This is a genomic window from Nonomuraea recticatena (assembly GCF_039533245.1).
GTDB classification, from domain to species: domain Bacteria; phylum Actinomycetota; class Actinomycetes; order Streptosporangiales; family Streptosporangiaceae; genus Nonomuraea; species Nonomuraea roseola.
Genome location: NZ_BAAATE010000005.1, coordinates 276563 through 492539 on the forward strand (window position 1 = coordinate 276563; position 215977 = coordinate 492539).

The window sequence follows — 215977 nt, forward strand, 5'->3', positions numbered from 1 at the left end:
CGCGATCAGGAACGTCTCACCGACCAGGTCCTCGGCCGGTTCGGGTCCCAGACGTTTGGAGACGTAGCGATAGAGCATCGCCGAATAGCGGTCGAACAGCTCGGCGAACTGCTCGGGGTCGATCAGGGAACTTCGGATCAGCTCGTCGTCCCTGACTCTGACGTGGGTTGGCGCGGTCAACAGGCCGCCCCCTTCGAAGGCATCGACGTGGTCCCCCACATCTCTCCCTCAGCGGGGATCCGGGTTCACGCTGTGCCGTACGGCAGGTCAGAAGAAGGCGTGCCCGCGACGCAGGCGAAGGGAGGTGAGCAGCTGCTGGACCGACTCGCGCACGTGGTCGGTGAGCTCGAAGACGAGCATCGGGTCGTCGGCCGCGGAGGCGTCGTAGCTGTCGGTGCGGATCGGCTCGCCGAACTCGATCATCCACTTGGACGGCAGCGGCACCAGGCCGAGCGGCCCCAGCAACGGGAAGAACGGCGTGATCGGCAGGTACGGCAGGCCGAGCACGCGCGCCAGATGGCGCAGATCGCCGATCTTCGGGTAGATCTCCTCGGCCCCGACGATGGCCGTCGGCACGATGGGCACGCCCGCGCGGATGGCCGAGGCGACGAAGCCGCCCCTGCCGAAGCGCTGCAACCGGTACCGCTCGGAGAACGGCTTGCCGACCCCCTTGAACCCCTCGGGGAAGACGCCGACGAGCTCACCCTTGCGCAGCAGCCTGTCGGCGTCGTCGCGGCAGGCCAGCGTGTGCCCCGTCTTGCGCGAAAGGTGGCCGAGGACCGGCAGCTTGTAGACCAGGTCGGCGCCGAGCAGGCGCAGCGCGCGGCCCGCCTCGTCGTGCACGGCCACCTGCATCATCAGCGCGTCGACAGGCAGCGTGCCCGAGTGGTTGGCGACGATCAGGGCGCCGCTGTCGGAGGGGATGTTGCCGAGGGCGAGGGTCTCGACGCGGAACCAGTGCCTGTAGAGAGGCCTGATGAGCTCGAGCAGCACCTTGTCGGTGAGCTCGGCGTCGTAGCCGAACTCGTCGACCTCGTACTCGCCGGCGATGCGGCGGCGGAGGAAGGCCAGCAGGGCCGCGAGGGAGTCTTCGGGCGCGGAGTAGGAGGGTGCCTCGGTGATGGGAATCACTCTGCGCTCTTCGGGAGAGGCGCTCATGTCCTGACACCTTTCCTCGAACGCAGGAAGTCGTCGAAGGCCGCCGCGGTGGTGAACTTCGGCTTCCAGCCCAGCTCGGCGAAGAGCTTGGAGCAGTCGACCGCCCTGCCGTGGCACAGCAGGCGCAGCTGCTCGGGCGAGAAGTCGACCAGGCCCGCGCTGCGGGCCGCCTCACCGAGCAGGCGGAAGGCAGGCGAGAACAGCGGAAGGGCCAGGGCTCCCGCTCTCCTGGCGCACTGCGACAGCAGCAGCACGCCGTCCCCGGCCACGTTGTACGTGCCGGGGTGGTCCTCCAGCGCCATCCGCCTCAGCACCTCGACCGCGTCGTCCTCGTGGACGTACTGCAGGCGAGGGTCGAAACCGAACACCGTCGGCAGGACGGGCTGGCCGAAGTAGCGCGTCAGCGGTGAGTCGACGCCGGGGCCCATGAAGTTGGCGAAGCGCAGCATCGACACCGTCAAGTCGGGGCGGCGGCGCGCGAAGCCCCGGACATAGCCTTCGACCTCGGCCGCGTCCTTGGCATAGCCGTGGGACGGGCTGTCGTGAGGTTCGACGTCCTCGGTGAACACCGCGGGATCCATCGGCGACGAACCGTAGATCGCGGTGGTGGAACGAACCACCACGCGACGAACCGTCGCCGACCGCTGACAGGCACCGAGCAACTGCATGGTGCCGATCACGTTGTGCTCTTTCATGGAGGCCCTGCCCGCGCTCCGGGAGGGAGCGCTGACGAGACTCATGTGCACAACGATGTCGATGTCCGCAGCCGCGATCACCTGAGCGATGTCGGGGCTGCGTAGATCCACCCGGACGAACTCCGTCCGGCCGAGGGAGATGCCGCCTTCTCTGGTCAGAGAGGGGGGCGGCACGGTGTCCACTCCGATGACGCGGCTGATGCCCGGGTCTGCCGCGAGAACGCTCGCCACCCTGGCGCCGATGTGGCGCGAGACCCCGGTGACAAGCACGGTGTGGGTCATCGGCGCCTCACAGACTGCGTCTACTTCTTGTTACGCCGCTGGATGCGGGTCTTCTTCAGCAGCTTGCGGTGCTTCTTCTTGGCCATCCGCTTGCGGCGCTTTTTGATGACAGAGCCCACGGGACCCCCAGGTTACTGATAGCAAGGCTGAACCGATGTGCGAGCGCACACCGGGTCAACAGACTACCGGCGATCCACGGTAGATCGCCCCCTGGGGGTGACCCGCGCCAGCATTCGCGATGTGACCACCGACCACACCGCTACCTCGAATGGACTCTGCGGCCCGCCCGCCCACCTGGACGGCAGGCGGGTGTCTCACCGCAGAGGGACCGGCATCAGGGCTTATCCAGCCTCGATGTAGGCCTCCCTCAGATAGTCGTGCACCGCCTGCTCGGGCACTCGGAACGACCGGCCGACTCGGATGGCCGGCAACTCGCCCGAGTGCACCAGTCGGTACACCGTCATCTTGGACACCCGCATGACCGTGGCCACTTCCGCCACCGTCAGGAACTTCACCTCGCTGAGAGGTCTTTCGCCTGCACCCATCGGACGCCTCTTCCGCACGTGTTTCCGGGTTATCCCCACTGGTGCCATTGCTCACGCACGTGTACTGCCGTCAGCGTAAGTCGGGACTCCGAGTGCGCAAACCCCCTATTTTCTCAGTTATCGGAGCCACCTGTCAGCCGAACCAGCAAACTTGCTGGCCAGCAGCCGGGCAGCGCCCCTCGCCTGGACGTTGGAACCGTCCAACTTCGTACACATAAGAGTCGCCCAGCACCCCTCAAAAGTTGGCAAAGGGACGACGAGCCTCTTGGAATGCAGGCGCGAAAAGACGGTATAGGGAGGGCCGAATTCGACTCAAAGGGCACGTGAGACACGTGTGACGAGCCGCTCCGTCAACGGTGCGTAATAGCGCGGTAGCACGTTGTCATCGAGAGGAACCACCACATCGATCTTGCCCTCGGCCTCGCCGAGGAAGAGCGCGGGGTCGTTGCTGTCGGCGAATCCGACGGTCGGGATGCCCGCCTCGCCTGCCGCGCCGGCCCAACCGTGGTCGGCGACGACGAGGTCGGGGCGATCGTCACCGAGCTCGGCGAGCATCGCCTCCATGGGCGCGGAGTCGTGGGTGTGGACGAAGCCGCCCCTGTCGTCGAGCATCGCCACGTCGCCGAGATAGCGGATCTTGCGCTTCCTGCCGAATCCGGCACCCCAGTAGGTCCAGTCCTCGGCGGGCGTCAGCAGCGTCGCGCCCCTCGCCACTACCGCCGCCGCGAGCGGCAGGTGGACGGCGAGCAGCCCGGTGGGGTGTCCGGTGGCGAAGAGGATGCGGGGCGAGGGCTTGGTCAGAGCGGAGGCGATCCTGTCGGCCATGAGGTCGAGCGCGTCGATCGTCCTGTCGGGGTCGATGGTGTCCTGGCCGTCACGGTGACCCGGATCGGCGACGACGCCGACCGACTTGGCCATCTGGGCCAGGACGTCGCGGTAGGACCAGTTCTGGAGGCTGGTCAGGCCGAAGAGGAAGTAGGGATCGCGGTTGGCGACCGACCGGTAGTGATCGAGGTTGTTCTCGCGACTGGTCGCGACATCTCCGGCGATGCGCGTGCGGATCAGGTGCTCGCGGAGTTCGTCGCGGCTCAGCACTTACCTCTCCTTTTCACTCACCGGAGCCTACGCGCTCCTTGAATGGTCCAAACCACCTCTCATACCGTGAAATTCCTGAATCGCCCTCCTGTGGCTCCTACACCGAGGCCCCTTCCGCGCCCCGTCACGCGGGGCCTACGCGGGCCGGACGGAGCCGAACGGCCGGTCGCGTTTCCCTCGCCCGCTTTCTCCGGTCCGCCCCTGGCCTTTCCTTCGGACCACGGTTTCCGTCTTTCTTCGCGGCCACGAAAAAGGCGCGGAGGGAAGATCGAAAGCGCTCGCGGCTACGGCAGCGGGTCCAGGCCGTGCGAGGGGAAGACCGCGTTCCTGGTCGCCATGATCGCGCGGTCGACGGCGTCGGCGGGGTCGTAGCCGCCCGACAGGTCGCTGACCTGGGGCGTGCGGCCATCGGTCATGGTGAGCGGCGGCGCCTCTCCCATGCGCTCGCGCACCAGCGCCTGCCAGGCGGGGCCCGTCGGCGTCGAAGGGTCGATCGGGTGGCCCGACACCTCCGCGATGAGGTGCGTCCACGCCCTGGGAACCACCTGGACGAGCTCGTAGCCGCCGCCCCCTGTGGCGATCCATCGACCGCCCGAAGTCTCGTGAGCGAGGCGGTGCAGGGCCTCGTAGGCGGTGCGCTGGCCGTCGAGGCTGAGCATGAGGTGGGCCAGCGGGTCGAGCGCGTGGCTGTCGCAGCCGTGCTGGGTGACCAGGATCTGCGGCTCGAACTCCCTCAGCAGCGGTGGCACGATCGCGCCGAAGGCGCGCAGCCAGCCCTCGTCGCCGCATCCGGCGGGCAGCGCCACGTTGACCGCGCTGCCGTCGGCGCCGGTCTCCTCGGGCCAGCCCGTGCCGGGGAACAGCGTGCGGGGGCTCTCGTGGAGGCTGATCGTCAGCACCCGCGGATCGTCGTAGAAGAGGGCCTGGACGCCGTCGCCGTGGTGGACGTCCACGTCGACGTAGGCGATCTTCGAGGCGCCCTGGGCCAGCAGCCAGGCGATCGCCACGGCGGGGTCGTTGTAGACGCAGAAGCCGCTGGCCGTGTTGGCCATGGCGTGGTGCAGGCCGCCCGCGACGTTGACGGCGTGCTCGGCCGTACCCTCCCAGACCGAGCGGGCGGCGGCCAGCGACGCCCCCGCGATCAGCGCGGAAGCCTCGTGGACGCCCGCGAAGGCGGGGTTGTCGGAGGTGCCCAGCCCCGCGGCCAGGTCGGGCCTGCCGTCGACGGAGACCCGCTTGACGGCCTCGATGTAGTCGCGCTTGTGGACCAGCGCCAGCTCGTCGTCCGTGGCGGGCGTGCAGCCGACCACCTCGGTCCTGTCGAGAACGCCCAGCTCGCGCGCGAGCGCCATGGTCAGCTCGACCCTGACGGGAGCGAGGGGATGTCCTGGGCCGAAGTCATAGGCAGTGAGGGCGTCGTCCCAGACGACTCGCACCGACTCGCTCATGGGCCGACGTTACCGCAGCGCCGGTGACAGGGGCGAAACACCCGCGCATCATCCGGCCCCGAAGACCACGCCCCCCGCCCGCAGGAGGGTCACCTCACCTACTCCGCGCGCAGGGCGACGACGGGGTCGAGACGGCCGGCCCTGCGGGCGGGGGCGACGCCGAAGAAGACGCCGACGGCCACCGAGACGCCGAAGGCCAGCGCGATCGACCACCAGGTGATGGCGGCGGGCACCGGGGTGACCGCCTGGATGGCCAGTGCGCCCCCCACGCCCAGCAGGATGCCGAGGAGGCCGCCGATGGTGGTCAGCAGCACGGCCTCGATGAGGAACTGGGTCAGGACGTCGCGCTGTCGGGCGCCGAGCGCCTTGCGCAGGCCGATCTCCCGCGTGCGCTCGCGCACGCTGACGAGCATGATGTTGGAGACGCCGACGCCGCCGACCAGCAGGGAGATGCCCGCGATGGCGGCGAGCACGCCGGTGAGCATGCCGAGGACGCTGCCGATCGTGCCCAGCAGCTGGGTCTGGGTGACGGCGGAGAAGCGCTCGCCCGGATAGCGCTCGCCCAGCGCGGCGACCACCTTCTGCTGGAGCGGCTCGATCTCGTCGGGACCCGAGGCGCCGACCGCGATGCCGTTGATCCTGTCGGCGCCGATCAGCCGCTGAGCGGTGGTGACGGGGACGTGGACCTCCTTGTCGCGGGCCACGCCGAAGGTCGCGCCGACCGTCGTGTAGACGCCGACCACGCGGAAGCGCGCCCCCGACACGGTGATCTGCCTGCCGACCGGGTCGACGTCGCCGAAGAGCTGGTCGGCCACCTCCACGCCGAGCACCGTCACCCTGCGGCGGGTGTCGACGTCGGTCTCGGTCAGGTAGCGGCCCCTGTCGAGGGGGCGCTGGAAGATGTTGGGCAGGTTCTCGTCGGTCCCGACGATCGTGACGAACGCCTCCTGCCTGCCCACTCGCACGGTCTCGCCCGACTGGACGGAGACGGTCACCTTGGAGGGGTCGCCCACCACGCGGCGGACGAACGCGGCGTCGGACAGGTTCAACCTGCTCTGGGTGGGGGCCGCGCCGACGCTGAGCTGGCCGGGGACGACGAGGATGATGTTGCTGCCCAGGCCGGAGATCTCGCGTTCGATGGCGTTCTTCGCGCCCGATCCGATCGCCACGAGGATCACCACGGCCAGGACGCCGATGATCACGCCGAGCATGGTGAGCACGCTGCGCAGGCGGTTGACCCTCAGGGCCTCCAGCGCCATGAAGAACGCCTCGCGCGCCCTCACCTGGCCCCGCCCTCGTCCCGCGCGCGCTCCGCGAGCGCGGTGTCGAGCTCGATCAGGCCGTCACGCACGTGGATCTGGCGGCGCGCGTGGGCGGCGACCTCCGGCTCGTGGGTGACCAGGACGATCGCCACCCCGCTGTCGGCGTTCAGCCTGTCGAGGATGGCCATCACCTCGTCGCCGTTACGGGTGTCGAGGTTCCCCGTCGGCTCGTCGGCCAGCAGCACCGAGGGCTCGCCCACCAGCGCCCTGGCGATCGCCACCCGCTGCTGCTCGCCGCCCGACATCTGCGAGGGCCTGTGGTCCAGCCGGTGGCCGAGCCCGACCGCCTCCAGCGCCCTGCGCGCCCTGTCGCGCCGCTCGGCCTTGCCCGTGCCCCTGTAGACCAGCGGCAGCGCCACGTTGTCCAGCGCCGACGTACGGCCCAGCAGGTGGAAGGACTGGAAGACGAAGCCGATCGTCCTGTTGCGCAGTTCGGCCAGGGAGGTGTCGGACAGCCCCGACATCTCCACCCCGTTGACGCGCAGCGCTCCCGACGTGGGACGGTCGAGGCAGCCGAGCAGGTGCATCAACGTCGACTTGCCCGAACCCGAAGGCCCGATGATCGCCACGAACTCACCGGGCTCGATCCGCAGGCTCACCCCGCGCAGCGCCTCGACCGACACGCCTTCGAGCTGGTAGGAGCGCTTGAGGTCGACCGCCTCGAGGGCCGCGCTCATGACAGCCGCTGGCCCTGCCGTACGGCGTCGGCGCCCTTGACCACGACCCGCTCGCCCACCGTCAGCCCGCTCACCACCTCGACCACGGCCTCGCCCTGGGCGCCGAGCTTGACCACGCGGCGCTGGGCCGTACCGTCGGCCGAGACCCAGACCACGCTCTCGCGCCCGCTGGAGACGACCGCGGAGGCGGGCACCGCGACGGCGTCCTGCGACTCGCGGACGGTGAGCCTGGTGACCGCGCTCATGCCCGGCTTGGGGGTGGGCGCCTTGGATCCGTCGTCGTAGACGCCGGATCCGAGCGCGAGCTGCACCGGATAGCTGACGCCTCCGGTGCTGGCCTGCATGGGCTGGACGCCGACGCCGGTCACCCTGGCGGTGTAGGTGGCGCCTGGTACGGCGTCGAGCTCGACCTCCGCGCGGGTCTCCGGCTTCACCAGCAGCACGTCTGTCTCGTCGACGTCGGCGGACAGTGTCAGCCTGGAGACGTCGGTGACGGTGACGATCGCGTCGCCCGCCGACACCGGCACCCCGGTCGCCACGGGAGAGCCGCCGCCCGACGAGCCTCCCGACGGTGCGGCGGGCAGCTGCGCGGCGGAGGCGCCAGGGATCTGCCCGAGCAGCCCGCTCAGCCCGCTGGACCCGCCGCCGCCAGAGGGACGACCGAGCGTGACGACGCCGCCGAAGGGCGCCTTGATCGTGAGCCCCTTCACTGTCGACTCCGCCGCCTTGACCGCCGCCCTGGCCTGCGTGCGCGAGGCCGCCTGCAGCGACGACATGGACGAGGTGAGCCCGCTGGTCAGCTGGCTGGTGAAGCCGCTGATCGTGCGGTTGAGCGAGGCCGTGATCTGGGAGAGCGCCTGCTTCTGCGCCCTGTGCTGGGTCTCGGCCAGCGAGATGGCCGACAGCAGCTGCCTGCGCGCGGCCTTGTCCTTGACCTTGCGGGCCTCGGACCTGGCTCTGGCGAAGTGTCCGAGCACCTTGCGGTCGAAGGCGCTGGTGTCGAAGGCCGCCACGCTGAGCCTCGGGGCGGCCGGCGTGGCGGGGGGCCTGGCCGCGCCGCGCGCCTGGCTCAGCTGGCTGACCGCCTGCGGGGAGCGGATCCTGGCCAGGATCTGCCCCTCGGCGACCTTCTCGCCGTCGCGCACGTAGAGCTTGCCTACCGTGCCCTGGGCGGAGGCGCGCAGGGTCGCGGTGGCTCGGGCGCCGATCGTGGCAGGCGCCTCGACGACCTCGGTGACCGGGGCGCGCTTCACCTCGGCGAGCTGGTAGGCGGGCGGCTCGTCGGCCGTGCAGCCGGTCACCGCCAACAGGACGAGCAGCGGGGGTAACCCGCGACGAACCGTCACCCGGCCTAGGGTAAAGGCAGGGTCAGGCGCCCGCCTGACGGACCCCTCACACCGCCGGTGGGGCGCTGGGAACCGGGTCAGCCGGAGGCGAGCTCGCGTCCCCTGTCGCGGGCGGCCTCGATGGCGGCCAGGAAGGCCGCGCGCACGCTGTGACGCTCCAGCTCGGCGATCGCCGCGATCGTCGTGCCACCCGGCGAGGTGACCGCCTCGCGGAGGATCACCGGGTGCTCCCCCGAGTCGCGCAGCATGATCGCCGCACCCACGATGGACTGCGTCACCATGTCCAGCGCCGCCGCGCGCGGCATGCCGAGCAGGATGCCCGCGTCGACCATCGCCTCGACCAGGTAGAAGAAGTAGGCAGGCCCGCTGCCCGACAGCGCCGTCGCGGCGTCCTGCTGCGACTCGGGGATGCGCAGCACCTTGCCCACCGGCTTCAGGAGGTTCTCGGTGAGCTGGAGGTGCTCCTCGCCCGCGTGCGCGCCGGCCGAGATGACGCTCATCGCCTCGTCGAACCTGATCGGCGTGTTCGACATGACCCTGACCACCGGCACGTCCACACCGAGCCGCTGCTCGACGAAGGCGGTCGTGATGCCGGCCGCCGCCGAGATGACCAGGCGGTCGGCGGGCACGTAGGGGGCGATCTCGGCCAGCAGGGCGGCCATGTCCTGCGGCTTCACCGCCAGGATCAGCGTGTCGGCGGTCTTGGCCGCCTCGGAGTTGGACACCGTCCGCACCCCGTAGGTCTCGCGCAGCGCCTGGGCCCGCTCGCCCCTGCGCACGGTGGCCAGGATGTCGCCCGGCTTGAACCCGGCCCGCAGCAGCCCCGACAGAAGGGCCTCGCCCATCTTGCCGGTTCCCAGAATCGCAATCATGCGGGAAGCCTACCCAGGCTGCCGAAACGACCGCGCGGGGATCCCGCCGGCCGGCTAGCCGCGTGACACGAGAGAGCGCAGGAAGAAGGCCAGATTGGCGGGGCGCTCGGCCAGGCGGCGCATGAGGTAGGCGTACCAGTCGTCGCCGTAGGGCACGTACACCCTCATCCTGGCGCCGAGCCCGGCCAGGCGCTCCTGCTCGGCGGGGCGCACGCCGTACAGCATCTGGTACTCGAAGGCCGTGGAGTCGCGTCCGTGCAGCACCGCCAGGGCCGAGGCGATCTCGATCAGGCGGGGATCGTGCGTGGCGACCATCGGGTAGCCGGCGCCCTCCATGAGCACCTTGAGGCAGCGGACGTAACTGCGGTCGATCTCCCTGGCCGAGGAGTGGGCCAGCGCCTCCGGCGCGCTGTACGCGCCCTTGCACAGCCGCACCCTGGAGCCTTCGAGCTTCTTGCAGCGCTCGACGGCGTCGCGCAGATAGGCCTGCACGACCACGCCGACCTCCGCGTGCTCCTTGCGCAGCGTGGAGTGGATCGACATCTGGGCCTCGACGGTGTCGTACTCCTCGGCGTCGAGGGTGACCGTGAGGCCCCTGCCCGCCGCCGCCTCGCAGACCGACGCGGCGTTGTCGAGGGCCAGCTGCTCCGACAGGCGCAGGCCCAGCGCGGTCAGCTTGACCGAGAGATCGGCCCCCTCGGGCAGGCGTTCCAGCATCGCGAGGCAGGCGCGCACCTCGTGGTCGGCCTGGGTCCTGTCGGCGACCTCCTCACCCAGGTGGTCGACCGTGACGAGCAGGCCCCTGTCGGTCAGGTCGCGCATCACGGCGTCGACGTCGTCGGCCACGTAGCGTCTGACCACCTGTCTGGTCAGAGGCGAGGAGGACACGAGGCGCTCGGCGCGCTTACTTCGCGAGGCGGCAAGAAGGACGTGACGCAGCACATATCCAGCCTAGACCTCCGAAGCTCCTCGATCACCGACCCCGCGCCGATGCGGCCACGGCATGGCGTGAACCCGGCCGTCCCCGGATCCGTCTTAGGGATATGCGCAGAACAGCCCTGCTGGCCGGATGCCTGATGCTGACCGCGAGCTGTGGCGCGGCCGCCACCGGCGCCGCCAGCCACACGGTCCCCCACAAGTCCGTCACCGCCCAGCCGGTGATCACCACTCCCTCACAGTCTCCGACACCGCCGCCCAAGGCGGTCAAGCCTGTGGGCGACACCGTCAACACGCGCAAGGTCCCCTTCACCGGCGCCAAGGCCTTCGACCGTGGCCGCAAGGTCAAGCTCGTCTGGTGGTCGGGCGTCGAGCCGTGCACGGTGCTCGACAGGGTCAGGGTGAAGGAGACGTCCCGGCGGGTGACCATCACCCTCTACGAGGGCACGGCCGCCAAGGCCAAGGACGTCTCCTGCATCATGATGGCCGTGCAGAAGACGACGACGGTCAAGCTGAAGGCCCCGATCGGCAAGCGCAAGATCGTCGACGGCGGCAAGCAACGCTAGGACTTCGCCTTCTCGCAGTTGCCCGGCTCCTGGGGCGCCGAGTCGGTCCACCGCGCGCTCTCGAGCGCCTCGTAACCCATGATCCTTCCCGTGTCGACGGCGAGGTCCAGGTCGGCCAGCGGCGCCCCGGTCGCCAGGTCGATGACGGTGCGGCCCTGGATCTCGACCTCCTCCTTCCCGAACGACACCGTCCCGCGCGCGTCGTCGAACGACACGGAGATCCCCGGCCTGCCCAGCGGGTCCACCGTCTCACCGTGCACCTTGGTGCCCGGTAGCGTCGCGAGCATCCGCAGCAGCGCGGCTCTGGTCCCAGGCTCGATCGGCATCCACAGCAGCGAGGCCGTGGACGGGAGGAAGTCCTCGAAGCTCTGCGTGAAGCCGTTGTCGGACCAGGTCCGGTGGTACGGCCTCAGCGCCTCGCGCAACCGGTCGGGGTCGTCGGGCAGCTTCCGCAGATCTTCGACGGTGAACTTCCCTACTCCGTATTCGGGCAGATGACCATCCCGCGTCCACCAGTAGGAGCAGTCCGTCGGCACGGCGCCGACCTTGACGGACGCGCAGGGGCCCGCTCCGGAGGGGCAGATGTTCCGCACCCGCTCGGGCGCGCCCGCCGCGCGCCACGCCTGCTCGTCCTGCGGCGACGCGGGCATCACCGAGCGCGTCCTCCTCTCCATCATGCCGGGGGTGGCCGGATCCCGCGGCTGCCAGAGCTCGGTCGACTCCTCCGCCCGCAGCGTGTACGGCGGCTCGCCGGTGCGCAGGAGCCCTCCGCCGATCTGCGTCCTGCGCCAGTAGGCCCCGTCCGCCGGCGGCTGCCTCGACGCGTTCTCCGCCGCCTGCAGCAGGAGGTCGATGCCCGTGGGGCGGACCAGGACCGGAGCGGCGACCGGGGCCATGGTCGACACCAGCACGATCACGGTCGTGACGACCGTCGCCGTGGCCAGGGCGGCGCCGGCCGCCCAGCCCCAGTTCCACCGGCTGCCGCGCCGATCACGTGCCGGCTTCCGCGCCGGGGTGGAAGCCCGCTCCGCCGCCAGGACGCTCGCCTTGGCCCTGGCGGTCGCCTCCGCCGACGGCGGCGGCGCGTCAGGCAGCGACTGCGAGAGCAGCGTGATCTCATCCATCGTGGTCCTCCAGGTCGCCGAGCGTCTTCCGCAGTTGCTTACGCGCCCTGTTCAGCCGGGACGCGACGGTTCCGTAGGGGATGCCGAGGGCTTCGGCCACCTCCGCGTGGGTGAGGCCTGCCAGGGCGATCAGCAGGACCACGTCGCGGTCGCCGCGCTTGAGCCCGGCCAGCGCCCCCGCCAGCCTGCCGGTCAGCGCCCCTGCCGCGACGCGCGCGAGCGTCGTCTCCTCGTGGCTCTCCGCTCTCTCGGCTCGGCGGTACGGCCGAGCGCCTTCCATCTCCTGACCTCGGCACGGCGGTGCTTGGCCACCAGGTTGGTGGCGATGCCGTACAGCCAGGGTCTGACCTCGCCTCTGGACGGGTCGTAGCCGCCGCGGACGGCCACCAGGAACACCTCGGCCGCCAGGTCGTCGGCGACGTCGGAGGAGAGCCTGCGGGCGATGTACCGGTGCACCTCGGGCCAGTGTGCGTCGAAGGTCCGTTCCAGCCAGGTGGTCGCGTCCTGCGCGGTCGAAGGGGGAACTGTCATGGCACCACGCCTCGTTCGGGATGTGAGTCACCCGTTTTTTCCCGAAAGCCCGGAATGCTTTCACGAGGATCGGGGTTGAGTCGGGTAGGCTCAACTCGTTTGACAAACCACCCGGCCGTTCATAGGTTGAGCCTCATCAGCTCAACTTTGACTACAAGGACGTACTCATGGCACGTGCGGTAGGTATCGACCTGGGGACGACCAACTCCGTCGTCTCGATCCTCGAGGGCGGTGAGCCCACTGTCATCGCGAACGCGCAGGGCTCCAGGACCACGCCGTCCGTGGTCGCCTTCGCGAAGAACGGCGAGGTCCTGGTGGGCGAAGTGGCCAAGCGCCAGGCCGTCACCAACGTGGACCGGACGATTCGCTCGGTCAAGCGCGAGATGGGCACCAACTGGTCCCAGGAGATCGACGGCAAGAAGTTCTCCCCGCAGCAGATCAGCGCCTTCGTCCTGCAGAAGCTCAAGCAGGACGCCGAGGCCTACCTGGGCGAGAAGATCACCGACGCGGTGATCACCGTCCCGGCCTACTTCAACGACTCCCAGCGCCAGGCCACCAAGGAGGCCGGCACGATCGCGGGCCTCAACGTGCTCCGCATCATCAACGAGCCGACCGCGGCGGCGCTGGCCTACGGTCTCGACAAGGACCAGGACCAGACGATCCTCGTCTTCGACCTCGGCGGCGGCACCTTCGACGTGTCCCTGCTCGACGTCGGCCAGGAGGACGGCCACGGCTTCGTCGAGGTGAAGGCGACCTCGGGCGACAACCACCTCGGTGGCGACGACTGGGACCAGCGCATCGTCGACGAGCTCGTCAAGCGCTTCCAGAACGCCCACGGCGTCGACCTGGCCAAGGACAAGATGGCTCTCCAGCGCCTGCGTGAGGCCGCGGAGAAGGCCAAGATCGAGCTGTCCAGCCAGTCCGAGACCAACATCAACCTGCCCTACATCACGGCCTCCTCCGAGGGCCCGCTGCACCTGGACGAGAAGCTCACCCGTTCGGAGTTCCAGCGCCTGACGGCCGACCTGCTCGAGCGGACCAAGGGCCCGTTCCACCAGGTCATCAAGGACGCCGGCATCAAGGTCTCCGACATCGCGCACGTCGTGCTCGTCGGCGGCTCGACCCGTATGCCCGCCGTCTCCGAGCTGGTCAAGGAGCTCACCGGCGGCAAGGAGCCCAACAAGGGCGTCAACCCCGACGAGGTCGTCGCCATCGGCGCCGCCCTGCAGGCGGGCGTGCTCAAGGGTGAGGTCAAGGACGTCCTGCTGCTCGACGTGACCCCGCTGTCGCTGGGCATCGAGACCAAGGGCGGCATCTTCACCAAGATCATCGAGCGCAACACCACGATCCCGACCAAGCGCTCGGAGGTCTTCACCACGGCCGAGGACAACCAGCCGTCGGTGCAGATCCAGGTCTACCAGGGCGAGCGCGAGATCGCTTCGTACAACAAGAAGCTGGCCACGTTCGAGCTGACGGGCATCGCCCCGGCTCCGCGCGGCATCCCGCAGATCGAGGTCACCTTCGACATCGACGCCAACGGCATCGTCAACGTCTCCGCCAAGGACCTCGGCACCGGCAAGGAACAGACGATGACGATCACCGGCGGCTCCGCGCTGCCGAAGGACGACATCGAGCGCATGATGCGCGAGGCCGAGTCGTACGCCGAGGAGGACAAGAAGCGCCGTGAGGAGGCGGAGGTCCGCAACAACGCGGACGGTCTCGCCTACCAGACGGAGAAGTTCCTCCGCGAGAACGACGACAAGGTTCCCGGCGAGATCAAGACTGAGGTGAACGACGCGCTCGCGGAGCTGAAGAAGGCTCTGGAGGGCACCGACACCGACACGATCCGCAACTCGGCCGAGAAGCTCGCCACCGTCAGCCAGAAGATGGGCTCGGCGATCTACGCCCAGAACCAGCAGGCGGGCGCCGCCCCCGAGGGTGACGACACCACCGCGCAGGCCAAGGCCGACGGCGACGACGACGTCGTCGAAGCCGAGATCGTGGACGAAGACCAGCCCAAGAAGGACCAGTGACGATGTCTGACCCGCGCGATAACGGGCCCGAGACGGAGCCAGTGATCCGCGACAACCGCAAGATCGACCCCGAGACGGGTCAGGCGAGGTCCGCCGCGGACGAGCAGCAGCCCAAGGCCGCTGCTCCCGTGGCGGAGGGTGGTGACGCTCAGCTGCTGGCCGAGCGCACCGCCGACCTCCAGCGCCTTCAGGCGGAGTACACCAACTACCGCAGGCGGGTCGAGCGGGACAGGATCGCGGTACGCGAGCAGGCCGTCGCAGGCGCCCTCTCCGAGCTGCTACCGGTCCTCGACGACATCGGCAGGGCCCGCGACCACGGTGAGCTGAACGGCGGTTTCGCCAAGGTCGCCGAGTCGCTGGAGGCCGCGGTCACCAAGCTGGGGCTGACCTCGTTCGGGCAGAAGGGCGACCCCTTCGACCCGACGGTGCACGAGGCGCTGATGCACAGCTACTCCTCGGAGGTGACCGAGCCGACCGCCATCGAGGTGCTGCAGCCCGGCTACCGCATCGGCGATCGGGTGCTGCGTCCCGCACGGGTCGCGGTGGCCGAGCCCGAGGACGCCCCTGCCGCGTCTGACGAAGACTAAGAACATCCCCCGAAAGGACGCATAGATGAGCACCAAGGACTACTTGGAAAAGGACTACTACGCCGTCCTTGGTGTGCCCAAGACCGCCACCGCCGACGAGATCAAGAAGGCCTACCGGAAGCTGGCCAGGCAGTACCACCCCGACGCCAATCAGGGTGACGCCGCCAAGGAGGCCAGGTTCAAGGAGATCTCCGAGGCCAACGACGTGCTCTCCGACTCCAAGCGGCGCAAGGAGTACGACGAGGCGCGCACGCTGTTCGGCTCGGGCGTGGGCGCGCCGAGGCCGGGTGGCGGCAGCGGCGGGTTTCCTTTCGACTTCGGCGACCTGTTCGGCGGCACGGGCCAGCAGGGCGGGAGCACGAGCGACCGCATCGGCGACCTGTTCGGGGGACTGTTCAACAGAGGCGGCGGCGCGGGCGCCCGCACCACGGGCGCGACGACCAGGCCGAGGCGCGGCCAGGACATCGAGTCCGAGGTCACGCTCTCCTTCACCGAGGCCGTCGAGGGTCACACCGTCTCGCTCAGGCTGACCACGTCGTCGGCGTGCAAGGCCTGTAGCGGCACGGGCGCCAAGGCGGGCACGACCCCGAGGGTCTGCCCCACCTGTGAGGGCACCGGCGCGGCCAGCCGCAACCTGGGCAACTTCGCCTTCTCCGAGCCGTGCCGCGACTGCAAGGGCCGCGGTCTCCTCGTCGACGACCCCTGCCCCGTCTGCGACGGAAGCGGCAGGGCCAAGAGCACCCGCACGATCCAGGCGCGCATCCCCGCGGGGGTGGCCGACGGCCAGCGGGTCAAGCTCAAGGGCAAGGGAGCGCCTGGCGAGAACGGCGGTCCCGCGGGAGACCTCTACATCCAGACCCATGTGAAGCCGCACGCGGTGTTCGGGCGGTCGGGCGACAACCTGACCATCACCGTGCCCGTCACCTTCACCGAGGCGGCGCTCGGCGCGGAGATCAAGGTTCCTGTCCTCAAGGGCCTTCCCGTCACTCTGCGCATCCCCGCGGGCACGCCCAACGGCCGCACCTTCAGGGTTCGCGGCAGGGGGGCCGCGCGCAAGGACGGCACCAAGGGCGACCTGCTCGCCACGGTGGAGGTGCTCGTCCCCAAGCAGCTCGACGACAAGTCACGCGAGTTGCTCACGGAGTTCCGCACCGCCACCGCGAGTGAGGACCCGAGGGCCGACCTCATCCAACGGGCCAGAAGCGAGTAGGCCGATGGACGCCAACTACTTCAACCTTTCCGATGAAACACCCGTCTACGTCATCTCCGTGGCCGCCCAGCTGTCCGGTCTGCACCCGCAGACCCTCAGGCAGTACGACCGCCTCGGGCTGGTGTGCCCAGGCCGTACGGCGGGGCGCGGCCGCCTCTACTCGATGCGAGACATCATCCAGCTGCGCGAGGTGCAGCGCCTCTCCCAGGAGGAGGGCATCAACCTCGCCGGCATCAAGCGGATCCTTGAGCTGGAGAACGAGGCGCTGAGGCTGCGTGAGGAGGTTCACCGCCTCAGGGCCGAGATGTCCATGGTCAAAGCTCTGATCCGATACGAGCTGCCACCGGGGGCCTGAACATATGGACTACAAGCTCACCCAGAAGAGCCAGGAAGCGCTGTCGGTCGCGATGCGGCGGGCCGCCGCTGAGGGAAATCCCGAGATCGCGACCGCGCACCTGCTCTCCGCCCTCCTCTCCCAGACCGGCGGCACCGCCGTGCCCCTGCTCGAAGCGGTGGGAGCCGACTGGAAGGCGCTGCGCGCGAAGGTCGAGACCACGCTGGCCGGGCTGCCCAAGGCGCAGGGCGCCACGGTGAGCGCGCCGTCCAGTTCGCGTCAGCTCCTCACCGTGATCAACACCGCCGCGCAGCGGGCCAAGCGGCTCGAGGACGAGTACGTCTCGACCGAGCACCTGCTGGTCGGCCTCGCGACCGACGGCGGCGAGATGGCGAGCCTGCTGAAGGACGCGGGGGCCACGCCACAGGCGCTGCTCGACGCCTTCGAGCAGGTGCGCGGGCACGCCCGCGTCACCAGCGAGACACCCGAGGACACCTACCAGGCGCTGGAGAAGTACGGCGTCGACCTGACCGAGCACGCCCGCAGCGGCAAGCTCGACCCCGTCATCGGGCGCGACTCCGAGATCAGGCGCGTGGTGCAGGTGCTCTCGCGCCGTACCAAGAACAACCCGGTGCTGATCGGCGAGCCTGGCGTGGGCAAGACCGCCGTCGTCGAGGGCCTGGCCCAGCGCATCGTGGCCGGCGACGTGCCCGAGTCGCTGCGCAACAAGAAGCTGATCTCCCTCGACCTCAGCGCGATGGTGGCGGGCGCCAAGTACCGCGGCGAGTTCGAGGAGCGGCTCAAGGCCGTGCTCTCCGAGATCAAGGAGAGCAACGGGCAGATCGTCACCTTCATCGACGAGCTGCACACCATGGTCGGCGCGGGCGCCGCCGAGGGCGCGATGGACGCGGGCAACATGCTCAAGCCCATGCTGGCCCGCGGCGAGCTGCGTATGATCGGCGCGACCACGCTCGACGAGTACCGCGAGCGCATCGAGAAGGACCCCGCGCTGGAGCGGCGCTTCCAGCAGGTCTACGTGGGCGAGCCCTCGGTCGAGGACACGATCGCGATCCTGCGCGGGCTGAAGGGCCGCTACGAGGCCCACCACCAGGTGCAGATCGCCGACAGCGCGCTGGTCGCCGCCGCGGCCCTCTCCGACCGCTACATCACCAGCCGCTTCCTGCCCGACAAGGCCATCGACCTGGTCGACGAGGCCGCCTCGCGGCTGCGCATGGAGATCGACTCGCGACCCGTCGAGATCGACCAGCTCCAGCGCAACGTCGACAGGATGAAGATGGAGGAGCTGGCGCTGGCCAAGGAGACCGACGAGGCCTCCGTCCAGCGTCTCGGGCGGCTGCGCGCCGAGCTGGCCGACCGACAGGAGGAGCTCAACGCCCTCGTGGCCAGGTGGCAGAAGGAGAAGGCGGGCCTCAACAGGGTCGGCGACCTGAAGAAGCAGCTCGACGAGGTGCGCGGGTCGGCCGAGCGCTTCCAGCGTGACGGCAACTACGCCGAGGCCTCCAGGCTGCTCTACGACGAGGTGCCGCGGCTGGAGAAGGAGCTCGAGGCCGCCGCCCAGGAGACCCCCGAGCAGCAGATGGTCAAGGAGGAGGTCGGCTCCGACGACATCGCCGAGGTCATCTCCTCGTGGACGGGCATCCCCGCGGGGCGTCTGCTCGAGGCCGAGACCGCCAAGCTGCTGCGCATGGAGGAGGAGCTGGGCACGCGCCTCATCGGTCAGCGCGAGGCCGTCCAGGCGGTCTCCGACGCCGTACGGCGCAGCCGCGCCGGCATCTCCGACCCCGACAGGCCGACGGGCAGCTTCCTGTTCCTCGGGCCGACCGGCGTCGGCAAGACCGAGCTGGCCAAGGCGCTGGCGGAGTTCCTGTTCGACGACGAGCGGGCGATGACCCGCATCGACATGTCCGAGTACTCCGAGAAGCACAGCGTCGCCCGTCTGGTCGGCGCGCCTCCCGGTTACATCGGCTACGAGGAGGGCGGCCAGCTCACCGAGGCCGTGCGGCGCCGTCCCTACACCGTCGTGCTGCTCGACGAGGTCGAGAAGGCCCATCCCGAGGTCTTCGACATCCTGCTCCAGGTGCTCGACGACGGCAGGCTGACCGACGGGCAGGGCCGTACGGTCGACTTCCGCAACACGATCCTGATCCTCACCTCCAACATCGGCTCGCAGTATCTCGTCGACCCGAAGCTGGAGAACGGCGCCAAGCGCGACGCGGTGATGGCGGCGGTGCGCTCGTCGTTCAAGCCCGAGTTCCTCAACAGGCTCGACGACGTCATCCTCTTCGACGCCCTCGGAACCGAGGAGCTGACCAGGATCGTCGATCTGCAGGTGGACCGGCTGGCCCAGCGCCTGGCCGACCGGCGGCTGACGCTCGACGTCACCCCTGCCGCGCGCGACTGGCTGGCGATCACCGGCTACGACCCGATGTACGGCGCCCGCCCGCTGCGCCGTCTGGTGCAGTCGGCCATCGGGGACCAGCTCGCCAAGGCGGTCCTGTCGGGCGAGGTGGTCGACGGCGACACCGTTCTGGTCGACCTCGGCGACGACCAGCTGACGGTCGGCCGCGCCTGACTCCCGCTGAGGCCCCGGGCTCCCGTCCGGGGCTTCAGCGTCTGCCGTTGGCGAGGGCCAGCACCTCTTCGGCGGTGGGGGCGGAGTCGGGGTGGTGGGTGAGGCACATCGGCACCCTGATCTGGTGCAGGCCCGTCCCCTCGGTCGCCAGGTAGAACTGGCCGGCCCTCAGCCGTCCGATGTCCGACACGTGGCCGCCCTTGACCCTGGCCATGTCCGTGGCCGCGGCGATCTGGACCGGGGCGTTCAGCAGGCCGAAGAACTGCGTGGCCGCGTTGCCCGGGATGTGGTTGTGCAGGCCCTTCGGCGCCTGGGTGGCGAAGACCAGGCCCAGGCCGTACTTCCTGGCCTGGGAGGCGAGCATCAGCGTGCTCGCCGTGGCGGCGGTGTTCCTGCCGTTGGGAGCGAACGTCTGCGCCTCGTCCATGACCAGGAGCCCGCCGAGCGGCCTGTCCCCCGCGGGGTGGCGCCTGATCCAGGAGAACAGGCCGAGCTGGAGCTGGTTGACGAAGCTCTGCCGCTGCTCCTCGGAGGGCAGCCCCGCCAGGTTGATCACCGACACTCTGGCCCTTCGCCCAGGCTCGGGCGTGAGCAGCACGCCGGGGTCCACCGGCGTGCCGCTCCCGCCGAACAGCGGATCCATGATCGCGGCGGCTCGCAGATTCTGCGCGACGTCGGCGGCCAGCTTGACGGCGTTGGCCAGGTCGCTGACGCCGTCGGGCAGGTCCGACAGCAGCGCGATCAACCCGCCCAGCCCCGTGCCACCGCGCCTGGCGTGGTGCCTGGCCGCCTCCCGGAGCACCGCCTGGGACTGCAGCGCCTTGGCGGTCGCGCCGTCGATCTTGGCCTTCGGCGCGAGCGCGGCCACGGCGGCGTCCAGGGCCTGGCCGAACTCGTCGGGATCGTCCACGAGAGCGCCGAGGTCGGGCAGCGGCTGGAAGGCGAGAGGACGGCCCGCCTGCCTGCCCGGCGTCCAGACCACGACGTCGGTGCCGGCCAGGTACTCCTCGGCCCGCTCCCTGTCGCCCTCCTCCCAGGTGGACGGAGCCTCGGGCCAGGGCGTGCCCAGCCTGGACAGGTCGTTGTTCGGGTCGAGGACGATCGAGGAGACGCCCTGCAGCGCGCACTCCTCGACCAACCTGCGGATCAGCACCGTCTTGCCCGACCCCGAGCCCGCGAAGATCGCCGTGTGCTTCCTCAGCGCCGCCACCGCGATCCGCACTTGCTCGCCTTCGTGCGCCGTCCTGCCCAGCACCAGGTACGGCCTGAGGTCACCGTGCACGGGCCGGGCCGGCGCCTCCTCCACGGGCCGGGCCGGCGCCTCCTCCACGCTCTGCTCGGGGACGGAGGTCGCGGCCGAGGGGAGGGCGATGGGCCCCGTGACGTCGGGATCGTCGGCGGCGCCGGCCTCACCGGCGTCCTCGATGCTCCGGGCGGGCTCGGCGAGCCCGGCGCTGTCCGGGATCTCGTCGGCCTCCGGGCCTGGCGCCTGTCCCCCGGCGAGCGCGGGCGGCCGGCTCAGCGCCTCGACCAGCACCTTCACGTCCTCGGCCGGCCGCCGTGACGCCAGCCACTCCTGCAGGTGGGCGGGCTCCTCTTCGAGCAGCACCCGCAGTGCGGCCAGGACCTTCAGGTCCGACTCCTCCACCCGCAGCACCCTGCCGCCCGCCGCCTCGAACGCGGCCAGCGCCTCGGTGGTCCTGGGCCCGTTCGACCACGCCTGGTTCCGCAGCACGTACAGCCGCCGCTTCGGCACCTCGGCCCGCAGTCCCGCCGAGACGCACGCCGCCCTGAGCCTGTGGAGCGCCGCGACGGCGTTGGCGCTGGCGATACCCCTGAAGCACCAGTGCACCTCGTCCTCGGTCGCCTCGTCCAGCGTCAGCCGGAGGCGGGCGTGCAGGGGCGGCTTGCTGCTCGGCGGAGGGTCCTGGGCGTAGCGGTGCGCCGCGTCCCCTCTGCCCGCCATCCACGCCGAGAGCCCCGCCGACAGCAGACCGGGCATGACGGCGTCCTCGGTCTCGGGCTCGGTGGCGGGTCCCACGTCGGCGCCGTCCCTCAGGAACGCGAAGCGGGCGTCGAGAGCGGCCAGCCCCGTGGGCCCTGACCCCGGCGGCGGAGGCTCGCCCTCACCCTCGCCGCCGCCAGGTTCGTCCAGCCGGTCGAGCTCCCTGATCTCGCCGTCCGCGAGGCAGGCGCGCACGTGATTGTCGATCTTGATGAGGATCTGCCGCGGTGTCAGGCCCACCGCGCTGTCGAAGGCGTCCTCCCTCACCGGCCACGTCGGGTACGGCGGCTCGAAGTCCACCCGCCCGAACCCCGCCGCGAAGCGCCGCTCCACGATGGCCCGCGCGGTCTGCGCGTCCTTCAGCACCCTGAGCGTGGCAGGCTCCCTGAACCTGTCACGGACGGTGGCGGTCGCCTGCTCGCGGATCATCATCCAGGTGTGCGGCAAACACGACAGGACGGTCACCGTCCGCCTGGTGACGTCGCGCAGGGCCATCAGCCCTCCTGCGACCTGCTCGATCACCGCGCCCTGCCCGTCGTCGAGCCTCGACGTCGACTGCGCCACCAGCGCGTCGACCTGGTCGACGGCGATCACCGAGGGCCCGGTCAGCGCGAGCAGCCTCGACAGGTCGCGCACCACCTCCTGGGGCGACCTGTACCCCTTGGTCAGCCCCCACTCCCTGCCCTGTCCCTCGTCGGCGATGGACGACAGGTAGGCCTGCCCGACGTCCTGGGCCGCCAGGTCGTCGGAGGCCAGCAGCACGAGCGCCCTCGCCGTGTCGTGCGCGTCCCTGAGGACCACGCCGCCCTTGCGGCGCAGCGCGCCCACGAACAGGTCCAGCGCCTCGCCGTCCAGCGGGCGCCTGCCGTCGACGGCCCTGCGTACCATCCTCGGCACGTCCGCCAGCGCCGCCAGCCTGTTGAGCAGCAGCCGCAGCTGTGACTGGCCGTCCTCGGCCGGACGCCACAGGCTGTCGAGCATCGCGATCACGATGCTGTCCCAGAAGTTCCTGGCGTCCAGCAGGCCGACCAGGAAGAAGTAGCCGCCCTCACGCTGGGCGTGCTCGCGGGCCCAGCCCAGCAGGTGGGTCTTGCCCGTACCCCGCTGCCCCTGGATCACCACGCCGATCGGGCTGGCGTCCACGCTCTCCTTGGCCTCCGCCAGCCCTCTGCGGATGTCCAGCGCGGCCGTCGAGTGCAGACTCTCCACGTGGTACGGCGAAGGCCGCCACACGTCGTCAGGGGCGTGGACGGCGTTGAGCCTGAGCGCGCCGAGCGCTTCCCACTCCTTCATCGCACGCCGATCGCGAGGTAGTGCTTGTGCTGGTCGCTGATGACCAGCGCGGCCTCGCGATCCTCCGCCCTCAGCGCCTTCTGGTTGTCCTCGGGCACCATGACGACGTCGGGCTGCCTGTTGAGGCTGCGCAACGCGTCGTCCATCAGGTCCCTGGGCAGCTCGCTCAGGCGCCTGCGCAGGTCGGTCAGGCTCACCCAGCCGCCCGGCTCGCGAGCCAGCTCGGTATAGGCCCCGCGCACTCGGCTCTCCACCCCTCCCAGGGCTTCGGTGGCCTCCGGCCGCTCGGCGGCCCCGACGGGCGGCTCAGGCTCGAACAGGTCGCCCAGGCGGTGGTCGGTGCGCTCCATGAAGCGCGCGACACCCGAGGCCAGAGACCGCAGCGCGCCACCCGTCGCCCCTGGCGAGGCGGCCACCCCCTCGCGGAACTCGTCCGCCAGCCGCGCCCATCCCCTGTCGGTCAGCACGTGGATCATGGTCCTGCCATGCGGACGGGTCTCCACCAGCTTCAGCTCGTTCAGGTTCGCCCTGTGCTTGGGGGTCAGCTTGATCCCGTGCTGCTTGGCGAGGTCGGAGTTGAGCACCTCGTCACCCTCGACCATGAGCACGATCATGGCCGCCGTCTCTACAGCTGACAGTTTCATCGCTTGCCTCTCTTGACGAAGTCCTCGATCTCGCGGGCCACGGACCAGGGGTCCGACAGGACGGCGTGGCTGGTGAAGCGCAGCACCACGAAACCGTCCCGCTGCAGCCGTACGTCGCGCTGCCGGTCGGCCGCGAACTTCTCCGGTCGCAGGTGGCTGTCGTCGTCGATCTCCACGATCACGCGGGCCTCGCGCCAGAGCAGGTCCGGCCTGATGGGGTTGGTGAGGGGATGGGCGTGGTAGCCCTGGTTCCACTCCCTGTCGGCCGCCCACGCGCATCCCGCCAGCACGCTCTCCAGGCGCTGCTCCGCCCTGCTCGCGTGATGCGGCCTCCCCCGGGCCACCCGCGCCCCCGACAGCCCGGGAGACGCCCCCGGCAGCGCCACGTGTGTCCCCCGGAACACGACCGACGGCTCCGGATGGGCGGCAGGCGGGTTCGGTGACGCGGGGGGCGGGTTCCGTGGTGCGGCCGGCGGGTTCCGTGGGGCGGGGGGCGGCGGTTCCTGGAGGCGGCACTGGACGTGGAGGCCGCTCCACCGTTCCAGCCACCGGCATCCGGCCGCGAGCACCTCGGCCTCGCTCCCGCTCATCCCCCGTGGCGGGGTCACCGCGATCGTCGATCCCGTGCCGAGCACCCTGCCCAGCCCCGCCGCGCGCACCTCGGCGGGCAGGCGAGCCGTACAAGGGCGGCCGCTGAGCGCCGCCTCGGCGAGGTCGGCGAGGAACGGCCCGAAGTGCCTGTCACCCGCCGCCAGCCGTACGGCCAGCATCCGCACGGCGCGCACGCCTGCGCCCCCGGGCCCCGCGATCTGCTCGGCTCCCGGTAACCACTGGGGGAAGCGGCGCACGGCGAGATCCTCCATGTCGCGCAGCACCGCCGCCACCAGATCGCTCATCCGGCGCGGAGCGGCAGCGGCATGCGTGAGGACGACCGGCGACACTGCGGAATCCCCCCGATTACGGACCATCCACTCTTTGCTGAAGCTATACGTAATCGGCCCCGCCGCACGTGAGTGTTACGAGATGTTCTGGACGCGCGTCGCGATCCCTAAGGACTTCGCCACCGTTGCCCCAAGCCACGCCGACCGCCGCGCCCCCGTGACTAGCTTCGTCATTCGTCGGATCACCGAACACGATCAAGGGGGAACGTGCATGTACAACGCATCACGGGGCATTCGGAGCGTCCTTGCGGTGGCCGTGCTGGCGACGGGGGCGAGCTGGCTTGCAGCGGCGCCCGCGTCGGCCGAGATCTGTGACGAGAAGGTCGTTCTGCTCGACCGCACGACCGTGGCGGGGGTCTGCGAGGAGACGGCCGGGCTGCGCGCGAGGGCCACCAGGACGGCCATGACCGCGCCCAGGGGCTCGGGGCTGTCGATGTCGGCCGAGCGCCTGGCCAAGACGGCGGGACTGCCCGGACTGTCGCGCACCACCGCGGTGCTGAGCCTCGCCGACACGGGCGGCGTCGCCGCGGGAGCGGGACTGCCCTCCCTCCCCTCGGGCGTACCGGGGGAGAAGGGGATCGTGGAGGCTTCCAAGCTGTCGATGACGCCCGACCTGCCGGGGCTGCCGACGCTGCCGAGCACGGAGGCCGTGGACGACGGGTTCAGGCTGGGCGAGCTGGGCGGGCGGGCCGAGGCGGCCCAGGTCGCCGAGGTGGCCGAGGTGGCCGAAGTGAACGCGCCCGAGGTGGCCATGCCCGACGCGGCAGGGGTGACGGGCATGACGGCCCCCATCAACCTGACCCCGCCGATCAACGAGGTGACGGCGAGGGTCGGGGAGCTGGTGGAGAAGCGCGGCGCGCAGGTGCTGCCGCCCCTGTCAGTGACGAACGGCGAAGGGGCCGACGGGCTGGCGGAGGAACTCGACCTGGGCTGAGGGCCCAGCACATCCGCGGGACGCGGCGCGCCTCCGTCCCGCGGATCCACATAGCTGAAGGGCCGTGCCCCCTGGGGCCCGGCCCTTCAGGTGTCAGGAGATCAGCGAGTCGAGCTCGTCCTCGGGCAGGCCGAGGTCGAGCCTGATGCGGTAACGCGTGCGCAGCAGGGCGACGTGCTCGGGATCGTCCTCGGCGCAGGCGAGCACCGCCTGGGTGGCCCACTCGAGCCCGCCCTGCAGATCGCCGTAGGCCACGAGGGTCTCGGCGATGTTGTGGGCAGTCGCCGGGGTGGCGGTGCCCTCGACTCTGAGCGTCTCGATGATCTCTCTCGCCTCGCCTGGCCTGTCGAGCTCGAAGAGCGTGTCGGCGATGCCCGCTCTGGGGTCGATGCCGGACTCACCTCCGTCGTCGACCGCGCGCTGGAAGCACTCCAACGCCCGGGCCGGTTGGCCGGCCTGCCTCCACTCGTCGGCGGCCAGCACGAGGATGGCCGCGCGGGAGACGTCGCCCGACGAATAGGCGACGGCGAGCTCGTCGAGCTGCCTGGCCAGCGATCCGTGGTCGTCCGCCAGTAGGGCCTGCTCAAGCAAGCGATCAAGGTGCTCACGGGTCACATGCGCCACACCGCGAGACTATCGAGCCGCACCGGCTTTTGCCTGGACAATGCGCATCACCGGCCGGGCACGACTTCGGCAACGATTCGTGCAAACCCCATTACTCTCCGCGTATCCGCACAGGACCTTGGGCATATACGGCACACGTCATCAGGGGCGGAAGGGGCTCGGCATGTCCAAGCAATTGACCTTCACGATCGCCTGTGCCGCGGTGTTGTCGGCCGTGATCCCGGGCGCCGCCGGATATTTCTCCGCGAGACTCGATGCTGTGGAGGCGGCCGAACAGCGGGTCTCGGCGCTCCATCAGCGGCTGGCGACCAAGGTGGCCAAGATCTCGCTACCCCGCCCGTGCGGGCCCGGTGGGGAGAGCAGGACGAAGCCCGAGCGAGAACCCGTGCCGGCGGCCTTCGTGCCCGCGCCCGAGACACCCACCTCGCCCAGGAACCGCGGGCCCAGGCAGGACCAGCCGGTGGTGCCCGCGCCGGAGTGGAATCCGAAGCCGATCACGCCTGCTGACGCTGCCGGCGAGGATTGAGCCTGCGCGACAGGAACGACCTGATCAGCTGCTTGGCCGCCGCCACGATCTCGGGCTCGCCCTTGGGGTCGCGGCGGAAGGCCAGCTTGAGCACGGCGTCGCCCGCCTCGACGGCGACCAGCACGGCCACGTCGAGCTCCTCGCTGTCGGCCAGGCCGTACTCCTCGAGCAGCAGACCGCGCAGCCGGCCGGCGATCACCATGTTGTTCTCGGAGTCGGAGTCGAGCAGGTTGAGGTCGACGACGTCGCCGAAGTGGAGGCTCTTGAAGCCCGGCACGCTCCTGTGCATGTCGACGTACTCGTCGATGATCGCGTCGACCGCCTCCCACCACCCGCGATAGTCCTCGTCGAGGAAGCGGGCGCCCACCCTGGAGACGAACAGCTCCACGTTGCGCCTGGTCACCTCCTGGGTGATGGCGCGTTTGTCGGGGAAGAACTGGTAGACCGACCCGATGGCCACCCCTGCCCGCTCGGCGATGCGCGTGGTGGACAGCGCCTCGTAACCGACGTCGTCGAGCAGGTGGGCACACGCGTCGAGCATGCGCTCGACCCTGCGGGCGCTACGGCGCTGCGTGGGCTGACGGCGGAGCGGGGTGGGCTCGGTGCCGTCGTCGTCAACCGGCAAGGAGGACACGGTCTTCATCTTGCCTCCAATCGGCCGCCCCGTCCCTGGAAAAGGCTGATTGTAGAAAGACGTGCAATGCGGCTCACCCGTCGGTCGTCCACTCGGCGAACTCGGCGATCAGTGCGGCGACCGTCTCCGGCCGCGAGCGCTGCGCCCAGTGGTCGGCGACGATCCTCCTGTGCCTGAACTTCGGCGCCCACTGGCCGAGGGAGGCGAGCAGCCAGGGGGAGACGTAGTGGTCGCGCGTGCTCTCGATCAGCTGGACGGGCACGTTCACGTGCGGGTCACCAGGACGGCTCAGCCCGCCGGCCATGTTGGCCCGGTAGAGCTTGAGCCCGTTGCGGGCGTCGGCGGCGGTGGCGCCCAGCGCACGGGCCAGGGGCGCCATGACCAGTTCGGGCAGCACCGGCAGCTGGAAGGCGGCGATGTACCACGAGCGGAGCAGCTGCCCTGCCGCCCTGAGGGGACCCGCCTGGCGGAAGAAGGCGGCGGCCTGGTCGAGCCCAGGACCTCCGAGCGAGGTGAAGGAGGCGAGCCTGTCGCTCCTGCCGGCGAAGTACCACCCCTGGATGGAGCCCCAGTCGTGGGCGGCGAGGTGGACCTTGGGCTTGCCGACGGCGTCGAGCACGGCGTCCATGTCGGCTGCCAGCCTGTCGAGCCGGTAGTCGCCGACCGCGCGCGGCGCCGACGACCCGCCCGCCCCCCTCACGTCGTAGCGGACGACGTGGAAGCGGTCCTGGAGCAGGTCGGCGACCTGGTCCCACACGCGGTGGTCGTCGGGGTAGCCGTGCAGCAGCACGATCGTCGGGCCGGCGGGGTCGCCCTGCTCGTAGACCGCCAGCCGTACCTCACCGGAGGCTATTAGACGCACAGTCCAAAGATTAGCTGTCCTCGGGGCTGGCGGCCAGGCCCGTGCAGGAACGCAGGCTCTTCCAGTTGGTGATGGCCTGGGTCCTGGCCGCGCCGGTGAGCGGGATCGGGACGCCGCCCTGGATCGTGGCGGGGGTCCACTTGTTCTTCAGCACCTTGCGGCCGTCGATGGTCAGCGTGAGCACGCCCGTCCTGCCCGTCTCGGGCCCCCAGTTGTAGAAGACGAAGTTGCCCATGCCGTAGTTGACGTAGGCGTTGCCCAGGTAGCCGCTGCCGAGCAGGATGTGCGCGTGGCCGCCGACGATGACGTCCGCGCCCGCCTTGACCAGCTTGGGGGCGAGGGAGCGCTGGGCGGGGTTGGGGCACTTCTGCATCTCCGTGCCCCAGTGCAGGTGCACGATCACCGTGTCGGAGGACTTGCGGGCCTGCCGTACCGCCCTGATGAGCCTGTCCTCGTTCTTGGCGGAGGCCAGCCCGCCCTTGGAACCGGCGGCGCTCCACGACTGGATGAACTCCGCGTCGAGCACCTGGGTGGCCCCGATGATCGACACGCGGTTGCCGTTGACCGTGACGCGGTAGGGCTTGTACGCCTCCGTCTCGTTCCTGCCGATGCCCACGACGGGGAACCTCGAGCGCTTGATCGCGGCCATGGAGTCGGCCAGACCGCTCTCCATGTAGTCCATGCCGTGGTTGTTGGCCATGGAGACCACGTCGACGCCCGCCGCCTTGAGCGCGGTGAAGGCCGTGGCGGGGGCGCGGAAGGTGTACTGCTTGCCGGGCGCCGGCGTGCCGCCCGTCGTGATCGCGGTCTCCAGGTTGATCATCGCGAGGTCCGACGCCTTCAGCACCTTGGCGATCGGGCCGAGCGCGGTGCGCGGGTTGGCGAGCCTGCTGCGCAGCACGCCCTCGAAGTGCACGTCACCGCCGAAGGAGATGGTGTACGGCCGGCGCTCCGGCTCCTCGGGGAGGCTCGGGGCGATCGTCGGCTTCTCGGCCACGTCTGCCGCCTGATCCGATTTCGCCGCCGAACAAGCGGTCAGCGCTATCGCGACCCCCACGGCGATGACGGCGTGGCTCGGTCTCATCTGCCCTCCTGATCTTCAGGCACCGAGCATGCCATGGGCACGCTCACTGTGCGCGGTGAGCCACACCACGGCCGAGCGTGTCGCCTCGTCGACGGGGGTGTAGACGGTCATGCGGGTCTCCGGTGCCGAGGCGCAGTTGAACATCGCGCTCGTGAAGCGCAGCTCCCCCACGACCTCGTTGTTGAAGGTCTTGGCGCGCGAGCGGGGATCGGCCACGTCGTGGGTGGCCCACAGCGCGGCGAACTCGGGGCTGGCCGCCGACAGCCGCTTCACGAAGTCGCGCCAGCACGGGTCGTCGGCGTGACGGGTGTAGGCGCCACGGAAGACGGCGACGCTGCCGTGGAGCTCCTGCTCCCTGTTGACCAGCGCGGTACGCCACTCGCGGTGGACGAAGCACTGCCAGAGGGAGTTGCGCTCCTCGACCGGCGCGCTGACCAGCTCGGGGAAGAGCGCGGCGTAGGCGGGGTTCCACGCCAGGACGTCGTGGCGGCTGTTGCTGTAGGCGGCGGGCAACGGGCTGAGCTGATCGATGATCACCTGCATCGACGGGGTGACGAGACCGCCATCGGGCGTGGGGGCCGCCTCGGCGTGCCCGGCCAGCAGGTGGAGCTGGTGACGCTCGGCGGCGTCGAGCATGAGGGTGCGGGCGATGGAGTCGAGCACCTGGAGGCTGACGTTGATCGGCCGTCCCTGCTCCAGCCAGGTGTACCAGGTCACCCCGACCCCGGCGAGCTGGGCGACCTCCTCCCTGCGCAGCCCCGGCGTACGCCTGCGGGTGCCGGGCGGCAGCCCCACCATCTCGGGCGTGACCCGCTCACGCCTGGTGCGGAGGAATGCCGCCAGGTCGTCACGCCTTTTACTCATCCAGGTGCCGCCAATACCGGGATAAAGGGACTCTTTTTACTAGTATCTACTTTCTACCACTCTGGAAGCATGATCCAAGCTCCGCCCGTCGAGAAGTCCACGACCAGGAGCGGTGGCCTGCTCCTTGCGATCGTCCTTCTCGGCCAGTTCCTCGCCGTCCTGAACGTCAACATCGTGAACGTCGCCACTCCGACGATCGAGGCCGACCTGCACTCCTCTGGCGCGGGACTGCAGATGATCGTCGCCGGCTACACCATCACCTATGCCGTCCTGTTGATCACCGGTGCCCGTGTCGGCGACCTGTTCGGCTATCGCAACACCTTCCTGACCGGCCTGGCCCTCTTCACGCTCACCACGCTCGGCTGCGGACTCGCCCCCTCCACGGGCTGGCTGGTCGCCTTCCGCTTCGCTCAGGGCGCGGGAGCCGCCCTGATGATGCCGCAGGTGCTGACCCTGATCCAGCACAACTACCAGGGTGAGGCCAGAGGCAGGGCGCTCGGCCTCTGGTCGGCCGTCGTGAGCGGCGGCATCGTGGTCGGACAGGCGCTCGGCGGCATCCTGCTCGGCTTCGGGGCAGGCTGGCGGATCGTCTTCCTGGTGCTCGTGCCCGTTGGAGCGCTCCTTCTTCTCGCGGGGCTCAAGGTGCTGCCCGCCGACCAGGGCGGCGGCAGGGCCGGCCTCGACCCTCTGGGGCTGGTCACGCTGTCGGCGGCGGTCCTGCTGTTCATCGTGCCGCTGGTGCTCGGCCGCGATCTCGGCTGGCCGTTGTGGGGCTGGGCCTCGATGACGCTCAGCCTGGTGATGTTCGCCGTCTTCGTCCAGGTGGAGCGATGGGTGACGGCGCGGGGCGGCAGGCCGCTGGTGGACGCGAGGGTGCTGCGGGCGCCCGGCATGCGGCCGGGTCTCGCGGTGCTGCTGTTCGGCCCGGCCACCTGGGGCGCCTTCCTGTTCACCTCGGCGCTGCACCTGCAGGGGGAGTTGCACCTGAGCCCGCTGATGTCCGGACTGATGCTGGTGCCGTGCGCGGTGGCCTTCGCGTTGGTCGGGCTGGCCTGGCCCAAGCTCCCCCAGCGCTTCCAGCGCTCGCTGGTGCCCGTCGGGTACGTCGTGGCCGCGCCGGCCTACCTCGGACTGGCGGCCGCTTCGGGGGGCGGCGTGCCGTACGCGGTCCTGAGCGCGCTGATCGGCGCGGGGCTCGGCGTGCAGATCGCCGTGACCAACCTGGCCACCCAGCAGGTCGAGAGCGCCTACGCCGCCGACGCGAGCGGCGCGCTGCTCACGGTGATGCAACTCGGCCAGGTGATCGGCGTGGCCACGGTCGGCACGCTGTTCATCTCCCTCATGCACGGCCAGACGGGCCAGGCCTCCTTCGGGACGGCTGTCGCGTTGGCGGCGCTCGCCGTACTGGCCGGCTTGAGCTCACTCTTCCTCGTCAAGGCAAAGGTCTCCCCCGCCCGGACGTGAATGATTCGAGTCTCAGGGTGCGGCGGCCCATGGTGAGAACGAAGTGTTCACGACGGAGGCGGGGCGTCGCTTCTGGGAGCGGACTCGCGAGCACCGGATGAGCGTGGCGAAGAACAAGCGCCATGCCAGCTTCGCCATGATCCTCGACAGCGTCGGGAAGGCCACGCCGCCACCCGCGCGTAGTGCGCCAAGACCGCGGGCGATCGCGCTGGTCGGCGTGTTGATGTGGGCCAGGAGGCGCCGCTCCAGGCGCGTGCCATGATGTGCGCGGCTTCCGCGGTGCTCTGACGGGGCCGGCTGAGGTGGAGCGGCCCTGTGGGTTGTGTCAGCAACCTGCCAGGGCCGTTCTTCACGCGCTCGCGGTAAGCGTGGCGAGGTCGAACTCGCCGTCACGAACCCCGGCCGTGAAAGCGGCCCACTCGCTCGGAGTGAAGACCAGGACGGGACCGTCCTGCACCTTGCTGTCCCTGAGCGCGACGCTGCCGTCGGCGAGGCTGGCGACCTCGACGCAGGTGGAAGCGCCGTTGCAGAAGCTGCTCTTCTGCCAGGCCGCCCTGGTGGTGTCGATGTGCATTTTCTCCCCAAATGGGTAAAAGGGGCACCTTTGCCCCTTTGAAGGCTTCGTCGTCACCTTCCCCACATCATTGCCTTTCGCTGGATGAGCACGCGGGACTCGTTCTCGTCAAGCGCTTCGGCCCTGATGTGGTCGAAGGCTGTTTCGTATCCAGCCACCATCTCGAGGTCTTCGACGAAGCGTGGGTTGTACAACTGCTCCAGATATACGACATCGTCGAAAGCCGCGAACTTCAGGTGGATGAAGGCGCCGGTGTTGACCGGATGGAGTGATTCCAGCGGCAACACCTGCACAGAGACGTGCGGCAGCACGGAGAGCTGAATCAGATGCTCCATCTGCGCACGCATGACCGAGGGCTCGCCGAAACGCCGCATCAACGCCGACTCGTCCAGGATGATGTGCAGGATGCATGGATCCGCCCGATGCAGGACACGCTGCTGCCTGTCGAGCCGGGCTTCGACCCGGCTTCGGACACCGCTGTGCGTGATACGCACGATGCCACGGGAGGCCAGGATCACTTCCCGCGCATAGTCCTCGGTCTGCAAAAGGCCAGGCACAACCTGGGGTTCCCAGTTCTGTTGGGACGTGGCCTCCGCCTCCAGCCCGAGAAGTCTGGTGTATCCCCCGGGCAGGGTGCCTTCGTAATCCTCCCACCAGCCCCGCTGATATGCATCCACCACAAGGCCGAGCAGTTCGTCGAGTTTTTGGTCATCGCACTTGTAGAGCTTCGCGAAGGCCTGGACGTCGTCGTGGCTCGGCTTGGTCTTGGCGGCTTCTATGCGGCTCACCTTGCTGGGTGACCAGCCGAGCTCCTTGGCCGCTCTCGCGCCCGTCAGGCCTCTGCGCTCGCGCAGTTGGCGGAGCTCCTGACCTAGCTTGAGCCTGCGCACCGTGGGGCTGGCCTGCTCTGGTGGCACCGTCCACTCTCCTCACCGGAAATGAAGGTGTAACGGAGAAGAACCGTTTGAGCCCCGAATTTCTGGGCCGTTCGGCCAATCTTACACTGCAAGTTGCACGGAGACTCGCACGAAGGCTTGCCTCAAGGCTGACATGGAGAGACGGTGGGGGCAAGCAAAAGCCCAGCGGTCAGGGGGTGGGCTCGTGATGGTTTACCGGGAGCCCCGGCAGCCTCTGACATTTCGCGTGCAAGTTGCAGGTACTCATGCGGCGCATGTCCCAGCGGGAATTGCGAAGAAATTTGAATTTTCTCCCGCCAGACTATTGCCGGGGCCAGGTCACGGAGGGACGATCAGGCTCAGGAAGGCGAGATGACGATGCGCACTCGGGCCTTTCGCAGACGCTCAAGCGCGGCCGTCTGGGCCGCCCCTTTCCGGCAACGGCGCCGTTCAGATATGCAGGTCCGCCGAAAGGAACTCAGCACAAAGCCGGACCGACGCTGGTCTCCCACCGTCACGCGATCGGGCTGCCACCCGGTGACGGCCGAGCTCTTCAGCGCCCGGTCCGGCCCAGAAGTCCACCTCAGAAATGCCGCGAAAGGGGTCTTCTATGTTGTACTCACAAGGTACCAAGGGACTCGGTCGAATCAAGCCCCGGATCCGGGAACTCGTCGCGTGGACGGATCGCGAGATCTGCATGGAGTACGACGAGTTCGCGCACCGGCGCGGCTGGACCGTCGCCCGCACGGGGTTCGGCTCCCGCTCCTACCGCGACCCACGGTTCGACCAGCTCAGGGTGTTGCGCGCCTCCCTCATCCCAGAGGAGGTGTCGTGAGATGTCCCGCAATCCTCGGCATCAGATCTACCCGGCGGTCGGCGACCTGCCGGCTGCCGAGCGCTCCGGCTCTCTCGTCAGGCTCTGGCGGATGCGCACCGAACTCCTGCTGACCGCAGGAGTGGCGCTGGTGCTGCTCGCCGCCGTCGGCGGCGGGCGATGGGTGCCCTTCCTCGCGCTCACCAGCGCGGTCTCGGTGCCCGCCGTCACCCGCGTCGGACGCAACTGGATCGTCGCGCACGCCTGGTGCGTAGCCTCCAGGCATCGGCTGCAGCGGCTCTGCCTGGAGACGACCATGCACACCAGGGCGGGCAGGATCCCGCTCATCCTGTGGATCACGCCGACGGCCCGTGGGGAGAAGGCGCTGGTTCTCACCAGAGCGGGCATCTGCGCGGAGGACTTCGAGGCCTTCGCGGGGGAGATCGAGGCGGCCTGCTTCGCGCGGGACGTCAGGATCCGAAAGCACCGCAGATGGGCCCACCTGGTGATCGTCGAGATCATCCGCAGGGACCAGAGCGAGGGCGCGGTCGCGCCGGGTGTCGAACGGCTGTACGGCAGGAGCGGCTGGGTCTCGCTGAAATCCACCCGCGCCGAGACCGAGGAGCCACCCGGCAGAGCGCCCGCGCTGCTCATCCCGGCCTGACTTCCCTCAGGCCACGCACCGGGAAGGCCACGCACCGGGGACGCTCCACGGCGGACGGGCGTCCCCTGAACCGTGGCGGTGAAAGCCAGACATTGGGGCCTTCCCACCGCCCGCCGGACCGGACAAGATGAGTTCGGATGACGAACTCAGGAGCAGCGATGACGACCGTGCACCGCACCTGCCCTCTCTGCGAGGCCGTCTGCGGCCTGACGCTCACGCTCGACGACAGCGGCCACGTCACCGGCGTCAGAGGCGACAAGGACGACCCTTTCAGCAAGGGCTTCATCTGTCCCAAGGGCGCCAGCCTCGGCCATCTCGACGAGGACCCCGACCGGCTGAGCAAGCCGCTGGTCAGGGAGGGCGACCAGTGGCGGGAGGTGTCGTGGGACGAGGCGTTCGCCACGGTCGCCCGCGCGCTCGAAGGGGTCAGGGACAGGCAGACGATCGCCGTCTACCTGGGCAATCCTGGGGCGCACACGATGGCGGGGGCGCTCTACACCGCGCCGCTGATCAGGGCGCTCGGCACCCGCAACGTCTTCTCGGCCAGCACCGCCGACCAGATGCCCAAGCACGTGGCCAGCGGGCTGATGTTCGGCCACCCGCTGCACATCCCCGTCCCCGATCTCGACAGGACCGACTACCTGCTGATGCTCGGCGCCAACCCGCTGGAGTCCAACGGCTCGCTGTGCACCGCCCCCGACTTCCCCGGCAGGCTGAAGGCGATCAGGAGACGCGGAGGGAAGGTCGTCGTGGTGGACCCGCGGCGCACCAGGACCGCCGCCCAGGCCGACGAGCACGTGTTCGTCCGGCCGGGCAGCGACGCCTACCTGCTCTTCGGCCTGGTGCACACGCTCTTCGCCGAGCAGCTCACCAGCGTCTCTGTCGAGGTCAACGGCCTCGAGGAGGTCAGGGAGGCGGCCAAGCACTTCCCGCCTGAGGTGGTCGCCCGCCGTACGGGGGTGCCGGAGGAGACGATCGTCAGGCTGGCCCGCGAGCTGGCGGCGGCGCCCACGGCGGCGGTGTACGCCAGGATCGGCACCTGCACGCAGGAGTTCGGGACGCTGGCCCAGTGGCTGGTCGACGTGCTCAACACGCTCACCGGCAACCTCGACAGGCCGGGCGGCGCGATGTTCCCCAAGCCGGCCACCGAACCGCCGAGGAGCCGCAGGCCGTACACGACCGGCAGGTGGAAGAGCCGCGTGCGCGGTCTGCCCGAGGCCAACGGCGAGCTGCCGGTGGCGACGCTGGCCGACGAGATCGAGACGCCGGGCGAGGGTCAGGTGCGCTTCCTGGTGACGGTGGCGGGCAACCCCGTGCTGTCGGCGCCGAACGGATCCAGGCTGGACGAGGCGTTCGGGCAGCTCGACTTCATGGTCAGCGTCGATCCCTACCTCAACGAGACGACCAGGCACGCGAACGTGATCCTGCCGCCGCCGAGAGTGCTGCAGTCGGGCCACTACGACTTCGCGCTGCTGGGCTTCGCGGTGCGCAACTACACGCGCTACTCGCGTCCCGCCCTGCCTCTCGGCGAGCGGCCGTCGGAGTCGGAGATCATGGCGCGGCTCGCGATGATCGCCTCGGGGCTCGAAGGCGATCTGGACGAGTTCATCATCGACCAGACGCTCCAGAAGGCCGGAGTGGAGCTCCAGCTCACCGGAGAGACGGGGGCCGAGCGCAGGCTCGACATGATGCTGAAGCTCGGGCCGTACGGGCTGTCGCTGGAGAAGCTGCGTGAGAACCCGCACGGGCTCGACCTCGGTGCGCTGGAGCCACGGCTGCCGGGGATCCTGCGTACCGCCTCCGGGCTGGTCGAGCTGGCGCCTCCGCAGCTCATGGAGGACGTCGAACGGCTGAGAGAGCGGCTCGATCAGGCGCCGCCCGAGATGGTGCTGATCGGCAGGCGCCACCTGCGCTCGAACAACAGCTGGATGCACAACGTCGGCACGCTGGTCGGCGGCAGCAACAGGTGCACGCTGCAGATCAACCCCGCCGACGTCGCCAGGCTGGGCCTGGAGCAGCAGGCGGTGATCACGTCGGCGACCGGGCGGCTCACGGTGACGCTGGAGCCGACGGACACGATCATGCCGGGCGTGGTGAGCCTGCCGCACGGATGGGGCCACGCGGGCAGCGCGCAGGCCGTCGCGGCCGAGCACGCGGGAGTCAGCGCGAACGTCCTGACCGATGACTCAGCGATCGACATACCTTCCGGCAACGCCGTGTTCAACGGCGTTCCGGTGACGATTGCCTCCCTGTGATCGTTGCGGTCGACCGGACACGTCGGACATTAATAGGGTGTCGCGCGTGACTACCACGCAAGAAGAGGACCGACTGAACGCCCAGATCGCCTTCGCAGTGGAGATCGACAAGCTGAAGCGGGTGATCCGCCGCAACAGCCTCATGGACGGATCACGCCGTGAGAACGACGCCGAGCACTCGTGGTACGTCGGCCTGCTGGCGATGATCCTCGCCGAGCACGCCCCGCAGGGGACCGACATCCAGCGGGTGGTCGCCATGCTGCTCGTCCACGACCTCGTCGAGATCGACGCGGGCGACACCTTCATCTACGACCCTGTCGCGGTGGCCGCGCAGATCGACGCCGAGCGCGCCGCCGCCGACCGGATCTTCGCCCTGCTCCCCTCCGACCAGGCCGTGCTCTTCAGGGAGCTGTGGGAGGAGTTCGAGGCCCGCGAGACGGTCGAGGCGCGCTTCGCCAAGGCCCTCGACAGGTTCGCCCCGATCCTGGCCAACCACCACACCGAGGGCGGCACCTGGCCGCTGTTCAAGGTGACGGCCGGCCAGGTGCGCGAGAAGGTGAAGATCATCGAGGATGGCTCGGAGTCACTCGGCGTCTACGCCAACGAGTTGATCGACCTCTCGGTCAGCCGGGGGCATCTGTCCGAGTGATCCCCTTACCGCCGGGGTAGGGGTTTGGTCGTGAAGGAGAAAGTCAGGCTGGCAGGGCCGGTCGACCTCGCCGACAAGCTCGAGAAGAGCAGGGCGATGGATCGGCCGATCAGAGTGCTGGCCAAAGCCGTACGGGAGAAGATCGGGCCGGGCAGGCTCCGCGACTGGTTGCACGGGGTGCCCACCGGCAAACCGCTGCACCCGCCACTGGCCACGGTCACACTCGGCTGCTGGGTGTCGGTCGCCGTGCTCGACCTCATGAACACCGATCCGAAGGCGGCGAAGGCGCTTCTGGCCGCAGGGGTGGCGGGCGCCGTGCCGACGGCGGCAGCGGGGCTCACCGACTGGTCGTCACTCCACCGCGAGCAACAGCGGGTGGGCTTCGTCCACATGGTCACCAACCTCACCGCCCTCAGCCTGTTCTCCGGCTCGTTGCTGCTCCGCATGGCCGGACGGCAGGGCGGCGGCAAGGCGCTGTCCATGCTGGGCCTCGGCGCCGCGACGGTCGGCGGCTACCTCGGCGGCCACATGGCCTACCGGCAGGCGGCGGGCGCCAACCACGCCGAGCAGGTCGCCCACCTGGTGCCGCTCGGCTGGCACGATCTGTGCCCGATCAAGGACCTGCCCGAGGGGCGTCCCGTGACCCGCAGGCTCGGTTACATCCAGCTCTTCGTGCTCAGGCACGGCGGCGGCGTGAGCGTGCTCGCCGACCGCTGCTCGCACCTGGCCGGCCCGCTGCACCAGGGACGACTGGTGATCGAGAACGGCGAGCCCTGCGTGGTCTGCCCGTGGCACGGCAGCACGTTCAGGATCGCCGACGGCAGCGTCAAGCACGGCCCCGCCACCGCGCCGGCCCCCACCTTCGAGACCCGCGTACGGCGCGACGGCACCATCCAGGTGCGGCCTTTGACCTGACTACGGCTCGACTTCCGCGGTCGTTTAGCGAGCGGCCACACCGTTCCAGGCTCGTCGCCGAGGGCGTCCTGGCCAGGGCGCTGGTCAGCGACCCCCCGGTCACCCGAGTCGGAAGCTCGGATTCTGGGGTGACCCGGAGATCGTGGAGGAGGAGCTCGACGGGCGGGGCCTCGTTCCGGACCGGGCACGAGGGGGTTACCGACACCGTCGAGCGGGCTTCGCTCAGGACCGGACACAAGGGGGTCACCGACACCTTCGAGTGGGCCTCGTTCCGGACCGGGCACAAGGTGGTCACCGACACCGTCGAGCGGCTGACAGGACGGCCCGCGAGGTCACCGCGGGAGTGCGAGGCCGATCAGGAGGCGGACTTCCGCTGACCCGCGGGGCGGGGCTGATCGGCCGGGTGTTCGACCAGAGCGAGGATCCGGCTGGACATGAAGCGCGCGGTGCGTACGGCCGTGCCGCTTCGTGTCACCTCGCTGACTTCTACCAGGCCGCGCCGGTTGGCCACTTCGACCCGCCGTCCGGCTTTCGTGGCGATCACTTCGTAGGTTCGCGGAGTGCCTCCCGCGTCGATCACGATCTCGACCCGATCACCCTTCATACCATGATTTATACCCATTGAGCTGTGGATTTATCCGTACACCAGTTTGATTATCGCGGCGATCCCGACGCAGACGATGAAGCCGCGCAGGATCGGAGCGGGCAGCCTGCGTCCCACCTTCGCGCCCAGGAAACCGCCCAGCGTGGCGCCGAGAGCCACCATCAGCACCGCCCACCAGTCGATGGGCGCGATGATCACGAACAGCACGGCGGCGGTGGCGTTGACGATGAGCGACAGCACGTTCTTGGCGGCGTTGACGCGCTGCAGGCCGTCGTCGAGGAAGCTGCCGAGCAGGCCGATGAGCAGCACACCCTGGGCGGCGCCGAAGTAGCCGCCGTAGATGCCCGCGCCGAACACGCCGAGCCACAGCCAGGGGCCGCCGTCGGGGTGGGCGTCCTGCCTGCGCGCGGCCAGCCAGCCGTTCAGCTTCGGCTGGACCACGACCAGCACGCAGGCGACCGCGATCAGGATCGGCACCACGATCTGGAACACGTCGGGGTCGAGCACCAGCAGGAGCAGTCCGCCCAGCAGGGAGCCGAGCGCCGACCCCATGCCCATCCTGACGAGGCGGTCACGCTGGCCCTTGAGCTCGGCGCGGTAACCGTACGCGCCGGTGAAGGAGCCGGGGACCAGGCCGATGTTGTTGGAGACGTTGGCGGTCACGGGGTCGACGCCTACGGCCACCAGAGTGGGGAAGGTGATCAGCGAGCCCGACCCGACGACCGCGTTGATGGCCCCTGCTGCGACTCCGGCCGCGCAGACCGCGACCGCCTCCCACGGCGTCAAGACCCGCCCCTTTCGTATTCCGTATGCACTGTGGCCCGAGCCTAGAGCCAGCTCCTCCCCTGCTCGTCCCCGGGGTGGCCGCGGAGCTCTCGGAAGGAAGCACAGACGGCGGAGCTCCCCAAGAGGGCGGGGGAGGCCGGGATGGGAGGCGTGCCGGGACTCCCGGAAGCGCACGAAGGAAACGCGAGCCGGCGGGAGACCTGCCGGGGACTCTCAGAAGCGCGTGGAGGGAGCGTGAGCCGGGTGGAGGACGCGGGCGGGAGGGAAGGCGGGCCAGAGAGTCGGGTCAGATCTCCTTGCCATTGCCGCCGTCCTTGTCACCTCCGAACAGGCCGCCGAGGTTCTCCAGCACCCGCCCCATCTCCGACGGCACGATCCACAGCTTGTTCGCGTCGCCCTTGGCCAGCTCGGGCAGCATCTGCAGGTACTGGTAGGCCAGCAGCCGCTGGTCGGGGTTGCCCTCGTGGATGGCTTTGAACACCATCCCGATCGCGTCGGCCTGCCCCTTGGCCCGCATGGCCGCCGCCTCCGCCTCGGCCTGGGCGCGCAGCACCGCCGCCTCTGCCTCTCCCCTCGCCCGCAGCACCGCCGCCGTCTTCTCCCCCTCGGCGGTCAGGATCGCCGCCTGCTTCTCCCCCTCGGCCGTGAGCACGGCGGCGCGCTTGTCGCGGTCGGCCCGCATCTGCTTCTCCATCGAGTCCTGGATGGAGGCGGGCGGGTCGATGGCCTTCAGCTCGACGCGGTTGACCCTGATCCCCCACTTGCCGGTGGCCTCGTCCAGCACGCCGCGCAGCTCGGTGTTGATCTCCTCGCGCGAGGTCAGCGTGCGCTCCAGGTCCATGCCGCCGACCACGTTGCGCAGGGTGGTCACCGTCAGCTGCTCGACGCCGACCAGGAAGTTGGCGATCTCGTAGGTGGCCGCCTTCGGATTGGTCACCTGGAAGTAGATGACGGTGTCGATGGAGACCACCAGGTTGTCGGAGGTGATGACCGGCTGAGGGGGGAACGACACGACCTGCTCACGCAGGTCGATCATCTCTTTGATGCGGTCGATGAACGGCACGACGAGGTTCAGCCCCGGCGTCAGCGTGCGGTGGTAGCGCCCGAGCCGCTCGATGATGGCCGCGGTGGCCTGAGGGATGATCCGGATGGTCCTCGCCAGGGCGAACCCCACCACAGCGACCACGACAAGAGCGACGATCAGCTGTTCGGTGCCCATGGCAACACTCCGCGAGTCGAAAGGTCCCGACCACGAAGATGATATTTGGTTTTACCTTTTGAGAGCCGTGAATCGCTATTGAGGCCTGGCGTACCAGCGTCCCTGACCGTTGCGTTCGAGGAGCAGCGGCATCCCGAACGTGCGCGAGAGATTGTCGGCCGTCATCACGTCCTCGATCGGCCCCTGGGCGACGGCCGAGCCGTGGCGCAGCAGCAGGGCGTGGGTGAAGCCGTTGGGGACCTCCTCCACGTGGTGCGTGACCAGCACCATGGTGGGCGAGCGGTGGTCGTAGGCGAGCGTCGACAGCCGCCGCACCAGGTCTTCCCGCCCGCCGAGGTCGAGGCCCGCCGCGGGCTCGTCGAGCAGGAGCAGCTCCGGGTCGGGCATGAGCGCCCTGGCGATCTGCACCCGCTTACGCTCGCCCTCGGACAGGGTGCCGAAGCGCCGCCTGATCAGGTGGGCGACGCCCATCATGTCGATCAGCTCGACCGCCCTGGTGACGTCGTGGGAGTCGTACTCCTCGGTCCATCGGCCGAGGATCGCGTAGGACGCGGTCAGCACCAGGTCGATGACCTTCTCGTCCTGCGGCACCTTCTCGGCCAGCGCGGAGCTGGCCAGGCCGATGCGCGGACGCAGGTCGAACACGTCGGTCTGGCCTATCCGTTCGCCGAGCACCTCGACCACGCCCTCGCTGGGGAACAGCAACGTGGCGGCGACCTGCAGCAGCGTCGTCTTTCCCGCGCCGTTGGGCCCGATCACGACCCAGCGCTCGTCCTCGTTGACCTCCCAGTCGATGCCGCGTATCAGGGCCGCCCCATCACGCCGGACGCCGACGTCCTGGAGCCGCAGCACCTGACCACCCATCGCTGATCCCTCCCTATGCAACGCTCGGGACAAACCTATTGCAGGGCGAGCGCATATCGTGGACCGGTGCGCGCTGAATCGCCTATCTCACCGCCGCTCGTCGCGTGGGGCAACGCCTGGCTGTCAGGTCACGTCGGCCTGGACGAGGCAGTCGACCAGGTCGAGAAGCTGTCGGGCCCCGCTCTTGTGGGGTCGCTACCGCTGCGGAGGTACCTCGCCGAACTCAGGGTCGACGGGCTCAGCGAGTTGCGCCTCGCGCTGCCCGCTCCAGGAGATCCGCTCGGCCTGTCGGGGCCGCCCGCGTTCAACGCGGCCGCGCTGGAAGCGGGGGAGGCGGTGATCGCGGTGCTCGGCGACCGGACTCTCGGGCTGCTGCCCTCCCCCGATGTGCGGGGCTCGTCCTACGCGGGGGTGCTGTTCGCGGTGCACGAGTCGGGGCCGCCGAGGGCCGACCTGCCGTCGCTGGCGGAGGCCGAGCGCGAGCTGACCACCTCGATGCTGGCGGCCACCGAGGCGCTGGCCGAGGTCGGAGGGCCGCTGCAGGGCCATCCGGGACGGCTCGAGCGCGTGAACGGCGCGCTGGCTCCCGGCTATCCGGCGCGCGCGCACCGCGTGTCGGCGCTGGCCTCCAGGCTGTCGGCCGCGCTGCTGGCGGCCGACGACCGCGGTCTCACCGCGAGCCAGATCGCGACCAGGTCGGTCGCGCTGCGCACCCTCGACTCCGCCGTCCGCCGCGCGCTGGTCTCCGCCCACCACGCGATCTTCGAGCCGCGCTGAGCCGTACGGCAGGCCCCCACGGCCCCACCCCCGTCACCGGCCGCCCTCCCTCCAGGGAGACGCTCCTCGAGCTCGCGCGGCCGGGCGCCGTGACGCGGCACGCGTCACGGCGAGGGCGAGTCGAAGCGCCAGATCCTGATGCGTTTGTCCTTGCCCGCCGACACCAGGGCGGGCGAGTCCCCCACCGTGGCGACGGCGACCGAGTACACCCCGCCCTTGTGCGCCTTGACCTTGCCGCCGAGGGCCTTCCTGGTCTCGGGGTCCCACAGGCGGATCGTGCCGTCGGTGCTGCCCGAGGCCAGCACCGCCTTCCCGCCGACCGACCCGAACGACAGCGAGTAGACGTTGCTGGTGTGCCCCGACATGGCCTTGCCGACCGAGCGCCCGGTCTTCGGGTCCCAGAGGCGGACCTTCTCGTCCTTGCCGCCCGACGCCACCACGGCCTTGCCGTCGACCTGCCCGACCGCGACCGAGAACACCGCCTTGCTGTGCCCCTTGTAGGGCTTGCCGTACGCCTTGCGCCTGGACAGGTCCCACACTCGCAGCGTCTCGTCCTCGCTGGCCGAGACCACCACGGGACGGTCGCCGACGCGGCCGACGCTCAGCCAGTTGATGTCCCTGTCGTGCGCCTTGACCGAGCCGAGTTGCCTGCGCTTCTTCAGGTCCCAGAAGCGCAGCATGCCGTCGCCGTCGCCGGTCACCGCGACGTACTTGCCGCCCACCTTGCCGACGGCGACGGCGAAGACCGCGATCGGGTGCCTGCCGAGGACCGTCCCCTTGCGGGTCTTCAGGTTCCACAGGCGCACGGTGTGGTCGTAGCCGCCGGTCACGGCCATCGGCGTGCTGCCGACGGTCATGCAGGCGACCGCGTAGACGTCGTTGTCGTGGCCGCGCAGCTTGGCGACCGTGGTGCGCTTGACCGGGTCCCAGATCCGCAGCACGCCGTCCTGACCACCGGACACGAACCGCTGAGCGCCGCCGACCCTGATCCCGGACAGCGACTGGATCGCCTTGCTGTGACCGGCCATCGACTTGCCTTCCTGCTCGCCCACAACCGGTAGCAGGGCCTCCTGGGGCGGCGCGGTCGGCGTGGCCGTCGGGAAGGGCGACCCGCTCGGCTGTGGCGAGCCGGAGACCGAGGGGGAGACAGAGGCCGAGACTGACGGGGAGACGGGAGCCGAGGGCGTGGCCGTCGGCGAGAGCGAGGCGGCGTCGCCCGCGAGCGTGGTCCGCGTGGGGTCCTGCCCGTCCTCGAAGGCTCTCGGGGCGAAGATCAGCACACCCGCCGCGAGGGCCAGGGCCAGCAGCAGCGCGCCGCCGACCATGCCGGCCCTGCGCCGCCGCGCCTTGTCCTCCGCCCGCTTCTCCTCGGGCCTGGTCTCCCTGAAGAACGCGTCGTTGTCGTTGTCGCGCGGCGCCCTCGGGGGCGGGTAGGCGCCCAGCGAGTACTGGCCCTGCCCGCCGTACGGACGGCCCGCACCCGCGTCGGAGCGCCCCGCCCCGTCAGGGGAGGCGGACGGGAGAGGCGCCGCCCCCAGGGGCACGGCCCCCTGCGCGCCCGGGCCGTGCGGGGCCGAGGCGTGCGGGGCCGAGGCGTGCGGGAGTGGCGACTGCGGGGGCTGAGACTGCGGAGACGGCTGCTGGGGCGGCACGTGGCCCTGGGGCGACCGGTACGGCTGCGCGGGGGCCTGCGGCGGGATGTAGGCGTTCGCGGGCATCCCCGAGGGGCTGACCCACCCGCTCGGCTGCGACTCCGAGGGACTTGCCCATCCCCCAGGGTTCGACCTGCCGGGGTTCGGGAGGGGCGGCGAGGAGGGTCCTGCCCAGCGGTTCTGGCCGGAGTCGGCGGGGTCGGCCCAGCCGTCCGGCAGCGAGTCGAGCACGCCCGGCGGCCGCTCGTCGACCGACGCCACCTGCGAGCCCGTGCTCATCGCCACCTCGGCGTCGAGCTCGGCCACCGCGCCCTGGTTCTCCAGCAGCGAGAACAGCGCCTCGGCCGCCGAGGGCCGCTCCTCTGCCCGCTTGCTCAGGCAGGCCTGCACGAGCGGCCGCAGGCTGTCGGGGAAGGCCGACAGGTCGGGTTCGTCGTTGATGACCCTGTAGATGACCGCGGGGAGGCTGTCCTGGCCGAACGCGGGCGCCCCTGTGGCCGCGAACGTCATGGTCAGCGCCCAGCTGAACAGGTCGCTCGCGGGGCCGACGCGCTCGCCCGAGATCTGCTCGGGCGACATGTAGGCGGGTGTCCCCACGACCCCGCTGCTGAGCGTCATCGAGGAGTCGAGCGCCCTGGCGATGCCGAAGTCGATCACGCGGGGGCCGTCGGGGCCCAGCAGCACGTTGCTCGGCTTGAAGTCGCGGTGCACGATGCCTGCGCGGTGGATGGCGGCCAGTGCGGTGACCGTCCCCACGGCCAGCCGGTAGAGGGCCCCGCCCGAGCGGGGGCCGTCGGTCTGCACCACGCGCTGGAGCGAGACGCCCTCGACCAGCTCGCTGACGATGTACGGCAGCTCGCCGTCCATGTTGGCGCCGAGCACCTGCGCGGTGCAGAACTGCGCGACCCGCCGTGCGGCCGCCACCTCCCGCATGAAGCGTTCGGCGTCGATGCCCGGCTTGTCCAGCCTGGTGTTCAGCAGCTTGATCGCGACCAGTTCCCCGTCAGGGCCCTGGGCCTTGTAGACGATCCCCTGCGCGCCTTTGCCCAGCCGTCCGAGCAACCGGTACTGGCCCAGCTCAGCCGGGTCCCCGGGCTGTAACGGGTGCTTGTCCGGCACCTGCAGTCTCCCCCTCGTGCGATTCCCCCGCCGCAAGAGTGACCGGCCCAGCGCAAGGCACGCAAGCAACGCGATATCACGATAGATCATCACTCTTTGCGGAATCTTTACCCTAGGCATAATCGACTAGAGAATGGGGGATTTCCAGTTCCGTTAGGGGGAGCCGCACCATGCGCCGACAGTTCGGCATGTTCTTGGGCCTTGGCCTGATCACACCACTGGTCCCGCTGGCCGCCGCAGCGCCGGCCGTGGCGGCGGTCGCACCCGCGACGACCAGCCCCGTGGTGGCCGCCACCACGAAGGACCCGTTCTCCAAGTTCAAGGTGAGCGTCAAGTACACGAAGGCCACCAAGCGCGGCGGCAAGATCACGTATTACATCAAGGCCAAGAATCTCGGGCCCTATGACGCCGATTACTTCGGGGTGGGCGGCTTCCTGCCCAAGGGGGTCGTGCCGACGCTGAAGTGGGGCGGGCCCAAGGGCACCAAGTGCGTGTGGCAGGGCCAGATCTTCCTGTGCATGCCGAGGTACCAGGTGCCCGTCGGCGGCACCACCTGGCTGAACTTCCAGCTGACGCTGAAGAAGAACACCAAGGGCCTGGCCAAGGCCAAGGTCGGCGTGGTCGCCTACGACCTGCCCACCGGTGCGGAGAACCTCGACCAGGAGGAGCTCGGCCGCCTCGGGCTCAAGGGCCACCTGTTCATGAAGAACACCGCGACGAAGATCGTCTGGCCGCAGAAGCGCCGTACGGGCAGCACCTACACGCCCCCGCCGCCCCCTCCGCAGCCCAAGTGGAACCCGCCGTCGAACACCTACGTCGAGCGGAACGAGAAGAAGGACACCTGATCGGCACCGCCTGACCCTCAGCCCCGGCACCACCCGGTGCGGGGCTGAGGTGGGTACACCCTCTCACCTGCGGGCTTCGCCGCGTGCGGCTTCGAGAAAGCGGGTGACCAGCGGGTTCCCCTCTCCCTCACGCCAGCACATCGCGACGGCGGTGCGCGCGGTGTCCGGGTCGATCCTGCGGTGGACCACGCCGCTGAGCCTGATCCTGCGAATGCTCGCGGGAGCGAGGGAGACGCCGAGCCCCGCCTCGACGAGCGCCGAGACCGTCTGCCACTCCACCGCGTGCTGGCCGACGCGCGGCTCGAACCCCGCCTCGCGGCACACCTCCAGGATGCGATCGTGGACGGTCGGCCCCGCGGCGCGGGGCAGCAGCACGAACGGCTCCTCCGCCAGCGCGGCGACGGGCACGACGCGCTGAGCCGCGAGGCGATGGCCTGCCGGCAGCACGGCGACGAACCGCTCGGCCAGGATCGGCTCCATCGCCAGGCCCTGTTCGCCCGGCGGCTCCCGCAGGAGCCCCACGTCGATCGCGTGCTCGCGCAGCGCGGCCACCTGCGGCGCCGTCGTCATCTCACGGATGTCCATCTCCACCTCGGGATGGCGCTCGCGGTAGGCCCGCAGGATCCCAGGCAGGACGGTCAGCGCGAGCGAGGCCGCGAACCCGATCCTGATGCGACCGGCCAGCCCGTCGCCGATGCGCCGCGCCGCTCGCAGCCCGCCCGCGACCTCGTCCAGCGCGTGCAGGGCGGCGGGCAGGAGCTCCTGCCCCGCGGGCGTCAGGACGACGCCGCCCGATCCCCGGTCGAACAGGGCGTGCCCGACCTTCTGCTCCAGCCGCCTGATCTGCTGGCTGAGCGGGGGCTGGGCGATGCCCAGCCGTTCGGCGGCCCTTCCGAAGTGCAGCTCCTCTGCCAGGACGGCGAAGGCGTACAGCTGTTGGAGCGCGAGTTCGGGCCGATCCATACGCCTAGAGATATCACGCCATACGAAATCATGTATTAGACGTATAACCGCAGGCCGTCTAGCTTCGCCTCATGACAGAGCGACGTGCGATCCTGAGCGGCTCCACCTTCGAGGAGGAGATCGGCTACGCCAGGGCGGTCGTGGACGGTGACTGGGTCCACGTGTCGGGAACCACCGGCTTCGACTACGCGGCGATGACGATCTCCGACGACGTGGTCGAGCAGGCTGAGCAGTGCCTGCGCACCATCGGCGCGGCCCTGGCGGAGGCGGGCAGCTCGTTCGCCGACGTCGTGAGGGTGCGGTACCTGCTGCCTGACAGGGCGGACTTCGAGCCCTGCTGGCCTGTCCTGCGCCGCCGCTTCGGCGAGATCCGTCCGGCCGCCACGATGCTCGTGTGCGACCTGGCCGACCCCCGCATGAAGATCGAGATCGAGGTGTACGCCCGCCGCCCCGCGACCGGCTGACGGCGCCCCTCCGGTCCGCGCGGCCGTGCCCGCAGGGCGGGGCGACTCCGGAAGACCCGGGGCTCAGCCCAGGCCGTGGCGGACGGCGTAGAGGGCGGCCTGGGTGCGGTCCTGGACGCCCAGCTTCATCAGCACGTTCGACACGTGGGTCTTCACGGTCTTCTCCGCCACGGAGAGGTCCCTGGCGATCTCCTTGTTCGACCGCCCCGCCGCGATCAGCCTCAGCACCTCTCGCTCCCTGTCCGTCAGCGGCACCGGCGGGGCCTCGGCGGTCAGCATCGCCGAGGCCGCCTCCTGCGCCAGCAGCACCTGCCCGCCGTGCACCGCACGCACCGCCTGCACCAGCGCGTTGGGGTCGACGTCCTTGTAGAGGAAGCCCGCGGCGCCGGCCCGCATCGCCGGCCCCACGTCGGACCTGTCGCTCACCGAGGTCAGCACCAGCACCCTGGTCGGGCCGCCGTTCAGCCGCTCCAGCGCGCCGAGCCCGTCGAGCACCGGCATCTTGAGGTCGAGCAGCAGCACGTCGGGTCGCAGCTTCTCCACCAGGGCGACCGCCTCCGCGCCGTCCCCGGCCTCGCCGACGACCGTGATGTCGTCCTGCAGGTCGAGGAAGGTCCGCAGGCCCTGCCGTACGACCGGGTGATCGTCGGCGATCAGCACCTGGATCACACGCCCACCTCCATGCGCACCGTCGTCCCCTTGCCCGGCTGGGAGGAGACGGTCACCGCGCCGCCGACCGCCTCGGCGCGGTCGGCCATCGACACCAGCCCGAGCCCCCGCCCCTGCCCCGCGTCGTCGAAACCGACGCCTTCGTCGCGCACCACGAGCACCAGCTTGCCCGACGTGTGCGTGAGCCGCACCGAGACGCGCCCCGCGTCGGAGTGGCGCAGCGCGTTGTGCAGCGCCTCCTGCGCCACCCGCAGGACCGCGACCTCCACCTCGGAGGGTACGGCCGGCAGCTCGTCGCCCTCGAAGACCACCTCGCACGGCTGCAGCCTGTCGAGCAGCCGCACGTGCTTGCGGAGCGTCTCTGCCAGCCCGTGCCTGTCGAGCTCGGCGGGACGGAGCTCCACGATCACCGCGCGCAGCTCGGCCAGCGCCTCTCCGGCCAGGCGCTGCACGCGCTCGAGCTCGACGGCGGCCCTGGAGGGGTCCACCTGCAGCAGCGAGTTGGCGGCCTGCGCGGTCAGCCGCAGCGAGAACAGCTTCTGGGTGACGGCGTCGTGCAGCTCGCGCGCCATCCTGTTGCGCTCCTCGAGCATGGCCAGCTCACGCCCCCTCTCGTAGAGGCGGGCGTTGGTCAGCGCGAGCGCGGCGTGCGCGGCGAACATCGTCAGCAGCTTCTCGTCCTCCTCGGTGAACCCGCCGGGCACCTTCTTGTTGGCCAGGAAGATGATGCCGAGCACCTGCTCGCCGTCGAGGATGGGCACGCCGAGGAAGTCGTGCATGACGGGGTGCGCCTTCGGCCAGTACTCGAAGCGGGGGTCCTTCGGCAGGTCGGGCAGGCGGACGGGGACCCCCTCGCGGAGCATCGCGCCGAGCATGCCATGCTGGCGGGGCAGCGGCCCGATGGCGTCCCACTGCTTGTCGGTGATGCCCTCGGCGACGAACTCGCCGAACGAGCCGTCCTCGTCGGGCACGCCGAGCGCCGCGTATCTGGCGTTGAGCAGCTGCTGGGCCGAGCGGACGATGACCTGCAGGACCTCGCGCACCGACAGGTGACGCGTGACGGCCAGGACGGCCGAACTCACCGCGCGCAGGATGTCGGATTCGGGGCTCACGAGCCTCAGCCTACGGTCCTAGGCCGAAGTGCCCACCACGGCCTCGGTCGCCGGCCCGATGCCACGAGGCACCGCGCTTTCTACCGTCGAGCCATGACGAACACCGCACTCATCACCGGCGCATCCCGTGGACTGGGCCTGGCATTGGCCCGATCACTGTCAGGCGCGGGCTGGGAGCTCGTCCTGACGGCCAGGGGCGCCGACGAGCTGGAGAAGGCCGCGGCCGAACTCGGAGCCACGGCCATCGCGGGTGACGTGGCGGACCCCGTGCACCGGGCCAGGCTGGCCCGCGCGGCGCCCGAGCTGGACCTGCTGGTCAACAACGCCAGCGACCTGGGCGCCACCCCGCTGCCGCCGCTGGCCGACTACCCGCTCGACACCTTCGCCGCCTTGCTCGCGACCAACGTGACCGCGCCGCTCGGGCTGACGCAGGAGACCCTGCCCGCGCTCCGCCGCCGCCGAGGGGCGGTGGTCAACATCACCTCGGACGCCGCCACCGGCGCCTACGAGGGCTGGGGAGGGTACGGCGCGACGAAGGCCGCCCTGGACCAGCTGTCGAACGTCCTGGCCGTCGAGGAGCCCGACGTGGCGGTCTGGTGGGTCGATCCGGGCGAGATGAACACCCGCATGCTCGCCGACGCGGTAGGCGCCGCCGAGGCCGCGGAGGCGACCGACCCCGCCGCCGTCGCCACCGCGCTGCACGACCTCATCAGGAGCCGCCCCGCGAGCGGGCGGGTGAGCCTGCAATGAGCGTGAGCACGTTCGTGCTGCCGGACTCGCTCTCGGCGCACGAGCCACCCGAGGCGAGGGGCGTGGCCCGCGACGCCGTACGGCTGCTGGTGTCCGACGCCGAGAGCGACTCCCACCGCACCTTCGCCGACCTGCCCTCGCTGCTGTCCCCCGGCGACCTGATCGTGGTCAACAACTCCGCCACCCTGCCCGCCGCCGTCAGGCTCGACAGGCTGTCGGTCCACTTCTCCACCGCCCGCGAGGACGGCACCTGGCTGGTGGAGCTGCGCCGTCCGACGCTGGAGCCGTACGCGGGCGGCGCCGAGGGCGAGTGGCTGCCCCTGCCGGGGGGCGCGACGCTGCGGCTGCTGTCGAGGGAGACGCCGCGTCTGTGGCGAGCCTCTCTCGACCGCGACGTGGAGAGCTACCTGATGAGGTACGGCGTGCCGATCCGCTACCCCTACGTCGACCGTGACTGGCCGCTGGCCGACTACCAGACGGTGTTCGCCACGGTGCGCGGCAGCGCGGAGATGCCGAGCGCGGGACGACCCTTCACCGCCTCGCTGGTGACCGAGCTGGTCTCCCGCGGCATCAGGATCGCGCCGATCACCCTGCACACAGGGGTCGCCTCCCCCGAGAAGGACGAGCCTCCCTACGCGGAGCGCTTCGCCGTCCCCGAGGCGACCGCCCGGCTGGTCAACCTCACCCGCTCGGAGGGCGGCAGGGTCGTCGCCTCTGGCACGACCGTCGTCCGCGCACTGGAGACGGCGGTGGACGCCGAGGGCCAGGTACGTGCCGCCTCGGGCTGGACCACGCACATCGTGACGCCCGCTCTCGGGGTGAAGGCGGTCACCGGGATCATCACGGGACTGCACGAGCCGCGCTCCAGCCACCTGATGATGCTCACGGCCATCGCGGGCGAGCGAACGGTGGCCAGGTCCTATGACGCGGCGCTGCGAGAGGGCTACCTATGGCATGAATTCGGCGACTCGCATCTCCTCGTTTCCAATAAAAGGTAGATCTTTGCTGGTCAAACGTGATAAAAAGCTCCGGTCTTAAAACGGGGGCTCATTACTTTTGGGCATCCTCGCTCCCCTTCCTCATCGGAGACGTAAATGCGCCGCATCGCTTCTTTCATGCTCGCTGCCCCGGTGGCGGGCGCCCTGGTCTTCAGTGCCGCCCCGGTCTCCGCCGCACCGGCCGCGCCGGTCGCCGCGTCGGCCGTGAAGAGCGCCGAAGACCCCTTCTCCGTCTTCGACGTCAAGCTCACCGCCACCAAGAAGGCCAAGGCCGGCGGCAAGGTGCGCTACTCGATCACGGCGGTCAACACCGGCCCCCACGAGGCGACCGGAGGCACCTGGTTCGTCGGCGGGCTCTTCCCCAAGGGCGTCGACCTGAAGAAGATCAGCTACAGGACCAGTGTCGAAGGCACCCAGTGCGAGCTGATCAAGCGTGACCTGTTCTGCGTGCTGCCCGCCACGGTGAAGAAGGGCGAGTCCGTCGCCATGGTCTTCGACGCGCGGCTGACCAAGAGCGCCAAGGGAACGCAGAAGGCCATCCTCGGCGTCGTGTCCTACAACGTCCAGACCGGCATGGAGAACCTCAGCAAGGAGGAGCTCGACAGGCTCGGCGTCCCCGGCTTCGGCTTCGTCAAGCAGGCCTCCACGAAGGTCGTCCGCTGACGCGGACTTCTTGAGGCGCCCGCTCTCGCGGTGACGAGAGCGGGCGTTTCGCCGTCTCGCCCCCTGTTCACGCGGAGGCGGCGAGGGCCGGGCGGAGCGCGGGAAGACGGCCGGTGGCGGAGGCCACCGCCGCCTCGGCCAGGTCGGCGAGCTCCCTGCGGCTCGAGGCGGTGACCGGCGGCAGCACGGTGACCTCGACCACCAGCCGCCGCACCGCGATCACCCTGAGAAGGGACGCCACGAGCGTGTCGTCCCCGACGTACGCGGGGGCGGTGGTACGGGGTCCCGAGGACTCCCTGTAGACCAGGGCGACCGGAGTGACGCGCGCGCCCGCGTCCAGCGCGGCCTGGAACACGGCGGGCTTGAAGGTCCCGCTGCCGCGGCCGCACCAGGTCGTGCCCTCGGGGAAGGCGGCGACGCTCTCACCCGACCGCAGGACGTCGGCGATGCTCGCCACCGCGCCCGGCAGCCCGTGCAGCGAGTCACGGGCGATGGGAAGCGCCCCGGCTCCACCGGCCAGGCCACGCACGACCGGCCACGAACCGACCTCGCGCTTGGCAACCAGCCTGCACGGCATCGTCGCGGCGACCACCAGCGGGTCGAGCCAGGAGATGTGGTTGGCGACGACCAGCCGCGCCTCGGGCTCAGGCGCTTCGGGACCGGGGGCTCCCGAAGAGGCGGCGCCCGCGGCGCCCGCGAAGAACGCGAACCCCTGCCGCACCTCCACCCTGACCCCGAGCGCCCTGAGCAGCGCCCTGGACCACAGCGCCGTGACGCGCCGCCGCGCCGTACCCCAGGTCAGACGGGCCACGAGGACGCCCGCCAGCACCACCAGCACGGCGGCCAGCGCCCGCAGCGCCCTGCGGAGCGGGCCCGCCGCGCGCATGGGCACGTCCACGCACCTGGCGGTGGTGCAGGGCGAGGAGGGGAACCACGGGCTCATGCGGACGCCCCGAGGAAGTGACGCAGGTAGCGCCGGTCGACCTGGGCCATCGACAGCAGCACCAGGAAGTCGGCGCAGCCGAAGGCCGCGTCGTGAGCGGGCTCGCCGCAGATCCACGCGCCCAGCCTGAGGTAGCCGCGCAACAGCGGCGGCATCGAGAAAGCGTGGGAGGGGTCCGGTTCCACGTCCACCCACGGGGCCAGCGGCTTGACGCGGTACTCCGCAGGCCCGAACGGCACCCGCTCCACGATGGGCGCGGCGTCGGCCAGGGGCACCGAGCAGCAGCCCGCCAGCCAGCCGTATCCGCCCTCGCTCATGTACCTGGCGATGCCCGCCCACATCAGCCCGATGACCGCGCCCCTGCGGTGGTCGGGATGCACGCACGACCTGCCCACCTCGACGAGATCGGAGCGGAGCGGATCGAGCGCCGAGGCGTCGAACTCGGTGTCGGAGTAGAGCCGGTCCTTGCGCCCCGGAGGCAGCAGCCTGTAGGTGCCGACCACCTCGTCGCCCGCGCGGACGAGCAGGTGGTCGCAGTAGGCGTCGAAGGAGTCGGCGTCCAGTCCTGTGACGGGCGAGTCGAGCCGCGCGCCGAGCTCCTCGGCGAACACGCGGTAGCGCAGGCGCTGCGCGGCCTGCAGATCGGCGGGCGTGCGGGCCAGTCCCACGGTGTAGCGGTGCATGGTCCTATGAAGGCAGCCCATGATGGCCACACGCCCAAGGTCAGTCGTCCGAATGGTGAACCTCGACGCCGACCACCGTGCCGGTGCCAGTAGCGTGACCGGTGTGGACCAGCGCACGCTCCTGATCACCTTCACCGGGCCTGACCGCCCTGGCGTCACCTCGCGGCTCTTCTCCGTGCTGGCGACCTTCCCCGTGACCGTGGCCGACATCGAGCAGGTCGTCATCCGCGGCCGCCTCACGCTCGGCGTCCTCGTCGCCTACACCGGAGGCCCCTCCACGGGCACCGGAGGCACGATCGGCGCCCTGTGGACCGCCGTCGAGCGGGTGGCCGAAGACCTCGGCATGGAGGTCGACCTCGCCACCGGCTCCATGACCAAGGAGAAGCGCCGCCGCGGACGCCTGTCCGTGAGCGTGCTGGGCACCGCCCTGTCGCCCGCCGCGATCGGCGGGATCGCCGGGCGCATCGCCGCGGCCGGAGCGAACATCGACCGCATCGACCGCATCGCCCAGTGGCCCGTGACCTGCATCGAGCTGTCGGTCTCCGGCGCGGACCCCGACGCGCTGAGGGTGGAGCTGGCCGCCGAGGCCGCCGCCCAGCAGGTCGACGTGGCCGTGCAGCGCACCGGCCTGTCACGCAGGGCCAAGCGCCTGATCGTCATGGACGTCGACTCCACGCTGATCCAGGGCGAGGTCATCGAGCTGCTCGCGGCCCACGCCGGCTGCCTCGACGAGGTGGCCAAGGTCACCGAGGAGGCCATGCGCGGCGAGCTCGACTTCGCCGAGTCGCTGCGCCGCAGGGTCAAGCTGCTGGAGGGCCTCCCGCAGGAGATCTTCGCGAAGGTCCGCGACGAGGTCGTGCTCACCCCCGGCGCCCGCACTCTGGTGCGCACGCTCAAACGCCTCGACTACAAGTTCGCGATCGTCAGCGGCGGCTTCACCCAGATCACCGACGCCCTGGTGACCGACCTCGGCATCGACTACTCGGCCGCCAACACCCTGGAGGTCGTCGACGGCAAGCTGACCGGCAGGGTCGTCGGCGAGATCGTCGACCGTCCGGGCAAGGCCCGCGCCCTCGAAAGGTTCGCCCGCGAGGCGGGCATCCCCATCAGCCAGACCGTCGCCATCGGCGACGGCGCCAACGACCTCGACATGATCGCCACCGCGGGCCTGGGCGTGGCCTTCAACGCCAAACCCGTCGTACGGCAGGCCGCCGACACCGCCGTCAACACCCCTTACCTCGACTCGATCCTCTACCTGCTCGGCATCTCCCGTGACGAGATCGAGGCCGCGGACGCCGAGGACTCCTTCATCGCGTGACGTCATCGGTCAGGCGCAGCGCGTCGGCGGTCAGCGTGCGCAGCGCGGGATGCGCGGCGACCGCGTGCCGCAGCTCGCGCCTGACCGAGGTCGCCTGCCCGCCTTCGGCCTCCTCGACGAGCGTGTCGACGCGGCTGGCCATGTCGGCAAGGCCTGCGTCGAGCTCGTCGGCCTCCGGCGGCGCCTTGTCCTGCCTGACGGCCTCGGCCACCGCCTCCATCCTGTCGGCCACGGCGTCGAGGATGGCCACGGTCGCGTCCGTCCCCTCGGGAGCCCCCCGCATGACGGCCGCCAGCAGGATCGTGTCGTCACGCAGCCTGCGGGCGTCGGTGACGGCCTGCCTCAGTTCCTCGGGCGCCTGACCCCCGGGCTCCTTCTCCAGCGTGTCGAGCGACTCCGACAGCTTCTCCGCCGCCTGCCCGGCCGCCTCCGTGCGGTCGGGCAGCCTGTCGAGGTCGCGGTCCACGAGCGTCCGCACCATGCGCGCGTGCTCGCGCAGCAGGTCGACCACCAGGTCGCACACCTTGCCCGCCTCGCCCCTCGGCCACAGCAGCCGCGCGGCCAGCACCGCGAGCACCCCGCCCGCCACGGTGAGCGCCACCCTGGCGCCCGCCGCGTTCCAGTTCAGCTGGATGGAGAAGTCCATCAGCATGAGCGCGAGCGGCGTGGCGAAGGTGGACCAGTAGGCGTAGCTGACCTCGCGCAGCGCGAACCCCAGCGTCGCGAAGATCCACACGACCGCCACCAGCGTGCCCTGCCCCGGCACCGCGGCCAGCAGGAACGCGGCCGCCGTGGAGCCGACGATGGTGCCCGCCACCCTGAGCACTACTCTGTCGAACGTGTCGCCGTAGGTGGGACGCAGGCCGATGAGCACCGTGAAGACCATCCACCTGCCGAAGTGGTCGTGCACGTTGACCAGCAGCGCCATCGAGACGGCCACGGCGACGCCGACCCGCGCCGCGTGCGCGATCCCGCCCTCGAACGAGGGCGTCCGCCAGGTCAGCTGCGGCAGCCTCGCAGGCACCCGCACCCCCTCGGACGAGCGCAGCGCCACCGACCGCACCGCGACCGCGATCCTGTCCATGCACCTGCGCACCTGGCCGAGCAGCGCCATCTGCACAGGTGAGGCCTGACCGCGCAAGGCCGCCACGCGCTCGGCGAAGTCGGCCACCGCGGCCAGCGCGCCGGGCACGGCGACGACGCTCTCCTGCTCCGCCGACTCGCGCAGCGCCCTGGACAGCTTGCCGACCGCCTCGTCCAGCCCCTGCTGCTCCACCCCCGCCTCGATCGTCTGCGCGCGCAGGGAACGCAGAGCGACGCTCTCGTGGAAGATCCTGGCCAGCGTGTCGGCGTACCTGTCGGGCGAGCGGTCGCTCTCCTCCGAGCTGTTGAAGGCCGCGATGGCGGTGGTCGCCGCTTCTAGCGCCCGTGACCCCTCCTCGCGCAGCTCCGTCCACTCCTCCTCCGGTACGGCGAGGCCGTCCAGCATGTCGGCCATGGCCGCCGCGGCCTCCGACAGCGCCCGCTTGAGCGGGTGGAGCCGGCGCAACGGCCACAGCGCGAGGGCCAGCGCGCAGAACAGCACCCCGCCGAGCCCCATCTGCAGCGCGGGCCCGAGCCCGGGCGGCAGCCCCGCGTAGAACCCCGAGATCGCGGCGAGCACCGGCGGGGTCCCGATCACCTTCCACTGCGCGCCCATGGCCGCGACGAGCCCGATGCCCGCCACCGCGACCCACGGGCTCAGCGCCAGCACCGCGCCCACCCAGAAGCCCAGCATCACCAGCGGGACGGCGCGGAACAGCGTCTTGGCCCGCTCTCCGTACGGCTGGCCGTACGTGTCGCCGAACGCGGTGTAGTAGGCGCCCAGGGCGACGATCGCGCCCACGTGCGGAGCTCCTGCCAGCGCGCCGACCCCGAGCGGGAGCGCCACCGCCGTGCCGCACAGCACGCCGTAGGACCACGGCGGCCTGGCCGGCAGCGAGAAGCCGTCGCGCAGCGCGGCGAAAGCCCCCCGCATCTGAATCCCCCCGGTTCAGCTGCTCCATACCGTGCCGATGGCCGCGCCCGCCGGACCCCTACGCGCGGTTCCCACGGTCGCGTCCGCTCGGGCTACGTTGGCTTCGTCCCTCGCTCTCTCCGCCCGAGCTCCTACGCTCCTTTGGGATCCCAGTGCGTGACCAGGCGGCCCTCCCCTGGCCAGAGGTCTACCCAGGGAGAGTCGACCTCCACCACCGCGAACGCGCCAGGACGGAAGGACAGCTCGCCGCCCACCAGGCTGAGCGCCAGCTCCTGCACACCCGGGTTGTGCCCGCACAGCACCAGCGTCTCCACGTCGGGGTCGAGCCTGCGGACCAGCTCGTAGAGCTCTTCGGGGTAGGCCTCGTAGATGTCGCGCTCGTAGCTGGTCTCCACGGTGGGGAAGGCCAGCTCGGCCGTCCTGGTGGTGCGTCGCGCCGGCGAGCACAGGACCAGCTCGGGAGCGAGCCCGAGCGCCTTGATCTCCTCGCCCACGCGGACGGCGTCGCGCTCTCCCCTGTCGGTGAGAGGACGCTCCTTGTCGGCGAGGCCGGGGACGTGGGCGGCTTTGGCGTGCCGCAGCACGATCAGCGTGCGCATCGCTCAGCCTCCGCTCGACGCCCAGATGGCCAGTCCGGCGATCAGCCCGAGGATCGCCAGCATGGCCACCAAGATGATCACCAGCGTCTTGGCGCCGGAGTTTTGAGGCTGCTCTCCCATGCCGTCCAGTCTCCCATCAGGACCCGCCGGGCTCCTTCACGGGCGACGATTCCGACAGCCGACACCCAGCCGGCCCCTGAGAGACCCTTCCCGGCCTTCGACGGATTCCCCCGGGCGCGCGAACGGCCCGCGCCGGGTGGCGCGGGCCGTCACGTGGTGCGGGTACCGGTCAGGGTGCGACCGGCGCGTGCTCCCTGTCCTCGGCGGGCGTGATGCTCACCGAGCGACGCTTGGAGATGACGATCGCGACGACCACGACGCCCACCGCGACGGCGGTGATGCCGATGCGGAGCGGGGCGTTGCTCGCGTAGACCACCACGGCGGGCGCGATGAGCAGCGCGACCAGGTTCATCACCTTGATCAGCGGGTTGATGGCAGGACCGGCGGTGTCCTTGAACGGGTCACCCACGGTGTCGCCGATGACCGTGGCGGCGTGGGCCTCGGAGCCCTTGCCGCCGTGGTGGCCGTCCTCGACCAGCTTCTTGGCGTTGTCCCACGCGCCACCGGAGTTGGCGAGGAAGACGGCCATCAGGGTGCCGCAGGCGATCGCGCCCGCCAGGAAGGCGCCCAGCGGCGCGTATCCCAGCGCGAACCCGACCGCGATCGGCGTCATGACCGCGAGCAGACCTGGAGTGGCCAGCTCGCGCAGCGAGTCGCGGGTGCAGATGTCGACCACGCGGCCGTACTCGGGCTTGACGGTGCCGTCCATGATGCCCGGGTTCTTGCGGAACTGGTCGCGGACCTCGAACACCACGCGCATGGCCGCCCTGCCGACCGCCATGATCGCCAGGCCGGAGAACAGGAACACCACCGCGGCGCCGATGATCAGGCCGACGAGCACGTTCGGCTGGTCGACGCCCAGGTTGAAGGTGCTGAACGCGCCCAGCGCGTCCTTCACCGACTGGCTGGCCGCCGCCAGTTCGGCCTCGACCGAGGTGCGGAAGGCGCCGAACAGCGCGGTCGCCGCCAGCACGGCCGTGGCGATCGCGATGCCCTTGGTGATGGCCTTGGTGGTGTTGCCGACCGCGTCGAGGCTCGTCAGAACCCTGGCGCCCTCGCCGTCGACGTCGCCTGACATCTCCGCGATGCCCTGCGCGTTGTCGGAGACCGGGCCGAAGGTGTCCATGGAGACGATGACACCGACGGTGGTCAGCAGGCCGGTGCCCGCCAGCGCGACCGCGAACAGCGCGATCGTCACGTTGCCGAAGCCGAGCAGGAACGCGCCGTAGACCGCGCCACCGATGATCAGCGCCGAGTAGACCGCCGACTCGAGGCCGACGCTGATGCCGGCCAGGATGACGGTCGCGGGGCCGGTGAGAGAGCTCTCGCCGATCTCCTTCACCGGGCGCCTGGTGGTCTCGGTGAAATAGCCGGTGAGGATCTGGATCGCGCTGGCCAGCACCAGGCCGATCAGCACCGCCCCGATCGCGATGACCCGCGGGTTGGCGTCGGACTGCACGACCGCGCCCGACAGCTCGCCGAAGGTGGCGGGCAGGTACCAGAACGCCGCGCCCGCCACCAGGACCGCGGAGATCGCGGCCGAGATGAAGAAGCTGCGGTTGATGGCCGCCATGCCGTTGCGGTCCTTGTCGCGCAGGCCGGTGATGAAGATGCCGATGATGGCGGTGAGGACACCGATCATGGGGACGATGAGCGGGAAGATGAGCCCCTGCTCGCCGAAGGCGACCTTGCCCAGGATGAGGCTGGCCACCAGCATGACCGCGTAGGACTCGAACAGGTCGGCCGCCATGCCGGCGCAGTCGCCGACGTTGTCGCCCACGTTGTCGGCGATGGTGGCGGGGTTGCGCGGGTCGTCCTCCGGGATGCCCTGCTCGACCTTTCCGACCAGGTCGGCGCCGACGTCGGCGGCCTTGGTGAAGATGCCGCCACCCACTCGCATGAACATCGCGAGCAGAGCCGCGCCGAAGCCGAAGCCCTCGAGCACGCCCGGCGCGTCGCCCTGGTAGAGCAGGACGACGACCGCCGCGCCCAGCAGGCCGAGGCCGACGGTGAACATGCCTGCCACACCACCGGTGCGGAAGGCGATGCGCATCGCCTTCTTCTCACCTGATGTGCGGGCCGCGGCGGCCACGCGGACATTTCCGCGTACGGCAAGCCACATGCCCATGAAACCGGTCAGCGCCGAGAATCCCGCGCCGACGACGAAGAAGAGAGAACGCCCGATCTTCACATCGGTCGTTCCCGGAAGGAACCACAGCACGATGGGGATCAGGATCACGAATATCGCGAGAGTCCTGAATTGACGGGTGAGATAAGCCGCCGCGCCTTCCTGTACGGCGCGCGCGATGTTCTGCATGCGTTCGGTGCCCTGGTCGGCGGCAAGGACCTCGCGCACGAGACCACCGGCCACGGCCAGCGCGATGAGGGCCACGGCCGCGACCACGACCACGATGGTGAGATTGCTTCCGCTCAGGGACAGCGCAGAGGCTGGCTCGGCGGCCAGATAGAGCCTAGACATCCGTTCTCCTCGGCAAGACGGGTACGTCCTGCCCGGACGGCGCTGCGATGTTCGGCGGGCGGTGCCAGCGGCGTCCGGGTTATGGGCTGCCGCTTCCGGTTGAGTCCCGCTGTTGTGCCGGATCACCTTGGCCGGTGCCGGGAGTCTACGCAGGGGTTCCGCGGATATGAAGGCTCTGAGGGTGGGCAATTATCGGCGTGTCCACTAAGTCCCTGACAGTGGGCCGATTTGGTATTGACAGGGAAGTATTTCCCCTAAGTTTCGGGCATCGCCTTGTGCGATTTATTGATGGACCGAAACTCCGGATCGATCCAATCGTCTCGCGCGTGACGGCGCCCGGCCCCGCGCGCTGGAGGGGCGTCTCCCTGGAGGGACGCCGGCCCAGCGCATCGGGTGGGGCCGGGTGCGCTTGCCGTACGTGATGGTGGGTGGACCCGCGGGAGCGGCTAGATGACGTGGCCGTTGGGAGCGGCCGGCCAGCTCATGCGGATGCGCATGCCCTTGGGGCTGGGGAACACCTCGACGTCGTCGGCCAGGCCGGCGATCACCGCTATTCCGAAGCCCGACATGAAGGAGTCGGACAGCGCCCCCAGATCGAGGGGCTGTTCCTGTTTGATCTCGTCACTCGGAGCCAGGTCGCTGACCGTGACCTCGAACCGCCCCGAATCGTCCTTGAGCTCGATGCGGATCGGCTCCCCCGGGCAGTGGGCGCGATGCGCCTCGACCGCCCGGGAGCAAGCCTCACCGACTGCGAGCCTGACCTCGTCCAGGAGCGACTCCTCCACGCCGGTGCGCCGCGCGATCGCCGTGGCGACCAGCCGCGCCGTGCGCACGTGCGCGGGGAGAGCGCTGAACGTCAGCTCGACGGTAGCCATGACTACTTGTCTCGGCCGTGAGCTTCCTTGGCCTCGTCGACCGAAGCGTAGATCCCGAAGACCTTGGTCAGTCCGGTGATCCGGAAGATCTTCAGAATGCGCTCCTGCGTGCACACCAGCTCAAGAGAGCCGTCGTGCGCGCGGACCCTCTTGAGCCCGCCGACCAGTACGCCCAGACCGGTCGAGTCGAGGAAGTCGACCTTCTCCATGTTGACGAGAAGGTGGTAGCTACCCTTGTTGACCAGGTCGATCAGAAGCTCACGCAACCTAGGCGCGGTGTAGACATCAATCTCACCCTCGACCTCAACGATGGTGAGTCGATCGTCCTGGTGGTGATCCAACTTCAGATCCACAGATCCTCCAGCGCCTCGCCTGCGAAAGTACCCTTGCGAGCCTGGCAGTCTGGAACTGCCCGACCCCGACGCGCGGCATTCAACCACGGTCGCTGCTTGTGTCTATACGAAATCACGATTCCCGGCCACTTTGCCCATGGATGTCAGACTGGAAACCAGTGAGTTCCTCCGCTTCCTCCCCGCACCGAGTCGGTCCACTCCTCCAGCACCTGCTCGGCGTTCCCGCACGCCACGAGCGCGTGACCCACGTGGAGCATGTTCCCGCACGTCAGGCGGGTCAAGTGCGATGGCCGGACTGGGTCAGCGAGCTTCTGATTACGCGCTTGGCGAACCGAGGAATCTCCGGACTGTGGTCGCACCAATACGAAGCGGCAGAACTGGCCAGACGTGGCCGAAACGTGATCATTTCCACAGGCACGGCGTCGGGGAAGTCGCTCGCCTACCTCGTTCCCGCCGTCACCTCCGCCCTCGAGGGCGGCACCGTCCTCTATCTCACGCCGACCAAGGCGCTGGCCGCCGACCAGCTGCGCGGACTGCGTGAGCTGCGCATCACGCAGGTGCGGGCGGCCACCTTCGACGGCGACACGCCCTTCGAGGAGCGTGCCTGGGTGCGGCAGCAGGCCAACTACGTCCTGACCAACCCCGACATGCTGCACCGCGCCCTGCTCCCCCAGCACGCGCGCTGGTCGTCGTTCTTCAGGCGGCTGCGGATCGTGGTCGTGGACGAGTGCCACGGCTACCGCGGGGTCTTCGGCTCCCACGTCGCCCAGATCCTGCGGCGGCTGCGCAGGATCTGCTCGCGGTACGGCGCAGCGCCGGTCTTCGTCCTCGCCTCGGCCACCGCCAGCGAGCCCGCGGCGTTCGGCACGCGGCTGACCGGGCTTGAGATGGACGAGGTGACCTCGGACGCCTCTCCCAAGGGTTCAACCACCTTCGCGCTTTGGGAGCCTCCCCTCACGGATCTGCGGGGCGAGGGCGGGGCTCCTGTGCGGCGCGCGGCCACCGCTGAGACGGCGGATCTGCTGGCTGACCTGGTGCTGGCAGAGGTGCGCACGCTGGCGTTCGTCCGGTCCAGGCGGGGCGCGGAGACAGTGGCGCTGACGGCGCGGGCCAAGCTGGAGGAGGTCGCCTTCGGCCTGCCCCGCCACTTCCCTCACCTCGACTCCCGGTCGAACCCGATGCCGCCTTCGGAGACCCTCCCCTCGCCCCGCCCGGAGACGCCCGCCACCGAGGAACCACTCGTCCCCTCCGAGACGCTGACCACCCGCCCGCCCTCGCTGGAATCACCGGATGACCTCGAGGCTCCCGATCTTCCAAGAGGTTCTAGCGGGTCCGTCGCCCTGGCCGACCTCCCCAGCAGGGTGGCCGCCTACCGGGCCGGATACCTCTCCGAGGACCGCAGGGGCCTGGAGAGGTCGCTGCGCAGCGGCGAACTGCTCGGCCTGGCCACCACCAACGCCCTGGAACTCGGCGTCGACGTCTCCGGCCTCGACGCCGTCCTCATCGCCGGATGGCCGGGCACCAGGGCCTCCCTGTGGCAGCAGGCGGGCAGGGCGGGCCGTTCGGGCAAGGACGCCCTCGCCGTCCTCGTAGCCCGCGACGATCCCCTCGACACCTACCTCGTCCACCATCCGGAGGCGCTGTTCGGGCGGCCGGTGGAGGCGATCGTGCTCGACCCCGACAACCCCTACGTCCTGGGCCCGCACCTCTGCGCGGCCGCCGCCGAGATCCCGCTCGCCGACGACGACCTGCCCCTGTTCGGCCCCACCGCCCAGGCGCTCGCCGACGACCTCGTCGAGCAGGGCATGCTGCGCCGCCGTCCTACCGGCTACTTCTGGACCCGCCGCGAGCGCGCCACCGACCTGGCCGACATCCGCGGCTCGGGAGGCGCGCCCGTCCAGGTCGTCGAGTCGGCCACGGGACGCCTGCTCGGCACGGTCGACGAGCCGTCCGCGCACACCACCGTCCACACCGGCGCCGTCTACCTGCACCAGGGCGAGACCTTCCTCGTCGAGCTGCTCGACCTGGAGGCGGGCGTCGCTCTCGTCTCCGCCTCCGAGCCCGACTACAGCACTTTCGCCAGGGATGTCACGGAGATCTCCGTGCTGTCCTCGATCCGTTCCCACCAACTCGGTACGGCCTGCCTCACCTTCGGCGAGGTCGAGGTCACGCGCCAGGTCGTCTCCTACCTCAAGCGTCGCGTCCAGACCGGGGAGATGCTCGGCGACGAGCCCCTCGACCTGCCCCCGCGCACACTGCGCACCCGCGCGGTCTGGTGGACGCTGCCGGCCTCGGAGGTGGCCGCCCTGGCCGAGGACGGCATCGACCTGGGCGGGGCCGCGCACGCCGCCGAGCACGCCTCGATCGGCCTGCTCCCCCTGTTCGCCACCTGCGACCGCTGGGACATCGGCGGCGTCTCCACCGAGCTCCACGCCGACACGGGGCTGCTGACGGTCTTCGTCTACGACGGGCACGAGGGCGGGGCCGGGTTCGCCGAGCGCGGCTACGCACGCGCCACGGACTGGCTCACCGCCACCAGGGAGGCCATCGCGTCGTGCGAGTGCGAGCGCGGCTGCCCTTCGTGCATCCAGTCACCCAAGTGCGGCAACGGCAACGAGCCCCTCGACAAGGCAGGCGCCATCCGCCTCCTCGACACCCTCCTCGCCCCAGTACGCGTCGCCTAGAACCGCGCCCTCCGCCCCCGGCCCGCGAAACCCCGGCCCACCGGGGTTCCTTGGCTTCCCCGACCCTCCGGAGCCAACGTTCTCGGGGTCCCGCTCCCCTGCAGGGGTCCCGGCCCTCCGGGTTTCACGCTCTTGGAGGCCCAGCACTCCCACTTCCACCTTCCCTGCCGCCTTCCCGGCGTTCCGGCGTCTTCTCGGCGTTCCGGCGGGCTGCCCGGCGGAGGCCGGCTCTCGCTGTGTCAGGCGGCGCCGTCCCCTCTGGCCCGTCAGGCTCGCCGGAGGAGACCGCTCGCCGCGCCGTGGGAGGTGGGCGTGCCCTCCCCTCGGGCCGCTGGAGGGGAGAGCGTCAGCTCTCGCCGCCCAGGTGCCGCCGTCCCACGTAGGCGGCGTCGTCATCGTCGGAGGCCCAGAAGTCGCCCGCGCCCGGCTGCGGACGCTCCCAGAACCCGCTGTCCTCCATGGAGCGCGGCGCGGGTGGCAGGTAGTCGTCCCAGCGGTCCTCGATCCTGACCGCCGCCGGCCGTACGGGCGCGGGACCGGGATCGGGCGCCACCGTGGTCACGGCCGAGCTGGGCAGCGCGAGCCTGATCGGCTCCGGCCGTACGGGGGCCTCGGCGACCTCCTGCGCGCTCATGTACATCGGCAGGCGCACACCCGCCGCCTCAGGGGCGGCCTGCTCGGGGACGTGCGGCTGAGACGGGGGCTGGGGCTGGGGCTTGCGCGTCTTCGCGACGGCCAGCACGACGGCGGGACGGCGAGGCGCGGCGGCCGTGGGCGGGATGCTGTCGCCAGGCTGCGGCGCTTCCTGCGGGGAGGGCGTGGAGGGCCCTGCCGTGCCGCCCGCTGTGGCGAGCGCGCGCCTGCGGGCCCATGCCCCGCCGTGCGCCGCCAGCAGCAGCAGGAGGAGTCCGCCCGCGACGTAGATGCCGTACTGCCCGATGTCGCCGATCGGCGACTCCGACGACTGCGCCTTGACGCTGGTGTCGACGGCCTCGGCCGTGTCGCCCTTCGTGTCGTCCTTGCCGGACCCGTCGTCGCCCGAGGGAACGAGCGCCTCCTCGTCGGACTTCTTCGTCTCCGACTCCGCCCCTGTGTCCGTGCCTGGCTTGGCCTTGGGCAGGCGGTACTCGCCGTTGTCATCCGTCGCCGACTCAGGGAGCGCAGGGAGCTTGCCTACGCTCTTCGGCGCGGACTGCGGCGGCTTGACCGTCGGGGTGACCCGCTTCTTCGGCGGGATCGACGGCAGCGGCTCCACCTTCTTCTGGGTGGCGGCGGTCTGTCCCTGCGGCTGTTTGCTCTGCGCCGCCTTGGGCTGCGTGGCCGCGGGAGGCGGAGCGGGGACCTTCACGTAGGCGACGTCCGAGTTGCCCGAGCCGAGCATCCCGCCCTCGCCGTCGCTCCTGAACGCCTTGACCGTGAAACCGACCTGCTGCCCCGCCGCCTTGGCCGGTACGGCGAGCGTCGCCTTGCAGGAGCCGCCCGAGCAGGCGCTACCCGCCGACACCTGACCGACCGAACCCGACTGGCTGGTCGAGATCTCGTACGACTGCAGATCGGGCTCCGAACCCTTGCTCCACGTCACCACGATCTTGTCGCCACCCTGCAGCGCGGCCGACACGCCCGAAGGCGGCTCCGCGGGGATGGCCTGGCGCAGCGTCGAGGTGCTCTCGTCCCACTTCGAGCCGAGCAGCTTGCCCTTCTGGACCAGCCGTACCTGGTAGCTGCCGTTGGCGTGCTCGGCGGGGTTCCACGTGTAGGTGACGCGCTGGTTGCCCTTCGCGACCTCGGCGCCGTCGACGTAGAGAATGGCGTCGAACGCGAAGTCGACCGTGCCCTGGATCGTGACCGGCGCGTTGGTGGTCACCCGCGCCGGCATGTCGATATCCGCTCGCGCATGCGCCGGGGTCGCCACGCCGAACACCGCGACCCCGATCACGATCGGCATCACCACGCCTGCGGCCATCAGCCTGCGAACTGCCGTCACGACGCTTCCCCTTCATCGAGAGCCTCGCACCGCCCGACCCCTCGCCCCCGACGAGCGACCGCACGGCGACCGGAAGTGCCAGTTCCTCGAATCCGACCCGTCGACCTCGACGGTGTCGTGCAGCCTAGCGACAAAGGCCAGCAGTATCCCAGGCCTCCACACCAGACGGCATGGACCGAAGTAAGCGCGACCTTATGTGAGATTTCCTACTCTTGGACACGCAGTCCAAGAAGTCGTGACTCGATTGCGACCTAGCCCCACAAGCCCCATGGACGCCACACCATCCCTCGCGCCGGCGACCATCGAACAGTGCCGCCGGCGCCCCTTCCCAGCCCCGAACGAGCCTCGTCGACCGTCAGCGCGACGCCGGCAGCGCGGCGCCGAGCCCGTCGTACGGCTCTTTCCTGAGCCGCCCGTCTCGACACCCCACCCCCTTGGCGCCTCAACGCCTCCAGCCGTCGCGTGGTGTGGCAACGGGCTCACAACTGCGCGATCAGGTCGGCCACCGCGGCGAACCGTTCCGCCTCCGCCGTGGGTATCTCCCGCCCCTCCCGCCGGCAGAGCTCGTCCAACGTGACCGACCTGAAGACGAGCGCACGCACGAGCAGCTGCGCGAAATCGTCTCCTCGGCCGGCCAGTTCGACGACCTCCCGCCCCGCCTCCCACCACAGCAGCCCGTCCACCACCGCGACCGCCTCGCCGTACGCCGGGGGCCGCCAGTAGGGCGAGAAATCGATCACCACAGGGTCGACGCCATCCGCGAACAGCACGTTGCCCGCAAGATCCCCGTGGATCACCTGAGATCGTGCGTGCAGCGGACGTCTCAGCGCGATCAACCTGTCCAACAACCCACGCAGTCCGGGCGTCGGTTCGACCACCGTCGCCGCACCCCACGCCACCTGGTCTGCCACCGCCCACGGATGCGTACGCCGCTCCAGGAACCTCGGCCTCTCGACCCCGCCGAGGGCCTCATGAAAGCCCTTGGAAGCCGCGAACAACTCCGGCCACCGCCCGCCAGGACCGGGCCTTCCCTCGACGAACTCGGCGGCCGCCCAGCCGTCCACCACAAAGCCACCCAGCTCGGACCGTAGCGGGCGCGGCACCCGCACCCCGCCCCCTTGAAACCCGGCCATGACGCTCGCGCACCATTCGGCTTCCTCAGGGTCGTCCACAGGCTTGAACACAGCCCCGCCCACCCGAACGCTCCGTCCCTCCCCACCCGGAAGCGGCACGGGTGTACCTGCGACGCCGAAGGCGTCGAGCACGGACTGAGGCGGGAACTCCCCATTCACGCCGCCATCCTGCTCACCCGTCAGACCCACCGCACCTCATTTCCACCCACCTCACGACACCCGCGCGGCGGTGCCGTCCCGGCCGCTGAGATCCGCTGGGCTCGCCCAGGTGCGCACAAAGATGTACGCCGGGTTGGGCCCCCGGAAGGAGGCAGGGTCTGTTCCCCACCAGCAGGCTTGAATCATGACAATCGGCTTGCTGCTCACCCTCGCCGCCCTCGCGGTGGTCGACAGCACGAGCTTCGGCACCCTCGGAATCCCCATCTACCTCCTGCTCTCCTCCGAGCGGTCGCAGGTGTCCCGGTTCCTCATCTATCTCGCGACCGTGGCGATCTTCTATTTCCTCGTCGGTGTCGCGCTCATGCTGGGGTTGTCCACGCTGATGGAGAACTTCGGTGAGCTCCTGCAGAGCCGTACCGCCTACTGGGTCCAACTCGCGCTCGGCGTGGGGCTGTTCGCGCTGAGCTTCCGCTTCGACCCCAAGCGGAGACAGAAGCTCGGCAAGCCAGAGCGACGTTTCGAGCCTCGCCTGGGCGGTCCGCGAGTGATGGTCCTGCTGGGGCTGACCGCCGGGCTGCTCGAGGTCGCGACGATGGTTCCCTATCTCGCCGCGATCGGCATCATGACCACGTCGAACCTGTCCACGGCGCAGTGGCTCCCTCTGCTCGCGGCCTATGTCGCCATCATGATCATGCCTCCCCTCGTACTGCTCGGCCTGCGAACCGTCGCCAGAGGCTGGCTGGAGCCGAAGCTGGAACGGCTGCGGGCGTGGATGAGCAAGCACTCGGCATCGGCTGTGAGCTGGGCGCTGGGGATCGTCGGCTTCCTCCTGGCCCGCGATGCCGCGGCCTACCTGTTCTTCCTGTGAACGACACCCACAGCCGAACTTCTCCACCCCACGCGAATGGGAGCTTCTCCCCGAAATGACGAGCCTCTCCACCCGATATGAGTGGCCGCGCCATGTCAGTGGCCCAGCTTCTCCATCCGGCATAAGTGACCGAGCTTCTACGTCGGATGGGTGAAGCTCAGCAAGACTTTCGCTCTCGGCAACCCGTCGAACGCCACGCCTCCGAGAGGACTCACTACGGCACTGGCTCTCGTGGAACATCTGGGTTGCCGTTGGCCGGTCCTGCTCGGGCGCGGGCGAGAACCACTCGATCGCCGAGGGCGGGGAGTGAGAGGCCGACAGAGACCGTGAGGTCAGCCACGGCATCGGTGAGGGTGCAGCGGACGAGTTGGGCACCGTTCTCAGCCGCCAGACGGGATGCCCGTGCGCACGCCTCTGTTGGAGCGGCGAGGGCCCATCGGGCGGCGACGAGGACACTGAGGTCCGCGGCACTCTGCGCACGGTGATGCGCGACTCGTGCCGCTCCGACGATCGCGAAGGTCGTCGCGACCGCGAGCAGCAATCCCGAGAGTGCCACGCACCAGAGCGTGGCCGAACCTCTGTCCGCTGCCATGGGGCCCTGCTGAGGGTGGGCCTTCTGGTTCATCGATGTCCAACTTTCGCGTGGGATGCGTGGCGTCGCATCTTGTGGGGGCCTGGCGCTCTGTCTCGCCGTGTGCATGGCGTCGCGGCGTGCATGGCGTCGCGGCGTGCATGGCGCCCTGTCTTGCGGGGTCGATACGGCGGCATGGCTGTGGGAGGTGGTGCTAGTGGCTGTGGGGCGTTGCGGGTTGGGCTGTATCGAGGTCGAGGGGCGAGGAGGCGCCTGGGGGCTCGAGAGTGCCGGGTTCGGTGGCGGAGCTGGCTGCGGCTTTGACTTCGATGGGTGGCAGGGCGGAGGCCCATGAGGGCTTGATGTGAGTGGTCACCTGGACGCGGGTCATGTCTGCTCCTCGCCTGATGTCCACTTGGGCGCCTGGTGGGGCAACCGTTCTGGCGAGCTCTTGGACCTTGGCGATGGGTTCGCCTCGGGCGGCGGCCCGGGCGCCTGCGCGTGCGGCGTCCACACACCGCAGATGCGCGTTGACCACCGTGACCGCCCACAGAGCCGCAGCGAGTACGACCATGAGGGCGGGCAGCACGGCGGCGGTCTCTGCCGTGACCGAGCCTCTCGAAGCCCGCGTCCCCTTGAGGCATGGGCGCGCCGGCGAGCGTGGCGTTGAGGCTTGCTGCGGAAGTGACATGTGATCATGCGCCGTTTCGTCATAGGGGACGCGTCGTCTCAGGGCTGCGCATAAGCAGAAGTCCCCGAGCCGAGCTGTGGGCTCGGAGGCCGAGCTGTGGGCTCGGAGGCCGAGCTGTGGGCTCGGAGGCCGAGCTGTGGGCTCGGAGGCCGAGCTGTGGGCTCGGAGGCCGAGCTGTGAATCTGGCTTCAGCTATGGAACTGGGTGCGGTGGGGCCTCCGAGTCGGACTGTGGGTCTCGGGAATCGGACTTGGGCTCGGAGGCCGGCTGCGGATTGACTGCAGCGGTGGATTTGAGGGCGGACGGTGGTGCAAGTCGTCTGTGCGCCGCGGAGTCGGGCTGTGGGATCGGGGTTCCGCTGTGGATGCGGGCTTCGCTGTGGATGGGGTCTCGGAGTAGCAGGCTGTGAATGAGGTCGGCTGTGCTTTGGGGTCGGGTGTACCGCTGTCTGGGAGCTTGGGCTTGGAGCTGGGCGCGACGGCGTGCTGGGAGCGGACTGCGAGGGCTTCGGGGGAGTACGAGATCTCGGGGTTCGAATGGCGATCTCGGGGCTTTGTGAGCGGCGGTCTGAGGTCGAGGCCGTACAGCGATCTTCAGGGCTGGGCCGTACGGAGGCGCGGGCGGGCGGCGGACTCGGGGCTGGAGGTACGAGGGCTCGAGGGCCGTGATGTACGGCTGCCAGCCCGCGAGACCGCGCGACGAGGGCAAGGAACCGGACGTGTCGAAGGAGGTTCAGCCTGCGGTGTTCAAAGCGCGGTTGACCAACGTGGTGAGCATTTCCTGAACTTCGGAACTCGTGACGACCTTGAAGAGCAGCGCGGCGAACCCGCACGCGGCGATGGTGCCCACGGCGTACTCGGCGGTGGACATGCCGCGGTCGAGGCCCAGGCGGGCAGCCGCTGTGGTGCGGCTGGTCCACCAGGTCGACACGGCACGCCGGAGCCGGACGACGGGCGTGATGAGGAACGGCTTGCGCATCAGTGCCTCCGAGGGGTGGGACCGGACGGTGTCCGGGGTGGAGGATCAGGTTCTCGGAGGGGGTGGGATGGGGGCGGGTCCGAGCGGGGTTCTGTGGACGAAGGAGACGGGGTCGGCTGGGGCTGTGGATAACTAGTTGTGGATGACTACATCAGGGCGCGGCGAGCCTCCAGGGCGGCGTCATATCGCCGTGCATGGGGCGCGGCGAGATTCCGTGTGACGCCGTACCGGCCCTACACGAGGCACGGCGCGGCCAGCCTCCAAGGCGCGCCGTACCCCCTGCATGGGACGCGGCCAGCCTCCGAGCACGTCATATCGCCCTACCCGAGGCGCGGCCAGCCTGCCGCACCCCCGCACGGGACGCGCCGTGCCGCCCTGGAGGCGCCTGGGAGCCTCCGAGGAACGCTGTAACGCATAGCCAGGCCCTGTGCGTGGGAGGGAGGAGATGGCGAAGCTCGGCAGGCTGGTCGCGCGCTCATACCCGAGGGGCCGAGTCGCGGCCGATGTTCCGTCTCCTGAGGTGTGTCGGTCCCTAAGGGAGCAGGACGCCGCTGGCCAGGCCTGCCACCACAGGGATGATTCCCATCAGCACGAACGCCGGCAGGAAGCACAGGCCCAGCGGCGCCACGGCCTGGACGCCCACCCGACGGGCCGCTGCCAGCGACGCCATCCTGGACGCCTGGCGGGCGTCGTCGGCGAGGCGGGTGAGCACGTCCGCGACAGGAGCCCCGCTCTGCGCGGCACGCGACATGGCCCGGGCCAGCGCCCCCATGGACGGCTCCCGCGCCAGCACCATCCACACCGGCTCGGGGTCGGCCCCCAGACGGAGCTGGCCGCTGACCCAGGTGAGGCGCTGTCCGAGGGGTCCGCCGATCGCGACGGCGGCGATCTCGGTCGCCGCGCTGACGGGTTGCCCCGCCTGGAGGCAGGCGACCATGAGGTCCGTGGCGAAGGGCAGGTCGGCGGCGATGCGCTCACGGTCGCGGCGCAGGTGGGGCCCGACGGCCTTCCTGTGGACGAGTACGGTGACCACCACCCCGATGACGGGCCCCGCCACCATGCCGGCGACGCCGCCCATCAGCACGAACATGACGAGCGCCGCACACAGGCCAGGCAGAAGCGCCCGCCGGTCGAGACGAGCCCCGTGGACGGCACGCGGAGGAAACCACTCCTCCGCATCGGCGGAAGGCGCCCGCGGCGGTCCTCCAGGTGGACGCAGGGCGGCGAGTCGTTCAGCGGGTCCACCCGAGGGGAACCAGAGCCAGGTCGCCATGAAGGCGCAGGCGACGGCGGCCAACGTCATGATCATGCGGCCTCCGCCCTGGACGACATCCGGTGGGTCCACCACAGCCCACAGGCGTCGAGAGCCACGCCGACGACCAGGCAGGCCAGCCCCGGCACGCTGCCGAACAGGAACCCGACGGGATTCATCCCCAGCCCCGCCGCCATGAGGAGGCCGAGGGCAGGCAGCGCCGCGAGCATCCTGGCCGTTGCTCTGGGCCCCGCGAGCTGGGCCGACACCTCACCTCTGTGCGCCTGCGCGGCACGCAGCGCGACGCCGACCCTGTCGACCAGGCCGGACAGTCCCGCGCCGACCGACACGCTGACCTCCCAACACGCCGCCAGCCGCAGTAACCCCTCGCCGCCCTGGGCAGGCGCCACCTCACGGAGGGCGGCGGCCACATCGCCACCGTCCCGGGCCGCGGCCGCCAGGGGCCGCACAGGGTCGGGCAGCTCGACCGCGGCGAGGGCGCGGGTGAGCGCCTCCCCCGCCGTACGGCCGGCCGCCAGCTCGGCGGAGAGCGCCTGGCACAGCTCGATCGAAGCCACGCGCCACGCCTCGGCCCTGCGTGCGGCGGAGGGGCGTCTGACCGTCTCCCACAGGGAAGGCCACCGGCGTGGCGTCGGAGCGCCGAACAGGCGATCGAGGCGGAGGTCCGCGTGGGTGGGCCCGGTCCACAGCCAGAGGGCGAGCGCGGCGCACAGTGCGGCGATAACGATCAACGACTTGATTCCAATCTTCGACATGGGTTTTGACGAGCGCGGGAGGGACTGAGAACTCGGACGGCCCGCCGCACGAGCCCGGCAGCCCGCCTCAACCAGCTCTGGTGACCCCGCCAAAACCAGCCGAGCTGCCCCGGTGGCCGAGCGGCGAAATCAGCGAGGTGAAGCCCTGGACGAGATCAAGGAACGCACCCGATCTCGCCGAAAGCCGTGGCCGGACCAAGCGGCACATCCCAAGGCGGCCTGCACGTCACCGCTCCGGCGACAGGGCGGTGCGGGTGAGAAGGGCCGTGTAGCCGGGGCCTCTCCGCGCCCGGCCGTCCAGGTCGAACGTCAGCGCCGACTCCGCCTCCACGAACCCCGAAGCGCTCCGTGACAGCAGGCACACCTCCGAGACCAGCCGCCTGCCGTCGGAGCGCCGCCGCGACAGATGGACCACCACGTCGAGCGCCGCGGCCAGCTGGCTGTGGACGGCCTCACGGCTGAGGCCCGCCGCGCACGCCAGCGCCTCGAGCCGGGGAGGCACGTCGGCCGCGGTATTGGCGTGGAGGGTGCCGCAGCCGCCCTCGTGCCCCGTGTTCAGGGCGGCCAGGAGGTCGACGACCTCCGCGCCTCGGACCTCTCCCACCACCAGCCGGTCGGGCCGCATGCGCAGCGCCTGCCGTACGAGGTCGCGGAGGCCGACGCCACCGGCTCCCTCCAGGTTGGCGGGGCGTGTCTCCAGCCGGACCACGTGGGGGTGGAGCGGGCGCAGCTCGGCGGAGTCTTCGACGAGGAGGAGGCGTTCGCCCTCGTCGGCCAGGGAGAGCAGGGCGCTCAGCAGGGTGGTCTTGCCGGTGCCCGTGCCGCCGGTGACCAGGAAGGCCAGCCTGGCCTCGACCACGGCGGACAGGACGGCGACCGCCTCGGGAGGGACGGTGCCCGCGGCGACCAGGTCGGGGAGGGTGAACGTACGGCGGGGCGGCAGCCGCAGCGACACGCACGTGCCCTCGGAGGCGATGGGCGGCAGGACGGCGTGCAGGCGCACCCCACCGGTCAGCCGCGCGTCGACGTGCGGGGAGGCGTCGTCGAGCCGGCGGCCCGCTGAGGCGGCGAGGCGCTGGGCCAGGCGGCGGACCGCGCCGTCGTCGGGGAAGGTGACCGTGGTGCGGCGCAGTCCTCGCCCGTCGTCGATCCACACCTCGCGCGGCCCGTTGACCAGGACGTCGGTGACGTCGGGCGCTGCCAGCAGCGGTTCGAGCGGCCCCGCGCCGATGAGGTCGGCGCACAGGGCGCGAGCCACGGCCAGGATCTCGGCGTCGCCGTACACCGATTTCTCCGCCCTGAGCGCGACCGCGACCTGGGCGGCGCTCGGCTCCACGCCCGCCCGCGCCAGCCTCACCCTGACCGCCTCGACCAGGTCCTTGGAGACGCCGTTCATGCGGCCATGAGGTCGGTCAGGAGCGTGGCGCAGAAGTGGCCGAGCACCGAGCGGCGGTCGATGAGGGTCAGATCGCCCTTGTTGAGCGCGGCGGCCAGGCGCGGCTGGTCGGCGAGGTGACCGGCGCAGGGCAGGTCGAGCGAGGCGGCCACGACCGACTCCTCCAGCACCCCCGGCCTCAGGACCATGCCGACCGCGCCCGTGTGGCGGCGGATCTCACCGAGCACCTGCGCCGCGGCCAGGACGCCGCGGACGTCGGCGGTGACCAGCAGGAGCGTGGACGAGGCGCGGCTCAGCGCCTCGGCCGCGGCGGCGTCGACGTGACGGGGAAGGTCGACGACCACGAGGTCGAAGCCGCGTCTGCCCGCCTCGAGCACCGAGCGCATCGCTCCGGGTGGGATCGCCTCCACCTCACCCCTGTGGAAGGCGAGGACGGTCAGCTCGCCGAAGGCGGGAAGCGCGGCCTGCAGGGCCGCCGAGCTCACCCGCCCTTCGCGCGAGACGAAGTCGGCCCATCTGGCGCCCTTGGCCTCCTCCTGCCCGAGCAGGACGTCGATGCCGCCGCCGAGGGGGTCGGCGTCGACCAGCAGCGTGCGGAGCTTGCGCCGCGAGGCCGCCAGCGCGAGGCAGGCCGACAGCAGGCTGGCGCCCGCGCCTCCGTTGCCGCCCACGACGCCGACCACGACCCCTGCCCTCGGGGACGGCTCCAGCGCGTCAGCGAACTCCTCGACCAGCCGCAACTCCCCCTCGGGCAACTCGACGACGCCCTGGGCGCCCACGGCGACGCATCGCCGCCAGCTGTCGGGATCGCCGCCCTGCCTGGTGGCCAGGAAGACCTTCGGCCTGCCCGGCGGCCCTGAGGCGGCCACGGCGTCGGCCAGGTCGTCGCCGACCACCACGATCGGCGCGTGCGACCAGTAGGGGCGGGCGAGGGCGGGTGCGTGGGCGACGTCGAGCTGGGAGCCTGCGGCCGCGGCGACGCGCACCAGATCGTCGAGCAGGTCGCCGTCGTCGGTGATGGCCAGAGGTCGGGTCATTGCTGCCTCCTCGGGGTGGGAGGCACAGCATGGGGGAGGAGCCGACGGGCGCGAGCTACCGAACGAGGTTCTGTGGATAAAAAGCGGCGACCCCCGCCGGGGGGGAGAGCGGGGGTCGCCTGACCGGTCCGGCTCCGGGGGGGTAGAGCCGGGCCCGTTTCAGAAGAAAGCTTTCATCACTTAACCAGAGCATGGCAAGGGAGTTGCAAAGCTATCCCGTGCACAGTCACTCCAGTATCGGGAGATACCCCCGTATGCTGCCCGATCAACTCGAGTTTCGTCGAGGAGTAATCTCCAATTTTCGCTAGTTTTTTTGGTGCGTAGTTGCACGACTACTGACCGCGAGATCACTCTGCGTGATCACATGAGCGGGGTAAAGGTCTTGAACAGAGGGGTTCCCATGAGGCGGAAACAGACGTAGAAAGGTCTCACGGACCTAGTGTCCGGGTACGTCAGCCGGGCACCCACGCGCGACCAGCCGCGGGAGGCGCGTCGAGACGGGCTTGACCCGGTCCGACGAATACAGTTGCACGCTTGGTAACCCGGTGTGACGTGCCGGCAGACGGCGTCTCATTTGTGGGACGCCGTCCGCTATGCCCGCTGCATGGCCTCGCAGATGGCGGTCGTCTCCCTGACCCCGAGTGTCACCGCCGAGGCACACTGCCGTACCCAGGCCGCGACCCCCTCGCCTGTGCCCTGCAGATATGCCCGCAGCCCCTCGGCGTACGGAAGCTCCAGGTGGCCCACCTCGACCGGGACCAGCGACTTGGGGTCGAGGCCGTACTCCACGAGCGTGAGACGCTCGGCCGCCCTCGCGACGACGCCGTCGGCGATCCCGAAGGGACGCAGAACGGCGAGTTCGGCGTGCACGACGGCGGCCAGCACCAGCGCGGGCGCCTTCGTCTGGCCGGTGACCAGCGTGAACAGCGCGTCCATGCGAGCGGCGGTCTGCTCGGCGGTAGGAGCGGGGCCGAGCGCGAGAGGGTCGGCCGCGGCGGCGCCCGTGCGAGGCCGTCCGATGTCGGCCTCGTCGGCCAGGCCCACGGCGGCCAGCGTGTGCACCCTCGCCAGCACCTGTCTCGGGGTGCTCCGCCACGTGGAGCCGAGTCTTCCCAGCTCGGCCGAGGCACGAAGGGCGCCCTGGACCACGGGCGAGGAGACCTCTCCCCTGCGCAGGGCGTCGAGCGGCACGTCCTCCCCCGCCAGCGCGGCCGACGCGCGCGCCCCGCGCAGCGCGGCCTCGGCCGACACCTCGGGGCTACGGCGGCGCAGCACGCGATGCCGGTACAGGCGGTCGACGGCCTCACGGGCCTCTTCGACCGCTTCTGGCACTCCAGGAAGTCCGGCAATGACAGCCAATGGGTCACTCACAGGTTCCGACCTTACCGGCCGGTAGCCCTCTTTTAGGACGGGGCCCAATTGGCCCGTTCCATATTTGTGGGATTTCAGGATTACAACGGTTTAATAGCAGTTGTCAGCACTCCGGGTCATCAGGAGACGGTTGGTACAGACCTGTCTAGACCTCTTGTGGTGAGCCCTGGTGGCCTGGTGAAGTGGGACAGCAAGACTCAATCTGGCCATATGAAGGAGCATGAAGTGGCCCCGGAGACCCCTGGCACCGAGCCTCAGGCGCTGTCGAACCTGTTGCAGGAGAACCGCCGGTTCGAACCACCGGCGGCCCTGGCCGCGGCTGCGAACGTGACCGCCGCCGCCTACACCGAGGCCGAGGCGGACCGCCTGGCGTTCTGGGAGCGCGCGGCGGACCGGCTGACCTGGGCCAAGCGCTGGGACACCACTCTTGAGTGGAACCCGCCGTTCGCCAAGTGGTTCGTCGGCGGCCGGCTCAACATCGCCTACAACTGCGTCGACAGGCACGTCGAGGCGGGCAACGGCGACAAGGTCGCCTACTTCTGGGAGGGCGAGCCCGAGGGCGACAGCCGTACGCTCACCTATGCCGACCTCCAGCGCGAGGTCAACAAGGCCGCCAACGCGCTCACCGAGCTGGGTGTGGGCAAGGGCGACCGCGTGGCGATCTACATGCCGATGATCCCCGAGCTGCCGATCTCGATGCTGGCCTGCGCCCGCCTCGGCGCCATCCACTCGGTGGTGTTCGGCGGCTTCTCCGCCGCCGCGCTGCAGAGCCGCATCGAGGACGCCGACGCCAAGCTGGTCATCACCGCCGACGGCGGCTACCGTCGCGGCGCGCCTTCCGCGCTCAAGCCCACGGTGGACGAGGCCGTCGCGCAGACCCCAGGCGTCGAGCACGTGCTCGTCGTCCGCAGGACCGGGCAGGAGGTCGCGGCCCAGGAGCGCGACGTGTGGTGGCACGACGTGGTCGAGCGCCAGAGCGACCAGCACGAGGCGCAGCCGCACGACGCCGAGGACCCGCTCTACATCCTCTACACCAGCGGCACCACGGGGAAGCCGAAGGGCATCCTGCACACCGGCGGTGGCTACCTGACCCAGACGGCGTGGACCCACGACGCGGTCTTCGACCTCAAGCCCGACAGCGACATCTACTGGTGCACCGCCGACATCGGCTGGGTGACGGGGCACTCCTACATCGTCTACGGCCCGCTCGCCAACGGCGCGACCAGCGTCATCTACGAGGGCACGCCCGACACCCCGCACCGCGGCCGGTTCTGGGAGATCGTCCAGAAGTACAAGGTCACGATCCTCTACACCGCGCCCACCGCGATCCGCACGTTCATGAAGTGGGGCGACGACATCCCCGCGAAGTTCGACATGTCGTCCCTGCGCGTCCTCGGCTCGGTCGGCGAGCCGATCAACCCCGAGGCGTACGTCTGGTACCGCGAGCACATCGGCGGTGAGCGCTGCCCGGTCGTGGACACCTGGTGGCAGACCGAGACCGGCGCCATCATGATCAGCCCGCTGCCCGGCGTGACCGCGGCCAAGCCAGGCGCGGCGATGCGCCCGCTGCCGGGCATCACCGCGGACGTCGTCGACGACCAGGGCAACAGCGTGCCGAACGGCGGCGGTGGCTTCCTCGTGGTCCGCGACCCGTGGCCGTCGATGCTGCGCACGATCTGGGGTGACGACCAGCGTTACATCGACACCTACTGGTCCCGTTTCGAGGGGATGTACTTCCCCGGCGACGGCGCCAAGAAGGACCAGGACGGCGACCTGTGGCTGCTCGGCCGCGTCGACGACGTCATGCTCGTCTCCGGCCACAACATCTCGACCACCGAGGTGGAGTCGGCGCTCGTCTCGCACCCGAAGGTCGCCGAGGCGGCCGTCGTGGGCGCCACCGACCCGGTGACGGGACAGGCAATCGTGTCCTTCGTGATCCTGCGCGGCAGCGCGGAGGAGGGCGCGGACATCGCCACCGAGCTGCGCAACCATGTGGCCAAGGCGCTCGGTCCCATCGCGAAGCCGCGCCAGATCCTGGTCGTTCCCGAGCTGCCGAAGACGCGGTCGGGGAAGATCATGCGGCGGTTGCTGCGTGACGTGGCGGAGAACCGGAGCGTGGGCGACGTCACCACGCTGGCCGACAGCACGGTGATGAACCTCATCTCCGAGAAGCTGCCCAGCGCGAAGTCCGACGACTGACGAGCTCCATCCGAAGGGCCGGAGGTTTCCTCCGGCCCTTCGGCATGCCAGGAGGTGGGCACGGGGCCGGGGCCCACAGGCGGCCCCACCGGCGCGAACGTGGCTGAGGTCCTTCAAAACGCGGGGTACGGCAAGCGGGGCTGAGGTTCTTCGGAGACGCGCGGGCAAGAGGGCCAAGGGGCCAAGGGGCCAAGGGGCGGAAGATGTCGGAAATGGGTCGGTACGGGTGCGGTCGGTGGTGTCAGGAGGCGTCTGGGTAGGATCTCGCGCAGGTGTGCCGGGAAGTCTGGTCGGCGGGGGAACGATCGACGTATCCGTACACCAAGGGAGATCACCGTGCGCCGAGCCGCCGAAGTATGGCCGCTCCGACCGACCGTCCGTTACGCCCGAACCCTGGCCGAGGCGCTGCGCACGGAGACCATCGGCGGCATCGTCATGCTGCTCGCCACCATGGCCGCCCTCGTCTGGGCCAACGTCTCGATCGACTCCTACGAGGCCCTCCGCACCGCCGGGTTCGGCCCCGAGAGCCTCCATCTGAACCTGGAGCTCTACAAGTGGGCCCAGAACGGCCTGCTGACGATCTTCTTCTTCGTCGCGGGTCTGGAGGTGAAGGAGGAGTTCGTCCACGGCGAGCTCGCCAACCTGCGCAAGGCCGCGCTCCCGATCATCGCCGCCATCGCGGGCATGGTCGTTCCCGCCCTGGTCTACCTGGCCGTCAGCTGGGGAGCCGAGGACGCGAGCAGGGGCTGGGCCATCCCGACGGCCACCGACATCGCCTTCGCCCTGGCCGTGCTGGCCGTGACCGCCAGCGCGATGCCCGCGGCGCTGAGGGCCTTCCTGCTCACCTGCGCCGTCGTCGACGACCTGGGCGCGATCACGATCATCGCGCTCTTCTACACCGATCATCTCGACGTGGTCATGCTGCTCGTGGGCGCGGCCCTGATCGCGCTCTACGGCCTGCTCCAGCGCAGGGGGGTCAGGAGCCTGTGGGCCTACCTGCCGCTCGCCGTACTCGCCTGGTACTTCGTCGAGGTCAGCGGCGTGCACGCGACGGTGGCGGGCGTCGCGCTCGGCCTGCTGACCAGGGTCACCACCAACGCGGGCGAGGACAGCTCCCCCGCCGAACGCGCCGACCACTACGTGAGGCCGATCTCAGCGGGTTTCGCGGTGCCGGTCTTCGCGTTCCTGTCGGCCGGTGTGCGGCTCGACGGCGACAGCCTGAGCGTGATCTTCAGTGATCGGGTAGTCCTGGGAGTGATGGCCGGACTGGTCATCGGTAAGTTCCTGGGAGTGTTCGGCGGCGCGTGGCTCGCGGTACGGCTCGGCCTGGCCAGGCTGTCGGAGGAGTTGCACTGGAGGGACATGGCGGCGGTCTCGGCGCTCGGCGGCATCGGATTCACGGTGTCGCTGCTCATCGGCGACCTCGCGTTCGGCGCTGATCAGGAGAGAGCCACCGCCGTGACGACGGGAGTCCTCGCGGCCAGCCTCGCGGCCTCGATGCTGGCGGCGGTTCTCCTGCACGTCCGGGTGCGTAAGCGTCGCAATGGACTGGATGATGTTTGACACGGGCACCTGGCCCCGATAGGAGACGTTCATGCCGCAGACTTCCGAGGAAGAATCCCTTGGTGCGCTCGTCGCCCAGGCGAGCAACCACATCTCCACGCTGGTCCGCTCGGAGATCGAGCTGGCCAAGGCCGAGCTCAGGTTCGACGCCAAGCGGGTCGGCACCGCCGCGGGGCTGTTCGCGGCGGCGGCCTTCATGGCCCACCTGTGCCTGATCCTGGCCTCCTTCGCGATCGCGTACGTGCTCGTGGAGGTCGGCCTGCCCCAGTGGCTGGCGTTCACGATCGTGACAGTGTTCTACCTGCTGGTCGCGGCCCTGCTGGTCTTCCTGGGGACTCGCAGGCTGAAGGGGCTGGCGGCGATGAAGCGCACGACCAGGTCGCTGAAGGGCCTGAAGGAGATCGCCACACCAGAGGGCGAGCTGGTGAAACCCGATGCCTGACGAGAGCTTCGTCCACCTGGACGGGCCGTGGACGCATCGCAGCGTCCACGCCGGCGGCACCCGCTTCCACATCGTGGAAGCGGGTGAAGGGCCGCTCGTCCTGCTGCTGCACGGCTTCCCCCAGTTCTGGTGGACGTGGCGGCACCAGCTGGCGAGCCTGCCCGAGGCCGGCTACCGCGCCGTCGCCGTCGACCTGCGCGGTTACGGCGGCAGCGACAAGCCGCCGCGCGGCTACGACCTGCCCACGCTGGCGGGCGACGCCACGGGCCTGATCCGCGCTCTCGGCGAGACGGGCGCGATCGTCGTCGGCCACGACTGGGGCGGGCTGCTGGCCTGGACGATGGCCGTGACCGACCCCAAGACCGTGCACCGCCTGGTCGCGGTGTCGGCACCGCACCCGCGGCGCCTGCGCGGAGCGCTGCTGACCGACCCGTTCGGCCAGCTCAGGGCCAGCGGCTACACCCTCGGCTTCCAGCTGCCGTTCCTGCCCGAACGGCGCCTGACGCGCGACGACGGCAAGCTGGTCGGGCAACTGCTCGACGACTGGTCGCGTCCTGGCTGGCCCGAGCAGGACACCGCGCACGTCTACCGTGAGGCCTTCGGCATCCCCACCGTCGCCCACTGCGCGCTGGAGTACCACCGCTGGTTCGCCCGCTCCCAGGTGCGTCCCGACGGCCTGCGTTACGCCCGCGCCATGCGCACCGAGGTCGAGGCGCCCACCCTGCAGCTGCACGGCGCGCTCGACCGGTGCATCCTGCCGCGCACCGCGCAGGGCTCCAGCCGCTACGTGGCCGCGCCCTACCGGTGGCGGCTGCTCGAGGGCACGGGGCACTTCCCGCACGAGGAGGCGCCCGAGATGTTCGACGCCGAGCTGCTGTCGTGGCTGGCCGACCCCGAGCCCGACCGATGAGGGACAGGGACCCCCAGGGCCGCCCGCGCAACGCCAGACCGCGCGACGAGTACGGCAGGCCGCTCCCGCACGGCGCCGAGGGCGTCGAGCGCGTCCCCGACGACTACGCGCCCAGCGCCGAGCAGGCCATGACCGACGCCATGGCCTTCCTGCGCGACCACAGGCCCTTCCACGCGCACGAGATCTTCGAGGGCAGGTGGAAGTGCGCCCCCGAGCAGGAGCGGGAGCTGTGGCAGGGGCTCGCCCAGATCTGCGTGGGCCTCACCCACCTGCAGCGGGGCAACGGGCGAGGCGCGCTCACGCTGCTCGCCCGCGGCGCCGCCAGGATCCAGAGGTACGGCACGCCGTACGAGGAGGTGGCGGGGGTGGCGCTGGCGCTGCGGGAGGACAGCGACCCCGCGGCGGCGATCGACGCCGTCGCCGCCGCGCTGTAGCTAGTCGCAGTCCATGGTGTCGGCCGGGGTCGTGTCGTTCTTGCCCTTGACGGCGTCGGGCCTGACCTCGGCCGCCGTCAGCACGTAGCCGGTCTCGGCCTGGTTGGTGGCCGCGGCGAAGATGACGCCGAACACGTTGCCGTCGACGGTCAGCAGCGGACCGCCCGAGTTGCCGGGGAGCACCTTGCCGCGGATCGCGTAGACCTCGCGCTCGACCTCGCTGCTGCGGTAGATGTCGGGGCCCTTGGCGTTCTGCTTGACCCTGATGCGCGCGCCCTCGGCGGTGAAGCCCTGGCCCTTGGGGAAGCCCGCGATGATCGCGTTGTCGTTCTTCTCCGCGGTGCCGTCGAAGGCGAGCGGCCTGATGCCGAGGTTCGGCACGTAGAGGATGGCGATGTCGCGCTTGGGGTTGTAGACCACGACCTCGGCCTCGAGCGACCTGTTGTCCTGGGTGGTGACGCGCAGGTCTCTGGTGACGCCCGCGACGACGTGCGCGTTGGTCATGATGCGGTCGACCTCGTAGACGAAGCCGGTGCCCTCGATGCGCTTGCTGCAGCTCGGCGCGGTGCCCTGGACCTTGACGATGGCCCGCTGGGCCCGCTGCAGCTTCGGCCCCTGCAGTTGGCTGCGCGGGGCGGGCGGCGGCACGTCGACGAAGGGCCCGTTGGCGATGGCGTCGAAGACGGGAGGGAACTCCGACCTGTCGATGAACTCCTTGAACGGCCGCTGCCACTCGCGCGTGGCGTCGGGCACCATCTCGTCGACGGCGTTGAGCAGCAGGGAGTCCTTGACCTGGGTGCTGAGCACGGGGAAGGGGGCCGAGACGACGAGCGAGCCGATGAGCCAGGCGATGACCAGCACCGACAGCGCGCTGGCGAACGTGCCGCCGACCGCGTCGGCGACCCTGGCGGGCTCCCACGTGACGTGGGAGCGGACCACCGCGCCGATGGTGGAGGAGGCGAACTGGCCGATGGTGGCGGCGAGGAAGACGATGACGATGGCCAGCAGCGCCTGCTCGGTCTCCCCCTCGACCACGGCCTTGGCGATCGGCGGCGCGATGACGACCCCGAGCAGGGCCCCGCCGATGAACCCGACGAAACTGAGGGCGCCGATGATGAAACCCTGGCGGTAGCCCGAGATGCCGAAGGCGATCACGAGGCCGATCAGTATGAGGTCGAGCAGATCACCGCGCACAGATTCAAAGGTATCCACCGGGACGGTCAAGCGTGCGCGTCTTCCGCTACGACCGGCCCGGAAGCGGAAATACCCTGTAAATGATGCGTGATCTCATCGAGGCGGCACTCGGCGACACCGATCCGGGCGGGCCTGTCCGCTGGCAGGTGATCTCCACGCTACAAGAGCGAGGCGATCTGGAGACCTTCACCGAGGCCAGACGGCTGTGCGCGGGCCGGCAGGTCTCCGAGCGCCTGTTGGGCATCGACATCATGGGCCAGCTGGCCACCTTCAAGGACAGGGCGCTGCCGGTGCTGCGCTTCCTGGCCGCCAGCGAGGACGACGCCATGGTGCTCTTCTCCGTGCTGATCGCCTTCGGCCATCTCGGCGACCCTCGCTCGCTGCCCTCGGTGATCGAGCTGTCGGCCCACCAGGACGCCAGGGTGAGGTACGGCGCCGCCTACGCGCTGCCCAACGTGTGCGGCCGTCCACCCGACGCCGCCGGGCTCGCGGCCCTTCGCGCGCTCATGCGCGACAGCGACGACGACGTGGCCGACTGGGCGACGCTCGGGCTCGCGCTAGCCACGGGCAGCCAGGTCGAGGACGTCGGGCGGTAGGTCCTCCACCCTGTCTGTGTCCCAGGGGCGCTCCAGGCCGCCCTCACGCAGCACCGCGTCGAGCACCATCGCGGTGAACCCCCACACGAGGAGCCCGCGCACCTTGAAGGCGGGGCCCCTGTGTCCTGTCGGGGTGCGCAGGACGATCCTGTTGGCAGGGTCGACCAGCTCGGCGATCGGCACCCGCTCCACCGAATCGACCTCGTCGGGAGCCGCGGCGTAGACCGCGACAGGGGTGTGCCACCAGCCGATGACGGGGGTGACCCTGTTGTCGCTGTGCCAGACGAACAGCTCGGGGAGCGTGCAGAGCACCTTGACCCCCGCGGGGTCGATCCCCGTCTCCTCCTCCGCCTCCCTCAGCGCCGCGCCCACCGGCCCGTCGTCCTCGGGGTCGACGCCGCCACCGGGGAAGGCGGGCTGCCCCGCGTGCCTGCGGCCCCGGGAGCTGCGCTGGATGAGGAGCAGGTCGGGGCCGTCGGGTCCCTCGCCGAACAGCATCAGCACCGCGGCTCGCCTGCCGCCGCGCGCGGGCGGGCGCAGGCCATGGGGGACGGGGGTGTGGACGGCTCGGGCGGCCAGCCTGTCCAGCCATTCGGGGACGTCGATCACGTCAGACTCCAACACCTCGCGCCTCTCTGGACTTCCCGCGCCCGGCCATGACACCTACGAGTATCACTACGAGAAGGGGCCAGGCCTGACGAGCTTGGCCGCCTTGGCCGCCTCGGTGGGGCCGGTGCCGTACGAGGGGCACAGCGCCGCCAGGGGGCACACCCCGCAGGCGGGGGTGCGGGCGTGGCAGATGCGCCTGCCGTGCCAGATCACCCTGTGCGAGAAGACGGTCCACTCGCGCTTGGGTATCAACTCACCCACCACCCGCTCGATCTTCACGGGGTCGGTCTCGTCGGTCCAGCCGAAGCGACGGACCAGACGCTGGAAGTGCGTGTCGACGGTGAGCCCCGGCACGCCGAAGGCGTTGCCGAGCACCACGTTGGCGGTCTTGCGGCCCACGCCCGGCAGGGCGACCAGGTCGGTGAGGCGGCGCGGCACCACGCCGCCGTGCTTGGCGGAGACCGCCTGGGCCATGCCGATGATGCTGTTGGTCTTGGCCCTGAAGAAGCCCGTGGACTTGATGATCCCCTCCATCTCGGAGGGGTCGGCCGCCGCGTAGTCCTCGACGGTGGGGTATTTCGCGAACAGCGTGGGGGTGACCATGTTGACGCGCTTGTCGGTGCACTGGGCCGACAGGATCGTGGCGACCAGCAACTCGAGGGGGTTGGTGAAGTCGAGTTCACAGTGCGCGTCGGGGTAGGTCTCGGCGAGGATCCTGTTCATCCGTCGCGCCCGCCGTACCAGCGCCAGCCGGGTCTCCATCCCGCAAGCGTATGGCCAGCGGCTTCGTGCCGGGGAAACGATCCGTTGAGTAACGCTTCAGTGGGTTCAGTCCGTAAACTCCCTCGAGGGAACTTCGTGGCGACCAGCAGGTGGCGTCCCCCTGAGCCTTTTTCGCATGGGTCACTCCCGACCTCTGCAGTGGGGTAGGTCACAATGGCTGCTGAGGAGGCAGAGTGAACACCGAAGACGTGCTGGGCAAGGCCCCCCTGTTCGCCGCGCTCGACCGCGAGAGCGCCGCCGCGCTGCGCACGAGCATCACCGAGGTTCAACTGTCCAAGGGACAGACCCTGTTCAGTGAGAACGAGACCGGTGACCGGCTCTACGTCGTTCTCGAAGGCAAGATCAAGCTGTCGCGCACAGCCCCTGACGGCCGCGAGAACCTGTTGAGCGTGCTCGGGCCGAGCGAGATGTTCGGCGAGCTGTCGCTGTTCGACCCACGTCCGCGTACGGCGACCGCCTCCGCGCTGACCGACGTCAGGCTGGCCGGGCTCGGCCACGACGACCTGCGGCCATGGCTGACCGGCCGCCCCGAGGTAGCGCTCCACCTGCTGCGCGCGCTGGCGCAGCGGCTGCGCCGCACCAACGACGTGCTGGCCGACCTGGTCTTCACCGACGTGCCTGGACGGGTGGCCAAGGCGCTGCTCGACCTGGCCGAGCGGTTCGGCACCAAGGCCGACGACGGCCTGCGCGTCCACCACGACCTGACCCAGGAGGAGCTGGCCCAGCTGGTCGGCGCCTCGAGGGAGACGGTCAACAAGGCGCTGGCCGACTTCGCTCAGCGCGGCTGGCTGCGCATCGAGGCCAAGGCCGTGGTCATCCTCGACATGGAGCGGCTCTACAACCGGTCCAGGTAGTCGAGCTGGGCGCGCACGGACATCTCGGCGGCGAACCACAGGGCCCTGTCGAGGTCCGCGTAGACGATCTCCACGATCTCGCGCGGCGTCCTGGCGCCCGACGCCCTCGCCGCCCTGATCTGGTCGAGGCGCTCGCGCCTGTGCGCGATGTAGCCGTCGAGCGCGTGCAGGGGATCGGCGAGCGCGGGCCCGTGCCCCGGCAGCAGCGTCTCGGCGCCCAGCTCCTCGGCCGTGGCCCGCAGCAGGTCGAGCGTGCGCAGGTAGTCGGCCAGGTTCCCGTCGGGCGCGATGACCGTGGTGCCCCTGCCGAGGACGGTGTCGCCGGTGAGCATGGCCAGGTCGGCGGGCAGCCAGAAGCACAGGGAGTCGAAGGAGTGGCCCGGCGTGGCGTACACCCTCAGCTCCAGGCCGCCGACCTCGATCACGTCGCCGCCCGCCAGCCCTTCGCCGCCCAGTCTGTGCTCGGGGTCGAGCGCCCGCACGGGCGCTCCGACCAGCTCGGCGAAGCGCTTGGCGCCGCCGCTGTGGTCGTGGTGGCCGTGCGTGAGCAGGATCTGGGTGACCCTGCGCTGCCCCAGATGCCGGACGACCCGCTGGAGGTGCGCCTCGTCGTCGGGGCCTGGGTCGACGACGACCACCTCGTGCGTGCCGATCACCCAGGTGTTGGTCCCTTCGAGCGTCATCTCCGAAGGGTTGGGCGCCAGCAGGTTCTCCGCGTGGTCGGTGCGGATGCCGTCAGGACCCGCCAGCGGGATGTGAAGGCCGCTCATGCCATCAACCGCATCTCTCCGTCGATCTCCACCGCTCTGGGCATGATGCGGACGATCTCCCGCTCCGCCGCCATGACCTCGCCGACGCTTCCGTAGGCCGCGAGCTCGGTGAGCGTGCGGTGGGTAGGCGGCATCAGGAAGAACTGCCCGCCCAGGGCCTCGGCGGGACGCTGCCACACCACCTTGTCCGCCTCGCCGCCCACGTCACGGGTGCGCTGCCCCTCGGGGAGCACCGCGACGAAGAAGCGGGTGTCGAACCTCTTGTGCTCGATCTCGGGCGTGATCCAGTGCGCCCACGGCTTGAGCAGGTCGGAGCGGAGCACCAGGCCCCGCTTGCCGAGGAAGTCGGCGAAGGCCAGGCTCCTGTCGATCAACGCGACCCTGTCGGCCTCCCAGTCGTCGCCCGTGGTGTCGGCGACGACCGTGTCCTCTCCCTGCCCCGCCAGGAGCACCCCCGACTCCTCGAAGGTCTCCCGTACGGCGGCGCACACCAGGCCCCTGGCGGTCTTCTCGTCGGCGTTGAACACCTCGCCCCACTTCTTGGGCGAGGGTCCCGCCCACGCGACCGCCTGGTCGGTGTCGCGCGGGTCGACCGAGCCGCCGGGGAAGACGTACGCGCCGGCGGCGAAGGCCATGCTCGCCTTGCGTCTGAGGAGGTAGACCTGCGGTCCGCGAGCACCGTCGCGCAGGATCACCACCGTGGCGGCGTCCCTCGCGGGGACCGGCTGGAGCCGTCCCGCCAGGATGTCTCGTGCTCGCTGGCCGAACTCGCCCGGCAGCGGGATGCCGTTGTCCACATGACCTCCTCTAGAACATCACTCGGTTATACCTCCGCGATCAGCTCGACCTCCACCGGGGCGTCCAGCGGAAGCACGCTGACGCCCACCGCGCTGCGGGCGTGCACGCCGAGGTCGCCGAGCACGTCCCTGAGCAGCTCGCTGGCGCCGTTGCCGACCTGGGGCTGGGCGGTGAAGTCGGGCGTGCTGGCGACGAAGACGACGACCTTGACGATCCTCTTGATCTTCGACAGGTCGCCGATCTGCGACTTGACCGCCGCCAGCGCGTTGAGCGCGCAGATCCTGGCCAGGTCGCGGGCCTCCTCGAGGCTGACCTCCGCGCCGACCTTGCCGGTCTGGGCCAGCTTGCCGTCGACCATCGGGACCTGGCCCGAGGTGTAGATGTGGTCACCGCTGCGCACGGCGGGGACGTAGGCCGCCAGCGGGGCCACGACCTCGGGCAGCGTCAGGCCGAGCTCGGCCAGCTTCTCCTCGGGGGTCATGCCTTCTCCCTCTTGAAGTAGGCGACCAGGCCCTGGCCGTCGGGCCCCTGCACGATCTGGACCAGCTCCCAGCCGTCGGCGCCGAAGTTGTCGAGGATCATCTTGGTGTTGTGGATCAGCACCGGAGCGGTGAGGTACTCCCATTTCTTCATGAGGGCCAGCGTAGTGACCCCCGCGCCGAAGCCGCCTCCGCAGGCCGGACGACGTCCCCGCAGAAACGTCCGCCTCCCCACGCCCCTCAGGCACCGGCGCAGGCGGGCCCGCTGTGAGCAATCTCAAAGAGGCACACAAGTAACCGTTCGGTAGCCTGGCAGATGTGACGGCAAGGGACACCGATTGGGACGGCGTGCGGCTCCACGTCGTGACCGGCAAGGGCGGCACGGGCAAGACGACGGTGGCCGCCTCGCTCGCCCTCGCGTTGGCCTCGGGCGGTCGCAAGGTCCTCCTCGTCGAGGTGGAGGGCAGGCAGGGCATCGCGCAGATCTTCGACCTGCCGCCGCTGCCGTACGAGGAGCGCAAGATCGCCGTCGCTCCCGGAGGGGGCGACGTCTACGCGCTGGCCATCGATCCTGAAGAGGCCATGCTCGAGTACCTCGAGATGTTCTACGGCATGCGCCGCGCCGGTCGCACGCTCGCCAAGATGGGCATCGTCGACTTCGCCACCACCGTGGCGCCCGGCTTCCGCGACGTGCTGGTCACCGGCAAGACCACCGAGGCGGTACGGCGGCGCGGCAAGAACGGCCGGCGCGTCTACGACGCCGTCGTGCTCGACGCCCCTCCGACCGGCCGCGTCAGCCGCTTCCTCAACGTGACGCAGGAGGTGGCCGGCCTGGCGAGGGTCGGCCCGATCAAGAACCACTCGGATCTCGTGAGCGGGGTGGTGAAGTCGCCCGAAACGGCTGTCCACTTCGTGACGGTTCTGGAGGAGATGCCGGTTCAGGAAACGCTCGACGGCATTGCCGAATTGCGTTCGGCCGGTCTTCCCGCGGGCGGAATCTTCATCAACATGGTCCGTGAATCACTGCTTCCACAGGCGACACTTGACTCCGCTGTCAAGGGCGGATTCGACGCGGGCGAGATCGCGCTCGGCCTCAAGGCGGCCGGCCTGGCCGACGGCGCGGGCGACGCCTCGGCCGTGGCCGACGCCCTGGCGGCGGAGGTCGTGGAGCACGCCCGCCGTACCGAGCTCGAGAAGACCGAGCGGGCCGCGCTGATGACGGCGGCGCTGCCCCGCTACGAGCTTCCGCTGCTGGCCGACGGGGTCGACCTCACAGGGCTGTACGAGCTGGCCGAGACCATCGGCGCCAAGGGAGCGGCATGACCAGGGTTCCGCCCGTCCTCGACGTCGACGCGATCCTCGACGACAGGGGCACCCGCATCGTGGTCTGCTGCGGCTCCGGCGGCGTGGGCAAGACCACGACCGCCGCGGCGCTCGGGCTGCGCGCGGCCGAGCGGGGGCGCAGCGCGGTCGTGCTGACCGTCGACCCGGCCCGCAGGCTGGCCCAGTCGATGGGCCTGACCGAGCTGGACAACACCCCCCGCCTGGTGCACTCCTCGGGCGAGGGCCAGCTGTTCGCGATGATGCTCGACATGAAGCGGACCTTCGACGAGATCATCGAGGCGCACGCCGATCCCGAACGGGCCCGCCAGATCCTGACCAACCCCTTCTACCAGTCGCTCAGCTCCAGCTTCGCCGGCACGCAGGAGTACATGGCGATGGAGAAGCTCGGCCAGCTGCGCCGCTCGGACGAGTGGGACCTGATCATCGTCGACACGCCGCCCTCGCGCTCGGCCCTCGACTTCCTCGACGCCCCCGAACGGCTCGGCCGCTTCCTCGACGGTCGCTTCATCAGGCTGCTGATGGCTCCTGCCAAGGCAGGAGGGCGCAGCGCGTTCAAACTGCTCAACGCGGGGTTCGGGCTCGTCGCCGGCGCGATGACCAAGCTGCTCGGCGCGCAGGTGATCAAGGACCTGCAGACGTTCGTCTCCGCGCTCGACGCGGTCTTCGGCGGCTTCAGGCAGCGCGCCGAGATGACCTACAAGCTGCTGCAGGCGCCCGGCACGGCCTTCGTGGTCGTCGCGGCGCCCGAGCGCGACGCGATGCGCGAGGCCTCGTACTTCGTTGAGAGGCTCGCTGAGGAGCGCATGCCGCTGGCGGGGCTCGTGGTCAACAGAGTGCACCTGTCGCCCGCAGCGGCGCTCTCAGCGGCGCGCAGCGCCGCCGCAGCCGAGGAGCTGGAGACGAAGGGCGAGCACGAGCTGACCGCCGCCGTGTTGCGGCTGCACGCCGGACGGATGCAGCTCGCCGCCCGTGAGCACCGCGAGCAGGAGCACTTCGTCTCGGCCCACCCCACGGTGCCAGTCGTCCAGGTTCCGGCCATGCCGCAGGATGTCCACGACCTCGCGGGTCTGCGCGAGATCGGGGAGCTGCTGGCCAGGACGTGAGCACGACGACACGGCCGGCGAGGTTCCGCCGGCCGTGCCGTCGAGACGTTCAGCCGGCGATCAGCTCGTTAGTCCGCTCGTACTCTTCCTTCGCGGACTCCAACAGCTCTCGCCATGAGTCCACATCGGGCCGCCGCCGTAGCAGCGCTCGCCGTTCCCGCTCCGTCATACCGCCCCACACCCCGAACTCGATGCGGTTGTCGAGCGCATCGGCGAGGCACTCGGTACGGACCGGGCATCCTCGGCAGATCAGCTTCGCCCTGTTCTGAGCGGCTCCCTGGACGAACAGCGCGTCCGGATCCGCACCCCGACAGGCGGCACGGGAGGTCCAATCCGTGATCCACATGTTTCGACCCCACTCCCCTTAGGTGGTCAGTCGTCATTTGGGGCCGACGGGCGCGGGCGCCGAGCCTCCGTATTCAGTTGCCGCAGTGGAGAAGTTACGCAACCAGACCTTCGGGCCGACAGACCCCGGCAGGACCAATTTCTCGGGAGATGCTTGACCGGGAATGACTAGTCACCCCTCCCAGTCAAGGCGAAATGGGCTCCGGTTACCGATTACGCCTCCCTTTCGACGTAGTCTTGGTTCCGTGCAAGCTCAGGGCAAAGACCGCTCGAACCCGTTCGTGAACGTCGTACGGCTGCTGGCCGCCGGCACCGCAGGCGGCGTGCTGACCGCTGCCATCGCCCTGCCCGCCGTGGGCGGCGTGGGCCTGACGGCCAAGTCGACGACGGAGTCGCTCTCCCTGCGACCCGAGCAGCTCGACGAGCCGCCGCTTCCTGAACGCACCGAGATCTTCGACTCCGAGGGCAAGCAGATCGCGCAGTTCTACTACCAGAACCGCGAGTCTGTGAAGATCGAACAGATCGCCCCCGTGATGCTCACGGCGATCATCTCGATCGAGGACTTCCGCTTCTACGAGCACGGCGCCATCGACATCGAGGGCACCGCCCGCGCCCTCGCCAAGAACGTCACAGGCGGCGGCGTGGTCCAGGGTGGCTCCTCGATCACCCAGCAGTACGTCAAGCTGGTGCAGTTCAACAAGGCCAAGACGAAGAAGGAGGCGATGGCGGCCATCGCGCCGACCGTCTCCCGAAAGCTCGACGAGCTGCGCTACGCCATGGCGATCGAGGCGAAGTACACCAAGAACCAGATCCTCGAGAAGTACCTCAACATCTCCTACTTCGGCGCGGGCGCCTACGGCATCCAGGCCGCGGCCAAGCGCTTCTTCGGCAAGCCGGCCGCCAAGCTCGACCTGTCCGAGGCCGCCACGCTGGCCGGAGCCGTGCAGAACCCGGTCCGCACCGACCCCACCCTGGGCAAGACCGCGAGAGACCAGCTGATCAACCGGCGCAACACCGTCCTCGACAGGATGGCCGAGCTCAAGAAGATCACCGTGGCCGAGGCGGCGGCGGCCAAGAAGGAGAAGCTGGGCTTCAAGGGCACCCAGATCCCCGGTGGCTGCGAGGAGAGCAAGTTCCCGTACTTCTGCCTCTACGTGAAGCACGAGATCCTCACCAACCCCGAGTTCGGCGCCACGCCTGACGACCGCGAGAAGCTGCTCCAGCGCGGCGGCCTGCGCGTCAAGACCACGCTCGACCCGAAGATGCAGAAGGCCGCCGAGCAGGCGATCGCCAAGCGCGTCAGCACCAAGGACAAGCCGGTCGCGGCCCAGGCCATGGTCGTGCCCGGCACGGGCGAGATCAAGGCGATGGCCGCCAGCCGCAAGTTCGGCGACAACAAGAAGAAGAACGAGACCCTGATCAACCTGGCCGCCGACGGCAAGCACGGCGGCGGCGTCGGCTTCCAGCAGGGCTCGACCGCCAAGGCGTTCACACTGGCCGCGGCGCTGGAGAACGGCTGGAAGATCGACGACGGAAACTCCACCGGCGCCTCCTACGACATCCCCACCAACGCGCAGTCGCCCTTCCGCGACTGCAAGGGCAACCGGGTCGGCGAGACGCACCAGGTGCGTAACTCCAGCGAGGGCGGCGGCGGCTTCAAGACGCTGCGCACCGGCACCGAGGGCTCGGTCAACACCTTCTTCATGAAGCTCGAGGAGGCCGTCGGCCTCTGCAAGGTCGTCAAGGTGGCCGAGAAGCTCGGCATCAAGCGCGCCGACGGCGGCAAGCTGCAGGAGGTCCCGACCTTCACCCTCGGCGTCAACGAGATGGACCCCGTGACCGTCTCCAACGCCTTCGCCGTCTTCGCCGCCCGCGGCGAGTACTGCAGGCCGATGGCCATCACCGAGATCCGCGACCGCAACGGCAAGGTCACCTCCTCCAAGCCCAAGTGCAAGCAGGTCATGGACGAGAAGGTCGCCGACGCGGTGAACGAGGTCATGTCCGGGGTCTTCACCAGGGGCACCATGACCGAGGTCGGCGGCATCGGCCGCGACGCGGCGGGCAAGACCGGCACCACCGACGGCTACACCGCCGCCTGGTTCGCCGGCTACACCCCCAACCTGGCCTCGGCCGTCAGCGTCGGCGACCCGCGCGGCGCCTTCGAGCACGACCTGACCAACGTGGTCATCGGCGGCCAGCACTACGGCTACGTCTACGGCGCCACCATCTCGGGCCGGATCTGGAAGGACTCGATGATCCAGGCGCTCAAGGGCGTCGAGGCCCCGTCCTTCACGCCGTACGACCGCGACCGCTTCGGCGGCTGCTCCAAGAGCTGCGCGCCCAAGCCGCCGAAGAAGGACAAGGACAGGGACAGGGACAGGGGCGACGGCCCGTGGGGCAACCCCGACGACGACGGCCCCCTGGACATCTGGGACACCGGCGAGGACAACGGCGGCCCGATCACCCCGGGACGCTGACCCTTCACACGCCGGAGGCCTGCGCGGGCCTCCGGCGTTGGTGTGTCACAGGGCCTGCCCGTCCACGTCACGGCGGGTCAGCGTCGCCGCTGGAGTGCCGTGATGGACGGGCGGTCAGCGGTGACCGCGGTGGGGCCGGGCGGGCTTGCCGTACGGTCAGGAAAGGCGCGCGCGGACGATCTGGGCCACGCGGCCGCCCTCGGCGCGGCCTGCCACCTTCGGGTTGACGACCTTCATGACCTGGCCCATCGCCTGCGGGCCCGACACGCCGAGCTCGGCGACGGCCTCATCGACGATGCGGCCGAGCTCCTCGTCCGACAGCTGCGCCGGCAGGTACTCCTCCAGCACGGCCTGCTCGTCGAGCTCCGCCTTGGCCTGCTCCTCGCGGCCGGCGCCGCCGAACGCCTCGGCGGCCTCGCGGCGCTTCTTGGCCTCCTTGGTGAGGACCTTGAGGATCTCGTCGTCGGACAGCTCCCTGGCCTGCTTGCCCGCGACCTCCTCCACGTTGATCGCGGCCAGCGCCATGCGGATGGTCCGCAGACGTACCTCGTCCCTGCTCTTCATCGAGGCCGACAGGTCGGCCTTCAGCTTGTCCTTCAATGCGCTCATGTGCTCCATCCTTTCAGGCATCATGAAGAGATGAGGAAAGCTGTCGCAGTCCCCCTGTCCCTGCTCGGTCTGGGCGTGGCCGGTCTCGGCTACGCCTCGGTCATCGAGCGCAACAGCTTCCGTCTGCGACGCTTCGACGTCCCCGTCCTCGAGCGGGGCCAGCGGCCGGTGCGCATCCTGCACCTGTCCGACCTGCACCTGACGCCCGGCCGTCGCATGCTCGTCAACTGGGTGCGCTCCCTCGGCTCCCTCGAGCCCGACCTCGTCGTCAACACCGGCGACTCCATCGCCCACGTCGACGCGGTCCCCGCGCTGCTGCACGCCCTCGAGCCGCTGCTGTCACGTCCTGGCCTGTTCGTGTACGGCTCGAACGACCTCTACGCCCCCAAGCCCAAGAACCCGGTCCGCTACCTCTGGCGCACCTCCAAGGGCGAGCGCCGCCAGCACGTCCCCTCCCTGCCCTGGCGCGAGCTCGGCGAGGGCATGGCCGCCGAGGGCTGGCTCGACATGAACAACACCACGGCCCGCGTCAAGGTGGGCGACCTTGACATCGCCGTGGCGGGCATCCACGACTCCCACATCGACCGCGACCGCTACGACCTCGTGGCCGGCCCCGCCCCCCGCGACGCCGACCTGCGCCTCGGCGTCATGCACTCACCCGAGCCGCGCAACATGAGCCGCTTCGCCGCCGACGGATACCAGCTCCTGCTCGCCGGCCACACCCACGGCGGCCAGCTCTGCATCCCCTTCTACGGCGCTCTGGTGACCAACTGCGGCATCGACAAGGCCCGCGTGAAGGGACTTCACCGCCACGAATCGGCCTGGCTGCACGTGTCGGCAGGGCTCGGGACCTCCCCTTATGCGCCTGCCCGGTTTGCCTGCTTCCCCGAGGCCTCGCTGCTGACGTTGGTCCCGCGCCGCTGAGGCGTCACACGCACCCCCGAAGTCCGCTAGACTCGTGCAGGCACGTGCAAGACGGACGTGCACCGGGGTGTAGCGCAGCTTGGCAGCGCGCTTCGTTCGGGACGAAGAGGCCGTGGGTTCAAATCCCGCCACCCCGACCCAGCAAGAGCAGCTCAAAGGCCAGTTCCGATCATCGGGACTGGCCTTCTGCTTTGTCTGAGTGACTGACTGCGTGACTACGGCCTCTCCCAACGGCCGTCCGACTCAGGGGGATCGATGATTTCGCTCTTCAGGTGGTCCGCGGTGTGAATCGGTTTCATGCCTAGCTCCCACCGGAGGCGATCGATAGTGAGGTCGCACAGATCAAAGAGAGTGAGACCGTCCACCTCCGCGAGCCCGCCTCGATCGATCACAGCTGGAGACCCTGCTCGACGTGTGCCTCAAGTTGACGTAGAGCGTCCCTGCAGAGGCCTTTCTCGGCATGGCTGTCGCTTTGAAGGGAGTTTCGATCACCATTCGTAGGTGATGAGATGCCTGGGCGGGGCCGTGATCTTGACGGGGCTTCCCCATCCTCGATAGATGACGTTCATCGTCATGGTCTCGGTGTTACCGCCCTCCGGCCGGGTGAACCTGATGATGGCGTGGAAACGTCGCGGCAAGTTGTCCGGACCCACCCAGAGTTTCCAGGTGATCGGCCCGCCCCACGCGAAATCCTCCTCCTCGGTCCCGAAGTACATCCCGGCCTGCCGCTCATCCAGCTTGGGAACCGTCACCGTGCCGCTGTGGAGGGTCGTCTTCACTCCTTCGAAGGTTCCGCCGTCGGCGCTGGTCGCATTGTGAGAGGCGACAAGCTTGAGGAAGCCCGGGTTGATCCCGTTGATCAGGTCCTCTCCCCACATGACCCCGGCCAGGTTCCGCCCGCCGTAGGTCCATTTCCCCACCGTCGATGGCGATTTCCAAACGTACTTGCCATCCTTGGAACGCACATAGGCCTGTGAGTAGAACTCCCGGCCGATGCTGATTTCCCTGGACCGGCCTGTCCCCTCTGGCTCCTGGGAGATCGTCGTGGTGTCGGCGGCGTACACGCCTGAGGCCCTGAAGCGGTACGCACCGGACGCCTTGATGTCCCAGGTGGCCGGAGGCCCGCCCCGTCGCTTGACGGAGAAGCGCACGCTGCTCTTCTTCACGAACTGCTGCTTGATCGCTTTGACGACGGAGTCGAGAGACTCCGATTCGGGAGACGCGTGCACGGCGCCGCCAGGAATCGTGACACTCAGCAGGCCCGCCATCATCAGCACGGCGCTCATGCGTTTCATGCGGCGATCATCACGGAGCTCGATATCGATCTCATCACGGTAGTCAGCCCGCGTCCCTGAAGCGTTCGTAGCGCTCCTCGAGCAGCTCTCGTTTCGGCATGTCCACCCGCCGTCGAGGGACCACCAGGCGTAGACCGTTCATCTCCTGCAGTCCGTGCTTGAGCATCGGCCCGTCGACCTCTTCCAGGATGTCGGAGCGCACCTCGATCACCAGGTCGGGGCGTACACCGAGGATGTGCTGGTCGTATGCGGCATGGTGGATCTTGCAGAGCGCCATCCCGTTGGAGATCGCCGGAACGCCGCGTTCCTCACGGTCGGGGATGATGTGGGCGGCGTCCAGCAGCGACAGATGCTTGAGACGACACATCGCACAGCTCGTCTGGTACGCCTGGATGACCCGCTGCCTGAACACCGGCTGGTGGAGGCGGCGCCTGGTCATGCCAACGGAGTAGCGCCGCTCAATCTCGCTCGCCGCCCCATCAAGGGTGATGTGCCGCTGCGCCTCCTCCAGCGCCACGGCCACCTGCAGTTGATCGGTCTCGACGGCCCGGATCCACACCGGGAAGAACGGCAGGTACAGGCCCTGCTTCACGCCAAAGAACCAGATGAGGGGCAGGCCACGCTCGTGAGCGTGGCGGAGACCGACATTCGTGTACAGGTTGGGGTTGTCGCCCTGGAACTTGTAGCGCAGCAGCCCGTCCGGGCCCACCTCGTCTTCGTACGGCGCACGCGTGCCGTCGGAGGTGTAGGTGGTGAGGATGGACAGTGCGGCCGTCAGCTCCTTGGGCTTGCGGATGCCCAACTGGTTGTCGACCAGCGGAAAGGTGCGCCCCTCGAACTGGAAGCCCAGGAGTTCCGCACGGGAGACCACAGGATTATCCGGGGTGCAGCGCCGCTGAAGCCACGCCATGGCTGCTGTGCGAATCCGGCTATCAAGGACATCACCCGGCGGCGTGATCACATTCGAGTTCTACACCCACCGCCGACCAGTTCACCAGTAGCGACTCAAGGTCAGGTCGGCTTTGCCTCAAGAGATCAGCTCATGAGAGTCCCCTTCGCTACCTCGGGAGCTTGACGATCGCCTCTGCCTTGCTGGTCCAGGTACTCGCCGGCGGCTCCACTTCCTTCGAGACCTCCTGGAGCAGCGTCACGCTCTCCGTCAACGCAGACCGTCGGGCTGAGGCCGAGTATCCGGTGACACGAACGACGACATCCGCTCTGGTGATCGGGAGGACCCGCATTCTGAAGAAAAAAATTCCGGCGGGCATGTAGAGAACGGGCGGACGCCTCCGACCTCCTCCTGACAGCGGCGCCGGACGGGCGCCGGGGAACGCAGGAGGTAGCGAGATGAGCAAGGTCACCTGTGACATGGGGATGTCCCTCGACGGCTTCGTGGCAGGACCGCACCAGAGTCTGGAGAAGCCGATGGGTGAGGGCGTGGGCGAGCGCCTGCACCGGTGGATGTTCGACGAGCCCGAGCGGCACGCCGCGGTGATCGAGGACATCACCGCGGCAGGAGCCTTCATCATGGGCCGCAACATGTTCGGCCCCAGCCGCGGCGCGTGGGACCTGGACTGGAACGGCTGGTGGGGTGACGAGCCGCCGTACCACGCGCCGGTCTTTGTCCTCACCCACCACCCTCGTGAGCAGGTGACGATGAAGGGTGGCACGACGTTCACCTTCGTCACCGACGGGATCGAGGCGGCGATGGCCCGGGCGCGCGAGGCCGCCGGCGATCGCGACGTCGCCATCGCCGGCGGCGCCGAGACGGTGAACCAGTACCTGGCGGCAGGGCTCATCGACGAGCTGCGCCTGCACGTCGCGCCCGTGATCCTCGGCAGAGGCGAGCGGCTGTTCGACAACGTCGGGGACATCACCCTCGAGCCCCTCGGCGACCCCTCGGGCACCAGCCTCGTCACCCATCTGACGTACCGGGTGATCCGGTAGAGGAGCCATGGATCGATGACGCTTCGCTACCTTTGGATCAAGGGGCGAACGATGGCGGTGAAGACGATCGGCAGGCGAAGAAGTCCGCAGGAGAAGAAGCTGCTGAGCTATACGAAGGATCGTCGGAACGACTACGGCGAGAACGACAAGAGCTCCCGCACGTCCATCCGCAGGAACAAGAGCGCCCCTCATCGGGCCAACAGGCGGCATGTGAGCCAGACGCTCGATGCGATCACCGGCGCCGTCGATGAGGCGGTAGAAGAGTCGGCCGTGCGGCGTCTTGAGAGCAGGCGGCCGAAGACGTGGAAGAAGTGGCGCGACGCGACACTCGGGGCGACCGTCCAGGACCGTCTGCGGCGAAGGGCGCGCCTGGGCATCGATGACCACGAGAGGAACGCCGAACGCGTTCAGCGGGTTCGGCGGCGGCTACGACTGCCGGCCGGCGAGACGCGGCGAAGGTGATCCGTGCGGCGACCGCGCCGCACGCCACCCACGTCACGTGATCGGCGCGGCGACCGCACCGCACGCCACCGACTTCAGGTGATCGGCCCTTTGACGCCCAGCGATGGCAGGGGTGGATCCCGCCGCCCCTGCCCGGTCGGGAAGACCGGTTCCAACTGGGCTTTCGCCTTGCCTGGATCATTGCGCGGAGGGCCCTGTACACCAAACCAAGCGCTTGCTACGCTCCGCCCATGATGTCCACGGTTGTCTGGGGTACCGGCAACGTCGGCCGCGCGGCCATCCGCGCCGTCGAGGCCCATCCGACGCTGAAGCTCGCGGCCGTGCTCGTCCACAACCCCGGCAAGGTCGGCCGTGACGCGGGCGAGCTCGGCGGGCTCGGCCACCACCTGGGAGTGGCGGCGACCGACGACATCGACGCCGTGCTGGCCGCCGGCCCACGCGCCGTCGTGTACGCGGCGTCCGGCGACATCCGTCCCGACGAGGCACTCGCCGACATCATCAGGGCGATCCGAGCCGGGGCCGTGGTCGTCACCCCGTCGCTGTACGCGCTCTACGACCAGCGCAACGCCCCGCCGGAGCTGCGGGAGCCCGTGCTGGAGGCCATCAAGGACGGCGGCGGCTCGCTGTTCGTCTCAGGCGTCGATCCCGGATGGGGCAACGACGTGCTGCCGCTGCTGATCAGCGGGCTCGCCACCACCGTCGACGTGATCCGCTGTCAGGAGATCTTCGACTACTCCACCTACGACCAGCAGGACTCTGTCAGGTACCTGGTCGGCATGGGCCAGCCGATGGACTACGAGCCGCCGATGCTCGCCCCCGCCGTCCCGACCATGGTGTGGGGCGGGCAGGTACGGCTGATGGCCAGGGCGCTCGGCGTCGAGCTCGACGAGATCAGGGAGACCCTGGACCGGCGGCCGCTCGACTCCACGGTGAGCACCAGGACGATGGGCGAGTTCGAGGCGGGCACCCAGGGCGCGGTGCGGTTCGAGGTGCAGGGCATCGTCGAGGGCGAACCCCGCATCGTCATCGAGCACGTCACCCGCATCCACGCGTCCTGCGCACCGGACTGGCCGACACCGCCCGACGGCGAGGGGGCGCACCGGGTGATCATCGAGGGCCGTCCGCGCATCGAGGTCACGGTCGAGGCCACCGACGAGGACGGCAACCGTTCCGCGGGAGGGAACGCCACCGCGGTGGGCCGGCTCGTCAGCGCCATCGACTGGCTCGCGGACGCGGAGCCGGGGCTCTACGACGCGCTCGACGTCCCGCTGCGCCCCGCGGTCGGCAAGCTCGGGAGGAGACAGCCGTGAACATCGACATCCCCGAGGGCAGGGACGCGATCGAGTACGTGTGGGGCGAGATGGTCCCCGGCATCGGGATCGCCGCCTCGAAGTTCTCGATGGCGGTGTACGCCCACACGACCCTCGGCCTCCGCGAGTTCGAGGCCGCGCGGCTGCGGATCGCGCAGATCAACGGGTGCGTCTTCTGCCTCGACTGGCGCACCGAGCGCGACGGGCAGAAGGTCGAGGAGGGCTTCGCCGACGCGGTGACAGAGTGGCGCACCACCGACGCCTTCGACGAGCGCACCAGACTGGCCGCCGAGTACGCCGAGCGGTACGCCCTCGACCACCATGGCCTCGACGAGGAGTTCTGGACGCGGATGACCGCGCACTACAGCCAGCTCGAGATCGTGGAGCTGAGCATGAGCATCGGTTCCTGGCTGGCGTTCGGCCGGCTCAACCATGTGCTGGGCCTCGACACCGTGTGCAGGCTGCCCAGCGGTTCGTCCCCCTCGGCCAGGCGGGCGGACGCGCTGTGACCCATATGGAGAACGTGTTCTCGTTTCGTCGAGAGTGAGGCCCATCACGTGAGCGACAAGACCTTAGGCATCTCGCGCCGTGGATTCATCGCAGGAACCGGCTCCATGCTGGGTGTCGCGGCCCTCGCGGGTCGCACGCCCTCGGCCCAGGCTTCGGCCGTCCGCTCGGCTGCTCCGATCGCCTCGGGGGCCCGCGTCCCCGCCCTGGTGATCGGCACCGGCTACGGCGGCTCCGTCGCCGCTCTACGCCTCGCCCAGGCGGGCGTCGACGTGCACATGATCGAGATGGGCATGGCCTGGGACACCCCCGGCCCCGACGGCAAGATCTTCTGCAGCACGCTCGAGCCCGACCACCGCTCCTACTGGCTGCGCACCAGGACCAAGGCCCCGCTCAACTACTTCCTCGGCTTCCCGATCGACAGGAACATCTCCCGCTACACCGGGATCCTGGACGCGGAGGACTTCAGCGGCATCACCGTCTACCAGGGGCGCGGCGTCGGCGGCGGCTCGCTGGTCAACGGAGGCATGGCGGTCACTCCCAAGCGCGAGAACTTCGCCGCCGTCCTCCCGTCGGTGAACGCCGACGAGATGTACAACGTCTACTACCCGCGCGCCAACGCCGGGCTCGGGGTCGGCACCATCGACCCGGCCTGGTTCGACTCCACCCCCTACTACCAGTACTCCAGGGTCGGGCGGAAGCACGCCCAGCGCTCCGGGTTCCCTTTCGTCTTCGTGCCCGACGTCTACGACTGGGACTACATGAAGCAGGAGGCCGCGGGGACCGTCACCAAGTCGGCGCTGGCCGGCGAGATCCTCTACGGCAACAACCACGGCAAGAAGTCGCTGCAGAAGACCTACATCGCCCAGGCCAGGGCCACCGGCAAGGTCACCATCTCGCCGCTGCACAGGGTCACCTCGGTCGCTCCCGCGGCAGGTGGCGGCTACACGGTCGTCATCGACCAGCTCAACACCGACGGCGACACCACGGCCACCAAGACCGTGATCGCGGACAGGGTGTTCTTCGCCGCGGGAAGCGTCGGCACCAGCAAACTGCTGGTCAAGCTGAAGGCGACCGGCGCGCTGCCCCACCTGAACGACGAGGTCGGCAAGGGCTGGGGCGACAACGGGAACGTCATGTGCGGCCGCGCCAACCACCTGTGGGACCCGACAGGCAAGCTCCAGTCGACCATCCCCTGCTCAGGCATCGACAACTGGGCGGCAGGCGGCGCGTTCGCCGAGGTCGCGCCGCTGCCCACCGGGATCGAGACCTACGCCTCGTTCTACCTGTCGATCACCAAGAACCCCCACCGCGCGCAGTTCTCGTGGAACGCCGCGACGGGCCAGGTCGACCTGAACTGGCAGACGGCGTGGAAGCAGCCGTCCATCGACATGGCGAAGACGATCTTCGACAAGATCAACGCCAAGGAGGGGACGATCTACAGGACCGACCTCTTCGGCGTCTACAAGGTCTGGGGCGACCACCTCACGTACCACCCGCTCGGCGGCGCGGTGCTGAACAAGGCGACCGACAACTACGGCCGCCTCACCGCCTACCCCGGCCTGTACGTCATCGACGGCTCACTCATCCCCGGCAACACGAGCGTGAACCCGTTCGTCACCATCACCGCGCTCGCCGAGCGGAACATCGAGAAGATCATCGCCACCGACCTGTAGGCGCCCCCGCCGCCACCGGCAAGGAGTCCTCGACGAGCGCTCAGGCCTGTCGTCCGCCGCTCGCGCCGGTGACGGCCTGATCGCCTCGCGGGCGGCGCTTCGCTCTGATCTGCTGCAGGTCCACGACCTCGACGAGGCTGGCCAGGTCCACGTGCAGGGCGACCTGCTCAGGGCTCCAGCAGTCGGCGACGTGGTAGCGCCTGCCGTTGACGCGGTGGGACACGCGGAGGCAGGGGCGTTCGTCCCTGACGATGTGCTCGACCTCGATCCCATCAGGAGAGAGCCAGCGCGTCATGTCCGCGAGCATATGCGATTCGGACATATGCCCTTATTCTGGACAGAAGGGCGCCCTGGTCAGGGGAAGCGGCCAGGGCGTTCGCCATGGGGCAGACTGGCCGTATGGATCTGGTCGTATGGGTCGATGACTGGCAGATGCAGTGCTGCGGCGACCCGTTCAGCCTGGGAGCGCGGGTCTCGTGGAAGCTGGGCCCGCCCGATCTCGACTGGCTGGCCACGGTCCTGGGCCCGGTCCAGGTCGACAGGGCCGAAGACCATCATGATCTGTTCCCCCCTGACACCCCGGCCACCGAGGCCGTGGTGAGAGCGATCAGCGCCGTCCGCTGCGCCTACGCCCCGAAACCGGGCGAAGACCTTCCAGGCCTGTATCCCGTCCGGGGCTCGGGTGTGCTCACGCCGGTGGAGCGCGCTGACGGCTGGGAGAAGGACCAGGGCGACAAGAGGTTCTCCGGCTATCTGGTGCGACTGTCCACGGTCGAACGGTCCTGACCGCTAGATCCAGGTGGCGGCGGGGTCCCAGTAGAACGGGCGGCACTCCAGCATGCGCCCGTTCCTCACCCTGATCAGCTGCAGGATCAGGGAGTCGACCTCCTCGCCTGTGGCGCGGGAGCGGAAGCGCACCACGCTGCGCACCACGACGGTGTCGGCGTCGCCCCAGTGTTCCTGCTCGAGGAAGTCCATCGACTCCCACACCTCGCTGAACCTGGCCAGGAACCGCTCCATGCCGTCACGACCTCGCCAGACCCCCGTTCCCGTGAAAGGCAGCCCTGGAGCCTGGTACAGGACGACCTCGGGATCGAGGTACCTGGCCACCTCGTCGTAGCTGGACTTGCCGAAGCCGCCCGCCGCGACGTACGCGGCCTCGGCCGCGTAGAACCTCTCCATGACCGCCCAGGCGTCGGCCTGCTGCTCTGTCGTGCTCATGGCCCAGTGTCACCGGTACGCCGGAGGCAGCGCTGGCGGCGATCGGACCTCGGACTCGATCAGGGAAGCTCCCGTTGCGCGATCAGCCCGGCGATGCCGTCGAAGATGCGGTCGAGACCGAACCTGCGCCCGTTGTCGTCAAGGAGGTCGCCGGTCTCGGCCATGGCGCGGGTGAGGTCGGGGAAGCGCTCGCCATGGGTGGCCACGAGCTCGCCGATGGTCACGGCCACGCTGCCCTCGGTGGTCCACGGCTGGGTGCCCGCAGAAGCCGTGGACTGGGTGTTGCGGACATGCGCGAACAGCAGGAACGCCGTGGCCATCCGCTCGCCCCCTGTCAGGCACGTGCCCGAGAACGCGCTGACCGCCGCGTCGATCCAGCCGATCTCGTTGGGCCCCATCACCCGGTTGCCCACCGTCACCGACGGCAGCCATGGGTGGCGCTCCCACGTCTCGGCCAGCAGCCTGATGAACTCCTCCATCTTGGGCCGCCAGCCACCGGGCACGCGGTCCAGCCTGGGTGGCTCGCCGACAGCCGTGTCGATCATCACGGCCATGAGCTCGGCCTTGTTGGCCACATAGCGGTAGAGCGACATCTTGGTGAAGCCCAGGTCGCCGGCGACGCGCTGCATGGACACCGCGGGGATGCCCTCGGCGTCGGCGATGTCGATGGCCGAGCGGGCGATCAGTTCGAGACTGAGCGCGGGGCGCGCCTTCCTGGCCGACCGCTCCTCCTGGCTCCAGAGCAATCCGAACGCGCCGTCTTCGTCGCTCGCCATCCGTCCTCCTTCGGATTTCGGGGTTGTCAACCTGGCCCCGATGTGTCTAGCGTACATCTTGTGTCCGATGGATACTAAGTGTCCTTGAGAAACAGGAGTGCCGAGATGGCCACCAAGATCTTCATCAACCTGCACGTCAGCGACTGGAGCGTCCTGCACATGCCGGCGACAGCTTGAGCCAAGCCGTAGGGAAGCCTTAAACACGCCGTAAGCGGGCCCCGGCAAGCTGAAGGCACACAACGACAGCCGCGACACTTTGAGAAGGAAGCACCCCATGCGCACGTTCAAGCTCCAGGTCCAGACCACCGTCGACGGCTACATGGCCGGCCCGAACGGCGAGATGGACTGGATGACGTTCCCGTGGACCGACGACATCAGCGCCTACATCGACGCGCTCACCGAGCCGGTCGACTGCATCGTGCTGGGCCGCCACCTCGCCGAGGGGTTCATCCCGACGTGGGCGGCCCAGCCCGAGGGCGAGACCCAGGAGTCCATCGACTGGATGAACAACACGCCCAAGGTCGTGATCTCCAACAGCCTGACCGAGTCGCCCTGGGACAACGCCGTCGTCGCCGGCGGCGACCTCGCCGAGACCGTGAACAAGCTCAAGGCCCAGCCGGGCGGGGACATCATCACCTACGGCGGCGGCACGCTCGTCTCGGACCTGATCACCAAGGGCCTGCTCGACGAACTCCACCTGTTCGTCAACCCGACCGCGATCGGCGCCGGCATGCCGGTGTTCCCCGCCGGCGCCTACCAGCGGCTTCGCCTCGTCACCGCGCGCCCGTTCGACTGCGGGATCACCGCGCTGCACTTCGAGCCGAAGCGCTCCTGAACGCGGCCCTCGGCTCGCGGCGGGGAATCGTCAGGAGGTCGCGGGCGCCTCTCCCAGCCGCGTGCGGGACAGCATCAGGCGCACCGTCTCCTCCAGCGAACTGTCCTGGCCGATGACCTGCTGGTCTTGCCCGAGCCGGAGTTCCCCCGCAGGACGATCAGCTGTGGTGACACCGCTCCAGGTTAGGGCCGCAGGCGGGTACGGCAGGGCCGCCATGAACGGCCGAGCCGTCCCGCGAGAGCAGGTTCGTCCGCGACGCATGAGGGCAGCGGCCAGGTATCGACAGAGGTGTCTGGTGTACGCCGGAGGTGCGTCGTGCCCGAGTTCCCCTTCTACTGGTCGCTCATGGTGGCCCCGACTGACGAGGTGGCCGAGCGGTTCGCGCAGATGGACCCGCAGGACCGGATGCGACTGCTCGAGCAGCAGCCGACGGTGTACTGGCGAGCCCTCGACCTGTATACCGACCGGCTGTCCCGCAACCTCCACGAGCTGGCGGAGCGCATCAGGGCCGACAGATCGGACGGCCGTCCGCGCGAGGGTGTCCTGCACTGGTGAGGCGCGCCCGTTTGGGCGCCTCCACCTGGGGGAGGTCGCCGTCATGAGCGAAGCGCCGATCTCCCGCTCGGGCTACGAGCGCAAGGCGATCATCACGGGGGCCGACTCGGGCATCGGGCAGGCGAGCGCGGTGGCGCTGGCCGAGCGCGGGTTCGACGTCGGGATCACCTTCCATGCCGACCTGGACGGCGCGCGGGAGACCGAGCGCCTGGTCCGCGACAGAGGAAGGCGCGCGGCCGTGCGCGGGCACGACCTCACCGACCCCGAGCGGGCCGCGGCCGTGGTCGAGGAGCTGGCGGACGAACTCGGCGGGCTCGGCGTGCTGGTCAACAACGCGGGCACGGGCACCTCCGAGCCACTGCTGGAGACCGACTACGCCCGATGGCGCTCGGTCCTGGCCGTCGACCTGGACGGCGCCTTCCTGTGCGCGCAGCGCGCGGCCCGCCGCATGGTGGCCGCAGGTCGTGGCGGCAGGATCATCAACGTCACCAGCGTGCACGAGGAGTATCCGAGGGTCGGGGCCGGCCCTTACTGCGCGGCCAAGGGCGGGCTGCGGATGCTCAGCAGGGTGCTGGCACTGGAGCTGGCGCCGTACGGCATCACGGTGAACACCATCGCGCCTGGCGAGATCGCCACCCCGATGACGGGTCAGGAGGACGAGCCGCCACAGCCCGGCAGCAGGCCAGGCTATCCCGTCGACAGGCCGGGCGACGCCAGGGAGGTGGCCGCCGCCGTCGCGTTCCTGGCCGACCAGGCCTCCTCCTACATCACCGGGGCTTCGCTGTTCGTGGACGGCGGCCTGTCGCTCATGGGCCCGCAGGCGGCAGGGGCCCTGACCTCGGACGAGTGGCGTAAGGGCTGAGCCTTCACACGCCCGCGCTGAGCTCGAAGGTGTGGGCGCCAGGGTGGTCCTGGGGCAACCCGCATCTCCATGACTCGCGAGGGAACTGCGGATCGGATGTCTCGGCGGGGCACGGCTTCGGTGTGACGAACTCGCGGATGTCATCGCGAAAGCGGATCCACCACTCGTGGTCGAAGCCTGAGGTCTGCCCCAGTGCGAGGTGCGGCCCTTCGTGACCGGCCTCCAGCTCGCATACCGCCGCTGGTTCGAGCTCGTGTGCGGGGTCGGGGAGCGTGTCCAACCGAGCCAGCTCGTCGTCGGTGAAGACGATCAGCTCCGCACACGCTGCGCGTCGTGTGTTCATAGCGTCACCATAAGGTCACGCTCCGACGAAACCGCGGAGACCTACGGCCCTGACCGCCATCAACCTTCACGGCCAAGGCCGATAGACCCGCTATCGGGCCGATCCTCCACGAATGTCCGTGCCCTTGGTGCGACGGCGGAGCGTGGGGGTCAGGGTGCCGCGTGCCGGTCGAGGCCGAGCGTGGCGATGAGGTCCTCGTGGAGCTCGAACCAGACACGATGGCAGGAGTCGACGTCGGTGCGGTCGACCCAGGCGCCCTCCCCGGCCAGGGCGCGCCCCAGGGCTGTGGCGAATCGTGTGTCGTATCCACGGAACCGGGTGAGGACGTTCCCGAGCCGGTCCGCGAGTGGCGTGAGTGCGCGGTCGATGCCGGCGAGCTCGTGGAGGACTCGGCCGTCCCAGACGGGATCGGAGTGGTCGTTGACGGCGAGCCGATCGCCGGCGGTGGGCCGGAGTTGCCAGTCGGTGCAGGCTCGTAGCAGGAGGGCGTTCAGCGGGAGGAACTCGCGGTAGACGTCACGGACCTCGTCGGCACCGCCGACGCGCGCGAGCTCGGCCCCGAGCCGGCGCTCGTTCTCCACCCGGCCGGGCCCGGTCAACGACCAGCCTCCGGTGCCGGCGAAGGCGGTGTGCTCGACCCAGCCACGCGCCTCGGCGTCGCCCAGCACCTCGTGCGTCGTGGCCACATCGAGTCCGTACCGACGAGCGATCAGCGGGGTGTCCGCGAACCCGGTGACGCGCACGGCGTGCAGGACCAGAAGGTCGAGCGAAGAGTCCTGGGTCACGAGTCGTCGTCCTGTCGTGCCGCCAGGCGCATGTAGCGCTGCTGGCACGCCTGCGGCGAGTTGAACCCCATCGCGTGTGCCATCTGTGCCCAGGTGAGCCCCGCGCTACGGGCCGTGAACAGCAGGGCGGCCTCGAGTCCTTCGACCTCGGCGCGTGCGGCGGGCAGGAGGGCGAGCGCGCTCAGGATGTCCTCAGGGCCCAGGTCGGCGGAGCGCCAGACGGCGAACTGCGCGAGGTCGACCGCCGACGGCGGGACGGGCGAGGGTCGCCACGGGCGGGCGTCCAGCGCGGCCGCGCCCAGGCTCAGAAGACGCTCGCGCGCGTCCTGCTCACGGAAGGCCTGGGCGTGATCAGTCTGCGCGGCGTGAGCGATGTCCTGCTTGCGTGACATGCAACTCATGATGCAGAATCAACGAATTATTGTCAATCATCCGTTGAAGGGGGAAAATGGATGTTCGTACCCCTCACGGAGGCCGTCGTCGATACCTGCGGCGGCAAGGCCGGCGCCCTCGGCGCGTTGCTCCGCGCGGGTCTGCCGGTTCCCGACGGTTTCGTCGTCTCGTTCGCCGCTTACCTCGCCGCCGTCCGCGACCTGGACCTGGGACGGTTCGCCGGCGATCCTGACGCGGCGCGGCGGGCGATCGAGGCCCGCCCGCTCCACGCCACCGTGCTCGATGCGCTGGGACGCGCGCTCGGCGAGCTCGGCGATCCGCCCGTGGCGGTGCGATCATCGGCGGCGAACGAGGACACCTGCCTGGCGTCGGCGGCCGGCCAGCACGAGAGCTTTCTCGCCGTGCACGGCGTCAGCGAGGTCGCCGCCGCCGTATGTGCCTGCTGGGCCTCGCTGTTCTCTCCCCGCGCCATCGGCTACCGGGACGCCTTCCGCGACGACCAGCAGTCCGACGATCCCGCGATGGCCGTCATCGTCCAACGCCATCTGGATGCCGAGGTATCCGGGGTCATGTTCACACCCGCGGACCCGAACGACGCCACCGGGATCGAGGCGTCCTGGGGCCTCGGCCCCAGCGTCGTCGAGGGCAAGGTCACCCCTGACGCCTACCGCGTCGCCAAGGACGGGTCGGTCGCGCGCACCGTCGCAGACAAACGGACCCGCCTCGACCGGCGTGGCACGCGGCTCGTCATCAGCGACGTGCCCACCCGTACCCGGAATCGACCGGCGATCGACGACGCGACCGCCACGCAGCTGGCCAGGCTGGGCGCGGAGATCGCTGCCGTACTCGGAGGGCCGCAGGATGTCGAGTGGGCGATCGTCGACGGCCGCGTCTGGGTCCTGCAGGCCCGGCCGGTCACCGCCGCACCCCCGCCACCGGCATCGCCTTCCGTCGCCTCGGACACCCCGGCCGCCACACTCACCGGCACCCCGGGCAGCCGTGGGAGCGTGACCGGCACCGCGAGGATCGTCCGCGGTCCTGGCGACTTCGCCCGCGTGCGGCCTGGCGACATCCTCGTCTGCCCCTTCACCGACCCCGCCTGGACGCCGCTGCTGCGCATCGCCGCCGGCGTCGTCACCGAAACCGGAGGCGTGCTCTCCCACGCGGCGATCGTCGCGCGCGAGCACGCCATCCCCGCCGTCCTCGGCGTTCCGAACGCGACGAGCAGGCTCCACGACGACAGCATCATCACCGTCGACGGCACCACCGGCACCGTCACGGCGACAAACGCGTGATTCTTGCGGACCGCGAGCCGAAACCCACGCCCACGGATCGAAAGGAGATGGGGCACACGCCGCGCCCCTACCTGATAGTGGCAACACGACACCTCTACCTGGCACGCCACGGCGCGGCCGACGCGTTCGGGGAGCTCACCGGCATCGGGCACCGGCAGGCGAGCCTGCTGGGCGAACGGCTCGCCGACGTACCTGTCGACGCCGTGTGGCACTCTCCGCTGCCACGCGCGGTGGCGAGCGCGCACGAGCTCGCCCGGCATCTGCCGAACGTGCCCGTGACCGAGGCCGCCGAACTCGTCGACCACGTGCCCTACGTTCCCGGCCCGGCCGAGACACCCCCGTCCTGGGCCGGCTTCTTCGACGGCTACGACGAGGCCGAGGCGGCCTCGGGCCGACGGCTCGCCGAGGCCCTGGTCGCCCGGTTCGCGAAGGCCCCCGGCACGACCGTGGAAGAGACCCGGCGCGACACACACGAGGTCCTGGTGACGCACGCCTACCAGATCGCGTGGCTGGTACGGCACGCACTGGACGCGCCGCCGTCGCGGTGGCTCGGACTGAACAGCGCCAACACCGCACTGACGGTCATCGAGTACCGCGACGGCCTGCCGCCCACGATCGTGATGTTCAACGACATGAGCCACCTCCCGCCCGACCTGCGATGGACCGGATTCCCCGAAGGCATGAGGCCGTGAGGCGGCTTCTTCAGATCCATGGCCGCCCCCCGCGCCGCACCTCGGCAGGCAGCGCGGCGGTGATCCACCGGCGGGTGTCGGCGGGGTCGATGACGTCGTCGAGCTCGAAGACCGAGGCCGCGTTGACGGCCTTGCCGTGCTCGTAGGCGGCCGCGACCATCTGCTCGAACAGCGCGTCAGGATCCTCGGCCGCCTCCAGCTCCTTGCGGTAGCCCAGCCGTACCGCGCCCTCCAGGCCCATGCCGCCGATCTCGCCCGTCGGCCAGGCCACCGTGGCCATCGACGCCTTGAAGCTGCCTCCCGCCATGGCCTGCGCGCCGAGGCCGTACCCCTTGCGCAGCACGACGGTCACCAGCGGCACGGAGAGGTTCGCGCCGACGACGAACAGGTGGCTGAAGTGCCTGACCGTCGCGGTCCGCTCGGCCTCGGGACCGACCATGAAGCCCGGTGTGTCGCAGAGCGAGACGACGGGCAGGGCGTGGGCGTCGCACAGGCGCAGGAAGCGGGCCATCTTCTCGGCGGCGTCGCGGTCGATGGCGCCGCCCAGGTGGGCGGGGTTGTTGGCGATCAGGCCCATCGGCCTGCCCTCGATCCTGACGAGCGCGGTGACGATCCCCGCGCCGTAGGCGCGCCGCAGCTCGAGAACGGAGCCGGTGTCGGCGAGGGTCTCGACGGCCTGGCGCACGTCGTAGGGCCGCACCCTGTTCTCGGGGACGACGTGCCGCAGCAGCCGCTGGTCGGCGCAGGCCCACTCTCCCGCGGGCCCGTGGAAGTACGACAGGTACCGCCTGGCGACGGCCACCGCCTCCGCCTCGTCCTCGACGGGCAGGTCCACCACGCCGTTGGCGGTCTGCACCTTGATGGGGCCGATCTCCTCGGGAGCGTGGACGCCGAGCCCGCCGCCCTCGATCATGGCGGGCCCTCCCATGCCGATGGTCGAGTTGCGGGTGGCGATGATGACGTCGCAGCAGCCGAGCAGGGCGGCGTTGCCCGCGAAGCAGCGCCCTGAGGCGATGCCCACCAGCGGGACCCGCCCGCTGAGCCGTCCCATGGCGTGGAAGCTCATCACGTCGAGACCGGAGACGACGCTGGTGTCGGTGTCGCCAGGACGCCCGCCGCCGCCCTCGGCGAACAGCACGACGGGCAGCCGCCGCCGGTGGGCGAGGTCGAGCATCCTGTCGGTCTTGCGATGGTTCTGGTAGCCCTGGGTCCCCGCGAGCACGGTGTAGTCGTAGGACATCACCACGCACCGCACACCGTCGATCTCGCCGAGGCCGCAGACCAGGCCGTCGGCGGGGGTGCGCTCGATCAGGTCCTCGAGGGTACGGCGCTGCCGCTGCGCGGCGATGGCGAGCGGGCCGTACTCCACGAAGCTGTCGCACAGGTCGTCGATGTTCTCCCTCGCCGTACGGTGCCCGCTCGCGTGACGTCTGCGGACCGCCTCGGGCCTGGCCTGGTCGAGACCCTTCGCGTGCCGCTCCATCACCGAGGCGAGGTCGGGCCTGACGCTCTCCAGATCGATCTCGGCGGCCTCGGAGACGACCTCGGCGGCGGCGGGGACCGGGTCGAGGTGGACGAGCAGCGCGCCCTCGGCGACCGTGTCACCGGGGCCGACGGCCACCCGTCCGACGATGCCGGCCTGCGGCGCCTCGACGACGTGCTCCATCTTCATGGACTCGACGATCGCGATCGGGGCGCCCTGCCGTACCAGGTCACCCTGGGCGACCTCGACGCTGACGACCGTGCCCCTGAGGGGGGAGAGCACCGACATGTTGATAGCATGTCACGTCATGATCGCGATTTTCTGGTGGCCCGCCTCCTAGGCGGCACGTCGCGACATCCGATGACCGCCTCGGCGAGGTGGTCGGCTGCTCGGTCTCCTTGTCGAAACGACTGGAGGCAGCACCATGACGACCTGGCCCGCTCTTCTCACCACCCTGCTCGACGGCGGTTCGCTGCGCGCGGAGGAGACCGCGTGGGCGATGCGGCAGATCATGTCGGGGGCGGCGACCGACGCGCAGATCGCCGGGTTCGCGGTGGCGCTGCGCGCCAAGGGCGAGAGCGTCGCCGAGGTGTCGGGGCTCGCCGGCGCGCTGCTCTACGGGGCGGCCCCCTTCGACCTGCCGGGTGAGTCCGTCGATCTCGTGGGGACCGGAGGAGACCAGGCGCACACCGTGAACATCTCCACGATGGCCGCCGTCGTCGCCGCGGCGGCGGGCGCGAGAGTCGTCAAGCACGGAGGCAGGGCGGCGACGTCGTCGTCGGGCGCGGCCGACGTGCTGGAGGCGCTCGGCGTGGTGATCGACCTGCCGCCCGCCCGGGCCGCGCGGGTCGCGGACGAGGTGGGGATCACCTTCCTGTTCGCGTCGATCTACCACCCCGCGTTCAGGCACACGGGGAGGCCGAGGAGAGAGCTCGGCACACCGACCGTCTTCAACTTCCTCGGCCCGCTGGTGAATCCGGCCAGGCCCAGGGCGCAGGCGGTCGGGGTCTTCGACGAGAGGATGGCGCCGGTGATCGCGGGCGTGCTGGCCGCTCGCGGGTGCACGTCGCTGGTGTTCAGGGGCGACGACGGGCTCGACGAGCTCACGACGACGGGCCCCTCCACGATCTGGGAGGTGCGCGAAGGACAGGTGACCTCGGTCCGCTTCGACCCCGCGGCGCTGGGCATCCCCAGGGCCGCCGTCGGCGACCTCAGGGGCGGCGACGCGGCGCACAACGCGGGCGTGGCGAAGGAGGTGCTCGGCGGGGCCAGGGGGCCGGTACGCGACATCGTCTGCCTGAACGCCGCCGCCGCGCTGGCCGCCGCGAGTGGAGAGGGGGTCGCGGGGCTCGGGGCGGCGTACGAACGAGCGCTCACGGCGATCGACTCGGGCGCGGCGACAACCCTCCTGGGACGCTGGGCCACGGCGACGCGCACCGTGTAGGCGAGGAGTCGCGGCCAGGCCGGCGAAGGAGTGATTCCAACCATTTTTTCGCGCTGATGTCAAGGGCAGGCAAGAGGATCATTACCTACAGCCTGCCCAAAACCTGACACCGCAGGTCATGCGGGAGCTCCAGAACTGACGACATATGCCCGCAATGCGTAGATCTTCATCGCTTGCAAGAGGATGTCAAGCGAGTTGCAGGCGCGCGAGCGAACCTTGGAGTCATGAACAAAGGCCCGTTCGCCGCCACTGTCAGTGTGGTGGTCCCCGCACTGAACGAAGCCGACAATCTGCCACACGTCTTCGCGACCCTGCCCTCCTGGATCGACGAGGTGATCCTGGTGGACGGCAACTCGACCGACGACACCGTGGCCGTCGCCCTCAGCCTCCGTCCCGACCTGCGCGTCGTCACGCAGACCAGGCGCGGCAAGGGCAACGCGCTCACCGAAGGGTTCGCCGCTGCCAAGAGTGACATCATCGTCATGATCGACGCGGACGGCTCCACCGACGGCCGCGAGATCACTCTCTTCGTCCAGGCGCTGGTCGAAGGCGCCGACTTCGCCAAGGGCTCGCGCTACGTCGAAGGCGGCGGCTCCGACGACATCAGCCCGACCCGCTCCTTCGGCAACAGGGTTCTTACCTTCATCACCAACCGGCTCTACGGCACGCGCTACACCGACCTCTGCTACGGCTACAACGCCTTCTGGTCACGCCACCTGGAGGCCATGGCGCTCGATTGCGACGGTTTCGAGATCGAGACGCTGATGAACGTCAGGGCGGCCCAGGCAGGCCTGGACATCCGCGAGGTCCCGAGCCACGAGCGCTGCCGCATCCACGGGGTGAGCAACCTGCACGCGGTACGGGACGGCTGGCGGGTGCTGAAGACGATCCTGCGCGAACGGGCGAACGGCAGCGCGCACCCAAAAAATGACATCCTTACGACATGCGTTACATCATTATCGGGGCAGGAGCGATCGGCGGGACGATCGGCGGTCGCCTCCACCAGAGCGGGCACGATGTCGTCCTGATCGCGCGGGGAGCGCACTACGAGGCGCTCAGGACCACGGGGTTGCGCCTGGTCACACCCGACGTCGACGAGATGGTGAAGGTGCCCGTCGCCGACGGGCCCGTCGACGGCGACGTGCTGATCCTGGCGACCAAGTCGCAGGACACGCTCGCCGCGCTCGACCCGTGGCCGCGCCATCTGCCGGTGGTGTGCGCGCAGAATGGCGTGGCCAACGAGCGGATGGCGTTGCGCCGCTTCGAGCACGTCTACGGCATGTGCGTCTACCTGCCCGCCCTTCACCTGGAGCCGGGCCTGGTGGCCGCGTACGGCACGCCGCTGTCCGGCGCGCTGTACGTCGGACGTTATCCACAGGGTGTGGATGACTTGTCGGAAACGATCGCCGCCGACCTGTCCAAGAGCGCGTTCGCCGCCCAGGCCGTGGCCGAGGTGATGCCGTGGAAGTACGGCAAGCTGCTCAGCAACCTCGGCAACGCCGTCGAGGCGCTGTGCGGCCGCGCTCCCGGCATCAACGAGCTGTCCGGCCAGGCCAGAGCCGAGGGCGCCGCCGTGCTCGCGGCGGCGGGCCTCGCCCACCAGGGCGGCGAGCAGGTCGCGACCGGCGACATCGAGGGCATCGAGCGCGGCGGCGGCTCGTCGTGGCAGAGCCTGGCCAAGGGCAGCGGCTCCATCGAGGCCGACTACCTCAACGGCGAGATCACGCTGCTCGGCAGGTTGCACGGCGTGCCGACCCCGGTCAACGAGGTGCTGCAGCGGGAGGCCGTCAGAGCCGCTCGCGAACGCAGGCAGCCGGGGTCGATGACCGTGCGGGAGCTCAGTTCGTTGATCGCCGAGCGTTCCTCAGCCGTATCCCGCTGAACTCCATCGTGCTGGCCGTCACCTGGTTCCAGAACGGCCAGAGATTGTCCAGCACGCGCAGTTGGATCCCGGCCTCCTCGTGCAGCTCGATGAGGTCGGAGACGGGCTCGGGCGGGCCGAGCGGCACGACGGGCTCCTCGGCGACCACGGCGTGCGGCGGCTGCCCGATCGGGACGAACGGGTCGGCGGGCAGCCTGTAGGCGTACAGCCGCACCTCCATCATGGCCTTGAGCCAGCCGTACTCGATGGCGTGCACGCGCTCTCCGCAGCCGGCGCCCACGAAGCGCTCGACGTCCCACGGCCTGGTGTCCGGGCCCTTCCAGGCCATCGCCCGAGGACAGTGGCGAGGAAACCAGTAGTCGGGGCAGCGGTCGAAGCCGACGGCCCAGACGTAGGGCCTCGTCTGCCGCGAGGTTTTCGCCACGTGCGGGACGAACTTCTTGATCGTGGGGTCTTCCGAGAAGTGCAGCACCTGGCCCGTGTCTGGTCGCATGACTCCATCATTACTGGGCAGATGGGACCAGGCTCTGAAGAGAGGTGAGGTCAAATGATCGTGTTGGGCCTGATCCTGGTCCTGCTCGCGGCTGCGGCGATCTACGTGATCGCCATGGAGCCCGATACCACCTACACAGTTTTCGGCTATGTCTTCCAACCGTCGCACCTGGAGATGTTCCTCACCGGTGCGGTGACGGCGGGCGTGCTGCTCCTCGGCATTTCCATGATCGCTTCAGGTTCGCGCAGGTCGGCCGTACGCCGGCGCAAGCTGCGCGAGGCCAGAGCCCAGGCCAACGACCGTGTGGCCAAGCTCGAGGACGAGAAGCGGCAGTTGGAGCGCAAGCTGCACGAGGACGACAGCCCGGCGACGACGACGGACACCGTCCCGCGCCAGGCCAGGCACGCCGACGATCACCTGGTCGCCGGGTCGCCTACCGACGAACGCTCGCGCCACAACGCGTAACCGGTGATCAGGGCGCCGAGCCCTTCCCACAGCCCCACCCCGAGGAACTCCGAGGGAGCGGCGCCCGTGATCACCAGCGTGCTGAACACCGCGCACGTGACCAGCCTGAACGGCACGGTCCACAGGAAGAACGGCCGCCAGTCGGACGCCGCGGCCAGCATGTAATAGACGCCCATGTTGATCGCCGCCATCGATGAGGCGGCCATGTAGACCTTCGTGTAGTCACCGGGGCCCCGTGCTTCCACCACCTCGAAACCCAGCAGTCCGAGCAGGCTGTCGGGGCTGAGAAGACCGAGAAGGCCGAGCGCGAAGGCCAGGAAGCCGAAGACGGCGATCGTCCATCCAGACATTGACCGGGGCAACCGCACGGGAAACCTCCCAAAAGGGGTGTGATCTGCGAGACGATCTCACCATGAAAAGGCGCCTCACCCGGCCCGGCCGCCCCATCGCGCTCAAGCTTCTGGTTCTGCTGTCCGTCCCGCTGATCTCGCTGGTCGGTCTGTGGGCGTTCGCGGCGAGCCTGACCGCCGGCGACGGACTGCGCCTCCTGGAGATCGACAACCTGGTCACCAACCTGGCCGACCCTTCTGAGCAGGTCAACATCCAGCTCCAGCGTGAACGGCTGACCTCGACCGAGTTCCTGTCGTCGGCGGCGCCGTACAGGGAGCTCATCAACCAGCGCAGCAGGACCGACACCGCCGTGGCCGCCTTCCGCCGCCGCGCGAGCCTTCAGGAGAACGTGTCACCGGAGATGGCCGTCCAGCTCAAGGCGCTCAACGAGGAGCTGGACCGTATTCCGGAGCTGCGCAGAGGCGTCGACGCGCGCACGATCGACACGATCGAGATGATCACCACCTACAGCGACGTCGTCGACGCCTCCTTCCGCATGTACGACCAGATGATCCTGGTCCCCGACATGGCGCTCTACCGGCTGGCCAGGTCGGTCAGCATGCTCGGCGAGGCCAAGGAGCTGCTGTCGAGGGAGCGGGCGATGATCGTGCACGTGCTCGCGACCGGCAAAGTCGGCCCGAGCGAGCGCGCGCTCTTCACCGAGATGTCGGCCACCCGCAGACTCCTGCACGCCCAGGCGCTCACCCATCTCGGGCCCGGCCTCGACGCCGCCCACCGCCAGCTGACCGCGGCGCCGGTCTACCGTGACTTCGTCGCGATCGAGGACGCCATTCGCGGCCAGGCCACCGCCAACGGACTGCCCGCCACCTCCAGCACCTGGCGCTCCAGCAGCGAGAACCTGGCGAAAGCCGTCGAGCGCAACCAGTCGGAGGTGGTGCAGGGTCTCGTCGATCGCGTCAGCCCCACCGCGACGAACATCCTGGTCAAGATCGGCGTGGCAGGGGGCCTGGGCCTGCTCGCCGTCATCGCCTCGCTCCTGCTCTCCCTGCGCTTCAGGCACGTCCTGGTGCGCGAGCTGGCCGGGCTGCGCGACGCGGCCACCGAGCTGGCCGACGTACGGCTGGCCGGCCTCATCGACCGCCTGCGCAAGGGCGCCTCCGACCACCAGGTCGAACCGCTCGTCCTCGACGCGCAGACCACCGAGGTGCGCGACATCGTCCACGCGTTCAACACCGTGCAGTCCACCGCCGTCGAGGCGGCGGTCGACCAGGCCAAGCTGCGCGACGGCGTGCGGCACGTCTTCGTCAGCCTGGCCAGGCGCAACCAGTCGCTGCTGCACCGCCAGCTGCTGCACCTGGACGGCATGGAGCGGCGCGCCGAGGACGCCGAGACGCTCGAGGACCTGTTCAAGCTCGACCACCTCACCACCCGCATGCGCAGGCACGCCGAGAGCCTGATCATCCTGTCCGACCAGGCGCCCGGCAGGGGCTGGCGCAACGCCGTGCCCGCGGTCGACGTGCTGAGGGCGGCGGTCTCCGAGGTCGAGGAGTACGCCAGGGTCGAGGTGCCGCAGCCGCCGAAGACGGCCGTGGTGGGAGCGGCCGCGACGGACGTCGTGCACCTGCTGGCCGAGCTGGTGGAGAACGCGACCCTGTTCTCACCGCCGCAGACCAGGGTGGACGTGCGGGCGCTCACCGTGCCCGAGGGGCTGCTGATCGAGGTGGAGGACCGCGGGCTCGGGCTGCCGCCCGCCGAGCTCGACCAGCTCAACGCGCGCCTGGCCGAGCCGCCCGAGTTCGACCTGGCCGAGAGCGACAGGCTGGGCCTGTTCGTGGTGTCCAGGCTGGCGGCCAGGCACGGGATCGGCGTGCGGCTGCGGCCTTCGCCGTACGGGGGGATCACGGCGGCGGTGACGCTGCCGCCCGCCCTGCTGTCGGATCAGCCCGCGCTGACAGGGGGCAGGTAGCGGATGGCGCCGGCCGCGCGGGCCGCGGCGGCGGCGCACAGCCTGTCGTGCGCCCACGGCGGCAGCAGCGCCGCGGCCTCCTGCTCGGTGAAGAAGCCGTAGTCGTCGAGCTCCTCGGCCTGGAGCTTGACCGGGGTGTCGGCGTCGATGACGCCGCAGTCGAAGAGGAAGTGGATCAGCGGGTACGGCCTGTCCTCGCGTATGCCCGCCCAGTGGACGACCAGGAGCTCGCCCACGGGTAGCGTGAGGCCCAGCTCCTCCTCGACCTCGCGGGCGCAGGCCTGGGCGGGGTGCTCCCCCTCGTCCACGGATCCGCCCGCGAAGCCCCAGTGCGGACGGTAGTTGGGGTTGACCAGCAGCGCCCTGCCCTGCCGGTCGGTGATGTAGGCGCCGGCGCCCACGACCACCCGGTGCAGTGACTCCCAGTACTCCATGTCCACGCTCACGTCGATCAACCTACAACGCGGAGGCGACCAACCCCCGGCTCCGGTGACTTCCGAGTAAAAAGATAGGATATGTCCCCATGACACGACGCGCGTTGATCTTCTGGGTGACGGGCGTCCTGGCCTACTTCGTCGCGGTCTTCCACCGGCAGTCGCTCGGCGTCGCCAGCCTGGAGGCCGCCTCCCGCCTCGATCTCGGCGCGTCGGGCCTGGCCACGCTGGCCATGCTGCAGCTTCTCGTCTACGCGGTCATGCAGATCCCCGTCGGCGTGCTGGTCGACAGGCTCGGCTCCAAGCGCATGCTGGTCATCGGAGCTCTGGTCATGTCGTGCGGCCAGGTCGTCTTCGCCTTCGCCGACGACCTCCTGCTCGGACTCGCGGCCAGGATGCTGGTCGGCGCGGGCGACGCGATGACGTTCATCAGCGTGATCAGGCTGGTCAACCTCTCCTTCCCGCCGCGCCGCAACCCGGTGATGGTGCAGCTCACTGGGCTCATCGGCCAGTTCGGCGCGATCGCGTCCACCGTGCCGATCATCGGCTCGCTCCACGCGTACGGCTGGACGCCCACCTTCCTCGCCGCCGCCGCCCTGGGCCTGGTGGCGACCGTCCTCGTCGCGGCCGTCCTGCGCGACGGACGCCCGTCCGCCGTTCACCGCGCACCCGGGCTCAAGGCCGCGTGGATGCAGCCTGGCACCAGGCTGGGGATGTGGACCCACGCGGCCACCCAGTGCTCGGCCGCGGCGTTCATGCTGCTGTGGGGCTACCCCTACCTCGTCCAGGGCCAGGGGCTGGCCCCCGCGACCGCGGGCGTGCTGCTGTCCACACTGACCGTGGTGGGCATGATCTGCGGCCCGATCCTCGGCTACCTGGCGGGTCGCTTCCCGCTGCGCAGGTCGTGGCTGGTGCTCGGCATCACCGGCGCCACGGCGCTGGTCTGGACGGCGGTGCTGCTGTGGCCGGGACGCGCGCCGCTGTGGCTGCTGGTGGCGCTGATCGTCGTCCTGGCCTCGAACGGGCCCGGCTCGATGATCGGTTTCGACTACGCCAGGACGTTCAACCCCGCGGGCCGCATCGGCGCGGCCACGGGCATCGTCAACGGCGGCGGCTTCCTGGCCTCCATGTCGGTGATCGCGCTGGTGGGCGTCGCCATGGACCTCACGGGCGACTACCACTGGGCGATGGCCGTGCAGTACCCGGTGTGGCTGCTCGGCGCGGTGCAGGTGCTGCGCTACCGCGCCAAGGCCCGCAGGCTGCTAGCCCAGCTCGACGAAGGGCTCGGGGAAGTGGGAGGTACCCAGCAGGGCGCCCTGCGCGCGCAGCCTGCCGACTAGCTCCATGCGCGTCTTCGCGGCCAGGTCGGAGTCGTCGTCGTAGACGTAGCGGATCGACGGATCGGCCAGCTGCACCGGATGGTGCAGGACGTCGCCGACCATGGTGAACTCGCCGACCTCGACCGACTGGTGCCCGGGTGTGTGGCCGGGCGTCAGCCTGACCACCACGCCGGGGGCGACCTCCTCGTCGCCGTCGACCACGTGCAGCAGCTCCTTGACCGGGTCGAGGAAGCCGTTGCCCACCAGCTCGGCGCGCTGGACGACGTGGCGGGCGTTGGCGAACACGGGCGCGCCGTCCAGGAACGTTCCGCCGGCGTGGTCGCTGTGCAGGTGCGTGATGATCACCGTGCCGACGTCCGCGGGGGCCACCCCTGCGGCGGCCAGCTCGCTGTGGAGTCTGCCGGGGGCGGGGGCCCAGGTGGAGGTGGGCCCGATGCCCGTGTCGACGAGCGTGACGTGGCCCTTGCCGTCCCGGATCAGGAAGCAGTGGAAGTGCAGGATCCATTCGCCCTCGTCCACCTCCGCGCCGAGGAAGGTCTCGAGGAACGGCAGTCGGAGCGAGGGGCCCATCGGGCCGACGGCGTCACACAGCGGGGTGATCTCGACGTCGGCTACTTTTCTTGGCTTATGCGGCATCCGTCAACGCTAGCCGCGGCACGTACTCGGTCTCCACATCGGCCGCGAAGACCGCGCGCCTGCAGCGAGCGCAGCGGAACATGATCGGCCCCTCGTCGAGGGTGGTGTGGCACCTGGGGCAGTGGGTCTTGTTCATGTCATCCCCCTTGGAGTTCGCAGTTCCATGGAAGCCTCCGCTGATTGCAGAAGCCCTGCAGGGCGCTTGACAGATTGTGCTCCGGGAGATGGCGAGGCCGTGGGGAAAGCGGAATAGAAACCTTGCGCGCCGCGTTTGCCGTGATATCTTGCGAAACAGCGTTGAGCGTCTGAAGCTCCGCTGACTTCACCTGAAGGGCCCCACCTCTCTGAGGGCCCGACCTCTTTTTCTTACTCACCGCCTGTCACCCAGGCGTGCCCTCGAGGAGGGTCTCTCATGTCTGTCCAAACCATCCCCCGTCCCCGTACCACCACGCCCATCCGGGAGGTCAGCGGCCTGCTGGACGGCACGTTCCTCCGCTCGTCCGGCTACCGGCACAGCTCCGACGACGTACGGCTGCCGCCCGAGCGGATCAAGCAGTTCGGCCTGCGCCCCGGCGACCACGTGGTCGCCACCGTCGCCGGCTCGAAGCTCGTCTCGATCGAGTCGGTCAACGGTCACACCTCATGGCGCGACCGCCCGCACTTCGCCGACCTGACCCCCGTCCACCCCCGCGACCGGCTGAACATCGAGACCGACTCGCTGACCACCAGGGTCGTCGACCTGATCGCGCCCATCGGCAAGGGCCAGCGCGGACTCATCGTCGCCCCGCCCAAGGCCGGCAAGACGATGGTCCTGCAGGCGCTGGCCCAGGCCGTCTCCCGCAACCACCCCGAGGTCCACCTCATGGTGGTCCTGGTCGGCGAGCGTCCCGAGGAGGTCACCGACATCCGCAGGAACATCGCGGGCGAGGTGGTCGCCTCCACCTTCGACCGTCCCGACAAGGAGCACACCGCGCTCGCCGAGCTCGCTCTCGAGCGCGCCAAGCGCCTGGTCGAGCAGGGACACGACGTCGTCATGCTGCTCGACTCGCTCACCAGGCTCGGCCGCGCCTACAACAACCTCGCCCCCAGCGGGGGACGCATCCTGTCAGGCGGCATCGACACCGGCGCCATCTACCCGCCCAAGCGCTTCTTCGGCGCCGCGCGCAACGTCGAGGGCGGCGGCTCCCTCACCATCCTCGCCACCGCGCTCGTCGAGACCGGCTCGCGCATGGACGACTCCTTCTTCGAGGAGTTCAAGGGCACGGGCAACATGGAGCTGCGGCTCAGCCGCGCGCTCGCCGAGCGCAGGCTCTTCCCCGCCGTCGACCTCGAGACCTCGAGCACCAGGCGCGAAGAGGACCTGATGCACCCCGCCGAGCAGCAGGTCGTGTGGAAGCTGCGGCGCATGCTCGCGGGACTCGATCGGCAGCAGGGCATGGAGCTGCTCATCGCCAAGCTCCGCGAGACGTCCTCCAACGCGGCCTTCCTCACACTCGCCGCGACGACGACGCCCTGAACCTCACCGCCCCTTCACGTAGGTCCTGGGCCCCTTCTCCCGCCCCGGATACACCATGATCAACCACTCCTCGCCGGCCTGCGGCTCCTCCCGGTCGTAGTCCACGGGAAGCTCGCGCTGGTGAACCCTGACGCGATAGTGGCCTGGCCCGCCCGCCGCGAGGTCGGGAAGGCCGCGGTAGCCGTCGGAGATCTCCAGGACGCCCGTCGGGCTCTGGTAGCCGATCTCGGCGCCCACCTTCCAGCCCTTCGTCTCGACCGGCGGCCTCCTGCGATACGACTCGCCTGTCACGCACAGGAGACCCATCTCGGTGAGGGCCTGGAAGGCGAGATTCCCGGGCACGGAGGCCATCACGTCGTCCCCACTCCCCAGTTGCTCGGACACACCGCCGTCGAAGCCCTCCTCCGAGGTGTCGAGCGCGTAGAACTCCACCGACATGTGGGTGCTCGCCTGCCGTACCGGCTTGGTCCTGGGTTTGTGGCGGGGCAGCGCGGCGCACTCAGCCCTGCGGCGCGCGTAGTACTCCTCTTCCTCGCGCTTCAGCTCCGCCTGATTCCGCTCGTTGACACGGGCGAGCGCGGGACAGTTCGCGGGAAGCGCCCTGGCGACGTCGAACTCGTCACCGTTCCGCGCGTCGGGCAGCCTGCCGCCTTTTTCGACCAGCCTGCACAGGTGCCGCCCATAGGCGAACAACCGGCCGTCGGGCATCCGGGTGCCCGGCTCGTCCATCAAGGAGTCACGCGCCTCGCAGAGGAAGCGCCAGTCCTCCTCCGAGTACCCCTGCCTGACCGCGCCGTGGCACTCCTCCCAGTCCGGCACCGTCACCGTGCCGCCTTGCATGGCGTCGGCGGCAGGGGTCAGCGCCAGGATGACGACCAGCGCCGCCACCACCGGTCCGCGCGGCAGCCGCGGCGCGCTCGTCCGTACGGCCAGCAGTGCGAGTGTCGAAGCGACCAGTTCGAGCACGTCATGCCCGACGGTCCACCACACCACCTGCCAGCCGCCCCACCATTCGAGGCAACTCGGCTCGAGAACCATGTCCATGGCGAACAGCGGGGGCTGGTAGGCGTTGAGAAACATCTGGGGCAGCAGGAGCGCCCTGACGATCCACCGGCCGAGCCCGGGTCTGCGCCACCGCGCGCATGCCAGCCATGCCAGCAGGCCCAGGGCGACGAACGGAAGCGCACCGTATCCGAAAGGCGGGACGTAATAGATCGGGAAGACGAGATGGTAGATGTCGCCCGACAAGTCGTTGCCGACGCAGTTCTTGAACCCGAAGGCGCCCCAGCCGAGCCCTTCGGGAAGGAAGAGCCAAGGAAGAGCGAAGGCCATGATGGCGCCGGTCAGGGCGCAGGCCCACAGCACTGCTGATAATCGGCGTGGCATGCCGGGAGTCTAGGGATCTTGGGGTGGGCGTCATGATGGGGGGATGCTGGCTGACATCGTCGACTATCTCGCCTGTCCTGTCTGCCGAGACGGCCTCCGCCTCACCGACGGATCGCTGCGCTGCGGCCAGGGGCACGGGTTCGACGTCGCCAGGCAGGGATACGTCAGCCTGCTCACCGGATCCCAGGCTCCCGGCACCGCCGACAGCCCCGCGATGGTGGCGGCGCGGGCGGACTTCCTCGCGGCAGGACATTACGCGCCGCTGGCCGACGCGCTGGCGAAGGCCGTCCAGGACCACTGCCCGCCCGCGGCCACGGGAGCGGGCGGAGCGGACGGCGAGCACCGCGGGCCTGTCGTGGTGGACGCGGGCGCAGGGACCGGGTACTACGGCGCCGCCGTGCTCGACGCGCTCCCCGAGGCCACCGGGCTGGCGTTCGACATCTCCAAGCACGCGGTGAAGCGGGCGGCCAGGGCGCACCCCAGGATGGGGGCGTTCGTGGCGGACGTGTGGAAGCCGCTGCCGATCGGCGACGCGGTCGCCGACGTCGTGATCGACGTGTTCGCGCCGCGCAACGGCCCGGAGTTCGAGAGGATCCTGCGGCCTGGCGGCAGGCTCGTGGTGGTGACCCCCGCGAAGGAGCATTTGAGCCCGCTGGTCGAGGAGCTGGACCTGCTCTCGGTGGACGAGGCGAAAGAGCACAGGGTCGCCGAAAGTCTGAGAGGGTTCGGAGAGGTCGACACTCGGGCCGTACGGTTCGAGATGCCCCTGTCGAGGGCGGATGTGGCGAAGGTGGTGGAGATGGGACCGAGCGCGTGGCACAAGGACCCCGACACCCTTCACCACCAAATCCAGAAATTTCCGGAATGGACCCCAGCGGTGGCCAGTTTTCGACTGTTTATCTTTGAATCATCCGCCGAATCAAGACCATCTTCTTGACGGACGTTCGAGGCGCATGTTACTGATGGGGCATTTAGTCCGAAATTCCCTCACATTCCTCAGGTATTTCTGTGACCCAGACGCGATACTGGACGGCAACTGAGGAGGGGAGGGGCGGATGAAGGCGGAGGAGCGCTGGCAGGCCAGGTTCCGGGCGCCCAGCATGACGCTGCCCGTCTGGGCACGTCAGGCCCCCCACCGCGCTCTCTACCGTTCGAACGCCTCCGGCACCTGGGAGATCTACGCCTGGGACCGCACCACGGGCGTCACCCGCCAGGTCACCACGCAGGCCCACGGCACCAGGCACGCCGCCCTCGACCCGACGGGCCAGTGGATCTACTGGTTCGCCGACACCGAGAGCGACGACCTCGGCATCTGGCTGCGCCAGCGCTTCACCGGCGGTCCCGACGAGCCCGTCGCCCCCGACCTGGAGCCTGGCCAGCCGGGCGGCCTGGCCCTGTCCACCACGGGCGTCGCCGCCGTCAGCCTCGCCCGCCCTGGCGGCTTCACCACCCATCTCGTACGGCCAGGCGAACCCAGCCACCTGCTGTACGAGCACACCGAGGCCTCCTGGGTCAGCGACATGTCGCTCGACGGCGAGTTCATCGCCATCAACCACAGCGAGCACGGCGACTTCAGGCACCCGGCGCTCCGCGTCGTCAAGCAGTGCGGCGAGGTGGTCGGCGAGCTGTACGACGGCCCCGGCAAGGGCGTCGTCGGCCTGCGCTTCGCGCCCACCCCCGGCGACCGCCGGCTGCTCACCCTGCACGAGCGCCGCCTGCGCCACGAGCCCCTGGTCTGGGACCCGAAGACGGGCGAGCAGCGCGAGATCTGGCTGAAGGACCCGGGCGAGCTGACCGCCGAGTGGTACGACGACGGCCGCGCGCTGCTGATCATCAGGGACGACCGCGCCCGCACCTACCTGCACCGCTACGACCTGGCGGGCGGCGGCCTCACGCTGATCGACACCCCTCACGGCGTCATCGACGAGGCGCGCCCGAGGCCTGGCGGCCACGTCGAGTACGCCTGGTCGAGCGCCTCCAGGCCGCCGGTGATCCGTTCGAGCACCGGCCACGTGGTGATGAACGCGGTCGGGCCCGCGGCCCCGACCAGCGTCCCCGTGGAGGACCTCGACGTCAGCGGCCCTGGCGGGCGCATCCACGCGCTGGTCTCCAGGCCCGAGACGGGCTCGGCGCCCTTCCCCGCGGTCTTCCTGCTGCACGGCGGCCCTAACCTGCACGACGCCGACGACTTCTCCCCCGAGGTCGCGGCCTGGGTCGACGCAGGGTTCGCCGTCGTCCGGGTCAACTACAGGGGCTCGACCGGCTACGGCACGGCCTGGCGCGACGCGCTGCGCGGCGAGATCGGCCACCTTGAGCTGGCCGACGTGGCGGCCGTCAGGGAGCAGGTGGTGGCGCAGGGCATCGTCGACCCCGACAGGATCGTGCTGGCCGGCACCTCGTGGGGCGGCTACCTCACGCTGCTCGGCCTCGGCGTCCAGCCGAAGCTGTGGGCGGCGGGCATCGCCGCGGCGCCCATCGCCTGCCACGAGACCTCCTACGAGGACGAGGCCGAGGGCCTGCGCGCCTACAAACGCGCCCTGCTCGGCGGCTCGCCCTCCGAGCAGCCCGACCGCTACCGCGACAGCTCCCCGATCACCTACGTCGAGCAGATCGAACGGCCGCTGCTGATCCTGGCCGGCATCAACGACTCGCGCTCGCCGCTGCGGCAGCTGGAGAAGTACGTGGACCGCCTGGCCGAGCTGGGTCACGAGCACGAGGTCCACTACTACGACGCGGCCCGCGGCGCCCTGGTCGTCTCCGAACGGATCGACCAGATGGCGATAAAGCTGAATTTCACCCGTAAACACGTAGTAACAACTGACATAGCGTAATAGGTTGGCCGGCTCGGCCGACTTGTCTGTCAGCCTCGGCTGCTGTCACCATCGCGCCACCTCCCAGCCGAAGGGCGCGAAACAGTGACCATCACCAAGGAACCGCCAGGCGTCAGCCGTCTGAAAAGGGACGCCGTCGGACTCGTCGGCGTCATCTTCATGGCCGTCGCGACCGCGGCCCCCATCACCGCCATGACGGGCAACGTGCCCATCGTCGTCGCGTTCGGCAACGGCCTCGGCGTCCCCGCGGGCTACCTGTTCGCCACCGTCGTCCTGACGATCTTCTCCGTGGGCTACACCGCGATGTCGAAGCACATCACCGCGGCCGGAGCCTTCTACGGCTACATCTCCCATGGCCTCGGCCAGGTCGTCGGCATGGTCTCCGGCCTGCTGGCCACCATGGCGTACGTGGTCTTCGAGGCCTCGATCATCGGCTTCTTCGCCTACTCCGCCAACGACACCTTCAAGTCGCTGGCGGGGGTGGACATCCACTGGCTGTGGTTCGCCTTCCTCGGCCTGGCGCTGAACATGATCCTCTCCTACTTCGACATCAACCTGACCGCCAAGGTCCTGGGCGTCTTCCTGATCACCGAGATCCTCATGCTCGGCCTGGTCGCGCTCGTCACGCTCTTCAACGGCGGAGGCCCCGACGGCCTCATGGCCTACACGCTCAACCCGCTCAACGCCTTCCAGACCACGGGGGTGCAGGCGGGCGCGGTCGGCCTCGGCCTGTTCATGTGCTTCTGGTCGTGGGTGGGCTTCGAGTCGACCGCCATGTACGGCGAGGAGTCGCGCGAGCCGAAGAAGATCATTCCGATCGCCACGCTCGTCTCGGTGGTCGGCATCGGCCTGTTCTACACGTTCGTGTCGTGGATGACGGTGGCCGCCAACGGCGTCAAGGCGCCGGAGCTCGCCGCCGAGCAGTTCGCGGGGATCTTCTTCAACCCCACCGAGCAGTTCATCGGGACGTGGGCGGTCGGCCTGTTCAAGATCCTCATCCTGACCGGCTCGTTCGCCTGCTCGATGGCCTTCCACAACTGCGCCGCCCGCTACCTCTACGCGCTCGGCAGGGAGAACCTCATCCCGGGCACGGCCCGCACCCTCGGCGCCACCCACCCCACGCACGGCTCGCCGCACATCGCCGGGTTCGTCCAGACCGCCATCTCGGTGGTGCTGATCCTGGCCTTCGCCGCCGCGGGCATGGACCCCTACGTGCACATCTACACGCTGCTCGCGGTCCTGGGCACGCTGGCCATCCTCATCGTCCAGACGCTGTGCTCGTTCTCGGTGATCGGCTACTTCCACGTCAAGAAGAAGCACCCCGAGACCGCCAACGTGTGGCGCACGCTGATCGCCCCGCTGGTGGGCGGCCTCTCGATGGCCTACGTGGTGCTGCTGCTGTTCCAGAACCAGGAGGCGGCGGCAGGCGACGCCTCGAAGAGCTCGTTCTTCACCGCGATCCCGTGGATCGTGGTGGCCCTCGCCGTGCTGGGCGCGGGCACCGCGCTCTACCTCAAGGCGCGTAACCCCGCCAAGTACGAGGTCATCGGCAGGATCGTGCTGGAGGACACGGTCGAGCGCGACTAGTCAGCGAGCGCGGAGGACCAGGATCGCCAGGTCGTCCGCGCTCGGCTCCGGCGCGAAGTCGGCCGCTCCCCTGCGGATGCGCTCGGCCACCGCCCTCGCCGACAGCCCCGCGCACTCCGCGAGCAGCTTGGACAGGCCGCCCTCGTCGTCGAGCAGGCGGCCTCCGCTGCGGCGCTCGGTCACGCCGTCGGTCACGGCGAGCAGCACGTCGCCGTGGTCGAGGTGGATGGTGTCGGCCTCGAACACGACCTCGGGGAAGACACCGAGCAGCGACTGCGGGGTGGTCACGCCCTCGACGACGCCGCTGGGCTTGAGCCGCAGCGCCTCGGGGTGGCCCGCCGAGACCATGCGCACCTCGAGGCCGCTCTCCACGGGCGTGATGTCGCCGTGGAGGAGCGTGAGGAACCTGGCGCGCTCGCCCTCCTCGAGGATGGCCTGGTTGAGGCGGCCGAGAACCGCGGCCACGCCGTACCCCTCCCTGGCCAGCAGGCGCAGGGTGTGGCGGGCCAGCCCCGTGACGGCCGCCGCCTCGGGGCCCGTGCCGCAGACGTCGCCGATCGCGAAACGCCAGGACTCGTCGCCCGCCTTGAACAGGTCGTAGAAGTCGCCGCCGACCTCGTTGGCCTCGCCCGCGGGCTCGTAGACGACGCCGTAGTCGAGGCCGGGGACCTCGGGCTCGTTGGGAGGCAGCAGGCTGCGCTGCAGCGCCCTGTTGGCCGCCGCCTGCTGGGCGTAGAGGCGGGCGTTGTCCATCGCCAGGGCCGCGCGCCGCGCGATGTCCTCTGCGAACTGGATGCTCTCGTCGGGGAAGCGGTCGTGGCGGCCGAGGCACATCGCGCCGAGCGAGCGCCCCCTCGCGATCAGCGGCACCGCGAGGACCTGCGAGTCGGCCAGTTGCAGGGTGGCGGCGGCGCTGTCGGGCACGCTCAGCTCGGACAGCTGCTCACGCAACCCGTCGATGCGCGCCTCGTCGGCGTGCCACAGATAGGCCAGACGGCGAGGGCCTGCCCCCGTGTCGGAGGTGTAGACGGCACACCAGGTCGACAGTCTCGGAACGACGATCTGGGCGATGATCGCCGGGACCATGTCGGGGTCGAGAGTGCCTGCCAGCAGGTCGCTCGCGTCGGCGAGGAAGCCCAGCCAGTGGGGTCCACGCGACGATTCCTCGGCCCACTCGGATGCCACTCTGTCCGTCGAGCCCGGTAGCGTGAGTCTTGCCCAATGGACACGGGAGTCGCCCGCGAAGGTGATTCCCCACTCCTCGACGTCGACCGAGGGGCCCTTGGGGTCACCATGAGGGGAGGTCCGCTGCCTGAGCTCGACTTGCACGGCGTCGCCGTAATGTTTCCAGACGATCTCGAAGGGCGCGTCGGCCACCTGCATGGCCAGCTCGCCTGCCAGCTGTTCGGCGGCAGGCAGCACCGAGGCGGCCGCCCATGCGGTCATCACCTCGCGCGTGAACCTCTTCGCAGAGGGAACGGCGGTCTCGCCTGGCGCGAAGGTTGCCGCCAGGACCGCGCGGGAAGAAGCAGTCATCGATCCGTGCCTACCACACTTCCCACTGACTTGGGGTAAATCCAAGGACAGGACTACGAGCTACTCATCGTGACAGACTTGCATCACTCACGGCGGCACCCCGGGAGTGGAGGAGACCCCATGACGACGGCCAAGACCGCGCCGACTGCGGAGGAAAGGACGTATACAGAGTCAGATCTGCTTCCCGTCCTAGAGACACTCTTCGCGTGGCGCGACGGCGACTTCCGCCGCCGGGTTCCGCACGCGCCCCCGGGCATCATGAGTGAGATCCGGCTGCTGCTCAACGAGGTGGCCGACCGCAGGGAGCACCTCAGCAACGAGCTGACGCGGGTGCGCAAGGAAGTCGTGAAGGAAGGGCGCTTCGGTGAGCGCCTCACCCCAGGGCCCGGCGTGGGTTCGTGGGCCGAGAGCGTCGAGTCCGTCAACGCGCTCATCGACGCGCTGGTCAGTCCCGTGACGGGAGCGGCCGACGTGATCGACGCGGTCGCCAAGGGCGACCTGACCCGCAGGATCGACCTCGACCGCTCGGCCAGAGGCGAGGTCAGGAGACTCGGCAAGGCCATCAACGGCATGGTCGAGCAGCTGTCGCTGTTCAACACCGAGGTGACCAGGGTGGCCCGCGAAGCCGGCACCGAGGGCCGTCTGGGGGGCAGCGCGAGCGTCAGGGGCATGTCAGGCAGCTGGCGCGACCTGACCGAGGCCGTCAACACCATGTCGTCCCGTGTGTCCGCGCAGGTGCGCGACATCGCCGAGGTGACCACCGCCGTGGCGAAGGGCGACCTGAGCCGCAAGGTGACCGTCGACGCGGTCGGCGAGATGTTCGAGCTGAAGAACACCGTCAACACGATGGTCGACCAGCTCTCCGCCTTCGCCGAAGAGGTGACCCGAGTCGCCCGCGAGGTCGGCACCGAAGGCCAGCTGGGCGGCCAGGCGCAGGTCAGCGGCGTGTCGGGGGTCTGGAAGGACCTCACCGACAACGTCAACTTCATGGCCAACAACCTCACCAACCAGGTCCGCCAGATCGCCGCCGTCTCCACCGCCGTCGCCCAGGGCAACCTGACCAAGAAGATCACCGTCGACGCCCAGGGCGAGATCCTCCAGCTCAAGGACACCCTCAACACGATGGTCGACCAGCTGTCGTCCTTCGCCGACGAGGTCACCCGAGTCGCCCGCGAGGTCGGCACCGAGGGCAAGCTGGGCGGCCGCGCCGAGGTGCGGGGCGTGTCCGGGGTGTGGAAGGACCTCACCGACAACGTCAACTCGATGGCCAACAACCTGACCTACCAGGTGCGCAACATCGCCCAGGTCACCACGGCCGTCGCCAACGGCGACCTGACCCGCAAGATCGACGTCGACGCCCAGGGCGAGATCCTCGAACTCAAGTCGACCATGAACACGATGGTCGACCAGCTGTCCTCCTTCGCCTCCGAGGTGACCCGAGTCGCCCGCGAGGTCGGCACGGAGGGCCAGCTGGGTGGCCAGGCGCAGGTGCGCGGCGTGTCGGGGGTCTGGAAGGACCTCACCGACAACGTCAACTTCATGGCCAACAACCTCACCAACCAGGTCCGCCAGATCGCCGCCGTCTCCACCGCCGTCGCCCAGGGCAACCTGACCAAGAAGATCACCGTCGACGCCCAGGGCGAGATCCTCCAGCTCAAGGACACCCTCAACACGATGGTCGACCAGCTGTCGTCCTTCGCCGACGAGGTCACCCGGGTCGCCCGCGAGGTGGGCACCGAGGGTCAGCTGGGCGGCCAGGCGCGGGTGCAGGGCGTGTCCGGTGTGTGGAAGGACCTCACCGACAACGTCAACTTCATGGCCAACAACCTGACCTACCAGGTGCGCAACATCGCCGAGGTCACCACGGCCGTCGCCAACGGCGACCTGACCCGCAAGATCGACGTCGACGCCCAGGGCGAGATCCTGGCCCTGAAGACCACCATCAACAAGATGGTCGACCAGCTCTCCTCCTTCGCCTCCGAGGTCACCCGAGTCGCCCGCGAGGTCGGCTCCGAGGGCCGTCTCGGCGGCCAGGCCAGGGTCGAGGGCGTCGAGGGCACCTGGAAGCGCCTGACGGAGTCCGTCAACGAGCTGGCCGGCAACCTGACCACCCAGGTGCGCGCCATCGCCACGGTGACCAGCGCGGTCGCCCAGGGCGACCTCACCCGCTCCATCGCCGTCGAGGCACAGGGCGAGCTGGCCGAGCTCAAGGACAACGTCAACTTCATGGTGGCCAACCTGCGCGAGACCACGCAGGCCAACCAGGAGCAGGACTGGCTGAAGTCCAACCTGGCCCGCATCTCCCGCCTGATGCAGGGCCACCGCGACCTCATGGAGGTCGCCAAGCTGATCATGAGCGAGCTGACCCCGCTCGTCTCCGCCCGCTACGGCGCCTTCTACGGCGTCGACACCAGCGGGGAGGAGCACGACCTGGTCCTCATCGGCGGCTACGGCGTACGGCCCGACCGCGCGCCACGCCAGCGCTTCGCCACCGGCGAGGGCATCGTCGGCCAGGCGGCCATGGAGGGCAGGTCGATCGTCCTCGACGACGTGCCTGCCGCCTTCATCACCATCGACAGCGGGCTCAGCCAGTCCACGCCCGCGCAGATCGTGGTGCTGCCGATCCTGTTCGAGAGCAGGGTCCTCGGCGTGCTGGAGCTGGCCTCCTTCACCGCCTTCGGCGAGGTGCACCTCGACTTCCTCACGCAGCTGGTCGAGACCATCGGCGTCACGATGAACACCATCATCGCCAACTCCCGCACCGAGGACCTGCTGAAGGAGTCGCAGCGCCTGACCCGCGAGCTGCAGGAGCGCTCCGACGAGCTGCAGCGCCAGCAGGAGGAGCTGCGCCGTTCCAACTCCGAGCTGGAGGAGAAGGCCGGGCTGCTCGCCAAGCAGAACCGCGCCATCGAGATCCAGAACTTCCAGATCGAGCAGGCCCGCCGCACCCTGGAGGAGCGCGCCGAGCAGCTGGCCGTCTCCTCGCGCTACAAGTCCGAGTTCCTCGCGAACATGTCGCACGAGCTGCGCACCCCGCTCAACAGCCTCCTCGTGCTGGCCAAGCTGCTGACCGAGAACGCCGAGGGCAACCTGACCTCCCAGCAGGTCGAGTTCGCCCGCACCATCCACGGCGCGGGCTCGGCGCTGCTGCAGCTGATCAACGACATGCTCGACCTGTCGAAGGTCGAGGCGGGGCGCATGGACATCCATCCCGCCCAGCTGTCGCTGCCCAAGCTGGTCGACTACGTCGAGGCGGCCTTCGCCCCGCTCGCCCAGGACAAGGGCCTGGCCTTCATCGTCGAGGTCGACCCACGGGTGCCGCAGGAGCTGCGCACCGACGAGCAGCGCCTGCAGCAGGTGCTGCGCAACCTGCTGTCCAACGCGGTCAAGTTCACCCCCAAGGGCGAGGTACGGCTACGCGTCGTGCCCGCTCCTCACGAGGTCGACTACGACGACGACACCCTGCGCGACAGCACCGACCTGCTCGCCTTCCAGGTGGTCGACACCGGCATCGGCATCGCGCCCGACAAGCTGGAGATCATCTTCGAGGCGTTCCGTCAGGCCGACGGCACCACCAGCCGCAAGTACGGCGGCACGGGGCTCGGCCTGTCGATCTGCCGCGAGATCGCGAGACTGCTCGGCGGCGAGATCCACGTCGACAGCGAGCTCGGCGCGGGCAGCACGTTCACCCTCTACCTCCCGACCAACTACGCGGGTCCGCTGGTCGCCCGCGACGGCGGCGCCGCCCGCAGGCAGGTGCTGACGATGCAGGTCGAGGAGCAGAACGCGGTGCTCGTGCCCGAGCCGCCGCTCCCGCTCGACCTGCCGCTGCCCGAGATGGTCCAGCAGGGCAACGCGCAGCAGTGGCAGGGCGACGACCCCCTCGACGGCGCCAAGATCCTCATCGTCGACGACGACATCCGCAACGTGTTCGCTCTGACCAGCGTGCTGGAGCGGCACGGCGCCACCGTCGTCTACGCCGAGAACGGCCGTGAGGGCATCGAACAGCTCGAACGCAACGAGGACGTGGCCCTCGTGCTCATGGACATCATGATGCCCGAGATGGACGGTTGGGCCACGACGTCGGCCATCAGGCGCATGCCGCAGTTCGCCGACCTGCCGATCATCGCGCTGACCGCCAAGGTCATGCGCGGAGACAGGGAGAAGAGCATCGCCTCCGGCGCCTCCGACTATGTGCCCAAGCCGGTCGACGTCGACCAGCTGCTCGAACGCCTGCGTGGCTGGCTCAGCCGCGGGCGGGCGTCCGACACCGCGGAAGAGGCGTGACCATGGCAGACCGAGCCAAGATCCTCCTGGTCGACGACCGTGAGGAGAACCTCATCGCCCTTGAGGCCATCCTCAGCTCTCTCGACCTGACCCCCGTCAGGGCCAGATCGGGAGAGGAGGCGCTGAAGGCGCTCCTCGGCACCGAGTTCGCGCTGATCCTGCTCGACGTCCGGATGCCGGGCATGGACGGGTTCGAGACCGCCGCGCACATCAAGCGGCGCGAACGCACCCGCAACATCCCCATCATCTTCCTGACCGTCGTCGACAGCGCCCCCGACTACGCCTTCCGCGGCTACGCGGCGGGCGCCGTCGACTACCTCACCAAGCCCTTCGACCCGTGGGTGCTCAGGGCGAAGGTGTCGGTGTTCGTCGAGCTCTACAACATGAACAAGCGGCTCACCGAGCAGGCGTCGCTGCTGCGCGAACGGCTGGCGGGCGAGCTGCCGCCCGGTAACAGCGCGGCCCAGCCCGCAGTGCTGCCCGAGCTGTCGCGCAGGTTGACGGCGGTGGAGGACGAGCTCGAGAGGGTGCGCGAACTCGCCCGCAAGTCCTCCGACCCGGGGCTGACCTCGCCGCTGGCCGACCTGGCCGACCGGCTCGACCACCTCCGCGCCGGCTTCGACGCCCTGAGCTGACACCTATGTCGCGCGGGTAGGCCACCCCCTCTGGCCTGCCCGCCTTCGCTGTCACGATGCTGCCACGCCCGCATCACCGGGGCAGGACCACGGTGGGAGGCCCTCGCGTCACCCTCGGGGGTTTCGCATGCTGTCTCTAATGCCGCAATGCGCGGTCAACACATATTCAGCGGCGGGCGCGTTCGAGGGCGTCCCAGAAGCCGCGGCGTAGCGCGTGCCGTACCTCGTCGTGCAGGAGGAAGTCGATGGGCAGCGACGAGCCCTGCAGCAGCCGCGCCTCCAGGTCGGACGGCATGCGGGGCTTGCGGGCCAGCACCGCCTCCAGCCACAGCGCGGGCGCGTCTCTCGCGACGGACTCGCCGAAGTCGTGCCCCTCCTTGTGCGCGGCCTTCACCGCGTCGGCCAGGGTCGTGGCGGCTCCCGCGGTGGCGGGGGCGACGACGGGGGCGGGCTGCGGCCCGGTGTAGGCGCCGAGCGGGGCGGGCTGGTAGGTGCCGCCGCTGGAGGGGGAGGGGAACTGGCCGGTGGTCTGCATGGGCCCTGTCGGGCTGTGCGTGACCTGCGGAGGCTGCTGGGACTGCGGCTGGGACTGGGGAGCGGAGGGCGTGGGCTGCTGTTGCTGCGGAGCGGACGGCGGGTCGGCCTGGTAGCTCGGATAGGCCGGCAGCGCGGGCGGCGGAGAGCTCTGCCCGCGACCCTGCGAGGGCGAAAGCGGCTGACCCTGCGAGGGTGAGAGCTGCTGACCCTGCGAAGGCGAGAGCTGCTGGCCGTGCGAGGGAGAGAGCGGCTGGCCCTGCGAGGGAGGAAGGGGCTGGCCCTGCGAGAGCGGCTGGCCCTGCGTGGGCGCGTTGGCCAGGTGGGCGGCGGAATGGCTGCCCGGCTGGACGACGGGAGAAGAGGACTGCTGGAGCGAGGGCTGCGGGCTCGGCGGCAGCGCGTGGGTGGCCTGGCCGTTGCTGACCGGCTGTGCGCCGTTGGAGGCGTCGGTGGAGCCGGTGACCAGGTTGACGTAGGGCCGCAGGTGCCCGCCGCCGATCTCGATGAGGTCGTCGGACTCCTGTCGCAGCGATCGCGACACCGCCCAGCCGCCGTCGGCGGCGATGTGCACCACGGTGACGCGGATGCCGAGGTCCTGCGCGTCGCAGACGACCTGGGCGAGGTCCTCGTCGCCGCTGACCACGACCGCGTCGCAGATGGCGCTGTTGCGCGCGAGGGTCATCAGGTCGCGGTGCACCTGGGCGTCGACGCCCTCGCGGCGGCCCGGCCTGATGCGCGACAGGCGCAGCTTGAGCCCGGGGATGTCGGCGAGCACGTCGTGCTCGGGCGTGCGCCTGCCCTCGACGGTGGCCTCGTACCAGTAGCAGCGCAGCAGCGGCAGGCCCGTACGCTCGCGCGACAGGTTGGACATCAGTTGCAGCAGCCCCGGGTAGTCCCAGGAGACGGCTTCTCGATGGCGGGTCCCATGTACAGCCATCGCGCCATCGGCCAGCAGATAGCCAGCGTCGACGAACAGCGCGCAGCGATCCACTGACACCGCCCCTTTCTCGTGGCCCGACCCCTACCGGCTCTGCACCGCCAGAGCCGGACTCGGCGGCCCTCTCTCAGGGTAATGAAGCATCTGATCGTTCGAGGGTGAATCCCGGCGAAACGGCGATACGCCGTCGGATTCCCGCAGACCGTACCAGTTTGTCCTGTTCGGGGTCACGACCTGGCGCGGACGCTCACGGCAGCCACACCGAACAGCACGACATCTGTCTTCGTGGAGATTCTCAGCGTTGGTTCCTCCCCCAGTGTGGCGGTGAACGAGTCGACGTCGACCCCGAATGTCAATCCTGTGGCCCCGTTGGACGAACTGTCGAAGACGTTGCCCGCGTCGCGGTCGCCTCCGAGGGGGGTGCCGGCCGAGACCCTGTCGCCTCGGAGGTCGGCGTCGCCCTCCCAGGTGACCAGCTCGATGTCGGCGGGGCTCGCGGCCGGGATCAGCCCGCCCAGCGGCAGCTCGATGCGCGGATCGTCGCCGCCGACGACCGTGGCCGTGTCGAGGATGACCGCCTGGCTGTAGGGCCTGCGGGGGTCGGTCGCGATCACCACCAGGCTCCAGCCCGCGTGCTCGGAGATCCCCTCCTTCATCGGCGCGTCGGCCGCCCACCACAGCCCCTTGCCCCTGCTGTCGCTGACGTACTGCGTGACGTCGGCGAAGGCCTGGTAGCCGGGGCCGGCGGGAAGCTCCCTTCGCATGACCCTGTCGGGCACGATCGTGCGGTAGCGCCTGACGCCGGGGGCCCTGAACTTGATCGGCCCCGTCATCTTGGCTGTCGCCGACCAGTAGAGCCCCGCCCACACGACCCGTCCGCCGCTCGGCAGCTCAAGGCGGGCACCGCTGGAGGACTTCGTGGCCAGGACCTTGTCGGCGTCGAGCGGCCGCATGGGCCACAGGTCGTTGTCGCGCCTGCCGCCGTCCCTCAGCGCGCCCGCCTCCTCGCAGCCGTTGCGGTCGCCTGGGCAGGTCAGCAGCGTGTTGCCGACCGCCTTGACGACCACCTTCCCGTCGGTGGCGAAGCGGGCGGGCGCGCCCTCCGCCTTCACGCCCGCGCTCGCGCTGGCCCTGACGCTGACCCCGCCCGAAGAGATCCGTACGGCGGGACCGGCTCCCTCCGGCGCGTGCGCGGCCACGACCACACGCAGGAAGACGGCCGTCGCCCTGCCCGCGGCGAGCGGCCCTCTGACACACCTGGCGCCGTCGCCCTCCGGCCGGCAGGACCAGCCGTCGACCGTGCCCACGGGCTCGGTCAGGCCCACGGAGCCGCCCTTCGTCTGCGCGGGGATCAGCGAGACGCCCTGCGGCAGGTCGACCGTCGCGACGAGCTCCTCGCTGGCCGCCCTGCCGCTGTTGCGCAGCCGTACCGCCACCATGCCGGGCTGCGCCTTCACCAGCGCGCCGAGGGGATGGATGGTGGCGCTCAGCCGGGCCTTGCCCTGCTTGCCGGCCTGGCTGGGTGGTGGCCGCTCGGTCGGCGGCGTCGGTCGCGGCTCGGGTTTCGGTCTGGGCGGCTCGGGTTTCGGTCTTGGCGGCTCGGGTCGCGTCTCGGGCTGGGCGGGAGGCGGCTGCGCCGCGACCGTGGGCAGCGCCTGGGGAGGTGGGAGCGGCTTCTGGTCGGAGACCAGCATGACCACCACGGCCGCGGCGATCGCCGCGGCCGTGCCTCCCGCCGCCGCGGCCTGCCGGCTCCTCGGCGCCCGCCTGATCCAGCCGAGCGCGTAGAGGATGCCGCCGCCCGTCGCGCCGCCCGCCTTGGCCAGGCCCGCGACGTAGGCGGCGAAGGCGGGCCCGACGAACAGCGGGCCGATGATGACACGCAGGCCCTGGTTGACGTCGGCCAGTTCGAGGAAGACCGAGCGGCACTCGGCGCAGGCGTCGATGTGATCGTCGACGCTCTTGCTCTCGCGCCTGGCGAGCCCGCCCCGCACGTACGCGCCCATCCTGCCGAGCACCGGCCTGCACTCCTGGAGGGGCGCTCCGGCCAGGTGCATCTGCAGGTAGGCCTGGCGCAACCCCTCGCGGGCCCGGTAGGCCAGCGCCGCCACCCCGTTGGGCGACAGGCCGAGCATGGGCGCGACGTCGGCGGGCTTGGCGTTCTCGACCTCGGTGTGCCACAGCACCAGGCGCCATCGCTCGGGCAGGGAGAGGAACGCCTTGGCGATCAGCGACTTCTCCAGCCCGGTCAGCGCGGGGTCGACGAACGGCACACCGGGGTCGAACACCTCGATCTCACCCGTGGTCACCTGGCGGCTCTCGACCCTGCCCCTGTCGTAGATCGTGCGGCGCACCACGGTCAGCAGGTACGGCCTGAAGGCCGCCTCGGGGCCGCCGCCCCGCCCGACCAGCTCAATGATCTTGGTGAAGGACTCGGCGACCACGTCCTCCACCACCTCCTCACCCCTGACCAACTGGCGGGCGAGCGAGCGGGCGGCACCGACGTGACGCTCCCAGAGCTCTCCGAACGCAGCGGCATTGCCTCTTCGCGCCGATTCGAGGAGATGCGCATCACTTTGCGGCAGTTCGACACTCATAGTGACCTCACGATTACCTGGAGTTGCCGCTCGAATCATTCCTCATTCCGCGTCATGACTAACCCCAAAGCCAGTCTTTGTATCGAGAGGAGGAGTGGCGCTCCCTTGCCGGCGCCGCGCAGCACATGGACGACGACACCCGGGATCTGCGCGCGCAGTGGCGCGAAGGGAGTCTGGCCACCGGGTGGGCGATGCCCCACGACTGGTGGACACCCGCCGTCGAGCAGGCGATCAAGGCCGTGAACAGGGGCCACGGCCTGACCCGCGCCTGCATGGCCCTCGGCGACGCCCGCGCCCGGGCGGGCGTGGGCATCGCCGAGGGCATGACCGACCTGGCCGCGCTCTTCCGCCTCCTCGGCGGCGCGGACCCGCCGCTGGCGGCGCTGCGCTCGTTCGCCACGGGCTGGGCCGAGGCAGGCTTCGCGCCGATCGGCGAGCTGCGCTGCGAGGACCCGCTCACCGGCCTGGTCAGCGTGGCCTACCTGCGCACCAGGCTGGCCGAGATCTACCGTGAGGGCACCGCTCGCCTGCACGGCCTCGTCGTGGTCACCGTGACCGTCGCCGACACGTGGGAGCGTGTCGCCGCGCTGCTGCACGTGGCGGCCCTGCTGCGGGAGGTCTTCCCGCTGGGCGACACCCTCGTACGGCTGGGCCACGACCGGGCGGCAGCGCTGACGACCAGGCCGAGGACCAGGCGGCTGCGCGACGCGGGCCTCGTCGAGGTCGTCGCGCTGCCCGACCGCTACCGCGACGCACTGGCGACTTTAAGCTTGTGGACATGACTGACCGCGAGAACCTGCTGGCCGAGATCCAGAAGAAGGCCGTCGTGCACGGCAGAGTCGTGCTCTCCTCGGGCCTCGAGGCCGACTTCTACCTCGACCTGCGGCGCATCACCCTCGACGGAGTGGCGGCGCCGATCGTCGGCAGGGTCATGCTCGACCTGACCTCCGACCTCGACTACGACGCGGTCGGCGGGCTCACGCTGGGCGCCGACCCGGTGGCGGTGGCCATGATGCACGCGGCAGCGGCGCGGGGCCGTACCCTCGACGCCTTCGTGGTGCGCAAGGCGCAGAAGGCGCACGGCATGCAGCGCAGGATCGAGGGCCCCGACATCAAGGGCCGCAGGGTGCTCGTCGTCGAGGACACCTCCACCACCGGCGGCTCTCCGCTGACCGCCGTCGCCGCCGCCCGCGAGGCGGGCGCCGAGGTGGTCGCCGTCGCAACGATCGTCGAGCGGGGCGCGGCGCCGAGAATGGCCGAGGAGGGCCTCGAGTACCGCAGCGCCTTCACCCTGCCGGACCTGGGGTTGCCCGGCTGACGGTGAAGGCCTCCTGCTGGCCGGGCCTGCCCTTGGGCCTGGGCGTGCCGTTCACCGTGACCTCGACCGTGCTCGTGTCGCCGATGGCGACGTCGAGCTCGGGCTCGTAGTAGACGATCTCCTCGCCCCTGGTCAGGTCACGGTCGTTGAGCACGTCCCCGCCGGGCACCCGCACCAGCACCACGGGGCAGATCTCCGCCACGCACGCGATCCTGAGCGTCGCCGTCCTCTCCGTGGGCGCCGCGCTCGGGGTCGCGGACGCCGTGGGGGCCGGGGTCTCCGTCGAGAGGGTGCCGACCAGCGCGCGACCTCCGACGAAGACGAGCGCCAGCAGGAGGGCGGCCCCCAGCCCGATCAGCACCAGGCGGGCCGCCCCCATCGGGTCGGACCGATGGCGCCCCATAGTCGGAGGGTAGCCAACGCCGGCGGAGGTCTACGGGACGCGGTGGTGCTTGCCCGTCGGCACGGGAATCTGGTGACCGCCGTTCCTGCGGCTCTTGACGACCTCGACGATGATCGGGATGACCGAGATCAGCACGATGAGGAAGACGCCGGGCAGGATGTACTTGTCGATCTTGTCGGGGTCGACCTGACTGCCCAGGAAGTGCCCGATGAACAGCATGCTCTCGACCCAGAACACACCGCCGATCACGTTCCACAGGAAGAACGTGCGCGCGGGCATCTCCAGCACGCCCGCGACCGGGTTCATGAACGTGCGGACGATCGGCACGAAGCGTGCGATCACCACGGCCTTGGCGGGGCCGAACTTCTCGAAGTAGTACTCGGCCTTGTCGACGTGCTCGCGCTTGAACAACCGCGAGTCGGGCTTGTCGAAGAGCTTGCGGCCCACCTTCGCGCCGATCAGATGCCCCAGCTGCGCACCGGCGACGGCGCACAGCGGGGTGCCGATGACCAGCACGGGAAAGGACAGCGCCTCGATGCCGATGCCCTTGGCCGCCGCGGCGGAGCTGAAGATGCCCGCGGCCACGAGCAGCGAGTCACCCGGCAGGAAGAAACCGATCAGCAGACCCGTCTCCGCGAAGATGATGGCGAGCACGCCAATAGTGGCGAAGGCGCCGAGCATGGTGAGCCACCACTGCGGGTCCACGAGGTCCAAGAGCGATTCCACGCGGAGAGCCTACCGGGACGGCAGGGTGCCGGTACGTGCCGTCGCCTGCATCAAGGGCGCGTTGTCACTACCACGGCGGGTAGTGAGCCGGAATACTGGGCTCCGCGAAAGCCGTACATACCCCAGGGAGATGAGCCATGCCTATCGCGACTCCAGAGGTCTACGCCGAGATGCTCGACAGGGCGAAAGCGGGCGGCTTCGCCTACCCGGCGATCAACGTGACCTCCTCGCAGACGTTGAACGCCGCCCTGCGCGGATTCGCCGAGGCTGAGAGCGACGGGATCGTCCAGATCTCCACCGGCGGCGCCGACTTCCTCTCCGGCACCACGGTGAAGGACATGGTGGCCGGCTCCGTGGCCCTTGCCGAGTACGCGAGGGTGGTGGCCAGGAACTACCCGGTGAACGTGGCCCTGCACACCGACCACTGTCCGAAGGACAAGCTCGACGGCTTCATGCGGCCGCTGATCGAGCTCTCCCTCGAGCGCGGCGGCGACCCCATCTTCAACTCCCACATGTGGGACGGCTCGGCCGTACCGCTGGACGAGAACCTCTCGATCGCGCGAGAGCTGCTCGAGAAGTGCCACCGCGCCAACATCATCATGGAGATGGAGATCGGCGTCGTCGGCGGCGAGGAGGACGGCGTCGTCGGCGAGATCAACGAGAAGCTCTACACGACGCCCGAGGACGCGCTGGCCACCGCCGAGGCCGTGGGCGTCGGCGAGCAGGGCAGGTACATGCTGGCCGCCACGTTCGGCAACGTGCACGGCGTCTACAAGCCGGGTCACGTGAAGCTGCGTCCGCCGGTGCTCAAGGACATCCAGGACGCCGTGGGCGCGAAGTACGGCAAGGACAAGCCGTTCGACCTGGTCTTCCACGGCGGCTCGGGCTCCCTCCTCGAGGAGATCCACGAGGCGATCTCCTACGGCGTGGTGAAGATGAACATCGACACCGACACGCAGTACGCCTTCACCAGGCCGATCGCGGACCACATGTTCCGCAACTACGACGGGGTGCTGAAGGTCGACGGGGACGTCGGGAACAAGAAGGTCTACGACCCCCGCTCGTACGGCAAGTCGGCGGAGACGGCGATGGCGGCCCGCATCGTCCAGGCCTGCCAGGACCTGAAGTCGGCGGGCACCAAGCTCGGCTGACCTCCAGGACCTCAGAGGGCGGCACGGGGAGCGGGGCTCTCCCGTGCCGCCCTCTGACGTGTTGCCGGCCGGGTTCGAAGGTCACTCACGGTGCCTCGTCTCCGGGAGTGGGGGCGAAGCGAGTCAGGAGCGGCGGACCAGGATGTCTCCGTAGCGGGTGCGGGCGCGCACCTCGACCGTCTCTTCGGCCTGGCGCGGGCCGTCGTGGGCGGCGGCCAGCGGGACGTCGACGGAGCCGAAGTGCGAGTCGAGGTCCAGCCAGGCGGCGGTGCCCTGCCTGAGGCCGACCTCGAGGTCGCCTCTGCCCGAGTCGAGGACGACCGCGCCGCGCACCACCTCGCCGATGCTGACGCTGCCGTACGCCGTCAAAAGGACTGCGACGAAGATCTCCTAGCCACTTCCGCCGCTGGACGGGTATGACTTGTCCTATGGATAACCTTCTCGCCGGGCCGCCCCCGACCCACCTGCCGGACCTGCCCGAGGCCCGAGAGGCGCTGGAGTCCGGCGCTAAGGCGTCCGATGTGGCAGCGCGCTTCCCCGCCTACCCGGCGGCCTGGGCCACCCTCGCGGAGGAATACTTCGCCAAGGGCCACGCGGTCACCTCCTACGCCTTCGCCCGCACCGGCTACCACCGTGGCCTCGACCAGCTGAGAAGGAGCGGATGGAAGGGGCACGGGCCGATCCCGTGGGAGCACGAACCCAACCGCGGTTTTCTGCGCTGCCTCTACTCGCTGCACAGGGCCGCCCAGTCGATCGGCGAGAAGGACGAGGCCGAGCGGTGCCTGCAGTTCCTCAAGGACAGCAGCAGCGAGGCCTACGACGCGCTGGCCAAGGGCTAGCTCTTGGGACGAAAGGGCATACTCGGGTAGTCTCTCCACGCAAGAGCCCCTGTCGCGCTTGCGTCAGGGGTTTTCGTTTTGCTCGGGAGAGATAACCATGCCGGCTGTCGTTGTCTTGGGTGCCCAGTGGGGCGATGAGGGCAAGGGGAAGGCGACCGACCTGCTCGGCGGCGCCGTCGACTACGTCGTTCGCTACCAGGGCGGTAACAACGCGGGTCACACCATCGTGATCGGCGACCAGAAGTACGCCCTGCATCTCGTGCCCACCGGCATCCTGTCGCCTGACGTGGTCCCGGTGATCGGCAACGGCGTGGTCATCGACCCGGGTGTGCTGCTGTCGGAGCTCGACGCTCTGGCCGAGCGGGGCATCTCCGCCGAGCGGCTGCTGATCTCGGCGAACGCGCACCTGATCATGCCCCACCACAAGGCGCTCGACAAGGTGACCGAGCGCTACCTCGGCAAGGCGAAGATCGGCACGACCGGGCGCGGCATCGGCCCCGCGTACGGCGACAAGATCTACCGCATGGGCATCAGGGTCCAGGACCTGCTCGACCCCGGCATCCTCGCGCAGAAGATCGAGGCCGTGCTCGGCGAGAAGAACCAGGTGCTGACCAAGGTCTACAACAGGCGCGGCATCGACGGGCAGAAGGTGCTGGAGGAGTACCTCGGCTACGCCGAGCGGCTGACGCCGCACATCGCCGACACCTCGCTGGTGCTGAAGAGGGCGCTGGACGACGACAAGTTCGTGCTGCTCGAGGGCGGTCAGGGCACGCTGCTCGACATCGACCACGGCACCTACCCGTTCGTCACCTCCTCCTCGCCGACCAGCGGAGGGGCGTGCGCGGGCGCGGGCATCCCGCCCAACCGCCTCACCGGCGTCATCGCCATCCTGAAGGCGTACACGACGCGCGTCGGCTCGGGCCCGTTCCCGACGGAGCTGACCGACGAGATGGGCGACTGGCTGCGCACGACCGGCGGCGAGTACGGCGTGACCACCGGCCGCAACCGCCGCTGCGGCTGGTTCGACGCGGTCATCGCGCGCTACGCCACCAGGATCAACGGCGTCACGGACTTCTTCCTGACCAAGCTGGACGTCCTGTCGGGCCTCGAGCGCATCCCCGTGTGCGTCGCCTACGACGTCGACGGCGTACGGCACGACGAGATCCCGATGACGCAGACCGACTTCCACCACGCGAAGCCGATCTACGAGGAGTTCCCCGGCTGGGAGGGCGACATCTCCAAGGCCAGGAGCTTCGAGGACCTGCCCGCCAACGCCCAGGCGTACGTGCGGGCGCTGGAGGAGATGAGCGAGTCGCGCATCTCCGCGATCGGCGTCGGCCCCGGCCGCGACCAGACCATCCAGCTGCACTCCCTGGTCTGACGAGCGCCTCCTGCGACGGCCGGTGCGCGTCATCGGCCGTCGTCGCGACTGCACGCCACTAAACGGAAAGATCAGGACAAACGACTCCCGGCGTGGCACGCGCGTCACCACCGCGCCATAGCGGTAAGGTCCCCGATGTGCATGTCGAAATTCACGGTCATCGGGGTGCGAGAGGGCTCTGGCCCGAGAACACCCTTCCCGGGTTGAGCCACGCCATGGAGATGGGCGTCCATGCGCTGGAGTTCGACGTCGCCCTCACCGCCGACCGGCGTCTCGTGCTCACGCACGACCTCACGGTCTCGGCCGTGACGAGCGCCGACACGCGGCCCGCGGCGGCGCAGGACCCGATGTTCCCCTACGTGGGCAAGCCCATCAACGCCCTCACCCTCGCCCAGCTGCGCACGCTGGACGTCGGGGTGCGGCTGCCGCGGCACCCCAACGATCCCTTCGCGCTCACGCAGAAGCCCATGCCCGAGACCCGCATGCCGACGCTCGGCGCGGTGCTCGGCCTGGTCAACGCCTACGACGCCGACTCGGTCAGGCTGCACGTCGAGCTGAAGTCGGATCCGACCAGGCCGGAGCTGACGCCCGATCCGCTGGAGTTCACCGAGGCCGTGGTGGCCGAGCTCGACAGGCACGGCAGGCTCGGCAACGCGGCGATCCTCAGCTTCGACTGGCGGATCATCGCTCACGCCGCCTCGCTCGCCCCCGGCGCCCAGCGCTTCGCCCTGATCGAGCGCGACACGCTGCACTGGCACGACGACCTGGGCGACGACATTCCCGCCGCGGCGCGGGCCGCGGGCGGCACCACGCTCTCGCCCGAACACGTGATGGTGGACGAGGCGCTGATGGCACAGGCGGCCGCGGCGGGCATGCCCGTCGCGGTGTGGACGGTGAACGACGCCGCCACGGCCGAGCGGATGCTCGACCTCGGAGTGGCGGGCGTCGTCACCGACTATCCCGACCTGATGAGAGAGCTGTGGGAGGAGCGCGACCTGGCGCTCCCCCGTCCCGTGGGACCGCTCAAGCCCGTCGGGGTCTGAGCCGGCCTTGCGGTCAGTCCGTCGAACGGTTCTTGGTGACCGTGCCGTCCTTGGCGTCGACCCTGACCTCCTGCTTGGTGCCGTCGCTGCCCATCACGTCGGCCTCCCAGACCACCTTGCCCTGGTGCCTGTCGAGGCTCAGCTCGGTGATCTTGCCTCCGGGCACCGCGGTGGCGACCTTCTCCGCCGCCTCCTCATAGCTGAGCTCGGCGCCCTTGACCAGAGCCATGAGCCTTGCCTTGTCCCCCGCGTCGTCGTCCTCGGCCGTGGGGCCCGAGACCACGTCGCCTGACTCCGCGTCCACGTCCAGCTGCTGCTCGACGCCGTCGCTGCCGACGACGTGGACCTCCCAGAGGCGCCCGTCGTCCTCTGCCTCGATCGAGATGATCGTGCCGCCCTCGATGGCCTCCGTCGCCGCCGAGCCCGCCTTCTGCAGGTCCCCCGCGCCGGCGCCGGGGCTCGCCTCACCGGGGCTCGGGTCGCCGGGGCTCGGGTCGCCGGGGCTCGGGTCGCCGGGCGAGGGATCACCCGGCGGGTAACCCGTAGGGTCGCCCGGGGGCATCCCCGTCGGAGACACGAGGCCGGCGATCTTGTCAGCCACCGCCCTCGAGTCATCCCGTTGAGCGGTGAAGGTGCCGGACTGTGTGTCGCTGGCGCAGGCCGAGGCCGCGAACAGCGCCGAACCGGCAAGAATCGTGCCGATGATGGTCTTGGTCCCTCTTCCCCCATACATACCGTGAACGCTGCCCGGAACGTCGTAAAGGCACGCCCGGCGGTCCGGCAATACGGTCAAATGAGAACTAAAGCCATCCATTACGGCGAAAGCCGCGATAGAGGAACGTGCAGGCAGTGATCATGACAGCCAGCACGACGGGGTAGCCCCACACCTGCTTGGTCTCGGGCATGAAGTCGAAGTTCATCCCGTAGATCCCGGCGATCATCGTGGGCACGCTGATGATCGCCACCCACGAGGAGATCTTCCGCATGTCCTCGTTGGCGAGGGTGTTGGAGCGGGCGAGCGCGGCCTGCAGGATCGAGTTGGCCAGCTCGTTGGACGACTCGACCTGCTCGCACACCCTGGCCAGGTGGTCGCCGACGTCGCGGAAGTACTCGCGCATCTCGCTCGGGATGACGCGGCGCTGCGGGAGCGAGGCCATGGGCGGCTGCAGCGGCGTGACCGCGCGCTTCATCTCCAGCATCTCCCGCTTGAGCTGGTAGATGCGGTTGATGTCGCGGGAGCTGACGTCGGCGAAGACCGTGGCCTCGACCTCTTCGAGCTCGAGCTGCATGAGGTCGGCGACCTGCAGGTAGCGGTCGACGACGTGGTCGGAGATCGCGTGCAGCACACCCGTGGGCCCGCGGTTCATCAGCTTGGGCTTGTCCTCGAGCTTCTCGCGGACCTCGGTGAGCGGGCAGTGCCTGCCGTGCCGCACGGTCACCACGAAGTCGGCGCCGAGGAAGACCATGATCTCGCCGGTGGCGATGATCTCACTGGTCGCGGTCAGCTCGTTGTGGTCGAGGTAGGCGACGGTCTTCAAGACCATGAACAGGGAGTCGCCGTAGCGCTCGATCTTGGGCCGCTGATGGGCCTTGACCGCGTCCTCCACCGACAGCGGGTGCAGGCCGAACACCTCGGCCAGCCACTCGACCTCGGGCGCCTCCGGCTCGTGCAGGCCGACCCAGACGAAGGCCTTGGCGCCGTCGTGGGCGACGTTGTGGGCGCGCACCAGCTCGAGTGACTCGACGATGCCTTCGGAGCAGATCTTCTTGCCGTTGATGTAGGCGCCGTACTCGACGATGGAGTCGACGGGCGGCACGCAGCTCTCACGTACGGGCGAGGCCGGCTGGCGTGCGGCGTGCACGGAAACGGGGTGACGGTTGATGCGACGGAAGATCGTGGACGAGCGCATGGCAGTCCCTTTCCGCCCGACCTGGCACGGTCCACGCAGGACGAAAGATCACCTCAATCTAGAGATGCGTGGATGCACGATCAGGCTGCCGAATTGGAGTGGTCGGGGGTGCGCACAATGAACGTGCGCGAGCACGTACTGCTGGGATCACCAGGTTTCATCCCGGACCACCTCCAATCACACGAGACGCCGCAAAGCCGACCCAACCTATCACAGGCCGAGGAACCCCCCACAGGTTACTCGCCGGCGGGTCTGGCGATCACGTAGAACTGCACAAACTTTCCACCCCCTTCCCGCACATCGGCTTCTCGGACTCCGCACGCGGGTGAAAACGCAAAGCAGTGAACTGGGAGAATGGGCGCGTGCGCGTTCTAGTGATTGGATCCGGCGGGCGGGAACACGCCCTGTGCCGCTCGCTCAAACTCGACCCCCAGGTTTCCGAGCTCCACTGTGCGCCCGGCAACGCCGGCATCGCGGAGATCGCGACCCTCCACGACATCTCACCCACCGACCCCGCGCGGGTCGCCGAGCTGGCCGAGAGCCTGCGGGCCGACCTGGTCGTCGTCGGCCCCGAGGCGCCGCTCGTGGCGGGGGTGGCCGACGCGGTGCGCGCCAAGGGCATCCCCTGCTTCGGCCCGAGCGGGCGCGCGGCGATGATCGAGGGCTCCAAGGCCTTCGCCAAGGACGTCATGAACGCCGCGGGCGTTCCCACGGCGAGGTCGCGCACCTGCTCCACGCGCGAGGAGGCGGAGGCGGCGCTCGGGGAGTTCGGCGCGCCCTACGTGGTCAAGGACGACGGGCTGGCCGCGGGCAAGGGCGTGGTCGTCACCGACGACCTCGGCCAGGCGCTCGACCACGCGCAGGCGTGCGAGCGGGTGGTGATCGAGGAGTTCCTCGACGGCCCCGAGGTGTCGCTGTTCGCGCTGTGCGACGGGTCGACCGCCGTGGCGCTGCAGCCCGCCCAGGACTTCAAGCGCGCCTACGACGGCGACGAGGGGCCCAACACCGGCGGCATGGGCGCCTACACGCCGCTGCCGTGGGCGCCGAAGGAGCTGTCGGAGCAGGTGATGCGCGAGGTCGTGCACCCGACGGTGGCCGAGCTGGCCGGGCGCGGCCTGCCGTACAACGGGGTGCTGTACGTCGGTCTCGCGCTGACGTCAAAGGGGCCGAAGGTCATCGAGTTCAACGCCAGGTTCGGCGACCCCGAGACGCAGGTCGTGCTCGACAGGCTCGAGACGCCGCTGGCGGGGCTGCTGCTGGCGTGCGCGACGGGCGAGCTGGCCGACCAGCCTCCGCTTTCCTACCGCGAGGGCTCCGCCGTGGCGGTGGTGATCGCGGCGGAGAACTACCCCGCCGACCCCGTCAAGGGCGACGTGATCTCCGGGCTTGAGCCGACGGAGCACGCCTACGTGCTGCACGCGGGCACCTCCCTCGACGACGGCAGGATCGTTTCCTCGGGCGGGCGCGTGCTCGCGGTCGTCGGCTCCGGCCCCGACCAGGAGAGCGCCAGAACCCACGCCTACGAGCTCGTGGACAGGATCGAGCTGCGCGGCTCGCACCACAGGACGGACATCGCCCGATGAAGCACGTGCACTCCGGCAAGGTCCGCGACCTCTACGAGACCGACGAGGGCCTCCTGCTGATGGTCGCCTCCGACCGCATCTCCGCCTTCGACCACGTGCTCGAACCGGAGATCCCCGACAAGGGCGCGATCCTCACGCAGCTCTCCCTGTGGTGGTTCGACCAGCTCAGCGACATCGTCCCCCACCACCTGGCGGGCGCCGCGCCCGACGCGCGCAGCATGGTGTGCAAGCCGCTGACGATGGTGCCGGTGGAGTGCGTGGCGCGCGGGTACCTCGCGGGCTCGGGCCTGGCCGACTACCGCCGCGACGGCGCCGTCTCCGGCGTACGGCTGCCGCAGGGCCTGCAGGACGGCTCGCGCCTGCCCGAGCCCATCTTCACCCCCTCCACGAAGGCCCCCATCGGCGAGCACGACGAGCCGATCTCCTTCGACCAGGTGGTCGCCGAGGTGGGCCAGGAGACGGCAGAGGAACTGCGCAGGATCACCCTCGCCGTCTACACGCGGGGCGCCGAGATCGCCCACGAGCGCGGCATCATCCTCGCCGACACCAAGATCGAACTCGGTTGGGATTCCAACGGAGTTCTGACCCTCGGAGACGAGGCCCTCACCCCCGACTCCTCCCGTTTCTGGCCACTCGATCAATGGGAGCCGGGGCACGCGCAGCCCTCATTCGACAAGCAATATGTCCGCGACTGGCTTACTTCGCCGGAATCCGGATGGGACAAATCATCCGGAGAGGCTCCTCCTCGCCTTCCCGACGAGGTGGTCGAGCGCACCAGGCAGCGCTATGTCGAGGCATACGAGCGCCTCACAGGACACTCCTTTACCGGGTAGTCACGGGGCGAATCGGCCGGCTCAGCGGTTCACAGCGGCTACTGTGGGCGCGTCCCGAACACATTCTTCCGAGGAGAGCAGAAGCGAATGGTCCGTTACCGCGTGCGCGGTGGCAACGCACTGCGTGGAACCGCGTTCATCCAGGGCGCGAAGAACGCCGTGCTGCCCATGATCGGGGCCGCCCTGCTCGCGGCCAAGGGCCGTACGGTCCTGCGCAACGTCCCCATCATCGAGGACGTCCGCCGCGCGGTCGAACTCGCGCAGGCCATCGGCGCGCATGTGGAGCTGCACGAGGCCGAACGCACGCTGGTGATCGACGCCTCCAGGCTGACCAACCCCGTGCTGCCCGCCGAGATCGCCAGGCGCTTCCGCGGCTCGGTGCTGTTCACGCCCGCCCTGCTCCACCGGCTGGGCGAGGCCGTGGTCGAGGGCGTCGGCGGCTGCAATCTCGGCAGCCGCAACCTCGACTTCCACTACCTCGGCTACAAGCGCCTCGGCGCGATCGTGGACGAGAGCGAGACCGTCATCCACGTCAAGTCGTCCGGCCTGACCGGCGCGACGCTGTACCTCGACACCCCGAGCCACACCGGCACCGAGAACCTCATCATGGCCGCGGCCCTGGCCAGCGGCACCACCGTGATCGAGAACGCGGCGCTGGAGCCCGAGGTCCTCGACGTGATCGACATGCTCACCAAGATGGGCGCGAAGATCCGCGGCGGCGGCACCGGCTTCATCACCGTCGAGGGCGTCACCGAGCTGCACGCCGTCGAGCACACCGTGATGCCCGACAGGCTCGACGCGGGCGTGTTCGCCATGGCGGCGGCCATCACCGGCGGCGAGCTCAGCCTCGTCGGCACCGGCCTCGACCTGGGCGTCGTGCGCTACAAGCTGGAGCAGATGGGCGTCGAGTTCCGCACTCAGGGGGCGGTGCTCAACGTCCGCTGCCACAACAGCCCGCTCAAGCCGATCAACGTCATCACCGACACCTATCCCGGGTTCGCGACCGACCTGCAGTCGCCGATGATGACCGTGGCCTGCTTCGCCGACGGCATCAGCTACATCCACGAGCGCATCTTCGACGGCCGTTTCGCACTCGCGGGCGAGCTCAACAAGATGGGCGCCGATGTGCGGGTGAAGGACAACGCGGCCACCGTCCACGGCCACACCCCGCTCGTCGGCACCAGGGTGACGGCGCACGACCTCCGCTCAGGAATCGCACTCGTTCTGGCGGGGCTCGCCGCCGAAGGCGAGACCGTCATCGAGTCCGGCTATCTCATCGACCGCGGCCATGCGCATCTGGCCGAACGAATGCGGGCGTTGGGCGCGGATATTATTCGCGAGGTTTCGTAGCGCTGACCTGGTTAAACTCTTTCCAGGGCGACTTTCTGGAAAATTTGGGCGTGACATTATGGCCCTCGCGAGCGATCGTTCCAAAAGAGAGCACTGCAATGGACGGCAGGATGGGACGAACATTGGTCGAGCGGACCGAAGAGCCTCCCCGAGTGTCACGCCCGGGCGCCATGACACCGGACCTCACGATCGGCGTGGTCGGACCTCACGATCTGGTCGAACGCGTCATGTTGATGGGCCACGCCGCGGCGCCCCTGCCCTGCCGCCTCGTCGCCGCCGCCTACCGCGACGAGCAGGAGGCGGCGGACAAGGTCACGAGGCTCGGGCCAGGGGTTGACGCATGCCTTTTCGCCAGCCCTGTCCCCTACGATCTGGCGAGGCGTTCCGGCGTTCTGACGATGCCGGCGACGTACGTACAGCTCGGAGGGGCGGCATTGATAGCGGCGCTGGCCAAGGCGGCCATCGACCCGAGGCTCGACCCCCAGCGGGTGAGCATCGACGTGGTCGCCCGCGCCGACGTCGAGGAGGCCTACACCGATCTGGGGATACCCGCCACCGACGTGCACAGCCGCGACGAGCCGGGCGCCACCGGCACGATCGCGGCCTACCACGAACGGCTGGCGAGACAGGGGGCGACCACGGGGGCACTCACGTGCCTGCCCGCGGTCGCCGACCGGCTGCAGACGGCGGGGGTCCCCGTCGTCAGGATCAGGCCGACCTCGGCCGCCGTGCGAACCGCGCTGCATACCGCGGCGCTGCTCGGCGCCCACCACAGGCTTGAGGAGTCGCAGCTGACCGTGGTGCTGGTGGAGGTGCCGACACTGCGCGAACCCGTGCGCAGGGCCGCGCCCCGCTACTGGCGCGACGAGCTGCGCCTGTCACTGCACCGCCTGCTGGTCCAGGAGGCCAACAGGATCAACGCAACAGTCTGGCCCATCGACGACCACAGCTACCTGGTCACCGCCACCCGCGGCTCGATCGCCTCGGCGACGGACGGCTTCAGGGTGCTGCCCTTCGCCGCCAGGATCCGCGACGAGCTGGGGCTGGCGGTCGAGGTGGGCGTGGGCATGGGCCGTACCACCCATGACGCCGAATCCCACGCGCGCGCCGCGCTGGCCCGCTCGCAGGCGGGCAAGCAGGCGCAGGGGTTCGCGGTCGACCGCGAGGGGCGGGCGCTGATCCCAGCGCCCAGGATGCCGCCTCAGGGGTCGACGCCGCTCAAGCCGAAGGGCATCGAGGTGCTCGCGAGGCTGGCGGCGAAGCTGGAGGGCGGCGACACGGTCGTCGACGCCGAGGGCGCCGGGAAGATGCTCGGGGTCACCCCGCGCACCGCTCGGCGGTTGCTGCGCACGCTGGTTGACGAGGGACTCGCGTGGCCGCTTCCGCCGAACCGCACGCCCCAGCCCGGCCGTCCACGACAGCTCTACCGGTTGATCGTGGAGAAGCTGGGGTCCAGGTGATCCGGTCCGTCGCCCCCCTTCCCCTTTTCAGGGGCGGCGGACCCCTTCGGCACGGGCTCCCGCGAGGATGGAGGCATGAGCATCCGCAGGGTAGTGCCCGACATCAGCAGTGAGGCGATCGACGACAGCCGCGAGTTCTACGGCCTGCTCGGCTTCGAGGAGGTCATGAACCTCGGCTGGGTGGTGACCATGGCCGCGCCGGACAACCCGACGGCGCAGGTGACACTCATCGGCCACGACGCCTCCGCGCCGGTCCAGCCCGACTTCAGCGTCGAGGTGTCCGACGTGGACGCGGTGCACGCGGCCGTGGTGGCGGCCGGGGCCGAGATCGTCCACCCGCTCACCGACGAGGCATGGGGCGTGCGCCGCTTCTTCGTCCGCGACCCCAACGGGCGGATCGTCAACGTGCTGACCCACCGCTGACCCCCGAGAACCGGGTGCGGCTAAGGTAAGCACCTATGGGACAAAACGCCACTGACAGACGGCTCCTCGTCTGGATAGCGCTGGGGATCGTCTACGTGGTGTGGGGGTCGACGTATCTCGGCATCGCCGTCGCCGTCGAGACGATTCCGCCCATGTACAGCGGCGCCATGCGCTTCGTGGCCGCAGGGGTGCTGCTGGGCGCCTTCCTGGTGGCCCGCAGGGGCACGGCGGTGTTCAGGATGACGCGCAGGGAGTTCGTCGGGGCGGCCGTCGTCGGCCTGCTGCTGCTGACCTTCGGCAACGGGCTCCTGGCGGTCGCCGAGCAGCACATCTCGACCGGCCTGGCCGCGCTGCTCGTCGCCTCCGTGCCGCTCTGGCTGGTGGTGTTCAGGTTCGCGGTCAGGGACAGGCCCAAGGTCCTCACGCTGGCCGGGGTGCTGGTGGGGCTCGGCGGCGTCGCGGCGCTGTCCCTGACGGGCGGCGGCGGTGCGAGCTCGACCATCGGCATCATCGTGGTCCTGTTCGGGTCGCTGTCGTGGGCCGTGGGGTCGTTCCTCTCGAGCCGCATCTCGATGCCGTCCAACCCGTTCGCCGCCAGCACCGTGGAGATGCTGGTCGGCGGCGTGGGCCTCCTGCTGCTCGGCACGGCGACAGGCGAGCACCTGGACCTCGCGCAGATCTCGGGGCGCTCGTGGGTGGGCCTGGTCTACCTGATCCTGGTGGGCTCCCTGGTGGGGTTCACCTCGTTCGTGTGGCTGCTGGGCAACGCGCCCATCTCGCTGGTGTCCACCTACGCGTACGTGAACCCCGCGGTGGCCGTGGCGCTGGGCGCGCTCGTGCTGAGCGAGCCAGTGACCCCGCGGATCCTCATCGGCGGGCTGGTCATCCTGGTCGGCGTGGCGCTGGTGATCTCAACCGAGCGGAAGGGTCCTCAACGCGTCAGCGAAGACCTCGACGGTGGCGGCGACGTCCCCCTCGGTGTGGGCCGTGGACAGGAACCATAGGCCGCGCGGCACCATGTTGACGCCGCGCTCGAGCAGCGCGGCGTGCAGGAGCGCCATCCTGGCCCTGTCGGTGCGGGCGAAGTCGCGGTAGTTCCTGACCGACTCCTCCTCGGTGAAGTACGTCTGGAAGACCGGCCCGGGGCCGTCCACCAGCAAGGGGACGCCCGCCTTCGCCGCCGCCTCCCTCAGGCCCTCCATGAGCGCCCTGCCACGGGCGTACAGGGTGCCGTAGACCTCCTGCCGCTGCTCGTCGAGGATGCGCAGGGTGGCCTCCGCCGCGGCGATGCCGACGGGCTGGGAGTTGAACGTGCCCGCGTGCGCGACCTTGCCTGTGGAGATGGTGTCCATCACGTCGGCCCGTCCCGCCAGGGCCGAGACCTGCATGCCGCCGGCCATGGCCTTGCCGAAGATCGACAGGTCGGGGTGGACGCCGAGGTACTCCTGCGCGCCTCCGGGGGCCAGACGGAAGCCGGTGATGATCTCGTCGAAGATCAGCAGGCTGCCGTTCCTGTCGCACAGCTCCCTGACGGCCCGCAGGTAGCCGGGATCGGGCTCGATGGCGCCGGTGTTGCACAGGACGGGTTCCATGACCACGGCGGCGACCTCGTCGTCCATGAGACGGGCGAGCGCCTCCAGGTCGTTCCACGGGGCCACGACCAGGTCGGCGGCGGGCGGCTGGCCCGCGGTGCCGGGGACGGCGAGCGGCGCGTCGGCCGGGCCCGCCGCCTCCAGCGAGGGATGGACGCTGTAGAGGACGGGGTCGAGCCAGCCGTGGTAGTGGCCCTCGAACTTGAGGATCTTCGGCCGCCCCGTGTGCCCCCTGGCCAGCCGCCAGGCGGCGTGCGCGGCCTCCGAGCCCACGGTGTTGAAGCGGACCCGCTCGGCGGAGGGCACCATCGCGCACAGGCGTTCGGCCACGCGCGCCTCGGCGGCGTGCTGGGCGGAGTAGACGATGCCGCGCGAGACCTGCGCGGTGACGGCCTCGACGACGGCGGGCGGGCAGTGGCCGAGCAGCGCGGGCCCCTGGCCCAGGACGTAGTCGAGATAGACGTTGCCGTCCACGTCCCACAGGCGCGATCCGGCGGCCCTGTCGACGTAGAGAGGCACGCCTGCGGTACGGCGGGCGTCGCTGGAGACGCCGCCCGCGATGAAGCGCTGGGCGGTGGCGTAGAGGTCGCGGCTGACGTCCAGAGAGCGGGTCATGGCGACCATCAAAGGGCCGCCTGTCGCCCGGCGACAAGCAGGAGGGCAAGAAGTGGGTCGTCAGCGCAAATTTCGGTGCTTGTGGCTCCTCGCGCCCGCTGGTGGGCTTGCCGACATGTTCCTTGGACGCATCCGGCGCACCCCCTCCGCCCCCGTCGAACTGGTCGCCCTGCGCGACGGCGGGCTGGTCAGCCTGGCCGATCTCGGCACCGACGACCCCGTGGCCCTGCTGAGCTCCCACGGCCTGTCCCGTCTGAGCGAGGAGGTCGCCTCGCGCAGGCCCGTGCTCGACGAGGCGGCCGTCGTCTTCGAGCCGCCCGTGGCCACCTGCACGAAGATCTGCTGTCTGGCGCTGAACTACGTCGCGCACGCCGAGGAGAGCGGCATGGAGGTGCCGCCCGAGCCCGTCCTGTTCTTCAAGCCGCCGTCCGCGCTGACCGGGCACAACCGGCCGGTCATCGCCCCCGCGCGGACCAGCCACCTGGAGCACGAGGTGGAGCTGGCCGTCGTCATCGGCAAGGTCACCAAAGACCTGCCCGCCGAGCGGTGGAGGGAGGCGGTCGCCGGATACACCGTCGTCAACGACATGACGGCGCGCGACCTGCAACTGGTCAACATCGGGCGCAACGTGCCGTGGGACCAGTCCAAGGGGTTCGACACCTTCGCCCCCGCGGGGCCCTACCTGGCCACCGTGGACGAGGTGCCCGATCCGCAGGCGCTGGAGCTGACGCTGGAGGTGGACGGCGAGGTCAGGCAGCGGGCCAACACCAAGCAGATGGTGTTCGGCATCCCACGGCTCATCGCCGACCTGTCCGACGGGATGACGCTGATGCCGGGCGACCTCATCGCCACGGGGACCATCGCGGGGATCGCTCCGCTCAAGGACGGCGACACCATGCGGGCGACGGTCGAGGGAGTCGGCACGCTCGTAAATACGGTCAAATTTCGGTCCGCCTAAAGTGGAGGCATGAGCTATGCCGTCGCCGCGCTGGTGGACATCGATGACTTCGTCGCCTCCTCTCAGGTCCAGGGGCAGGTGTGGGCTGGCCGCCAGCTCCGGAGAGCCGACCGCGCGGTGCACGCCGCGGCCTTCGGCCGTCCCGGTGTGACCTGCAGGCCGCAGCCGCCCGAGGAGTGGCTGATGATGCTGACGGGGGCCGATCCCGAGGCGCTGATGTCGGAGGCGACGGCGCTGGCCGAGGAGGTGCGGGCCAGGATCGTCAGGGAGACGGCCTGGACCGCCACGGTCAGCCTCGGCGTCCCCCGCCTCGGCCACGAGCAGGCGCAGAGGGAGGCGGAGAGGGAGGCGCGCCTGGCCAACGACTACAAGCTGGTGCTCGGCGGCGACAGGGTGATCTCTTCGGAGGCTTCCTCGGCGCGCGGCCCGCTGTCACCTCCTGTGCGGATCGAGGAGGAGCTGACCAGGCGGGTGCGGGCCGGTGACCGCAACGGCGCGGCGGGGCTGCTGGCCGGCTGGGTGGACAGGTGCGCGAGCGAACGCGATGTCGATCCCGGGACGCTGCGCAACTGGCTCATCGGGGGGTTGCTGTTCGTCGTGGACGTGGTCAACCGCTCGCGCCTGCCGGACGGTTCGACCGACTGGGTGGAGGCCTGCGCCCGGCTGCCGATCGAGGACATCGTGACGGTTGGCGACATCCACGAGCGCTCCTACCTGCACATCTGGCTGAGGGAGACGCTGGGACGGCTGATGCCGCCCCCCGCGCGCACCGACATCCTGGCGCTGGCGGAGACGTATCTGGCCGAGCACTACACCGATCCGGGGCTTCGGCTGTCGACCGTGGCCGAGGCGGTGTGCGCGAGCCCGTTCTACATCTCGCACCTGTTCGCCGAGGAGCGGCGGACGACCTTCCTGCGGCACCTCACAGGGCTGCGGCTGCGCCACGCCCGCCGGCTGCTCACCACCACGGCGCTGCCCGTGGACGTGATCGCCGCGCGCACCGGGTACCCCAGCGCGAAGGCGCTGCGCGGCGTGTTCAGGCGGCACGTCGGCTGCTCCCCCACCGAGTACCGCAGGGCGGGGCTACGGCCCTGACCGCGACCACCTCACCTCATCAGGACCACCTCATCAGGACCAAGGGAGGCCAGATGGACCTGGCGATCGACGGCGGGCAGACCGGCCTGCGCCTGGCGCTCTGCTCGCGCGGCCGCGTCGAGGAGATCAGGCAGGCGCCCGGCCTGTCGTACGCCGAGGGCTCCCCGGCGAAGGCCGTGCTGGAGCGGATCGGCTCCGGATGGAGCGGGCTCGGCACGATCTGCATGGGCCTGACCACGCTCCTGGACGACCACGACGCGCTCGCCGACGGCCTGCTCGCCATGGCCGAGCGCGTGATGATCACCACCGACGTGGTCACCTCGCACGCGGGCGCCTTCGCGGGAGGCAGGGGCGTGGTGCTCGCCGCGGGCACGGGCGCCATCGCGCTGGGCGTGGCCGACACGGTCAGGCAGGTGGACGGCTGGGGCTACCTCTACGGCGACGCGGGCGGCGGGTTCTGGATCGGACGCCAGGGGCTGGACGCGGCGTACAGGGGCTTCGACGGCAGGGCCGAGGCAGGAGCGCTCACCGAGCGCGCCCACGCGGTCTGGGGCGATCTGGCGGAGCTGCCCGGCCTGCTCTACCTGTCGCCCGACGCGGTTGCGCGGATCGCGCGCTTCGCCGTCCACGTGTTCGAGCTGGCCGAACGCGACGCCACGGCGCGGGCCATCGTCTCGGAGGCGGGCCGTGAGCTGGCCTCCACGGTGGCCGCCGCCGCCCGCTGCTTCTCGGAGGACGGGCAGGTGGTGCCTGTCGCCTGGACCGGCAGGCTGCTGCGGGACTCCCGGCTGCGGGCCGCGTTCGGGGCCGAGCTGGCCGCGCGCCTGCCCCTGGCGCGCCTCCAGCCGCCCGCGGGGGACAGCCTGGCCGGCGCCGCCCTGCTGGCCGCCGCCGACGACCCCGGCGTCTACGACTCGATGATCAGGACGGTGACCCGATGAGCCGGGCGATGGACGTGGGATACGGCAGCGCCGGGCTGACCGTGCCCGAGGGCACGCCGATGGGCGGCTACCTCGACAGGCAGGGGCCGTCGGCGGGGACGCTCGATCCGCTCGAGGTCAGCGCCGTCACCTGGTCCGACGGGGAACGCCGCTTCGCACTGGCCGTCGCGGATCTCGTCTGCGTCAACGATGACCTGGCCGAGCGGGCCAGGGAAGCGGCCGGGTGCGAGCTGTGGCTGGCGGCCACGCACACGCACGCGGGGCCGGAGACGGGATGCGTGCCGGGGGGCGGACCCACCCCCGAGCCGTGGCTCGACCTGGTCGCCGAGGCGGTTCGCACCGCCGTCCACAGGGCTGTGGACAGTGAGCGGCCGAGCGAAGGGGTGGCCCTCCGCGGCGACCTGCGGGGGGTCGGGGCCGACCGCAGCAGGCCGCAGGCGGAGGCGGTGGTGCCGCTGGACGTCATCGCGGTCCGCGACGGAGGGCTGGCGGGGGTCGTGGTGGTGCTGCCCGTCCACCCGACCGTGCTGCCCGCTGCCAACCTGCTGGTCAGCGCGGATCTGGCGGGCGCCGTGCGGAGAGCGCTGAAGGAGCGGCTGGGGCCAGGTGTGTGGGTGGTGGTCGCCACGGGGGCGGCGGGTGACATCAGCACCAGGCACACCAGGCGCGGGCAGGATGCCGCGGAGCTGGACCGGCTGGGAGCGGTCGTCGCCGACCGCTGCCTCGACCTCCTGACCGACTCGGGTGGGGTTCACTCCGGTGGCTCTGGCCGGGGCGGGGAGGGGGCGGGGCGCGCGGCTGGAGGGCGGGTGTGGGCCGCGGGGTCGCGGGTCGGCACCGCCAGGCGGCGGATCGCGCTCGCACGCGCCGCCGTGGCGGTCGACGCGGACTCGCTCGCCGCCGATCTGGAGAGGGCCGAGGCCGCGGGCGACCCGGTCTCCGCCAGGCTGGCGCGCAGCCGGGTGGAAGGACTCCGGGCGCGCCACACGCCCGCGGCCGAGGCGGGCGCGATCGACGCCGAGGTGGGGGTCGCCAGGGTCGGCGGGCTCGCCCTCGTGGGGTTGCCGGGCGAGCCGTTCCTGGCCGTCGCCGACCAGATCGCCGAAGCGGCGCCGTGCCCCACCGTGGTGCTCGGCTACGTCAACGGCTATCCCGGCTACCTGCCGACCGCCGACGCCTACCGCAGGACGGAGTACGAGGTGCTGGCCAGCCAGGTGGCGGAGGGAAGCGCCGAGCAGCTCGCCGCGACGGCGCTCGCCCTGCTGGCCGAGAGCGGTCCCCGGACCTGACGGCGGTGCCAGTCACCCCTTCACCAGCCGGTACGGCTGGCGGGGCCGTCCTGCCTGGGTGCCCTTCACCGGGGGCATCGGCCAGGCCAGCCCCTCCTCCGCCAGGCTCTGCAGCACCCGGCGCGCGCTGCGAGGCGCGATCTCCAGCACCTCGGCCACCGTCTCGGCGTCCACGACGAGCGGCCCGTCACCCAACGCCTCGACCAGCCGTTCGAGCAGTTTGGCCGCCTTGGTGGCGACCACGGGCTCGCTCTCGACCCGCCTGCGCTGGCGCAGCGGCAGCGACAGCACCACCCCGTCGCCGCCCACCAGGTAGGCGGCGGCCGCGCCCACCCCCCGCGCCTTCTCCACCGCGACCATCGCGTTGGAGTCGGCGTCGCGCGCGGTGGTGCCGAGCCCGATGCCGACCTCGACCGCCACGCCCGCGTCCGCCCTGATCCTGTCCATGAACGGCGCGACCCTGAAGCCGTCCGTGGCCTGCGCGAGCGCGCCGACGGTCGCGGTCACGACGTAGCTGTTCTCGTCGCGCGCCGTCACCGTGGCCCCCATGAGCCGCGCGTCGGCCAGCAGCGACTGGTGCAGCGACAGCTTGAGCTCCTGCTGCCAGTAGTTGCCAGGACCCGAGTAGGTGGGCCTGGCCGAGGCGGCCAGCTCGACCACGACGATCGCGATCTGCGACTCCTCCAGCCTGCTGCCCGTGCCGAGCAGCGCGGCGGTGTTGAGCGCCAGCCGCAGCGTGTGGGAGGTGGGCAGCATGCGCAGCACGGGGACGCCCTCGGCGGCCAGCTTCCCCGCCACGCTCCTGATCGTGGTCAGCGCCGCGGTGGTGGTGCCCTGGCGGTAGAGCTGCTCGTGGAAGGCGGCGAATCCGCGGGCGGACTCGGGCTGGTCGTACTCCGACAGGTGCACGCCCTCGGTGCTCACCCCGATCTCGCCGTAGGCCTCGTCGACGTCCGCCGCGGGCAGGGAGTCGATGCTCACCCTGGCAGGGTCGATGCCCTGGGTGAGCACGCCGCGCAGCAGGCTGGCGTAGAGGCTGGCGCCGCTCATCGGCACGTGGGTGGCGGGGACGGGCAGCTCGCCCGCCTGCCTGGCCAGGTCGTGCTGGAGCGGTCCTGTGAACAGCACGACGTCGATGCTGTCGGCGATCCTGGAGAACTTCTCGTAGGTCTCGTGCTCTCCGGCGTGCGGGGCGCCGACCAGGCGCCAGTCGGCGGCGCCCGGCAGGTCGGCGCCGATCATCATGATCTCCTCGACCAGATCGCTCGGCCCCACGACCCCGATCGCCACCCTGGACCGAGCCTCTGAACGCAACCGATCCATGATCGTGATCACCCCAGTCCGGATCGCCACTGAAGCAGGCGGGTCATCGTTCCCCCGAGCACCGCCGCCCGATCCTCCTCAGGGAGGCCACTGAAGATTACCCGTCCCAGCGACATCCGCAGGTCGATGAAGGGGAAGTCGGAGCCGTAGACCACCCGGTCGGCGCCCACCTCTCTCACCATTGTGGCGATGTCGGCGCCGGTGTTGAAGGACCCGCACACCTCCAGCACCACGCCGGGCCGCCGCTGCGCCACCTCGATGGCGGCGTCGAAGCCGAGCGGCGTGGCCCCCGCGTGCCCCGCCAGGATCACCACGCCGGGGTGGCGCGCGGCGACCTCGTCGACCATCGGCAGGTCGTTGTACGGCGAGCCGTCGTAGGTGTGCGTCAGCACCGGGCACCCCGTCCGCTGCGCGAACTCCCACACCGGGGCGTACCGCCGGCCCGTGAGCGGGTAGTCGTGCAGGTCGGGATGGAGCTTGATCCCGCCGAAGCGCGGATCGCGCCCCCACTTGTCGAGCTCGCCCGCGGGGTCCTGCCAGGGGTTGACGGTCAGGTACCCGGTGAACCTGTCCGCCGCCTGCGCGACGATCTCGGCCGTCTGCGCGTTGCCCTCGGCCGCGTCGAGCTGGATCGCCAGGTGGCTGGAAATGACGGCGTGCGACACCCCGCACCTGTCCATCACCCTCACCAGCCCGTCCCTGCCCGCGTCGGGGATGAAGAACAGGCTGTACGGCCCCGCGTGCGCGTGCGCGTCCACGATCCGCAGGGCCCTTTGCGGCTCGCGCTTCCACACCGCCGCCGCCAGGGCGTTCACGCCACCCTCGCTTCCTCGCGCAGCAGGCCGCGCAGGTTGCCGGCCCCGATGGCGGCCACGGACCGGTCGTCGAGCTCCGACCACAGCAGCCTGGTCACCGACTCGGCCGGGTCCCTGACCGGCGCGCCGGTGCCGAAGACCACGCGGTGCGCGCCGTAGCGCTCGACGAGCCACTCGAGGCCGCAGTGGGAGGAGAGGTTGGCCAGCCCCAGGTGGACGTTGGCGGTGCGGGCCAGCACGCCCGCCGCCTGCCTGAGCACGCGGTAACCGAGCCCTCCGACCACGACGGGCAGCTCGGGGTGGGTCCGCGCGATCGCCTCGATGGACGGCCAGCCGACCTGCGCCGCGTCGAGCAGCAACGGCAGCCGCGCCTCGGCGAGGGCGTGGAGCATCGAGGCGGCGTCGCGGCCCGCCAGGTCGTAGCCGTGGTCGGCGGGGTAGGCGCGCACGGCGCCGACCCCCGCCTCCAGCGCGGCGGCCGTGAACGCGGCGGGCGAGCCCGTCTCGCCGCAGGTGTCGGGCAGCAGCACCCAGCAGGGACGCAGCCTCGGCTCCCCCACGACCAGGTCGAGCAGCCTGAGGTTGCCGGTGTGCGGGTCGTGCAGCCAGGACAGGGTGTGGCTCACGACGGCCTCCGCGATGCCGAAGCGGTCCATCCTGGCCAGCGTCTCGGCGACCGTGCCCTCGCCGACGTCCCTGCGCGGGTGGCGGCCGAGCATCGCGTCAGCGTCGATCAGCATGGACCGTCCATCCGTCGGGGATCGTGGGAGGTTCGTCGGTGAAGGGGAAGAGCCCGACGGTGAACCTGCCGTCGCTGCGGCGCAGGCCCAGCGAGTGGATCTCGCCGTACTCCGCCGTCCTGGTCACGGGGTCGGGGATCCTGGCGGGACCGTTCCCGAGCACGACCTGCTCCGGTGGCTCCAGGGGCACCACGAGGAGCCCGGGGCCGCGCTCGCTGACGTAGCCGTCGCCGTGCCGTACCCAGGGGGACAGGCCGTGCACCTGCCAGATCGCCTCCGCCTCGATCCGGTCGGTGATCACCCAGTAGCCCTGGTCACGGACGAAGACGATCGTCCTGTCGTGGCGGGAGGGGTAGCCGTGGTGGTGCCCCTTGAAGACGTCCAGCTCGCGGGTGGTGCTGAACAGGTCGCATGCGGCCCTGCGGTCCTCGGTGTAGTCGTGGCCGGGCACGAGCAGCGTGTTGTGCGCCCTGGTCGCCTGGTACCAGTCGTAGTAGCCGGGGTCGTCGTAGGACGGCGGGCCGCCCGCCTCCCACGCCAGCGGCACACCCCATCCTGAGATCACGAAGTCGAGCGCGGCGTGGTGGCTGTGCGGCTCGAGCTCGTGGCCGACGTACGGGCCGTAGTTGATCACGGTGTGGAAGGTGTCCGAACGGAAGACGGCGTAGCCGCTGGCCTCCAGGTTCAGCGAGCCCTCGGCCGGTTCGACGCCCTCGGGCCAGACGATGCCGCTGTCCTGCAGGTGCGGCACCCAGCCGCCCGAGGTCATGAGGGCCGCGAGCCAGTCGTGCATGGCCAGGTAGCGCGGGTGGGCGGCCAGCTCGGGCTCCACGGCGGCGGCCCGCTTGAGGGCGTCGAGGCACATGCCGTGGTAGCCGGGCGAGCGCTCGTGATGCCCGCCGTCGGCGCGCACGTCGCGCTCCAGGTGCTCGTGGATGCGGGCCTTCGCGATCTGCGCCCAGCCCTCGGCCTCCGGCAGCTCCTCGAAGACCCTCGCGGTGTGGAGCAGCTCGCAGACGGTGGCGAACTGCCAGTTGCCGTGCCTGAACTCGTCGTGCTCCTCGGCGGCCCAGCGGGCTCCGCCAAGGACGGTCTTCATCATCTCCTTCCAGCACTCCTCGCCGACCGCCTCACCGAGGACGGCCAGCGCCTGCGTCACGTACATCGACCTGGCGCACACGCCGAGGGAGTACCAGACCACGTCGAGACCGGGCCAGTCACCCTCGACGAGGTCGCGGCCGGCGTACCACTGGCGGAACAGGCGCTCCCACTCGTCGGCGTAGCGCTGGTCGCCGCTCTCGGCGTAGGCGGCGACCAGTGGGGTCATCCAGCGCAGGTAGTGGAAGCCGTACAGGCGCGAGCGGCCGTGGCCCTTGTCGAGGAAGTCCACCTCGACGCCGAGCAGCGCGTCGGCCCCCGCCGCCGGCAGCCCCGCGGGGAAGGGCAGGCGCCTGCGCCACGCCCTGCTGTCGCCGCCCAGCGCGGCGAAGAGGTCGTCGTCGGGGATGTGCCGCATGCGCGTGGGATGCACGTGCGGGGCCTTCTCCACCGATATCGAGGAGGACATCAAAGCTTCACCGGCGCTCCCGTGCGGGCCGACTCGTGCGCGGCGGCGAGGACGGCGGTGACGTGGCGCGAGCTCTCCACGCTGATCAACGGCTCGGTCCCGGTGCGCACGCAGTCGACGAAGTGGTGGATGGCGTCGCGGTAGGCGCCCGCCGGCACCCCGTGGACGACGCGCTGGAGCATGTTGCGCGGGTAGGTGTAGGACTTCGAGGTGGCCAGCTGGATGTTCTCCTTCTGGCGGTCGAGCTGGATCACCCCGTCCTCGCCGACGACCGTGACGTAGCTGTCGACCATGGTCGGGAAGGTGTTGGGATAGATCCACGCCGACTCGAAGGTGGCGACCGCTCCCCTGCTGAAACGGGCCTGGATCTGCATCGCGTCCGGCGTGTCGATGCCCATGCCGCGCAGCTTGCCGTACCTCGCGGTGGCGAAGACCTCGACCACGTGATCGTCGTAGAGCCAGGTGACCAGGTCGATGTCGTGGCTGGAGAGGAACCAGGCGCTGGTGGTCCTGTCGGCCCAGCCGATCATCTCGGTGGGCACATGGATGGTGTCGTCCTTGCGGGCGTAGCCGACGACGGGCTCGCCGACCAGCGCCATCTGCTCCTTGGCCTGCGCGTAGGCGGGCACCCAGCGGTGGTTGAACAGGCACATGGCGACCACGCCCGCCTGCCTGATCGCGGCCACCGCGCGGTCGGCGTCCTCCACGGTCGTGGTGAACGGCTTCTCGACCAGGATGTGCACGCCGGCCCGCGCCGCTGCCACCATCACGTCGGCGTGCAGGTGGTCGGGGGTGGTGATCGAGACGGCGTCGACCGTGCCCGAGGCGAGCAGGTCGCGGTAGTCGGCGTGGACGGTCGCGGACTCCGCGTGTGCCAGGGGTCGCCTGGAGACCGCGGTGATCTCGACGTCGGGGTGGGCGGAGAGGACCTCGGCGTGGCCGCGGCCCATGATCCCCGCGCCCACGATCCCGACCCTGAGCTTAGGAGGCAAGTGCGTCATTCCATCGCTTCTCTGCTGTGTCGAGCGCCTCCTTGGCGCTCTTGGTTCCCGTGAGGTAGGCCCTGACCTCCTCGGAGAGGAGCTCGCCCAGCTCGGAGTCCTTGGCGGTGCCGATCGGGGTGTACTCCAGTTCGGGCAGGCCCTTCACGATCACGCTTCGCGCGACGGACATCGGGTCGTCGCCGTCGCTGCCGGAGAAGAACGGGTCCTTGGTGGAGGAGACGGTCGAGGGGTAGATCGGCACGATCTTGCAGAAGGCCAGCTGGTTAGCGCCGTTGGTGAAGAACTTGATGAACTCGGCGGCGGCCTTCTTGTGCTTGGAGGCCTTGGGGATGGAGAAGGCCTGCTGGGCCAGGAGCAGGAAGCCGCCCGTGCTCATCCTGACCGGCGGGGTCACGACCAGGTCCTCGTACACCTCGGGCGCGTTCTTCTGGATGTTGAGCAGCTCGGCGGCGTTGGCCGTGGCCTTGAAGGCGATCTGGCCGTTCTCGAGCGTCTGCGGCAGGTTGCGGATGTCCTTGGAGACGGCGCCCGGCGCGATGCCCTTGGCGTCGTAGCTCTTCTTGAACTTCTCCAGGATCGCGACGGCCTCGGGAGTGTTGAACGCCGCGCTCTTCTTGTCGTCGGACAGCAGCTTGATCCCGTAGTAACGCAGCGCGTTGTGGTCGGGGATCGAGTTCATGCCGTAGACCTCGGTCTTGTCGTGGACCGAGTCGGCCAGGGCGAGCGCCTCGTCGTAGCTGGTCGGCGGCTTGCCGAGATCGGCTCCCGCCTTCTCCAGCACCGACTTGCGGTACATGGCGACGGGTGCGCCGCCGTTGTACCAGGGCACGGCGTAGAGCTTGCCGTCGATGCGCAGCGGCTCGACCAGGTTGGGCTGGAAGTCGGCCAGGTCGGCGGGCTTGAAGTGGTCCTCGAGCGGGCTGAGCGAGGGAGCGAACCTGCCCAGGTCGAGGGAGGAGATGTTGACGGCGTCGGGGACGTCGCCGCTGGCCACGGCGGCCAGCAGCTTGGTGGCGCTCTCCTGGCCCGGCACGTCGACCCAGTTGACCGCGACCTTCGGGTGCTGCTTGCGGTAGTCGTCGATGAGGCCGGTGATGAAGTCGCTGTAGTTCTTCTTCAGATTGATCGTCCAGAACTCGACCTCGCCCTCGAAGGGCTGGTCGTCGGCGACCGCGGCGCCCTCGGACGACGTTCCCGCCACACAGCCGGTGACGAGCAGGGACAGCGCGAGCGCGCCCGCCATGAAGACCCCTCTGGCCATCACGGAGCACCTCCTGAGATTATGGCCGTCCTCAACGGCAACTTTCGGCAGAATGACATCGCGCAAGCTGGCCGTCAATCCCACCCGTCCTCTTCACCGATCGGATGAGCACGCTGTTGGGCTGGGGCTCCACCGAAGAAGGTGTTGACGGCTTTCCCGGCCCGCGCTTACGCTGCACAAAATTCCGGCCGCCGTTATACGGACTTTAGGACTCATATGCCAGGACAGCGGTGGTACACCCCCTACCTGTTCGCGCTGCCCGCGCTGGCGCTGTTCGGGGTGTTCTTCGTCTGGCCTGCCCTGACCGCGATCCAGCTCTCCTTCATGGAGTACGACGTGGTGTCCCCGCCCGAGTTCGTGGGCCTGGACAACTTCGTCAAGATGGTCGGCGACTCCACGTTCTGGACCGCGACGCTCAACTCCGTGCTGTTCCTGATCGGGCTCTTCCCCCTGCTGGTGGTGGCGCCGCTGTTGCTGGCCGTCCTGGTGAACCAGAAGCTGCCGGGGATCAGGACGTTCAGGATGCTCTACTACCTGCCGGTGGTGACCTCGATGGTCGCGGTGGCGGTGGCCTGGGAGTACGTCTTCCACCAGCAGGGCGTGCTCAACTGGATCCTCACCGGGGCAGGACTGCTCGACCAGCCCATCCAGTACCTGCTCGACCCGTTCTGGGCGCTGCCCGCGCTCATCCTGGTCGAGGGCTGGAAGAGCATGGGCTTCTACATGATGATCTATCTGGCCGGCCTGCAGACGATCGACAGCTCGCTCTACGAGGCGGCCAGGGTCGACGGCGCGTCGGCGTGGCAGCGGCTGTGGCGCATCACGGTGCCGCTCATGATCCCCTACATCGCGGTCGCGATCACGATGGAGATGCTCGACGCCATGCAGGCCTTCACCTCGGTCTACGTGATGACCAGAGGCGGCCCGCAGGACGCGACGCTGACGCTCGGCTACTACATCTGGTCGGCGGGGTTCGAGCACTACGACATGGGATACGCCAGCGCGGTCGGACTCGTGCTGTGGGTCGTGATGATCGCGATGGCGATGCTCAACTACCGCATCACCAAGGGGAGATCATGAGACGCGCGGGCATGTACATCCTGCTGACCGCGATCGCGCTGGTCTTCGTCGGTCCGTTCCTGATCCTGCTGTCGGCGGGGCTGAAGCCGTCCGGCCAGGCGGTCTTCTCCTTCCCTCCCGACATCATCCCCCGCCCGCCGGTGCTGGACTGGGTGAAGGAGGCGTGGACGGCGATCCCCTACCCGCGTTACCTGCTCAACTCGGTCATCTACGTCAGCGCGACGGTGCCGTTCTACGTCCTGGTCTCGGCGCTGTGCGCCTACCCGCTGGCGCGGCTGCGCTTCCGCGGCAGGAACCTCATCTTCCTGGCGATCCTGTCGACGATGTTCCTGCCTGGCGAGGTCATGCTGATCCCCCGCTTCCTCGTGGTCTCGCAGCTCGGGATGGCTGACACGTTCGCGGGAGTGATCCTTCCCGGACTGCTGTCGGCCTTCGGGATCTTCCTGCTCCGCCAGACGTTCGCAGGGGTGCCGCGCGAGATCGTGGACGCCGCCCGCACCGACGGCTGCCACGAGCTGCGCATCTTCTGGCACGTCATGCTGCCTGCCGCCAGGCCGACGCTGGCGATCCTCGGCATCTTCGGCTTCATCTCCGTCTGGAACAGCTTCATCTGGCCCCTGGTGGTGCTGAAGGACTCGGCGAAGTACCCGATCGCGCTCGGGATCGCCTACCTGGCGGGGATCACCGGCACCGACGTCCGCACGCTCGCCGCAGGAACGATCATCTCGATCATCCCGGTGGTCGTCGTCTTCATGATCATGCAACGCCACGTCCTCGAAGGCATGCGAGGCGCAGTGAAAGGTTGACCGATGTTGACTCGACGACAGTTCGGCTTGGGCGCGCTGGCCATGGGCGCGCTCGGCTTCACCGGCGCGGCCGGCTACGACTACACCTCGCGCGAGACCTTCGACCTGTTCGACAGGGCCTTCCACGACAGCGGGGCCACCGGCCAGCCCAGCCACACCAACGAGCTGGGCGCGCTGGGCTGGGGCCAGTCGTACGTGCTGGCCGCCTTCGTCAGGATGTACGAGGCCTACAAGGACCCCCACTATCTCGACAGGCTCATCACCAACATCGACCTGGTGCTCGCCGGCCGCGACTCGGTGCGAGGGGTGAGCGACTACCGCGGCCTGTCGCTGCCGTCCTGGCGCAACACCAGCTACTCGGCGGGCGGCGTGACCCTGCTCGACGCGGAGGGACGGCCGGCGCTGGAGGTGCGCAGCGCCCTCACCAACGTCAGTGACGCCGTGGCGACCGTCACGGCGGGCAGCGCCGAGGGCCGCTTCACCCTCGTGGTGAACAACCCAAGGAAGAAGCGGGTCTCCACCTTCATCGACCTGACGATGGACCAGACCAGCCCCGACTACGCCGTGCGGCGCGTCCTCGCCGCCTACCCCTCGCCGAACATGGTGACCGTCAAGGACCTCTCGGGCGGCTCGGCCCCGGCACCCGGCACCTTCCAGCTGGCCGCCGCGCCGGTGCTCTTCTCCGTGCACACCGGCATGATCACCTACCCGATGGCCTCCTTCGTCAGGCTCGTCCACCACAGCCCCCGCCTGCGCGCCGACCCCCGCTACCGGGCCAAGGCCGCCGAGTACCTCACCGCCGTCAGGCAGGCGGTCGCCGTTCACGAACGCGAATGGAGGGACGGCGGCTACTTCGTCTGGCCCAAGCACATGCCCGTCCCCTACGACGGCACCGAGCAGCCCCACAACCAGACGCTCGGCCTGGGCCTGACCTACGCCGAACTGGCCGCGGCCACGGGCGAGCAGGTCTATCGCGACCGCACCAGGCGCCTGGCCGCCGCCTTCGCGCGCGACCTGACCGCCGACGCCGACGACGCCTACGTCTGGCCGTACTGGCCCACGTCCGGGAAGATGTACACCGGCTACACGCAGGCCGACGACGTCTCCGAATGGACCCCGTCGTACGGCAGGCCGCCCGTCGGCGCGCAGCAGCGCGAAGACCTCAGCCACGCGGGCATCGACGTGGAGTTCGCCGCCGTCGCGCACCGCTGGGGCCTGGCCTTCCGAGGACACGACATGGTCCGCCTCGCCCGTACCTACACCAGGAACCTGGCCACCACCGACAACGGCGTGGCCACGACCTTCCTCTACGTCGACGGCGGCGGCGGGCTCGCCCCCGCGGGGCAGTACCTCCAGGCGCCCAGGTTCATGCCGGTCGCCCCGTGGGAGCCCGCCCTCTTCACCCACGCGCGGCAGGTCTACGACGACCACGCCGTCGAGTCGCAGATGGGCTCCACCCTGCTCTGCGTCGCCTACCTCAACTGGTTCGCCAGGCGCTCCTAGCCCCCCGGAGGCACATCCATGCAGTTGTCCCGCAGGCAGTTCACCCTCGGCGCCCTGGCCGTGGGCGCCCTCGGCTCCTTCGCAGGCACGGCCCACGCCTCGGCGGGGTACGACTACACCTCGCGCGAGACCTTCGACCTGTTCGACAAGCTCTTCCACGAGAGCGGCAACGGTGGCCAGCCGACCGACACCAACGAGCACGGCGGCCTCGCGTGGGGCCAGTCGTACGTCCTGCTCGGCTTCATCAGGATGTACGAGGCCTACAAGGACACCCACTACCTCGACAGGCTCATCGCCAACATCGACCTGGTGCTGGCCAACCGCGACTCGGTGCGCGGGGTCAAGGACCACAGGGGGCTGTCGCTGCCCGCCTGGCGGGCCATGGCCCCCTACACGGCGGGCATCGTCACGCTGAAGAGCGCGGACGGCACGCCGCTGCTGGAGGTGCGCACCGCGCTGACCTACGCCGACAACGCGGTGGCCACCGTACGGGCGGGCAGTTCCGAGGGCCGCTTCACCCTGGAGGTGAAGAACCACAGGACCAACCTGGTGGCCACCTTCCCCGACCTGTCGCTCGACCCCGCGGCTGCCGACTACGCGGTGCGCAGGATCTTCGACGCCTATCCGACGCCGACGCTGGTCACGGCGAAGGAGCTCAGGCCCTCGCCCGAGGCCGGAGCGATGCCCCTCCTGGGGGCGACGCCCTTCACCTCGCAGCCCGTGGTCTTCACCGTGCACACCGGGATGATCACCTACCCGATGGCGTCGTTCGCGAAAATCGTCTTCGGGTCCCCGAAACTGCTGGCCGTACCGAAGTACCGGCACAAGGCGGTGGAGTACCTGAAGGCGGCGCGGGACGCGGCGGCGGTCCACGACGACGAGTGGCGCCAGACCGAGGACGGCCACGGCTACTTCGTGTGGAACAAGGGCACCCCGCTCGGCAACGACGGCACCGAGCAGCCCACCAACCAGAGCCTGGCGCTCGGCCAGACCTACGCCGAGCTGGCCGCGGCCACGGGCGACCCCTTCTACAGGGACAGGACGCAGCGGATGGCGCGCACGTTCGCCCGTGAGCTGCAGGTGGACGTCGACGACGCCTACGTCTGGACGTACTGGCCGACGTTCGGCAAGGTCCACAACGGCTTCGCCAAGACCGACGGCGTCTCCGAGTACACCCCGTCGAGCAACCCGGGACGCGGCGTCGAGGACCTCAGCCACGGCGCGATCGACGTGGAGTTCGCCGCGGCCGCCTTCCGCAACCACCTGTTCTACAAGGGCGAGGACATGGCCCGCTTCGCCCGCACCTACAGCAGGAACCTGATCGCTCCCACGGGCGCCGACGGCCACCCCACCGCCTACCAGCGCGTCAACGGCACGGGCAGCACCACCAGCGCGGGGCAGTACCTGCAGGCGCCGCGATGGATGGCGGTGGCCCAGTGGGACGAGGCGGTGTTCACGCACGCGCGCTCCATCTACGAGGCCCGCGCGGTGCAGCCGCAGCTCGGCTCCTACCTGGGCTGCGTCGCCTACCTCAACTGGCACGCGCGCAGGGGGGCCTGATGTTACTCAAGCTGATCACGGCGGCCGCGCTGGTGCTGGCGGCCACCCCCGCCCCCTCTCCCGCCGCGGCAGAGAGCGTGTGGCTGACGAAGTACAAGGCGCTCGAGGCGCAGATCGGGCACACCGTCTACACCGACCCCAACAGCGCGAACCTGGCGTGGGGCGAGAGCTACATCATGCGCAGCTACCTCGACGCCTACGCCGTCACGCAGGACACCTCCTGGCTCGACAAGGTCGTCACCCACGCCGACACGGTCATCGGCAACGCCGACGACCTCGACGGCGACGGCTTCCACGGCTGGAGCACCGCGCAGTACTCGCCGGTCGAGCTGGCCAACCCGAGCTTCGAGAGCGCGACGACCGGCGACGCCACGCTCCCCGCGTCCTGGACCAGGTTCCAGGACACCGGCAGCCACGTCCACAGGACCACGGACACGCCAGGCGGCGGCACGGGCACCCAGTCCGTGCGGGTCGTCTCCGACCTGACCAGGTGGAAGAAGCTCAGGCAGAACGTCAACAGCGCCTACGAGGGCGGGTCGCGATACCTGCTTCGCGGCTGGGGCAAGAAGAGCGGCTCGGTGACGGGACGCGTCGTGCTGCGCAACGGCTCGGCGACGATCTGCTCGCTCGACTACACGACCACCACCTGGACGTTCAAGCAGACCACCTGCACGCTGCCCACGGGCGGGCCCACGCTGACGGTCTGGCTGGAGCACGCGTCGTACACGGTCAGCGGCTCGGCGTCCTTCGACGACGTGAAGCTGAGCGGGATCTTCCCCTACATGGTGCACGACGCCATGATCGGCATCCCGATCGCGGAGTTCGTCCGGCTGGTCGCGAGGACCCCCGCCCTGTCGGCGTACGCGGCCAAGGCCGGGATCTACCGCGCCTTCCTCGAAACCGAGGTCGTCCCTCGCTGGGAGCAGAGCGCCTACCTGGGCAACACCTGGAACGGCACCACGTGGAGGCAGCCGCCCGACATCGACACCTTCAGCCATACGGGGACGGCCAACGACCTGCCGTTCAACATGCCGCTGGGCTTCGCCAACCTGCTGCTGGTCCTGAACGAGGTCAACGGCGACGCGACCTACCTGTCGCGCGCCGTGAAGGTCGGGCAGTGGGCCAAGGCCAACCTGACCAACTCGGGCGGGGCGTACGTCTGGAACTACGGGACGTACACCACCAAGAAGGAGGACCTGTCACACGCGAACGTGGACCTGTCGGCCTTCGTGGAGTTCCACCGGCGCGGGCAGGTGTTCACCGGGACCGACATGACGGCCTTCAAGAACACGCTCAAGAGCAGGATGTGGAACGGGTCGACGACCGCGCCCGCCTTCAGCCTGTACGTCGACGGGACGGGGGCGGCCAACGGGGTCGACTACTTCCTGCACTCGTGGCTGGAGCTGACCGAGTTCGACCGGCAGGTGTGGACGCTGGCGTCCACCAAGTACACGAACTTCACCGGGACCAACGCCTCCCACCTCATCACCCTGTCGCGCCTGCTGCGCTGGGAGTGAGGTTCTCCCGTGCCTCACGGGGAGGGTCAGCGCCCCTCCCCGTGAGGCACGGGACGGCTAGGCGCGGAAGTCGGCGGCCGCCTTGAGGAAGGCGTCGTTGGCCTCGGGGGTGCCGATCGAGATCCGTGCGCCCTCACCGGCGAACGGCCGCACCGCCACCCCCTCCACCGCGCAGGCGGCGGCGAAGTCGAGCGTGCGCTCCCCCAGCCTGAGCCAGACGAAGTTCGCCTCGGTCGGCGGCACCGTCCAGCCCTGCGCGATGAGCGCCTCGCGGACCCTGGTGCGCTCCTTCACGACCGTGTCCACCCGCTCGAGCAGCTCGGCCTCCGCCTCCAGCGAGGCGACGGCGGCCAGCTGGGCCAGGTGGTTCACGGCGAACGGGATGATCGTCTTGCGGACCGCCGAGGCCACGGGCTCGTGCCCGACCAGGTAGCCCACGCGCAGCCCCGCCAGGCCGTACGCCTTGGAGAAGGTGCGCAGGACGCAGACGTTCGGCCTGTCGCGGTAGAGCTCGAGCCCGTCGGGGACGTCGGCGTCGCGGACGTACTCCCTGTAGGCCTCGTCCAGCACCACGAGCACGTCGGAGGGCACCCTGTCGAGGAAGGCCTCGAGCGCGGCCCTGCGGATCGAGGTGCCCGTGGGGTTGTTCGGGTTGCAGACGAAGATCATGCGGGTGCGGTCGGTGACGGCCGCCGCCATCGCGTCCAGGTCGTGGTTCTCCTCGACCAGCGGCACCCGCACCGAGGTCACGCCCGCCAGGTCGGCCAGCAGCGGGTAGGCCTCGAAGGAGCGCCACGCGTAGATGACCTCGGCGCCCGGCTCTCCGATCGTCTCGAAGAGCTGCTGGGCGACGGTGACGGAGCCCGCGCCCAGCGCCACGTGCTCGGGCGGCACCCCGAACCTGGCCGCGATCGACTCGGTCAGCCTGACGGCGGCGGGGTCGGGGTAGCGGTTGATCTGCCTCGCGCCCTCGGCGATCGCCTCGACGACCGACGGCAGCGGGTCGTAGGGCGTCTCGTTGGAGGAGAGCTTGTACGACCGGCCGTCGGCGCTCACCACGGCCTTACCTGCCTTGTAGGGGGGCATAGTGTCAAGAATCGCGCGGAAACGAGGCATGGCCCCATGCTAGTCGGCGGCACGAACAGCAGACTTCCGTCCAACCCCACCCGAGCACCTCGGCCGCGGAAGCATGCGAAGGGAGGGGCAGAGAACTGCTCGGCGAGAGGCTGCCGGCACGGGCTCCCCAGCTCGACGACTGTGGTGAGGCTGCCGTCTGTGCACGATGGTCCGCTTTCGACAGCGGCCGGGGGCCATGGCCGGGGCCTGTCGCCTGACAGGGGTGTTCTAGACGGGAAAGAGCTCGAGGTGCTGATAGCCCTGCCAGTTCGCGGCATCGCCGGTGAGAATCGGCCATCCGCGTTCCATCGCCAGGTAGGCGGTGTGGGCGTGGTGGAGGGGTACCTCGTGGGGGCGGGGCGCGTGCCTGGCCTGGCGAGTGATGCGGAACGTCTCCTCGCCGGTCAGGTCGGCGACCTCGCAGGCCCTGAACCCGTACAACCACATCAGGTTCTCGGGGTCGGGGTCGGAGATGATCGTGGCCTGCGCGAGCGTGGTGACGGGCAGCAGCATGGTATGGCCTTCCTCGGTGAGCAGGTCCAGCGCGATGCGGATCTGCTCGCCTCGCTCGTCGTCGGCCAGGAGCCGAAGGACTGCGGTCAGGTCGGCGACGTATCCCGAGATCACGCGGCGTTGACCTTCTTCGCCGCGGCGGCTTTCTGGGCAGCGTGCATGCGCTCACGCATCTCAGCCCTGCGCTGGTCGTAGCCTTCAGGATCAACCGCACGGTCCTTGGCCACGAGCCGGGCAAGGCGTTCACGAGAGGCTCGGTCAGCGTCGAGGCGCTGCTGCGCGAGATCGGCGAAGAAGCCGGAGACGGTGCCTCCTGTGCGTTCGGCCCACATCTTGAGTTCCTCGTGGAGGTCCTCGGGGATGCTGATCGTAATCTTGACGGCCATACCGCGACCATACCCGTTACGCCCACCCCTGTCCTCGTGGACAGCCGAAGACGGGCCTCCTCCATGGCCCCCAAGGCGAGCCACTCGGCCAGCGGCTGTGAGGTGGCTGTCGAGCTGGGCCGACGGCGGGGTCCTGGTGTTGGTTGCCCTCGCGGTGAGCCGTACCAGTTATCTGATCGCGGGCACGTCATCCACTGGCTACCCTGATGATCTCCAAGGAGGCGTTATGAGAACCAGACTCCGGGCCTTGCGGATCGACGACCGCACCTACGTATGGACTGCTCGGATCAGCCACACGGTCCACTCCGTCGACTGCCGTCGCTTCGCCCGGTTGCGGGTCTGGAGCGGCGGCAAGAACGGGCAGGCGCTTCAGGCGGACCTGGTGTCCACCTATGAGGGCGGGCCATGGGGCTACTGCGCGACGGACACCTCGTATCCGACGCCGCGCGACGTCCGCGCGGTCATCGAGCTGGCCATCCAGCGGGGGTGGGATCCGCTGGCACGAGGAGGGACGTTCCTCCTCCGCGGGGGAGATTCCCCCTCGGCGCCCGGACTGGCCGACTTTGAGATCGCCGATTCCCTGCTGCCGTAGACCGTCATTTGAAAGGGATGTTGAGCCAGGGACTGTTCGGGTCGGTCATGAGGATCCTGTGCGCGTTGAGCATGTCGCCGTACCAGTCGCCGAACTCCTCCTCGTCGAAGTGGAGGCAACGTCCCAGGATGTAGGCGGCCGAGAAGTCCTCCCATGAGCGGTAGTTGATCCGGCTGACCCGTCCGGCCCGCAGGACCGCCTGTTCGGCCTCCGCCACGTCGCAGAAGCGGGCCCCCAGTCCCCAGCGGGCCATCTTCGAGGCGCGCCCGTAGTCCCACGCCTCCACCGTGTGGACGAAGCGGCCGTCGGGGAGCAGCCCGTCCGCGCGGAAGCGCGCCTCGTATCGTGTGATCCGTCCGATGAGCCGTTGCGCCCCTGCGACCTGGGCCTCGGTCTCGGAGTCGCTGCGGTGGGCGACCTCGGGAGTGATCTCCTGCGCCACGGCGCGGCTGCGTATGACCCGCGAGGTCACCTGGCGCCAGTGGTCCACCTCGACCATGCCGCCGAAGTCACGGGCGAGGGCGCTGCGGATGCCCAGCACGAGCCCCCAGAACGGGCTGCTCATCCGGCCGCCGAGCAGTGCCTCCTCCGCGCTGAGCCACTCTTCTCTGCTGGTGATGTCCCACCACTCCCTGAGGCGTTTCCGCTCTCGGACGTAGCCGGTGCCGTGCCAGCCCATCGCGTTCCAGAGCGAGGCGTTGCTCACGCAGAGAAGGGCCCCGCAGGCGAGGCCGTGGGCCACGGGGCCGTGCAGCGGGCCCCCTGCCCACAGCGTGCGCAGCTGGTTCCGGCGGGGGTGGGGCGTCCGGTCGGCGTGCCAGCGCCACATCTGGCGGTGGGCGGCTGTGGCGGGGAAGAACGCCTCGCAGGGGCTACCGGGATTGATCGCCAGCCACGGGTCCTCCTGAGGCCAGTCCTTGACGAGCTGGTCCAGGTCGACCTCGAAGAAGACCGGGTCGGGCACGGGCGCGGGGAGCATCCCGTCGGTGAAGAACGCGAGACACCTGGAGCCAGGCCCAGGGCCCCAGTACGTGGTCGTGTAGCTGACCCAGCCGGGCCTGGCGTCGGCCTTGGCGCGCGACATCGGGTGATAGAGGTCGGCGGCGGCCAGGACGTCGAAATACGCGGCCCAGTCGCCACGCGTCTTGGCCTCGTACAGGCCGCGTTCGGTGTCGCCGGGCGCCTGCCACGAAGGAACGGGTGGCGCAACGTGCCCCTCGTCGGGGCCGCCCTGCTCCGCCGTGAGATCAGGGCTCATGCCGCTCCACGTCCCATGCGCCCATACCTTACAACTGCCGCACATCCCTCTCCGGAGCGGCCGTGGCCGGTCTCGTCGGCCCCGATCCACGTTCACTCGAGCCAGTGAGACACCTCCGCGAACGTGCCCTGCGCCACCACCCTGCCGTCGTCGAGGACCACGACGTGGTCCGCGCGCCTGATCGTGGCCGGTCTGTGCGCGATGACCAAGGTCGTACGGCCGGCCGCCGCGACCTCCAGCGCGGAGGCGAGGCGCTCCTCTGTCGAGGTGTCGAGGTTGGCCACGGCCTCGTCCAGGACGAGCACGGGCGCCTCGGTGGCCAGCGCGCGGGCGATGGCGACCCTGGCCCGCTGCCCGCCCGAGAGCGCGACGCCCCGCTCTCCGACGACGGTGCGGGGGTCGATGGGCAGCTGCGCGGTGGCCAGCGGCCCCTCGACGTCTGCCGAGGGCGCGCCGAGCCTGACGTTGTCGGCCACGGTGCCCGCGAACAGGTGCACGTCCTGCGGCACGACCGTCACCAGCGAGGACGCCTGGGCCAGCGGGACGCCGCCGATCGTGATGCGCCCCGCGTCGGGGTCCCAGTAGCGCAGGAGCAGGGAGACGCAGGTCGACTTGCCCGCGCCCGAAGGACCCACCAGCGCCACGGTCCTGCCCTGAGGGATGGTGAAGGAGACACCCTTCAGCACCTCGGGGCCTTCGGGCGTGTAGCGGAAGCGGACGTCCTCGAAGACCACGTCGCCAGGCTCGGCCCTGGCCTCCCGCGAGGGGGTGACGTTCGCGGGGGCGGTGACCAGGGTGTGGACCCTGTCGGCTGAGGCGCGCAGCGAGCCGTACTCCTTGAGCAGCAGCGCCACCTGCGCTGCGGGTGCGAGCGAGCCCGCCGCGAGGACCATGGCGAGGGGGGCGTCGGCGGGCGAGCTCACGGTGAGGGCGACGACGGCCAGGGACGCGGCGGCCGCCGTGGAGAGCAGCACGTCGGTGAGAGCCGCCTCGAGCCCGCCGCGCGCGGCGTTGGCCGTCTGGGCGCGGGCCAGTCGCCTGGTCTTGTCCGCCAGCAGCGCGCGGCGGCGGTCCACGGCGCCGAAGGCGAGGATCTCGCGCAGCCCCTGGACGGTGTCCACCACGTCGGCGTGCAGGTCTGCGGTGGCGGCGCGCATGGCCGAGCCGTGCCGCGAGGAGAAGCGCCGCAGCCACAGCGGGACCGTCAGGACGAGGCAGGCCAGCGGCAGCGTGACGAGCGGCAGCCACGGGTTGATCAGGAAGGCCGCGACGGTGCCCGCCGTCAGCACCACGAAGGAGGTGATGAGCTGGGCGAGGGTGTGGGCGAAGAGCCATTCGAGCGTCTCGATGTCCGACAGCACGACCGCGGACAGGTCGCCGCTGCGGCGGCCGAGCAGCCTGGCGGGGGCGATGCGGGCGATCGCCTCGTACGCCTGCCCGCGCAGCCGCGCCAGCACGAGGTAGGCCAGGTCGTGCGCCACGTAGCTCTCCCACCATGCGGCCGCGGTGGCGAGCAGGACCAGCGCCGCCGGCACGCCGGCCGTCAGTGAACCGTGGCCCACCAGCCACGCGCAGGAGAGGGCGATGCCCCAGAGGGCGAGCTGACTGGTCAGGTTGGCGGCGAGGGTGGACAGGAAGGCCGTGCGGTGGCCGCCCACGGCCCCCGCCAGCCAGCGGATCGAGGGGTTCACGCGGCCCTGCCTTCGGTGATGGCGCCTTCGTCGATCGTGATGGTCTGGTCGGCGTCGCGCACCGTGGCCAGGCGGTGGGCGATGACCAGGCAGGTGCGGCCCTGCCGTACGAGGTTCATGGCCTGCTCGGTGTGGAGGTCGACGTGGGAGGTGGCCTCGTCCAGGACGAGGATGGGCGCGTCGGTCAGCAGGGCGCGGGCGATGGCCAGACGCTGGCGCTGGCCGCCGGAGAGTGTGGCGCCGCGCTCGCCGAGCCGCGTGCCGTACCCGTCGGGCAGGGCGCTGACGAAGTCGTGCGCTCCCGCTCTGCGGGCGGCGTCGACCAGGTCGTCGTCCGTGGCCTGCGGCCTGGCGAGGCGGAGGTTGTCGGCGATGGTGCCGTGGAAGAGGTAGGTGTCCTGCGCGACGACGGCGATGCCGCTCCTGAGCGCGTCGAGGGACAGGTCGCGCAGGTCGACACCGCCGATCGTGATCCGTCCCTCCGAGGGATCGTGGTGACGCTGGAGGAGCGCGGCGAGCGTGGACTTGCCCGCCCCCGACGGGCCGACCAGCGCGAGTGTCTGCCCCTCCTTCACGGTGAACGACACCTCGCTCACCGCCGGCCTCGGCGCGTCCGGATAGGTGAACCCCACCCCCTCGAACCTGATCTCGGGTGAGGAGGGGAACGCCCTGTCGCCTTCGTCGGGCACGGCGGGCCGCGCCCGCAGCAGGCGCTCGATGCCGTCCACGGCCGTGATGCCGAGATAGCCCGCGTGCCAGGCCTCCGACAGCTGCCTGACCGGCCTGAAGCACTCGACGGAGACGAGCAGGATCAGGAACAGGCTCTCCCCTCCGACGAGAATCGCCCCGACCGTGCCCGCCTGGACGAGAAAGGCGCTGATGCCCGTCTCGACCAGGGAGATCCGCAGCTGGCGCATGGTGGTCAGATAGAGGGAGCGGGCGCGGTCCGCGAGCCTCGTCCCCAGCCTGTGGACGGCGCCGAACGCGCGCAGCGTCGCCATCCCCTGCATCGCCTCCAGGTAGTCGGCGGCCAGCTCGGAGAAGGCGGCCCATCGGGCGCGTCCCCTGCGCAGCAGCGTCGCGTCCCAGAGCCTGGGGATGGTGAGCACGCCCGCCACCGCCGCTCCCAGCACGGCGGCGGCCCTCGGCTCGACCGTGAACAGCCAGCCGACCAGCGCGACCGGCACGCAGAAGGTCACCGCGACCTGGGGCAGGTAGCGGCTGAAGTAGGGGTCGAGCCCCTCGACGCCGTCGACCAGCGTCGTCTGCACCTGGCCCGTACGCGTGCCCGCAAGATGCGCGGGGCCCAGCTCGGCCAGCCGTCCGACCAGCCGGTCCCGCAGCCTCGCCCTGACGAGCGCCCCCGCCCGTACGGTGACCAGCTCCCTGGCCCACAGCAACGCGCCGCGCGCCGCGATGACCGCGAAGGCCCACGCCAGCAGCGGGAGCACGGGTTCGCCCGCGACCAGCGCGGCAAGGGCGGCGGCCAGGAGCAACGCCTGCGCGACGTAGGCCCCCGACACCAGGAGCCCCAGCGCCACACATGCGGCGATCGGGCCCTTCACGCTGCCCGCCAGATGGAACAGACGGCGATGAATCATCTCAAACGACTCCTCCGGTAAAGTCATCGCAAATGGTAACCATTTTCAGTGGAGGTGCAATGCGCCGCTGTGCGCTCTTCCTCGTCGCGCTGGCTCTCGCGGCAGGCTGTGGACAGCAGCCGCCGCCCGCGCCGCAGGCGGCCCCCGCCGCGTCGGCAGGCCCCGTCAGCCCCGCCCTGTCGATCACCGACCCGCACGGCAGGACGGTGAAGCTCGAGCGGAAGCCCGTGCGCGTCGTCTGCCTCACGGGCCTCTGCGACGACATGCTGGTGGAGCTCGGCCTCACGCCCACCGCCACGACCACGCCCAAACTGCTGTCGCGGCCCGACTACCTGGGCGCGGAAGGTGCCAAGGTGCCGGTGATCCCCGGCGGCTTCGGCGGCGAGGACGTCGCTGAGATCGCCGAGGCGCGTCCCGACCTGGTGATCGGCCTGGCAGGCGTCCACGACCAGCTCAGGGCCGCGGTGGAGAAGTTCGCCCCGCTGTGGCTGGTGGAGGTCAAGAGCTACGAGGAGTCCATCGGCTACCTGCGCGCCATGGCCACGCTCACCGGCAGGGGCGCCGAGCAGGCAGCCGCCGAACAGCGCTTCAGGGCCAAGGTCGAACAGGGCCGCGCCCGCGCCGAGGCCGCGGGGCTGAAGGACAAGCCCGCCCTGGCGATGTACGGCGGGACCTCCATCGGCGTCAACACCACCGACGACGTGCTCGGCGACTTCCTCTCTGGCTTCTTCTCCTACCCGTGGCCCAGCAAGGGCGGCGGGTTCGAGACCGCGCAGGCCTACAGCATCGAGGAGATCCTGGCCAAGGCGCCGCAGATCATCTTCATCCAGTCGTTCACCTTCGGACCCGACGCCAGGACGGTGACCGACACCTACAGGAACAACCCGGTGTGGAAGCAGGTGCCCGCCGTGGCCTCGGGCAAGGTCTTCGAGGTCCAGCCCGAGCTGTGGGCCTCGGGCAGGGGCACGAGGGCGTTCGGCCTCATCCTCGAAGAGGCGCTGGCCAAGGCGGCGGGGTGACGCACGCCCGGTTGGCGGTCCCCCTCGCGCTCGTGGCGCTCGTGGCCGCCGGGCTCTGTCTCGGCACCCCGCTCGTCTCGCCCCTGCGGGGGCTCAGCGAGCTGGAACAGGTCGTGCTGTGGGAGCTGCGGGTGCCCAGGACGCTGGTCGCCCTGCTGGGCGGCGCCGCCATCGGGGTCGCGGGGCTGCTGCTGCAGGAGTCGCTGCGCAACCCGCTGGCCGTACCGGAGATGATCGGGGTCTCGACGGGCGCCTCTCTCGCGGTGGGTGTCTGCGTGGTGTGGGCGCTGCCCGTGCCGTTCACGCTGTACCCGGTGGTGGGGCTGGCCGGAGCGGCGCTCGGCGGGGTGGTCACACTCGCGGTGGCGAGAACCGGCAGGAGCGCGGGCGCGGTGCTGCTCATCGGCGCGGCGGTGTCGACCGCCATCCAGGCGCTGCTGCTCGCGGTGATGTCGACGGCCGACCGCCTGCAGTACGACATGCTCTTCCGCTACCTCGTCGGCAGCCTCACCGGCGTGATGTGGGAGCAGGCGGGACGGATCCTGCCGTGGTTCGCCGCGGCCGTCCCCCTCGTGCTGCTGTGCGTGCCCGCTCTCGGACTGCTGCGCCTCGGCGACGAGGCCGCCGCCGCGCTCGGCGCGAGGGCGAACCTGGCCAGGCTCGGCGTGCTTGCGGTGGCCGCGCTGCTGATCGGCAGCGTCACCGGCCCCTGCGGGCCGCTGGCCTGGGTCGGGTTCGTGGCGCCGCAGCTGGCCAGGCGGCTGCGTCCGCGCTCCGACGCGCGCGGCTGGCTGCTGTGGGCGGCGGCGCTCGGCGCGGTCGTCACGCTGGCCGCCGACCTGGCGGCCCGCCTGGCGTTCGCGCCGGTGGAGGCGCCGCTGGTCGCGGCGGCCGCCGTGGCGGGCGCGCTGCTGGTGGCGTGGAGGTGGCGCGCGTGAAGGCGACCTACCGGTGGGGCGCCGTGCGGGGCGCGGCCTGGATCGCGCTGCTGCCCGTCGTCGCGGCGGCCCACGTGCTGGCTCCAGGACGCCCGCTCACCGGGGCGCTCAACCAGCGCATCCTGTGGGAGCTCGGAGTGCCGCGCCTGCTGACCGCTCTGCTGGCGGGGGCGGCGCTCGGCGTCGCCGGATACGTCCTGCAGGCCGTGCTCCGCAACCCCATGGCCGCACCCGAGTTCACCGGCGTCAACCCCGGCGCGGTGCTCGGCGTCCTCGCCGCGCTGACCCTCGGGGTGGTGCCCGCCGACTCGGCCGTGGGCGCTCTCCTGGCCGCCGTGGTCGGCGGCGCGCTCGGCGGAGCCGCCTTCGCCTCGATGCGCGACACCGCCAACCTCGTCGTGTACGGCCTGCTCGGCTCGGCGCTGCTGGCCGGCTTCACCACCATGCTGCTGGCCTACCAGCCCGGCAGGTTCGGCAACGCGCTGCGCTGGCTGATCGGCTCGGTCGAGGGCCGCGTGTGGGAGCACCTCTCGGTCGCGTGGTGGTGGATCGCCGGCTGGATCGCGCTGGCCTGGCTCAGCTCGGCGGTGCTCGCCGTGCTGTCGCCCGGCGACGACCACGCCGCCTCGCTCGGCCTGCCACCCGTCGCGGGCCGGGCCGTCGCCCTGACCGTGGCCATCGCGCTGACCGCCGGGGCGGCCTCGCTGGCGGGGGCGATCGCGTTCGTCGGGCTCGTGGTGCCGCATGCCGTACGGCGGCTGCGTGGCGGGGTCCTCACCGCCGCCCTGCTCGGCGGCCTCACGCTGGCGGGCGCCGACGCGCTCGCCCAGTTCGCGGGGCGGGCGCTGGCCGGCACCCAGCGCCTCGGCGTGCCGACGGGCGTGGTCACCGCCCTGGCCGGCGCCGCAGTCCTCGTCTACATCGCGCGCAAGGAGCCCGCATGAGCATCGCCATCGACTCACTCCACTTCTCGTACGGCTCGCAGCCCGTCCTGAACGGCGTCTCACTGACCGTGGAACAGGGCGAGTTCGTCGCGCTCGTCGGCATGAACGGCTGCGGAAAGAGCACCCTGCTCAGGCTGGTGGCCGGGCTGCTCACCCCCTCGTCGGGCTCCATCACGCTCGACGGCGACCCGCTCAGGTCGCTGTCGCGCCGCCAGGTGGCCCGCAGGATGGCGGTCCTCCACCAGACCCTGCCGCCCGTGCCCGGTCTGACCGTCCGGCAGCTGGTCCGCCAGGGCGGCTACGCGCACCGCGGCCCGCTCGGCATGCTCTGGGAGGCCTCCACAGGCGAGACCGACGAGGCGCTCGCCCTGACCGGCGTCGCGCACCTGGCCGACCGCGTGCTCGACACCCTGTCGGGCGGGGAGCGCCAGCGGGTGAGGCTGGCGCTGGCCGTCGCCCAGAACACCCGCGTGCTGCTGCTCGACGAGCCCGCCGCGCACCTGGACGTGCGCCACCAGCTGGAGGTGCTCACTCTGGTGAGAGAGCTGAGGCAGGCCCGCGACCTCACCGTGGTGAGCGTGCTGCACGAGCTCGACCACGCCGCCCGCTTCGCCGAACGCGTCGTCGCGCTGCGCGAGGGCGTCGTGTGGGCCGACGGCGACCCGCGCGAGGTGATGACGCCCGCGCTGCTGGCCGAGGTCTTCGGCGTCGCGGGCAGGGTGGTCGTCGACGAACTGCACGGCACCCCGCGCTGCCTGCCCGACCACGCCCTCAGCGATCACTCCTTGAGCGACCTCAGCATGGGGGGATGAAGGAGTTCGGCCGGGCCCCTGCGGTAGAGCTTGGCCGGGCGGCCGCCGTCGCGGGTGGTGGTCCCGCCGGTCTCGACGAGGAAACCCTCGGCCTTGGTGACCTTGCGGTGGAAGTTTCGCGGGTCGAGGGCGCGGCCCCAGACGATCTCGTAGACACGGCGCAGGTCGGCGACCGTGAACTCCGGCGGGCAGAAGGCCGCCCCCAGCGGGGTGTACTCCAGCTTGGCCCGCGCCCGCTCCACCCCGTCCATCATGATGCGCCGATGATCGAAGGCCATCACCGTCAGCTCGGCGACCGGCACCCACGCCATGTGCGCCTTCTCCGAGGCGGGCAGGTCGGGCGCGAGGCCGAGGTAGGCGACCGACAGGACCCTCTGGCGAGGGTCGCGGTCGGGGTAGCCGTAGGTCTGCAGCTGCTCCAGGTGGACGGGCGCGCCCGGCAGGCCCGCGCGTTCGGCGAGGATGCGGCGGGCGGCGTCGGGCAGGTCCTCGTCGAGCTGGATGAAGCCGCCCGACAGCGACCACCTGCGAAGGAACGGGGGGTTGTCGCGCCGCCACACCAGGGCCGAGAGCGCCTGGCAACGGACGGTGAGCACGACGAGGTCCACGCTGACCGGGACGCTGGGGACCATGTCAGGCACGTTACACGCTGACGCGAACGTGCAGCGGCTCCGTCGCCTCCTTGCCCGCCGGCGAGCGCACCCCCACCTTCACCCAGACCCCGTACGGCACCTGCGACCAGTCGAAGGGCACCCACGCCGTCACGATGCCCTCGGCCATCGCCTCGTTGGGGACGTCGGAGACCGTGATCGGCAGTTCCGACGAGCCGCCGGGCCAGTTCAGCGTGATCGTGCCGCTGTCGAGGTGGTAACCGCGGACCTCGATGCCGTCCTGGCCGGCCGAGCTGGTCCTGATCGCGTCCACCGCGATCGGCCTGTCGACGTCACCCGCGACCTCGTCCTTCAACGCGGGCTCGCCGCAGGTGAAGAAGTCGCTCCACATGTAACTGACGACCTTCTGGACGTAGCGCCCGGTCATGGCGATCGCGGCGTCCAGGCGCGCTTTGTCCGTCTTGCCCCTGGAGCCCTGCGGCTGGCACGGCTGGGTGGCCGAGGGCTCGAAGGACTCGACGTTGGCCCAGAGCTCGACCTCGTAGCCCTCGTCCACGAGCTGGTCGCGGACGACGCTCATCTCCCGGTAGTAGTCGCGGGTCGAGCCATGGTAGGCCGTGCCGTACGTGGTCACGCCGACGAGCGGCTGCAGCCGCTTGTCCACCTCGTCGTCGCGCTGGTCGGGCCAGAACAGGCCGACCTTGCCGGTGCCCCTGCTGTCCTGGGGCGCGATGATGCCGACCCCGGATTTCGCCAGCGCTCTGAAGCCCTCGGCGACCTGCTTGGGCGTCTGGCCGAAGGGCACCCGCTTGCGGGCGTCCATGTAGGGGCTGACCAGAATGGGCTTGCCCGGCAGCTCCTGCTCCACGATGTCGTGCTGCTCGGCGTAGACCTGCAGGGTCGGGTTGTTGACCAGCGTGGCGCCCATCTGCAGCTCGAACGGCTGGTAGAAGCCGCCGAGCGAGGCCCTGTCCTTGAAGCGCGCGCCGTAGTCCTGCATGAGCCTGCGGGTCAGCGTGGTCAGCGTGCCGAGGTGCTCGGGGTTGGCCCTCGTGCTCGCCTTCGGGTCACGAGGGGCCACCGGCAGCGAGGGGAAGACCTGCACGCCGAACGTGTCGCCCAGCTCCAGCAGCTTCTCGAGGCTGTCCTCGGCGGCCGCGGCGATGAGGATCAGGTCGTAGGTGCCGGCCTTGCTGGAGAAGTCACAGGTGGAGTCGTCGGAGCCGTCTGGCGCGGTGATCAGCCGGTAGTAGACGCGCTTGCCCGCCTCGATGGTGCGTTCCATCCCCGGACAGCGGAACAGGCCGGGGCCGAAGTGCTCGTCGGTCCTGTAGACGTAGGTGCGGCCGATCCTGTTGCCGGGGTTGGCCGCCTTCAGGTCCTGCTCGGCCTGGTTCCAGCAGTCCTCGCAGTCGGTGTAGCGGGGATCGACCTCGCCGTCCTTGAGGATCCGGCCGTCGGTGACCGTGCGGTACTGCAGGCCGTAGCCGATCCTGATGACGGTGTCGCCACCGGCCTGGTGGATCTCCTCCAGCTGGTGGCGCCACGTGCACGGGTTGCTCGACGGCGTGATCCAGTAGCCGGTGATCGCGTACTTCTTGACGCCCTGCAGCTCGAAGGTGCCGCAGTCGTCGGTGTACTCCTTGGTCGTCGGCTGGGGCAGGCTCTTGGCCTGCGAGGCCGACGGCGTGGACGGCGTGTCGACCGCGGTCGGCCTGTTGTCGGGCAGGACCACGATCACGGCCGCGATGGCGGCCAGGATCGCCGCCCCCAGGAGCACGGTGAGCCAGCGCACGTTCAGGAACCTACCGCCCTAGTGATCTGCCGCGGATAAACCACTACTTCTTGACGCCCGCCCAGGACTCCAACTGCGAGACGAACCTCCGGGCCGAGTTCGGCCAGTGGTGGTTGGCGCGGGCCGCCGCGTAGCCGCGGGCGCCCATCGCGTGCCGCTCCCTCTGCTCGTCGCGCAGCGACAGGACGGCCTGCGCCACGGCCTTGGGGTCCTCCCAGGCCACGACGATGCCGCTCTCGTACCGCTCGACCAGCTCGACCGCGCGAGGCGAGGGAGTGGTGATCACCGGAATGCCGTGCGCCATGTACTCCACGATCTTCGTGGGCATGGAGTGCCGGTAGTTGGGCTCGTCGTGCAGCAGCGACAGCCCCGCCAGAGCGCCGTCGAGCCGCTTCAGCGCCTCGTCGTTCGGCATGAAGTCGCGCCACTCGAGCACGCCCTCGGCCACCGCCTGGTTGAGCGCGGGCCGCGACTGCGGGTCGGCGTAGCCGATCAGCTCCACCGCCACCCTGTACGGCTGCAGCAGCCTGCCGACCTCGATCGCCTCCTGGACGCCGCGCGCCCGGGAGAGCCAGCCGAGGTAGACCACCCTGTCGTCGCCGGGCGGCGTGACCGAGTCGGGCACCCACGTCTCGTTCGGCACGATGAGGTGGGCGTGCTTGAACCTGCCCGCGTAGGCGGTTTCGGCCAGCAGCAGGTGCAGGTGGCGCTCGGCCGTGCCCTCCAGCATGCGGGCCAGGAAGCGCACGGGCGGACGCAGCAGCGAAGGCAGCCACGGCTTGAGCGAGAGCGTCGCAGGGGTGTCCTCGTGCACGTCCCAGACCACCGGCGGCCTGCGGCGTACGCCCCAGATCGCGAACAGCAGCTCGGGGTCGTGGATGAGCACCAGGTCGACCTTGTCGCGCATGCGCTTGAAGACCTTGCGGGCCGCCCACACGGCCCTCATCCTCTTGCGCTGCGCCGCCCTCGGCAGGTCGACGCCGTTGACCCACGGCCTTGCTACCACGCCGTGGGCGGAGAAGGACGCCGCGTACGTGACCTCATGACCGGCATCCACGAGGGCGCGGATCTGCCGGTGCAGGATCCGGGCGTCCTCGGGGTTATGCACCACCGTCATGACGAGCACGTGCACTGCGCGCAGCCCCCTGTCGCTACAGCCGCTCGACGCGTTCACCCTCGGCGAGCACGCCTCGGGTGTCCAGCACGAGCCTGGCCTTGTCCTCGACCAGGTCGAGGTCGAACGCCGCGTGCTGCTGCAGCAGCAGCGTCACGTCCGCGTTCGACACGGCCTCGGCGAGATCCTCCTCACGCGGCACCGAAGTGCCGTCCACCGACCACTGCTTGACGTGCGGGTCCACGAACGAGAGCTCCGCGCCCAGCTCCAGCAGCGCACGGGCCACGGGCAGGGCGGGGGTCTCGCGCTCGTCGGCGATGTCGGGCTTGTAGGTGACGCCGAGCAGCACCACCTTGGAGCCGTTCACGGCCTTCCTGTGCCGGTTGAGCAGGCGCTGCACGCGGTTGACCACGTACGACGGCATCCGCTCGTTGATCTCCTGCGCCAGCTCGACGAACCTGAACGGGTAGCCGAGCTTGCGAACGGTGTAGGACAGGTAGCCGGGGTCGACGGGGATGCAGTGCCCGCCGACGCCAGGGCCGGGAAGGAACTTCTGGAAGCCGAACGGCTTGGTCGCCGCGGCCTCGATGGCCTCCCAGAGGTCCACGCCGAGCTCGTCGCAGAAGATCGCCATCTCGTTGACGAGGGCGATGTTGACGTGCCGGTAGGTGTTCTCGAGCAGCTTGGCCATCTCGGCCTCGCGGGTGCCGCTGACGGGCACGACCTGCTCGATGAACTGGCCGTAGAAGGCGGTGGCCCTGTCGCGGCAGGCGGTGGTGAAGCCGCCGACGACCTTGGGGGTGTTGCGCAGGCCGTACTTGGGGTTACCGGGGTCGATGCGCTCGGGCGAGAAGGCGAGCTGGAAGTCGACCCCGGCCGTGAGACCCGAGCCCTCCAGCAGCGGCCTGGCCACCTCGTCGGTGGTGCCCGGGTACGTGGTCGACTCCAGGACGACGAGCGTGCCCTTCGTCAGGTTGCGCGCGACGGCCTTGGTGGCGCCCTCGACCGCGGACAGGTCGGGACGGTGGTCCTCGTCCAGCGGGGTCGGCACGCAGATGACGATCGTGTCGCAGGTGGCCAGCACCGACTCCTCGAGCGTCGCGCTGAAGCCGTTGGCCAGCATGTGCTCGAGGTCGGCGTCGGTCAGGTCGTCGATGTAGGACTGGCCGGCGTTGAGCGCGTCGACCTTGCGGGGGTCGACGTCGACGCCGACGACCCGCAGACCAGCCGCCACGGCCTCCTTGGCCAGCGGCATGCCGACGTAACCCAGGCCGATCACTGCCAGGTCGAAATCCGTCACGACATCGCCTTAGAACACTTCATGGTCGCAAAGGTTATCTCAAGTCCACCTAGCTCACGCCTAATGCGACTGAACCCGTCAGAACAGACAGCTATCTCGTAGGTCATCGGTCGGCAATGGACTGGTAAAGGCCACGGTAGGTCTCCGCCACGCGACTCCACGTGCGCTTGGCCGCCACTTCAGCCCGTCCTGCCTCACCCATCTCAGCGCGCCTGGCGGGGTCGTCCCGCAGGTCGGCCAGCGCCTCGGCGAGCGCCTCGGGGTCGCCTGGCGGGACGAGCAGACCCGCGCCGTCGGAGCCGACGAGCTCGGAGAGAGCGGGCAGATCGCTGAGCACGACGGGCTTTCCGAGGGCCATCGCCTCGACGGGTTTCAATGGCGTAACGAGTCGGCAAACGCGCAGATCCTCGCGCGGGCAGGCGAAGATGTCGATCGCCGACTGCGCCTGCAGCGCCTCCTCGGGGCCGACCCTGCCCGGCAGGATCGCGGACTTCAGCCCGAGCTCCTCGACCAGCGCGAGGAGGTTCTCCCTCTCGGTGCCGTCGCCGACGATGAGGACCCTGATCCCCCGGGTCAGCGCGGCGGCCCTGAGCAGGGTCGCGAAGCCCTCGTAGGCCACGATGCTGGACACCGAGCCCACGACGATCTCGCCGGGCTCGATGCCGTATGCGCGCCTGAACGCCTCGCCGTCGTAGTCGGCCGTCAGCAGCGAGTCGTCCACCGCGTTGGGCGCCAGGGTGATCTTCTCGCGCGGCACCCCACGCTCGACGATCTCCTGGGCCATGGTCTCGGCCAGCGTGACGACCGCGTCCGCCTCGCGCATGAGGAAGGCCTCGCGCTCGCGCTGGAGCACGTGGCGCTCGCTGCCGATACGGATCGGGTCGCGCGAGGCCCAGGTCTCCTCGAGGAAGCCGCGCACCTCGTAGACGAACGGCGTGCCGGTGCGCTCGCGCACGGCGTGGGAGATGGAGCCGTTGCGGTGGTCGGTGGCCGCGTGCAGCACCTGCGGCTTCAGCGTGGCGACCAGCTCGGTGACGCGCTCGGCGCCCAGGATGATCCGCCCGCGCGTCTCGAACGGCATCTCCTGCTGTCCGTCGGGCAGCAGCCGGTGATAGGGGATGCCCTCGAGCTCCTCGAAGGGCGCGGCGTCCACGTGCCCCTGCAGCATCGGCCAGCCCCAGCTGGTCACGACGTGCGGGTCGAGCCCCTTCGCCTTCTGCGCGCTCACGATCCTGTGCGTGCGCACCGTGTAACCGGCCTGCGCGTACGGCAGGGCGTTGGTCACCACGTGCAGCACGCGGCCGGCCACCCGCTCGCCGATCGCCACCTTGGGGCGCGGCGGGATCGGCTCAGGGCTGATCGCGGCCAGCTCGCCCCGGTAGTAGGCGGCCCTGCGGTTCACGAACGGGTACTTGGTGTGCGGCTCGAGCACCTCGGCCGCCTCGCTCACCCTGCCCGCGTTCCAGTACGCCTTCGCCTCGTTCCACGGGGCCTTGACCACCCGCATGCTGACCTTGCGCACGGCGCGGCGCACCTTGCGGGCGGCGGGCCAGGCGACCCTGCCCACGACGGGACGCAGCCTCGGCGGAAGAGCGTCCGCCGCTGCCTGCGCGACCCTGACGGGGTCGGATTTCACCTTCGCCGCGACGACGCGGGAGACGATGATGGGGTGCTGGATGAAGCCCTTGAGAAGTCCACCGACTCCGGCCCTTGCCGACTTGGCGGAAACCTTTGGTCTGGCGTCGGATACCACGCGGTGACCGTACCATAGGCAACGTTTTTCCCCTTCCGCTATGAAAGGCGAGGTAGATGAGGGAGAACCCCCTGGTCCTCCATGTCCTCGGCGCCCGTCCCAACTTCGTGAAGGCCGCCCCCGTGGTGCGCGGCCTCGACGAACTGGGCGTGCGGCAGGGCATCATCCACACCGGCCAGCACTACGACGCGCTGATGTCCGACGTCTTCTTCGCCGACCTCGGACTGCCCGAGCCGGTGGCCAACCTCGGAGTCGGATCGGGGACGCACGCCAAGCAGACCGCGGCCCTGCTCGTGGGGCTCGAGGAGGTGGTCGAGGCGCAGGAGCCCGACCTCGTGGTCGTCTACGGCGACGTCAACTCCACGCTGGCGGCCATCCTCGTCTGCGCCAAGCTCGGCATCCCGACCGCCCACGTCGAGGCCGGCCTGCGCTCCTTCGACCGCGGCATGCCGGAGGAGATCAACAGGATCGTCACCGACTCGCTGTCGGACCTGCTCTTCGCCACCTCGCCGGAGGCGCTGTCCTACCTGGCGACCGAGGGCGTGCCCGCCGCCAAGATGCACCTCGTCGGCAACCCGATGATCGACAGCCTCTTCGCCGCGCTGCCCTCGCTCGACTCCTCCAGGCTCGAGGGCATACCCGCTCGCTATGGCGTGGCCACGCTGCACCGCCCCGCGAACGTCGACACGCCCGAGGCCGCCGCCGAGCTGGTCTCCGCGGTCCTCGAGGTCTCTCGTCAGATCCCGCTGGTGGTGCCGATCCACCCCCGTGGGCGCGCCCGCCTGGCCGCGGCCGGCCTCGTGGACGGGCCGGGCGTCAAGGTCGTCGACCCGCTGGGCTACGTCGACTTCCTCTCCCTGGTGAAGGGCGCCGCGCTGGTCGTCACCGACTCGGGCGGCGTGCAGGAGGAGACCACCATGCTCGGCGTGCCGTGCCTCACGGTCAGGCCGAACACCGAGCGGCCCATCACGGTCACCCACGGCACCAACCGGCTCGTGACACCGGCCGCGCTTCCCGCCGCCGCCTCCAAGGCGCTGGCCGACGGGGCCTCGACCCCGGCGGGAGAGCTGCCCGTCCTGTGGGACGGCGCCTCGGGCCCCAGGATCGCGCGGGTGATCGCCGCGTGGTTGAAGGGCGAGAATCTGTCGCCTGCCTCACGAAACGGACGGCTGTAGCCGTACCATGACAGACCTCCTTTGACACGTTAGGGCGAGCGGATGTCTTCAGAAGAGCCGACCTTTCAGCGACTCGGGCCGATCAACTGGCTACCTGAGGATCGCAAGCTCGTCGAACGGTACGAATCGGAGATCAAGGAGCTGCGGCGGCGCCTGGAGATAGCCGAGGCGAAGGCCGAGTACGCCGCCTGGAAGCTCCAGGCCACCCAGGCGAAGCGCTCGTTCAAACTGGGCGAGGCGCTGACCTCGAAGAAGCCCGGCCGTGTGGTCGCCGCCGTGCGCTCACACGAGAAGGCGCCCAAGCCGCCGCAGCCGGTCTCGGAGGTGACCGAGCTCGCGGGCAAGCGGCCGCCGCTGGTCGAGGTGCCCGCGGTGAAGTGGCCGATGGGCCCGATCAACAGGCCCGACCTGAAGGTCGCGGTCATCCTGGACGACTTCTCCAGGATGGCCTTCCGCTACGAGTGGGACCAGATCGAGTTCGGGCTGCGCGACTGGCCGCAGATCTTCGCCGACAAGCGCCCCGACCTGCTGTTCTGCGAGTCGGCCTGGCACGGCAACCAGGGGCGCTGGCGCTACCAGATGACGGGCAGCAACGCGCCGAAGCAGGAGCTGCGCGACCTCGTCGAGTGGTGCCGCGCCGAGGGCATCCCCACGGTCTTCTGGAACAAGGAGGACCCGCCCAACTTCGACTTCTTCATCGACACCGCCAAGCTGTTCGACTTCGTCTTCACGTGCGACGGCGACATGGTGCCGAAATATCGTGAAGTTCTGGGACATGACCGGGTCGACGTGCTGCAGTTCGCCGCCCAGCCGCGCGTCCACAACCCCATCCAGCAGAAGCAGGGCCGCCTGCACGACGTCGTCTTCGCGGGCATGTACTTCCGCGACAAGCACCCCGAGCGGCGCGAGCAGATGGAGACCGTGATCGACCCGATCAGGGAGCTCGGCCTGCACATCTTCGCCCGCAACGGCTCCGTCGACGACAAGTACGCCTGGCCCGAGAAGTACGAGCCGCACATCGTCGGCGAGCTGCCCTACGACCAGATGCTCGCGGCGTACCGGATGTACAAGGTCTTCCTGAACGTCAACTCGGTGCTCGACTCGCCCACCATGTGCGCCCGCCGCGTCTTCGAGCTGTCGGCCTGCGCCACGCCGGTCGTCTCCGGCTGGTCACGCGCCATCGAGGAGACCTTCGGGCCGCTCGTCCCCATCGCCCGCGAGCCCCTCGAGTCCTACAACCAGGTGCTCCACCTGCTCAACAGCCCCGAGCTGCGCGCCCGCATGGGCCACCTCGCCATGCGCGAGGTCTTCGACAAGCACCTGTTCTCCCACCGCGTGGACCAGATCCTCGGTCTGCTCGGCCGTCCCGTCTCGCAGCGGACCCGTTCGATCTCGGTGGTCCTGCCCACCAACCGCGCCGCGCAGCTGGAACACGCGATCTCCTCGGTCGCCAAGCAGATCCACAAGCCGCTCCAGCTCGTCATGGTCCTGCACGGCCTCGACATCGACCCCGTGGTCGTCGCCGACAAGGCGCGCATGGCGGGCATCTCCGACGTCGTGGTCCTGCCCGCCGCCGCCGAGCTCTCGCTCGGCGCCTGCATGAACCTGGGCATCGCGGCCGCCGACGGCGAGCTCATCGCCAAGATGGACGACGACAACCTGTACGGCGAGCACTACCTGTCGGACCTGGCCCGCGCCTTCGACTACTCCGACGCCGAGCTCGTCGGCAAGGGCGCCCACTACACCTACTTCGAGGGCACCAACACCACGATGCTCCGCCTGCCCGGCCTGGAGCACCGCTACACGTGGCTGGTCCAGGGCGGCACGTTCCTCGGCAAGGCCGAGATGTTCACGTCGTACGGCTTCGCCGACATCACGCGAGGCGAGGACACCCACCTCGTCCGCCGCCTGAAGGAGGACAAGGTCAAGATCTACTCGACAGACCGGTTCAACTTCGTCTACTGGCGCAGCGCCGACTCGGCGATGCACACCTGGCAGGCCGACGACATCAAGCTGAACCGCGTCGCCCAGTTCTCCTTCGTCGGCCACCCGGCCGCCCACGTCATGCTCTGACGGCACGAGCGCCTTCTGTCCGTCTCCCTGACCGCTCGACGATGCGCACACTGTACGCATGTCGGAATGATGTACGCAGTCCGCGCACGACGTGCGCTATCGTGGAGGGGACAGAAGAGGAGACCCTCATGCCCGCCAAGAAGCAGCCGATCCCCTCGGTGTGGACGCGACCGCGCCCGCAGAAGCAGCAACCCGCCCTGAGCAGGGCGCAGATCGTGTCGGAGGCCGTCAAGCTGCTCGACGCCGAGGGCATCGAGGCTCTGAGCATGCGGCGTCTGGGCACCCAGCTGGGGGCCGCGGCCACCTCGCTCTACCGGCACGTGGCCAACAAGGACGAGCTGCTCGAACTCGTCGTGGACGAGATCTACGGCGAGGTGGCGGTGCCCGAGGCCGACGACCCCGCGCGGTGGCGGGCTGCCATCAGCGCCTGTGCCCACAGCCTGCGGACGACGGGCCTGCGTCACCCGTGGCTGACGGCCCTGCTCGGCCACGCGGGCCTCGTCTATCTGGGGCCGAACATGATGCGGGTCTCGGACCGGGTGCTGGCCATCCTGAGGAGCGCGGGCTTTCCTCCCGGCGAGGCCGACCAGGCCATCAGCAGCGTCATCGCCTACGTCATCGGCATGACCGGCAGCGAGGCGGCCTTCCTGTCCCTGCTCGCCCGCACCGGCTACACCGAGCAGGAGTGGATCGAGCAGCTGTGGCCCGCGGCCGAGCAGGCGGCGCAGGAGCACGACCGGCTGCGGGAGGAGTTCGCCGTGCAGCGCGGCCAGGATCCGGTGCGGGCCCGCGAGGAGAACTTCGTCTACGGCCTCGACCGGATCCTCGACGGCCTGCAGCTCCGGCTCGACCAGCTGAGCGGGTCCCGCTAGGGAGGAACCCGCCGCCGAGCGAGATCGCCCGGCTCAGCCGGGCTTGCGGACCAGCAGGTAACCCTGGGGCGTCTTCTCGACGGTCCCCTCTTCGGGTTCACGCACCAGACTGGCCCGCACCTCCAGGCCGGCCTTGGCGAGCAGCTCGGCCACCCGGTCGGGCTGCCGCCTGTGGAAGACGAGCGACATCGGACGGCCGAACCCCTCCGTCCTGCGCCCTGACTCGTCGCCGACCTGGAAGACGAGCAGCAGGTGGCCGCCCGGCGCCAGCACCCTGTGGAACTCGGCGAACACCTCGGGCAGCCGCTCGTCGGGGATGTGGATGATCGAGTACATGGCCACGACGCCGCCGAGGGAACCGTCGTCCACGTCGAGGGCGAGCATCGAACCCTCCTCGAACCGCAGCCCCGGATGGGCGGCCCTGGCCACCGCGACCATCTCGGGCGACAGGTCGACGCCGAACGCGGTCAGGCCCAGGCCGTCCAGGTGTGCCGTCACGCGGCCGGGGCCCGACCCGACATCGGCGACGGGCCCTCCTCCTGCCGCTTTCACGAGCTCGGCGAAGGCGGCGAGCATGGCCCTGTCGAGCGGCTTGCTCGCCAGCTCGTCGTGGAAGAGCGCGGCGTAGTCCACCGCCACGGCGTCGTAGGGCGCGCGCGTGTCGCGCTGGAAGCCCGGTTCGGTCACGGCGGAACACCCTAGCCTCACCCGAAGGCGCTGAAAACGACCTCGGGGCGGTCCCTGTCGGCGTACAGCCGCCAGGCCGCGTCGGCGATCTCGTCGGGGTCGAGCGAGGAGACGCCCGCGTCGCCGAACCGCTCGGGGTTCGACTTCACGAACCGGTGGATGTCGCCGCGTTCGATGAGCCCGCCGATGGTGAGGGTGCCCGCGTAGACACCCTGGTCGGCCAGTCCGGCGTGCAGCGTCAGGGCGTAGTTGCGCAGCGCCGCCGAGGAGAGCGCCAGGTTGCCGAGAGGCGGCATCGGCACGACGGCGCTGAGGCCGCCTGCGAACAGCAGCGCGCCCTCACCCCGCTCGATCATGCCGGGCAGCACCTTGGCGACCACGTCGACGGCCGGGTAGACCCAGCTCATCGCCGTCCGCACGTCATCGGAGTCGATGCGGGTGATCGGCGTCGGGTGGGCGTCGGGGTCGAGCGCGCCGGGTCCGTAGTAGAGGAGGTCGATGCCCCCGTGGCGCGCGGCGATGGCGTCGAGGGTGGCGGAGATCAGGTCGCGGTCGCGTACGTCGGCGACGTGCGCCTCGGCCTCGACCCCGGCCTCCGCCAGCGACTTGACGTATCCGGCGTGGCGGACGTCGCTGCGGGAGACCAGGGCCACGGTGTAGCCCTCACGGCCGACGCGATGCGCGACGGACACGCCGAGCCCCGGTCCTGCTCCGATGACGACGGCGGTCCTGCGGGAGGAAACGGACATGGCACTGCCCTCCGAGTCGATAAGTCGAGATGACCCTCAAGTTATCGAGACGGTATCATGAAGCTGAGGCTTCCCTCGACTTAGGTGGAGTGACGACAGGGTGACAGGAACCAGGCCGTTGCGGGCCGACGCGGTGCGCAATCGCGACAAGCTGCTGGTCGCGGCCACCCAGGTGTTCGGCGAGCGCGGCATCGACGCGCCGCTCGAGGAGATCGCCCGCAGGGCGGGCGTCAGCATCGGCACGCTCTACAACCACTTCCCGACCAGGCAGGCGTTCTTCGACGCGATCTTCCCCGAGCGGCTGGCCGCCCTCGACAGGATGGCCGCGCAGGCCCTGGCCGACCCCGACCCCTGGAACGGGTTCGTCGGCTTCCTCCATGCGCTGTTCGCGCTCCAGGCGCAGGATCACGGGCTCAACGACGCGCTCGCCCGGCGCTTCCCCGTGACCGGCGAGGCGAACGACGCCTGCCACAGCGGGCTCACGCAGCTCGACCGGATCATCGAGCGAGCCAAGGAGAGCGGGCAGCTGCGCGACGACTTCGAGCCGCAGGACCTGGCCACCCTGGTATGGGCGATGTCCCAGGTCATCAGGGAGGCGATGGAGGCCGCGCCGCAGGCCTGGCGCCGGTGCCTGGCCTTCTTCCTCGACGGCCTGCGCGCGGGCGCCGCTCATCCCATCGCGGTGCCCGCCCTGACGACGGTCCAGCTCGCCGAGGTCACGCGGGCCTCGGCGAACCGGACGTGAAGCGGGCCCCCTTCACCGCTCCCTGGTGTCGCTCCAGCCCGCCTCGACGACGGCGCTCGAGCTCGAGACCGTGCCGGGCGCCAGGCCGGCCCAGAGCCCGCCGGGCCTGACCACGACGCTCTCCCTGCCGAGCGCCCTGCCGCTCTCCTCATCGATGATCAGCCGGTCTTGCACGACGCCACGGCTGGTGTCGGCGTTGTTCACCTTCACGTCGGTCTCGATGGAGACGGCCGTGCCCTTCCTGCCCTGGGAGTCGGTGACCGTGCCGACCGAGGTCACGGACGGCAGTGCGGCCAGCATCCTGAAAGCGGCCCCGCGCACCTTGGCGCTGACCGGCATGTCGGTGATCAGGCCCGCGCTCACCCTGAACAGCCAGGCGTCCTCGCCCATGGGCCGGTCACCCTCGGTGTCCTTGCCCTCGTAGTGCTCCAGCAGCCAGGCCTTGAGCCCCGCCTCGTCCTCGGGCAGCGAGGCGAGGTCGGCGAGGGTGACGTTGCGGCCGAGCCAGTAGGCGTACCTGCTCTTGTGGTGGCCGGTGTGCGGCTTGCCCGCCTCCGTCGTGACAAGCCTCATCCCGCCCTTCTTGCCCGGCACCGGGATCTCGACCTCCTTGGGCGAGCCTGCCGCCTCCCACCTGGCCCTGTCCTCGTCCGTGGCCGGCTCCGCGGCGAGGGTCCTCATCTCGGACCACTGCTCGCCGGCGGTGACCCAGGTGCGGATGCGCTGCTCCTGCGCCATCACGTAGCCGGCGCTCGCGACGAACAGCATCCTGTCGACCGACTCGGTGTGCCAGAACCTGCCCGTCGTGGCCGGCTCCCGCTCCGCGCGGGAGGCCGCGACGAGCAGCACCTCCTGCGCCGACAGCCTGACCGTCTCGCCGGCCTTCGGCTGGGTGAGCGCCTGCGAGGGCGCGCGCGGCGCGGTGCCGCCGCCCGTCCCCGCCGTGAGCACGGCGAAGGCCGTGACGACGGCCGCCGCGCCCGCGAGGCTCAGCCCCCACACCGGACGCAGGTTCCTGCGCCGCCTGGCGGGCCTGCCCTGCGCCATGGCGTGGGCCAGCTCGGCGCGCCTGGTCTCCTCGTCCACGGGACCGTCGCCCAGGTGGGCGGGGCGGGCGGCGCGCAGTTCGTCGATCGGGTTCATGACCACTCCTCCTTGAGTCCGATCCTGGACATGGCTGGGGCGGTGGGCTCCATCTCCTGCTGGAGGCGCTTGCGCGCCCGGTGCAGCCGCACCTTGAACGCGGGCACCGAACAGCCGACGACCCTGGCCGCGTCACGCGAGGAGAGCCCCTGCCAGGCGACCAGGATGAGCAGCTCGCGCTCGTCCTGGGTCAGCCTGGCCATGGCCCTGAGGACTCCCAGTCGCTCGGCCACCTGGTCGGCGACGTCGCCCACGACCCATTCGCGCAGCTCCCTGGCGAGACCCTCACGCCGCGCCTCCTCCCTGACGGAGTCGCGCAGCACGTTCCTGGCGATCCCCAGCAGGTACGGCAGGGCGTTGCCGGGCACCTGGTCGAGCTTGCGCCAGGCGATGGCGAACGTCTCGCTCACCACCTCGTCGGCGACCTGCCGTCCGGCGCGGGCGACCACGTAGGCCCACACTCGCTGACGGCATTCGTCGTACATGGTGGTGAATCGTTCTCGCTCATCCGTCACCGCCCCAACTCCTCATGTCCCGGTGTTCGTTGACATGGAGAAGTGGTCCGAGACCTCTGAAAGTTACAGAGCCGCCCGACCTGCTTTCTCACACCGTCGCGGGGAAGCGGTAGTCCTTGAGCTTGATGGAGTTGGCGGCCTTGGTGCTCAGCTTGTCGAGGACTCCGATGAGGAAGCTCGACGCGAGGATCTTGTAGACGCGGTTGCGGCGGCGCACGTTCTTCGGCGCGAAGAACCCGCCCGCGCCCTCGGCGACCCGCTGGCAGGCCCTGGCGTAGCCGCGGATCCGCTCCTCGTAGCGGGCGAAGGCGACCTCGTGGTCGCCTCCAGCCTCGGCGAGCTCTCCCGCCAGGACGTAGGCGGCGATGAGCGACATGCCCGCGCCCATGCCTCCCATGGTCGCCCCGTAACCCGCGTCGCCGATGAGGGCGACGCGGCCCCTGGTGTAGGCGTCCATGTGGATCTGGCTGATCGAGTCGAAGTAGAAGCTGCCCGAGCTCTCCAGGTGGGCGAAGAGCTCGGGCAGCTCCCAGCCCGCCCCCTCGTACGCCTCGGCGAGCAGCCGCTTCTGTGTGTCGAGGTCGCGGTGGTGGTAGTCGAGGGAGCCCGAGGCGAAGACGCACCCCACGGTGACGGAACCGCTGTCGTGCTCCGAGGGGGAGACGAGCGCGCCCCGGCCGGGCTCGCTGTACATCAGCGCCCTGCCGCCGAGACCGAGGTGGTTGGGCGCGTCGAAGAGCCCGACGTAGTAGCCCGACGACTTCAGGAACCGCGACTCCTCGCCGAAGGCGAGGCCGCGCACGTTGGAGTGCAGGCCGTCGGCGCCGATCACCAGGTCGAACCCGCGCCTGGCGCCGCTGTCGAAGACGACGTCCACGCCGTCGGAGCTCTCGGTCATGGCGGCGATGGAGTCGCCGAAGACGTACTCGGCGCTCTCCCTGGTCAGGTCGTAGAGCAGGCGGGAGAGGTCGCCACGGGTGATCTCCACGGCGCCGCCGGTGAAGGAGGCCGGCAGGCGGACCTGCTCGGCGCCGTCGGCGTCGATGAGGACCAGCGGCCCTGGCTCGGTCCTGCGCCTGCCGACCTCCTCGAGGATCCCCATCCGCTCCAGCATCGTCAGGTGCGCCTCGCCCCGGAAGTCGACCGCCTGGCCGCCCTTCCGCAGCGCCGGGGCCCGCTCGACGACGGTGACGGCGTGGCCGGACCTGATGAGCCAGTACGCCATGGCGGGCCCCGCGAGACCGGCGCCGGAGATCAACACGTGCTTGGTGGTGGTCGTCATGGGGGAAGGTTCGCCCTGCCCGCTGACGGGCCACGCACCGCGCACGCACCCGGCCGGTGAGCGTCATGCGCCGCGCGTCAACGCGGCGTCCTCGTCGCCCGTTCGAGCCGTTCGTATGCCTTGCGGCTCTGCTCGGCCAGCCCGGCCTCCTTCACCTCTCGCGCCACCACGAGCAGGCTCATCACCACCCTTCCTCGCATGACCGCCACCGATCCGACCTCCAGGCGCTGTCCGCCGCCCGAGACCGCCGTGACGTAGGCGCGCGACCGGTCACCGAGCGGCGGCAGGTCGATCTGCCTGGTGGTGTAGGTGACCCGCTGGCCGTCCACCACCGCCCTGTACGACGCGCACCTGCCCGGCAACTCGGCGGGGAAGGCGGCGGGCAGTTCGACCAGGGCCTGGGTGACGGAGCCCGCGTCCGAGCTGTAGGCCACGACCGCCGCGGGGGCCGAGCGCACCTCGGGGGCGGCGGCGTCGAGCGCCGGGGTGGTGGCGCAGGAGGAAGAGCGGCGCGTCGCCGCCGGCCCCGCCCCGGCGCGGAGCGTGCCGTACGGGCCCGACTCGGGACCGTAGGCGACGCGCATGCCGGCAGGCGCGGGAAGGAGGGCGGCGCCGAGACCGGGAGCGGGCACAGGAGCGGAGGAAGGCGCGGCCTTTTCTGTCACCGCACATCCTGAAATGAGCGCCACCACCGTACATACTCCGGAAACCGCCTTGAACATGCTCTCTCCCTTTCTCTGACTCCCCTCCTTTCTAGGGCAACGGGCCTGGTCATCCACGATGGTCAGCGGAACGTTCCCGTTCACGAATAGCGCGGCAAATGTTTATCGAAGCACTGCGCGCCCCAAGGCGGCATTTCCGGCCGCTGGTGATGATCACGTCATGGAGATTGATCCGCGCCGTTCGCGCGAACTCGGCATGGGGCGCCCCATCTCCCGCCGTGACTTCTTCGACGGCGTCGCCATGGCCGCGGGAGCCGCCGCGCTCAGCGGTCTCGCCGGCTGCGGTCTGGGCGCGAACCTGGGAAGAATCGGCACCGACGACCTCGAGGTCCCCTACGCCGTGCGCTTCCCTCCCACGCTGACCGGCCTGCAGGGCAACACGCCCGCCGCCCTGAGCGTGCCCCACGCGCTGCGCGACGACAGGTTCTGGCAGTACGCGGGGACGCCGCGGGCCACGGGCGAGACGTACGACCTGGTGGTGGTCGGCGGCGGCATCAGCGGCGTCAGCGCGGCATTCGAGTGGCAGAGGCTCAACCCCGGCGCGCGGATCCTCATCCTCGACAACCACGACGAGATCGGCGGACACGCCCGGCGCAACGAGTTCACCCACAGAAGCCGCAGGGGCCCGCTGATCGGCTGCGGCGGCTCCCAGTCGATCGAGGCTCCCTCCGTCTGGACGGAGGAGGGCAAGGCCCTGCTCGACCAGCTCGGCGTCGAAGTGCACAGGTTCGAGGAGTACTACGACCAGGAGCTCTACTCCGGGCTCGACATGTCCGACAGCGTGATGTGCGACAGGGAGAGCTTCGCCGCCGAGAAGCTGGTCCGCCTCACCGACGACCTCACGCCCGAGCAGCTGGCCGACCAGCTCCCGATCGCCGACCAGGCGAAGAAGGACCTGGTCACGCTCTACGAGGACCCGCCCGACTACTTCGAGGGCATGTCGAGGAAGCAGAAGCAGGAGCAGCTCGCCTCGCTGACCTACTCGCGCTACCTGCTGGACGTCGCCAAGGTCCACCCCGACGTGGAGCGCTTCTGCAGGACCATGTCCAACGACGAGTGGGCCTACGACACCACCACCTTCGGCGCCATCGACGCGTGGGGCAGCGCGCGCGGCTGGAACTACCCGGGCTTCAAGGGGCTCGGGCTCGACAACGACAAGCCGTCCAGGTACAACTCGCCGACCATGATCAAGGAGTGGGGCGCGGAGGATCCGTACATCTACCACTTCCCCGAGGGCAACCAGGCGCTCGTGCGGATGATGGTCGGCAGGATGATCCCCGGCTTCGCCAGCGCCACCGACATGGACGCGATCACCACCGCCTCCTACGACTACGGCAGGCTCGACCTGAGCACCAACAAGGTGCGCTTCAGGCTCGCCAGCCCCGTGGTCTCCGTCGCCAACGACGGCGCGCCGGAGAGCGCGACCAGCGCCACGGTCGGCTACTTCGACGGCCACACGATCAGGACCGTCAGGGCGGGCGCGGTGATCATGGCCTGCTGGAACATGATGATCCCCTACCTCATGCCCGAACTGCCCTCCGAGCAGCGCGCCGCGCTGCGCCAGGCGGTCAAGATGCCGATGCTGTACGCCATGGTCCAGCTGCGCGACTGGAAGGCGTGGCACACGGCGGGCGTCGACCGCGTGCGGTGGACCGGCGCCTACTGGTGCGTCTCCAAGCTCGACCACCCGGTCAGCATGCCGGGCTACGACTTCCCCAGGAGCCCGGACGAACCGGCGACCGTCCACATGATCGCCACCCCCGCGAAGGGCGGCATGGCACCGGCCCAGGGCGCCGTCGCGGGCAGGCACGCGCTGATCAGCACGCCCTTCGCCCACATGGAGTACACGATCCGCGACCAGCTCACGAGGCTGCTCGGCTCGGCGGGGTTCGATCCCGAGCGGGACATCGAGGCGATCACCGTCAACCGGTGGGGCCACGGCTACGCGCCTGAGTACTGCAGGCCGTGGAACGCCTTCTATCCCGACGGGCCCTTCCCTGCCGAGACCGCCCGCAGGCAGTTCGGCAGGATCGCGATCGCCAACTCCGACTCGGTCCCCGCCGCCTCCGCCGACGCGGCGATCGCCGCGGGACACCGGGCGGTCTCGGAGCTGATGGCGCTGTGAGGCCCTGGCTGCGGATCTTCCTGATCGGGCTCGGCCTCTGGGTGGCCACGGTCGTCGTCACCACGGTGACGGCCAACTCCACCCTCATCCCGACGCTGGTGCTGCTGGGCAGCTTCCTGGTGCCCGTGACGTTCGTGGTCTGGGCCCACGGGCGGGACCGCTCGCCCGACATCACCGTCGAACTGCTGTTCAACTGCTTCGTCATCGGCGGCGTGCTCGGCGTCCTCGGGGCCTCGGCCCTGGAGACGTGGCTGCTCAAGCCGTCCCTGGTGATCTTCTTGGGCGTCGGGCTCATCGAGGAGGGCGTGAAGCTGGCCGCGCTGCTCTTCGTGACCAGGCACCTGCTCCGCCGTACCGCGCGGGACGGTCTGGTGCTCGGCGGGACGGTCGGCTTCGGTTTCGCGGCGTTCGAGAGCGCGGGCTACGCCTTCAACGCGCTGTTCACCGAGGACGGACTGTCACTACGCCAGCTGGTGGAGACAGAGGTGCTGCGGGGCATTCTGGCGCCGGTCGGCCACGGACTGTGGACGGCGATCATCGGCGGCGTGCTGTTCGCGGCGCACGGGCGCCTGACGGGCAAGGTGATCATGGCCTATCTCGGCGTCGCGCTGCTGCACGCCCTCTGGGACTCGATGAACGCCATCGCCATCGGGCTCACCCTGGTGTTCACCGGCCAGTCGTGGCAGTTCAGCCAGCTGCGCATCGGCAGGGTCCCGCGGGTCACCGAGCAACAGGTGCACCTCTACACCGTGCTCGACTGGGGCGGGCTGCTGCTCATCTCGGTGATCGGGCTGCTGTGGCTGCGCTCCATCGCCCGCGCGCCTACCGTACGGGTCGTCGAAGGGCGGTGAACGCCCACGACAGCCTGGGCTCCACCGCCCAGTGGAAGGCCGCGCGCACCGGCGGGGTGCACAGCAGGGTCGCCACGACGACGCCGAGCGCGATCGACACGGGCACGCCGAGATCGAAGCGCTCGGCCGCCTTCACCACGAACCCGTGGAGCAGATAGGCGTACATCGTCGCGGCGCCGAGCCCCGAGAACCACGTCCGCCGCGAGGGCGTCACCGCCATGAACGCCGCCACCAGCACCACGCCCGCGGCCAGCATCCCCAGCCTGGCCATGCTGCCGGTCAGGTCGCCCACCCCGATCGCCGCGTTCGCGTGCCGCCATCTGATCCACTCCGTGGCGATGCCGTCGTGCAGCAGCAGCGCGGCCACCAGCCCCGCCGTGAGCGTGACCGCCCCCACGACCTTCATGTACGGCCTGCGCAGCGCCTCGACGTGCTCGGGCCTCAGCATGAGCCCCAGGACGTAGAACGGCAGCAGGCCGAGCGTGCGGTTCATCGACAGCTCGTCGGGCAGCGCGCTCGTGCCCGACAGCAGCGACAGCCCCACCGCGACGACCAGGGGCCGGCGCAGCTGCTGCCAGACCGGCGTGGAGAGCCGCCACAGGAACAGCGACATGAGGAACCACGTGAGGTAGTAGGGGTCGAGCAGGCTGATCTCGAGCTTGCCGTACAGCAGCAGCCTGGGCAGCGAGTAGGCCAGCTCGAAGAGCACGTACGGCACCGCGAGGGTGGCGATCAGCTTGCGCGCCTTGCCGCTGGAGAAGGTGAAGTTCCTCGACAGGTAGCCGCTCAGCGTGATGAAGAGCGGCATGTGGAAGACGTAGACGTAGAAGTAGAGCGCGTGGGCGATCGGGTCGTCACGCAGATCCTCGATCATGTGCCCGCACACGACGAGTAGGATGGCCAGGAACTTGGCGTTGTCGAAGTAGGGATCCCTGTCGCTCACAGCCCACGGACCCTAGCCAGGGCACGGCGAACGCCGGGTGTCGCGCGGTCGAACCCTTGCGGGCGGATCGGCGCACTAATCATCACCTTCCTCCACTGCGCCACCACCACCATCGGTGCTAGTCTCCTGTGCGATCTTCCGAGGCGTATTTACACAAAGCGTGGAAATCGCCTCGGTACTCCGAGGTTGGGACATGCGCTCGAGAAACCGGTCGATTCGGTTCAAGATCTTTCTATTGCTGCTCCTGCCGCTCCTGTCCCTGAGCGCGCTCTGGGGCTTCGTCCTCAACCTGACCGTGGGCGACGGCCAGGCCCTGCTCCGTGCCGGCAGGCTGTACCAAACCCTCGGCGTCACCTCCACCGACCTCGGGCTCGCGTTGCAGGCCGAGCGGGCCGACTCCGCGCTGTCGCCCGCCAAGCGGGCCAGGAGCCTGGGCGCGCAGCGCGAGCGCACCGACGCCGCGCTCAGGGCCTTCACGGCCGCGGCCGCCGAGACCGACGACGCGCAGGTGCGCCAGACCCTGCGCGACACCACGCAGGAGCTCGCCAGGCTCGACACCATCCGCGCCTCCGTCGACACCGGCCTGGAAACCCGCCTGACCAACCTCAACGCCTACAACGGCCTCATGGACTCGCTGTTCCGCCTGTACGAGCAGCTGACCTCCGTCCCCGACCTGCCGATCTTCCAGCAGGCGAGCGCGATGCAGGCGATGAGCAACGCCCGCGAGGTCATCTCCAGGGAGAGCGCGCTGATCGGCGGCGCGCTCAGCGAGGGCGAGCTGACCGAGGCCGAGACCGCGGCCTTCACCGAGTACGTCGCCGCCCGCAAGTTCCTGCACTCCCGCGCGCTGTCCACGCTCGACGCCGAGCTGCGGGGGCCTTACGACAGGTTCTTCGCGGGCCCGGCCTTCGCCGCCTTCACCCTCGCGGAGGCGCGCGTCGCCGTCACGGGTGAGCCGCCGCGGAGGTCCGAGCACTGGACCAAGCCGGTGGCCGACGTCACGGCGCAGCTGGACAGGCTCGGCGCGAGTTCGGCGAAGATCCTCGCCGAGCGCTCCGACGCGGTGTCCACGACCGTCATGGTCCGCATCGCGGTGGCGGGCGGGGTCGGCCTGCTGGCCGTCATCGCCTCGATCGTCATCTCCGTCAGGTTCGGCCGCCGCCTGTCCTCGGAGCTGGCCGGGCTGCGCTCGGCCGCCCTCGATCTGGCGGAGGTACGGCTCCCGCACCTGGTCACCAGGTTGCGCGGCGGCGAGCAGGTCAACGTCAGGAAGGAAGCGCCCCCGCTCAAGGTCAGCGGCGCGGCGGAGATCCTCGACGTGGCCAAGGCGTTCGGGTCGGTCCAGCGCACCGCGATCGAGGCCGCCGTCGGGCAGGCGAACCTGCGACGCGGCATCAGCCAGGTCTTCCTCAACCTGGCCAGGCGCAAGCAGGGCCTGCTGCACCGCCAGCTCACCCTGCTGGACGGCATGCAGCGCCGCACCCACGAGCCCGACGCCCTTGACGACCTCTTCCGCCTCGACCACCTGACCACCCGCATGCGGCGGCACGCCGAGGGCCTGATCATCCTGTCCGGCTCAGCGCCCGGCCGGGTGTGGCGGCAGCCGGTGCCCGCCCTCGACGTCGTCAGGGCCGCGACCGCCGAGGTGGAGGACTACACCAGGATCAGCGTCGAGCCGATGCCCACGGCCGCCGTCGACGGCTCGGCGGCGGCCGACCTGGTCCACCTGGTGGCCGAGCTGCTGGAGAACGCCACCATCTACTCCCCGCCCAACACCACGGTCCAGGTGCGCGGCGACGCGGTCAGCAACGGCTACGTCATCGAGATCGAGGACCGGGGGCTCGGCCTGGCCCCCGAGGAGTACGACCGGCTCAACGCGCTGCTCGTGGACCCGCCGGAGTTCGATCTCGCCGACAGCGACAGACTCGGACTGTTCGTCGTGGCCAAGCTCGCGGCCAGGCACGGCGTGAGTGTGACCGTCAGGGCCTCGCCGTTCGGCGGAACCACCGCTATCGTGCTGATCCCGCGTGGACTGCTGGTGGAACAGCCCGCGCTGCCGCCCGCCGACGCTCCCAGGCGCGAAAGGAAGCCGCTCGCGTTGGTCGGCGGCACGACCACGACCTCGACCCACAAGGGCCTGCCAAGACGGGTACGGCAGGCCAATCTGGCCCCGCAGCTGAAGGCCCCCGAGCAGGAGCCGCGCCCTGAGAGATCGCCCGACGAGGTGCGCGACCTGTTCTCCGCCTTCCAGCGGGGCACGCAGCGCGGCAGAGAAGAAGAAGCCCAGGAGGGGGACCTATGACGACACCCACCACGAACAGCGGCGAGCTGAGCTGGCTCCTCGACGACCTCACGACCAGGGTGGGCGCCGTCAGGCAGGCGGTGATCCTGTCCACCGACGGCCTGGCCGTCGGCTACTCACGCGGGCTCAGCCGCGAGGACGCCGAGCACCTGTCGGCGGTCGCCGCCGGATTCCAGAGCCTTGCCCGCGGCGCGGGGCGGCACTTCGGCGGAGGTGACGTGCGCCAGACCATCGTGGAGATGGAGTCGGCGTTCCTGTTCGTCACGGCCGCGGGGCAGGGCACGTGCCTGGCCGTCCTGGCCAACTCGGACGCCGACGTCGGCCACGTCGCCTACGAGATGGCGATGCTGGTCAAGCGGGTCGGGCAGCACATCTCGACTAACCCTCGCGTGTCATGAACCAGTGGATGGACGAGGAGGCAGGACCCTTCGTCCGCCCGTATGCTCTCATCCGCGGGCGGACCCGCTCCTCGGGGGAGAATCTCGACCTCATCGCCATGGTGACCGCGACGGGCGAGCCGCCCGTCGCGGGGCTCGGGCCCGAGCAGGAGGCGATCCTGCGCGCGGCCAGCACCCCCATCTCGGTGGCCGACGTGGCCGTCGAGCTCGACCTGCCGGTCGGCGTCGTCAGAGTCTTACTCGGCGACCTGCGTGACAACGGCCTCGTCTCGGTCTCGTCCCCCTCCTCAGCAGGGCCGCGCCCGAACGAGCGCATTCTCAAGGAAGTGATCAATGGACTCCGGGCTCTCTGAGGATCCCGTCGCGCTGAAGATCCTCATCGCCGGCGGCTTCGGCGTGGGGAAGACCACGCTGGTCGGCGCGATCAGCGAGATCAAGCCACTGCGCACGGAAGAGGTGCTGTCCGACGTCGGCGTCGGCGTCGACGACCTCGACGGCGTGGAGGGCAAGACCACCACCACGGTGGCGATGGACTTCGGCAGGATCACCATCCGCGAGGGCTTGGTGGTCTACCTGTTCGGCACGCCCGGGCAGGAACGCTTCTGGTTCATGTGGGACGAGCTGTCCTACGGCGCGCTGGGCGCCGTCGTGATCGCCGACACCAGGCGCCTCACCGACTGCTTCCCCTCGATCGACTACTTCGAGCAGCGCGGCACACCGTTCGTGGTGGCGGTCAACTGCTTCGACGGCGCGGCCACCCACAGCGTCGAGGACGTGCGGATCGCGCTCGACCTGGACGACGACATCCCCGTGCTCCTCTGCGACGTGCGCAGGCGGACCTCCGCGAAGGAGGTCATGATCTCGCTGGTCGAGCACTCGCTCAGGACTCTCACAGGGCCCGGAGCCCGCTGATCACCTCGCGCAGCAGGCTCTCCGTGGGAGAGGCGGCCGCCGTCACCGGCGGCCGCACCAGGATCAGCCCGTGGTCGAGCAGGTCGCCCAGCAGCACCCGCACCACGCCGACCGGCAGCCCGGTCTCCGAGGCGACCTCCACGAGCGGTCCCGTACGGCCCTGCGTCACGTGATCGAGCAGCCGCCTGTGCTGCGAGCCCAGATCGGCCTGGGAGGGGACGGGCACGCCCGTCGAGGTGATCACTGCCAGCAGGTCGAGTGCGGTGGAGGAGGGTCTGGTACGGCCCCTGGTCATCGCGTACGGCCGGACGACGGGCCCGGCTTCCTCGTCCACCCACTCCATGTCGCTCATGCTCCCCCATCCTGTTCGCTGTCCTGACGCCCGCGCTGCCAGCCCGACTGCAGGGACGACAGCAGCGCCCTGGTCTCCTCGGGAGAGCGCTCGTCGGCCGAGCGCTGGTCAGCGGGCTCCTGCCGGGGGGACGAGGAGGCCAGGCGAGAAGGCAGGTTGGTCTGCCTGATCCTGCGGGGCAGCACCGCGGGAGCCTCCTCGACGACAGGGGCGTTCAGCGGCATGCTCGTGACCGCCTCGAACGGGCCCCTTGGCTTGGCGTCCTCGAACGGCCCCCTGACGACCACCGGTTCCTGCGTGTCGATGCGCTCGACCTTGACGTCCACCCTGCGGGAGGTGCGTGTCCTGCGCGGCAGGTCCGCCGCGCCCTCCCTCTTGATCGGGCTGACCACCCGCTCGGGCGGTCCCCCGATCGCCGCCAGCGACTCGGTGAGCGCGTTCGGCAGGAGCACGATCGCCGTCGTTCCCCCGTACGGCGACTGCTTGAGCGTCACCGTGACACCGTGCCTGGCGGCCAGCATGCCGACCACCGCGAAGCCGAGCCGCTCGGTCTGCGAGGGGTCGAACTCCTGCGGCCCCGACAGCCGCTCGTTGAGGGCCTGCCGCTCCTGCGCGGGCAGGCCGAGCCCTCGGTCCTCGATCTCGACCGCGTATCCCCTGCCGACCAGCTCGCCCCTGACCGAGACCTCGTTCTCCGGCGAGGAGAACTGCGCGGCGTTCTCGATGAGCTCGGCGAACAGGTGCATCAGGTCGGCGACGGCGGCGCCCGACACGCCGCACTCGGGCATCGGGTAGACGCGGACCCTGGTGTAGTCCTCGACCTGGGCGGCGGCGCCGTTCAGCACGTCCTCGACGGGGATGGTGCCGCGCCACTTGCGCCCTGCCGTACCGCCGGACAGCAGCACCAGGCCCTCGGCGTGGCGGCGCATGCGGGTGGTGAGGTGGTCGAGCTTGAACAGGCTCTCCAGCGCGTCGGGGTCCTCGGCCTCGCGCTGCATGCCGTCCAGGAGCTTGAGCTGGCGCTGGAGCAGACTCTGGCTTCGCCTGGCCAGGTTGCGCAGGGCCAGCGCGACGCCCTCCCTCAGCCTGGCCTGTTCGACGGCGGCCTCGACCGCCGTGCTCTGCACGCTGTCGAAGGCGGTGGCCAGGTCCCTGATCTCGCTGGTGGCCGCGGGGGCGACGACGATCGGCGGCGACTCCGCCGCCACGTCGACGCGCTCACCCGCGCGCAGCCGCGCCACCACCCCCGGCAGCCGGATCTCCGCCAGCTCCAGAGCGGTACGGCGCAGCGTGCCCAGCTCGCTGGTGACGACCCTGCCGACCCTGATGGAGATGAAGATCGAGAAGCCGACCGCGATGAGCCCGAGCACACCCGCCACGACCGCGCGCGTCAGGATCGCCATGCCCGCGGGCTCCATCCTGGCCAGCAGGAGGTCGCCGGTGTCCCAGGTGCCCCTGGTGTAGTCCTTGAGGACGGGGTCGGCGGAGGCGCGCCACTCCGCCACGCCGACGCTGCCGCCGGAGAGGACCGAGGTGATCGCGCCCTGCGTGGCGAGGAACTGGGGTGAGCCCGCCAGCGTGTCGAACGGCCTGCGCAGCTCGCCGTCGAGCTCGATCCTCGCCCTGTCGAACTGGAGCGTGCGAGCGCCCTCCAGCTTGGCCATGAGCTCGCGGTCGGCGGGGGCCAGGTCGCCGCCTGAGGCGATGACGAGGGTGTGCTGGCGGTGCAGCAGCTCGCGGGCCTGATCGGCGGCGATGAGTCCGTTGGCCTGCTGGTAGAGGACGACGTCGGTGCTGAGGGCGAAGGTTCCGTAGAGGCGGTAGATCGCGTCGGAGATCGCCGCGTAGTCGGCCACCAGGCGCGAGGGCGTCTGCCTGCCCTCGTCCACCAGCCGCCTGATCTCCCCCAGCCGGTCGGCCTGCGCGAAGACGACTCTGAGCTGCGCCTTCATGTCGTGGCTGAGCGCCGCCTGGGTGTCATCCGAGTTCGCGTTCTGGGTGAGGGACCTGCGGACCTTGTCGGTGTTCGCCCGCGCCGCGGCCAGGGCGCCGAGCCCCGTCGCACCGCCGGCCATCCGCTCGGCGGAGGCCAGCCGTTCCTGCTGAAGGTTGTACACCAGGATGTCGGCGTCGTTGATCACGCCGGTCCAGATGGTGTCGACCTTCAACAGGTTGAAAGCCTCACCGGCGGTGGTGCTGGCCGCGAACCCCCATAGCGCCACCAGCGACACCAGGGGGACGACGAGCAGAGTGGCGATCTTGAATCGTATGGATCTGCCCGATGCCATGACACCCGCTCCCGTTGAGAGATCGCGGGAGAGAATAGCATTGGGGTCGGGAGATATCTTCGCTCATTCGTGAGAAATTTGTGACATGTCATGAAATTGGGGCAAGTGTGGCGGTGGTCGCCCTGACCCACTGGAGCCGCACCAGGCGCGCCGCGAGCACGGCGAGCAGCGCCACCTCCGCCGCCAGCAGACCTCGTTCGACCAGCCCGATCATGACCCTGTCCCCCGGCAGCGCCACGTAGGTGATCGCCAGCAGTCCCAGCCCTCCGGCCAGCGCGACCCACTCGACCGGCCTGGAGACGGCCTTCCACCGCTCGTCAGACGCCAGCCTGGGCACCAGCAGCGCCCCCGCGGCGGGGAGGCTGACGAACGCGGCCACCGACACCCACCTGTGGATCTCGGCGGTCAGCGTCATGTCCATGCCGATCGGCGTGGTGGGGATGATCGCCGCGACGATCAGCGCCCCGCTCCACACCATCAGCAGCCGCTCGGGCAGCCCCCTGATCGGCGCCCCCGCCGCCCGCAGCGCCGCCAGCAACACCAACGACCCCAGGCCCATCGCCACCATCGCCACCTCCGTGACGCCCCCGCGGTCGGCCACGGCGTACTCGCTGATGGTCACGTTCATCGGGTCGAGGTAGGGGTCGGGGTCGAACTGACCGACCACGATGGCGACGACCGAGAACATGATCAACGAGCAGGAGATGAGTGGGTAGAACCTTTTCAGCGGGGCCATGGTTCGAGCATGGCCTTCCGCGCCCTCTCCGCCATCCGGCACCGCCCCTGAGGCGTCCCCGAGTCCGCCCCTGAGAAGTCAGGGCATATCGCCCCCTGACGGCCTGTCACGGGCGACGTGACGGCGGGCGGCCGAAGTCGTGCCGGAGGAGCGTGGAGGACGGGCGGTCAGCGGTGACCCCGGTGGGCTCAGGTGGGCCGGCCGTACTCGGAGTGGGCCGCGCAGGCGGCGCACATCACCGCGCCCGACTCCGCCGCGCCCGTGCAGATGTCGGGCCTGTCCGGATGCCTGAAGCACAGGCACTGACAGGAGGTGGTGGCCTCCTCGACCTCCCAGAGCCCCTCCGACGGCGGCTCGTTGAACAGCTGGTTGTCGAGGAAGTCGGTGAGGGGCCGCAGCACCGCCTCACCCAGCGGACGCAGGGCCTGCACGAAGGAGGCCGCCAGAGGGCCGAAGGTCTCCGACACCTCCCGCAGGATGTCGGGCGGCGTGCCTGGCTTCTCCTCCGGAGGGGCCCAGCGCATGGCGTCCGCGCTCAGGGTCTCCCAGTCCTCCACCACGCCGTCGATGGCGTCGAGTACGTGATCAGGGTCGCTTCGCATGGTCGCGCTCCAAACGCAGCGGTTCGGATACCACCAGATTACGCGAAGGAGACGCCCACGCCCCCGCGAGTCGTGGCGCCATAACGCTCGATCTCGGCGGCCAGGTTCAGCGGTCTGATGGACTCACGTCCCCTGAGCACGTCCTCGGTGATCAGCGCGGCCGGCACCAGCCACGAGACCTCGAACTCCAGCCCGTCGGGGTCCTTGGCGTACAGGGCCTTGGTCGTCGAGTGGTCGGAGGCGCCCGCCAGCGAGCCGAGCCCGCTCAGCCGCGCCGCGATGCGCTGCAGCTCCTCCAGCGTGTCGACCTCCCAGGCGAGGTGGTACAGGCCCACCGTGGAACGGCCCGCGGCCGAGGGCCCCGCCTGCTCGCCGATCTGGAAGAGCCCGAGGTCGTGGTCGTTGGTCGACCCTCCGGCCTGCATGAAGGCTGCTCCCGGCATGCTCATGACCACCTCGAAGCCGAGGGCCTCGCGATAGAAGGCGACGCTGCGCTCGACGTCGCGCACGTAGAGGACGGCATGGTTCAGACGTTGCACTGGCATGCCACCAATGTATATGAGAGTTCAACTAAGCTGCGGAGCATGACGCGATGGCTGGACGACGACGAGCAGCGCACCTGGCGCAACTACCTAGCGGTGACACAGCTCGTCCAGGAGGCGCTCGACCGGCAGCTCCAGCGCGAGGCGGGCATGCCGCACACCTATTACATGATCCTCGTGGCGCTCTCCGAGGCGCCCGGCCGCTCGATGCGGATGCACGAGCTGGCGCGCAGGGCCCAGTCCTCGCAGAGCCGCCTCTCCCACGCGATCGCCCGGCTGGAGGAGCGCGGGTGGGTGTGCCGCAACCCGTGCGCGGCCGACCGGCGCGGCAACATCGCCGAGCTGACCGACGCGGGGTTCGCCGCCCTCGCAGCAGCCGCGCCCGGCCACGTCGAGGAGGTACGGCGCAGCCTGTTCGACGCCCTCACTCCTGAGCAGGTGACCCAGCTCGACGAGATCTGCGCGGCGGTGCGGAAAACGCTGGAGTCGTAGCGCGAATCTGTCGGCGGCAGGCCGTACCGTACCCCGGGGAATCGAGACGAGGGACGGGCATGCACGACGACACACAGCTCTTCAGGACGGTCCACATCATCGCGAGCAGGTTCGCGGGGCAGCCGGTGCCGGTGGTGATGGAGGCTCTGGCCAGGTATCTCCCCCAGGCTCCCGGCATCTCGTCGCCGGAGATCCGCAGGATCGCCGAGGAGATCAGCGTCGGCCGCGACCCCTCGGGGCTGTGAACGCTTGACCCCCGGGGTGGTCTCGTCACAGGATTAGGCTGTAATCCAAACTAATTGGGAGACGCCATGTACGAGCCCACCCCTGAAGACCGCTTCACCTTCGGCCTGTGGACGGTCGGATGGCAGGCGCGCGACCCGTTCGGCGACGCCTCCAGGGCGCCGCTCGACCCGGTGGAGAGCGTGCACAGGCTGGCCGAACTCGGGGCCTACGGCGTCACCTTCCACGACGACGACCTGCTGGCCACCGAGCCCGACAGGGACACCGCGATCGCCGCGTTCAAGAAGGCGCTCGGCGAGACCGGCATGAAGGTGCCGATGGCGACCACGAACCTGTTCACCCACCCGGTGTTCAAGGACGGCGCCTTCACCAGCAACGACCGCGACGTGCGCCGCCACGCCATCCGCAAGGTCATCCGCAACCTCGACCTGGCCGCCGAGCTGGGCGCGACCACTTACGTCTGCTGGGGAGGGCGCGAGGGCGCCGAGTCCGACGCGGCCAAGGACATCAGGTCCGCGCTGGCCCGTTACAAGGAGGCCATGGACATCCTGGCCTCCTACGTCCTCGACAAGGGCTACGACATCAGGTTCGCCATCGAGCCCAAGCCCAACGAGCCGCGCGGCGACATCCTGCTGCCGACCATCGGACACGCGTTGGCGTTCATCAACTCCCTCGAGCACCCCGAGATGGTGGGGCTCAACCCCGAGGTCGGGCACGAGCAGATGGCGGGGCTCAACTTCGTCCACGGCATCGCCCAGGCGCTGTGGCACGGCAAGCTCTTCCACATCGACCTCAACGGCCAGCACGGCCCCAAGTACGACCAGGACCTCGTCTTCGGCCACGGCGACGTGAAGAGCGCGTTCTTCCTGGTCGACCTGCTGGAGCACGGCGGCTACGACGGCCCCAGGCACTTCGACTACAAGCCGCTGCGCACCGAGGACGCCGACGACGTCTGGCACTCCGCCGCCGCCAACATGCGCACCTACCTGATCCTGCGCGAGAAGGCGCGGGCCTTCAGAGCCGACCCCGAGGTCCAGGAGGCGCTGGCCGCCTCGCGCGTGGACGAGCTCGCCCAGCCCACCATGGCGCCCGGCGAGACCCTCGCCGACCTGGCCGCCGACGACTTCGACCCCGAGGCCGCCGCCCTGCGCGGCTTCCACTTCACCCGCCTCAACCAGCTCGCCCTCGAGCACCTGCTGGGCGTGCGGGGGTGACTCTCGTCGCGGGGGTCGACTCCTCCACCCAGAGCTGCAAGGTCGTCATCAGGTCCCTCGAGACGGGCGAGCTGGTCAGGCAGGGCCGTGCCGCCCACCCCGACGGCACCTCGGTCGATCCCGCCCACTGGTGGGAGGCGCTGCTGTCGGCGATCGCCTCGGCGGGCGGGCTCGACGACGTGGCGGCCATCAGCGTCGCGGGCCAGCAGCACGGCATGGTCTGCCTGGACGCCGGCGGGCAGGTCGTGCGCGACGCGCTGCTCTGGAACGACACCCGCTCCGCCCAGTCGGCCACCGAGCTGGTGGCGGCGCTGGGCGCGCAGGCGTGGGCCGAGGCGGTCGGCAGCGTCCCCGTGGCCTCGTTCACAGTCACCAAGCTGCGCTGGCTGGCCACGCACGAGCCCGCCAGCGCCGCTCGCACCGCCGCGGTCTGCCTGCCCCACGACTGGCTCACATGGCGGCTGAAGGGCTCGCGAGGGCTCGACGAGCTGACCACGGACAGAGGCGACGCCTCCGGCACCGGCTACTGGTCGCCGATCACCGGCGCCTACCGCGACGACCTCCTCAAGCTGGCCTTCGGCGCGGTGCCGGTGGTCCCGCGGGTGCTCGGCCCCACCGAGGAGGCAGGCGCCACCCCCGAGGGCGTCCTGCTGGCTCCGGGCACCGGCGACAACATGGCCGCCGCGCTCGGCGTGGGCGCGCGCCCCGGCGACGTGGTGGTCTCCATCGGCACCTCGGGTACGGCCTTCGCCGTCGCCGACACGCCCAGCCGCGACGCCGGCGGCGCGGTGGCGGGGTTCGCCGACGCCACGGGTCGCTTCCTGCCGCTGGCCTGCACGCTCAACGCGGCCAGGGTGCTCGACGCCGCGGCCGCCATGATCGGCGTGGGGCTGGAACGGCTCGGCGAGCTGGCCCTCTCGGCGCCCGCGGGGGCCGACGGGCTGACGCTGGTGCCGTACCTGGAGGGTGAGAGGACCCCCAACCTGCCCCATGCCACGGGCGCGATCCACGGCCTGCGCCTGTCCACCTCCACCCCCGCGCATCTGGCCAGGGCGGCGGTCGAGGGCATGCTGTGCGGTCTCGCCGACGCCCTCGACGCGCTCGGACTGTCGCCCGAGCGGGTGCTGCTGATCGGTGGCGGCGCCCGATCCGAGGCCGTACGGCGCATCGCCCCCACCGTCTTCGGACGCCCTGTCGTGGTGCCCCCTCCCGGCGAGTACGTCGCCGACGGAGCGGCCCGCCAGGCGGCCTGGCTGCTGAGCGGGGGCGCCGAGCCGCCCGAGTGGTCGGTCGGCTCCCCCTCGATCCACGAGGCGGAACCGACGCCCGGCCTTCGCGAGCGCTACGCCGAGGCCCGCACGCGCTTCCTCGGCGGCGCCTAGCGGTCAGTTGACGGCGTCGAGCCTGGCCCGCTGGTCCTGCGTCAGCTCCAGATCCACCGCGGCCAGGTTCTCCTCGAGCTGCGCCACCGACGAGGCGCCCGCCAGCGGGATGATCGGCAGCCGCCCGCCGATCTGCCACGACAGCACCACCTGGTTCACGCTCGCCCCGGTCTCCTTGGCGACCTCGCGCAGCACCGCCAGCCTGGCGGGCGTCCCCGGGTGGTCGTAGTCGCGCGGCAGCGGCCTGTCCTCGCGGACGTAGGCGCCACCGAGCAGCGGCGAGTAGGCGACCAGGGTCAGCCCCGGCTCGGCCCGCAGATAGGTCATCAGCTCGGCGCCCGCGTGACCCAGGCTGCCGTCCTCGAAGATCGACTCGGGGACGTCGAAGCGCGGACGCAGGTGGCTGTGCTGGTACTGCAGGACCTCGTAGCCAGGCAGCCCCGCCGCGGCGGCCAGGGCGCGGGCCCGCTCCACCCGCCAGATCGCGTGGTTGCTCACCCCGAGCAGCCCGACCGTCCCCTCCGCCACCAGCTCGGCGAAGCCCTCCACGGTCTCGCCCAGCGGGACGGCCCTGTCCTCGATGTGCGCGTAGAGCAGGTCGATCCTGTCCACACCGAGCAGCTCCCTGCTGCGCTCGGCCGACTCCCTGATCACCTTCGCCGACAGTCCCTCCGCGTTGTCGACGTAGCTGGTGCCCGGTGCGAGCGGACGCGCGCCGAGCTTGGTGGCGATGACGATCTCGTCACCGACGCCGCGGCTGCGCCGCCACCGTCCGAGCAGCTTCTCGCTCTGCCCGCCCTGACTGCCGTCGATCCAGAAGGCGTAGTTGTCCGAGGTGTCGATGAACGTCCCACCGGCTTCGACGTAGCGGTCGAGGATGGCGAACGAGGTCTTCTCGTCCGTCACCGAACCGAAGAGCATCGCGCCGAGGGCGAGCACGCTCACCTCGCGGCGGGTCTTCGGGTCGGTGCCGATCGTGCGGTACTTCATGCTTTCCTCCCGTCGGCCCGTCCTGTCAGGGCCCCGCACGGGAGTCTGGGCCGTGGAGCGCACTCCAGGTCAAGCCCCGCACTCACAATGGTGAGGTGACGAGATACATCGATGACATGCGCGCGATCAGCGAGGAGCACCTTCAGGGCGGATTCTTCGCCGGCTGGCCCGCGGCCCCCTCGCCGGAGCAGCATCTGGCGGTCCTCCGAGGAAGCTACCGAGCGATCGTCGCCATGGACGAGTCGAGCGGCCAGGCCGTCGGGTTCGTCACCATGGTCAGCGACGGCGTGCTGACCGCCTTCGTCCCGTGGCTCGAGGTCCTGCCGGCCTACCAGTCGAGAGGGATCGGATCCGAGCTGATGCGCAGAGTCCTGGAGGGCTGCGAACGGTTCTACTCCGTCGACCTCATGTGCGACGAGCCCCTCCAGCCGTACTACGCGCGCCTGGGCATGTCCCCTCTGACCGGCATGACCCTCCGCAACCGAGCCGCCCTCGGCTGAACGGCCGGCGTGACCGACCTAGGAGCTGTTTGGGGTTCGGATCTAGGTGAGGCCCAGTGGTGGCCTGGCCATGGCTGGTAGAACTCGGATGTGGCGCGCTTCGATGTGACAGATG

Annotated in this window: 213 protein-coding genes and 1 tRNA gene (1 of these 214 only partly in view); 101 read left to right on the forward strand and 113 right to left on the reverse strand. The window is 70.1% G+C overall.

The features are described 5' to 3' along the window. From ABFX50_RS12865 to ABFX50_RS12920, 12 genes are all read right to left on the reverse strand, one after another. Positions 1–180 carry the beginning of an RNA polymerase sigma factor gene (locus ABFX50_RS12865; protein ID WP_246452067.1) on the reverse strand. It extends 402 nt beyond the left edge of the window, so the window shows 180 of its 582 coding nt (coding positions 1–180); it begins with the start codon at positions 178–180; the stop codon falls past the left edge of the window. 87 nt (positions 181–267) lie between these two features. Beyond that, entirely contained in the window at positions 268–1158 is an 891-nt protein-coding gene (locus ABFX50_RS12870; RefSeq protein WP_346146130.1) for a lysophospholipid acyltransferase family protein, read from the reverse strand. Further along, positions 1155–2135, reverse strand: a complete 981-nt coding sequence (locus ABFX50_RS12875; RefSeq protein WP_346146132.1) for an NAD-dependent epimerase/dehydratase family protein — start codon at positions 2133–2135, stop codon at positions 1155–1157. The genes ABFX50_RS12870 and ABFX50_RS12875 overlap by 4 nt, the downstream gene beginning before the upstream one ends. Before the next feature lie 20 nt (positions 2136–2155). Beyond that, entirely contained in the window at positions 2156–2254 is a 99-nt protein-coding gene (locus tag ABFX50_RS12880; protein ID WP_018654693.1) for a 30S ribosomal protein bS22, read from the reverse strand. Positions 2255–2476: 222 nt separating this feature from the next. Then, on the reverse strand, positions 2477–2680 hold the full coding sequence (locus ABFX50_RS12885; RefSeq protein WP_026214222.1) for a helix-turn-helix domain-containing protein: 204 nt from the start codon (positions 2678–2680) through the stop codon (positions 2477–2479). A 312-nt stretch (positions 2681–2992) separates the two neighbouring features. Next, on the reverse strand, positions 2993–3775 hold the full coding sequence (locus tag ABFX50_RS12890) for a phosphatase (protein ID WP_346146135.1): 783 nt from the start codon (positions 3773–3775) through the stop codon (positions 2993–2995). A 284-nt stretch (positions 3776–4059) separates the two neighbouring features. Beyond that, positions 4060–5223 carry an acetoin utilization protein AcuC gene (locus tag ABFX50_RS12895; RefSeq protein WP_346146137.1) on the reverse strand — a complete coding sequence of 388 codons (1164 nt, stop codon included), beginning with the start codon at positions 5221–5223 and terminating at the stop codon, positions 4060–4062. 98 nt (positions 5224–5321) lie between these two features. Next, the gene (locus ABFX50_RS12900) at positions 5322–6506 is read right to left on the reverse strand and encodes an ABC transporter permease (protein ID WP_346146139.1); all 1185 of its coding nucleotides are present in this window, start codon (positions 6504–6506) and stop codon (positions 5322–5324) included. Further along, complete coding sequence (locus tag ABFX50_RS12905; RefSeq protein ID WP_183652151.1) at positions 6503–7222, reverse strand: ABC transporter ATP-binding protein; 720 nt, start codon at positions 7220–7222, stop codon at positions 6503–6505. The genes ABFX50_RS12900 and ABFX50_RS12905 overlap by 4 nt, the downstream gene beginning before the upstream one ends. Continuing rightward, positions 7219–8568: an efflux RND transporter periplasmic adaptor subunit gene (locus ABFX50_RS12910; RefSeq protein ID WP_346146141.1), complete on the reverse strand. Its 1350-nt coding sequence runs from the start codon at positions 8566–8568 to the stop codon at positions 7219–7221. Before ABFX50_RS12910 ends, ABFX50_RS12905 begins: the two co-directional genes overlap by 4 nt. A 77-nt stretch (positions 8569–8645) precedes the next feature. Then, complete coding sequence (proC, locus tag ABFX50_RS12915) at positions 8646–9440, reverse strand: pyrroline-5-carboxylate reductase (protein ID WP_346146143.1); 795 nt, start codon at positions 9438–9440, stop codon at positions 8646–8648. Positions 9441–9494: 54 nt separating this feature from the next. Then, entirely contained in the window at positions 9495–10382 is an 888-nt protein-coding gene (locus ABFX50_RS12920; RefSeq protein WP_183652159.1) for a proline dehydrogenase family protein, read from the reverse strand. Positions 10383–10483: 101 nt separating this feature from the next. Between ABFX50_RS12920 and ABFX50_RS12925 the strand changes: the two genes are divergently transcribed. Continuing rightward, positions 10484–10942, forward strand: a complete 459-nt coding sequence (locus ABFX50_RS12925; RefSeq protein WP_346146146.1) for a hypothetical protein — start codon at positions 10484–10486, stop codon at positions 10940–10942. On the opposite strand, the gene ABFX50_RS12930 is transcribed toward ABFX50_RS12925, so the two are convergent. Genes ABFX50_RS12930 through ABFX50_RS12940 form a run of 3 tightly spaced genes read right to left on the reverse strand, consistent with a single transcriptional unit; the run spans position 10939 to position 12522 of the window. After that, positions 10939–12066 carry a CU044_5270 family protein gene (locus ABFX50_RS12930; protein ID WP_346146148.1) on the reverse strand — a complete coding sequence of 376 codons (1128 nt, stop codon included), beginning with the start codon at positions 12064–12066 and terminating at the stop codon, positions 10939–10941. The genes ABFX50_RS12925 and ABFX50_RS12930 overlap by 4 nt on opposite strands. Further along, complete coding sequence (locus ABFX50_RS12935; protein ID WP_346146150.1) at positions 12059–12346, reverse strand: RNA polymerase sigma factor; 288 nt, start codon at positions 12344–12346, stop codon at positions 12059–12061. Before ABFX50_RS12935 ends, ABFX50_RS12930 begins: the two co-directional genes overlap by 8 nt. Then, positions 12259–12522 carry an RNA polymerase sigma factor gene (locus tag ABFX50_RS12940; protein ID WP_346146152.1) on the reverse strand — a complete coding sequence of 88 codons (264 nt, stop codon included), beginning with the start codon at positions 12520–12522 and terminating at the stop codon, positions 12259–12261. The genes ABFX50_RS12935 and ABFX50_RS12940 overlap by 88 nt, the downstream gene beginning before the upstream one ends. A gap of 242 nt (positions 12523–12764) precedes the next feature. Here ABFX50_RS12940 and dnaK point away from each other — a divergent pair, with 242 nt between their 5' ends. The 5 genes from dnaK to clpB are packed head-to-tail and all read left to right on the forward strand — an operon-like array spanning position 12765 to position 19354. Next, on the forward strand, positions 12765–14630 hold the full coding sequence (gene dnaK, locus ABFX50_RS12945; RefSeq protein ID WP_183652171.1) for a molecular chaperone DnaK: 1866 nt from the start codon (positions 12765–12767) through the stop codon (positions 14628–14630). 2 nt (positions 14631–14632) lie between these two features. Then, a complete protein-coding gene (grpE, locus tag ABFX50_RS12950; protein WP_183652174.1) occupies positions 14633–15217 on the forward strand; it encodes a nucleotide exchange factor GrpE in 585 nt (194 codons plus the stop codon). A 25-nt stretch (positions 15218–15242) separates the two neighbouring features. After that, positions 15243–16427, forward strand: a complete 1185-nt coding sequence (gene dnaJ, locus ABFX50_RS12955) for a molecular chaperone DnaJ (protein ID WP_183652177.1) — start codon at positions 15243–15245, stop codon at positions 16425–16427. A 4-nt stretch (positions 16428–16431) separates the two neighbouring features. Next, the gene (locus tag ABFX50_RS12960) at positions 16432–16782 is read left to right on the forward strand and encodes a heat shock protein transcriptional repressor HspR (protein ID WP_183652180.1); all 351 of its coding nucleotides are present in this window, start codon (positions 16432–16434) and stop codon (positions 16780–16782) included. Between the two features lie 4 nt (positions 16783–16786). Next, entirely contained in the window at positions 16787–19354 is a 2568-nt protein-coding gene (clpB, locus tag ABFX50_RS12965; protein ID WP_346146155.1) for an ATP-dependent chaperone ClpB, read from the forward strand. A gap of 34 nt (positions 19355–19388) precedes the next feature. Here clpB and ABFX50_RS12970 read toward each other — a convergent pair whose 3' ends face one another. From ABFX50_RS12970 to ABFX50_RS12980, 3 genes are read right to left on the reverse strand one after another with little or no spacing between them, the layout of a single operon-like run. Beyond that, positions 19389–22652 carry a helicase HerA domain-containing protein gene (locus ABFX50_RS12970; RefSeq protein ID WP_346146157.1) on the reverse strand — a complete coding sequence of 1088 codons (3264 nt, stop codon included), beginning with the start codon at positions 22650–22652 and terminating at the stop codon, positions 19389–19391. Next, positions 22649–23296 (reverse strand): hypothetical protein, encoded by a 648-nt coding sequence (locus tag ABFX50_RS12975; protein ID WP_346146159.1) that lies wholly within the window; start codon positions 23294–23296, stop codon positions 22649–22651. Before ABFX50_RS12975 ends, ABFX50_RS12970 begins: the two co-directional genes overlap by 4 nt. Then, positions 23293–24237 carry an endonuclease domain-containing protein gene (locus ABFX50_RS12980; protein WP_346146161.1) on the reverse strand — a complete coding sequence of 315 codons (945 nt, stop codon included), beginning with the start codon at positions 24235–24237 and terminating at the stop codon, positions 23293–23295. The genes ABFX50_RS12975 and ABFX50_RS12980 overlap by 4 nt, the downstream gene beginning before the upstream one ends. 250 nt (positions 24238–24487) lie before the next feature. Between ABFX50_RS12980 and ABFX50_RS12985 the strand changes: the two genes are divergently transcribed. Further along, a complete protein-coding gene (locus tag ABFX50_RS12985; protein ID WP_346146163.1) occupies positions 24488–25171 on the forward strand; it encodes a hypothetical protein in 684 nt (227 codons plus the stop codon). A 93-nt stretch (positions 25172–25264) separates the two neighbouring features. Here the strand turns inward: ABFX50_RS12985 and ABFX50_RS12990 are convergent, their stop codons facing one another. Beyond that, a complete protein-coding gene (locus tag ABFX50_RS12990) occupies positions 25265–25762 on the reverse strand; it encodes a tetratricopeptide repeat protein (protein ID WP_221241227.1) in 498 nt (165 codons plus the stop codon). A gap of 196 nt (positions 25763–25958) precedes the next feature. Between ABFX50_RS12990 and ABFX50_RS12995 the strand changes: the two genes are divergently transcribed. Further along, the gene (locus ABFX50_RS12995) at positions 25959–26321 is read left to right on the forward strand and encodes a hypothetical protein (protein ID WP_346146165.1); all 363 of its coding nucleotides are present in this window, start codon (positions 25959–25961) and stop codon (positions 26319–26321) included. Here ABFX50_RS12995 and ABFX50_RS13000 read toward each other — a convergent pair. From ABFX50_RS13000 to ABFX50_RS13015, 4 genes are all read right to left on the reverse strand, one after another. Next, entirely contained in the window at positions 26290–26964 is a 675-nt protein-coding gene (locus ABFX50_RS13000; protein ID WP_346146167.1) for a TetR/AcrR family transcriptional regulator, read from the reverse strand. The two genes, ABFX50_RS12995 and ABFX50_RS13000, sit on opposite strands and share 32 nt — an antisense overlap. A 64-nt stretch (positions 26965–27028) precedes the next feature. Continuing rightward, a complete protein-coding gene (locus ABFX50_RS13005; protein WP_346146169.1) occupies positions 27029–27817 on the reverse strand; it encodes an alpha/beta fold hydrolase in 789 nt (262 codons plus the stop codon). A 10-nt stretch (positions 27818–27827) separates the two neighbouring features. Further along, complete coding sequence (locus ABFX50_RS13010; protein ID WP_183652203.1) at positions 27828–28901, reverse strand: CapA family protein; 1074 nt, start codon at positions 28899–28901, stop codon at positions 27828–27830. Between the two features lie 15 nt (positions 28902–28916). Beyond that, complete coding sequence (locus tag ABFX50_RS13015) at positions 28917–29765, reverse strand: helix-turn-helix transcriptional regulator (protein ID WP_183652206.1); 849 nt, start codon at positions 29763–29765, stop codon at positions 28917–28919. Between the two features lie 69 nt (positions 29766–29834). Between ABFX50_RS13015 and ABFX50_RS13020 the strand changes: the two genes are divergently transcribed. Continuing rightward, positions 29835–31229, forward strand: a complete 1395-nt coding sequence (locus tag ABFX50_RS13020; RefSeq protein ID WP_346146172.1) for an MFS transporter — start codon at positions 29835–29837, stop codon at positions 31227–31229. Positions 31230–31272: 43 nt separating this feature from the next. Beyond that, positions 31273–31491: a DUF6082 family protein gene (locus ABFX50_RS13025; RefSeq protein ID WP_346146174.1), complete on the forward strand. Its 219-nt coding sequence runs from the start codon at positions 31273–31275 to the stop codon at positions 31489–31491. An 87-nt stretch (positions 31492–31578) separates the two neighbouring features. Here ABFX50_RS13025 and ABFX50_RS13030 read toward each other — a convergent pair whose 3' ends face one another. Then, positions 31579–31803, reverse strand: coding sequence for a DUF397 domain-containing protein (locus ABFX50_RS13030; RefSeq protein WP_346146176.1), 225 nt, complete (start codon positions 31801–31803; stop codon positions 31579–31581). 53 nt (positions 31804–31856) lie between these two features. Further along, complete coding sequence (locus tag ABFX50_RS13035) at positions 31857–32720, reverse strand: helix-turn-helix domain-containing protein (protein WP_346146177.1); 864 nt, start codon at positions 32718–32720, stop codon at positions 31857–31859. Between the two features lie 676 nt (positions 32721–33396). Between ABFX50_RS13035 and ABFX50_RS13040 the strand changes: the two genes are divergently transcribed. The 5 genes from ABFX50_RS13040 to ABFX50_RS13060 all read left to right on the forward strand — a co-directional run bounded on the left by ABFX50_RS13040 (position 33397) and on the right by ABFX50_RS13060 (position 37996). Beyond that, positions 33397–33534 carry a hypothetical protein gene (locus tag ABFX50_RS13040; protein WP_183652219.1) on the forward strand — a complete coding sequence of 46 codons (138 nt, stop codon included), beginning with the start codon at positions 33397–33399 and terminating at the stop codon, positions 33532–33534. A 1-nt stretch (position 33535) separates the two neighbouring features. Continuing rightward, positions 33536–34177 carry a hypothetical protein gene (locus ABFX50_RS13045; protein WP_346146180.1) on the forward strand — a complete coding sequence of 214 codons (642 nt, stop codon included), beginning with the start codon at positions 33536–33538 and terminating at the stop codon, positions 34175–34177. A 158-nt stretch (positions 34178–34335) separates the two neighbouring features. Next, a complete protein-coding gene (locus ABFX50_RS13050) occupies positions 34336–36432 on the forward strand; it encodes a molybdopterin-dependent oxidoreductase (RefSeq protein WP_346146181.1) in 2097 nt (698 codons plus the stop codon). A gap of 46 nt (positions 36433–36478) precedes the next feature. After that, entirely contained in the window at positions 36479–37081 is a 603-nt protein-coding gene (locus ABFX50_RS13055) for an HD domain-containing protein (RefSeq protein WP_346126938.1), read from the forward strand. A 30-nt stretch (positions 37082–37111) separates the two neighbouring features. Then, complete coding sequence (locus ABFX50_RS13060) at positions 37112–37996, forward strand: Rieske (2Fe-2S) protein (protein WP_346146183.1); 885 nt, start codon at positions 37112–37114, stop codon at positions 37994–37996. A gap of 355 nt (positions 37997–38351) precedes the next feature. Here ABFX50_RS13060 and ABFX50_RS13065 read toward each other — a convergent pair whose 3' ends face one another. The 4 genes from ABFX50_RS13065 to ABFX50_RS13080 all read right to left on the reverse strand — a co-directional run bounded on the left by ABFX50_RS13065 (position 38352) and on the right by ABFX50_RS13080 (position 41469). Next, a complete protein-coding gene (locus tag ABFX50_RS13065; protein ID WP_346146185.1) occupies positions 38352–38600 on the reverse strand; it encodes a hypothetical protein in 249 nt (82 codons plus the stop codon). Between the two features lie 30 nt (positions 38601–38630). After that, a complete protein-coding gene (locus ABFX50_RS13070; protein ID WP_183652234.1) occupies positions 38631–39386 on the reverse strand; it encodes a sulfite exporter TauE/SafE family protein in 756 nt (251 codons plus the stop codon). A 286-nt stretch (positions 39387–39672) separates the two neighbouring features. Then, positions 39673–40605: an SPFH domain-containing protein gene (locus ABFX50_RS13075; protein ID WP_346146188.1), complete on the reverse strand. Its 933-nt coding sequence runs from the start codon at positions 40603–40605 to the stop codon at positions 39673–39675. Between the two features lie 75 nt (positions 40606–40680). Beyond that, positions 40681–41469, reverse strand: coding sequence for an ABC transporter ATP-binding protein (locus ABFX50_RS13080; protein ID WP_183652240.1), 789 nt, complete (start codon positions 41467–41469; stop codon positions 40681–40683). Between the two features lie 66 nt (positions 41470–41535). Here ABFX50_RS13080 and ABFX50_RS13085 point away from each other — a divergent pair, with 66 nt between their 5' ends. Beyond that, complete coding sequence (locus ABFX50_RS13085; protein ID WP_346146190.1) at positions 41536–42246, forward strand: hypothetical protein; 711 nt, start codon at positions 41536–41538, stop codon at positions 42244–42246. 104 nt (positions 42247–42350) lie between these two features. Here ABFX50_RS13085 and ABFX50_RS13090 read toward each other — a convergent pair whose 3' ends face one another. Then, positions 42351–45017, reverse strand: a complete 2667-nt coding sequence (locus ABFX50_RS13090; RefSeq protein ID WP_346146192.1) for a protein kinase domain-containing protein — start codon at positions 45015–45017, stop codon at positions 42351–42353. Positions 45018–45187: 170 nt separating this feature from the next. On the opposite strand from ABFX50_RS13090, the gene ABFX50_RS13095 reads away from it, so the two are divergent. After that, a complete protein-coding gene (locus ABFX50_RS13095; RefSeq protein ID WP_346146194.1) occupies positions 45188–45862 on the forward strand; it encodes a hypothetical protein in 675 nt (224 codons plus the stop codon). Positions 45863–45925: 63 nt separating this feature from the next. Here the strand turns inward: ABFX50_RS13095 and ABFX50_RS13100 are convergent, their stop codons facing one another. Beyond that, on the reverse strand, positions 45926–46825 hold the full coding sequence (locus tag ABFX50_RS13100; RefSeq protein ID WP_346146196.1) for a LysR family transcriptional regulator: 900 nt from the start codon (positions 46823–46825) through the stop codon (positions 45926–45928). A 71-nt stretch (positions 46826–46896) separates the two neighbouring features. On the opposite strand from ABFX50_RS13100, the gene ABFX50_RS13105 reads away from it, so the two are divergent. Continuing rightward, entirely contained in the window at positions 46897–47289 is a 393-nt protein-coding gene (locus ABFX50_RS13105) for a RidA family protein (protein WP_346146198.1), read from the forward strand. A 63-nt stretch (positions 47290–47352) separates the two neighbouring features. Here the strand turns inward: ABFX50_RS13105 and ABFX50_RS13110 are convergent, their stop codons facing one another. Then, positions 47353–47958, reverse strand: coding sequence for a response regulator (locus ABFX50_RS13110; RefSeq protein WP_312895710.1), 606 nt, complete (start codon positions 47956–47958; stop codon positions 47353–47355). Next, a complete protein-coding gene (locus tag ABFX50_RS13115) occupies positions 47955–49070 on the reverse strand; it encodes a GAF domain-containing sensor histidine kinase (protein ID WP_346146201.1) in 1116 nt (371 codons plus the stop codon). The genes ABFX50_RS13110 and ABFX50_RS13115 overlap by 4 nt, the downstream gene beginning before the upstream one ends. Positions 49071–49163: 93 nt before the next feature. Between ABFX50_RS13115 and ABFX50_RS13120 the strand changes: the two genes are divergently transcribed. The 3 genes from ABFX50_RS13120 (at position 49164) to ABFX50_RS13130 (ending at position 51481) form a co-directional block, all read left to right on the forward strand. Then, positions 49164–49820 carry an SDR family NAD(P)-dependent oxidoreductase gene (locus ABFX50_RS13120; RefSeq protein ID WP_346146203.1) on the forward strand — a complete coding sequence of 219 codons (657 nt, stop codon included), beginning with the start codon at positions 49164–49166 and terminating at the stop codon, positions 49818–49820. Beyond that, the gene (locus ABFX50_RS13125; protein WP_346146205.1) at positions 49817–50818 is read left to right on the forward strand and encodes an S-adenosylmethionine:tRNA ribosyltransferase-isomerase; all 1002 of its coding nucleotides are present in this window, start codon (positions 49817–49819) and stop codon (positions 50816–50818) included. The genes ABFX50_RS13120 and ABFX50_RS13125 overlap by 4 nt, the downstream gene beginning before the upstream one ends. A 117-nt stretch (positions 50819–50935) precedes the next feature. Beyond that, positions 50936–51481 (forward strand): hypothetical protein, encoded by a 546-nt coding sequence (locus tag ABFX50_RS13130; protein ID WP_346146207.1) that lies wholly within the window; start codon positions 50936–50938, stop codon positions 51479–51481. Between the two features lie 67 nt (positions 51482–51548). Here ABFX50_RS13130 and ABFX50_RS13135 read toward each other — a convergent pair whose 3' ends face one another. Beyond that, complete coding sequence (locus tag ABFX50_RS13135) at positions 51549–52424, reverse strand: lysophospholipid acyltransferase family protein (RefSeq protein ID WP_346146209.1); 876 nt, start codon at positions 52422–52424, stop codon at positions 51549–51551. Then, on the reverse strand, positions 52421–53107 hold the full coding sequence (locus ABFX50_RS13140) for a GNAT family N-acetyltransferase (RefSeq protein ID WP_346146211.1): 687 nt from the start codon (positions 53105–53107) through the stop codon (positions 52421–52423). The genes ABFX50_RS13135 and ABFX50_RS13140 overlap by 4 nt, the downstream gene beginning before the upstream one ends. A 103-nt stretch (positions 53108–53210) precedes the next feature. On the opposite strand from ABFX50_RS13140, the gene serB reads away from it, so the two are divergent. Continuing rightward, positions 53211–54425: a phosphoserine phosphatase SerB gene (gene serB, locus ABFX50_RS13145; protein WP_346126966.1), complete on the forward strand. Its 1215-nt coding sequence runs from the start codon at positions 53211–53213 to the stop codon at positions 54423–54425. Here the strand turns inward: serB and ABFX50_RS13150 are convergent. The 5 genes from ABFX50_RS13150 to ABFX50_RS13170 form a co-directional block, all read right to left on the reverse strand. Continuing rightward, positions 54415–56442: an FUSC family protein gene (locus ABFX50_RS13150; RefSeq protein ID WP_346146213.1), complete on the reverse strand. Its 2028-nt coding sequence runs from the start codon at positions 56440–56442 to the stop codon at positions 54415–54417. The two genes, serB and ABFX50_RS13150, sit on opposite strands and share 11 nt — an antisense overlap. Positions 56443–56573: 131 nt before the next feature. After that, positions 56574–57041, reverse strand: a complete 468-nt coding sequence (locus ABFX50_RS13155; RefSeq protein WP_346126969.1) for a SixA phosphatase family protein — start codon at positions 57039–57041, stop codon at positions 56574–56576. A gap of 289 nt (positions 57042–57330) precedes the next feature. Further along, a complete protein-coding gene (locus ABFX50_RS13160) occupies positions 57331–59640 on the reverse strand; it encodes a sodium-translocating pyrophosphatase (RefSeq protein WP_183652277.1) in 2310 nt (769 codons plus the stop codon). Between the two features lie 446 nt (positions 59641–60086). Next, the gene (locus ABFX50_RS13165; RefSeq protein ID WP_183652280.1) at positions 60087–60515 is read right to left on the reverse strand and encodes an ATP-binding protein; all 429 of its coding nucleotides are present in this window, start codon (positions 60513–60515) and stop codon (positions 60087–60089) included. 2 nt (positions 60516–60517) lie between these two features. After that, positions 60518–60868: an STAS domain-containing protein gene (locus tag ABFX50_RS13170; protein ID WP_183652283.1), complete on the reverse strand. Its 351-nt coding sequence runs from the start codon at positions 60866–60868 to the stop codon at positions 60518–60520. Between the two features lie 398 nt (positions 60869–61266). On the opposite strand from ABFX50_RS13170, the gene ABFX50_RS13175 reads away from it, so the two are divergent. Next, on the forward strand, positions 61267–63552 hold the full coding sequence (locus ABFX50_RS13175) for a DEAD/DEAH box helicase (RefSeq protein ID WP_379504916.1): 2286 nt from the start codon (positions 61267–61269) through the stop codon (positions 63550–63552). 346 nt (positions 63553–63898) lie between these two features. Here ABFX50_RS13175 and ABFX50_RS13180 read toward each other — a convergent pair whose 3' ends face one another. After that, positions 63899–65536 carry a hypothetical protein gene (locus tag ABFX50_RS13180; RefSeq protein WP_346146218.1) on the reverse strand — a complete coding sequence of 546 codons (1638 nt, stop codon included), beginning with the start codon at positions 65534–65536 and terminating at the stop codon, positions 63899–63901. Positions 65537–66015: 479 nt separating this feature from the next. Then, a complete protein-coding gene (locus tag ABFX50_RS13185; RefSeq protein ID WP_346146220.1) occupies positions 66016–66858 on the reverse strand; it encodes a TIGR02569 family protein in 843 nt (280 codons plus the stop codon). Between the two features lie 154 nt (positions 66859–67012). Here ABFX50_RS13185 and ABFX50_RS13190 point away from each other — a divergent pair, with 154 nt between their 5' ends. Beyond that, positions 67013–67696 carry a GAP family protein gene (locus ABFX50_RS13190; protein WP_183652290.1) on the forward strand — a complete coding sequence of 228 codons (684 nt, stop codon included), beginning with the start codon at positions 67013–67015 and terminating at the stop codon, positions 67694–67696. A 214-nt stretch (positions 67697–67910) separates the two neighbouring features. On the opposite strand, the gene ABFX50_RS51315 is transcribed toward ABFX50_RS13190, so the two are convergent. The 8 genes from ABFX50_RS51315 to ABFX50_RS13225 form a co-directional block, all read right to left on the reverse strand. Further along, positions 67911–68396, reverse strand: coding sequence for an Rv3654c family TadE-like protein (locus ABFX50_RS51315; protein ID WP_379504918.1), 486 nt, complete (start codon positions 68394–68396; stop codon positions 67911–67913). Between the two features lie 85 nt (positions 68397–68481). Then, complete coding sequence (locus tag ABFX50_RS13195) at positions 68482–68958, reverse strand: TadE family type IV pilus minor pilin (protein WP_346146223.1); 477 nt, start codon at positions 68956–68958, stop codon at positions 68482–68484. A 732-nt stretch (positions 68959–69690) separates the two neighbouring features. Next, a complete protein-coding gene (locus ABFX50_RS13200) occupies positions 69691–69936 on the reverse strand; it encodes a DUF4244 domain-containing protein (RefSeq protein WP_346146225.1) in 246 nt (81 codons plus the stop codon). Between the two features lie 532 nt (positions 69937–70468). Further along, a complete protein-coding gene (locus tag ABFX50_RS13205) occupies positions 70469–71245 on the reverse strand; it encodes a type II secretion system F family protein (protein ID WP_346146227.1) in 777 nt (258 codons plus the stop codon). Then, the gene (locus tag ABFX50_RS13210; RefSeq protein ID WP_346146229.1) at positions 71242–71964 is read right to left on the reverse strand and encodes a type II secretion system F family protein; all 723 of its coding nucleotides are present in this window, start codon (positions 71962–71964) and stop codon (positions 71242–71244) included. Before ABFX50_RS13210 ends, ABFX50_RS13205 begins: the two co-directional genes overlap by 4 nt. A 226-nt stretch (positions 71965–72190) precedes the next feature. Next, positions 72191–73360, reverse strand: a complete 1170-nt coding sequence (locus ABFX50_RS13215; protein WP_346146231.1) for a TadA family conjugal transfer-associated ATPase — start codon at positions 73358–73360, stop codon at positions 72191–72193. Next, positions 73357–74397 (reverse strand): septum site-determining protein Ssd, encoded by a 1041-nt coding sequence (ssd, locus tag ABFX50_RS13220; protein WP_346146233.1) that lies wholly within the window; start codon positions 74395–74397, stop codon positions 73357–73359. Before ssd ends, ABFX50_RS13215 begins: the two co-directional genes overlap by 4 nt. A gap of 591 nt (positions 74398–74988) precedes the next feature. Further along, on the reverse strand, positions 74989–75768 hold the full coding sequence (locus ABFX50_RS13225; protein WP_346146235.1) for a Fic family protein: 780 nt from the start codon (positions 75766–75768) through the stop codon (positions 74989–74991). Positions 75769–75978: 210 nt separating this feature from the next. Between ABFX50_RS13225 and acs the strand changes: the two genes are divergently transcribed. The 5 genes from acs (at position 75979) to ABFX50_RS13250 (ending at position 81316) form a co-directional block, all read left to right on the forward strand. Further along, positions 75979–77967, forward strand: a complete 1989-nt coding sequence (gene acs, locus ABFX50_RS13230; protein ID WP_346146237.1) for an acetate--CoA ligase — start codon at positions 75979–75981, stop codon at positions 77965–77967. A gap of 336 nt (positions 77968–78303) precedes the next feature. Next, positions 78304–79530 (forward strand): Na+/H+ antiporter NhaA, encoded by a 1227-nt coding sequence (gene nhaA, locus ABFX50_RS13235; RefSeq protein ID WP_346146239.1) that lies wholly within the window; start codon positions 78304–78306, stop codon positions 79528–79530. A 31-nt stretch (positions 79531–79561) separates the two neighbouring features. Further along, positions 79562–79972, forward strand: coding sequence for a phage holin family protein (locus tag ABFX50_RS13240; RefSeq protein ID WP_183652319.1), 411 nt, complete (start codon positions 79562–79564; stop codon positions 79970–79972). After that, positions 79965–80882 (forward strand): alpha/beta fold hydrolase, encoded by a 918-nt coding sequence (locus tag ABFX50_RS13245; RefSeq protein WP_346146242.1) that lies wholly within the window; start codon positions 79965–79967, stop codon positions 80880–80882. Before ABFX50_RS13240 ends, ABFX50_RS13245 begins: the two co-directional genes overlap by 8 nt. Beyond that, a complete protein-coding gene (locus ABFX50_RS13250; protein WP_346146244.1) occupies positions 80879–81316 on the forward strand; it encodes a DUF309 domain-containing protein in 438 nt (145 codons plus the stop codon). Before ABFX50_RS13245 ends, ABFX50_RS13250 begins: the two co-directional genes overlap by 4 nt. Here ABFX50_RS13250 and ABFX50_RS13255 read toward each other — a convergent pair whose 3' ends face one another. Next, positions 81317–82510, reverse strand: a complete 1194-nt coding sequence (locus tag ABFX50_RS13255) for a MarP family serine protease (protein ID WP_183652328.1) — start codon at positions 82508–82510, stop codon at positions 81317–81319. 83 nt (positions 82511–82593) lie between these two features. Between ABFX50_RS13255 and ABFX50_RS13260 the strand changes: the two genes are divergently transcribed. Beyond that, positions 82594–83106 carry a HEAT repeat domain-containing protein gene (locus ABFX50_RS13260; protein ID WP_246452071.1) on the forward strand — a complete coding sequence of 171 codons (513 nt, stop codon included), beginning with the start codon at positions 82594–82596 and terminating at the stop codon, positions 83104–83106. Here the strand turns inward: ABFX50_RS13260 and ABFX50_RS13265 are convergent. Both ABFX50_RS13265 and nth read right to left on the reverse strand, forming a co-directional pair. Continuing rightward, positions 83068–83715: an NUDIX hydrolase gene (locus ABFX50_RS13265; RefSeq protein ID WP_346146246.1), complete on the reverse strand. Its 648-nt coding sequence runs from the start codon at positions 83713–83715 to the stop codon at positions 83068–83070. The genes ABFX50_RS13260 and ABFX50_RS13265 overlap by 39 nt on opposite strands. A 66-nt stretch (positions 83716–83781) precedes the next feature. Beyond that, the gene (gene nth, locus ABFX50_RS13270; RefSeq protein ID WP_346146248.1) at positions 83782–84477 is read right to left on the reverse strand and encodes an endonuclease III; all 696 of its coding nucleotides are present in this window, start codon (positions 84475–84477) and stop codon (positions 83782–83784) included. Positions 84478–84671: 194 nt separating this feature from the next. On the opposite strand from nth, the gene ABFX50_RS13275 reads away from it, so the two are divergent. Beyond that, on the forward strand, positions 84672–85352 hold the full coding sequence (locus ABFX50_RS13275) for a Crp/Fnr family transcriptional regulator (RefSeq protein WP_183652337.1): 681 nt from the start codon (positions 84672–84674) through the stop codon (positions 85350–85352). Here the strand turns inward: ABFX50_RS13275 and ABFX50_RS13280 are convergent. From ABFX50_RS13280 to sp36, 4 genes are read right to left on the reverse strand one after another with little or no spacing between them, the layout of a single operon-like run. Continuing rightward, a complete protein-coding gene (locus tag ABFX50_RS13280; RefSeq protein ID WP_346146250.1) occupies positions 85334–86122 on the reverse strand; it encodes an MBL fold metallo-hydrolase in 789 nt (262 codons plus the stop codon). The genes ABFX50_RS13275 and ABFX50_RS13280 overlap by 19 nt on opposite strands. Beyond that, complete coding sequence (locus ABFX50_RS13285; RefSeq protein ID WP_346146252.1) at positions 86119–86919, reverse strand: NUDIX hydrolase; 801 nt, start codon at positions 86917–86919, stop codon at positions 86119–86121. Before ABFX50_RS13285 ends, ABFX50_RS13280 begins: the two co-directional genes overlap by 4 nt. 26 nt (positions 86920–86945) lie before the next feature. Next, complete coding sequence (locus tag ABFX50_RS13290; RefSeq protein WP_346146254.1) at positions 86946–87401, reverse strand: RidA family protein; 456 nt, start codon at positions 87399–87401, stop codon at positions 86946–86948. Beyond that, positions 87398–87553, reverse strand: coding sequence for a Sp36 family protein (gene sp36, locus ABFX50_RS13295; protein WP_183652343.1), 156 nt, complete (start codon positions 87551–87553; stop codon positions 87398–87400). The genes ABFX50_RS13290 and sp36 overlap by 4 nt, the downstream gene beginning before the upstream one ends. A 164-nt stretch (positions 87554–87717) precedes the next feature. Between sp36 and bagA the strand changes: the two genes are divergently transcribed. Together bagA and bagB are read left to right on the forward strand one after the other, a co-directional pair. Continuing rightward, positions 87718–88722 (forward strand): ATPase BagA, encoded by a 1005-nt coding sequence (gene bagA / locus ABFX50_RS13300; protein WP_183652346.1) that lies wholly within the window; start codon positions 87718–87720, stop codon positions 88720–88722. Continuing rightward, positions 88719–89846, forward strand: coding sequence for an ATPase BagB (gene bagB / locus ABFX50_RS13305; RefSeq protein ID WP_346127007.1), 1128 nt, complete (start codon positions 88719–88721; stop codon positions 89844–89846). Before bagA ends, bagB begins: the two co-directional genes overlap by 4 nt. Before the next feature lie 49 nt (positions 89847–89895). Here bagB and ABFX50_RS13310 read toward each other — a convergent pair whose 3' ends face one another. Beyond that, positions 89896–90192 carry a WhiB family transcriptional regulator gene (locus ABFX50_RS13310; RefSeq protein ID WP_148036282.1) on the reverse strand — a complete coding sequence of 99 codons (297 nt, stop codon included), beginning with the start codon at positions 90190–90192 and terminating at the stop codon, positions 89896–89898. 244 nt (positions 90193–90436) lie between these two features. Between ABFX50_RS13310 and ABFX50_RS13315 the strand changes: the two genes are divergently transcribed. Further along, positions 90437–92668 (forward strand): transglycosylase domain-containing protein, encoded by a 2232-nt coding sequence (locus ABFX50_RS13315; RefSeq protein ID WP_346146258.1) that lies wholly within the window; start codon positions 90437–90439, stop codon positions 92666–92668. Between the two features lie 156 nt (positions 92669–92824). Here the strand turns inward: ABFX50_RS13315 and ABFX50_RS13320 are convergent, their stop codons facing one another. Continuing rightward, positions 92825–93277 carry a GatB/YqeY domain-containing protein gene (locus ABFX50_RS13320; RefSeq protein ID WP_183652354.1) on the reverse strand — a complete coding sequence of 151 codons (453 nt, stop codon included), beginning with the start codon at positions 93275–93277 and terminating at the stop codon, positions 92825–92827. Positions 93278–93307: 30 nt separating this feature from the next. Between ABFX50_RS13320 and ABFX50_RS13325 the strand changes: the two genes are divergently transcribed. Together ABFX50_RS13325 and ABFX50_RS13330 are read left to right on the forward strand one after the other, a co-directional pair. After that, entirely contained in the window at positions 93308–94201 is an 894-nt protein-coding gene (locus ABFX50_RS13325; RefSeq protein WP_346127010.1) for a metallophosphoesterase, read from the forward strand. Between the two features lie 63 nt (positions 94202–94264). Next, positions 94265–94338, forward strand: a tRNA-Pro gene (locus ABFX50_RS13330). 351 nt (positions 94339–94689) lie between these two features. On the opposite strand, the gene ABFX50_RS13335 is transcribed toward ABFX50_RS13330, so the two are convergent. Together ABFX50_RS13335 and ABFX50_RS13340 are read right to left on the reverse strand one after the other, a co-directional pair. Next, entirely contained in the window at positions 94690–95496 is an 807-nt protein-coding gene (locus ABFX50_RS13335; RefSeq protein ID WP_346146261.1) for a hypothetical protein, read from the reverse strand. A 43-nt stretch (positions 95497–95539) separates the two neighbouring features. After that, positions 95540–96457: an HNH endonuclease gene (locus tag ABFX50_RS13340; protein WP_346146263.1), complete on the reverse strand. Its 918-nt coding sequence runs from the start codon at positions 96455–96457 to the stop codon at positions 95540–95542. A gap of 110 nt (positions 96458–96567) precedes the next feature. Between ABFX50_RS13340 and ABFX50_RS13345 the strand changes: the two genes are divergently transcribed. From ABFX50_RS13345 to ABFX50_RS13370, 6 genes are all read left to right on the forward strand, one after another. Beyond that, on the forward strand, positions 96568–96768 hold the full coding sequence (locus ABFX50_RS13345; protein ID WP_346146265.1) for a hypothetical protein: 201 nt from the start codon (positions 96568–96570) through the stop codon (positions 96766–96768). 75 nt (positions 96769–96843) lie between these two features. Continuing rightward, the gene (locus ABFX50_RS13350) at positions 96844–97443 is read left to right on the forward strand and encodes a dihydrofolate reductase family protein (protein WP_346146267.1); all 600 of its coding nucleotides are present in this window, start codon (positions 96844–96846) and stop codon (positions 97441–97443) included. Between the two features lie 51 nt (positions 97444–97494). Continuing rightward, entirely contained in the window at positions 97495–97905 is a 411-nt protein-coding gene (locus ABFX50_RS13355; RefSeq protein ID WP_346146269.1) for a hypothetical protein, read from the forward strand. 230 nt (positions 97906–98135) lie between these two features. Continuing rightward, on the forward strand, positions 98136–99215 hold the full coding sequence (locus ABFX50_RS13360) for an NAD(P)H-dependent amine dehydrogenase family protein (RefSeq protein ID WP_346146271.1): 1080 nt from the start codon (positions 98136–98138) through the stop codon (positions 99213–99215). Next, positions 99212–99724 carry a carboxymuconolactone decarboxylase family protein gene (locus ABFX50_RS13365; RefSeq protein WP_346146273.1) on the forward strand — a complete coding sequence of 171 codons (513 nt, stop codon included), beginning with the start codon at positions 99212–99214 and terminating at the stop codon, positions 99722–99724. The genes ABFX50_RS13360 and ABFX50_RS13365 overlap by 4 nt, the downstream gene beginning before the upstream one ends. 105 nt (positions 99725–99829) lie before the next feature. Next, positions 99830–101398 carry a GMC oxidoreductase gene (locus tag ABFX50_RS13370; RefSeq protein ID WP_346146275.1) on the forward strand — a complete coding sequence of 523 codons (1569 nt, stop codon included), beginning with the start codon at positions 99830–99832 and terminating at the stop codon, positions 101396–101398. 40 nt (positions 101399–101438) lie between these two features. Here the strand turns inward: ABFX50_RS13370 and ABFX50_RS13375 are convergent, their stop codons facing one another. Then, the gene (locus ABFX50_RS13375; RefSeq protein ID WP_346146277.1) at positions 101439–101693 is read right to left on the reverse strand and encodes a transposase; all 255 of its coding nucleotides are present in this window, start codon (positions 101691–101693) and stop codon (positions 101439–101441) included. Positions 101694–101797: 104 nt separating this feature from the next. Here ABFX50_RS13375 and ABFX50_RS13380 point away from each other — a divergent pair, with 104 nt between their 5' ends. Then, positions 101798–102184 carry a DUF6578 domain-containing protein gene (locus ABFX50_RS13380; RefSeq protein ID WP_346146278.1) on the forward strand — a complete coding sequence of 129 codons (387 nt, stop codon included), beginning with the start codon at positions 101798–101800 and terminating at the stop codon, positions 102182–102184. A 3-nt stretch (positions 102185–102187) separates the two neighbouring features. Here the strand turns inward: ABFX50_RS13380 and ABFX50_RS13385 are convergent, their stop codons facing one another. Then, complete coding sequence (locus ABFX50_RS13385) at positions 102188–102619, reverse strand: nuclear transport factor 2 family protein (RefSeq protein ID WP_346146280.1); 432 nt, start codon at positions 102617–102619, stop codon at positions 102188–102190. Between the two features lie 59 nt (positions 102620–102678). After that, the gene (locus tag ABFX50_RS13390) at positions 102679–103395 is read right to left on the reverse strand and encodes a TetR/AcrR family transcriptional regulator (RefSeq protein WP_346146282.1); all 717 of its coding nucleotides are present in this window, start codon (positions 103393–103395) and stop codon (positions 102679–102681) included. Positions 103396–103669: 274 nt separating this feature from the next. On the opposite strand from ABFX50_RS13390, the gene ABFX50_RS13395 reads away from it, so the two are divergent. From ABFX50_RS13395 to ABFX50_RS13405, 3 genes are all read left to right on the forward strand, one after another. Further along, a complete protein-coding gene (locus ABFX50_RS13395) occupies positions 103670–104230 on the forward strand; it encodes a dihydrofolate reductase family protein (RefSeq protein ID WP_346146284.1) in 561 nt (186 codons plus the stop codon). A gap of 315 nt (positions 104231–104545) precedes the next feature. Next, a complete protein-coding gene (locus ABFX50_RS13400; RefSeq protein ID WP_346146286.1) occupies positions 104546–104785 on the forward strand; it encodes a hypothetical protein in 240 nt (79 codons plus the stop codon). A 43-nt stretch (positions 104786–104828) separates the two neighbouring features. Beyond that, positions 104829–105647, forward strand: coding sequence for an SDR family oxidoreductase (locus ABFX50_RS13405; RefSeq protein ID WP_183652395.1), 819 nt, complete (start codon positions 104829–104831; stop codon positions 105645–105647). Positions 105648–105651: 4 nt separating this feature from the next. On the opposite strand, the gene ABFX50_RS13410 is transcribed toward ABFX50_RS13405, so the two are convergent. The 3 genes from ABFX50_RS13410 to ABFX50_RS13420 form a co-directional block, all read right to left on the reverse strand. Continuing rightward, on the reverse strand, positions 105652–105990 hold the full coding sequence (locus tag ABFX50_RS13410) for a hypothetical protein (RefSeq protein ID WP_346146288.1): 339 nt from the start codon (positions 105988–105990) through the stop codon (positions 105652–105654). Positions 105991–106139: 149 nt separating this feature from the next. Next, positions 106140–106775 carry a transcriptional regulator gene (locus ABFX50_RS13415; RefSeq protein ID WP_346146290.1) on the reverse strand — a complete coding sequence of 212 codons (636 nt, stop codon included), beginning with the start codon at positions 106773–106775 and terminating at the stop codon, positions 106140–106142. After that, positions 106772–107167: a DNA-binding protein gene (locus ABFX50_RS13420; RefSeq protein ID WP_346146292.1), complete on the reverse strand. Its 396-nt coding sequence runs from the start codon at positions 107165–107167 to the stop codon at positions 106772–106774. The genes ABFX50_RS13415 and ABFX50_RS13420 overlap by 4 nt, the downstream gene beginning before the upstream one ends. A gap of 60 nt (positions 107168–107227) precedes the next feature. On the opposite strand from ABFX50_RS13420, the gene ABFX50_RS13425 reads away from it, so the two are divergent. After that, positions 107228–108463, forward strand: a complete 1236-nt coding sequence (locus tag ABFX50_RS13425) for a PEP/pyruvate-binding domain-containing protein (RefSeq protein WP_346146294.1) — start codon at positions 107228–107230, stop codon at positions 108461–108463. Positions 108464–108510: 47 nt separating this feature from the next. Next, a complete protein-coding gene (locus ABFX50_RS13430) occupies positions 108511–109155 on the forward strand; it encodes a histidine phosphatase family protein (RefSeq protein ID WP_346146296.1) in 645 nt (214 codons plus the stop codon). A gap of 10 nt (positions 109156–109165) precedes the next feature. Here the strand turns inward: ABFX50_RS13430 and ABFX50_RS13435 are convergent, their stop codons facing one another. After that, positions 109166–110926 (reverse strand): carboxyl transferase domain-containing protein, encoded by a 1761-nt coding sequence (locus ABFX50_RS13435; RefSeq protein WP_346146298.1) that lies wholly within the window; start codon positions 110924–110926, stop codon positions 109166–109168. 136 nt (positions 110927–111062) lie between these two features. Here ABFX50_RS13435 and trpD point away from each other — a divergent pair, with 136 nt between their 5' ends. The 3 genes from trpD (at position 111063) to ABFX50_RS13450 (ending at position 113964) form a co-directional block, all read left to right on the forward strand. Continuing rightward, positions 111063–112082 carry an anthranilate phosphoribosyltransferase gene (trpD, locus tag ABFX50_RS13440; RefSeq protein ID WP_346146300.1) on the forward strand — a complete coding sequence of 340 codons (1020 nt, stop codon included), beginning with the start codon at positions 111063–111065 and terminating at the stop codon, positions 112080–112082. Positions 112083–112306: 224 nt separating this feature from the next. Further along, a complete protein-coding gene (locus ABFX50_RS13445) occupies positions 112307–113110 on the forward strand; it encodes a glycosyltransferase family 2 protein (RefSeq protein WP_346146302.1) in 804 nt (267 codons plus the stop codon). After that, complete coding sequence (locus ABFX50_RS13450) at positions 113026–113964, forward strand: ketopantoate reductase family protein (RefSeq protein WP_346146304.1); 939 nt, start codon at positions 113026–113028, stop codon at positions 113962–113964. Before ABFX50_RS13445 ends, ABFX50_RS13450 begins: the two co-directional genes overlap by 85 nt. Here ABFX50_RS13450 and ABFX50_RS13455 read toward each other — a convergent pair. Beyond that, positions 113921–114457 (reverse strand): DUF6886 family protein, encoded by a 537-nt coding sequence (locus ABFX50_RS13455; protein ID WP_346146306.1) that lies wholly within the window; start codon positions 114455–114457, stop codon positions 113921–113923. The two genes, ABFX50_RS13450 and ABFX50_RS13455, sit on opposite strands and share 44 nt — an antisense overlap. Before the next feature lie 54 nt (positions 114458–114511). Between ABFX50_RS13455 and ABFX50_RS13460 the strand changes: the two genes are divergently transcribed. Next, positions 114512–114922, forward strand: a complete 411-nt coding sequence (locus tag ABFX50_RS13460) for a hypothetical protein (protein ID WP_346146308.1) — start codon at positions 114512–114514, stop codon at positions 114920–114922. On the opposite strand, the gene ABFX50_RS13465 is transcribed toward ABFX50_RS13460, so the two are convergent. Then, a complete protein-coding gene (locus tag ABFX50_RS13465) occupies positions 114871–115272 on the reverse strand; it encodes a hypothetical protein (RefSeq protein WP_346146310.1) in 402 nt (133 codons plus the stop codon). The two genes, ABFX50_RS13460 and ABFX50_RS13465, sit on opposite strands and share 52 nt — an antisense overlap. Before the next feature lie 62 nt (positions 115273–115334). Between ABFX50_RS13465 and ABFX50_RS13470 the strand changes: the two genes are divergently transcribed. Beyond that, complete coding sequence (locus tag ABFX50_RS13470; RefSeq protein WP_346146312.1) at positions 115335–117239, forward strand: sensor histidine kinase; 1905 nt, start codon at positions 115335–115337, stop codon at positions 117237–117239. Here the strand turns inward: ABFX50_RS13470 and ABFX50_RS13475 are convergent. Next, complete coding sequence (locus tag ABFX50_RS13475; protein ID WP_183652426.1) at positions 117212–117685, reverse strand: NUDIX domain-containing protein; 474 nt, start codon at positions 117683–117685, stop codon at positions 117212–117214. The genes ABFX50_RS13470 and ABFX50_RS13475 overlap by 28 nt on opposite strands. Before the next feature lie 77 nt (positions 117686–117762). Here ABFX50_RS13475 and ABFX50_RS13480 point away from each other — a divergent pair, with 77 nt between their 5' ends. Further along, positions 117763–119013 (forward strand): MFS transporter, encoded by a 1251-nt coding sequence (locus tag ABFX50_RS13480; RefSeq protein ID WP_346146315.1) that lies wholly within the window; start codon positions 117763–117765, stop codon positions 119011–119013. On the opposite strand, the gene ABFX50_RS13485 is transcribed toward ABFX50_RS13480, so the two are convergent. Together ABFX50_RS13485 and ABFX50_RS13490 are read right to left on the reverse strand one after the other, a co-directional pair. Further along, entirely contained in the window at positions 118936–119649 is a 714-nt protein-coding gene (locus ABFX50_RS13485) for an MBL fold metallo-hydrolase (protein ID WP_346146318.1), read from the reverse strand. The two genes, ABFX50_RS13480 and ABFX50_RS13485, sit on opposite strands and share 78 nt — an antisense overlap. Next, entirely contained in the window at positions 119639–119785 is a 147-nt protein-coding gene (locus tag ABFX50_RS13490; RefSeq protein WP_183652430.1) for a hypothetical protein, read from the reverse strand. Before ABFX50_RS13490 ends, ABFX50_RS13485 begins: the two co-directional genes overlap by 11 nt. A 276-nt stretch (positions 119786–120061) precedes the next feature. Between ABFX50_RS13490 and rho the strand changes: the two genes are divergently transcribed. Next, entirely contained in the window at positions 120062–121165 is a 1104-nt protein-coding gene (gene rho / locus ABFX50_RS13495) for a transcription termination factor Rho (protein ID WP_346146320.1), read from the forward strand. A 3-nt stretch (positions 121166–121168) separates the two neighbouring features. On the opposite strand, the gene ABFX50_RS13500 is transcribed toward rho, so the two are convergent. Next, positions 121169–122551 (reverse strand): hypothetical protein, encoded by a 1383-nt coding sequence (locus ABFX50_RS13500; RefSeq protein ID WP_346146322.1) that lies wholly within the window; start codon positions 122549–122551, stop codon positions 121169–121171. Positions 122552–122594: 43 nt separating this feature from the next. Between ABFX50_RS13500 and ABFX50_RS13505 the strand changes: the two genes are divergently transcribed. The 3 genes from ABFX50_RS13505 to ABFX50_RS13515 all read left to right on the forward strand — a co-directional run bounded on the left by ABFX50_RS13505 (position 122595) and on the right by ABFX50_RS13515 (position 126969). After that, on the forward strand, positions 122595–123488 hold the full coding sequence (locus ABFX50_RS13505; protein ID WP_346146324.1) for a putative RNA methyltransferase: 894 nt from the start codon (positions 122595–122597) through the stop codon (positions 123486–123488). Positions 123489–123606: 118 nt separating this feature from the next. Beyond that, positions 123607–125382 (forward strand): S9 family peptidase, encoded by a 1776-nt coding sequence (locus ABFX50_RS13510; RefSeq protein ID WP_346146326.1) that lies wholly within the window; start codon positions 123607–123609, stop codon positions 125380–125382. An 84-nt stretch (positions 125383–125466) separates the two neighbouring features. Then, positions 125467–126969, forward strand: coding sequence for an APC family permease (locus ABFX50_RS13515; protein WP_346146328.1), 1503 nt, complete (start codon positions 125467–125469; stop codon positions 126967–126969). Here ABFX50_RS13515 and ABFX50_RS13520 read toward each other — a convergent pair whose 3' ends face one another. Next, positions 126970–128505 (reverse strand): PP2C family protein-serine/threonine phosphatase, encoded by a 1536-nt coding sequence (locus ABFX50_RS13520; protein ID WP_246452075.1) that lies wholly within the window; start codon positions 128503–128505, stop codon positions 126970–126972. 120 nt (positions 128506–128625) lie between these two features. On the opposite strand from ABFX50_RS13520, the gene ABFX50_RS13525 reads away from it, so the two are divergent. Both ABFX50_RS13525 and ABFX50_RS13530 read left to right on the forward strand, forming a co-directional pair. Next, positions 128626–132792, forward strand: coding sequence for a HAMP domain-containing protein (locus tag ABFX50_RS13525; protein WP_346146330.1), 4167 nt, complete (start codon positions 128626–128628; stop codon positions 132790–132792). Between the two features lie 2 nt (positions 132793–132794). Continuing rightward, positions 132795–133427, forward strand: a complete 633-nt coding sequence (locus ABFX50_RS13530) for a response regulator (RefSeq protein WP_183652447.1) — start codon at positions 132795–132797, stop codon at positions 133425–133427. Between the two features lie 166 nt (positions 133428–133593). Here the strand turns inward: ABFX50_RS13530 and ABFX50_RS13535 are convergent, their stop codons facing one another. Both ABFX50_RS13535 and ABFX50_RS13540 read right to left on the reverse strand, forming a co-directional pair. Then, positions 133594–134955 carry an NYN domain-containing protein gene (locus tag ABFX50_RS13535; protein ID WP_346146458.1) on the reverse strand — a complete coding sequence of 454 codons (1362 nt, stop codon included), beginning with the start codon at positions 134953–134955 and terminating at the stop codon, positions 133594–133596. Positions 134956–135128: 173 nt separating this feature from the next. Next, entirely contained in the window at positions 135129–137537 is a 2409-nt protein-coding gene (locus ABFX50_RS13540; RefSeq protein WP_428834691.1) for a sigma-70 family RNA polymerase sigma factor, read from the reverse strand. Positions 137538–137575: 38 nt separating this feature from the next. Here ABFX50_RS13540 and ABFX50_RS13545 point away from each other — a divergent pair, with 38 nt between their 5' ends. Then, positions 137576–138280 carry a hypothetical protein gene (locus tag ABFX50_RS13545; protein ID WP_346146335.1) on the forward strand — a complete coding sequence of 235 codons (705 nt, stop codon included), beginning with the start codon at positions 137576–137578 and terminating at the stop codon, positions 138278–138280. After that, positions 138277–138816: a phosphoribosyltransferase family protein gene (locus ABFX50_RS13550; RefSeq protein WP_346146337.1), complete on the forward strand. Its 540-nt coding sequence runs from the start codon at positions 138277–138279 to the stop codon at positions 138814–138816. Before ABFX50_RS13545 ends, ABFX50_RS13550 begins: the two co-directional genes overlap by 4 nt. Here the strand turns inward: ABFX50_RS13550 and ABFX50_RS13555 are convergent. Together ABFX50_RS13555 and ABFX50_RS13560 are read right to left on the reverse strand one after the other, a co-directional pair. Beyond that, complete coding sequence (locus ABFX50_RS13555; RefSeq protein ID WP_346146339.1) at positions 138785–139219, reverse strand: DUF4115 domain-containing protein; 435 nt, start codon at positions 139217–139219, stop codon at positions 138785–138787. The two genes, ABFX50_RS13550 and ABFX50_RS13555, sit on opposite strands and share 32 nt — an antisense overlap. A 30-nt stretch (positions 139220–139249) precedes the next feature. After that, positions 139250–139945 (reverse strand): DedA family protein, encoded by a 696-nt coding sequence (locus ABFX50_RS13560; RefSeq protein WP_346146340.1) that lies wholly within the window; start codon positions 139943–139945, stop codon positions 139250–139252. Between the two features lie 137 nt (positions 139946–140082). On the opposite strand from ABFX50_RS13560, the gene fbaA reads away from it, so the two are divergent. Continuing rightward, positions 140083–141096 carry a class II fructose-bisphosphate aldolase gene (gene fbaA / locus ABFX50_RS13565; RefSeq protein WP_346146342.1) on the forward strand — a complete coding sequence of 338 codons (1014 nt, stop codon included), beginning with the start codon at positions 140083–140085 and terminating at the stop codon, positions 141094–141096. Positions 141097–141219: 123 nt separating this feature from the next. Here the strand turns inward: fbaA and ABFX50_RS13570 are convergent, their stop codons facing one another. Beyond that, on the reverse strand, positions 141220–141465 hold the full coding sequence (locus ABFX50_RS13570) for a DUF4097 family beta strand repeat-containing protein (protein WP_346146344.1): 246 nt from the start codon (positions 141463–141465) through the stop codon (positions 141220–141222). Between the two features lie 59 nt (positions 141466–141524). Between ABFX50_RS13570 and ABFX50_RS13575 the strand changes: the two genes are divergently transcribed. From ABFX50_RS13575 to ABFX50_RS13585, 3 genes are all read left to right on the forward strand, one after another. Next, positions 141525–141935, forward strand: a complete 411-nt coding sequence (locus ABFX50_RS13575) for a DUF3151 domain-containing protein (RefSeq protein WP_221241238.1) — start codon at positions 141525–141527, stop codon at positions 141933–141935. A gap of 97 nt (positions 141936–142032) precedes the next feature. Then, positions 142033–143316 carry an adenylosuccinate synthase gene (locus tag ABFX50_RS13580; RefSeq protein ID WP_183652477.1) on the forward strand — a complete coding sequence of 428 codons (1284 nt, stop codon included), beginning with the start codon at positions 142033–142035 and terminating at the stop codon, positions 143314–143316. A gap of 137 nt (positions 143317–143453) precedes the next feature. Further along, complete coding sequence (locus ABFX50_RS13585) at positions 143454–144359, forward strand: glycerophosphodiester phosphodiesterase family protein (RefSeq protein WP_183652480.1); 906 nt, start codon at positions 143454–143456, stop codon at positions 144357–144359. Positions 144360–144372: 13 nt separating this feature from the next. Here the strand turns inward: ABFX50_RS13585 and ABFX50_RS13590 are convergent, their stop codons facing one another. Beyond that, the gene (locus ABFX50_RS13590) at positions 144373–145092 is read right to left on the reverse strand and encodes a PepSY domain-containing protein (RefSeq protein WP_346146347.1); all 720 of its coding nucleotides are present in this window, start codon (positions 145090–145092) and stop codon (positions 144373–144375) included. Between the two features lie 67 nt (positions 145093–145159). Next, entirely contained in the window at positions 145160–146269 is a 1110-nt protein-coding gene (gene corA, locus ABFX50_RS13595; protein ID WP_183652486.1) for a magnesium/cobalt transporter CorA, read from the reverse strand. 362 nt (positions 146270–146631) lie between these two features. Here corA and purD point away from each other — a divergent pair, with 362 nt between their 5' ends. The 6 genes from purD to ABFX50_RS13625 all read left to right on the forward strand — a co-directional run bounded on the left by purD (position 146632) and on the right by ABFX50_RS13625 (position 152922). Beyond that, positions 146632–147852, forward strand: coding sequence for a phosphoribosylamine--glycine ligase (gene purD, locus ABFX50_RS13600; RefSeq protein WP_183652489.1), 1221 nt, complete (start codon positions 146632–146634; stop codon positions 147850–147852). Next, positions 147849–148685 carry a phosphoribosylaminoimidazolesuccinocarboxamide synthase gene (locus tag ABFX50_RS13605; protein WP_346146350.1) on the forward strand — a complete coding sequence of 279 codons (837 nt, stop codon included), beginning with the start codon at positions 147849–147851 and terminating at the stop codon, positions 148683–148685. The genes purD and ABFX50_RS13605 overlap by 4 nt, the downstream gene beginning before the upstream one ends. Positions 148686–148772: 87 nt before the next feature. Further along, a complete protein-coding gene (gene murA, locus ABFX50_RS13610; protein WP_183652495.1) occupies positions 148773–150035 on the forward strand; it encodes a UDP-N-acetylglucosamine 1-carboxyvinyltransferase in 1263 nt (420 codons plus the stop codon). A 170-nt stretch (positions 150036–150205) separates the two neighbouring features. After that, positions 150206–151495 (forward strand): transcriptional regulator, encoded by a 1290-nt coding sequence (locus ABFX50_RS13615; RefSeq protein ID WP_183652498.1) that lies wholly within the window; start codon positions 150206–150208, stop codon positions 151493–151495. Between the two features lie 75 nt (positions 151496–151570). Then, a complete protein-coding gene (locus ABFX50_RS13620) occupies positions 151571–151918 on the forward strand; it encodes a VOC family protein (RefSeq protein WP_346146353.1) in 348 nt (115 codons plus the stop codon). A 35-nt stretch (positions 151919–151953) separates the two neighbouring features. Further along, positions 151954–152922: an EamA family transporter gene (locus ABFX50_RS13625; protein ID WP_346146355.1), complete on the forward strand. Its 969-nt coding sequence runs from the start codon at positions 151954–151956 to the stop codon at positions 152920–152922. Here ABFX50_RS13625 and ABFX50_RS13630 read toward each other — a convergent pair. Beyond that, a complete protein-coding gene (locus ABFX50_RS13630; RefSeq protein WP_346146357.1) occupies positions 152830–154125 on the reverse strand; it encodes an aspartate aminotransferase family protein in 1296 nt (431 codons plus the stop codon). The genes ABFX50_RS13625 and ABFX50_RS13630 overlap by 93 nt on opposite strands. A 115-nt stretch (positions 154126–154240) precedes the next feature. Between ABFX50_RS13630 and ABFX50_RS13635 the strand changes: the two genes are divergently transcribed. Genes ABFX50_RS13635 through ABFX50_RS13650 form a run of 4 tightly spaced genes read left to right on the forward strand, consistent with a single transcriptional unit; the run spans position 154241 to position 158408 of the window. Continuing rightward, positions 154241–155083, forward strand: coding sequence for a fumarylacetoacetate hydrolase family protein (locus ABFX50_RS13635; protein ID WP_346146359.1), 843 nt, complete (start codon positions 154241–154243; stop codon positions 155081–155083). A gap of 9 nt (positions 155084–155092) precedes the next feature. Beyond that, positions 155093–156178, forward strand: coding sequence for a helix-turn-helix domain-containing protein (locus tag ABFX50_RS13640; RefSeq protein ID WP_346146361.1), 1086 nt, complete (start codon positions 155093–155095; stop codon positions 156176–156178). Between the two features lie 53 nt (positions 156179–156231). Then, positions 156232–157119, forward strand: coding sequence for an N-acetylglucosamine kinase (locus ABFX50_RS13645; protein WP_346146363.1), 888 nt, complete (start codon positions 156232–156234; stop codon positions 157117–157119). After that, on the forward strand, positions 157116–158408 hold the full coding sequence (locus ABFX50_RS13650) for a hypothetical protein (RefSeq protein ID WP_346146364.1): 1293 nt from the start codon (positions 157116–157118) through the stop codon (positions 158406–158408). Before ABFX50_RS13645 ends, ABFX50_RS13650 begins: the two co-directional genes overlap by 4 nt. 12 nt (positions 158409–158420) lie before the next feature. Here ABFX50_RS13650 and ABFX50_RS13655 read toward each other — a convergent pair whose 3' ends face one another. From ABFX50_RS13655 to ABFX50_RS13680, 6 genes are read right to left on the reverse strand one after another with little or no spacing between them, the layout of a single operon-like run. After that, positions 158421–159722: a GTP cyclohydrolase IIa gene (locus ABFX50_RS13655; protein WP_346146366.1), complete on the reverse strand. Its 1302-nt coding sequence runs from the start codon at positions 159720–159722 to the stop codon at positions 158421–158423. Between the two features lie 17 nt (positions 159723–159739). Next, positions 159740–160546 carry an amidohydrolase family protein gene (locus ABFX50_RS13660; RefSeq protein WP_346146368.1) on the reverse strand — a complete coding sequence of 269 codons (807 nt, stop codon included), beginning with the start codon at positions 160544–160546 and terminating at the stop codon, positions 159740–159742. Next, positions 160543–161286, reverse strand: a complete 744-nt coding sequence (locus tag ABFX50_RS13665; protein WP_346146370.1) for an amidohydrolase family protein — start codon at positions 161284–161286, stop codon at positions 160543–160545. The genes ABFX50_RS13660 and ABFX50_RS13665 overlap by 4 nt, the downstream gene beginning before the upstream one ends. Then, a complete protein-coding gene (locus tag ABFX50_RS13670; RefSeq protein WP_346146372.1) occupies positions 161270–162853 on the reverse strand; it encodes a heparinase II/III domain-containing protein in 1584 nt (527 codons plus the stop codon). The genes ABFX50_RS13665 and ABFX50_RS13670 overlap by 17 nt, the downstream gene beginning before the upstream one ends. Continuing rightward, positions 162853–163845: a Gfo/Idh/MocA family protein gene (locus ABFX50_RS13675; RefSeq protein WP_379504941.1), complete on the reverse strand. Its 993-nt coding sequence runs from the start codon at positions 163843–163845 to the stop codon at positions 162853–162855. Before ABFX50_RS13675 ends, ABFX50_RS13670 begins: the two co-directional genes overlap by 1 nt. Beyond that, positions 163835–165118 carry an ABC transporter substrate-binding protein gene (locus ABFX50_RS13680; RefSeq protein ID WP_346146376.1) on the reverse strand — a complete coding sequence of 428 codons (1284 nt, stop codon included), beginning with the start codon at positions 165116–165118 and terminating at the stop codon, positions 163835–163837. Before ABFX50_RS13680 ends, ABFX50_RS13675 begins: the two co-directional genes overlap by 11 nt. Before the next feature lie 216 nt (positions 165119–165334). On the opposite strand from ABFX50_RS13680, the gene ABFX50_RS13685 reads away from it, so the two are divergent. Genes ABFX50_RS13685 through ABFX50_RS13705 form a run of 5 tightly spaced genes read left to right on the forward strand, consistent with a single transcriptional unit; the run spans position 165335 to position 171584 of the window. Then, positions 165335–166198, forward strand: a complete 864-nt coding sequence (locus tag ABFX50_RS13685) for a carbohydrate ABC transporter permease (protein ID WP_346127118.1) — start codon at positions 165335–165337, stop codon at positions 166196–166198. Then, the gene (locus ABFX50_RS13690; protein WP_346146379.1) at positions 166195–167004 is read left to right on the forward strand and encodes a carbohydrate ABC transporter permease; all 810 of its coding nucleotides are present in this window, start codon (positions 166195–166197) and stop codon (positions 167002–167004) included. The genes ABFX50_RS13685 and ABFX50_RS13690 overlap by 4 nt, the downstream gene beginning before the upstream one ends. Positions 167005–167007: 3 nt before the next feature. Continuing rightward, entirely contained in the window at positions 167008–168507 is a 1500-nt protein-coding gene (locus ABFX50_RS13695; protein ID WP_346146381.1) for a hypothetical protein, read from the forward strand. Positions 168508–168525: 18 nt separating this feature from the next. Beyond that, positions 168526–170067 carry a hypothetical protein gene (locus ABFX50_RS13700; protein ID WP_346146383.1) on the forward strand — a complete coding sequence of 514 codons (1542 nt, stop codon included), beginning with the start codon at positions 168526–168528 and terminating at the stop codon, positions 170065–170067. Beyond that, positions 170067–171584, forward strand: a complete 1518-nt coding sequence (locus ABFX50_RS13705) for a hypothetical protein (RefSeq protein ID WP_346146385.1) — start codon at positions 170067–170069, stop codon at positions 171582–171584. The genes ABFX50_RS13700 and ABFX50_RS13705 overlap by 1 nt, the downstream gene beginning before the upstream one ends. A 57-nt stretch (positions 171585–171641) precedes the next feature. Here the strand turns inward: ABFX50_RS13705 and hisC are convergent, their stop codons facing one another. The 3 genes from hisC to ABFX50_RS13720 form a co-directional block, all read right to left on the reverse strand. Then, positions 171642–172700 (reverse strand): histidinol-phosphate transaminase, encoded by a 1059-nt coding sequence (gene hisC, locus ABFX50_RS13710; protein WP_183652551.1) that lies wholly within the window; start codon positions 172698–172700, stop codon positions 171642–171644. Between the two features lie 228 nt (positions 172701–172928). Beyond that, on the reverse strand, positions 172929–173327 hold the full coding sequence (locus ABFX50_RS13715; protein ID WP_346146387.1) for a hypothetical protein: 399 nt from the start codon (positions 173325–173327) through the stop codon (positions 172929–172931). Further along, positions 173324–173599: a ribbon-helix-helix domain-containing protein gene (locus tag ABFX50_RS13720; protein ID WP_346146389.1), complete on the reverse strand. Its 276-nt coding sequence runs from the start codon at positions 173597–173599 to the stop codon at positions 173324–173326. The genes ABFX50_RS13715 and ABFX50_RS13720 overlap by 4 nt, the downstream gene beginning before the upstream one ends. Before the next feature lie 226 nt (positions 173600–173825). Between ABFX50_RS13720 and ABFX50_RS13725 the strand changes: the two genes are divergently transcribed. Continuing rightward, positions 173826–174191 carry a hypothetical protein gene (locus ABFX50_RS13725; protein ID WP_346146391.1) on the forward strand — a complete coding sequence of 122 codons (366 nt, stop codon included), beginning with the start codon at positions 173826–173828 and terminating at the stop codon, positions 174189–174191. A 4-nt stretch (positions 174192–174195) separates the two neighbouring features. On the opposite strand, the gene ABFX50_RS13730 is transcribed toward ABFX50_RS13725, so the two are convergent. The 3 genes from ABFX50_RS13730 to ABFX50_RS13740 all read right to left on the reverse strand — a co-directional run bounded on the left by ABFX50_RS13730 (position 174196) and on the right by ABFX50_RS13740 (position 178741). Then, positions 174196–175449: a DUF1266 domain-containing protein gene (locus ABFX50_RS13730; protein ID WP_346146393.1), complete on the reverse strand. Its 1254-nt coding sequence runs from the start codon at positions 175447–175449 to the stop codon at positions 174196–174198. 92 nt (positions 175450–175541) lie between these two features. Continuing rightward, positions 175542–177140: an ABC transporter ATP-binding protein gene (locus ABFX50_RS13735; RefSeq protein WP_346146395.1), complete on the reverse strand. Its 1599-nt coding sequence runs from the start codon at positions 177138–177140 to the stop codon at positions 175542–175544. Beyond that, positions 177137–178741, reverse strand: coding sequence for an ABC transporter ATP-binding protein/permease (locus tag ABFX50_RS13740; RefSeq protein ID WP_346146397.1), 1605 nt, complete (start codon positions 178739–178741; stop codon positions 177137–177139). The genes ABFX50_RS13735 and ABFX50_RS13740 overlap by 4 nt, the downstream gene beginning before the upstream one ends. Positions 178742–178800: 59 nt before the next feature. On the opposite strand from ABFX50_RS13740, the gene ABFX50_RS13745 reads away from it, so the two are divergent. Genes ABFX50_RS13745 through ABFX50_RS13760 form a run of 4 tightly spaced genes read left to right on the forward strand, consistent with a single transcriptional unit; the run spans position 178801 to position 182454 of the window. After that, on the forward strand, positions 178801–179760 hold the full coding sequence (locus ABFX50_RS13745) for an ABC transporter substrate-binding protein (RefSeq protein WP_346146398.1): 960 nt from the start codon (positions 178801–178803) through the stop codon (positions 179758–179760). Then, positions 179757–180698: a FecCD family ABC transporter permease gene (locus ABFX50_RS13750; RefSeq protein WP_346146400.1), complete on the forward strand. Its 942-nt coding sequence runs from the start codon at positions 179757–179759 to the stop codon at positions 180696–180698. The genes ABFX50_RS13745 and ABFX50_RS13750 overlap by 4 nt, the downstream gene beginning before the upstream one ends. Then, on the forward strand, positions 180695–181642 hold the full coding sequence (locus tag ABFX50_RS13755) for a FecCD family ABC transporter permease (RefSeq protein ID WP_346146402.1): 948 nt from the start codon (positions 180695–180697) through the stop codon (positions 181640–181642). Before ABFX50_RS13750 ends, ABFX50_RS13755 begins: the two co-directional genes overlap by 4 nt. Beyond that, the gene (locus tag ABFX50_RS13760) at positions 181639–182454 is read left to right on the forward strand and encodes an ABC transporter ATP-binding protein (RefSeq protein WP_346127137.1); all 816 of its coding nucleotides are present in this window, start codon (positions 181639–181641) and stop codon (positions 182452–182454) included. The genes ABFX50_RS13755 and ABFX50_RS13760 overlap by 4 nt, the downstream gene beginning before the upstream one ends. Here the strand turns inward: ABFX50_RS13760 and ABFX50_RS13765 are convergent. The 5 genes from ABFX50_RS13765 to ABFX50_RS13785 all read right to left on the reverse strand — a co-directional run bounded on the left by ABFX50_RS13765 (position 182421) and on the right by ABFX50_RS13785 (position 189027). Further along, the gene (locus ABFX50_RS13765) at positions 182421–183086 is read right to left on the reverse strand and encodes an NUDIX hydrolase (protein ID WP_183652576.1); all 666 of its coding nucleotides are present in this window, start codon (positions 183084–183086) and stop codon (positions 182421–182423) included. The genes ABFX50_RS13760 and ABFX50_RS13765 overlap by 34 nt on opposite strands. 10 nt (positions 183087–183096) lie before the next feature. Continuing rightward, positions 183097–184860 carry a DUF4434 domain-containing protein gene (locus ABFX50_RS13770; protein ID WP_346146405.1) on the reverse strand — a complete coding sequence of 588 codons (1764 nt, stop codon included), beginning with the start codon at positions 184858–184860 and terminating at the stop codon, positions 183097–183099. A gap of 43 nt (positions 184861–184903) precedes the next feature. Next, the gene (locus tag ABFX50_RS13775) at positions 184904–185992 is read right to left on the reverse strand and encodes a glycosyltransferase (RefSeq protein ID WP_183652582.1); all 1089 of its coding nucleotides are present in this window, start codon (positions 185990–185992) and stop codon (positions 184904–184906) included. A gap of 19 nt (positions 185993–186011) precedes the next feature. Further along, positions 186012–187274, reverse strand: a complete 1263-nt coding sequence (locus ABFX50_RS13780) for a nucleotide sugar dehydrogenase (protein WP_183652592.1) — start codon at positions 187272–187274, stop codon at positions 186012–186014. A gap of 103 nt (positions 187275–187377) precedes the next feature. Beyond that, complete coding sequence (locus ABFX50_RS13785) at positions 187378–189027, reverse strand: glycosyltransferase family 4 protein (protein WP_346146406.1); 1650 nt, start codon at positions 189025–189027, stop codon at positions 187378–187380. A gap of 56 nt (positions 189028–189083) precedes the next feature. On the opposite strand from ABFX50_RS13785, the gene wecB reads away from it, so the two are divergent. The 3 genes from wecB (at position 189084) to ABFX50_RS13800 (ending at position 193147) form a co-directional block, all read left to right on the forward strand. After that, positions 189084–190202, forward strand: a complete 1119-nt coding sequence (gene wecB, locus ABFX50_RS13790; RefSeq protein ID WP_183652595.1) for a non-hydrolyzing UDP-N-acetylglucosamine 2-epimerase — start codon at positions 189084–189086, stop codon at positions 190200–190202. A gap of 42 nt (positions 190203–190244) precedes the next feature. Then, positions 190245–192275, forward strand: coding sequence for a glycosyltransferase family protein (locus ABFX50_RS13795; protein ID WP_346146408.1), 2031 nt, complete (start codon positions 190245–190247; stop codon positions 192273–192275). Positions 192276–192403: 128 nt separating this feature from the next. Then, a complete protein-coding gene (locus ABFX50_RS13800) occupies positions 192404–193147 on the forward strand; it encodes a TetR/AcrR family transcriptional regulator (RefSeq protein WP_346146410.1) in 744 nt (247 codons plus the stop codon). Between the two features lie 33 nt (positions 193148–193180). Here the strand turns inward: ABFX50_RS13800 and ABFX50_RS13805 are convergent, their stop codons facing one another. Beyond that, positions 193181–193834, reverse strand: coding sequence for a class I SAM-dependent DNA methyltransferase (locus ABFX50_RS13805; protein ID WP_346146412.1), 654 nt, complete (start codon positions 193832–193834; stop codon positions 193181–193183). Between the two features lie 17 nt (positions 193835–193851). After that, complete coding sequence (locus tag ABFX50_RS13810; RefSeq protein ID WP_346146414.1) at positions 193852–194583, reverse strand: SDR family NAD(P)-dependent oxidoreductase; 732 nt, start codon at positions 194581–194583, stop codon at positions 193852–193854. 100 nt (positions 194584–194683) lie between these two features. Here ABFX50_RS13810 and ABFX50_RS13815 point away from each other — a divergent pair, with 100 nt between their 5' ends. Further along, on the forward strand, positions 194684–195328 hold the full coding sequence (locus tag ABFX50_RS13815) for a TetR/AcrR family transcriptional regulator (RefSeq protein ID WP_346146416.1): 645 nt from the start codon (positions 194684–194686) through the stop codon (positions 195326–195328). 12 nt (positions 195329–195340) lie between these two features. Here the strand turns inward: ABFX50_RS13815 and ABFX50_RS13820 are convergent, their stop codons facing one another. From ABFX50_RS13820 to ABFX50_RS13835, 4 genes are all read right to left on the reverse strand, one after another. Further along, positions 195341–196471: a CU044_5270 family protein gene (locus ABFX50_RS13820; RefSeq protein ID WP_346146418.1), complete on the reverse strand. Its 1131-nt coding sequence runs from the start codon at positions 196469–196471 to the stop codon at positions 195341–195343. Further along, the gene (locus ABFX50_RS13825; RefSeq protein ID WP_312895720.1) at positions 196468–196986 is read right to left on the reverse strand and encodes an RNA polymerase sigma factor; all 519 of its coding nucleotides are present in this window, start codon (positions 196984–196986) and stop codon (positions 196468–196470) included. Before ABFX50_RS13825 ends, ABFX50_RS13820 begins: the two co-directional genes overlap by 4 nt. A gap of 88 nt (positions 196987–197074) precedes the next feature. Beyond that, on the reverse strand, positions 197075–198268 hold the full coding sequence (locus tag ABFX50_RS13830) for an FAD-dependent monooxygenase (RefSeq protein ID WP_346146421.1): 1194 nt from the start codon (positions 198266–198268) through the stop codon (positions 197075–197077). A gap of 77 nt (positions 198269–198345) precedes the next feature. Then, the gene (locus tag ABFX50_RS13835; protein WP_346146423.1) at positions 198346–198933 is read right to left on the reverse strand and encodes a hypothetical protein; all 588 of its coding nucleotides are present in this window, start codon (positions 198931–198933) and stop codon (positions 198346–198348) included. Between the two features lie 217 nt (positions 198934–199150). Between ABFX50_RS13835 and ABFX50_RS13840 the strand changes: the two genes are divergently transcribed. Further along, a complete protein-coding gene (locus tag ABFX50_RS13840) occupies positions 199151–201115 on the forward strand; it encodes an NAD(P)-binding protein (protein ID WP_346146425.1) in 1965 nt (654 codons plus the stop codon). Then, the gene (locus ABFX50_RS13845; protein WP_346146427.1) at positions 201112–201966 is read left to right on the forward strand and encodes a PrsW family intramembrane metalloprotease; all 855 of its coding nucleotides are present in this window, start codon (positions 201112–201114) and stop codon (positions 201964–201966) included. The genes ABFX50_RS13840 and ABFX50_RS13845 overlap by 4 nt, the downstream gene beginning before the upstream one ends. Here ABFX50_RS13845 and ABFX50_RS13850 read toward each other — a convergent pair. Continuing rightward, on the reverse strand, positions 201938–202909 hold the full coding sequence (locus ABFX50_RS13850; RefSeq protein ID WP_346146429.1) for an acyltransferase family protein: 972 nt from the start codon (positions 202907–202909) through the stop codon (positions 201938–201940). The two genes, ABFX50_RS13845 and ABFX50_RS13850, sit on opposite strands and share 29 nt — an antisense overlap. A gap of 235 nt (positions 202910–203144) precedes the next feature. Here ABFX50_RS13850 and ABFX50_RS13855 point away from each other — a divergent pair, with 235 nt between their 5' ends. The 4 genes from ABFX50_RS13855 to ABFX50_RS13870 are packed head-to-tail and all read left to right on the forward strand — an operon-like array spanning position 203145 to position 206521. Beyond that, positions 203145–205211, forward strand: a complete 2067-nt coding sequence (locus ABFX50_RS13855) for a sensor histidine kinase (RefSeq protein WP_346146431.1) — start codon at positions 203145–203147, stop codon at positions 205209–205211. After that, complete coding sequence (locus tag ABFX50_RS13860) at positions 205208–205609, forward strand: roadblock/LC7 domain-containing protein (RefSeq protein WP_183652638.1); 402 nt, start codon at positions 205208–205210, stop codon at positions 205607–205609. The genes ABFX50_RS13855 and ABFX50_RS13860 overlap by 4 nt, the downstream gene beginning before the upstream one ends. Continuing rightward, positions 205606–205962 (forward strand): DUF742 domain-containing protein, encoded by a 357-nt coding sequence (locus ABFX50_RS13865; protein ID WP_183652641.1) that lies wholly within the window; start codon positions 205606–205608, stop codon positions 205960–205962. The genes ABFX50_RS13860 and ABFX50_RS13865 overlap by 4 nt, the downstream gene beginning before the upstream one ends. After that, positions 205943–206521 (forward strand): GTP-binding protein, encoded by a 579-nt coding sequence (locus ABFX50_RS13870; protein ID WP_183652644.1) that lies wholly within the window; start codon positions 205943–205945, stop codon positions 206519–206521. The genes ABFX50_RS13865 and ABFX50_RS13870 overlap by 20 nt, the downstream gene beginning before the upstream one ends. On the opposite strand, the gene ABFX50_RS13875 is transcribed toward ABFX50_RS13870, so the two are convergent. From ABFX50_RS13875 to ABFX50_RS13895, 5 genes are all read right to left on the reverse strand, one after another. Further along, positions 206499–206873: a DUF742 domain-containing protein gene (locus tag ABFX50_RS13875; protein ID WP_346127179.1), complete on the reverse strand. Its 375-nt coding sequence runs from the start codon at positions 206871–206873 to the stop codon at positions 206499–206501. The two genes, ABFX50_RS13870 and ABFX50_RS13875, sit on opposite strands and share 23 nt — an antisense overlap. Beyond that, a complete protein-coding gene (locus ABFX50_RS13880) occupies positions 206870–209161 on the reverse strand; it encodes a sensor histidine kinase (protein ID WP_346146434.1) in 2292 nt (763 codons plus the stop codon). The genes ABFX50_RS13875 and ABFX50_RS13880 overlap by 4 nt, the downstream gene beginning before the upstream one ends. A gap of 88 nt (positions 209162–209249) precedes the next feature. Further along, a complete protein-coding gene (locus ABFX50_RS13885) occupies positions 209250–209897 on the reverse strand; it encodes a DUF998 domain-containing protein (RefSeq protein ID WP_346146436.1) in 648 nt (215 codons plus the stop codon). Positions 209898–210085: 188 nt separating this feature from the next. Further along, positions 210086–210499: a hypothetical protein gene (locus ABFX50_RS13890; protein WP_183652652.1), complete on the reverse strand. Its 414-nt coding sequence runs from the start codon at positions 210497–210499 to the stop codon at positions 210086–210088. Between the two features lie 38 nt (positions 210500–210537). Continuing rightward, positions 210538–211044 carry a VOC family protein gene (locus tag ABFX50_RS13895; RefSeq protein ID WP_346146439.1) on the reverse strand — a complete coding sequence of 169 codons (507 nt, stop codon included), beginning with the start codon at positions 211042–211044 and terminating at the stop codon, positions 210538–210540. 39 nt (positions 211045–211083) lie between these two features. Between ABFX50_RS13895 and ABFX50_RS13900 the strand changes: the two genes are divergently transcribed. From ABFX50_RS13900 to xylB, 4 genes are all read left to right on the forward strand, one after another. Beyond that, the gene (locus ABFX50_RS13900; RefSeq protein WP_183652658.1) at positions 211084–211533 is read left to right on the forward strand and encodes a MarR family winged helix-turn-helix transcriptional regulator; all 450 of its coding nucleotides are present in this window, start codon (positions 211084–211086) and stop codon (positions 211531–211533) included. Between the two features lie 59 nt (positions 211534–211592). Further along, a complete protein-coding gene (locus tag ABFX50_RS13905) occupies positions 211593–211778 on the forward strand; it encodes a hypothetical protein (RefSeq protein WP_346146441.1) in 186 nt (61 codons plus the stop codon). A 66-nt stretch (positions 211779–211844) separates the two neighbouring features. Further along, positions 211845–212990: a xylose isomerase gene (gene xylA, locus ABFX50_RS13910; protein WP_183652663.1), complete on the forward strand. Its 1146-nt coding sequence runs from the start codon at positions 211845–211847 to the stop codon at positions 212988–212990. Then, positions 212987–214372: a xylulokinase gene (gene xylB, locus ABFX50_RS13915; protein WP_346146443.1), complete on the forward strand. Its 1386-nt coding sequence runs from the start codon at positions 212987–212989 to the stop codon at positions 214370–214372. The genes xylA and xylB overlap by 4 nt, the downstream gene beginning before the upstream one ends. 3 nt (positions 214373–214375) lie before the next feature. Here the strand turns inward: xylB and ABFX50_RS13920 are convergent, their stop codons facing one another. Then, positions 214376–215362 carry an aldo/keto reductase gene (locus ABFX50_RS13920; protein ID WP_346146445.1) on the reverse strand — a complete coding sequence of 329 codons (987 nt, stop codon included), beginning with the start codon at positions 215360–215362 and terminating at the stop codon, positions 214376–214378. A gap of 95 nt (positions 215363–215457) precedes the next feature. Here ABFX50_RS13920 and ABFX50_RS13925 point away from each other — a divergent pair, with 95 nt between their 5' ends. Next, positions 215458–215862 carry a GNAT family N-acetyltransferase gene (locus ABFX50_RS13925; RefSeq protein ID WP_346146447.1) on the forward strand — a complete coding sequence of 135 codons (405 nt, stop codon included), beginning with the start codon at positions 215458–215460 and terminating at the stop codon, positions 215860–215862. Positions 215863–215977: the final 115 nt, after the last annotated feature.

Coding starts and splice junctions, on each gene's coding strand:
- ABFX50_RS13210 (WP_346146229.1), bottom strand. CDS start 71,964: ATGTCGAAGATTGGAATCAAGTCGTTGATCGTTATCGCCGCACTGTGC.
- rho (WP_346146320.1), top strand. CDS start 120,062: ATGTCTGTCCAAACCATCCCCCGTCCCCGTACCACCACGCCCATCCGG.
- ABFX50_RS13615 (WP_183652498.1), top strand. CDS start 150,206: ATGACACCGGACCTCACGATCGGCGTGGTCGGACCTCACGATCTGGTC.
- ABFX50_RS13000 (WP_346146167.1), bottom strand. CDS start 26,964: ATGAAGACCGTGTCCTCCTTGCCGGTTGACGACGACGGCACCGAGCCC.
- hisC (WP_183652551.1), bottom strand. CDS start 172,700: ATGCCTCGTTTCCGCGCGATTCTTGACACTATGCCCCCCTACAAGGCA.
- ABFX50_RS13160 (WP_183652277.1), bottom strand. CDS start 59,640: ATGTCTAGGCTCTATCTGGCCGCCGAGCCAGCCTCTGCGCTGTCCCTG.
- ABFX50_RS13380 (WP_346146278.1), top strand. CDS start 101,798: ATGGATCTGGTCGTATGGGTCGATGACTGGCAGATGCAGTGCTGCGGC.
- ABFX50_RS13260 (WP_246452071.1), top strand. CDS start 82,594: ATGCGTGATCTCATCGAGGCGGCACTCGGCGACACCGATCCGGGCGGG.
- ABFX50_RS13385 (WP_346146280.1), bottom strand. CDS start 102,619: ATGAGCACGACAGAGCAGCAGGCCGACGCCTGGGCGGTCATGGAGAGG.
- ABFX50_RS12995 (WP_346146165.1), top strand. CDS start 25,959: ATGTCCAAGCAATTGACCTTCACGATCGCCTGTGCCGCGGTGTTGTCG.
- ABFX50_RS13530 (WP_183652447.1), top strand. CDS start 132,795: ATGGCAGACCGAGCCAAGATCCTCCTGGTCGACGACCGTGAGGAGAAC.
- ABFX50_RS13625 (WP_346146355.1), top strand. CDS start 151,954: ATGGGACAAAACGCCACTGACAGACGGCTCCTCGTCTGGATAGCGCTG.
- ABFX50_RS13410 (WP_346146288.1), bottom strand. CDS start 105,990: ATGAACACACGACGCGCAGCGTGTGCGGAGCTGATCGTCTTCACCGAC.
- ABFX50_RS13125 (WP_346146205.1), top strand. CDS start 49,817: ATGAGCGTGAGCACGTTCGTGCTGCCGGACTCGCTCTCGGCGCACGAG.
- ABFX50_RS13015 (WP_183652206.1), bottom strand. CDS start 29,765: ATGAGTAAAAGGCGTGACGACCTGGCGGCATTCCTCCGCACCAGGCGT.
- ABFX50_RS13550 (WP_346146337.1), top strand. CDS start 138,277: ATGACTGACCGCGAGAACCTGCTGGCCGAGATCCAGAAGAAGGCCGTC.
- ABFX50_RS13120 (WP_346146203.1), top strand. CDS start 49,164: ATGACGAACACCGCACTCATCACCGGCGCATCCCGTGGACTGGGCCTG.
- dnaJ (WP_183652177.1), top strand. CDS start 15,243: ATGAGCACCAAGGACTACTTGGAAAAGGACTACTACGCCGTCCTTGGT.
- ABFX50_RS12925 (WP_346146146.1), top strand. CDS start 10,484: ATGCGCAGAACAGCCCTGCTGGCCGGATGCCTGATGCTGACCGCGAGC.
- ABFX50_RS12885 (WP_026214222.1), bottom strand. CDS start 2,680: ATGGGTGCAGGCGAAAGACCTCTCAGCGAGGTGAAGTTCCTGACGGTG.
- ABFX50_RS12875 (WP_346146132.1), bottom strand. CDS start 2,135: ATGACCCACACCGTGCTTGTCACCGGGGTCTCGCGCCACATCGGCGCC.
- ABFX50_RS13795 (WP_346146408.1), top strand. CDS start 190,245: ATGTCTTCAGAAGAGCCGACCTTTCAGCGACTCGGGCCGATCAACTGG.
- ABFX50_RS13095 (WP_346146194.1), top strand. CDS start 45,188: ATGCGCCGACAGTTCGGCATGTTCTTGGGCCTTGGCCTGATCACACCA.
- ABFX50_RS13650 (WP_346146364.1), top strand. CDS start 157,116: ATGAGCCGGGCGATGGACGTGGGATACGGCAGCGCCGGGCTGACCGTG.
- fbaA (WP_346146342.1), top strand. CDS start 140,083: ATGCCTATCGCGACTCCAGAGGTCTACGCCGAGATGCTCGACAGGGCG.
- ABFX50_RS13640 (WP_346146361.1), top strand. CDS start 155,093: ATGAGCTATGCCGTCGCCGCGCTGGTGGACATCGATGACTTCGTCGCC.
- ABFX50_RS13580 (WP_183652477.1), top strand. CDS start 142,033: ATGCCGGCTGTCGTTGTCTTGGGTGCCCAGTGGGGCGATGAGGGCAAG.
- ABFX50_RS13165 (WP_183652280.1), bottom strand. CDS start 60,515: ATGGCTACCGTCGAGCTGACGTTCAGCGCTCTCCCCGCGCACGTGCGC.
- ABFX50_RS13480 (WP_346146315.1), top strand. CDS start 117,763: ATGACACGACGCGCGTTGATCTTCTGGGTGACGGGCGTCCTGGCCTAC.
- ABFX50_RS13355 (WP_346146269.1), top strand. CDS start 97,495: ATGGCGGTGAAGACGATCGGCAGGCGAAGAAGTCCGCAGGAGAAGAAG.
- ABFX50_RS13605 (WP_346146350.1), top strand. CDS start 147,849: ATGAAGCACGTGCACTCCGGCAAGGTCCGCGACCTCTACGAGACCGAC.
- ABFX50_RS13880 (WP_346146434.1), bottom strand. CDS start 209,161: ATGGCATCGGGCAGATCCATACGATTCAAGATCGCCACTCTGCTCGTC.
- ABFX50_RS13215 (WP_346146231.1), bottom strand. CDS start 73,360: ATGAACGGCGTCTCCAAGGACCTGGTCGAGGCGGTCAGGGTGAGGCTG.
- ABFX50_RS13150 (WP_346146213.1), bottom strand. CDS start 56,442: ATGCGGGGGGCTTTCGCCGCGCTGCGCGACGGCTTCTCGCTGCCGGCC.
- wecB (WP_183652595.1), top strand. CDS start 189,084: ATGAGGGAGAACCCCCTGGTCCTCCATGTCCTCGGCGCCCGTCCCAAC.
- murA (WP_183652495.1), top strand. CDS start 148,773: ATGGTCCGTTACCGCGTGCGCGGTGGCAACGCACTGCGTGGAACCGCG.
- ABFX50_RS13030 (WP_346146176.1), bottom strand. CDS start 31,803: ATGCACATCGACACCACCAGGGCGGCCTGGCAGAAGAGCAGCTTCTGC.
- ABFX50_RS13765 (WP_183652576.1), bottom strand. CDS start 183,086: ATGGTCCCCAGCGTCCCGGTCAGCGTGGACCTCGTCGTGCTCACCGTC.
- ABFX50_RS13430 (WP_346146296.1), top strand. CDS start 108,511: ATGGGGCACACGCCGCGCCCCTACCTGATAGTGGCAACACGACACCTC.
- ABFX50_RS13395 (WP_346146284.1), top strand. CDS start 103,670: ATGCGCACGTTCAAGCTCCAGGTCCAGACCACCGTCGACGGCTACATG.
- ABFX50_RS13620 (WP_346146353.1), top strand. CDS start 151,571: ATGAGCATCCGCAGGGTAGTGCCCGACATCAGCAGTGAGGCGATCGAC.
- ABFX50_RS13310 (WP_148036282.1), bottom strand. CDS start 90,192: ATGTGGATCACGGATTGGACCTCCCGTGCCGCCTGTCGGGGTGCGGAT.
- ABFX50_RS13870 (WP_183652644.1), top strand. CDS start 205,943: ATGGACTCCGGGCTCTCTGAGGATCCCGTCGCGCTGAAGATCCTCATC.
- ABFX50_RS12960 (WP_183652180.1), top strand. CDS start 16,432: ATGGACGCCAACTACTTCAACCTTTCCGATGAAACACCCGTCTACGTC.
- ABFX50_RS13645 (WP_346146363.1), top strand. CDS start 156,232: ATGGACCTGGCGATCGACGGCGGGCAGACCGGCCTGCGCCTGGCGCTC.
- ABFX50_RS13100 (WP_346146196.1), bottom strand. CDS start 46,825: ATGGATCGGCCCGAACTCGCGCTCCAACAGCTGTACGCCTTCGCCGTC.
- nth (WP_346146248.1), bottom strand. CDS start 84,477: ATGGAGACCCGGCTGGCGCTGGTACGGCGGGCGCGACGGATGAACAGG.
- ABFX50_RS13020 (WP_346146172.1), top strand. CDS start 29,835: ATGATCCAAGCTCCGCCCGTCGAGAAGTCCACGACCAGGAGCGGTGGC.
- ABFX50_RS13065 (WP_346146185.1), bottom strand. CDS start 38,600: ATGAAGGGTGATCGGGTCGAGATCGTGATCGACGCGGGAGGCACTCCG.
- corA (WP_183652486.1), bottom strand. CDS start 146,269: ATGCGCTCGTCCACGATCTTCCGTCGCATCAACCGTCACCCCGTTTCC.
- ABFX50_RS13730 (WP_346146393.1), bottom strand. CDS start 175,449: ATGAGCCCTGATCTCACGGCGGAGCAGGGCGGCCCCGACGAGGGGCAC.
- proC (WP_346146143.1), bottom strand. CDS start 9,440: ATGATTGCGATTCTGGGAACCGGCAAGATGGGCGAGGCCCTTCTGTCG.
- ABFX50_RS13540 (WP_428834691.1), bottom strand. CDS start 137,537: ATGATTCGAGCGGCAACTCCAGGTAATCGTGAGGTCACTATGAGTGTC.
- ABFX50_RS13450 (WP_346146304.1), top strand. CDS start 113,026: ATGCGTTACATCATTATCGGGGCAGGAGCGATCGGCGGGACGATCGGC.
- ABFX50_RS13470 (WP_346146312.1), top strand. CDS start 115,335: ATGAAAAGGCGCCTCACCCGGCCCGGCCGCCCCATCGCGCTCAAGCTT.
- ABFX50_RS13435 (WP_346146298.1), bottom strand. CDS start 110,926: ATGTCGGTGCTCTCCCCCCTCAGGGGCACGGTCGTCAGCGTCGAGGTC.
- ABFX50_RS13520 (WP_246452075.1), bottom strand. CDS start 128,505: ATGACTGCTTCTTCCCGCGCGGTCCTGGCGGCAACCTTCGCGCCAGGC.
- ABFX50_RS13360 (WP_346146271.1), top strand. CDS start 98,136: ATGATGTCCACGGTTGTCTGGGGTACCGGCAACGTCGGCCGCGCGGCC.
- ABFX50_RS13920 (WP_346146445.1), bottom strand. CDS start 215,362: ATGAAGTACCGCACGATCGGCACCGACCCGAAGACCCGCCGCGAGGTG.
- ABFX50_RS12970 (WP_346146157.1), bottom strand. CDS start 22,652: ATGAAGGAGTGGGAAGCGCTCGGCGCGCTCAGGCTCAACGCCGTCCAC.
- ABFX50_RS13680 (WP_346146376.1), bottom strand. CDS start 165,118: ATGGCCAGAGGGGTCTTCATGGCGGGCGCGCTCGCGCTGTCCCTGCTC.
- bagB (WP_346127007.1), top strand. CDS start 88,719: ATGACCAGGGTTCCGCCCGTCCTCGACGTCGACGCGATCCTCGACGAC.
- ABFX50_RS13280 (WP_346146250.1), bottom strand. CDS start 86,122: ATGAGCGGCCTTCACATCCCGCTGGCGGGTCCTGACGGCATCCGCACC.
- ABFX50_RS13510 (WP_346146326.1), top strand. CDS start 123,607: ATGAAGGCGGAGGAGCGCTGGCAGGCCAGGTTCCGGGCGCCCAGCATG.
- ABFX50_RS13195 (WP_346146223.1), bottom strand. CDS start 68,958: ATGTCACTTCCGCAGCAAGCCTCAACGCCACGCTCGCCGGCGCGCCCA.
- xylA (WP_183652663.1), top strand. CDS start 211,845: ATGTACGAGCCCACCCCTGAAGACCGCTTCACCTTCGGCCTGTGGACG.
- ABFX50_RS13705 (WP_346146385.1), top strand. CDS start 170,067: ATGTTACTCAAGCTGATCACGGCGGCCGCGCTGGTGCTGGCGGCCACC.
- ABFX50_RS13325 (WP_346127010.1), top strand. CDS start 93,308: ATGAGGAAAGCTGTCGCAGTCCCCCTGTCCCTGCTCGGTCTGGGCGTG.
- acs (WP_346146237.1), top strand. CDS start 75,979: ATGAAGGAGCATGAAGTGGCCCCGGAGACCCCTGGCACCGAGCCTCAG.
- ABFX50_RS13500 (WP_346146322.1), bottom strand. CDS start 122,551: ATGCCACGCCGATTATCAGCAGTGCTGTGGGCCTGCGCCCTGACCGGC.
- ABFX50_RS13205 (WP_346146227.1), bottom strand. CDS start 71,245: ATGATCATGACGTTGGCCGCCGTCGCCTGCGCCTTCATGGCGACCTGG.
- ABFX50_RS13885 (WP_346146436.1), bottom strand. CDS start 209,897: ATGGCCCCGCTGAAAAGGTTCTACCCACTCATCTCCTGCTCGTTGATC.
- ABFX50_RS13725 (WP_346146391.1), top strand. CDS start 173,826: ATGAGAACCAGACTCCGGGCCTTGCGGATCGACGACCGCACCTACGTA.
- ABFX50_RS13525 (WP_346146330.1), top strand. CDS start 128,626: ATGACGACGGCCAAGACCGCGCCGACTGCGGAGGAAAGGACGTATACA.
- ABFX50_RS13555 (WP_346146339.1), bottom strand. CDS start 139,219: ATGGGGCGCCATCGGTCCGACCCGATGGGGGCGGCCCGCCTGGTGCTG.
- ABFX50_RS13465 (WP_346146310.1), bottom strand. CDS start 115,272: ATGTCTGGATGGACGATCGCCGTCTTCGGCTTCCTGGCCTTCGCGCTC.
- ABFX50_RS13490 (WP_183652430.1), bottom strand. CDS start 119,785: ATGAACAAGACCCACTGCCCCAGGTGCCACACCACCCTCGACGAGGGG.
- ABFX50_RS13840 (WP_346146425.1), top strand. CDS start 199,151: ATGGAGATTGATCCGCGCCGTTCGCGCGAACTCGGCATGGGGCGCCCC.
- ABFX50_RS13670 (WP_346146372.1), bottom strand. CDS start 162,853: ATGTCCTCCTCGATATCGGTGGAGAAGGCCCCGCACGTGCATCCCACG.
- ABFX50_RS13895 (WP_346146439.1), bottom strand. CDS start 211,044: ATGCCAGTGCAACGTCTGAACCATGCCGTCCTCTACGTGCGCGACGTC.
- ABFX50_RS13860 (WP_183652638.1), top strand. CDS start 205,208: ATGACGACACCCACCACGAACAGCGGCGAGCTGAGCTGGCTCCTCGAC.
- ABFX50_RS13050 (WP_346146181.1), top strand. CDS start 34,336: ATGACGACCGTGCACCGCACCTGCCCTCTCTGCGAGGCCGTCTGCGGC.
- ABFX50_RS13635 (WP_346146359.1), top strand. CDS start 154,241: ATGTTCCTTGGACGCATCCGGCGCACCCCCTCCGCCCCCGTCGAACTG.
- sp36 (WP_183652343.1), bottom strand. CDS start 87,553: ATGAAGAAATGGGAGTACCTCACCGCTCCGGTGCTGATCCACAACACC.
- clpB (WP_346146155.1), top strand. CDS start 16,787: ATGGACTACAAGCTCACCCAGAAGAGCCAGGAAGCGCTGTCGGTCGCG.
- ABFX50_RS13575 (WP_221241238.1), top strand. CDS start 141,525: ATGGATAACCTTCTCGCCGGGCCGCCCCCGACCCACCTGCCGGACCTG.
- ABFX50_RS13010 (WP_183652203.1), bottom strand. CDS start 28,901: ATGAGACCGAGCCACGCCGTCATCGCCGTGGGGGTCGCGATAGCGCTG.
- ABFX50_RS13130 (WP_346146207.1), top strand. CDS start 50,936: ATGCTCGCTGCCCCGGTGGCGGGCGCCCTGGTCTTCAGTGCCGCCCCG.
- ABFX50_RS13445 (WP_346146302.1), top strand. CDS start 112,307: ATGAACAAAGGCCCGTTCGCCGCCACTGTCAGTGTGGTGGTCCCCGCA.
- ABFX50_RS13370 (WP_346146275.1), top strand. CDS start 99,830: ATGCTGGGTGTCGCGGCCCTCGCGGGTCGCACGCCCTCGGCCCAGGCT.
- ABFX50_RS13800 (WP_346146410.1), top strand. CDS start 192,404: ATGCCCGCCAAGAAGCAGCCGATCCCCTCGGTGTGGACGCGACCGCGC.
- ABFX50_RS51315 (WP_379504918.1), bottom strand. CDS start 68,396: ATGCACACGGCGAGACAGAGCGCCAGGCCCCCACAAGATGCGACGCCA.
- ABFX50_RS13320 (WP_183652354.1), bottom strand. CDS start 93,277: ATGAGCGCATTGAAGGACAAGCTGAAGGCCGACCTGTCGGCCTCGATG.
- ABFX50_RS13140 (WP_346146211.1), bottom strand. CDS start 53,107: ATGCACCGCTACACCGTGGGACTGGCCCGCACGCCCGCCGATCTGCAG.
- ssd (WP_346146233.1), bottom strand. CDS start 74,397: ATGACCCGACCTCTGGCCATCACCGACGACGGCGACCTGCTCGACGAT.
- dnaK (WP_183652171.1), top strand. CDS start 12,765: ATGGCACGTGCGGTAGGTATCGACCTGGGGACGACCAACTCCGTCGTC.
- ABFX50_RS13485 (WP_346146318.1), bottom strand. CDS start 119,649: ATGCCGCATAAGCCAAGAAAAGTAGCCGACGTCGAGATCACCCCGCTG.
- ABFX50_RS13760 (WP_346127137.1), top strand. CDS start 181,639: ATGAGCATCGCCATCGACTCACTCCACTTCTCGTACGGCTCGCAGCCC.
- ABFX50_RS13075 (WP_346146188.1), bottom strand. CDS start 40,605: ATGGGCACCGAACAGCTGATCGTCGCTCTTGTCGTGGTCGCTGTGGTG.
- ABFX50_RS13250 (WP_346146244.1), top strand. CDS start 80,879: ATGAGGGACAGGGACCCCCAGGGCCGCCCGCGCAACGCCAGACCGCGC.
- ABFX50_RS12975 (WP_346146159.1), bottom strand. CDS start 23,296: ATGAAACTGTCAGCTGTAGAGACGGCGGCCATGATCGTGCTCATGGTC.
- ABFX50_RS13290 (WP_346146254.1), bottom strand. CDS start 87,401: ATGACCCCCGAGGAGAAGCTGGCCGAGCTCGGCCTGACGCTGCCCGAG.
- ABFX50_RS13405 (WP_183652395.1), top strand. CDS start 104,829: ATGAGCGAAGCGCCGATCTCCCGCTCGGGCTACGAGCGCAAGGCGATC.
- ABFX50_RS13820 (WP_346146418.1), bottom strand. CDS start 196,471: ATGAACCCGATCGACGAACTGCGCGCCGCCCGCCCCGCCCACCTGGGC.
- ABFX50_RS13740 (WP_346146397.1), bottom strand. CDS start 178,741: ATGATTCATCGCCGTCTGTTCCATCTGGCGGGCAGCGTGAAGGGCCCG.
- ABFX50_RS13350 (WP_346146267.1), top strand. CDS start 96,844: ATGAGCAAGGTCACCTGTGACATGGGGATGTCCCTCGACGGCTTCGTG.
- ABFX50_RS13900 (WP_183652658.1), top strand. CDS start 211,084: ATGACGCGATGGCTGGACGACGACGAGCAGCGCACCTGGCGCAACTAC.
- ABFX50_RS13505 (WP_346146324.1), top strand. CDS start 122,595: ATGCTGGCTGACATCGTCGACTATCTCGCCTGTCCTGTCTGCCGAGAC.
- ABFX50_RS13690 (WP_346146379.1), top strand. CDS start 166,195: ATGAGACGCGCGGGCATGTACATCCTGCTGACCGCGATCGCGCTGGTC.
- ABFX50_RS13460 (WP_346146308.1), top strand. CDS start 114,512: ATGATCGTGTTGGGCCTGATCCTGGTCCTGCTCGCGGCTGCGGCGATC.
- ABFX50_RS13135 (WP_346146209.1), bottom strand. CDS start 52,424: ATGAGCCCGTGGTTCCCCTCCTCGCCCTGCACCACCGCCAGGTGCGTG.
- ABFX50_RS13455 (WP_346146306.1), bottom strand. CDS start 114,457: ATGCGACCAGACACGGGCCAGGTGCTGCACTTCTCGGAAGACCCCACG.
- ABFX50_RS13830 (WP_346146421.1), bottom strand. CDS start 198,268: ATGACGACCACCACCAAGCACGTGTTGATCTCCGGCGCCGGTCTCGCG.
- ABFX50_RS13810 (WP_346146414.1), bottom strand. CDS start 194,583: ATGTCCGTTTCCTCCCGCAGGACCGCCGTCGTCATCGGAGCAGGACCG.
- ABFX50_RS13590 (WP_346146347.1), bottom strand. CDS start 145,092: ATGTATGGGGGAAGAGGGACCAAGACCATCATCGGCACGATTCTTGCC.
- ABFX50_RS13425 (WP_346146294.1), top strand. CDS start 107,228: ATGTTCGTACCCCTCACGGAGGCCGTCGTCGATACCTGCGGCGGCAAG.
- ABFX50_RS12935 (WP_346146150.1), bottom strand. CDS start 12,346: ATGGAAGGCGCTCGGCCGTACCGCCGAGCCGAGAGAGCGGAGAGCCAC.
- ABFX50_RS13390 (WP_346146282.1), bottom strand. CDS start 103,395: ATGGCGAGCGACGAAGACGGCGCGTTCGGATTGCTCTGGAGCCAGGAG.
- ABFX50_RS12930 (WP_346146148.1), bottom strand. CDS start 12,066: ATGGATGAGATCACGCTGCTCTCGCAGTCGCTGCCTGACGCGCCGCCG.
- ABFX50_RS12905 (WP_183652151.1), bottom strand. CDS start 7,222: ATGAGCGCGGCCCTCGAGGCGGTCGACCTCAAGCGCTCCTACCAGCTC.
- grpE (WP_183652174.1), top strand. CDS start 14,633: ATGTCTGACCCGCGCGATAACGGGCCCGAGACGGAGCCAGTGATCCGC.
- ABFX50_RS13240 (WP_183652319.1), top strand. CDS start 79,562: ATGCCGCAGACTTCCGAGGAAGAATCCCTTGGTGCGCTCGTCGCCCAG.
- ABFX50_RS13045 (WP_346146180.1), top strand. CDS start 33,536: ATGTCCCGCAATCCTCGGCATCAGATCTACCCGGCGGTCGGCGACCTG.
- ABFX50_RS13155 (WP_346126969.1), bottom strand. CDS start 57,041: ATGCGCACGCTGATCGTGCTGCGGCACGCCAAAGCCGCCCACGTCCCC.
- ABFX50_RS13745 (WP_346146398.1), top strand. CDS start 178,801: ATGCGCCGCTGTGCGCTCTTCCTCGTCGCGCTGGCTCTCGCGGCAGGC.
- ABFX50_RS13040 (WP_183652219.1), top strand. CDS start 33,397: ATGGAGTACGACGAGTTCGCGCACCGGCGCGGCTGGACCGTCGCCCGC.
- ABFX50_RS13105 (WP_346146198.1), top strand. CDS start 46,897: ATGACAGAGCGACGTGCGATCCTGAGCGGCTCCACCTTCGAGGAGGAG.
- ABFX50_RS13665 (WP_346146370.1), bottom strand. CDS start 161,286: ATGCTGATCGACGCTGACGCGATGCTCGGCCGCCACCCGCGCAGGGAC.
- ABFX50_RS13420 (WP_346146292.1), bottom strand. CDS start 107,167: ATGTCACGCAAGCAGGACATCGCTCACGCCGCGCAGACTGATCACGCC.
- ABFX50_RS13875 (WP_346127179.1), bottom strand. CDS start 206,873: ATGAGCGACATGGAGTGGGTGGACGAGGAAGCCGGGCCCGTCGTCCGG.
- ABFX50_RS13890 (WP_183652652.1), bottom strand. CDS start 210,499: ATGCGAAGCGACCCTGATCACGTACTCGACGCCATCGACGGCGTGGTG.
- ABFX50_RS13335 (WP_346146261.1), bottom strand. CDS start 95,496: ATGAAACGCATGAGCGCCGTGCTGATGATGGCGGGCCTGCTGAGTGTC.
- ABFX50_RS13190 (WP_183652290.1), top strand. CDS start 67,013: ATGACAATCGGCTTGCTGCTCACCCTCGCCGCCCTCGCGGTGGTCGAC.
- ABFX50_RS13700 (WP_346146383.1), top strand. CDS start 168,526: ATGCAGTTGTCCCGCAGGCAGTTCACCCTCGGCGCCCTGGCCGTGGGC.
- ABFX50_RS13375 (WP_346146277.1), bottom strand. CDS start 101,693: ATGACGCGCTGGCTCTCTCCTGATGGGATCGAGGTCGAGCACATCGTC.
- trpD (WP_346146300.1), top strand. CDS start 111,063: ATGACGACCTGGCCCGCTCTTCTCACCACCCTGCTCGACGGCGGTTCG.
- ABFX50_RS12870 (WP_346146130.1), bottom strand. CDS start 1,158: ATGAGCGCCTCTCCCGAAGAGCGCAGAGTGATTCCCATCACCGAGGCA.
- ABFX50_RS13200 (WP_346146225.1), bottom strand. CDS start 69,936: ATGCGCAAGCCGTTCCTCATCACGCCCGTCGTCCGGCTCCGGCGTGCC.
- ABFX50_RS13080 (WP_183652240.1), bottom strand. CDS start 41,469: ATGGGTGGTCAGGTGCTGCGGCTCCAGGACGTCGGCGTCCGGCGTGAT.
- ABFX50_RS13695 (WP_346146381.1), top strand. CDS start 167,008: ATGTTGACTCGACGACAGTTCGGCTTGGGCGCGCTGGCCATGGGCGCG.
- ABFX50_RS13245 (WP_346146242.1), top strand. CDS start 79,965: ATGCCTGACGAGAGCTTCGTCCACCTGGACGGGCCGTGGACGCATCGC.
- ABFX50_RS13905 (WP_346146441.1), top strand. CDS start 211,593: ATGCACGACGACACACAGCTCTTCAGGACGGTCCACATCATCGCGAGC.
- ABFX50_RS13865 (WP_183652641.1), top strand. CDS start 205,606: ATGAACCAGTGGATGGACGAGGAGGCAGGACCCTTCGTCCGCCCGTAT.
- ABFX50_RS13720 (WP_346146389.1), bottom strand. CDS start 173,599: ATGGCCGTCAAGATTACGATCAGCATCCCCGAGGACCTCCACGAGGAA.
- ABFX50_RS13630 (WP_346146357.1), bottom strand. CDS start 154,125: ATGACCCGCTCTCTGGACGTCAGCCGCGACCTCTACGCCACCGCCCAG.
- ABFX50_RS13685 (WP_346127118.1), top strand. CDS start 165,335: ATGCCAGGACAGCGGTGGTACACCCCCTACCTGTTCGCGCTGCCCGCG.
- ABFX50_RS12895 (WP_346146137.1), bottom strand. CDS start 5,223: ATGAGCGAGTCGGTGCGAGTCGTCTGGGACGACGCCCTCACTGCCTAT.